Genomic DNA, 220,131 nt, shown 5'->3' with positions numbered 1-220,131 from the left:
CGGTGAAGACCCACCTGCTGCGGGTGTTCGCCAAGCTCGGCGTCGACGACCGCACCCGCGCGGTGATGGTCGCCGTCGAGCGCGGCCTGCTCCCCGGCCCCGGCCACCGGTAGCCCCGATCCGGTGGTGCCCCGGTTCAGTGCCCATCGGGCCGGGCCGCAGGGCTGGAGGTCTCTTGTCACGCGGGAACGGAGGAGCCGATGGTCGCCGGGTGAGCGACACGCCGGCCGACCCGCCCGGGCGCACGCGGCGCCGGGTCCGCGTGTCGGGTCCCTCTGAGGGGAGCCGGGCATGACCCTGGGCGGCCCTCCGCCGCTGGTGGGGGCGGAGCTGCCGGACGCCCTGGTGCAGGTCGCGCCGGTCGGCCTGGCCGTGGTCGGTCCCGACCTCCGGATCGCCTGGGTCAACCCGGCGATGGCCGCGCTGGCCACCGGCACGGCCGGGACGGGGTCGTCTCCGCTCGTCGGGCGGGGACTGCGCGAGGCGCTGGGCGACGCGGCCGACGCCATCGGGCCGGCCTGCCGGCAGGCGCTGACGCTGCAGGAGCCGGTGACCGGCCTGGTGGTCGGTGGCGGCCGGCGCCTGCGGCCGGGCGCCTCGAGCTGCTGGCGGGTCGGCGTCCACCCGCTCGCCGCGGCCGGTGCAACGGGCGAGACGGTGGCCGTGGTCGTCGAGGACGTCACCGACCTCCGCCGGGTGCAGGACCGTGCTGCGGCGCTGCAGGCGCTGACCGCGGAACTGTCGGGAGCGGTCACCCTGCCGGAGGTGCTGCAGGTGGCGCTGGAGCGGGCCAGCGCGGCGGTGGGCGGTGCTGCGGCGTCCATCGGGATCCTCGAGCCGGACGGGCGCTGGCTGCGGACGATCACCACCGGCTTCCCCGAGCAGGTGGCCGCCGGGTTCGCCCGGCTGCCGGCCGACGCGTCGCTCCCCGGTCCGCACGTCGCCCGTACGCGCCGGTCGCTGTTCCTGCCCGACCGGGCCGCGGCCGCGGCCGCGTTCCCCGACGCGGTCGCCATCACCGACGGCACTCCCTACCAGGCCGCCGCGGTGCAGCCGTTGCAGCTCGACGACACAGCGGTGGGCTACCTCAGCGTGCACTTCACCGAGTCCGGAGAGGTCGACCCGGCCGATCGCGACCTGCTCGCCGGGGTCGCCCGCGCGTGCGCGGCCGCGATCGACCGGGCCCGCCGCGGCGAGGCGGAGCGGGCCGAACGCGAGCTGACCCGCCATCTGCAGGCGCTGGCCGGGGCGCTGGCGGTGGCCTCCACCGTCGAGGAGGTCGCCGCCGTCCTGACGCGGCAGACCCCGGCGTTGCTGGGTGCCACGCTGGCCATCGTCGGCCTCTACGAGCCGGAGACCCGGACCTTCCACCTCGCCCAGCCCACGGGCAACACCCCCGCCGACATCCGGACCCGGTTCGCCCGGTGGCCGCTGGAGGCGCCGCTCCCCTCCCGCGACCTCGTCGCGACCGGCCGGCCGGTGCTGCTGCGCTCGCTGGCGGAGCGGGACCGGCGCTATCCGGCGATCGCCGGTGTACCCGTCACCGAGCAGGCGTGGGCGCAGCTGCTGCTCCAGGTCCGCGGGCGGCCGCTGGGCACGGTCTCCTTCGGCTGGCCCGAGCCGCGCGACTTCCCGCCTGACGAGGTGGAGCGGATGCAGGTCATCGCCGACCTGTGCGCGGGTGCGCTGGAGCGGGCCCGGCTGGCCGACGTACAGCGGCAGATCGCCGAGACCCTGCAACGTCACCTGCTCCCACCCCGGCTGCCCGACCTGCCCGGCGTGCGGCTGGCCGCCCGCTACCACCCGGCCGGCACGGCGGCCCGTGCCGGTGGCGACTGGTATGACGCCTTCGCGCTGCCCGGCGACCGGATCGGGCTGCTCATCGGCGACGTCGCCGGCCACGGTGTGGGCGCCGCCGGGTTGATGGGCCAGGTGCGGGCGCTCGCCCGCGCCCAGGCCCGCGACGGCGCGGACCCCGGCAGGGTGCTGACCGCGCTCAACGCGGCCGTCTGCGACCTCGACGCCGGCGACGGCTCCGTGTTCGTGACCGGCTGCTACGTGCAGCTCGACCCTGGCAGGGGACGGCTGTCCGCGGCCAGCGCCGGGCACCTGCCGCCGTTCCTGCGACCACCCGGCCGCCCGGTGACCGCGGTGCGCGTGTCCCCGGGCCTGCCGCTGGGCGTGCGGTCCGGCGCCCGCTACGCCACCGCCTCCTCACCGCTGCCCGCCGGGAGCACCGTACTGCTGTACACCGACGGTCTGGTGGAGCGCCCGGACCGCTTCATCGACGACGGGATCGACGCTCTTGCCACCCGGCTCGATGTGGCCCCGGAACCGGTCGAGGAACTGTGCGACCGCGTGCTGGACGCCGTTCTGGCCGACGGCGCACCCGCCGACGACATCGCCATGATCGCCGCGCAGGTCTGGTCCGGCGGCCCCGCGGCAGCCCGCGGGGCCTGACGGACCCGCCCACGAGCGCTGCGTTCTTGCACGGGATTGGCACGCTCGCGGTTGCCCGAGCTGCCAACTGCTGCGCTTGCCAATCGGGAGTTGCACCCTGCCAGTCGCCGCCAGATTGGCAGACGCAGCGATTGGCACACGCAACTCCTGGCAGCTGCAACCGCCCCGGCGGCCTGGCTGAGGACCGGCATCGCTGCGGACAGCAGAGACCTTGTGCTCTGGGGCACCTCTGTGGCCTGGGTCGATGGTTGTCCCCCCTTGATGCCGGAGGCGGACACGACACGTCGACTTGCGAGAGCCGCGGTGATCGGCGGCGCCGGGTTGATGCTCGTGACGGCAGTGCCCGCGTCGGCGCAAGCAGCAGCACTGGTGTTCATCACCAGGGATGCCGTGGACTGCTGGACCGACGAGGAAGACGTCCCCTTCCTTCCGCCATTCCCGATCGGAAACTCCACGGTCGTCGAGACTCCGTCAGGCGGCATCAACGTGAGCTGCTTCGGCCGACTGCCCGAGGACCTGGCGGCACCTGCCCAGACCTACGTGGGCTCCGTGCCCTGCTACGGCCCCACGACCACGGTCGAGGGACGCATCGTCATCACGACCAGTGGTCGCGTGTCGCTGCAGTGCCACTTCCCGTCGGCGTGACGGCCGTCGCCCGCGGTACCGACCCCGCGGTCGGGTCCCGCCAGCCACGGGCTTAGTTCGGTCGAGCGGCCCCCGGATCCCCCGTGGCCGGCGCGGCCCCGACGAGCCACCGCAGCCCGCCGCCGGGTGGCTGTCCGCAGAGCCGGCGGCCGGGCTAAGTGTGGCGGTGGCCGAGGTCCAGCTGTGGCCGCCGGTAGGTGTGCCACCGCCCGTCGGCGGTGGAGTCCACCCCGAGGAACTCGGCCCGCCCGAGCGGGCCGTCGGGGTCGTGCCAGACGATCCGCACCGGGATGCCGTCCGGATCGGGGATGTCCACGCCGGCTGCGTATCCGGGGGCGCGCCGCACCTCGGTATGCCCGATGCCGAGCCGGTCGCAGCGCTCCACGACGTCGGTCAACAGTTGCTCGGTGGGTGCGGTGAGGGCGAACACGTCGAACCCGGCGAGGTCCGGTCGGCCGGCGCAGAACTCCCGCTGGCGCAGGTCGATCTCGATCTCCCCGTCCCGGTCGCGCATTGACACCCCGCGCACCTCGCCGCCCTCGGCGTACTCGGTGACCAGGACTAGGTCGAACAGCTCGGCGTACCAGGCGGCGCTGCGCTGCAGGTCGGTGACCGGCAGCTTGACGTGCTTGATCCGGCTCAAGCCGATGCCCACGGCGCACTCACCCCCGCTGTGGGGTCGGCGGATGTGTGGGGCCGCGCGCGCCCGTCGGCCCAGGCGCCGCCGACCACGACCGCCGTCACCCGCTGCAGGGCGGCCGGGTCGGTGAGTGGGTTGCCGGCGACCAGCAGGAGGTCGGCGTCGAGGCCGGGCCGCAGGCGCCCCTTGCGGCCGGCGAGCCCGAGGTGTCGGGCCGGCACGGACGTGGCGGAGGCGAGCGCCTCGGCCGGGGAGAACCCGCACTCGGTCAGCTCGGCGATGGCGTCGGGGAGCAGGCCGTGCGGCTTGGCGGCGCCGATGCCGGCGTCGGTCCCCGACACCAGCACGACGCCGGCGCGGTGCATGGCGGCGACCGCGGCCAGCCGCTCGGCCCGGCCGCTCTCCGGGGTGAGCCCGGCCCGGGCGAACATCGCCACCAACGGCGCGGGCGCCGGCTCGCCGGCGGCCCTACCCAGCGTCGGGCACACGACGACCTGCCGGCGAACCAGAGCGGCCAGCACCTCCGGCGGCGGCCGCAGCCCGTCCGGGGTCAGGCAGGTGCAGTGCTCGACGCCGTCACTGCCGACGGCCAGCGCCTGCTCCACGGCGGGCAGCCCGTGCGCGTGGATCGTCACCGGCAGGCCGGCCGCGTGCGCCGCGTCGACGACGAGTCGCAGCTCCTCGGTGGTGAACTGGCAGGCGAGGACGTCGGTGCCGGGTGTGGTGCCACCGCCGCTGGCCATCACCTTGACCACGTCGACGCCGCGCTCCGCGCGCTCGGCGACCGCGGCGCGCAGCTGCTCGGGCCCCGCGGCCTCCCCGCCCATGTGCCAGCAGTGCCCGCGCACGCTGGTGATCGGCGGCCCCGAGGCGACGATCGTCGGCAGGCCCGCGGTGCCCTCGTCCCGGCGGTCGAGCACCGCCCAGCGGCGGTCGCCCAGGTCGCGGACGGTGGTCACCCCGGCGGCCAGCTGGGTCCGCAGCGAGTCGTCGACGACCCCGGCGAGCTCGTCGTCGGCGAGTCCCGGCAACCGCTGGAGCGCGCCGTTGCGGCCGTCGGCGCACAGGTGCACGTGCACGTCGACCAGCCCCGGCAGGACCGTCGCGTCGCCGAAGTCGTGGACCGGCCAGCCGTCCGGGACCGATGCCGCTGCGGGCTCGACACCGGCGATCCGGTCGTTCTCGACGAACACGGCCGCGCCGCCGGGGAGCGCCCGCTCGCCGTCGAAGGCCCGGGCTGCGCGGATCACCGACCTGCCGCTCACGGGAGACCTCCTGCCCTCGAAGCCGCCCGCGCCCCGCGCGCCGATCCGGCCGACCGCTGAGCCGGCTGCCGGGCGCGCGGCCCGGACCTCCGGCCGGTGGGCACGGCTCCCGGCACGCTCACTACGCCGTGGCGTCCCCGGCGCGATCGGCGGTGCGGACCAGCGCGTCCAGGATCGTCGGCCACACCTCCCGCGGCAGGGAGTGGCCCACGCCCGGCAGCACGAGCAGCTCGGCGCCGGCGATGGCCGCGGCGGTGGCGCGGCCACCGGCGACGGGGAAGACCGGGTCGGCCTCGCCGTGCACCACCAGCGTCGGGACACGGATCCCGCGCAGTTGCTCGGTGCGGTCACCGGAGGCCAGCACGGCCAGCACCTGGCGCACGGCGCCGGCCGGGTCGTAGGCACGGTCGTAGGACCGACCGGCGACGTCGGCCAGCCACGCCTCGTCGGTGCGATACCCCGGTGACCCGACGCGCCGGAACAGCTGCAGCACCTGCTCGACGTACTCCTCCCGGCTGGTGGCCGGCGGCTGAGCCTCCGCTCCCATCCGGTCCACCGGCAGCGCCGGGGCCGACATCATCGAGGTCAGGCTGCGCACCCGGGCGGGCTGCCGGACGGCGAGCGTCTGCCCCACCATCCCCCCGAGAGAGACGCCCGCGATGTGCGCGCTGTCCAGCCCGAGGGCGTCCAGCAGCCCGGCGACGTCGTCGGCCATGTCCTCGAGGGTGTAGGCCGCCGAGGACAGGTCTCCGGCGGCGGCTGCCGCCACGTCGGGCACCGCGTCGTGCAGGTGGGTGGACAGCCCCGTGTCGCGATTGTCGAACCGGATGACGAAGAAGCCGCGGTCGACGAGCGCCTGACACGTGTCCTCGTGCCAGAGCAGCATCTGCGCGCCGGCACCCATGATCAGCAGCAGTGGCCGGGCCGACGGGTACCCGAAGGTCTCGTACGCGATCTCGATGCCGTTGGCCTGGGCGACCTGCACGTCCGTGCCGGCCGCGGTCTCCGACGTGCTCATGGCAGTTCCCGCCCCCGGTGTCGTCGTCGAGACCGATCACGTTGCCGCTGGTCGGCTGCGCGGCCCAGAGTCCGAGTGCCTCTCCCGTGATCATGGGCGGCACCCGGGGCACCGGTTCTTCTGACACCGCTGTCGGGACGGAAGACACCTGCGACCGGTTGAGGGGAGTCGGTCGCGGTGTTGGGCTGCTCGTGCGGCCTCAACTGGGGGCCGGTGGCCGTCTGGGGTCGATGTGTTGCATGGGCCGGGGCTCCGGCAGCAGGTCAGCGCCGTTGTCCACAGCTGCTCTCGGCAGGCCGCTGAGAACGGCCCATAGCCGCTGCGTGTTGCGCGAGCAGAGCCGGTCTTCTCGGGGGCTCGCGGCGCCCGGTCATGCGGAGAATCGGACGCACGGCGCACGGACCCGTTGCACGTAGCGATGACGGGGGAACGGTCGTTAGCATCCAGCGTGGATGCAGAAGCGGGGCCGAGCCGAACCGCGATGTCGGCCGCGCTAGCGCGTTCGGCTCATCTGATCCACCGCGGCCCGCGCGCAATCATGGCCGACTGGATGGCCTGGCCTCTGGTGGGTGCTGATGCGGACGCGGTCATCGCCGATGTCCGCCCCCTGCTGGGTGAGGACGAGATCCCGTTCGCGGCGTGGTTCGCGGCGCGTCAACGCCTGGCTGAGGAGTGGCTCGCTGCGTCGGGAGCCACGCAGTACGTCGTGCTGGGTGCTGGGCTGGACTCCTTCGCGTGGCGGCAGACGGGCTCAGTCCGCGTGTTCGAGGTAGATCACCCGTCGACGCAGGCGTGGAAGGCGGCGCGCTTGGAGGCCATAGGTGCGCCGGTGCCGCCCGAGCTTGTGCGCGTACCGGTCGACTTCGAGCGCGAGCGCATCGGTCCTGCGTTGACGGCAGCCGGTCTCGACCCTGCGCGTGACGTGTTCGCCAGTTGGCTAGGGGTGATCCCGTACCTGACACCAGACGCCATCGCGCAGACACTGAGCGACCTCCCCGCTGGGTGCTCACTAGGAGCCGGCTACGTCCCCCCGGTTGCAGCCCAGGACACCGACGCGCAGCGGCTCGGCGCGGTCGTCGAAGCCCGGGTAGCTGAACTCGGCGAGCCCTACCTGACGACCCCGACCCAGACCGAGTTCGCCGAGCTCATGACCAGGAACCACTTCGCTGTCATCGAGGACGTCGGTCCGCACGACATCGAGGACAGGTACGGGCTGCGGGCGCTGAACCACGAACGCATGGCTCTCGCACGCAAGGACGCCTGAGCGCCAACCTGCGGGAACCCGCACGCGTATCACCTGCACAACCGCAGGCCCCCTGAACGAGCCTTCGCAGAGGGCGAGCAGCGGATGTTCGTTCGGGCCAATGATCAAGTGTTGGCTCGGTCGGCGGCGAACACTCTCAGCAGCGCACCACGTCCCCGGCCGTGGCCGAGCGGACCGAGTGCTGGACGTGTTCGGTCATGCCGGCGAGGGTCCTCGCTGGCCGGCCGCTGCTCCAGGGATCTGTGTCCCGCTCTTTGCCCCGGCCAACCGGGTGGCGTGTCTCAAGCCCAGGCTGCGCGCCTTGTTGCTGGAGCAGTTAGCCCGTCGCCAGCCGGGACGTCCGGCCAACACGCCAGCTGCGATCACACTCTCACCGCAAGGGGGGCAGGCCCTGTGTGTGATCACCTGGAACGCCGACTCGATCCGACCGTGGGTGTCCGCCGTACGGCCGCAGGTCCTCGGCGACGGCTCGCCGTGGCAGCACCTCACGCCCGAACTCGATCGCGTCGTAGTGCAGGCGCTGACTGACCTGACCGCGACGATCAACACAGCAACACCATCACGGCCGGCTACGAGAAGGACGAGGTGGCCAGCGTTCTCCTCGCCCTGCACGACGCCGGCATCAAGCTGGACGGCAAGCCCATGCAGGGATGGGCGCTTGCCCACGGGTGGTCGGGCAGCAACCGCAGCGGCTGGCCAACTACGTCGCCGACATCAACGCCGGCAAGCGCCCGCGGTGCCGGCCCGTCCTGCGCCGCGACTACGTCGCCGACCTCATCCGCCGCGCTGCTGAGCCTGCCGAGCAGTAGCGCCCCGCGACGAAGGACGCCGCGCCAGTGGGCGTGTGAACGGCGAGGCAACCGACCTCGTGGCTGTTGCGGGCATCGGCCGACGACGCTGCGCTGTTCATCTGGCGGCGGGCACGACGTTGGCCCCGGCGTGCGACGCCGACGGCATCAGACGCGTCCGCTGGCGGCAAGGGCCTGGTGTGCCTCCCGTCAGCTGCCCGGCCGGCCGGCTGCACCGGCGGGCCAGCTCGCGCACCGCCATCGCCTGCAGCGGTCCCTCGCCGAAGAGCTCGGAGCCGGTGATGTAGGCGCCGGCCAAGTCCAGCGGCTGCCCCACGGCGGTCAACGGCACCAGAAGGCCGTTGTGCCGGGCGGTGAATCGGGTCTGCAGCGCCGTCACTGACGTGCCGACCAGCATGTCGCGGCCGTTCTCCACCGGTGCCAGGCCCGACCGCAGTGCGGCCGGCTCCCCGCCGATGAACAGCCTCTTCAACCGCTGCAGGCCGACATGCAGCTCGGCCGGTGTCCGCGGCAGCGCGGGCCCGGGGTTCTGCGTAGCAGCCCGCGGCGGTGCGGGCAGCAGAACCGCCGCCGGGGCGGCGCGCATCGCCGCCTCGGTGCGCCGCTCCATGTGCACCCGCCCCCCGATCGATCGCTGCTGCCCGCGCGTCACCGTAAGCGCGCGGTCTGACTGCTGACCGTCATCGCCCGAGCACCAGCGCGGCCCTTGTGCGGCAGCACCCGCGGTGCACGCCGGATGGCGCAGGGACGGCTTGAGGCCGCTGACGAGATGGGCCTGCCGCAGGTCTGACGGGTTTGTCAGGTGCAACTGATGGCGCGGCCAAGGATTGGCATGACGCAAGCAGTGACACCGGTACAAGGGTTGGCGCGGTCGCAACACGTGGCACGCGCAAGATCCCGTGCCAATCCCGTGCAACAACTCAAGCGCCGGAGGTCCTCAGCCGGCCGCGTCGAACAGGGCCTGGCCGGCGTCGCTGCGCCAGTAGAGGACCTCGCGCCCCGACCGGCGGCGCTCGAGCAGGCCGGCGTCGAGCAGCACCCGCAGGTGCCCGCCGACGCTGCCCAGCGGCAGGCCCGTCCCGGCGACCAGCGCGCTGGTGCTCCGCGGCGCGTCGAGCGCGGTGAGGACCCGCGCGCGGTTGCGGCCGAGCAGGCGGACCAGCGGCTCGGGCAGCGGAGCGGGGTCCGACGCGAGCGTGCCGGACACCGGGTAGACGACGGCGTAGGTGTCCGGCAGGCGCCAGCTCACCCAGCCGCCGCGGCTGTGCGCGGCGATGAACAGCAGGTCGCGACCGCGGACGTCGCGCGGCGGGTACGGGTGCGCGTTCACCTGCAGCCGGCCGTCCCGGAGCCAGCGGACCCCGGGCGCGATGCCGTCGAGCGCACCCGACCAGCCCTCCCGGCTCAGCCGGGCGGTCCGCGCGACGACGTCGGCGCGCAGCACCCGCAGCCGCCGCGGCCAGTCGTCGCGGATCGTGTGCTCCCACGTCCAGCGCAGCAGGCCGGCGGCGGTGCGGGCGAGGCCGGTGCCGTACAGCTCCGGCGGCACCGGTCCGGTGGCCACCTCCAGGTCGGCGCGGACGGCGTCGTCGTCGAGGGACTCGAGGTACGCCAGTTCCTCGTCGAGCGCGAGGTCGGGCGCGGCGGGCGGCACGGTGAGGAAGTCCGCGGTCCAGGTCGCGCCGAACGCGGCGCGCAGCAGGGCGGCGCCGACCGGGTCGGCGTCGAGGCGCTCGCGCAGCGCGGCGGCGTGGGCGTCGCGCCAGGGCCGGTGCCACGGCGGGACCTGCGCGGCGAGCAGCAGCCGCAGGCCGGCGAGGGTCTCGGTGAGCTGGGAGGTGCCGAAGCGGGCGCGCGCCATGACGTCGGCATCGACGATGAACTCACCCACTTTTCGACCGTAGGCGAAAGTGTGGGACGGCGGCGGCCCGCGCCGCACGGTCCTGACGTGCTCACCTACCGGGCGCTGTTCGCGTCCCCCGAGTTCCGGGCGCTGTGGACCGGCACCGCGCTGACGACGACGGCCGCGACGACGTCGTCGCTGGCGCTGGCCACGCTGGTGCACCGGCAGACCGGGTCGGCGCTGCTCACGGCGGTGGCGATGTTCGGCCCGTCGGTCGCGCAGGCCCTCGGCGCGACGACGCTCATGTCCGCCGCGGACGCCAGCCCGCCGCGGCGCACGCTGGTGCTCGTCGGGGCGCTGTCCACCGCGGCGCTGGCCCTGCAGACGCTGCCCGGACTCGACCCCGCGGCACGGCTGCTGCTCGTCGTCGCCACGGCGTACGTGGTCTCGGTCGGGTCGGGGGCGCGCTGGGGGCTGCTGTCGGAGCTGGTGCCCGCCGAGGCGTTCCCGCTGGCCCGGTCGACGGTGAACGTCGCGGGCGGCGCCTTCCAGGTGGTCGGTTTCGCGGCCGGCGGCCTGCTGCTGACCGCCCTGACGACGACGCAGGTGTTCGTGCTGGCCGCGGTCGTCTCCGCCGCCGCCGTGCCGGTGCTGCGGTTCGGGCTGGCCGAGCGGCCGCCGCGCCGGCACGGGCGGGCCGGCCTGGCCGAGACGCTGCGCGGCAACCGGCTGCTGCTGGCGCGGCGGGACACGCGGACGCTGCTCGTGGCGCTGTGCGTCCCGAACGGGCTGGTGGTCGGTTGCGAGGCGCTGTTCGTGCCGTACGCGGGGGAGCGGGGCGGCTGGCTGCTGGCCGCCGGCGCCGTCGGCATGATGGCCGGCGACCTGGTGGTCGGGCGGTTCGTGACCCCGGCCGGCCGGCGGCGGTCGAACACCGCCCTGCGGCTGCTGCTGGCGGCGCCGTTCCTCGCCTTCGCGCTCGGGCCGTCCGTGCCGGTCGCCGTCGTGCTGGTGGCGCTCGCCTCTGCCGGCTACGCCGCGTCGCTCGCGCAGCAGGAGTGGCTGGTCGCGCTGACGCCGCCCGGACTGCGCGGACAGGTGCTCGGCGTCGAGTCCGCGACGCGGATGACCGGGCAAGGGGTGTTCGCGGTGCTGGCCGGGGCGCTGGGCGACGCCGTCCCGCCGGGGACCGCGATGGCGGTGTTCGCGGCGACGTCGCTGGCCGTGTCCCTCGCGCTGACACCCGGGCTGCGGCGGGTGGCCGGCCGGGCGTCCGCGGTCGAGTCACGTTCGGGCGGGGTCCCCGACCGGGTGTGAGAGGTGCGCTGCGGCCGTCGTGTGAGTTGACCGGAGGGACAGCCCCGGGGGTGACCGGCGAGACAGACCTGGGGTGCGATCCCCCGCTCGGGGCTGCTGTCAACGGCTGGCGTTGATCTGTGGACAGGCTCCTGACCTGCGGGTTCGCACTGCGTGAGGCTGTCGGATCCGCTAGACTTCGATCATGTGTTCGGGTGATTCTGGTGGCGGTGACGTCCTCGACGACGTCGCCGCGCTGGTCGCCGAGCGCAGCCGGATCGACGCCCGGCTGGCCCGCGCGGTCCGGACTGCCGAACTCGAGCAGGCACCGGAGCGGGACGGGCTGAGGTCGATGGCCTCGTGGCTGCGCGGGCACTGCCGGCTGTCGCCGGCGGAGGCTGCGCGGCTGGTGCGCAACGGCCGCGCGCTGGAGCACCTGCCGGCACTCGCCGAGGCCCACGCGGCGGGGCTGGTGTCCGCCGAGCAGGTCGCCGTCGCCGCGAAGGCGGTGACGCCCGAGCGGCTGGCCGCGGCTGCGGCCGCCGGGGTGGACCTGGCCGTCATCGACGCCGTGTTCACCGGAGTCGCGGTCGAGCGGGCGCACGCCGACCTGGTCCAGGTGGTGCAGCACTACTGCACCGACCTCGATCCCGACGGACCGGAGCCGGATCCGACCGAGGGCCGGTCGCTGACGCTGTCGAGGCACGCCGACGGCTCGCTGTCCCTCCGCGGGCACCTGGACGCCGTGGGCGGGGAGAGGCTGCAGAGCGCACTGGAGGCCCACGTGCAGTCCGACCGGCCCGCCGGGGACGAGCGCAGCCGCGCCCAGCGGCTAGGGGATGCGCTGGTGCAGGTGGCCGACAACGCCCTCGCCGCCGGGACGCTGCCGGTGCTGCGCGGGCACAAGCCGCAGATCGCCGTCGTCATCGACGTGGAGGACCTGGTCGACCCGGCCGGGAGTCCCAACGCGGGGCGGATGGGGTTCGGGGCGACCATCTCCGCCGCGAGAGCCCGGTGGCTGGCCTGCGACGGCGCGGTGTCCCGGGTGGTGTTCGGCCCCGACGGCGCCCCGCTGGACCTGGGCCGGGAACAGCGGCTGATGAGCCGGCACATCCGCAAGGCAGCCGAACTCCGGGACGGCGGCTGCGTGTTCGCCGGGTGCGGTGCGCCGACGTGGTGGTGCGACGTCCACCACCTCGTCCACTGGATCGACAGTGGCGACACCTCCCTGGAGAACGCGGCGCTCCTCTGCGAACGCCACCACACCAAGGTCCACCACGGCTTCCGGGTCGAACGACAACCGACCGGCACCTGGCGCACCTGGCGCCCGGACGGATCGGAGATCACCGTCCGGCCGCCCCTCCTCGCCCCCGCGGCCTGACCGCGCCCCGGAAAGCGACGGCGGTGTTCGCGGGGAGGTGACGTGGGTCACGGGTGACTACGCTCGCCCAGCACCCGGACCGCACCCGGAGGTGCCCCATGGACGCCGGTGTCGACACCCTGCAGAAGGCCCTGCAGATCAACCTGGACCTGCGCTGGTACGGCACGATCGCCGAGATCGGGGCCGGGCAGGAGGTCGCCCGCTGGTTCTTCCGCGCCGGGGGTGCGGCGGGCACGGTGGCCAAGTCGATGTCGGCCTACGACATGGCGGTCAGCGACGCCGTCTACGGCAAGGCCGACCGCTACGTCTCCAAGGGCCGCCTGCAGGCGATGCTCGACCGCGAGTTCCAGCTCAACGTCGACCGGCTCGCCGACCAGCGGGGCGACGACACGTCGTTCTTCGCCTTCGCCGACACCGTCGTCGCGCGCAGCTTCCGCGGCGGCAACGAGTGCCACGGCTGGATGGGCGTGAAGTTCCAGGCTCACCCGCGCGACGAACCCAGCCAGGTCGTCGTCCACGTGCGCATGCTCGACGACGAGGCACCCCAGCAGCAGGAGGCGCTCGGGATCGTCGGCGTCAACCTGCTGCACGCCGCCTTCTTCCAGCACCACGAGCCCGACCGCCTGGTGGAGAGCCTGCTCGACCGGCTGACCACCGGCCGGATCGAGATCGACCTGCTGGAGATGAGCGGCATCGAGTTCCGCATGGTCGACAACCGGGTGATGGCGCTCAAGCTCGTGCAGGTCGGGCTCTCCGGCGCGGCGATGTTCGGCCCCGACCGCCAGGTGCTGCAGCCCAGCGAGGCGCTGCGCAAGAAGGCGATCCTGGTCGAGCGCGGCAGCTTCCGCCCGCCGACGGTGGTCAACCTCGACATGCTCGAGGCGGCCCGTACCGCGTTCGAGCGGGACCCGGCGGTCGCCGAGCGCGACGTGCTCGTCCTCGCCGAGCTCACCATGGCCAACCTGCGCGCGGGCGGGGACGTCGTCGACCGGCGGGACTTCCTCGCCCGGGCCGACCTGCTGGCCGCCTGCGGCCTGCCGGTGCTGATCTCGGACTACCTGGCCCACCACCGGCTGGCCGCCTACCTCGCCTGGCGCACCGACGGCCGGATCGGCATGGTCATGGGGCTGCCCAGCCTCCTCGAGCTGTTCGACGAGGAGCGGCACGCCGGGCTGCCCGGCGGCATCCTCGAGAGCTTCGGCCGGCTGTTCAAGAACGACCTGCGGCTGTTCGTCTACCCGATGCTGCGCGACGGCCAGGTGGTCACCGTCGACACCCTCGAGGTGGCCGAGCAGCTGCGGCCGCTGTTCGACTACCTCAACCGGCGCGGCAGCTTCGTCGGGCTCGAGCACAAGCCCGACCACCTGCCGATCCTCAGCCGGGACGTGCTCAAGCGGATCCCGACCGAGGACACCGGCTGGGAGGCGATGGTGCCGCCCGAGGTGGCCGCGCTGATCAAGAAGCGCGGCTTCTTCGGCTACGACCGGTCGCGCTGAGGCCCCGTCAGGCGCTCCGCTCCTCGACGACGGGCGCGGCGTCCGCGGCGAGGGCGCGGTCGACCAGCGAGAGCAGCCGGCGGCTGACCTCGGGACGGCGCTCCAGCTGCACCATGTGGCCGGCGCCCGGGTAGACGGCGAGCTCCGCGGTGGGCAGCGCCGCCGCCAGCGTCCGGCTGTGCTCGACCGGGCACAGCCGGTCGGCGTCGCCGACGACGACCAGCGTCGGGACCTCCGCCAGCGCCTCGAGCGCCGTGGCGCGGTCGTGGTCGGAAAAGGTGGGCAGGAAGGCGGCCACCGTCTCGGCCGAGCAGGCGCGGTGCACCTCCATCGCCGCCCGCAGGTCCGCCGGGTCGGCCGCGGCGCTGAAGATCAGCCACATGTCGGCCTTCCCGACCGCGCGCGGCCTCCCGGCCTGCTCGGCCCGGACCGCCCGCTCGTTCAGCACCGGCAGCGCCCGCTTGACGACCTTCGCCACCGGCCCGGGCAGCCCGTAGGTGACCGCGTCCAGCCCGCCGGAGCTGGTGCCCACGAACGCGACGCCGGCGACGCGGTCGCCGAACAGCCCGGGCCGCTGCTCGGCCAGCGCCATCAGCGTCATGCCGCCCATCGAGTGGCCGCCGAGAACGACCGGCCCGTCCGGGGCGACCTCGTCGAGCACCCGGGCCAGGTCGCGGCCGAGCTGCTCGATCGTGGCGCGGTCCCGCGACGTCGGGCCGGAGGCGCCGTGCCCGCGGTGGTCGTAGGTGACCACCCGCAGGTCGGGGCGGGCCCCCAGCAGGTCGCGGACCTGGCCGGCCCACAACCGCGAGGACTGCACGTAGCCGTGCGCGAGGACGACGGTCGCCGTCGGCCGCTCGGCGCCGAACTCCTCGACGTGCAGGTCGACGCCGTCCTCGGTGGTCACGGTCCGGACGCGGCCCTGCGGCGGGGGAGCGGGGGTGGCGACGGGTGCCTGGGCGCCGGCGGGACGGGTGGCGCGGCGGCGGGCGACGACGGCCCCGGCGGCGAGGACGGCGAGACCGGCGGCGGCGGTGGAGGTGCGCATGGGGGTCGGGGGCTCCGGGTCAGGCGGGGACGGGATCAGGCGGGGACGGGGACGCGCGGGGCCGCGCGCAGCTCGTACGCGTCGGCGTCGAACCGCTGCATCTCCCGCATGAACGTGTACGTGTGCGTCGGCCACAGGGTGAAGTTGCGGCCCTGCTCGTCGCGGTACCAGGAGCGGCAGCCGCCGGCGTTCCACACGGTGTCGGTGAGCTCGGCCTGCAGCCGGGCGTCGTAGGCGTCCTGCGCCGAGCGGCGGACCTCCAGCGCGCCGGCGCCGGTCTCCCGCATCCGCTCCAGCGCCGCGACGAGGTAGCCGATCTGCGCCTCGATCATCAGGACGACGGAGGTGTGGCCGAGCGCGGTGTTCGGCCCGAGCAGCAGGAACAGGTTGGGGAAGCCGGCGACGGTGGTGCCGCGGTGCGCGCGGACGCCGTCGCGGTCCCACTCCTCGCGCAGGGTGCGCCCCTCGCGGCCGACCAGCCGGTGCCCGAGCGGGATGTCCATGGCGCGGAAGCCGGTGCCGTAGACGACGACGTCGACCTCGTGCTCGGTGCCGTCGGCGTCGACCACCGCGTGCGGGCGGACCTCGGCCACCGGCGAGGCGACCACCTCGACGTTCGGCTGGGTGAGCGACCGAAGGTAGTCGTCGCTGACGATCACCCGCTTGCAGCCGATGGCGTAGTCCGGCGTCAGCTTGGCGCGCAGCTCGGGGTCGGGCACCTGCTGCTCGAGGAACGCGAGCGCCTGCCTGGTGACGAAGCCGCGCAGCCGGCCGCCGCCGGTCCACACGCCGAGCCGGGCCTCCCGCGCCAGGTACTGCCCGCCCCGGGCCAGCCGGAGCAGCGCCGGCACGCGCGCCCACCGCCGGTGCTCGCGCTCGGTGTAGGCGCGGTCCTGCCGCGGCACCACCCACGGCGGCGTCCGCTGGAACACGACCACCTTCGCGGCCACCTCCTGCAGCTCGGGCACGAACTGCGCCGCCGAGGCGCCGGTGCCGACGACGGCGACCCGCTTGCCGGCCAGGTCGACCGAGTGGTCCCACCGGGCGGAGTGGAACGACGGGCCGGCGAACGTCCCGATGCCCGGCACGTCGGGCAGGTGCGGCTCGACCAGACCGCCGGCGCCGCTCACCACGACGTCGGCGGTGAGGCGGCCGCGCGAGGTCTCCAGGTGCCAGACCAGCGCGTCGTCGTCCCACCGGCCGGAGACGACGTCGGTGCCGCAGTGCAGGTGCGGCAGCACGCCGTGCCGGGCGGCGACGTCCTCCAGGTAGGCGCGGATCTCGGGCTGCCGCGAGTAGACGTGCGACCAGTCCCGCTTGGGCGCGAACGAGAACGAGTACAGGTGGCTGGGGACGTCGCAGGCGGCGCCCGGGTACTCGTTGTCGCGCCAGGTGCCGCCGAGGCTGTCGGCGCGCTCCAGGACGACGAAGTCGTCGATGCCGGCGCGCTGCAGGGCGACGGCGGTGCCGATGCCGGAGAAGCCGCTGCCCACGATCGCCACGCGGGTGTGCGCGGGCAGCGGGCCGGTGGCGGTGGCGTGTCGCGACGTCGTCGTCAGGGTCACGGGACCTCCTGGTCTCGGTGGTGTGACGAGCGTCGCACGTGTTCCACCGGAGCCGACAGGGACCCGCCGCGCGGCGTCCCCGTTCCGGGGTGCCCCGTAGGCTGGACTCCCGTGAGTCTCACCATCGGGATCGTCGGGCTGCCCAACGTCGGCAAGTCGACGCTGTTCAACGCGCTGACCAAGAACGACGTCCTGGCGGCCAACTACCCCTTCGCCACCATCGAGCCGAACGTCGGCGTCGTCGGCGTGCCCGACGAGCGGCTGGGGAAGCTGGGCGCACTGTTCGACTCGCAGAAGGTCGTCCCGGCGACGGTGTCGTTCGTGGACATCGCCGGCATCGTGCGCGGTGCGAGCGAGGGGCAGGGGCTGGGCAACAAGTTCCTCGCCAACATCCGCGAGAGCGACGCGATCTGCCAGGTCATCCGCGTGTTCAGCGACCCCGACGTCGTGCACGTCGAGGGCAAGGTCGACCCGGCCGACGACATCGAGACGATCAACACCGAGCTCGTCCTCGCCGACCTGCAGACGCTGGAGAAGGCCATCCCGCGGCTGGAGAAGGAGTCGCGGAAGGACAAGGAGCGGGCGGCGCTGCTGGCGGCGGCGCAGTCCGCCGTCGAGGTGCTCAACACCGGGAAGACGCTGTTCGCCGCCGGGGTGGATCCCGCGCCGCTGCGCGAGCTGACGCTGCTGACGACCAAGCCGTTCCTGTACGTCTTCAACGTCGACGCCGACGAGCTGGCCAACGAGGAGCTGATCGGCGAGCTGCGGACGCTGGTCGCGCCGGCCGAGGCGATCCTGCTCGACGCCAAGACCGAGGCCGAGCTCGCCGAGCTGCCCGCCGAGGAGGCCGCCGAGCTGCTGGAGTCGATCGGGCAGAGCGAGCCGGGCCTGGACCAGCTGGCCAAGGTCGGCTTCCGCACCCTCGGCCTGCAGACCTACCTGACCGCCGGCCCGAAGGAGGCGCGCGCCTGGACCATCCCGGTCGGCGCCACCGCCCCACAGGCCGCCGGCGTCATCCACACCGACTTCCAGCGCGGCTTCATCAAGGCCGAGGTCGTCTCCTACGACCAGCTCATGGAGGCCGGCTCGATGACCGAGGCCCGCTCCCGCGGCTGGGTGCGCATCGAGGGCAAGGACTACGTCATGCAGGACGGCGACGTCGTGGAGTTCCGCTTCAACGTCTGACCCCGGACGGCACCGGGCCCCGCTGGTCGTGGTGACCAGCGGGGCCCGGGACGCGTCGCCTACTCCTCGAAGCCGGAGTTCGGGTTGCAGGCCTCACCGGCGCTCGGCAGGTACGGCTTGAGGCCCTGGCGCACGAGCTGCCCGTAGTTCTGCGTGCGGCTCGGGTCCTCGTCGGTGTCGTCGTTGAGGCCCGAGAACGAGCAGACCGACGCGGCGTGCTGCGGCGCGTGGACCACCTTGCCGTTGCCGGTGATCTCGCCGGCCGAGGCGACGCCGGCGCCGGTGACGACGAGGGCGGCTGCACCGAGGCAGACGACGCTGAGCTTCCTGAGCATGGAGGGGTCCTTCCGACGGGTTGGGGGCCGCGACTCAAGCGGTCCGCCCGGTCGGGGTCAACGGGCTGCGTCGCCGGTACGAGACTTTCTCGTTCCGCTTTGCACGCCGCTGACCAGCGGGTCCTCCCGGTGCCCGGGGTCCGCCGACCGCCCCGTCGCCGTCACCGCCTCGAGGCGACCTCCCGCCCGTGCACGGTGACGGCGTAGATCACGACGACGTCGAACGCGATCACCAGCACCGACCAGAACGGGTAGGCCGGCAGGAACAGCAGGTGCACGAGCGCGCTGAGCCCGGCGAACGCGACCGCCAGCACGCGCGCCACGCGGTTGCCCCGCATGAGACCGGCGCCGACGAGGATCCCGACCACCCCGAGGACGAGGTGCACCCAGCCCCAGACGGCGTAGTCCGCGTCGACGAACAGCGCCTCGGCCCGCACCACGTAGAAGTCCTCGCTGACGAGCGCGGTGACGCCCTCCATCACCGCGAACAGGCCGGTCAGCACCAGCAGGACCCCGGCGAAGAGGATCCACGACGCCCAGCCCGTGGGCCGCTCGTCGTAGCCGTAGGCGCCGACGTGCGCCTCGGCCTGCCAGTTGACCTCCGGCCGACTCTGGAAGGCACTGGTCATGGCGCCCACCCCCTCCCGGGCGGGACCGTCCCGCCCGGTGCAGCAGCCTGACCGCCGCCGGGCGCGAGCGCCTCGCACCGGGCGGACGATGCGCCGGAGCCCCGGCGCGGGTGCACGGAGGGGAGGAGGCCGGCGTCGTGCTCCTGCCCGGGCCGCCCCTCGGCCGCCGGCCGCCTCGGGTCGCGCGCGGTCCCCGGCGGTGGGATCTTCGCTGGTGGCGGCGACGTCCGTCGCCCGTGGTGACTCCCGGCGGCCGGGCCCACAGCCCGGGGTCGGGGCCGCAGGCGAGAGGTGGTCGGTGATGCGACTCGGTACGGCGATCGTGCTCCTGGCCCTCGGCGCGATCCTGGCGTTCGCGGTCACGGTCGACGTCAGCGGCGTGGACCTGCGGGTGGTCGGCTGGATCCTCATGGCCGTCGGCGCGCTCGGGATCGTCCTCGAGGTTGCGCTGTTCGCGCCGCGGCGGCGCCGGGTCACCCGGACGGACGCGTACGGCACCGCCCCCGACGGCGGCCCGGTCCGGCGCACCCGCACCGACGAGACCTTCTGACCCCCGCCGTCAGCGCCGGAGGTCCGCGGGCTCGTCCAGGCGGCCGAGCTTGTGCGGGTTGCGCATCGCGTACATGCGGCTGATCCGGCCGTCCTCGACGACGACGGTGATCGCCGTGTCGAACTCGCCGCCGGGGTCGATCCGCAGGGCGACCGCGCCGTTGACCAGCGGCGTGGTGATCTCGACGTCGGGCACGAGGTCGGCGAACCGGGAGAGCGCCCGGGCCAGCCGCTCCCGGCCCGCGATCGGGCGCAGCACGGCCGGCGCCAGGCCCCCGCCGTCGGCGACCGCGACGACGTCGGGCGCGAGCACGTCCATCAGGCCCTGCAGGTCGCCGGCGGTGAGTGCAGCGAGGAACCGGTCGACGACGCGCTGCTGCTCGGCGCGGCTGACCGTCGTCCGCGGACGGCGGGCGGCCACGTGCTCCCGCGCCCGGTGCGCGATCTGCCGCACCGCGGCGGCGGACCTGCCCACCGCCTCGGCGATCTCGTCGTAGGGCACGTCGAACACCTCGTGCAGCACGAGGACCGCGCGCTCGGTCGGCGACAGCGTCTCCAGCACGGTGAGCATCGCGATCGACACGCTCTCCGCCAGCTCGACGTCCTCGGCGACGTCCGGGCTGGTCAGCAGCGGCTCGGGCAGCCACTCGCCGACGTAGTCCTCGCGGCGGCGGGCCACGGTGCGCAGCCGGTTGAGCGCCTGGCGGGTGACGATCCGCACCAGGTAGGCCCGCGGGTCGCGCACCGCCGCCCGGTCCACCTCCGCCCACCGCAGCCAGGTCTCCTGCACCACGTCGTCGGCGTCGGCGGCGGAGCCGAGCAGCTCGTAGGCGACGGTGAACAGCAGGCCGCGGTGGGCGACGAAGGGGTCCTCGGTCATGCCGTGGCGAGGCCGTCCCCCGACGGGGCCGCCAGCGGCGGCAGGCCGCAGGACGCCGAGAACTCCTGCGACCGGATGCCGAGGGCCACGTTGCTGCGCGCGCTGGAGTTCATGAAGGCGATCCTGGCGGTCAGCTCCACCAGCGCGGCCGGTCCCAGCTCGTCCAGCAGCGCGGCCGACATCTCGTCGGTCACGGCCGGCGGGGTCAGGCTCATCGCCTCGGCGTACTCCATGACCCGCCGCTCCAGCGGGGTGAAGACGGCGGACTCGCGCCAGCGCGGCACCTCCCGCACCTTGGCCTCGTCGAGCCCGCGGTCGTGGGCGAGGAAGTGGTGCAGGTCCAGGCAGAAGCCGCAGCCGACCGTGGCGGCCGCGGACATGGCCGCGAACGTCGCGAGGTGCGGGTCCAGCCGGTTCCAGGAGTCGACCTTGCGGCCGAAGGCCATCGAGTCCTTGAGCACCGCTGGGTGGTGCCACAGGACCCCGGCGCCCTCGGGCACCTGCCCGAGCACCCGCCGGCTCATCGTCTTCAGCAGGGCCCCGTACAGGCCGGTGATCTCGGTCGCGGGGACCCGGGTGCTGCTCGCCATGTCTCCTCCAGGGTGTGCGGTGGCGTCGACATGGAGACACCGGCCGCGCCCCACGTGTGACACCCCGGAGGAGACGGGGCGAGCAGCCGCCCGGCTACTGGCCCGACTTGGCGGGCGGGATGAGCGGGTCCGGCACCGGGTCGGTCGTTGCGCCGGTCGTCCGCGTGTCCGCGGCGGGGGTGGTCGGCGTCTCGACGTCGGCGTCCTCGAGGACGAACGCCTCCGCGACCGTCGGCGGGGTCGGGGGGACCACCGCGTCGGCGTTGCTGCCCGCGGCCACCGTCCCGGCGTCGACGGTGCCGCTACCCGTGCTGCCGCCCGCGCTGCTGCCCCCGGACGCCTGGCCGGTGAGCTTGTCGATGCTCCCCTGCAGCGGGGCGGGCGCGGCCTCGCGGGCCTTCTCCAGCGTCTGCTGCACCTCCGGCCGGCCCAGCAGGTCCCGCGCCGTCTTCGCGATCTGCTCGTACCGCTCGCGTCCGGCCCGTGCGCCCAGCACGAACCCGACACCGAGGCCCAGTCCCAACGACAGCTTGCCCATGTCCGTCCTCCCTCTGGTCGGTCGCTCCCGCCGCCGCTACCCAGCAGGCGGCGGACCAACCCGTTCCGGCGGGCCGCTCACACGAGCTGGGGTACCCGCTGCGGGCTGAGGGCCTCGAGCGCGGCGTCCAGCTCGGCCACCGGCCGCCCCGGCGGCAGCACGACGACGGGCAGCTCGGCGCCGGCCGCACGCCAGGCGTCGAGCGCCGCCGCCGCGGAGCCGGCGTCGCCGGCCAGCAGCAGCTCGTCGACCAGCACCTCCGCGCCCGCCGGCACCTCGCCGGGCCCGGCGGCGAGCACCGCGTCGACGGCGGCACCGAGTCCGGCGCGGCGCATCGTCCGCGGGTAGAGCGGACCCATCGCCGTGAGGTAGGTGGTCAGCCACCACGACGCCGTCGCCCGCGCGACCGCCGGGTCGTCGGCCACCGCCACCGGGATGCCGGGGCTGACCAGCGGCACCGGACGGCCCGCGCCCGCCGCGCCCTCCCGCAGCAGGGCGCGGCCCGCCGCGAGGCCGGACCGCGGGAGCAGGAACGGGTACCAGGCGTCGGCCACCTCCCCGGCCAGCCGCACCGCCGCCGGCCCGAGCGCGGCCAGGTGCACCGGGAGGTGCGGCCGCGGCGGCACGGCCAGCCGCAGCGGCCGCTGCTCGCCCGGTCGCGACGGCGTCATCCGCTCGCCGGCCAGCAGCGCCCGCACCTGCCGGGTGACCGCGCCGAGGCGGGCGACCGGCGCGGTGAACGGCTCGTCGTGCAGGCCCTCGGCGAGCTGCGGCGAGCCCGCGCCCAGACCGAGGACGAACCGGCCGCCGGACAGCGTGCCCAGCGACGACGCGAGCATCGCCAGGTGCGCGGGGCTGCGCCCCCACACGTTGAGGACACCGGTGCCGAGGCGGATCCGCCGGGTCCGCGTGGCGATCGCGGCGAGCAGGACCGGCGCGTCGTGCGCCCAGCCCTCGGCCAGCAGGAACGCCTCGTAGCCCAGCTCCTCGGCGCGGTCGGCGAGGTGCAGGACGACGTCGGGGCGGGTCTCCACCGGGGTCACGCCGACGGCGAGCCGCCGGGTCGGTGCGGTCATGGTGCTGCCTCCTCGTGCAGGTCGGGAGCGGGTCCGCGTCTGGTCGCGCTCCCGGGGCCGCCGCTAGGGTCGGCCGCGCCCGTTGCAGTCCGCTTGCAGGCGAGGCAGCGATGACCGGTGCGACGCACCTGCACTTCCGGGTCCTGGGCCCGCTGCAGGTCGAGGACGGCTCGGGGCCGGTCGCCGTCGGCGGGCACAAGCCGCGCACCCTGCTCGCGGCGCTGCTGGTCGCCCGCGGCGAGGTGGTGCCGGCCGACCGGCTGCTCGCCGCGGTGTGGGGCGACGCGCCGCCCGACGGCGCGGTTCCCGCGCTGCGCGCCTACGTCTCCCGGCTGCGCGGCGTGCTCGGCGACGCCGCGCCGCTGCGGCACCGCCCGCCCGGCTACTGCCTGGACCTCGACGGCGCGACGCTGGACGCCGCCGAGTTCGAGCAGCGGGTCCGCACCGCCCGGGCGGCGGCCGCCGCGGGCGACCCCGCGCGGGCGCTGGCCGACCTCGACGCCGCGCTGGCGCTGTGGCGGGGCGACGCGCTCGCCGAGTTCGCCGACGACGACTTCGCCGCCGCGGAGGCCGCCCGGCTGACCGAGCTGCGCGTCGGCGCGGCCGCCGACCGCGCCGACGCGCTGGTCGAGCTGGGCCGCGCCGCCGAGGCGGTGCCCGAGCTGGAGGCGCTGGTGCGCTGGCACCCGACCTGGGAGCGGCCGGCGGTGGCGCTGATGCGGGCCCGGTACGCCACCGGGCACCAGGCCGACGCGCTCGCCGCCTTCCACGAGCTGCGCACCCGCCTCGACGACGAGCTGGGGGTGGAGCCCGCCGCGCCGGCCCGGGAGCTGTACCGGCGGATCCTCGTGCACGACCCCGCCCTCGCCGCGCGGCCGCCGCCGGGCAACCTGCCCCGCCGGGCCAGCGGGTTCGTCGGCCGGGAGTCCGAGGTCGCCCGGGTGCTGGACGCGCTGCGGGCCGGCCCGCTGGTGACGCTGACCGGCGTCGGCGGGACGGGGAAGTCCCGGCTCGCGGTGGAGGTCGCCGCCCGGGACCGCGCGCGGTTCGACGACGGCGTGTGGCTGTGCGAGCTCGCCGCCCTGCCCGACGGCAGCCCGGTCGGGGACGCCGTCGCCGCGGCGCTGCGCATCCGGCAGCGGTCGGGGCTGTCGGTCGAGGAGACCGTGCTCGAGTACCTGCGCGGTCGGTCGCTGCTGCTCGTCGTCGACAACTGCGAGCACGTGCTGCCGCACGCCGCGGCGCTCGTCGCCGAGGTGGTGCAGCGCTGCCCGCGCGTGGTGGTGCTGGCGACCAGCCGGGAGCCGCTCGGCGTCGACGGCGAGCAGGTGTGGCCGGTGCCGCCGCTGCCGCTCGCGGACGCCACCGCGCTGTTCGTCCAGCGCGCCCGCGCCGCGACGCCGGACTTCCGCCTGGACCCCGCGGCCGCCGACGCCGTCGCCGCCATCTGCAGCCGCGTCGACGGCCTGCCGCTGGGCATCGAGCTGGCCGCGGCCCGGATGCGGGTGATGAGCCCCGGCGAGGTGGCCGCCCGGCTGGAGGACGCCCCGCTGCTCGGCGGCGGCCGCGGGCCCGTACCCCGGCACCAGAGCCTCGTGGCCGCGATCGAGTGGTCCTACCGGCTGCTGCCCGAGGACGAGCAGCGGCTGTTCCGCGGCATGTCGGTCTTCGCCGGCGGGGCCGACCTGCGCGCCGTGCACGCCGTCGCCGACCCCGCCGCTCCGGAGGACGACGTCCTGGACCGGCTGACCCGGCTGGTGGACCGGTCCATGGTGGTGGCCCGCAGCGGCGTGCACAGCCGCTACGGGCTGCTGGAGACCCTGCGGGCGTACGGCCGGTCGCAGGCCGCGGCGGCGGGCGAGTCCGCGGAGCTGGCCCGGCGGCACGTCGCCCACCACGTCGACTACGCCGAGCGGGCCGGTGCGGGGCTGCAGGGACCGGACGAGCGGGCGTGGGCGGAGGAGGCCCTCGGCGTCTACGACGACCTGCGCGCCGCGTTCACCCGCGCCGCCGCCGACCGGGAGTGGGACCTGGCCGTGCGGCTGGTCGCGGCCGTGCCCGAGCTGGTGCACCTGCGGGTCGGCTACGAGGCCTACGCCTGGGCCGAGCAGCTGCTGCCCGTCGTGGACCCCGGCCACCCGCTGTACCCGGCGGCCGTCGGCGCCGCCGCCCGCGGCGCGTGGAACCGCGGCGACTTCGCGCACGCCCGGGCCACGGCCCGCCTGGCCGGGGGCCGGCTGCCGCTGCCCGGCACCGCCCGCATCGCCTACCCGGGCGACGTGCTCGCCGACGTCGCGCTCTACGAGGGCGACGTCGGGACCGCGCTGGCGCACTACGCGGCCGAGGCGGAGCGGGCCCGGGCCGACGGTGACCGGATCCGGCTGGTGTGGACGCTGTACTACGTCGCCGTGTGCCAGGCGGTGCGCCGCCGGCCGGAGGAGGGGCTGGCCGCCGCCCGCGAGAGCCTCGACGTCGCCGAGGCCACCGCCAACCCGACGGCGCAGTCGATGGGCCGCTACGCCCTCGGCCTGGTGCTCAAGAAGTCCGACCCCGGCCGGGCGCTGGCGCTGTTCGACGAGGCGGGCGCGCTGGCCGCGGCCGTGCACAACTTCTGGTGGCACGGCATCGCGCTGATGGAGGCGGCCGCGACCCGGGCGGTGCACGGCGACCCGGCGGCGGCCGCCCGCGCGCTGCTCGCCGTCATCGACCACTGGGACCGGGTCGGTGACTCGACGCAGCAGTGGCTGGACCTGCGCTACGTGGCCCGGCTGCTGCAGCGGGTGGGCGCGGAGGCGGACGCCGCGGCCCTGCACGCCTGCCTGGTGGCGGCGGGCAAGCCCTCCCCGCTCGGCCCGCCCGCCGAGGGCGCACCCGCCGGCGACCCCCGCGCCGCCGAGGCGGCGGGGGTCGCGCAGGCCCGCGTCGCGCTCGCCCGGGTCGTCGCCGGGGAGACCGGCGCGTGACCGGTGCACGTCCGCTGCATCCGCGGTGCACGCGGTCTGCAACCCGCCGGCACCAGCGTCGTCGGCACACCGCGGGGACGCACCCCGCACGACGACGAGGAGCACCAGCGATGACCGACACCATCGACGCGACCGCCGACCGTGCGCTGAAGGCGAGGCACCGGGCGATGTGGGCGCTGGGCGACTACCCCTCCGTGGCACGGGACCTCATCCCGGAGCTGGGGCGGGTCCTGGTCGCCGCGGCCGGCGTGGGCCCCGGGGACCGGGTGCTGGACGTCGCGGCCGGCAGCGGCAACGCCGCCGTGCCCGCCGCGCTGACCGGCGCCGAGGTCGTGGCCTCGGACCTCACGCCGGAGCTGTTCCCGGCCGGCCGCGCGTTCGCCGCGCGGGAGGGCGCCGAGGTGACGTGGGAGGAGGGCGACGCCGAGGCGCTGCCCTACGCGGACGCGAGCTTCGACGTCGTCCTCTCCTGCGTCGGCGTGATGTTCGCGCCGCACCACCGGCAGGCCGCCGACGAGCTGGTGCGGGTGTGCCGCCCCGGTGGGCGGATCGGGCTGGTCAGCTGGACGCCGGAGGGCTTCGTCGGCGAGATGTTCCGGACCATGAAGCCCTACGCGCCCCCGCCGCCGCCCGGTGCGCAGCCGCCGCCGCTGTGGGGCGACGAGCAGCACGTCCGCGACCTGCTCGGCGACCGCGTCACCGACGTCGTCGCCCGCCGGCAGACCGTGACGGTCGGCGGCTACCCGTCGCCGGAGGCGTGGCGGGACTCGTGGAAGGCGGTCTACGGGCCGACGATCGCGACCTACCGCAACGTCGGTGACGACCCCGAGCGGGTCGCCGCGCTCGACCACGACCTCGCCGCGCTGGCCGCCCGGTACGACCGCGGCACCGACGGCGTCGTCCTCGACTGGGAGTACCTGCTGCTCACCGCGCGCCGCGCGTGAGGGCTCCCGGCCGGCGCCGGGGAGCCCGGCGCCGGCCGGCACGGAGAGGGGAGGGACGGCGTGGTCGACGTCCTCGTCCGGCGCGACGACCTGCGGACCGTGCGCTGCGACCCGGGGGAGCCGCTGCGGACCGAGGTGTCGCAGGGAACGGTGCAGTTCGCCGTCGAGCGCTTCGGGCTGACCGCGAACAACCTCACCTACGCCGTCCTGGGCGACTCCTGGCGGTACTGGGACCACTTCCCCGCACCGGAGGGCTGGGGCCGGGTCCCGGTCTGGGGGTTCGGCCGGGCCACGGCCTCCGGTGTCGACGGCGTCGCGGCGGGGGACCGCTTCTTCGGCCTCTGGCCGATGTCGAGCCGGGTCACCCTCGAGGTGGCCGCGGGCCCGGGCGGCCTGGCCGACCGCTCGGCCGCCCGCGCCGCCCTCGCCCGGGTCTACGGCCGCTACGCCCGCGCCCTGCCCGAGACGGGCTTCCCGCCCGGGCTCGACGACGTCGCGGCGGTGCTGCGGCCGCTGTTCCAGACCGGGTGGCTGCTCGCCGACCGCGTGGCCCGGGCCGGGGCCGGGGTGGTGGTCCTGACGTCGGCGTCGAGCCGCACCGCCGCGTGCACCGCGGCGGCGGTCCGGGCGTACGGGGACCCGCCGGAGCTGGTCGGGCTGACGTCGTCCCGGCACGCCGCGGCCACGGCGGCGCTCGGCCTGTACGACCGGGTGCTGACCTACGGGGAGGTCGACGCCCTGCCGGCGGACCGCGGCGTCGTGCTGGTCGACCTCGCCGGCGACCCGGACCTGCGCGCGGCGGTGCACCGCCGCACCGCGGGCGTCCTGCGCGCCTCGGTGGTGGTCGGCGCGACGCACTGGACGCGGGCGTCCTTCGCGAGCAGCGGCCTGCCCGGGCCGGAGCCGGAGGTGTTCTCCGCGGCGGAGGCTGCGGCCGCCCTGGACCCGTCGTCCGCCCGCCGGATCGGCGCCGCTTGGCCGGAGTTCGCCGCGACCCGGGCGCCCGGGCTGCTGACCGTCGAGCACCGCACCGGCGCGGAGGCGGTCACCGGGGCGTGGGCGGCGCTGCTGGACGGCGACGCCGACCCGCGCCGCGGGCTGGTCCTCTCCCTCTGAGCGCCCTCAGCCCGGCTCGTCCGCGGTCCCCGGCTCCGGTGGGCGGGGCGCGGACGCCCGCTGTCCCTGCAGCTGCCGGCCGAGCTCGTCCCGCATCCGGTACAGCTCGGTCAGCACCTGTCCCCGCGCGGAGTCGCCGAGGGCGGCCGCCGCGTTGCGCAGCGCCGGGCCGTGGTCGCGCCAGTAGGCCCCGACCGCCCGCGCCACCTCGCCGGGGTCGGCCCGGTCCCGGCCGGCCCGCTGGAGCAGCTCCTGGAGCCGCTCCAGCTCCTCCGCGGCGGCCGTCGCGGGCCCGGGGTCCTGCGGGCCGGTCACGCCGCGGCCTGCTGCGCGACCGGCGCGGTGCCGCCACCCCCGCCGCCGCCCCCGCCGATGCCCTCGAGCAGGCGGATGAGCGCGTCGATGAGCTCCTGCAGCAGGTTGCCCAGGACGCCGCCGAGGTCGACGCCGTCGAGCAGCCCGGCGATCGCGCACAGCAGGTTGCCCAGCAGGTTGCCCGGGCCGGGGATCGCCTCGATGTCGAGCACCACCTCGTTGAGGTGCACGTGCAGGCCCAGCAGGTTCAGGTCCAGGGGCCCGAGGTTGAGGTCGAGGATCGGGCAGGGGGTGGGTTGCGTCATCGGGAGCACCTCGGCTCTGAGGAACTGCCGCGGGTGCGGCAGGTGCCCGACGCAGGGCGCGCGGGAAGTGTGGGAGCGCCCGCGCCCGGCTCACAAGGACCCGCTCCGTCGCGGTGGGCCCGCGGGAGTGCCGCCGCGTGTGCCCGTCACCTTGCGCGCGCGAGCGGGCTCGCCCGGTGAGACGCCGTCGTCCGGAACGGGGCCGCGCCGCTCCCGGCCGGCCGCCTCAGCCGGAGACGGCGGCGACGACGGCGCTCACCCGGCGGGCGCGGGTCTCGGGCCTCTTCGCGTCGGCCACCGACCGCGCGTGCTCCTTGCGGTGCGTGGGGGACAGCCGGTCGAAGGCCTCCCGCACGCCCGCCGCGGCCAGCGCCTCGGCCAGGTCCGGCGGCACCTCCACGGTGCGTTCGGTCCGGTCGAGGGCGACGACGACGTCGACGGTGTCGCCGGTGCTCACGCCGAGGACGCCCCGGCGCTCCCTGCTCAGCCCGATGAGGTTCTCGCCGCCCATCCGCGCGACCCGCCCCTCCACGGTCACCCCGCCGACGGTGACCCGGACGGGGAACGCCCTGGCGCCGCCGCCGAGGCCGGCGGCCTGCTCGTCGGTCAGCACGATGGCGGCCGCCGGGCCGCGCGGGGCGAGGGTGGTGGTCAGCCGCAGCTCCTGGGTCACCCGGTCACCCTGGCGTCCGGGCGGTCGCGGCGGAAGCCCCCGTCATCCCTCCGGCCCACCGGCGGCCCGCTCGGCGAACCGCCGCTGCGCGTCCTCCAGCGCCGCGACGGCCTGCGCCCGCCGCTCCCACCCGCGGGTCTCGGCCGACTTCTCCGGCGTCAGCGCCTCGTAGATCTCGAAGAAGTGCCAGATCTCCGCGACCTGGTGGATGGGGACGTCCTCGAGCTCCTGCAGGTGCTCCATCCGCGGGTCGCTCGCCGGCACGCACAGCAGCTTCGCGTCCGGGCCGCGCTCGTCGTGCACCCAGAACACGGCGATGACCCGCGCGCGCACGAGGCAGCCGGGGAAGGTCGGCTCGCCGAGCAGCAGCAGGGCGTCGATGGGCTCGCCGTCCTCGGCGAGGGTGTCCGGGACGAACCCGTAGTCGCCGGGGTAGCCGGTGGCGGTGAACAGCATCCGCAGCAGCCGGATGCGGCCGAGCCGGTGGTCGTACTCGTACCTGTTCCGCGAGCCCTTGGGGATCTCGACGATCACGTCCGCTTCCACGCGCACCCTCCTCCGGCCGGGACCGCGAGGGCGACCCTGGCCCAGGACCCGCTCCCCGGCAACCCGAGGGTCAGCGCAGGGGGACGAGCCCGGACTCGTAGGCGGCGATCACGGCCTGCGTCCGGTCCCGCGCGCCGAGCTTGCGCAGCAGGCTGCTGACGTGGGTCTTCACCGTCTGCAGGCCCAGGTACAGCTCGCCGGCGATCTCGCCGTTGGACAGCCCGCGCGCCACCAGCAGCAGGACCTCCCGCTCGCGCGCGGTCAGCTCCGGCGCCGGCCGGGTCCGCTGCGCCGGCGCGTGCTGCGCGGCCAGCTCCCGGATCGCCGCCGGGAACAGCAGGCTCTCGCCCCGCGCGACCACCCGGACGGCGTCGGCGATCTCGGCCGGCCGCGCCCGCTTGGGCAGGAACCCGTCGGCGCCGGCGGACAGGGCCGCGTAGACGTTCTCGTCGTCGCCGAACGTCGTCAGCACCAGCACCCGCGGCGGGTCCGGCAGCCGGCGCCGCAGGTCGCGGGTGGCCTGGATGCCGTCGACCAGCGGCATCCGCACGTCCATCACGACGACGTCGGGACGCAGCCGGGCGGCCAGCGGGACGACGACGGCGCCGTCGGCGGCCTCGCCGACCACCTCGACGTCGTCGCGGGCGCCGAACACCGCCCGGAGCCCGCTGCGCACCAGCTCCTCGTCGTCGACGAGCAGCACCCGGACGGTCACACCGGCCCGGCCAGGGGGAGCCGCACCTCGACCCGCCAGCCGTCGTCGACCGGACCGGCGACGGCGGTGCCGCCGAGCCCGGCGGCGCGCTCGCGCAGCCCGCGGACGCCGCTGCCGCCGCCGCCCGCGGCCGGCACGGGCACCGGCACCGGGTTGCCGACGACGATCGCCAGCGCGTGCGGGCCGGCGTCGACACGCAGCCGCACCGGCACGGGGCCGGCGTGCCGCAGGGCGTTGGTGAGCGCCTCCTGCACGATCCGGTAGGCCTCCCGGGACAGGACCCCGGGCAGCTCCGCGACCGCGCCGGTGACCCGGACGTCGACCCGCGCCCCGGCCGCCTCGGCGGAGCGCACCAGCACGCCGACGTCGGCCAGCGTCGGGGCCCGCGGCGGCGGGGCGCCGTCCCGCAGCAGCGCGAGGACCCGCTCCAGGTCGCCGAGCGCGGACCGGGCGCTGTCCTCGATGGCGGCGAGCGCACGGCCGGCGAAGGCGGGGTCGGAGCCGGCGACGTCCCGGGCGGCACCGGCCTGCAGCAGCGTGACGGTGAGCGCGTGGCCGATCGAGTCGTGCAGGTCGGCGGCCAGCCGGGTGCGCTCGAGCAGCCGCGCGGTGCGGACGCGCTGCGCGGCCAGCCGCTCGACGGCGGAGGGGTGCAGCAGCGCCCGGGCGGCCGCGGCGGTGAGCGCGCCGAGCCCGGCCAGGGCGTAGGCCCAGGCCGGCGCCACGACGGCCGCCAGCGGCCACCGGGCCGCGACCGACCACACGGCGAGCGCGGTGACCTCGGCGGCGAGCACCCCGAGCTCCACCCGGACGACCAGCCAGGCCAGCAGCCGGCCGCGCTCGGCCCAGGTGCGGGCGGGCTCCACCGTCACGTCGTCGTCCCCGGGCAGCAGCAGCGCCCGCGCCTGCACGCCCTCGCTGCGGCGGACCGCCGGGACGCAGGCCAGCACCACCAGCAGCGGCAGCGGGGCGAGGTAGAGCCCGGCGAGGGTGCGCGGCGAGGCGTCGTCCAGGCCGGGCCACACGAGCGCGCAGGCGACCGCGAGCCAGGCGCCCAGGGCCAGGTGCACCGCGCGCGTCCAGGTCGACCTGCTGGTCACCGGACGGAGGACCGCGCGCATGCCCCGATCATGGCCCGCCGCCGGCCGCCCGGACCTCCCGCGCGGGAGGGAGGCGGCCGGACCGCGCGGGGGAGGTGCGCCGCCCGCGCCGGGCGCGACGGTGGGCCCGTGATCGAGGTGCGGAGCCTGACCAAGCGGTACGGACCGGTCGTCGCGGTGGACGACCTCACCTTCGACGTCCCGCCGGGCAGCGTCACCGCCCTGCTCGGCCGCAACGGCGCGGGCAAGTCGACGACGCTGCGGGTGCTGCTCGGCCTCGACCGGCCCACCGCCGGGACCGCGCGCGTGGCCGGCCGCGCCTACGCGGACCTGGCCGCGCCGCTGCGGACGGTGGGCGCGCTGCTCGACAGCGCCGCGGCCCACCCGGGGCGCACCGCCCGCCAGCACCTGCGGTGGCTGGCCGCGAGCAACGACCTGCCCGCGCACCGGGTGCGCGCCGTCCTCGACCTGGTCGACCTGCGGGCGGCCGCCGACCGCCGGGTCCGCGGCTTCTCGCTGGGCATGCGGCAGCGGCTCGGCGTCGCCGCGGCCCTTCTCGGCGACCCGCCGGTCCTGCTGCTCGACGAGCCGGCCAACGGCCTGGACGCCGAGGGCATCCGCTGGCTGCGGACCACCCTGCGCGACCTCGCGGCCGAGGGCCGCACCGTCCTGCTCTCCAGCCACCTCATGGGCGAGGTGGCGCGCACCGCCGACCGGCTGCTCGTGGTCGGCCGGGGCCGGCTGCTGGCCGACACGTCGCTGGACGCCTTCCTCGCCGAGCACACCGAGCGGCGGGTGCGGGTCCGTACCACCGAGCCCGGGCGGCTGCGCGGCCTGCTCGCCGCCGCCGGGGCGACCGTGGCCCCCGGCGGCGAGGGCGCGCTGCGGGTGGCCGGGGTCGACGCGCGCACCGTCGGCGCGGTCGCGGCCCGGCACGGCGTCCCGCTGGTGGAGCTCGGGGCCGACGGCCGGTCGCTGGAGGACGCCTTCCTCGCGCTCACCGCGCCGGCCGGGGAGGCGGCGTGAGCGCCCTGCGCGCCGAGTGGGCCAAGGCGACGACGCTGCGCTCGACGTGGCTGACCCTGCTCGTCTACGTCGTCGCGGTCGCCGGCATCGGCGCGGGCGTCGTCGCCTCGGTCGGCGACGTCGAGGCCGCCGAGCCTGACCACGACCCCGCGGTGATCGCCTTCTACGGCCTGAACTTCGGCCACGTCGCGGTGGTCGTGCTCGCGGTGCTGCTGACCGCGGGGGAGTACGCCCGGCAGACGGTGCACACCTCCCTGCTCGCCGTGCCGCGACGGGGCGCCTTCCTGGCCGCGAAGCTGACCGTGGGCGCGGGCCTGGTGCTGCCGACCGCCGCGGTCACCGCCGTCGCCACCCTGCTGGTCACCCAGGCGGTGCTCGGCGCGCCGGGCGTCTCGCTGTCGACGCCGGGGATGCTCCGCGCCACCGTCGCCGCCGCGCTGTACCCGACGCTCCTCGCCGTCGTCTGCATGGCCGCGGGCCTGCTGCTGCGCGACCAGGCGCTCGCGCTCGGCCTGCTGGTCCCGTTCCTCTTCCTGGTCTCGCCGCTGCTGGAGCTGGTCCCCGGGCTGCAGCGGGCGGCGGTGTTCCTGCCCGACCGCGCCGGTGCCGTCGCCGTCCGCCTGCACGCCCGCCCGGTCGACGTCTTCGGCCCGCTCGCCGGGCTGGGCGTCCTGGCGCTGTGGGCGGCCGCCGCCGCGCTGCTGGCCTGGTGGGCGCTGCGCCGCCGCGACGCCTGAGGTCAGCCGGCGACGCGGACGGCGACCTTGCCCCGCGCCGCGCCGTCGAGGAGGTGCCGGACGGCCGCGGCCGTCTCCGCCAGCGGGAACACCCGGTCGACGGCGGGGGTGAGCGCGCCGGCCTCGACCAGCGCCGAGAGCTCCCGCAGGTCCGCCCCGTCCTCCCGGGCGACGAACGTGCCCAGGTGCTGCCCGACGAACGGCGAGAGCGCCTGGGCGCGCAGCTGGCGGTCCGTCCCGCCCAGCCACCGGCCGCCGTTCTCCCCGCCCACGATCACCAACCGCCCGTGCGGCGTGAGCGCGCGGCGCAGCGCGCGCAGCGGGCGGTTGCCGCCGGTGTCGAGGACGACGTCGTAGCGGACGCCGCCGTCCAGCGGGTCCTGCCGGGTGTGGTCGACGACGGTGTGCGCGCCCAGGCCGCGGACGAGGTCGACCTTGGCGGTGCTCGCCGTCCCGGTCACCTCGGCGCCGGCGGCCCGGGCGACCTGCACGGCGAAGCCGCCCACGCCGCCGGACGCACCCAGCACCAGGACCCGCTGCCCGGCCTCGACGCGGCCGTGGTCGCGCACCGCCTGCAGGGCGGTGAGCCCGGACACCGGCACGGTGGCGGCCTGTTCGGGGGTGAGGCCGGGCGGCAGCGGCGCGAGCTTCCGGGCGGGCGCCACGGCGTACTCCGCGAAGGTGGCCCGGCCGATCCCGTACACCCGGTCGCCGGCGGCGAGGTCGGCGACCCCGCTCCCCGTGGCGACGACCTCCCCGGCCAGGTTCAGGCCCGGGTTCGGCGCCTTCGGCCGGCGCAGGCCCGACACCGCCCGCATCGGATAGGGGAGACCGGCCATCAGGTGCCAGGTGCCGCGGTCGACGCTGGAGGCCAGCACGCGCACGAGGACCTCGCCCTCGCCCGGCCGCGGTACGGCCGCCTCCCCGACGGCGAGCAGGCCCTCGGGATCGCGCCCGTAGCGCTGCTGCAGCACGGCGGTCATCACGGACGGGACGACGGCGGACTGTCCGGACATGGCTCCTCCTCACGGCGGGTGACTTACGCCGTAAGGCTTCACCTTACGGCGTAAGGTCGTCAAGGTGCCGGGACGTCGTTCGAACGGGAAGGCCCTGAGCCGGGACCGGGTGCTGCAGGCCGCCGTGGCGCTCGCCGACGAGCACGGCGTCGGCGCGCTGACCATGCGGCGGCTCGGGGAGGCCCTCGGGGTGGAGGCGATGTCGCTGTACCACCACGTCACCGGCAAGGACGACCTGCTCGACGGCATGGTCGACCTGGTGTTCGCCGAGGTGCCGGTGCCCGATGCCGGGGCCGGCTGGCGGGCGGCGATGTGTGAGCGCGCCGACGCCGTGCGGGCGGCGCTGGCGCGGCACCGGTGGGCCGTCGGGCTCCTGGAGTCCCGGCGCTCGCCCGGGCACGCGACGCTGGCCCACCACGACGCCGTCCTCGGCTGCCTGCGCGCGGCCGGCTTCCCCGTGGTGCTGGCCGCGCACGCCTACTCGGCCATCGACAGCTACGTGTACGGCTTCGCGCTGCAGGAGCGCGCGCTGCCGTTCCAGACGCCGGCGGAGACCGCCGAGCTGGCGGCGGAGCTGATGGTCCGGTTCGCCGAGAGCTACCCGCACCTCGCGGAGTTCACGACCGAGCACGTGCTGCGGCCCGGCTACGACTACGGGGCGGAGTTCGGCTACGGCCTCGACCTCGTGCTCGACGGGCTCGAGCGGGCGCTGCGGGACCCGGCCGCCTGATCAGCCGGTCACCGCGACCCGTCCCGGCACGCCGTCGCCGAGGAAGGCGGCGAGGTCGGTGCCCTCGGCCTCGACGTCGTCGCGCTCGGTGGGGGTGAGCGGGCGCAGTGGCTGCACGGTCACCGCGACGCCACCGTCGTCCCGGTCGCGGGTGGTCCAGGTGCCGGCCACGGTGCCGTCGACGAGGACGAGGCGGGCGCCGGCCACGCTCAGGCCGCGGTGCTCGTCGGCGATCAGTCGGGACCGGTCGTCGTAGCCGAGCACCGCGTTGTCGAACGCGGGCAGGAAGCGCACCGGCGCGGGCTCGTCGCGGTCGGGGAGGAGGCCGTCGGGGACGTCGAGCAGCTCGCGGCCGCGCTCGTCGCGGGCGGTCCGCAGCCGCGGCCGCAGCCGGGCGACCACCGCGGGCAGCCCGCTCAGGCCGGACCAGGACCGCAGGTCCGCGGTCGCCGCCGGCCCGTGGGCGCGCAGGTAGCGCAGCACCAGGTCGTCGAGGACGGCGTCGGGCGGTCCGTCCTCCGGGTCGCGCCCCAGCCAGGCGCCCACCGTGGTGTTCCGGGCCGGGGCGCGCTGCCGCCACAGCCCGCGCGGCGGGACCTGCACCAGTGGCACCAGGCTGGACAGCGCGTCGCCGAGGTCGCGGGCGGCGGCGTCCGGCCAGCGGTCGCCGACCAGCCGGCCCACCTCGGACAGCAGCCGCGGCGCCTCGGCGAACCGCGGCTCCCCGGCCGCGGCGAGCTCGCCGAGGTCCACGCCGGGCAGCCGGCGCCCGAGCGTGCCGCGCGCGCGGGCGACGAGCATCGCCTGGTGCACCGGCCGCAGGCGCAGGCAGTCGCCCGCGGTGACCAGGTGCAGCGTCCGGCGCATGAGCAGGGTGCGGACGACGCGGCGCGACCCGAGCAGGTCGTCGAGCCCGGCCGGCCGGAACGCCGTCAGCCGCGACCACAGCCCGACGAAGGGTTCCTGCGGCTCCTGCGCCTGCAGGCCGACCAGGTGCTCGACCGCGTCGAGGGTGCCGCGCCCGTCCCGCCGGAGCAGCAGCTGCCGGGCGAGCGTGGCGCGGCCGAGCGCACGCCGGTCCAGCACCTCGGCTCCCGCACCCCGGCCCACGAGCGCTGTCTACCGCAGGGGGACGACGACGAGCACTCCATTCCCGCACGTCGGACGCTACGGTCCGGCCTCCCAGGAGGAGTGACCCGGATCACCTCGAGGTCCGGGCGACACCACGGAGGTCCTCATGCGCCCGTCCGTCCGCGCTGCCGTCGTCACCGCCGGCGTGCTCGCCGCCGTCGGCCTCGCCGCGCCCGCTGTGGCCGCTCCGCCGCAGCCGGGCACCTGCTCGGCGGGGCTGACGCTGGCCGACGCGCGCCAGCTGACCAAGGTCCTCGTGGGACTGAACCCGGACCAGCCGCGGCAGCAGGTCGTGGCGGACGTCGAGGCCGCCTTCGCCACCCTCGACGCCAACGCGAACGGGTACCTCTGCTACCGGCTGATCGGCCGGGAGGGCTACGTCAACGTGGTCGACGACAGGGCGTAGCCGCAGCGCGGCGGTCTTCAGGCGGCCAGCGGGTGGTGGTGGCAGCGGCCGCCGCTGGTGGCGCGGGCGGCGCACGGTGCGCCGGCCCTCGTCACGCCGCCGGTGTCGCCGCAGCGGGCCGGCCGGGCGGCTGGTGCCGCGGGGGCCTGCTCGGCGGGCAGCGCCGGGCGGGGGAAGGGGAGGACGACGGCGTCCCGCGCCACGGCCGGCATGGCCGGCTCGACGGCGGTGTCGACGGCGGTGTCGACGGTGGTGTCGACGGCGGTGTCGACGACGGGAGTCGGGGCCGGGCGGCCGGCGCGGCGGTGCAGCGCGGACGCGGCGGTCAGGCCGGCGGTGAAGGCGGCGAGGGCGGTGGCGACGTGGCTGGCGCGCATGCCCGGCTCATCGGCCGGCGGCGTCCCCGTGGGAAGGCCGCCGTCCCGTGCGTCCCAGGCGTCACGCCAGGTGCGCCTGCTTGGGCGCCAGCCCGCGCTCGGCCTCGGCGGCGACCTGCGCGCGGGAGGCGCCGGTCGACGCCAGCACGACCGCGCCGACCAGCCCCTCCACCAGCGGCGCCGGGGAGAGGGTCACCCGCGACCGGACGTCGTCGTCGAGGAACTCCAGCGCGGTCTCGGCCGAGAGCACCGCGCTGCCGAGGTCCATGAGGACGACGACGCCGTCGCCGGAGTCGGCCTGCCCGACCGCGTCGGCCACCGCGGCGGCGTCGGTGCCGAGCCCGCCGTCCTCGGTGCCCGCCGCGACGGCGATCGCCAGCTCCCGCCCGGGCAGCATCTGCCGCGCCAGCTCGACGGCGGCGTCGGCCAGCGCCCGGCTGTGCGAGACGACGACGAGGCCGACGCTCACGACCGTCCCAGGGTCGCCGCGGCGGCCTCGACCAGCAGCGCCGTCGACGTCGCCCCCGGGTCCTGGTGCCCGGCGCTGCGCTCGCCGAGGTAGCTGGCCCGGCCCTTGCGGGCGACCATCGGCACGGTCGCGTCCCGGCCCTGCGCCGCCGCGTCCGCCGCCGCGGCGAGCGCGTCGGCCAACGGCTTGCCCGCCTCCACCGCGGCGTCGAGGGCGTCGCAGGCCGGGCCCAGCGCGTCGACCATCGTCTTGTCGCCGGGCTCGGCCTTGCCGCGGGCGACCACGCCGTCCAGGCCCGCCCGCAGCGCCCGGGCGAACGCGGCGTCGTCGAGGTCGCCCCCGCCGGCCGCGCCGGCCATCCGCAGGAACAGCGTCCCGTACAGCGGGCCGCTGGCCCCGCCGACCTTGCTCACCAGGGTGGCGCCGGTCTTCTTGAGCAGCGCCGCGGCGTCGGCCGGCGGGGCGTCGTCCAGCGTGGCGACGACGGCGGTCATGCCGCGGTCCATGTTGGCGCCGTGGTCGGCGTCGCCGATGGCGGCGTCGAGCGCGGTCAGCCGGTCACGCTGCTCGTGCACGGACTCCGCGAACCGGCGCAGCCAGGCGGTGAGGTCGTCCACGCCCACCGCCACGCTCAGGCCCCCCACCGCAGGCCCGGGGTGACCACCGGCGCGTCCCACAGCCGCAGCATCTCGTCGTCGGCCTGCAGGAGGGTGACCGAGCAGCCGGCCATCTCCAGGCTGGTCATGTACGGACCGACCAGCGACCGGGCGATCCCGATCCCCGCCTTCTCCAGGATCGCGGCCACCTCGGCGTAGACGACGTACAGCTCGATCAGCGGGGTGCCGCCCATGCCGTTGACGAAGCAGATGACGCCGTCGGTGTACCTCCGGTCGGCGAGGATCGGCTCGACCAGCATCGCGGCGACCTCGCGGGCGGGAGCCAGCGGCACCCGGCGCCGGCCGGGCTCGCCGTGGATGCCGATGCCGATCTCCATCTCGTCGTCGCCGAGCTGGAAGGTCGGCGTCCCGGCGGCGGGCACGGTGCAGGAGGTGAGCGCCATGCCCATGCTGCGGCCGGCGTCGTCGACCCGCTTGGCCAGGTCGGCCACCTCGATCAGCGGCCGGCCCTCCTCGGCGGCGGCGCCGACGATCTTCTCCAGCAGCACCGTGGTGCCGACGCCGCGGCGGCCGGCGGTGTAGAGGCTGTCGGTGACGGCGACGTCGTCGTCGACGACGACGGTGGCCACCTCGATGCCGCTCTCGGCGGCGACCAGCTCGGCGGCCATCTCGAAGTTCATGACGTCGCCGGTGTAGTTCTTCACGATGTGCAGCACGCCCGCGCCGCTGTAGACGCCCGCGGTGGCCGCCTGCATCTGGTCGGGCACCGGCGAGGTGAACACCTCCCCGGCGCAGGCGGCGTCGAGCATGCCGCGGCCGACGAACCCGCCGTGCATGGGCTCGTGACCGGAACCGCCGCCGGAGACGATGCCGACCTTGCCCTGCACGGGCGCGTCGCGGCGGAACACCACCCGGTTCTCGTGGTCGACCCGCAGCAGGTCCGGGTGGGCCAGCTCCATGCCGCGGAGGGCGTCGGAGACGACGTCGGCGGGGTCGTTGATGAGCTTCTTCATCGTGCACCTGACCTCGGGGGAGTCGAGCAGGGACCGCCCCGGAGGCTAGGGCTCATGTGATCCGTGGCACAACGAGGCGGTGCCCCCGGGTGCAGGACGGAGCCTGCACCCGGGGGCACCGTGCGGCGGTCAGCCCCGGCCGGTGACGCGCGCGGCGGCCCGCTGGATCTGCTCGTAGTCGCCGTAGCGGGCGCCGGCGACGTATCCGGTCCCCAGGCCGGCGCCGAGCGAGGTCAGCCGGACGGCGCGCCGGCCGCGCTTGCGGATGCGGTGGCCCACCTCGGCGACCTCCTCGGGCACCGCCTCGACCGCGCCGCTGACCCGCGCGGCCGCGCGGAGGGCGGCCTGCCCGATCTCGGCGCCCGCCTCGGTGGCCCGGGAGACCACCGTGGACGTGAGCTCCGGGAGGGCGTCGAGGGCCTGCTTCGCGGCCTCCGCGCCGACGCTGGCGCCGGTCTGCAGCGCGTGGCCCGTGGTGGCCAGCAGCGGAGCGGCTGCCGCGGCGCCGGTCCGGGTCACCTCGCCGACGCGCTGGGCGGCGGTCGCCAGGACCGGCCCGGCCGCCGACGCGCCGCCGCGGGCTGCCTCGCCGACACCGCGGGCGGCCTCGCTGACCAGGTGCGCGGCGTTGGCCACGGCGGGCCCGGCCGCGGACGCGCCGCCGCGGGCGGCCTCCCGCACCGACGAGGCGGCGTCGGCGACGACCGGCGCGGCCGCGGCCACGAGGTGCTCCACCCGCGCCCGGCCGGCCGCCGGCACCGCGCGCGCCTGCCGGGCGGCCTTCCGCCCGGTCCGCCGGGCGGCCTTCCCCCCGGTGCGCCGGGCGGCCTTCGCGCCGCGCCGCGCCCGGCGGGACACCGGCGCGGCCGGCTGCCGGCGCCGCCGCAGCACCGCGAACAGCAGGCCGCCGAGCGCCAGGAGCGCGGCGAGCCCACCCGCGGCCCCGCCGGCGCGGGTGGCCAGCGACCGGCCCTGGGGCTGGTCGGCGCGGCCGAAGTCCGTGTCGCCGGGCTGGGCCACCGGCGGCGGGGGCGGGAGCTCCTCGTCGGCGTCGGGGGTGGGCAGGGGCGCCACCTCCTCGGCCGGCACCGCCACCGCGGTCGTCGCCGGCGGCTCGGCGTCGGGCGCCGGCAGCAGGCTCTCGGAGGTCTCGGTGGTCGCCTCGATGCCGTAGTGGCGGTAGAGCGCCGCCTCCTGGTCGGTGGTCAGCTCGCGGCTCTCGCCGAAGCGCGGGGCGCCGTCGACCAGCCCGCGGTCGACCACCACCTGCACCCGGTCGCCCTCGCCGGTCGCGTCGAACAGCGGGACGACGACCGTCGTGCCGGCCATGTCCGCGTACAGCCACTCCGGCCGGCCGGTGTCCTCGTCGGCGAGCAGGTGCGTCACCCTGCCGATCTCCGCGCCGTGCCGGTCGACCACCGTCCTGCCGACCCAGTCGACAACTGAGTCCCGTTCGGGCAGTGCCATGGTCGCCTCCCCACTTCTCGGGGCCGGGCCGGGATGGCCCGGCGCTGCCGTCCGGGCGGCCCTACCCCGGTCGTCCCGGCGCCACCCGTGCCGATCACGGGAGCCCGCGGCGGCGGCCCGGACCTCGGTGCACCCCCTCCACCGGCTCGGGGGAGGGCGCGCCGACGCCGTGGCGGGCCAGGAAGGCGAGCACGGTGCCGGCCACCTCCTCCCAGCCGGAGTCCGCGCCGAGCGAGTGCCCGCGGTCGGGGAAGGCCACGAGCTCCACCGCGCGGGCGCACGCGGTGTCGGTGCGGCAGCTGTACCGGACCTGCGCCGCGGGCGGGCGACCGCTCGATCGCCGCGGTCGCCCGGCGCTGGGGCTCTCCCGACGCCTCCTGCTTCGCCCGCCGGTTCCGGGCGGGGTACGGCGTCAGCCCGCGGGAGTGGCGGGACCGCGCACGGGCGGGGGCCGCCGCCGGCTGATCGCCAGCGGGTGCGCGGAGGCCGCGTCCCGGCCCCCGGGACGCGGCCCCGGCGCACCCGCTCAGCCGTCGCGGCCGACGACGGCGGAGACCAGCAGCAGCTTCACCAGCCAGTCGCCGGCGTGGATCGCGGCCTGCTGCCAGGGCACCCGCTCGTGGACGACCGACCCGATGAGCAGCACCAGCGGGAACGCCGCCCACAGCCCGGCGCCGAGCGTGAGCGCCGCGCGCGGACCGCGGGCCGGCAGCCGGTCGGCGAGCACCGACACCGCGGCGGCGACCACCCCGCTGCGCACCAGCTCCACCGGCGCGATGGCCGCCGGGGACGGGCCCGGTTGCGCGTAGGCCTCGTCGAGGCGGGCCAGCCGCTCGCCGAAGGCCGTGTACCAGGCCGAGCTCGCCACGAACGCGGCCGCGGACGCCGCCGCGACCCGCCCCGGCGCCACCCCGCTCACCGCGTCCCGATCCGCTCGAGCAGGTGCACCTCGACCTCGTCGCCGGCCTGCTTGCCGATGGCCTTCCGGATCCCGGCGGCCACCGGGAGCTCGTGGGTCCCGTTGCCGAGCGCCATGAAGGAGGTGCGGAACGGCTCGCCGTCGATCGTCCCGGCCACCTCCACCCGCCCGCGGGTGCCGAACACCCGCACCGACTCCGGCCACACCAGGTAGGTCCACCCGCCGGGTGCCGGGCTCCTCCGCAGGGTCGCCCTGAACCGCTCGTCCACCGTCCGCCTCCTCGTGCCGGGTGCAGGGGAGACCGGCGCCGGCCCCCGCACTCATCGCTCAGCCGCTGCGGGTGGCCAGCAGCGACACCTCGGCGACGTTCGTCGTCGGCGGCAGGGTGAGGGTGAACAGCACGGTCTGCGCGACGTCCTCGGGGAGCAGCGCGTTCCCGCCGTCGGCCGCGGCGGCGGGGGACACCCAGCCGACGGCGACGTGCCGCACCCGCACCAGGGTGCCGCCCAGCTCCAGCCGCAGCGTGCGGGCGAGCTGGGCGGCGCCGGCGGCCGTGGCGGCGTGCACGGCGAACGCGGGCACCAGCTCCGACGCCGCCGCCGACCCGACCAGCACCAGGTCGGCGGCGGAGTCGTTGGCCGCCGCGGTGAGCAGGTCGTCGAGGAACGCGCGCGCCGCCAGCACCGCGTCGCCGGCGCCCTGCTCGATGGTCTCCGCCCACCGCTCGGCCGGCGACAGCCCGAACGGGCCCCCGCCGACGCCGCCCAGCACGGCCACCACCAGGTCGACGCCGCCCAGCCGCTCGCGCACGCCGTCCGCGGCCGCGAGCACGTCGCGCGCGGAGCCGACCTGCTCGACCACCGCCCCCGCCGCGGTCAGCTCGGCGACCACGGCGTCGGCGATCAGCGGCAGCCCGATGACGACGGCGCGGCGGCCGGCGACCGGTCGCACCCCTCCCGGTGCGGTCACGCCACCGGCTCCGCGTCGGCGGTCTCCCGCACCGCCGGCGAGCGCACCGGCAGCGCGTCCTCGGCCGGCGCGTCCGCCGGCGCGGCCGCCCGCACCCGGGACCGCCCGGCGGTCTGCTCGAGCGCGGTCCGCATCGGCCCGACGTCGAGCGGGCCGTCGTAGAGCTGGCCGTTGACGAAGAACCGCGGCGGCTCGTCCAGGGCCATCGCGCGGGCGTCGTCGTCGTCCTCGCGGACGCGCGCGGCGTGCGCGCCGGAGGCCACGGCGTCGTCGACCCGGGCGAGGTTCAGCCCGGCGTCGACGGCGCAGCGGCGGATCGCCCGGTCGTCCAGGCGCCCGGCCCGGGCGGCCAGCGCGTCGTGCATCGGCCAGAACCGCGACTGCGCGGCGGCGGCCTCGGCCGCCTCGGCGGCGCGGGCCGAGGCCGGGTCGTCGGTGAGCAGGTGGCGGTAGACGAAGACGAGGTCGTCGCCGAGGACCTGCCGCAGCTCGTCGACCACCTCGGCGGTGCGCCCGGCGTTGGTGAACACGAACGAGGCGTAGACGACGAGCTCCATCGGCGCGCCGACCCGGCCGCGGACGTGGTCGCGCGTGGCGCTCACCGGCCGGGCCAGCCGCTGCCGGCCGGGCAGCCGGGACCGGTCCACCGCCCGGACGACGGCGACCGCGCCCAGGGCCAGCAGCGCCGCGAGGACCGACGCGCCGAGCACGCCGATCCGCGCCTGCGCGGCCAGCGCCTCGTCGTCGAGGGCCAGGTCGATGATGAACAGCGAGATCGTGAAGCCGACCCCGCTGAGCACGCCGGCGGCGAACACGTGCCGCGGGAACAGCCCCGACGGCAGCCGGCCGATCCCGAGCCGGACGGCGGCCAGCGACGCGGTGGTCACGCCGACCACCTTGCCGACGACGAGCCCGATCACGATCGCCCAGGTCAGGCCGGAGGTCGCGGCGGCGGACAGCGTCTCGGCGCTGAGCACCACCCCGGCGTTGGCCAGCGCGAACACCGGGACGACGGCGAGGTTGACCCACGGCCGGAACAGCCGCTGCCCGCGCTCGTTGATCGACACCGACCGGGTCAGGCTGAGCACCGCCCGGTGCGCCCCGCTGGAGGTCGGCGTGCGCCCGTAGTCCCGGGCCGCGGCCTCGGCGGCGTCGACCTCGTCCGCGCTGGGCGGGTACACCGGCAGCAGCAGGCCGATCGCGACGCCGGCCACCGTCGGGTGCACGCCGGAGGCCAGCACGCCCAGCCAGACCGGCACCGCGACCAGCAGGTAGGCCCCGCCGCGCCACACCCGCATCCGCCGCAGCCACACCACCGCGACCAGCCCGACGGCGGCCACCGCCAGCGGCAGCAGGGTGAGGTCCTCGGTGTAGGCGACGGCGATGACCGCCAGCGCGCCGACGTCGTCGACCACCGACAGCGCGAGCACGAACGCGCGCAGGTTGACCGGCACCGCCCGGCCCACGACCGCCAGCAGGCCGAGCACGAACGCGGTGTCGGTGGAGATCACCACGCCCCAGGCGGCGCGCGCCTCGCCGGGCTGGTCGCTGAGCCCGGTCACCGCGAGGAAGACCAGGGCGGGCACGACCAGCCCGGCCAGCGCGGCGACGACCGGGATGCGGATGCGGCGGGTGTCGCGGAACTCGCCGAGCACCAGGTCCCGCTTGACCTCGAGGCTGATCAGGCAGAAGAACAGCGCCATCAGCGCGTCGTTGACCCAGTGCCGCAGGTCCATCTCGAGGACCGTGTCGCCCAGGCTGACGGCGAACGGCGTGTGCCAGGTCTCCTCGTAGGTCGAGCCCGGCACGTTGGCCCACACCAGCGCCACCAGCGTCGCGGCCAGCAGCACGGCGGCGGCCGCGGCGTCGGAGTCGGCCAGCCGGAGCACGCGGCCGGGCGCCGAGGGCCGCTCCAGCTCGCCCCGCGGGGTGCCCCTCACCGGACCCCCGTCCCGCGCCGCGTGGGCAGGTAGGGGTCCTGGCGGGTGGGCAGCACCAGGAGCTCGGCGACGTTGACCCGCGGCGGCAGGCCGGCGCCGAAGAGCACGGTGCGCGCGACGTCGTCGGGGTCCATCGGGACGACGACCTCGCGGTGCTCGGCCCAGCCGCGCGCGGTGCCGTCGTGGCTGATCTCGGAGCCGAGGTCGGTGTCGGTGAGGCCGGGGGCGACGACGTGCACGCGCACGCCGCGGCGGCCGTACTCGGCGCGCAGCGCCCGGGCCAGCTGGGCGACCGCGGCCTCGACCGCCGAGTAGACGGCGTAGCCGGGGAAGCGCACCTGGCCGGCGAGCGCGCCGATGAGGAACAGGTCGGCCGGGCGGCCGGTCTCGGCGGTGGCCAGCAGGTCGCGGGCGAAGGTCTGCGCGGTGCGGAGGATGCCGCCGAGGTTGACGTCGATCATCTCGATCCACTCGGCGGGCACGCCGTCCTCGAACGGCGCGCCGGTGAGCACGCCGGCACCGGCCACGACCAGGTCGGCGGGGCCGAACCGGTCGTGCAGGGCGTCGAGGGCGTCGGCGAGGTCGAGCCCGTCGGAGACGTCGGCGGCGACGGTGAGGGTGCGGGCGGGGTCGGCGGTGCTGTCGGCGACGGCCTGCAGGCGGTCGCCGCGGCGGCCCAGGAGCGCGACGCGGCAGCCGGCGGCCACCAGCGAGCGCGCCGTCGCGGCGCCGATGCCGCTGCTGGCGCCGGTGACGACGGCGACCCTGCCGTCGAGCGCGCCCGGGGCCGGCCGGATGGCCGGGGAGGGTGAGGACACGGTTCCCCTCTCGGAGGTCAGCAGGGGGCGTCCCGATCATGCCGTCCCGGGGGCGTCCCGGTCGACGTGCGCGGCGAGGCCGCGCAGCCGGCCGGGCACGGACGTCACCGGTCGCCGTCCGGCGGGGTGAACCGGCTGACGGTGAGCTCCGCGCCCTGCGGGTCGCGCAGCAGGGCGGTGCGGGTCCAGGTGTTCTGGGCGGTGCGCAGCACGGTGGCGCCGAGCCGCTCGGCGGTGGCCGCGCACCCGTCCGCCGGGCCCGCGACCGGTCCCGGGGGGGCGGCGCGAGCGCCGTCAGCGCCCGGCCATCGCCTCGCGGACCTCGCGCAGACTCGGGTTGGTCAGGTACCGGCCGCCGACGACGACGGTGGGCGAGACCTCCCAGCCCTGCGGGTGGCGTGCCCGGACCTCGGCGGCCGCCTCCGGGTCGTCGGCGAACCGGACCGCGCGGTGGGGGAGCCGGGTGGCGGTCATCTTGGCCCGCAGCGCGGTGCTGTAGGGGCACCCCGGCTTGTAGTAGACGGTGACGGCCTCGTCGGTCATGGCGGACTCCGCTCTCGGGACGTCGCTGGGTCCCCCGGGCCGCCACGGTCCCAGGGCGGCGGCCGGTGGGGCAACGGGGTTCCCGCGTGCGGCGGGTGGGACGGCGGTCGGGAACCCCGTGGTCCCCGCGGCACGGCCTGCGCTCCTGGCGCGATGCGCTGCCGCTGGGCCGCCGGCCTGGCGCAGGCCATCCGCGGCATCGACGGGGCCGGGGCCGCCCGGGCCCGGTGCGTCGGCCCGGCGACGAGTCCGGAGGTCCGCCCCGGTCTGACCGGCATGACCCCCGAGGACCTCGCGACCACGTTCACCGCGCCGATCGAGAAGGACGGCGCGTTCCCCACCTACCTCACCGTCCCCGGCTCGGCCGAGCTGTTCGGCACCCGCAAGGCGGTGGAGGTGGGCGGCACGATCGACGGCCACCCCTTCACCGCCACGTGCATGCCGTCCGGGGAGGGGCCGCACCGGCTGCCGCTGCGGAAGGCGCTGTGCCGGGCGATCGGCAAGGACGCGGCGGGCCAGGAGGTCTCGGTCCACCTGGAGCAGCGGTTCACCTGAGCGCGGTCGTGCTCTGCCCACAGTCGTGGGCAGAGCACGAGCGGGCGGGGGACAGCAACCGGCGGCTGAGCTCCCGGGCCGCGGCGTCGGCGAGCAGCACCTCGGGCTGGCCGGCCAGCGCGGTGCGCATCGCATCCGCGCCGCCGAACTGGAAGCCGAGCTGGGTGGCGTAGCAGGCGCAGGCGTCGGCCCGCCGGCCGGGGTCCTGCGGCAGCTGCAGCGGGGTCAGCCCGCCGGGCAGGTCCGGTCCGGGGACGGCGTCCGGGGCGCGCAGCACGTACGGCGCGTCGCGCCACCACAGCACCGGCCGGCCGGTCCCGGCGACGGCGCGCAGCACCTGCAGGTGGTCGACGTGCCCGCCCAGCGCCTGCGGGGCCAGCCACAGCTCGCCGGGCAGGCCGGCCAGCCCGGCCCGCACGTCCAGCCACGCGTCGTCGTCCTCGTGCACGCCGGCGAACAGGTCGGCCGCGCTGTCGTAGCCGCGGTGCGGCGCCTCGGCCAGGTCCAGGTGCAGCGGCGTCGCGCCGAGCACGGCCATCGCGGCGGCGTCCTCGTCCCGCCGCAGGGCCATGTAGTCGACGTCGGCCGGCAGGCCCTTGTCCAGCTGGCAGGCCAGCGCGAAGCCCTCGGGGTCGGGCAGGCTGCGGGTGAAGCAGGTGACCACGGTGACCTCGTGCCCGGCGTCGGCCAGGGCGGCGAGGGTGCCGCCCACGGAGAACGCGGCGTCGTCGAGGTGCGGGCTGACCGCGGTCACCCTCACAGCAGGTGCGCCGCGCCGCGGAACCGGCAGGAGAGGTCGACCGTCGGCGGCATCGTCCAGTCCGCGGACGGCGTCGACCCGGCCACGGAGCGGTAGACGTCGTCGATCGAGGCGGCCAGCACCGGCCACGAGTACAGCCGGCGCACCTCCTCCAGCGCCGTCGCCGCCAGCCGCTGCCGAAGAGCGCCGTCGGACAGCAGCCGGTCCAGCGCCGCCCGCAGACCGGAGACGTCGCCCGGCGCGTGCAGCAGCCCGTTCTCGCCGTCGCGCAGGCAGTCGACGACGCCGACCGAGTCGGTGCTCACGATCGGCAGCCCGCTGGCCATCGCCTCGAGCAGCGTGTTGGAGAACCCCTCGCTGTAGGTCGGGCTGACGAAGACGTCGGCCGAGCGGTACACCGCGGGCGCCTCGCCGGGCGGGACGTAGCCGAGGAACGCCGTCCGCCCGTCGGCGCGGGCGCGGGCCTCGTCCAGGTCGGGGCCGATGCCGGAGACGACCAGCCGGACGCCGTCGGGCAGCGCCTCCAGCAGGTCGAGCACCCCCTTTCGGCGGTCCACGCGGCCGTGGAACAGCAGCACCGGCGGGTCCTGCAGCGCGCCCGGCGGCCGCTCGGCCGGGGTGAACCGGCGGGTGTCGGTGGCGCCCGGGACGATCGTGAACCGCGCCGGGTCGCTGCCCAGGTTGCCGACCACCTCGTCCCGGAAGCTGGCGCTGCCGATGAGCACCGCGCCCGAGGAGTCGACGACGGCGCGCATGGCGTGCGCGTGCGTGGCGCAGCAGGTGCCGACCCAGTGCCCGTCGCCGCCCTGGATGCTCACCACCGCCGGCAGCCCGGTCTCCCGCGCGGCGGCGAGCACGGCCAGCCCCGGCGGGTAGCCGTACTGGGCGTGCAGCACGTCGAACGGGCGCTCGCGGTGCAGGCCGACGACGGTGCGCACGAGCTCCTCGACGTCGCCCTCCCAGTCGGCCGGGACGACGGTCTCGCCCCGGCTGGGCAGCGCGTGCACCTCGACGCCGGCGGGCACGCGGTCCGGCGGGGGCGGGCCGCCGCCGTAGACGCGGGTGCCGGCCTCGTCGTCGCGGTACTGGCTGACCAGCACCACCTCGTGGCCGAGCGCGACCAGCTCCCGCAGCAGGTTCTCCGCGTAGACGCTCATCCCGCTCACCGCGGGCCAGTAGCGGCGGCTGACGAAGCAGATCCTCACGCCTGCTCGGCCCTCCTCAGCGTCTCGATCGAGCGCGGCACCATCTCGTGCGCGCGGTGCCCGTCACGGGACAGCTCCAGCGTCACCAGCCGGTCGAACGACACCTCCCGCAGCGCGCGCAGCACCGCCGGCAGGTCGACGTCGCCCTCGTCCAGCGGCAGGTGGTCGTGCACGCCGCGGCGCATCCCCTCGACGGCGACCGTGCCCAGGGACGGCGCGAACCGGGCCACCGCCTCCTCCGGCGCGTACGCACCGGCGACGACGCAGTGCCCGGTGTCGAGCGCCAGCGCGATACCGGGCGCCTCGGCGGCCAGCCGCGCCCAGCCGTCGCAGTCCTCGACCAGCATCCCGGGCTCCGGCTCGACGGCGAGGGCGTAGGAGCGCTCGCCGTGGCTGTCGACCAGCGCGCGGACGCCGTCGACCACCCAGCCCCACGCGGCGTCGCGGTCCACGCCCGGCCTCGGCACCCCGGCCCAGAAGCTCACCGCCTCCGCGCCCAGCACCTCGGCGAGGTCGCACGCCAGCCGCAGGTAGGCCAGCCGCCGCGCCCGCCCCTCGGCGGAGGCGGTGACCAGCGTCGGCTCGTGCTTGGCCCGCGGGTCGAGCAGGAACCGGGCGCCGGTCTCCACCACCACGCCCAGCCCGAGCTCGTCGCACCGCGCCCGCGCCCTCTCGGCCTGCGCGAACGCGTCCGGGGCGAACGGGTCGAGGTGGACGACGTCGAGGGTGAGCGCCACCCCGGCGTAGCCGCAGTCGGCGAGGAAGGGCAGCGCGTCCGACAGCCGGTGCGAGGTCAGCCCGTTGGTGTTGTAGGCGTACCGCAGGCTCACTGCGCCAGGACCTCCGCGACCACGTGCCGGCCCGGCTCCCGGTACAGCGCGTAGAGGGCGCCCACCCGCCGGTCGGCGCCGGCGCGGTCGAACCAGGCCTGCCCGCCCAGGCGCTCCTCGGCGCCGGCGGTCAGGTGCACCCGCGCCCAGCCTCCCGGGTCGGTCCCGACGGCCACCAGCGGGTCGCCCCGCTCCAGCAGCCGGCGCACGCCGCGCTCGCCGATCCGCCCGTAGGACATCGTCTCGACCTCCAGGCCGGTCACCAGCACCTTCGCCGCGACCGCGTCACCGGCCGAGGGCTGCAGCTCCACCAGCACGTCGTGCCCGGCGGCCTGCACCGCGCCGGTGACGTGCGCGTGCAGGTCGTCCCCGCGCCAGGTGTACAGGTCGGCCAGCGCCACGGTGGACCGGCGGGAGAGCACGGTGTCCTGCAGCAGGTCGACCAGCGCGGCCGTGCCCATCCGCGTCCAGGCCAGCATCGCCTGCAGCGCGCGGTCCTCCTCGACCAGCCGCTCCGGCGGGTGCCCGGTGCGCCAGTGCTCCAGGTAGCCCGGCGGCGCCGCCGGCAGCACGACGTCGAACGGCCCGTGCATGAACGCCTTCCGGCTGCGCGCCGAGGCGAACTCGTGCAGCGCCTTGCGGACGGCGGTGTCCCGGTCGGGGTGCGCCGCCTCCCCGCACGCCGTCGCCATGACCGGCACCGGCTCCGAGCCGTCCCGCGAGCAGCCGACCGCGTACACGCCGACGACGCCGAACTCCGTCGAGGCGAGCTTGACCGTCACGTCGATGCCCGCGGCGTCGAGCCGGTCGAGCAGCGCCCGGGCGTCGGGGTCGGCGAGCCCGGCGAGGTCGACGACGACGCCGCGGTCCATCGCGCGGAACGCCGTGGTGTTGCCGTCGCGCTGCAGCACCTCCAGCAGCGCGTGGGTGACCGCCCGGTCGGCGTCGAACGCCGCGCCCTGCCCGTTGGTGATCACCGTGGTCAGCCAGCCGCCGGGCGGCGGGGCGCCGGGCAGGTCGTCGGGCGCCGACGCCACCAGCTCGGCCGGGACCAGCACCCGCTCGCCGTCGCGCAGCCGGGTCATGGGCAGCCACTGCAGCGGCCGGTCGTCGTCGTACGGGCTGCCCGCCTCCAGGCAGAGCTCGCGCGGGTCGGCGACCCGGTCGCGGCCGTGCCGGCGGGTCATCTCCGCGTAGGAGCCCTCCTCGCGGGAGACGCCCTGGTGCGCGCGCAGCGACAGCGCCATCTCGGCCATCTCGCCCATCGCGCCGGTGCGAGCCTCCTCGCGGGTGGCGCCGTAGCCGAGCCCGCTGCCGCCCGGGTGCAGCTCCGAGGGCGGCAGCACCGCCGAGTGCAGCGGCACGTCGAGGACGTCGATGCCCTCGATCGCGAAGTCCTCGACCGGGACGGGGAAGCTGCCGCGGTACCGCTGCGACGGCGTCGTGCCGACCGCCGTCACAGCTCGTCCAGCGGGACGGGCGCGGCGTCCGGCGGCCCGGACAGCAGCCGCTGCACCAGGTGGACGACGTGGTCGGTGGTGACCCCGGGGACCATCTCGAACGGCGTCGCGACCACCTCGAAGTCCAGCTCCGCGACGACGGCGAGCATCTCCCGCAGCTCCCCGTGCGACAGCGGGATCTGCGCGTGGAACGCCTTGTGCGCGCTCAGCGCGACCGGGTCGCCGTCGGGGGAGAGGTCGACCTTGAGGGAGTCGCCGCAGAAGAGGACCCCGCGGCGCGAGTCGTGCAGCACCGAGTGCCCGGGGAAGTGGCCGCCGGTGCGGTGCAGCGTGAGGCCGGGGGCCAGCGCCAGGACGTCGTCGGCCGGCCAGGTGACCCGGAACGCCTTGGTCCAGACGAGGTCGTGCACGTTGACGCACACCACCCGCGGCTCGAGCTCCTGCTGCAGCTGCCACAGCGCCCCGTAGCCGTGCACGTGCGACGACGCCAGCACCGGGAAGCCGCCCTTCCCGTCGGCCATCCGGCGCAGCTCGGCGAGCATGTCGGCGGTGTACCAGGGCGCGCACTCGAAGCCGACCAGGCCGATGTCGGTCTCGATCACCCAGCCGCGGCTGTCCAGCCCGAAGCGCGGCTCGGTGCCGAACTCGGTGACGCCGTCGACCGGCGCGGCCCGCCAGAAGCCGGTGACCAGCTCGTCGGCCTGCTTGTCGGTGACGAACTCGAAGCCGTGCTCGGGCAGCGCGTTGCGCACGTCGGCGCAGACCGGGCACACGGCGGGCCCCGGCGCCGGCCAGCGCTGCCAGTGCCCGCAGTTGGTGCAGGCGTAGGCGGGCAGGTCGGGCAGCAGGCCGCGGTAGGGGTTGGTGTCGACACCTCCCCGGCGAGCCTGGCTGGCGCCGTGCCGCGCGCCGTCGTCGGCGGCGGGGTCGGTGGCGCGGTCGATGGCGCCGGGGACGTCGGGCGAGCTCACGGTTTCCCTCCGGAGAGAGCGGCGAGGAGCAGGCGGTGCAGAGCGAGGTCGCGGGCGGGGTCGTACGGCCAGGCCGTCGTCGCCGGCGCGCGGCCCGCGACCGCGGCGGTGAAGGCGGCGAACTGCGCGGTGAACGGGTCGCCGAACGGCGGGGTGTCGGCGAACGGCACGTCCACCGGGTCGGGGCGGTACAGCGTGAGCGAGCCTCCCGCCGTCTGGCCCATCGTGTCGACGGTGACCGCCATGCCGCGGGTGCCGACCACCTCCAGGCGGCGGCGGGGGAGCGCGTCGGGGGTGTTGAACGCGACGTGCAGGCTCACCAGCACGCCGGAGTCGGTCGTGCCGGTGAGCAGCGCGCCGTCGTCGACGCCGTAGTCGTGCACCCGGGTCTGCAGCAGCGCCGACAGCGAGGTGACGTCCTCGCCGAGCAGCGTGCCGACCAGGTCCAGCCCGTGCGGGGCGAGGTCGATCGCGGCGCCGCCGCCGGCGCGCGCCGGGTCGACCCGCCAGTTGTCGTGCGGGCGGCCGTCGGGCGTCCAGTCCCCGGGCAGCCAGCAGCAGTAGACGATCCGGACGGCGGTGACCGTGCCGAGCTCGGGCACCAGCTCGCGCAGCCGCACGTGCGCGGGGTGCCAGCGCTGGTCGTAGGCGGTGCCGAGCAGCACGCCGGCCCGCGCGCACGCCTCCACCAGCGCCTGCGCGTCGCCGGCGTCGGCGGCCAGCGGCTTCTCGCACAGCACCGCCTTCCCGGCCGCGGCCGCCGCCTCGACCAGTGGCCGGTGCCCGGCGTTCGGCACCGCGACGTAGACGGCGTCCAGGCCGGGGGTGGCGAGGAACTCCGCGAGGTCGGCCGTCCGCCGGGCGCCCTCGACCGGCATGCGGTCCATCGCCGCCGGGTCGAGGTCGTGCAGCGCCACCACCCGGGCGCCGTCGACGGCGAGCAGCCCGGGCAGCGCGTGGTCGCGGGCCACCCAGCCGCAGCCGGCGACGCCCCACCCGACGCTCACGGCGTCCCCCTCCCCGCCGAGATCGCGTGATCTCGACGCCGGAGGCCCCCGTGGACGGTCGAGATCGCGCGATCTGGACCGGAGGTGGGCCGGGCGCTCACCACGCCTCCGGCAGGTCGACCAGCAGCCGGCGGCGCGCGGCGTCGGCGGGCAGCGGGTCGGGCCAGCGCGGCGGCAGGTGGCCCGAGCGCGGCCCGTACTCGACGGCGTACCGCTCGTTCGGCCAGGTCAGCCGGCCGTCGCGGTAGAGCGGGTTGGGCGCCAGCGGCGGCAGCGGCTCGCCGAGGTCGGCCGGCGCGGGGGACAGCGGGTCCCCGGCCACCAGCGCCACCGCCTCGCTGGCGCGCAGGTCTGCGGGCGGCGCCGGCCGCGGCGGGCGGCCCCCGAGCAGCGAGCGGGTCAGCTCGTCGTCGTCGTAGAGCAGGTCGGTGCCGAGCACCGCCGCGTAGCCCTCCGGCGGCAGCGGCTCCCCGTGCGGGTCGGCGACGTGCGCGTGCCCGACGACGACGGTGCCGCCGTCCCCGGCCAGCGCGCGCATCGCCGCCGCGGCGGCCGGCTTGTCGCGGAGGAAGTAGAAGGCGTCGTGGCACATGACGTACGCGGGGGGGCCGACGGCGAGCGACGGCGCGGCGGTGAGGTCGGCGCACACGTAGCGCGCCGACGGGCAGACGAACCGCCGCGCCAGCCACAGCTTGGCCCAGACGACGTCGACGCCGAGCAGGTCGCGCACCCCGCGGCGGGCCAGCTCGCGCAGGTGCGCGCCGATCCCGCACGCGACGTCGACCACCGGCCGGTCCCCGGGCCAGTGCGCCTGCAGCAGCGCCAGCCCGGCGAGGTGGGTCGGGTCCGACCAGCGGTGCGCGAAGTAGTCGGCGACCCGGCCCATGCCCAGCAGGGCCATCGCCTCGCGCAGCGTGCGCGCGAAGGGGACCAGCGCCAGCTGCTCCGGCGGGGGCGGCGGCGCGGTCCACCAGTCGTCGGCGTCGGCGAGCAGCAGCACCCGCGCCCGGTCGGGCTCCCCGGCGGCCACCAGCCCGGCGACCTCGGCGCGCAGGTCGTCCCGGCCGGCGCGGGCGAACGGGATCCCGTCGACGACGGGCACGTCGAGGGCGAGGCTCACAGCCCGGCCGCCGCCAGGACGTCGAGGTGGTAGGCCTGCACCGGCCCGGCGTGCACGAGCTCGAGGTCGTCCAGCGCCTGCGCGGAGGTGAACGCCGCGGCCCGCGCGTGGTGGTGCACCTGCAGCACCCGGTCCAGCACGTCGGCGGCGTGGAAGGCCCGCGCCTCGGGTACGTCGGCGCCCGGCCGCAGCGCGAGCACCCCGCGCACCCGGCCGGCCAGCGCGTCCGGCAGCGCGGCCAGCTCCCGCTCCTCGAGCGTGCCCACCACCCGGTCCAGCGCGTCGCCGAGCAGCACCTCGCCGGCGAACCCGGCGTCGGGCAGGACGACGTTGTGCAGGTGGTGGGCCAGGCCCAGCAGGAACGGCGCGACCGGGTCGGCGCCGACGACCGGCGCCACCAGCACCCCGTAGACGGCGACGGTCAGGCAGTGGTCGCCGTGGCTCTCCGGCGGCTCGACCACGATCCGCGGCCTGCCCGGCGCGGTCGCGCCCGCCCGCGGCTGGGCGTTGAGCGCCGGGGCCAGGTCCGGCGGGGAGCCGGGGGAGGGCAGCGAGCCGAGCGCGGCGCGCAGCCGGACTCGCAGCCCGGCGTCGAGCGGCCCGGCGACCTCGTCGAAGCCGCGGCGCAGCACCGCGAGCGCTTCGTCGTCGGAGAGCCCGGCGGCGGTCAGCACGCCGGCGTCGATGCCGGCCAGCCGGGCGCGGGCGACCGCGGCCGCCGTCTCCGAGTACGCGACGTCGGCGACGTCCTCACCCGCCACCAGCCGCGCCCAGGCCCGGGCGAAGGCCTGCTCGGCGAGGGAGCCGGCCGTGCCGGCGACGCGCACCCGCTTGGCGTCGCCGACCTCGGCCAGCAGCGGCCGCAGGCCGGCCAGCGCGGTGAGCGTCCCCCGGGAGTCGAGGGCGGTCACCGCGCGGGGGCGCCGGCGGCCAGCCAGTCGATCAGCGTCGCCTCCTGCGTGTGGAACGCGTGCTCGGGGACGCTGCCGTCGGCGGTCGTCGGGGCCTTGAAGAACCAGCCCAGCTGCCGCTGGACCCCGCCCTCGCCGCGCTGCTGCGCGAGGTCGGTGAGCCGGGCGAGCTCGAGTGCCAGCGGGGCGGCGAGGATCGAGTCGCGGCACTGGAAGTCGACCTTGACCTGCATCCGCTGCCCGAGGAAGCCGACCAGGTCGATCGCGTCCCAGGCCTCCTTCTGGTCCCCGCGCGGCCGGTAGTAGTCGATCCGGACGACGTGGTCCTCGACCGGGTAGCCGAGGATCGAGTCCAGCACGCTGCCCTTGGTCTGCAGCTTGCTGTTGAGCGAGTCGGGGTCGTCGAGGGCGAGCCCGTCGCGGTTGCCGAGGATGTTGGTGGAGTACCAGCCCTCGACGGTGAGCGAGCGGGCGCGGAACGCCGGCGCGAGGACGGTCTTCATCATCGTCTGGCCGGTCTTGCCGTCCTTGCCGGCGACCGGGACGCCGCGGGCCTCGGCGAGGGCGACCAGCGCCGGGACGTCGGCGGCCAGCGACGGCGTGAAGTTGACGTAGCCGACGCCCTCGGCGATCGCGGCGTAGGCGTAGACCATCGCCGGGGTGATCGCGCGGTCGTCGGCGTCCAGCCCGGCCTCGAACGCCTCGACCGTCTGCAGCGCGGGCGCCGTCGGGTCCGGCCAGCGCTCGGTCGAGGCGAGGTTGACCAGCACCAGGCCGTCGAGGGCCTCCTCCTCGCGGAACCGCCGCAGGTCGGCGCGGACCGCGTCGACCTGGTCGCGGCGGGTCTCGGCGAGCACCACGTTGCCGCCGGTGACGTTGCGGCAGAAGTCCGCGTCGCCGGCCGCGGGCCACGGGGTCAGCGCCGACAGCGCCGGCCCGACCTGCTCCAGCTGCCGGGAGTCGAGGACCGCGTGCTGCTCGGCGGCCTTGCGCAGGTCCGAGCCGTCGAGGTCCCAGCCGCGGACGACGAGGGCGTCGTAGCCGACCAGGCCCGTCGTCTCCTCGACCGGCCCGCCGGCCACCTCCAGCCCGGCGAGCGGCAGCCCGTCGGTGCCCGCGGCCCCGATCCGGAGCAGCTCCAGCCCGGCGACGGCGGTCGTGGCGACCGCACCCCCGAGTCCGACCACAGCGACGCCGACGCGACGGGACCCTTGCGACACCACGACCTCCGCACATGTGTGAGTGGACACACTCCCCCTGGGGTCGACCCTGGCACAGCAGTTGTGCACTCGCTTGGTGAGGACGAGATTCTTGCGTTCGACCTGGTTGCGCACGGCGTGTCCTGGACGCGGGGACCACGATGGGGGTCAGGACCCGAGCCGGAGGTGCCGCCGTGACCGTGCCGTACGCCGACGAGCCCCGCGCCGCGATGGTCGTCCCGCGCTTCACCGTCCGGCAGCGGATCACCGTGATGGTCAACCGCTACGAGGTCCGCGCCGTCGGGCCGGACGGCGCGGAGGGCGAGCTGCTGGCGATGGCGCAGCAGAAACGGCTCAAGCTCAAGGAGGAGGTGCTGTTCACCGCCGACGAGGAGCGCACCCGGCCGGTCTTCTCCTTCCGCGCCCGGCAGCGCCTCGACGTGCACGCCGAGCACGACGTCCTCGACGAGCAGGGTCGCCCGCTCGGCACGTTCAGCAAGCGGTTCGGCGCCAGCCTGCTGCGCTCGACGTGGGACCTCTCGGTGTCGGGGCTGACCGCCGTCGGCCGGGAGCGGCGGCCGTTCATCGCGATCCTGCGGCGGGTCTGGGAGCTCATCCCGTACCTCGGCGACGTCTGGGTGCCGTTCGTCTTCCACTTCGACTTCGTCGACACCGCGACCGGGCAGCCGGTGCTCGTCGTCGAGCGGCGGAAGTCGGTCCGCGACCGCTACGACGTCACCGTCCCCGACCCCCGGCTGGACTTCCGCGTCGCCGCGTCCATGGCGGTGGCGCTGGACGCGCTGCAGTCACGATGAGCGACCCCGGCGACGTCGTCGACGACTTCGACGGCGACGACCTCGACCGCGACGTCTGGGTCCCGCACTACCTGCCGCAGTGGAGCTCCCGCGCGGCGACGGCGGCCTGCTACGAGGTCCGCGACTCCTGCCTGCGGCTGTACCTGCCCGACGACACGCCCCTGTGGTGCCCCGACGACCACCCGCCGCTGCGGGTCTCGGGCATCCAGTCCGGCGTGTTCTCCGGGCCGGTCGGCAGCACGGTCGGGCAGCAGCCGGTGCGGCCCGGGGCGGTGGTCCGCGAGGAGCAGCCGGCGCACTGGGGCTGGACGCCGCGGTACGGGTGGCTGGAGATGCGCGCCCGCGCCACCGTGACGCCGCGGTCGATGGTCGCCTGGTGGCTGGTCGGGCTGGAGGACGCGCCCGAGCGCTCGGGCGAGCTGTGCGTCATGGAGGTGTTCGGGGACGCCGTCGACCCGGTCGAGGGCGCCGCCGTCGGGATGGGCACCCACCCGTTCCGCGACCCGCGGCTGGCCGAGGACTTCGCCGCGCCCCGGCCCGGCATCGACGTCGCCGACTGGCACACCTACGCCGTCGACTGGCGGCCCGACGGCGCCGCGTTCTCGGTGGACGGGCGGGTGGTGCGCGAGGTCGCGGTCACCCCGGACTACCCGCTGCAGTCGATGGTCGCCGTCTTCGACTTCCCGGAGAAGGCGGTGCCGGGGGAGCCCTACGTCGTCCCCGAGCTCGTCGTCGACCGGTTCCGGGGGAGCCGGGGAACCGGGTGACCGTGGGCGGTCGTGCCGTTCCCGTCGACTCAGACCGGCAGCGGGAAGACCAGCAGCGAGCTCGACGCCGTCGCGACCACCTTGCCGGCGGCGTCGGTGACCTGCCCCTCGGCGAAGGCGACCCGGCGGCCGGGCTTGACCACCGTGCCGACGGCGGTCAGCGGCCCGCTGGCCCGGGTGACCGCCCGCAGGTAGGTCACCTTCAGCTCGATCGAGGTGTAGCCGACGCCGTGCGGCAGCGTGGTGTGCACCGCGCAGCCCGCGACGGAGTCCAGCAGCGTGCAGACGAGCCCGCCGTGGACGACGCCGATCGGGTTGTAGACCGACTCGTCGACGGCGCAGGTGAACTCGACCCGGCCCTCCTCGACGGCGACCAGGTCCATCTGCAGCAGCCGGGCGATCGGGGGCGGCGGCAGCACGCCGTCGCGCACCGCCTCCAGCGTCTCCAGCCCCGAGCGCTCCCGGCCGCCGGCCGCGGTGACCATGGGGTCGAACCAGCTGACCGTCCGGGAGCGCGGCTCGCCCCACCCGGCCGGCGCGCCGGTGACGGGGTCGGTCCCGGTGCCGGCCTCAGTGCTCACGGGTCTCGGTCGCCGGCAGCCCGGACAGCGCGCGGCCGGCGGGGGTGAGCACCCGCTCGACCCGCGAGGAGTTGACCGGCTCGCCGCAGGTGCGGCACACCCACTCGGCGTCGACGGTGTGCTCCTCGTGCCCGGACGGCGCGTGGGTCAGCCGCACCGGCGGCTCCTCGGCGGCCCAGCGGTCGCCCCACTGCAGCAGCGCCTGCAGCACCGGCAGCAGGTCGCGGCCGGACGCGGTGAGGTGGTAGCCCGACCGGGGCGGCGAGTCGCTGTACTGCCGGCGCTCGAGCACCCCGGCGGCGACCAGGGCGTTGAGCCGCGCGGTCAGCCGGTCCCGGGGCGCCCCGGTGCCGCGGGCGATGTCGCTGAAGCGGTGGTTGCCCAGCGAGACCTCCCGGACCACCAGGAGCGACCACCGCTCGCCGACCAGTTCCAGGGCGGCGGCGATGGTGCACGGGCGGCCGGGCAGGTCCGCGAGGTCGTAGAGCGCGGTCACGCCGTCAGTTTGCACCTCGAACCGACCCGGCGCCACCCGCCGGCCCCGCAGACGCCGACGGGCGGGGACCCCGTGAGGAGTCCCCGCCCGTCGGCGGTCGTCAGGGTGCCGGGTTCAGCTCTTGGGACGCGCGCCGGCGCGCAGGGCGCCGAGCAGGTCGTGGTTGAGCCGGGAGATGTTCTCCATCGAGATGCCCTTGGGGCAGCTCGCCGAGCACTCGCCGATGTTGGTGCAGCCGCCGAAGCCCTCGAGGTCCTGCTGGTGGATCATGTTGACCACGCGGTCGTTGCGCTCGGGCTGGCCCTGCGGCATCAGCCCCAGGTGCGTCACCTTCGCGGCCGTGAACAGCATCGACGAGGCGTTCGGGCAGGCCGCCACGCAGGCGCCGCAGCCGATGCAGGTGGCGGCGTCGAAGGCGGCGTCGGAGTCCTTCTTGGGGACCAGGATCGAGTGCGCCTCGGGGGCGGTGCCGGTCGGGGCGCTGATGTAGCCGCCCGACTGGATGATCCGGTCGAAGGCCGACCGGTCGACGGCGAGGTCCTTGATGACCGGGAACGCCGTCGCCCGCCACGGCTCGATGTCGATCGTGTCGCCGTCCTTGAACGACCGCATGTGCAGCTGGCACGTGGTGGTCTGCGGGTGGTTCTCGAACAGGCCGTTGCCGTGCGCGCGGCCGTTGATCATCACGCCGCACGACCCGCAGATGCCCTCGCGACAGTCGTGGTCGAAGGAGACCGGGTCCTCACCGTCGAGGATGAGCTGCTCGTTGAGCACGTCGAGCATCTCGAGGAACGACATGTCCGGGGAGACGTCGGTGACCTCGTAGGTCACCATCCTCCCCTTCTCCGCCGCACTCCGCTGACGCCAGACACGCAGCTTGAGGTTCATTACTTGTAGCTCCGCTGGGCGAGGTGGACGTACTCGAACTCCAGGTCCTCCTTGTGGAGGACCGGCGGGACGCCCTCGGGCGTCCACTCCCAGGCCGCGACGTAGGCGAAGTTCTCGTCGTCGCGCAGGGCCTCCCCGTCGGGGGTCTGGCTCTCGGCCCGGAAGTGACCACCGCAGCTCTCGTTGCGGTGCAGTGCGTCGACGCACATGAGCTCGGCGAGCTCGATGAAGTCGGCGACGCGGCCGGCGTGCTCCAGGCTCTGGTTGAAGCGCCCGGCCTCGCCGGGGACCTTCACGTTGGTCCAGAACTCCTGCCGGATCTCGGGGATCCGGTCGAGCGCCTTGCGCAGGCTCTCCTCCGACCGCTCCATGCCGCACAGGTCGAACATCAGCCGGCCGAGCTCGCGGTGGAAGGAGGCGGTGGTCCGGGTGCCGTTGATCGACAGCAGCTTCTCGGTCTGCGCGCGGACGCCCTCGAGCGCCTCGACGGCGGCCGGGTGCTGCGGGTCGACCTTGTCGAACGGGCCGGAGGCCAGGTAGTCGTTGATCGTGTTCGGCAGCACGAAGTAGCCGTCGGCCAGGCCCTGCATGAGGGCGCTGGCGCCGAGCCGGTTCGCGCCGTGGTCGGAGAAGTTGGCCTCGCCGATCACGAACAGGCCGGGGATGTTCGACTGCAGGTCGTAGTCGACCCACAGACCGCCCATCGTGTAGTGCACGGCCGGGTAGATCCGCATGGGGACCTCGTAGGGGTCCTCACCCGTGATCTGGGCGTACATGTCGAAGAGGTTGCCGTACTTGGCCTCGATGGCCGGCCGGCCCAGCCGCTGCATGGCCTCGGCGAAGTCGAGGTACACGCCCAGGCCGTTGGGGCCGACGCCGCGGCCCTCGTCGCAGACGTTCTTGGCCTGCCGCGAGGCGATGTCGCGGGGGACCAGGTTGCCGAACGAGGGGTAGATCCGCTCGAGGTAGTAGTCGCGCTCGTCCTCGGGGATCTGCCGCGGGTCGCGGGTGTCACCGCGCTCCTTGGGCACCCACACGCGGCCGTCGTTGCGCAGCGACTCGCTCATCAGGGTGAGCTTCGACTGGTACTCGCCGTGCACCGGGATGCAGGTCGGGTGGATCTGCGTGTAGCAGGGGTTGGCGAACAGCGCGCCCCGCTTGTGCGCCCGCCAGATCGCCGTGGCGTTGGAGCCCTTGGCGTTGGTGGACAGGTAGAAGACGTTGCTGTAGCCACCGGTGGCCAGTACGACGGCGTCGGCGAAGTGCGTGCTGATCTCGCCGGTGATCAGGTTCCGCGCCACGATGCCGCGGGCCCGCCCGTCGACGACGATCAGGTCGAGCATCTCGGTGCGCGCGAACTGCTCGACGGTGCCGGCCGCCATCTGCCGCTCGAGGGCCTGGTAGGCGCCGTAGAGCAACTGCTGACCCGTCTGGCCGCGGGCGTAGAACGTCCGCGACACCTGGGTGCCACCGAAGGAGCGGTTGTCCAGCAGGCCGCCGTACTCGCGGGCGAAGGGCACGCCCTGGGCGACGCACTGGTCGATGATGTTGACGCTGACCTCGGCCAGCCGGTGCACGTTGTCCTCGCGGGCGCGGAAGTCGCCGCCCTTGACCGTGTCGTAGAACAGCCGGTGCACCGAGTCGCCGTCGTTGCGGTAGTTCTTGGCGGCGTTGATGCCGCCCTGCGCGGCGACGCTGTGCGCCCGGCGCGGGCTGTCCTGGTACCAGAACGACTTGACCTTGTAGCCGGCCTCGCCGAGCGTGGCGGCGGCCGAGCCGCCGGCCAGGCCGGTGCCGACGACGATGACGGTCAGCTTGCGCCGGTTGGCCGGGTTGACCAGCTTCGCCCGGAAGCGGCGCTCGCTCCAGCGCTCGCCGATCGGGACGTCCCGGGGGGCCTTGGTGTCGGCGATCGGGTCGCCGACGGTGAACAGGTCGAGGGCCATGGGGAGTGCTCCTACTCGATGATGCCGACGAGGACGCTGAGCGGCGGGATCAGGAACCCGGCGGTCAGGACGACGGCGAAGACGGTGGCGAACGCGTTGACGGTCCGCTCGCGCGTCTTGTTGCTCTGCCCCAGCGTCTGGGTGGCACTCCAGATGCCGTGCCGCAGGTGGAAGCCCAGGGCCAGCAGCGCGACGACGTAGACCAGGGTGACGAACGGGTTGGAGAACCCGGCGATCGCGCGCTCGTAGGGCGTGGAGTCGTGGCCCTCGGGGTTCGCGACCCCCAGCGTGAGGTCGAGGATGTGGTAGACGATGAACAGCGCCAGGATCACGCCACCCCAGCGCATGGTGCGCGAGGCGTAGCTCTGGGCCACGGCCTTGCGGGCCACGTACTGGGTGGGCCGGGCGCGCTTGGCCTGCCGCCACAGCGAGATCGCGGCCCACGCGTGGGCGACCACAGCCACCAGCAGGACGACGCGGATGATCCACAGCACCGTCTGGCCCGGGACGGCCGGCTCGCCGATGCGGCGGATCCACTCCGAGTAGCCGTTGAAGGTCTCCGCGCCGGCGAAGAGCTTGAGGTTCCCGACCATGTGCGCGATCAAGTACAGGACCAGGATGATCCCGCTGACCGCCATCACGGCCTTCTTCGCGACCGAGCTGGTCTTCGCGACCTTCGGGGTCCTGCGCTGGCCCGAGTTCGTCACCGTCACCACGGCACAAAGTTAGGCTCCATGCCCCCGTGTCGGCCATGTGAACACGACGTGACTCACCTCTCGTAAGGGAACCCTCAGCCCTGGTCAGGACGTTGGTGTCCGCCTGCCGGGGCGTGGGAGCGTGTCGGCACACCCACCCCCATCGGAGGAGGACGCGTGGCAGGACCGACCAGGGGTTTCCTCGGCCGCAGCCGGCGCGAGCGCGACCCGCGACTGCCCCCCGGCCAGTACGACGTCGGCCGCGACTGGCCCGTGCTGACCGCCGAGCCCACCCCGCGCATCGCGCCGGAGACCTGGAGCATCACCGTCGACGGCCGCGTGGAGAACCCGACCACCTGGACCTGGGACGACGTCCACCGGCTCCCGGCCTCGGACTACCGCGGGGACATCCACTGCGTCACCACGTGGTCGAAGTTCGACACGCACTTCGCCGGCGTCAGCGTGGACACCCTGCTGGAGGCCGCCCGTCCCACCGCCGACGCGCACTTCGTCATCGCGACGTCCAAGACCGGCTACACCACCAACCTGCCGCTCGAGGACGTCACCGGCGGCAAGGCGTGGATCGTCTGGGAGTTCGACGGGAAGCCGCTGCCGATCGAGCACGGCGGCCCGGTGCGGCTGCTCGTGCCGCACCTGTACTTCTGGAAGAGCGCCAAGTGGGTCACCCGGCTGACCCTCCTGCAGCGCGACCAGCAGGGGTTCTGGGAGCAGAACGGCTACCACGACCGCGGCGACCCGTGGCGCGAGCAGCGGTACCAGGGTGACTGAGAAAGGACCTCGTCCTCCTCACCCCTCGCAGGCTCGGGGCGAGCCTCGGGACGAGGCCGACGGGGAGCCTGCAGCGGGGCCGACGGATCCCTCACCTCGCCTCCGCCAGCGGGCGCCCGCCGGTGGCTGGCGCACGGCGACCGTCCGCGAGGTCGGGCGCCCCACCCCGCGCACCGTCCGGCTGCGGCTGGAGGTGCCCGACCGCGTCGACCACCTGGCCGGCCAGCACTACGTCGTCCGGCTCACCGCCGAGGACGGCTACCGGGCCCAGCGGTCCTACTCGCTGGCGTCGGCGCCGGGGGACCCGCTCGTCGAGCTGCTGGTCGAGCGGCTCGACGACGGCGAGGTGTCCACCTACCTCGCCGACGTGGTCGAGCCCGGCGACGAGCTGGAGGTCCGCGGGCCGATCGGCGGCTGGTTCGTGTGGGAGGGCGACGAGCCGGCGCTGCTCGTGGGCGGGGGCACCGGCGTGGTGCCGTTCGTGTCGATGCTGCGGACCGCGCGCGAGCTGGGCCGCGAGGACCTGCTGCGGATCGCCGTCTCGACCCGCACCCTGGCCGAGCTGCCCTACGCCGACGAGCTGCGGGCGGCCGGGGCGCTGGTGGTCACCACCCGCGAGCCCTCGGGCATCCGCCCGGCCGGGCGGCTGACCGCCGCCGACCTCGTGCCGCTGTGGGAGCCGGGTCAGACCGCCTACGTCTGCGGCTCGACGCCGTTCGCCGAGTCGACCGGCCAGCTGCTGGTCGGCCTCGGCGTGCCGGAGCCGGACGTGCGGGTGGAGCGGTTCGGCCCCAGCGGCTCGTCGGGCTGACGCCCCCGCGGCCTCTCCGGCGTCTCAGCGGCGGGAGCGCAGCCAGGCGCCGAGGGCCACGCCGGCCAGGGCCCAGAACGCGCCGGCGCCCACGCCGGCGAGCACGATCCAGAACGGGACGCGCAGTCCGTCGTCCACGGGGCGGGGGACCGGGACGGGGCCGGGAGCGTCGGTCATGCCGGCGAGCCTGGCCCGCGGGCGGGCCGGGGTCCAGGGGCCGGGCGGTCCGTGACGCGCGGCGCGGACGATGATCGGGGGCATGCCGAGCGCCGTGCCGTCCGCCGTGGCCACCGCCGTCGAGGACGTCGGTCCGGAGCTGCGCGAGGCCCTGCTGGCCTGCTGGACCGACGTCTCCAACGCCGGCGGCGCGGTCGGCTTCGTCCCCCCGGTCACCCGCGACGACGTCGCGCCGGTGCTCGACGCCCTGCTCCAGCGGGTGGCGCAGGGCCGCGAGCGGGTCGTGGTGCTGCGCGCCGACGGCGAGCTCGCGGGCTGGGCGGTGCTGTCGCTGTCGGTCAGCCCGCTGCGCCGGCACTGGGCCACCGTCCTGCGGGTGCAGGTCCACCCGGCCCACCAGGGCCAGGGGCTGGGCCGGGCGCTGATGACCGGGGTGCACGAGGCCGCCCGCGGCCTGGGGCTGGAGATGCTGCACCTCACCGTGCGCGGCGGCTACGGCATCGAGGGCTTCTACCAGGGGCTGGGCTACCGCGAGTTCGGCCGGATGCCCGGCGCGATCCGGGTCGCCCCCGGCGACGACCGCGAGGAGATCCACCTCTACGTGGAGCTGTAGCCCGCCGCGGGGTCGGCGCCGTCGACGGTGCCGCGGGTGGACAGCACCGCCAGGCGGGCGAACAGCTCCTCGGCGTACCAGCCCTCCTGCGCCGTCCGCCGGACCACCGCGGCGTGCTCGGGGCGGTCGTAGGCGAAGGCGTTCAGCGCCGCCGCGGAGTCCCAGACGCTGAAGGTGCCCTGCAGGCCCAGCGGCGCCTCGCCGATGCCGACGGCCATGCGCAGGCCCGGCGCCCGGTGCAGGTCGGCCGACACCGGCGGCACCGCCGACCAGAACCGCGCCGCCCGGCGCAGCACCAGCCGCGCCCGGGTCACCGCGGCCACCGGCCCGTCCCAGCGCTGCGGTCGCGGCCGGCCGAACGGCTCGCGACCCGACCACAGCCCGCGCGCCGCGAGCGGGCGCAGCCGCGCCGACCACTCCTCGTCGGCGATCCGCCGCCAGCTCGCGGCGACGGGGGAGTCGTCGAGGGCGTCCGCGGCGGCGTCGTCGTCCCAGACCGCCAGCAGGCCCCAGCGGCGCGGGTCGGCGTCGCGGACGGTGAAGGTCCGCCCGTCGCCGGTGCCCAGCAGCTTGGCGAACCGCAGCCCCGGCAGGCGCGCGAGCGCCGGGCGGACCGAGGCCATCCGCAGCACCGCCCGCGGCACGGCGCGGCCGGGGACGCCCCACAGGTGCAGGGTCACCGGCCCGGGCTCGGATGGACGCACGCGGCCGAGGGTAGGGGCGCGCGGTGACCGACCAGCGACGGATCCAGCTCGGCGACACCGACGCGCCCGCGGAGGACGAGGTCGTCCAGGCCTTCGACCGGGTGGTCAGCCAGGGCGCGCAGCGGCTGCACCGCACCTGGCGGGAGGTGCTCACCACCGGGCTCGCCGGCGGCCTGGAGGTGGCGATCGGCGTCCTCGCGCTGCTCGCCGTCTACGCCGAGACCCGCAGCCACCTGCTGGCCGGGCTGGCGTTCGGTGTCGGCTTCGTCGCGCTGCTGCTGGCCCGCAGCGAGCTGTTCACCGAGGGCTTCCTGCTGCCGGTCACCGCCGTCGTCGCGGGCCGGGCGAGCTGGTCGCAGCTGGGCCGGCTGTGGGCCGGGACGCTGGCGGGCAACCTCGTCGGCGGCTGGCTGGCGATGTGGGTGGTGGTGCACGGCTTCCCGCAGCTGGGGGCGACCGTGGTGGAGTCGGCGCGGCACTTCGTCGAGTCGCCGCTGGACCTGCGCGCGGTGTGCCTGGCCTTCCTCGGCGGCGTCGTCATCACGCTGATGACCCGCATGCAGAACGGGACCTCCGCCGACGGCGCCAAGATCGTCGCCGCGTTCGCCGGTGCCTTCGTCCTGGCCGGGCTGCAGCTGTTCCACTCGGTGCTCGACTCGCTGCTGGTCTTCGGCGCGCTCCACACCGGCACCGCGCCGTTCGGCTATGGCGACTGGCTGGCCTGGTTCTGGTACACGGCGCTGCTCAACATGGCCGGCGGGCTGATCGTGGTCACCCTGCTGCGGCTGGTGCGCAGCAAGGAGCTGCTCCAGCGGGAACGCGCCGCGGCCGCCGACGACTGAGGAAGGACCCCTCTGCAGGGGCCGACCGGACGGGATGACACCCCGCCACCTCCCGGGCGCTGCGGCCCCCGGTCGCCACACTGTCGGCGTGATCGAGGTCGACGGGCTCACCAAGCACTACCGGGCGCGGGTCGCCGTCGACGACGTCAGCTTCACCGTGCACCCGGGCCGGGTGACCGGCTTCCTCGGCCCGAACGGCTCGGGCAAGACGACGACGATGCGCTGCGTCCTCGGCCTGACCCGGCCCACCGCCGGGACGGCGACGGTGCTCGGCGTGCCCTACCGCGACCTCGACGTGCCGATGCGGCGCGTCGGCGCGCTGGTGGACCCGCGGGCGCGCCATCCCGGCCGCACCGCGTACGCGCACCTGCTCGCGCTGGCGCAGGGCAACGGCCTGCCCGCCTCGCGGGTGGACGACGTCGTCGAGCTGGTCGGCCTCGGCGCGGTGGCGCACGAGCGGGTGCGCGGCTTCTCGCTGGGCATGGGGCAGCGGCTCGGCATCGCCGCGGCGCTGCTCGGCGACCCCGAGGTGCTGCTGCTCGACGAGCCGGTCAACGGCCTGGACCCGGAGGGCATCCGCTGGGTGCGCGGGCTGCTGCGCGACCTGGCCGACGAGGGCCGCACGGTGCTGGTGTCCAGCCATCTGATGAGCGAGATGGAGGACACCGCCGACCACCTCGTCGTGCTCGGCCGCGGCCGGCTGCTCGCCGACGTCCCGATGGCCGACCTCCTCGGCCGGCACGCCGCGGTGCGGGTGCGCAGCCCGCAGGCGCCGCTGCTGGCCCCCGCGCTGCGCCGGGCCGGGGCCGGGGTGGCGCTGGAGACCGACGGCGCGCTGCGGGTGGAGGGTCTGGCCCCGGCCGCGGTGGGCGACGTCGCCTTCGCCGCGCGGGTGCCGGTGCACGAGCTGACGCCGGTGGTCGCCTCGCTGGAGGCGGCCTACCTGGAGCTGACCGGCGAGGACGTCGAGTACCGGGCGGGTGCGGCGTGAGGGTCGGCCCGGCGGCGGTGCTGCGCGCCGAGTGGACCAAGCTGCGGACGCTGCGCTCGACCTGGTGGTGCAGCGCCGTCTACCTGCTCGTCGTCGGCGCATTCGGGTGGCTGGCCGCGGCGACCACGCCGACGGCGCCGGACGCGGACGCCGCGGCCGGCGTCGCGCTGATCGGGTTCGCCTTCGGCCAGGTGGTGCTCGTCGTCCTCGGGGTGCTCGCGGTCACCGCCGACCTGGGCGGCGGGATGGCGCTGTCCTCGCTGGTCGCCGTGCCGCGCCGCACCCGGCTGCTGGTCGCCAAGACCGCCGTCGTCGCGGCCTGGGCCGCGCTGCTCACCGCCCTGCTGGTGGCCGCGTGCGCCCTGGCCGCGCGGAGGCTGGTCGCGGTGCCCGGCGGCGTGCCCCTGGGCGACCCCGACGTGCTGCGGTCGGCCGGCCTGCAGGTGGCCGGCGCGGTGCTGGTGACCGTGCTCGCTGCCGGGCTCGGGGCGGTGCTGCGCTCGACCGCCGGCGCGCTGGGGCTGGGCGTCGCGCTGGTGTTCGTCGCCCCGCTCGCGCTGGCCCTGGCCGGCGGGCGGACCGCCGAGCTGCTGTCGCAGGCGCTGCCGGCACTGCGGGTGGGGGAGCAGTCCTTCCTCGCCGTCCCCACGAGCTGGCAGGTCGGCCTGGCGGTGTCGGCGGCGTGGGCGGTCGCGGCCTGGGTGCTGGGCGCGGGCCTGGTCGAGCGCCGCGACGCCTAGCGTCGCGACGCCTGGCGCGGGGACGCCTGGCGCCCCGACGCCTGGCGCGGGGACCGGTCCCCCGGGCAGCATCCCCGCAGCCGCCCGAGCCCCAGGAGCCCGCGATGCCCGTCCCCGCCACCGTCGAGGAGTACCTGGCGGCCCTGCCCGAGGAGGCGCGGACGGCGCTCGGGCAGGTGCGCGCCGCCGTGCTCCGCGGCATGCCCGGGGCCACCGAGACGATCCGCTACGGCATGCCGGCCGCGATGCTCGGCAGCCGCTACGGGCTGCACCACGCCGCGTGGAAGCGGCACGCGGCGCTCTACCCGGTGCCCGTGTTCGACGGCGACCTGGAGGCCGAGGTCGCGCCGCACCGCTCGGGCAAGGACGCGGTCCACCTGCCCTACCGCCGCCCGGTGCCCGAGGACCTCGTCGAGCGGGTGGCCGCGGCGGTCGCGGCCCGGCGCGCCTAGCGGGGACCGAAGGCGGCCGCGCGGAAGGCGTCGAACACCGCCGGCGGCACCGGCGAGGACCACATCTGGTTGGTCAGCAGGACCGCGGTGGTGCCGGTGACCGGGTCGGTCCACCACGTGCTGCCCAGCCCGCCGTCCCAGCCGAAGGAGCCGGCGTGCCGGCCGCCGGGCTCGTCGGTGCGCCGGACGCCGAGGCCCAGGCCCCAGCCGCCGCCCTCGTCGTCGACCGGCCCGGCCTGCTCGGTGAGCATCGCGCGCACGGTCGGCTCGCGCAGCACCGGCTCCCCGCCGGCGAGCAGCACCCGCGCGAGGACGCCGAGGTCGTCGACGGTGGAGACCAGGCCGTCCCCGCCGTCGGGGAAGGGCGGCGGGGACGCCCACTGGCCGTCGGCGGGGTCGTGGACCTGCCGCTCGCCGTGCGCGTCCGGCGGCGTCCAGTGCGGGCCGAACCGGCCGCGGGCCGGTGCCGGCACGCCGAAGCCGGTGTCGGTCATCCCGAGCGGGACCAGCACCCGCTCGGCGAGCACCTCGGGCAGCGGCCGGCCGGCGGCGCGGGCCACGAGGACGCCGAGCACGCTCGCGCCGGTGTGGTAGAGCCAGCGCTCGCCGGGCTGGTGGGCCAGCGGGACGCCGGCCACGCGGCGCAGCCACTCGTCCGGCGGGGGAGCGGCCTGCGGCGCCGGCGGCCCGGCGGGCAGGCCCGCCTCGCCGAGCGCGGCGACGGTCGGGGTGGGCCACGGCGCGGTGAAGTCGATGCCCAGGCCGAGCCGGAAGGTGAGGACGTCGCGCACCGTGACCGCGCGCCGGGCCTCGACCGTGCCGGCCGCCGCGTCGGCGGGGTCGGCGAGCACCCGCCGGCCGGCCAGTTCGGGCAGCAGCCGGTCCACCGGCTCCTCGAGGGCCAGCGTGCCGTCGTCGACCAGGGTGAGCGCGGCCGTGGCCACCACCGGCTTGCTCACCGAGGAGATCCGGAAGACGGTGTCCGGGGCGACCGGGTCGTCCCCGCCCGGGGTGTGCGTGCCCGCCGCGCCGCGGGCCACCTCGTCCCCGCGCCGCACCAGCCACGCGGCGCCCGGCACCGCCCCGGCCGCCACGGCGCCGGACACCACCTGCTCGATCTCCTCGGCCAGACCCATGCAGGGGTGACCGCCCGGGGAGCCCGGGCTCATCGGTCGCGGGCGGCCCGGCGCAGCGTCGCGCGGTAGCGGGCGGTGGCCAGCCGCTGCAGGGCCCAGCTCACCGGCGGCACGAGGCGGGCGGCGGGGGAGGCCAGCCGGGAGAACACCCGGATCGAGGCGACGACGTCGCCGCCGGGGTCGAGGCGGACGGTGAAGCACTCCTCGCCGCTCTCGGGGTGGCCGGGCAGCGAGCCGTAGGCGAAGCCGCGCTCGTCGCCGGTGGTCGACGCCCAGACGACCCGGCAGGGGATGTCGTAGCCCAGCCCCGGCAGCCCCGCGGTGAGGACGACGACCGTACCCACCTCGCCGGGCGAGCCCGTCGCGCGCACCCGCAGGCCGGTGCTGCGCTGCGGCGCCCAGGCGAACACCGCCGCGGCGACCCGCTCGAACGCCGCCCGGCCGGAGCCGACGACCTCGGTCCACGTGCCGGTGCGGTAGCCGGCGGGGAGCTCGGCGGCGCGCGTGGCGCCGACCTCGGCATAGGTGAGCGGCGCGTCGCGCAGGCCCTCGGGCGACACGGCCCGGAACAGGCCCATGGGCACAGTCTGGACCGGCGTAGGTTGACCGGCACTGTGCTGCCCGCCGTCACCGCCACCCGCTACGTCACCCCGCTGCGCGAGGGTGGCTCGCTGCCCGGGCTCATGGAGGCCGACGACCTCGGCACCTACGTGGTCAAGTGGCGGGCGGCCGGCCAGGGCGTGCGGGTGCTCGTGGCCGAGGTGGTCTGCGGCGAGCTGGCCCGCGCGCTGGCGCTGCCGGTGCCGGTGCTGGTCACCGTGGACGTCGTCCCGGAGCTGGCCGTCGGCGAGCCCGACCCCGAGGTGCAGGAGCTGCTGCAGCGCTCGGCCGGGCGCAACCTGGGGCTGGACTACCTGCCCGGCGCCCTGGACTTCGAGGCCGGGGTGGGCGAGGTGGAGCCCGAGCTGGCCGGCCGGGTGCTGTGGTTCGACGCGCTGGTGGGCAACGTCGACCGGTCCTGGCGCAACCCCAACATGCTGTTCTGGCACGGCCGGCTGCAGCTGATCGACCACGGCGCCGCGCTCACCTTCCACCACTCGTGGGCGGGGGCGCCGGCCGCCGTCGCCCGCTCCTACGACGCCGCCCAGCACGCGCTGGTCGAGTGCTCGCCGGACCTGCGCGCCGCCGACGCCGACCTCGCGCCGCGGGTCACCCGGCCGCTGCTGGAGCGCGTGCTGGCCCAGGTGCCCGACGACTGGCTGGAGGGACCGGAGCCCGGCGAGCCGCCGGCCGCCGTCCGGGAGCGCTACGTGTCCCAGCTGCTGGCCCGGCTGGCCGCCCGCGACGCGTGGCTGCCCGGCGTGGTGGCCGCGGCCGCCGCGGGCGCGGGGGGCCGCCGCCGGTCGCCGCGCGGGGAGAACCGGCCGGCGTGGCTGGGCCCGCCCCCGCCGCCGGGGGTGACCCAGCGGTGAGCCGGGAGACCTTCGAGTACGCCGTCCTGCGGGTGGTGCCGCGGGTGGAGCGGGGCGAGGCGCTCAACGCCGGCGTCCTCGTCTACTGCCGGCAGCGCGACTACCTGGGCAGCCGGGTGCACCTCGACGTCGACCGGCTGCGCGCGCTGGACCCGACCGCCGACCCCGCCGCCATCGGCCGGGCGCTGCAGGCCGCCGCCGACGTCTGCGCCGCCGACCCCGCCGCCGGCGCCGCGGGCCGGGAGGCGCTGGGCTCCCGGTTCCGCTGGCTCACCGCGCCGCGCAGCACCGTCGTCCAGCCCGGCCCGGTGCACACCGGGCTCACCGAGGACCCCGACGCCGAGGCCGACCGCCTGTTGCGCCTGCTCGTGCTGCCGGTCAGCGACCAGGGCTGAGCGCCGGTCCGGTCGCCTCGGCCCGCCGCTTGAGCGCCGCAACCATGGCGTGGAACGCCGCGAGCCGGTGCTGGTTCAGGGACCGGACGAGCAGCGGGGCGAGCAGACCCCCGAACCGGTCCTGCTGCCACAGCCGCACACCCCCGCCGTGGTCGGTGAGGGTCACGGTGTGCTCGACGGAGAAGAGGCCCGGGACGCCCAGCCGGTCCAGCCGGCTCCACACCCGCAGCCGCCGGAGGGGGACCACCTGCCGGACCGTGGGCCGCAGGTCCGAGCGGACGAAGGCGTTCACCGGCGGCACCCGGACCGACAGCCGGCCCCCTTCGACGACGGCCCCGGCCGCCTCGGTGACGAAGGGGTTCCACTCCGCGTAGGCGGGCAGGTCGGTCAGCACCGCCCAGACGCGCTCGGGCGGGGCGTCGATGTCGACGGACGTCCTCAGTTCGGCGGTCATCGGGACCATCTCCTGGTCGGGAGGCTGCCCCGGCCCGTGCTCCGCGGGACCGGCGCTACCCCGGGAGCAGCTCGTCGATGCGGCGGGCGAGCTCGAGGTCGAGCGCGCTCACCCCGTCCGCGGAGTGGCTGACGAGGGTGAGGTGCAGCGTGCGCCACCGCAGGTCGACGTCGGGGTGGTGGTCCATCTCCTCGGCGACGTCGGCGACGGCGACGACCGCCTCCACCGCGGCGCGGAACGAGGACAGCTGCACCGTCCGGTGCAGGCCGGTGACGTCACCGGACCACAGCGGCAGCGCGCGCAGGCCGGCGGCGACCTCGTCGGGGGACAGTCGCGGCGGCCGGGGCACGTCGGGATGCTCCTACAGGTGCAGGCCGCACTCGGTCTTGCCGCGGCCGGCCCAGCGCCCGGCGCGCGGGTCCTCGCCCGGAGCGACCGGGCGGGTGCACGGCGCGCAGCCGATCGAGGCGTACCCGATCTCCTGCAGCGGGTTGACCGGCACCCGGTGCTCGGCGATGTAGGCGTCGACGTCGTCCTGCGTCCAGGCGGCCAGCGGGTTGACCTTCACCATGCCCCGCTTGGCGTCCCAGTCGACGACCCTCGTGCCCGCGCGGGTGGCGGCCTCGTCGCGGCGGACGCCCGAGCCCCACGCGGCGTAGCCGGCCAGCGCGGTGGCCAGCGGCTGCACCTTCCGCAGCGAGCAGCACAGGTCCGGGTCGCGGTCGTGCAGCGCCGGGCCGTGCTCGGCGTCCTGCTCGGCCACCGTCTGCGGCGGCGTCACGTTCACCAGCGTGATCGGCAGGACGCTGCTGATCCAGTCGCGCGTGCCGATCGTCTCGGCGAAGTGGTAGCCGGTGTCGAGGAAGACGACGTTGACCCCGGGCGCCGCCCGGGAGGCCAGGTGCGCGAGGAGCCCGTCGGCCATCGACGAGGTGATCGCGAAGTCCTCGCCGAAGGTCTCCCCGGCCCAGCGCAGCACGGCGAGGGCCTGCTCGACGGGATCGGCGATGCCCTCGAAGCGGGCGTCGGCCTCGGCGGCGAGCTCCGGCGTGGGCCGGACGGCGGTCGTCATGCCTGCACTCCTGTCCCGGTGAGCCGGACGGTGAAGGTCCGCAGGCACGCGGCGCAGTGCCACTCGCCCCCGTCCCCGTGCGGGGTCAGCTCCTCGTCCCCGCAGTACGGGCAGTGGAACACGGGCAGCTGGCGCTGCCTTCCCGCGCGGCCGCCCGTGTCCTCCGCCTCCTCGCTCACAGCAGCCAGCTCTCCTCGGCGCGGGCCACGTAGGCGGCGAACCGCTCGCCGGGCTCGCGCCGCTCCAGGTAGCCGCGCAGCACCCGCTCGCAGTAGTCCGCCGTCTCGGCCTTGGTGACCTTGTGGCCGCGGAACTTCCGGCCGAAGGCGGCGTCGACGCCGAGGTGGCCGCCGAGGTGCACCTGGAAGCCCTCGACCATCTCGCCGCTCTCGTCGCGGACCATCGAGCCCTTGAAGCCGATGTCGGCGGTCTGGAAGCGGGCGCAGCTGTTCGGGCAGCCGTTGACGTTGATGCCGATCGGCTCGTCGAAGCCGGGCAGCCGCTTCTCCAGCTCGGCGTACAGGTCCTGGGCGTGCTGCTTGGTCTCGACGATGGCGAGCTTGCAGAACTCCAGGCCGGTGCAGGCCATGGTGCCGCGGCGGAAGGCGCTCGGGCGCACCAGCAGGTCGTGCTCGGCGAGCGCGGCGACCAGGTCCTCCACCTGCTCGTCCGGCACGTCGAGGACCACCATCTTCTGCTGGGTCGTCGTCCGGATGCGGCCCGCGCCGTACTGGTCGGCGAGGTCGGCGATCCGGGTGAGCACCGTCCCGCTGATCCGGCCGGTGCGCAGCGCGAAGCCGACGGCGTTGCGGCCGTCCTTCTGCCGCGCGACACCGACGTGGTCGCGGGACTCGTTCCTCGGCGGCGCGGCCGCGGGACCGTCGGGCAGCGCGCGGTGCAGGTACTCGTCCTGCAGCACCTGGCGGAACCGCTCCGGGCCCCAGTCGGCCATGAGGAACTTGATCCGGGCCCGGTTGCGCTGCCGGCGGTAGCCGTAGTCGCGGAAGACCGAGGTGCAGGCCGCCCACACCTCGGTGACCTCCTCCGGCCGCACGAAGACGCCGACGCGCTGGGCGAACATCGGGTTGGTCGACAGGCCGCCGCCGACCCACAGGTCGTAGCCGGGCTCGCCGTCGGGACCCACGACGCCGACGAAGGAGACGTCGTCGATCTCGGGCTCGGTGCAGTGGTCGACGCAGCCGGACATCGACGTCTTCCACTTGCGCGGCAGGTTGCTGAACGCGGGGTCACCCACGTACCGGGCGACGGTCTGCGCCATGACGTCGGTGGCGTCGAGGACCTCGTCCTCGAGGACGCCGGCCAGCGGGCAGTTGAGCATGCCGCGCGGGGTGTCGCCGCAGGCCTCGGTCGTGGTCATGCCGACGGCCTCGAGGCGGTCCCAGATCTCGGGGACGTCCTCGATGCGGATCCAGTGGTACTGGATGTTCTGCCGGTCGGTGACGTCGGCGACGTCGCGGCCGAACTCGGTGCTGATGCCCCCGAGGGTGCGCAGCTGCTCGCTGGTCAGCGCCCCGCCGTCGGTGCGCACCCGCATCATGAAGTAGGAGTCCTCGAGCTCCTCGGGCTCCAGCACGGCGGTCTTGCCGCCGGGGATGCCCGGGGCGCGCTGGGTGTAGAGGCCCATCCAGCGCATCCGGCCGCGCAGGTCGCCGGGGTCGATGCCGTCGAAGCCGGTCCGCGAGTAGATGTCGAGGATCCGCTGACGGACCTCGAGCCCGTCGGAGTCCTTCTTCATCCGCTCGTTGGGGTTCAGCGGCTCCCGGTAGCCCAGCGCCCACTGGCCCTGGCCGCGCTGGGGGGCGTCACGGCGCGCGGGCCGGTTGCTCGGACGGGGAGGTGCGGACACGGTGCACTTCTTCCTGCGCCGTCCGCGCCGGTCTGCACCCGCGCGGGAGGGCGCTGCCAGGTCGGGGTCGCGGCTCCGGGCCGCGGGGGAGGACTGGTGGTCAGCGCGAGGCGCGACAGGCGGCGCTGCTGACGAGAGCGAGGTCGACGTGCAGACGCGCGACGAGGAGGCTGCCGCGGTCCGTCACGCCCCCCATGGTCGCACACGTCCGGCCCCGGCCGGTGTGACCCGAGGGGTGGCGTCCGCAGGGGGCGTCCTCAGGGGGCGTCCTCAGGGGGCGTCCTCAGGAGGCGTCGTCGCCGAACGAGCGCCAGGCGCTCTCGACGGCGGCGAGCTCGGCCGCGTACCCGGGCAGCTTCCCCGCGACGACGTCGGCGAGGGTGACCTCCTCCAGCACCCGCCGGTAGGCGGCGCGGGCGGCGACCCACACGCTGGCCAGCTCCTCGGCGGCGCCGGGGTAGCTGACGTCCTCGGGCCGCTGCCCGTGCACCTCGGCGAGGAAGCCCTGCTCCACCCGCATGACCCGGGCGATGGAGATCTCCGACGGCGGCAGCGCCAGCCGGTACCCGCCCTCGCGGCCCCGCTGGCTGGTGACCAGCCGGGCGTGCTGGAGGTCGCCGAGGATCCCCTGCAGGAAGCGCGCGGGGAGGCCCTGGTTGGTGGCGATCCGGTCGCAGGTCAGCGCGCCCGGCGCCGCGGCGGCCAGCTCGAGGGCCGCGCGGACGGCGTAGTCGACCCGGGCGGTGATGCGCACGGTGCTCCCTCCCGCGGGCCGGCTGCCGGGTCCCGCGGGCCCATCCTGCCCGGTCTGCCAGGGTGACGGCGTGTACCGGCTGCGCTTCACCACGGTCGTGGCGGCGCCGCTGACCGTCGCCTTCGACGTCGCCCGGGCCCTCGGTCGCCCCTGGCCGTTCCCGCTGGAGGAGGTCGAGTCGGTCCGCCCGGTACGCGACCTGTACGCCGCCGGGCCGGGGCGGGGGTGGCGCAGCCTCACCCACGAGCGCCGGTTCACCGCGACCGGTGCCGGCACCGTCGTCGACGAGCAGGTCGACTGGGACACCGGCCTGCCCGGGGCGCTCGGCGGCCTGGTCGACCAGACGGTGCTGCGCCGGCGGGTGCTGCGGGCGATGCGCCGGCACCTGGACGGCTACGCCGCCGCGGCCGCGGTGCGCGCCCTCGACGTCGTCCAGGTGGTGGGCGCGGCGGTCGTCCGCGGGGACCGGGTGCTGGTCGCCCAGCGCGGGTCGGGGCCGCTCGCGGGACTGTGGGAGTTCCCCGGCGGCAAGGTGGAGCCGGGGGAGGACGACGTCGCCGCGCTGGTGCGCGAGTGCGCCGAGGAGATGGGCGTCGTCGTCGCACCCCAGGCGTTCCTCGGCGAGGTGCCGCTGGACGGCCGGGTGGCGGGCGGGGCGCCCGGCGCCTCGACGCTGCGGGTCTGGTGGGCCCGGCTGGCCTCGGGCGAGCCGGTCGCGCACGAGCACCGCGAGCTGCGCTGGGTGGGCGCCGCCGACCTCGACGGCCTGGACTGGATCGCCGCCGACCGCCCCCTGCTGCCCGCGGTCCGGGACCTGCTCGGCCGCCTCTGAACGCACCAGGGGCGCCGTCCCGTGCGGAACGGCGCCCCGGGTGCGGTCGTCCGGGCTCAGCCCTTGAAGACGTCCTTGACCTTCTCGCCGGCCTGCTTGAGGTTGCCGGCGGCCTTGTCGTTGGCGCCCTCGGCCTGCAGGTCGCGGTCGCCCGTGGCCTCGCCGACGCGCTCCTTGCCCTCGCCCGCCAGCTCCTGGGCCTTGTTCTGCAGCTTGTCGATGCCGCTCACGGTGGACTCCTCCCTCTCGGATGGCCGTGGAGTACCCGGGAGTAGGGTGAGCACACCCGGTTCGCCCGTATGGCGGAAGTCCTCCGGGGTGAGTGACTGCGGACCGCAAGCCCTGCGGTCCGCGCCCTCGTCGACCGCTGCTGTTGCAGCGGTGTGACAGGAGTCGTGAGCCTCGGTCACAAATCGGTTGCGGACGTGGACGGTCCTCGTCGGAGGTGCCTAGGGTCGCCCACGGCGTTCCGGATCCGTTCCGCGGTGTTCACCCGCAGGACGCCGGCGCCCGGCCAGTGCGCCCGGGTGCGCAGTGTCCCGGTACGCAGAGACCAGTCCGTTCCCCCCGCTCGCGCGGGACGAGGGAGGCATCACACGTGAAGTTGAGCAAGCGCCGGTCGGCGCTCGTCGCCGTCGGCCTGTCCGGCGCCCTCCTGCTGTCCGCCTGTGGCGGCGGCAGCGACGAGAGCGGCTCCGGCGACAGCGGCAGCGGCGCCGCCAGCGGCGGCACCTTCAGCGTCTACATCGGTGAGCCGGAGAACCCGCTCGTCCCGGGCAACACCACCGAGTCCGAGGGTGACCAGGTCGTCAACGCGCTGTGGACCGGCCTCGTGAAGTACGCCGAGGACGGCTCCGTCGAGTACTCGGGTGTCGCGGAGTCGATCGAGTCCGACGACAACACCACCTGGACCGTCACGCTCAAGGACGGCTGGACCTTCCACGACGGGAGCCCGGTCGACGCCGAGTCCTTCGTCAACGCGTGGAACTACACCGCCTACAGCCCGAACGCCCAGGGCGCCGCGTCCTACCTGTCGCGGATCGCGGGCTACGCCGACCTGCAGGCGCCGACCGACGACGCCGGCAACGTGACCGGTGAGCCGGCCGCCCAGCAGATGAGCGGCCTGCAGGTCGTCGACGACCGCACCTTCACGGTGACGCTCTCCTCGCCGTTCTCGAACTTCCCGGCGGTCGTGGGCTACAACTCCTTCTACCCGCTGCCGCAGGCGTTCTTCGACGACCCCGAGGGCTTCGGCACCCGCCCGATCGGCAACGGCCCGTTCCAGGCGGAGGAGGACTTCGTCCCTGGCCAGGGTGTCTCGCTGACCCGCTACGAGGACTACGCCGGCGACGACGCGGCGAAGGCCGACGGCGTCGACTTCGTCGTCTACGCCGACGTCAACACCGCCTACACCGACGTGCAGGCCGGCAACCTCGACATCGTCGACGTCATCCCGCCGGACGTCATCGAGTCGGCCCGGTCCGAGTTCGGCGACCGGTTCATCGAGACCGAGTCCTCGCAGATCACCTACATCGGGTTCCCGACCTACGACGAGCGCTTCGCCGACCCGCGGGTCCGCCAGGCGTTCTCCATGGCCGTCGACCGGGAGGCGATCTCCGAGGCGATCTTCCAGGGCACCCGCGCCCCGGCCGACTCGTTCATCCCGCCGGTCGTCGACGGCTACCGCGAGGGCAGCTGCACCTACTGCACCCTCGACGCCGACCGGGCCAACCAGCTGCTCGACGAGGCCGGCTTCGACCGCAGCCAGCCCGTCGACCTGTGGTTCAACGCCGGCGCCGGTCACGACGCGTGGATGGAGGCCGTGGGCAACCAGCTGCGCGAGAACCTCGGCGTCGAGTACGTCCTCCAGGGCAACCTCGACTTCGCCGAGTACCTGCCGCTGGGCGAGTCGAAGGGCTGGACCGGTCCGTTCCGCTACGGCTGGAGCTTCGACTACCCGGCCCCGGACAGCTACCTGACGCCGCTGTTCACGACCTCGTCGCTCGCCCCGGCCGGCTCGAACTACTCCTTCTGGACCAACCCCGAGGTCGAGAGCCTGATCACCCAGGGTGACCAGGCCGAGAGCCCGGAGGCCGGCGTGGAGGACTACCAGGCGGCGGAGGACATCATCGCCGAGGAGATGCCGATGGCGCCGATGTTCTTCACGGAGATCCAGTCCGTGACCTCCGAGAACGTCTCCGACGTCCGTCTGGACCTGTTCCAGCGGATCGTCCTCTCCGAGGTCACCGTCAACAACGCCTGACCCGACCCCGCAGGACCCGCACCACCCGCCGGGGGCGCCCGTCCGACCAGGACGGTCGCCCCCGGCGGCGCGTGTGCGGCCCTGCGGGCACGATGGACACCGGCGCCGCCGTGAACCCGGCGGCGCACACACCCCGAGGGGGACCATGGGCCGCTACGTCGCGCGCCGCCTGCTGCTCACCATCCCGGTTCTGCTGGGCGCCTCGTTCCTGATCTTCGCGATGGTCTACGCCCTGCCGGGCGACCCCATCCGCGCACTGGGTGGTGACCGTCCGCTCTCGCCCGCCGTGGTCGCCGAGCTGCGTGAGCGGTTCAACCTCAACGACCCCCTCTACATCCAGTACTGGGAGTACCTGAAGAGCCTGTTCCAGGGTGACCTGGGCACCGACTTCCGCGGCCGGCCGGTGTTCGACACCATCGAGCGCGCGCTGCCGGTGACGATCAAGCTCGCCCTCACCGCGGTCGTCTTCGAGATCCTCATCGGCCTGGTCGCCGGCGTGCTCGCCGGCATCCGGCGCAACAGCTTCTTCGACAACCTGGTGCTGGTCTCGACGACGCTGATCGTCTCGATCCCGATCCTGGTGCTGGCCTTCTTCGCCCAGCTCCTCTTCGGCCTCAAGCTCGGCTGGTTCCCCATCGCCGGGACCAACGAGGGGATCTACAGCTACCTGCTGCCCGGCCTGGTCCTCGCGTCCGGGTCGCTGGCCTACGTGGCCCGGCTGACCCGCACCAGCCTCGCGGAGAACCTGCGCGCCGACTACGTGCGCACGGCGCGGGCCAAGGGCCTGCCCAAGCGGACGGTCATCGTCCGGCACACGCTGCGCAACAGCCTGATCCCGGTCGTCACGTTCATCGGCGCCGACATCGGCACGCTGCTGGGCGGGGCGATCGTCACCGAGACGGTGTTCAACCTGCCCGGCATCGGCCGGGAGGTGTTCAACGCCATCCGCTCCCAGGAGGGCGCGGTCGTGGTCGGCATCGTCACCCTGATGGTGTTCTTCTTCATCTTCTTCAACCTGGTCGTGGACGTGCTCTACGCCGTCCTCGACCCGAGGATCCGCTATGACTGACCAGCAGCAGCTCGACCTGCGCAAGGACGAGGTGGAGGCCGGCACCACGACCGGCCTCGCCAGCCCGTCGGTCGACGTCACCAAGGAGCGGCAGAACAGCCTCTGGAGCGACGCCTGGGGCGAGCTGCGGCGCAACCCGCTGTTCTGGATCGGCGCCGTCCTCGGGGTGTTCTTCCTCCTGATGGCGCTGTTCCCGCAGGTGTTCGCGCGCGGGGCCGACCCGCGCTCCTGCGACCTGTCCAACTCCCGGGCGAGGCCCTCGGCGCAGCACTGGTTCGGCTTCGACACCCAGGGCTGCGACTACCTGGCCAACGTGGTCTACGGCGCCCGCAACTCGCTGATCATCGGCGTCATCGCCGTGCTGGTCATCCTGCTGCTCGGCGTCATCGTCGGGGCGATCGCCGGCTACTACGGCGGCCTGACCGACGGGATCCTCGCGCGGATCGCGGACATCTTCTATGCGCTGCCGCTCATCCTCGGCGCGCTGGTGCTGCTGCGGGTCGGCCCCTCGACCGACATCCCGGTCATCAACAGCCGGGGGCCCGGCGCGGTGGCCATCGCGCTGGCGCTGTTCGGCTGGATGACGGCAATGCGGCTGGTCCGCTCCCAGGTCATCGCGGTCAAGAGCTCCGACTACGTGGCCGCCGCCCGCGCGATGGGGGCGTCCAGCCGGCGCATCCTGCTGCGGCACATCCTGCCCAACGCCGTCGCCCCGGTGCTCGTCTACGCGACGATCACCATCGGCGTGATCATCGCCGCGGAGGCGACGCTGACCTACCTCGGCGTGGGTCTGCAGCGGCCGGCCATCTCCTGGGGCCTGCAGATCGAGGCGGGGCAGGACTCCATCCGCACCGCACCGCACCTGGTGCTGTTCCCCAGCCTGATCCTGACCATGACCGTGATGGCGTTCGTGATGATGGGTGACGCCCTGCGCGACGCCCTCGACCCGAGGCAGCGCGCATGACCAACCTCGACCTGACCAAGCCGACCGCGGAGCTCGCCGGGCAGGGCACGCCCCTGCTCGAGGTCGACGACCTGCACGTGGAGTTCCGCACCCGCGGAGGCACGGTGCACGCCGTCAACGGCGTGAGCTACAGCCTGGCGGCGGGGGAGACCCTGGCCATCCTCGGCGAGTCCGGCTCCGGCAAGTCCGTGTCGGCCCAGGCGATCATGGGGATCCTCGAGACCCCGCCCGCGGTCATCACCGGCGGCGGCATCTGGTTCCAGGGCAAGAACATGCTGGAGATGTCCGCCGAGGACCAGCGGAAGATCCGCGGCCCGGGCATCTCGATGATCTTCCAGGACGCCCTGTCGTCGCTGAACCCCGTGTACAGCGTGGGCTTCCAGATCGGCGAGATGTTCCGGGCGCACCGCGGGATGAGCAGGAAGGAGGCCCGCAAGCGGGCCGTCGAGCTCATGGACCGGGTGCGCATCCCGGCCGCGGCCCGCCGCGTCGACGACTACCCGCACCAGTTCTCCGGCGGCATGCGCCAGCGCGTGATGATCGCCATGGCCATCGCCCTGGACCCGCGGATCCTCATCGCCGACGAGCCGACCACCGCCCTCGACGTCACCGTGCAGGCCCAGGTCATGGACCTGCTCAAGGACCTGCAGGACGAGACGGGGATGGGGCTGATCCTCATCACCCACGACCTCGGTGTCGTCAACGAGGTCGCCGACAACGTCGCGGTCATGTACGCCGGCGAGATCGTCGAGCGGGGTACCGTCGACGACGTCTTCACCCGCCCCTCGCACCCCTACACCGAGGGGCTGATGGGCTCGGTGCCGCAGGTCGAGGCGAAGGGCGGGCGGCTGCAGCCGATCGCCGGCCAGCCCCCGAACCTCGCGCGCATCCCCAGCGGCTGCCCGTTCCACCCGCGGTGCCCGCACCGCCGGCTCGGCGACGCGGCCGCGCCGGGGCGGGAGTGCGCCACCGACGTCCCGCCGCTGCGGCTGGTCGTGCCCGGACGCGAGGCGGCGTGCCACTACAGCGAGGAGGTCCTCGGTGTCGCTGCCGAGTGAGTCCGGCGCCACCGCGGCGTCGTCCCTGTCGAAGTCGTCGCCGTCCACCGGGGCGGTGCCGGGCGACCCGACGCTGGCGAAGCCGGCGCCGTCGGGTGCCCGGGGCGCGATGGGGGAGCCGCTGCTCGAGATCCGCGGGCTGCAGAAGCACTTCCCGCTGACTCAGGGCGTCGTCTTCAAGCGCACGATCGGCCACGTCCGCGCGGTCGACGGCGTGGACCTGACCCTGCGCCGCGGCGAGACCGTGGGCCTGGTCGGCGAGTCCGGCTGCGGCAAGTCGACGGTGTCCAAGCTGATCGTGGCGCTGGAGCGGCCGACCGCCGGGTCGATCCTCTACAAGGGCAAGGACGTCGCCCGCATGGGCGGCCGCGCGCTGAAGGACTACCGGCGCGAGGTCCAGATCATCTTCCAGGACCCCTACGCGTCGCTGAACCCGCGGATGACCGTCGGCGACATCGTCGCCGAGGGCTGGGCCGTGCACGACGACGTCGCCCCGAGGAAGGGCCGGCTCAAGCGCACGCAGGAGCTGCTCGACCGCGTCGGCCTCAACCCCGACTACGTCAACCGCTACCCGCACCAGTTCTCCGGCGGTCAGCGGCAGCGCATCGGCATCGCCCGAGCGCTGGCGCTGCAGCCGGAGGTCATCGTCTGCGACGAGCCGGTGTCCGCGCTCGACGTCTCGGTGCAGGCGCAGGTGGTCAACCTGCTCGAGGACCTGCAGGACGAGTTCGGCCTGTCCTACCTGTTCATCGCGCACGACCTGTCGGTGGTGCGGCACATCTCCGACCGCGTCGCGGTGATGTACCTCGGCAGCATCGTGGAGGAGGGCACCGACGAGCAGGTCTACGCCTCGCCGTCGCACCCCTACACCCAGGCGCTGCTGTCCTCGGTGCCCCTGCACGAGCCGCACCTGCGCGGGCAGAAGGACCGGATCCTGCTGCAGGGCGACGTCCCCAGCCCCGCCGACCCGCCCTCGGGCTGCCGCTTCCGCACCCGCTGCTGGAAGGCGCAGGACATCTGCGCCCAGGAGGCCCCGGCGCTGGTCGACCGCGGCCAGGGCCACCCCTCGGCGTGCCACTTCGCCGAGGCCCGGATGGTCGTCCCGGTCGACGTCGAGTAGCACCTCCCGCCCCGCGACGACGGCGCGGCGGTTCCCTCCCGGGAGCCGCCGCGCCGTCGTCGTCACGGGGTCCCGACCAGCGGCAGCACCCGCTCCCGGACCAGCTCGAGCTGGCGCACCGGGTCGGTCAGCGGCCAGAGCAGCACCCGCTGCACGCCGGCCGCCGCGAACCCGCGGAGCCGGTCCGCGCAGACCTCCGCCGGCCCGATCGGCAGCTGCCGCAACGCGTCGGGGGACCGCCCGAGCAGCGGGGCCAGCACGCCGGTGCGCACCCGCTCGCCCTCGCCGGCGTCCTCGACGACGTGGACCCACGTCGTCGCCAGGGCGTGGGGCAGCGGGACGGCGCGGTCCGTCGTGAGCTCCCGCAGCGTGCCGAGGGCCTCGCGGAACCGGTCGGGGGTGGTGTTGTAGGCCGAGGCGAGCCAACCGTCCCCGAGGCGGGCGACGCGGCGCAGCCCGGCCGCGCTGCCCCAGCCGGCCACCCACACGGGCAGCCGCGGGGCGGCCGGCTCCAGCCGCGGCCCGCCGGCGCCCGCGGGGTCGCCGCGCAGCAGGCCGCGGAGGACGCGCAGGTCCTCGTCGAAGCGGCGCCAGCGGTCCTCGAACGGGAGGCCGGCCAGCGCGTGGTCCGCCGCCGAGGAGCCGGGGCCCACGCCGGCCACCAGGCGCCCGCCGGACAGCACGTCGAGCGCCGCCAGCGTCTTCGCCGTCGCGGCGGCCCCCCGGACCACCGGGAGGGCCACCGTGGTCGCCAGCGTCAGGTCCCCGGAGTCCCCGGCCACCGCGGCCAGGGCGGTCGGGCCGTCCAGCCACGGGCGGGCGAAGACGAGGTGGTCGTTCGCGCACAGCCACGAGTAGCCCAGGTCCGCCGCCGCCCGCGCGTACTCCCGCAGCCCGGACGGCGAGAACCCGCCGCCGAGGTCCGCGAGGGGGAGGTGGGCGCCGTACTCCACGCCCGCACGGTCGGTCCCGGCGGCGACCCGCGCCAGGGGCGCAGGTCCGTGCACCGGGCGGGCCGGTGGGAGACTGTGCGCCCGTGACCGCCGACCGCCGCATCCTCCTGGTCCACGCCCACCCCGACGACGAGACGATCAACAACGGCGCCACGATGGCGCGCTACGTCGCCGAGGGGGCGCAGGTCACGCTGCTCACCTGCACGCTGGGGGAGGAGGGCGAGGTCCTCGTCCCGGAGCTGGCCCAGCTCGCCCCCGACCAGGCCGACCAGCTCGGCGGCTACCGGATCGGCGAGCTGGCCGCCGCGATGGCCGCCCTCGGCGTCACCGACAGCCGCTTCCTCGGTGGCGCCGGCCGCTACCGGGACTCCGGGATGGTGGGGACGCCGGCCAACGACCACCCCCGCGCCTTCTGGAACGCCGACCTCGACGAGGCGGTGGGCCACGCGGTCGCCGTCGTCCGGGAGGTGCGGCCGCAGGTCGTGGTCACCTACGACGAGAACGGCGGCTACGGGCACCCCGACCACATCCAGGCCCACCGGGTCGCGATGGCCGCCGTCGAGCGCGCCGCCGACCCCGCCTGGCGCCCGGAGCTGGGCGGGGCGTGGGACGTCGCCAAGGTCTACTGGGCCTGCGTGCCGCGGTCGGTGCTGCGCGAGGGCGCCGAGGCCATGGCCGCGCTGGGGGAGGCCTCGCCGTTCGAGCAGCTCGGCGAGATCGACGACATCCCCTTCGCCGTCCCCGACGAGGTGGTGACCGCCGCCGTCGACGGCCGCGCGCACGCCGCCCGCAAGGACGCCGCCATGCGGGCGCACGCCACCCAGATCACCGTCGACGGGCCGTTCTTCGCGCTGTCCAACAACCTCGGCCAGGAGGTGCTCGGCGTCGAGCACTACCGGCTGGTGCGCGGCGAGCGCGGCCCGGCGGGGGACGGGCCGCACGGCTGGGAGGACGACCTGTTCGCCGGTCTGGACGCGTGAGCCGGCTCCCCGGGCTGGTCCTCGCCGGGCTCGCGGCGGTGCTGACCGCCGGGTGGCTGGCGCTGGTCGAGGTCTTCTGGCTGCCGCTGCGGGTGGCCGGCGTGCTGCTGCCGCTGTCGGTCCTGGCCGCCGTCGGGGGCAACTGGCTGCTGGTCACCGGCGCGCACCGGCTCACCGGCTCGCGCGTGGTGGCGCTGCTGCCGGCGGTCACCTGGCTGGTGGTCGCGGTCGGCGCCACGATGCCGCGGCCCGAGGGCGACCTGGTCGCCGTCGGCACCGGCGGGCTGGGCGCGGTCACCCTCGCGTTCCTCGGTCTCGGGGTGGTCGCCGCGGCGGTCGCCGTCGGACGGGTGCTGGCGACGCCGCGGCGCCCGGCCGGCCCGCCGGCCTGAGGGCCCGCGCGCCGCCCGCTGGCGGGGGACCGGGGTGCGGCACGTGCCCTCCCGGCGGGGCGGGCCGGGGACTCAGTCCGGCGCCCACCGGTAGTGGTAGCGGTGGTGCTCGACGTAGCCGGCCCGGCGGTACAGCGCCCGGGCCGCCGCGTTCGAGACCGTGACCTGCAGGTACACCCAGCGCGCGCCGCGGTCCGCGCCCCACCGGGTCACCGCCGCCATCACCGCCGTCGCGAGGCCCCGGCGGCGGGCGTCCTCGGCGACGGTAACCGCGCTGACGCCCAGCCAGTCGTCGGTGACGACGCCGCGGGCCACCGCGACCGGCGCCGCGCCCGGCTCCGGCCGCACGGCCGCGAACACGACGACGGGGGCGTTGCCGAGCACGGCGGGCGCGGTGGGCGGCAGGGCGTTCCCGAGGTGCCGGTAGGCACCCAGCCAGCCGTCGTCGGGGGTGGGGGAGAGCTCGACCGGCACCCCGTCGCCGGCGCCGGGGACCAGCGGGGCGGTGAGCACCAGGACGTCCTCGCCGCGCTCCCAGCCCGCGGCGGCGAACGCGGCGTCGGCCGGGCGGGCCTGCACGCCGGGCAGCGCCGCGCCGGGCCGCAGCCCGCGCGCGCGGTACCAGTCGGCCACCGCGCCGACCGCCTCCGGCAGCGGCCGGCCGGGGTCGCCGGTGACCAGCGCGGTGTTGGCCCGGCCGGTGAACCCGCCCCCGGCGCGCAGCAGCCAGTCGCCGAGCGGCTCCTCCTCGGTGCCGCGCCAGCCGCGCGCGGCCACCCGCTCGAGGTCGGCCACGCCGAGGGGCGAGCGGCTCTGTCCCACGACCCGATCCTGCGGGGCGCGCCCCCGCGTCCCTCCACCGGGGCGGGCGGGTCCACCCGTCGCGCCCGGCCCCGGGAGCCGGGGCCATACTGACGGGCGACACGCGCGGGCCCGGCGGGAGCCGGGGCCGCTGCCCGCACGTCCCCCAGGGAGGACCCTCCGTGACCTACGTGATCACCCAGGCCTGCGTCGACGTCCTGGACAAGGCGTGCATCGACGAGTGCCCGGTGGACTGCATCTACGAGGGCGACCGGATGCTCTACATCCACCCCGACGAGTGCGTCGACTGCGGCGCCTGCGAGCCGGTCTGCCCCGTCGAGGCCATCTACTACGAGGACGACGTCCCGGACAAGTGGAAGGACTTCTACAACGCCAACGTGGAGTTCTTCTCCGACCTCGGCAGCCCCGGCGGCGCGGCCAAGACCGGGAAGATCGGCAAGGACCACCCGCTGGTGGCGGCCCTCCCGCCGCAGGGCGAGGGGCACTGACGACCGCCGCCCCGGGGACGGCGGCCGGCCGGCTGCCCGACTTCCCCTGGGACAGCCTCGAGGCCGCCCGGGCGCGCGCATCGCAGCACCCGGGTGGCCTCGTCGACCTGTCCATCGGGACGCCGGTCGACGAGACCCCCGAGGTCCTGCGCACGGCGCTGGCCGCGGCGGGGGACTCCCCGGGCTACCCGATGGCGCTCGGCACCCGTGAGCTGCGCACCGCGGCGGCCGCGTGGCTGCAGCGCCGTCTGGGCGTGACGCTGGCCGACCCCCTGGGCGCCGACCCCTCGGTCGTCCCGACGATCGGCTCCAAGGAGCTCGTGGCGCTGCTGCCCACGCTGCTGGGCCTGCGCGAGGGCACGGTGCTCATCCCCGAGGTGGCCTACCCGACCTACGAGGTCGGAGCGGTGCTCTCCGGGCTCGCCGTGCGCCGCACCGACACCCCGCCCGACGACCCCGCCGGCGTCGTCCTGGTGTGGCTGAACTCCCCGGGCAACCCGCACGGCCGGGTCCTGTCCGACGACGAGCTGCGCGCATGGGTGGCGTGGGGCCGGGCGCACGGCGTGCCGGTCGTCGCCGACGAGTGCTACGCGACGCTCGGCTGGGACGTGCAGCCGCGCTCGCTGCTGCACCCCGCCGTCGCCGGCGACGACCACACCGGCCTGCTGGCGGTGCACTCGCTGTCCAAGCAGTCGACGGCGGCCGGCTACCGCGCCGGGCTGCTCTCGGGCGACCCCGCGCTGGTCCGGCAGGTGTGGGAGGTGCGCCGCCACCTCGGGCTGCTGGTGCCCGGTCCCGTGCAGGCGGCCATGGCCGCGGCGCTGGCCGACGACGCGCACGTCGACGCGCAGCGCGAGCGCTACCGCGCCCGCCGGGAGCGGCTGGCCGCGGCGGTGCGCGCGACCGGCGCGAGGATCGACCACTCCGAGGCGGGCCTGTACCTGTGGGTCACCCGCGACGAGGACTGCTGGGCGACCGTCGACTGGCTGGCGGGGCTCGGCATCGTCCCCGCGCCCGGGTCGTTCTACGGCCCCGCCGGCGCGCGGCACGTGCGCATGGCGCTGACCGCCACCGACGAGCGCATCGACGCCGCCGTGGAGCGCCTCGGGCGGTGAGCCCCCGGGGCGATCGCCCCGCGCGGACCCTCACGCGGACCCTCGGACAGAAGACGGCGAGGCCCCGCCCGGCTGCAGCCGGGCGGGGCCTCGTGGTCGTACTGCTACTGGCTCGTGATCACCGGAGGCCGATGTTCACGTAGTAGGTCTGGCCGTCGTCGAGGGTGACGCCGATCCGCCAGTAGTTGCCGCCGGTCCCGGACTTCCAGTTGTAGACGTACTGGGCCGCCGAGCCGTCGTAGCGGTAGGTTGTGCCGCTGTCGGTCGAGGCGGCGTACACCGTCTCGTCCACCGGGGCGCTGGTGGTGTTGCCCTTGACCGGGGTCAGCCACGCAGAGCTACCGCCCTGGACCACCGTGCCGTCGGCCCGCTTGAGCTGGAACTTCACCGGCACGGTGCTGCTGGCCTTGAAGACGCTCGTCGAGGTGCCGACCTGGTGGGCCGTGTCGTTGATCGGCTGCAGGAACCCGTCGAACCGGTAGACCACCCGGAAGGTGCCGGTCACCGTGCTCCTGTTGCCGACCTTGTCGGTCGCCGTCGCGGTGTAGGTGAAGGTGCCCACCCCGTTGGCGTTGCCGCCGGTGACGGTCACCGTGCAGGACGCCAGACCGGAGAAGCTGTCCCTCGCCGTGCAGGTCGGCGCCGGGACGTTCCCCAGGGTGTACGTGGCGCCGTTGACGTTGACGTCGGCCGTGGTGAGCGTCGGCTTCTCCTGGTCGATCCGGATCCCGTCCAGCGTGGCGGTCGCCGTGTTGCCGGCCTTGTCCGTGACCGTGCCGGTGGCGGTGTTCGTGCCGTTGGCGGTCAGGACGACCGGGTCGGGGCAGGTGGCCACGCCGGACAGCGCGTCCGAGCAGCTGAAGGTCACCGTGACCGGGCCGCTGTACCAGCCGGAGGCCGTCCTGGTGCCTTCGGTGACCGCGGCGGTGATGGTCGGCGCGGTCTCGTCCAGCTTGACGGTCACCGAGTCGGTGCCGACGTTGCCCGCGACGTCCGCCGCCGTGCCGCGGACGACCTGGCCCGCCGTCTCCGTGGAGACGGTGACCGGAGCGGTGACGCTCGCGACGCCCGAGCCCCTGTCGTCGTCCCGCGCGGTGAAGGTGACCGTCACGTCGGCGTTGTTCCAGCCAGCGGCGTTGGACGCCGGCGAGAGGCTGTGCGACACCGTCGGGGCGATGTTGTCCCACTTGAGCGCAACGGCGTTGGCCCGCTCCACGTTGCCGGCGTCGTCCACGGCCCAGTAGGTGACCGTCCCGGTGCCGCTGCCGGAGAGCGGGACGCTCACCGTGGTCGTTGCGCCGGCGGCGACCTGCTCGCCCTGACCGCCGATGACGTAGTGGATCTCCTTGACCCCCGACAGGCCGGCCTGGTCCGTCGCGGTCAGGACCACGTCCGCGGTGTCGCCCGTGCAGTACTCGTTCACGGCGGTGCAGGTGTTGTTGCTGGTCGTGGAGGGTGCGGTGCCATCGATGTTGATGCCGCCGACGGTCTGGCCGGTGCTCAGGTTGCCCGCCACGTCCCTGGCCAGGCCGCTGGTCACGCTCTGGCCGGCGCCGTCGCCCTGGACCACCTTGCTCGTCGGGCAGGACGCCACCCCGGACAGGTTGTCCGTGCAGGTGAAGTCGACGGTGACCTGGTCCCTGTACCAACCGGCCGGGTTCGGCTGGGTGGTGGGAGCGCCGGCGACGACCGGAGCGGTCCGGTCGATCTTGATCTCGCTGACCGAGGCCGGGGTGCTGACGTTGCCGGCCTTGTCCTCGATGGTCACCGGCCCGGCGCCCAGGTCGGTGCCCTCACCCGTGACGGTGCTGGGCGCCGGCTGGGTGGCCGGGTTGATGCCGGAGAGCGCGTCGGCGCCGATCCACGTCACCTCGACGTCGGTCCTGTACCAGCCGTCAGCGTTGGGGTCCGGGAGCGACGGCGCCAGCGTGGGCCGGGTCGTGTCGATGTTGACCGGGCCGACGTCGGTGCCGCTCCGGTTGCCGGCCACGTCCACCGCGTCCCCGTGGACCGTCTGGTCCTGGCCTTCGTTCCTCAGCGTGGTGTCGCCGGCGCAGCCCGCGACACCGTCGATCCCCGAGTCGGCGTCGGTGCAGTCGAAGGTCACGTCGACGGCCGTGTTGTTCCAGCCGAACTCGTTCGCAGCCGGCGTCCGGGTGCCCTCGATGCTCGGGGCGACGGTGTCGACCTTCACCTCGACGGTGTTGGTCGTCCCGTGCTCCTCCTCGTTGCCGGCCAGGTCCACGCTCCAGTACGCGATGGTGTGCCTACCGGTCGACAGGTCGGCGGTGAACGGCTCGCCGTAGGTCCGCCGCTCGCCTCCGTCGATCGTGTAGTAGGTCGCCGCGACGCCCGAGCCCTCGTCGGTGGCGCGGAACGCCACCGGGATGCCACTGGTGACGAACCAGCCGCTGTCCGGCGAGATCGGGTTGATCACGGTGGTCGCCGGCGCGGTCCCGTCGACCCGGAGGGTGAGCGGAGCACCCGCGGTCTCGACGTTGCCGGCGTGGTCCGCGCTCCAGAACGTGACGGTGTGCGTGCCCTCGCCGACGGAGAACGGGTCGCCGTAGGTCTGACGGGCCCCGCCGTCGATCGCGTAGTAGGTCGCAGCGACGTCGGACAGGTTGTCCGTGCCGGTCAGCGCGACCTCCACGTCGCCCCGGTACCAGCCGCTCTCCGGGAGGTCGGGAACGGCAGCCGCGGTGGTGGGCGCGTGACGGTCGATCCGGATGCCGTCGACCGTCTCGGTCACGGTGTTGCCGGCCTCGTCCGTGCAGCTGGCGGTGGCGGAGAGGTTGTCGCCCTCGCCGCCCACGACGGTGTCGGCCGGGCCGGTGGCGACGCCGGAGAGCGCGTCGGTGCAGGTCCAGTGGACCGTCACGTCCCCGGTGTGCCAGCCGCTCGGGACCTCGGCGGTCAGGACGGGCTCCGTCTTGTCGACGTTGATCCCGGTGACGTCGGCCGACGCCGGGTTGCCGGCCGCGTCGGTGACCGTGGCGCCGGCACTCTGGTCCGCGCCCTCGCCGAGGACGTCGTTCGCCGGGACGCCCGAGACGCCGGAGAGCGCGTCGCTGGCGGTGTAGGTCACCGTGACGTCGTCGCGGTACCAACCGGCGGCGTTCTCGGCGCCGTTGACGGTCGCGGTGATGACCGGGGCGGTCCGGTCCACCCGGACGGTGGCCTGGTCGGTGGCGGTGTTGCCGGCGCCGTCCGTGGCGGTGCCGGTGATCACCCGGCCGGCCCGCGGGGTGTCGGCCGAGACGGTGGTGGCCGACGAGCAGCTCGCGACGCCGGAGCCGCCCTGGTCGGCACAGGTGAAGGTGACCGTCACGTCCTCGTTGGTCCATGCGCCGTCCTCGTACGACAGCGGCGTGAAGGCGTGCGAGATGGTCGGCGCCGTCTTGTCGATCCTGACGTGCGCGGTCTGCGTCGCCTCGACGTTGCCGGCCTCGTCCGTCGAGGCGAAGGTGACCGTGTGGTCGCCCTCGGTCGACAGGGTGAAGCTGGTGCCCGTCTGCGGGGCACCGCCGTCGACCGAGTAGGTGGTCGAGGCCACGCCCGAGAGGTTGTCCGCGGCGGACAGGGACACGGTGACGTCGCCGTTGACCCAGCTGTTCGACGTGCCGCTGATGCCGGTGGTCGGCGCGGTGCGGTCGATCTTCACGGCGGGGCTGGTGGCGGTGGTCGACAGACCGGCACCGTTCCTGACGGTCTGCGAACTGGTCAGCCCGGTGCCCTCACCGGTGATCGTGGTGTCGGCCGGCGCGGTCGGGATGCCCGACTCCGGGTCGGCTGCGGTCCAGTGGACGGTGACGTCGCCCTTGTACCAACCGGCACCGTTGGCCTGCGTGGTCGGCGCGCCCGAGAGGGTCGGGGCCGTGGTGTCAGCGGCGGGAGCGGTCGACGTCGCGGTGGCGGTGTTGCCGGCCTTGTCGGTGGCCGTGCCGGTCACCGTGGCGCCGGGCTGCACCGTCCTCGAGTTGGTGGTCGACCCGTCCGCGAGGCAGGTCGCGATGCCGGAGGCCTCGCCGCCGGAGTTCGAGTCGTCGCAGGTGAAGGTGACGGTGGTGGTGCCGTCGGCGTTCTTGGTCTGCCCGGCGGTGATGGTCGGTGCGGCCTTGTCCAGGCGCACCGTCACGGAGCCGGCAGTCCCGGTGTTGCCGAGCCGGTCGGCCGGCGCCGTCGCCGTCAGCGTGACAATGCCGTTGGAGCTCACCGACTCGGCCTTGAAGGGCTGCGCGCCGACGACGCCGGAGCCGGCGTCGGTGGCCGTCCAGTTCACCGTGACGTTGCTGTTGTTCCACCCCGCGGCGTTCGCGGCCGGGGTGAGGGCGGCACTGACGACGGGGCCGGTGTTGTCCAGCGTGTAGGAGGCCTGCGTCGAGTTGGTCTGCCCGGTGCAGTTGTTGTTGTTGAAGTTCGGCGAGGCGGCCACGGTGAAGGCCTGGGCCCCGTTGCCGGCGGGCGCGGTGGTCGTGAAGGTCCAGTTCGACTTCGCCGTCGAGGACGTCTGGCGGGGCAGCGTGGCCGCACCGGTGACCGCGACGCACTTGGTGTCGCTCGACGTGACGACCGTCAGGGTGACCGCGGCGTCCTGCCTGGCGTAGAGGGTGCCGCCCACGACGGTGGTGCCCCCTTCGCCGGAGAACACCGCGGACGTGACCGACGCCGCCTGTGCCGGCGCGGCGGTCAGGGTGACCAGGGCCGGGGTCAGGACCGTGGTCAGGGACAGCAGGCCGGCGGTGAACCGCCGCGTCCGGGACGTGCGGGCGGGCGTGCCCGACGCAGGTTGGGACATGGAACTCCTCGATGAAGTGCCCGCGAGGGCAGGTCACCGCGGCGGTTTCGCTACTCGCTCCTCGGGGCCCAAGCGACCAGATACAGGCCCCGCATCACTGCATCACGGTGTGTCACAGCAAAGCTAGAAAGCGCAGGTGAGGCTGCACAACGAGCCCGGCGTTGAGATCGCTCAACACCCGGCGCGATCTCATCCCTCCGAGGGACCCCCGCGGGCCAGCCGGATCGCCGACTCGCGGTCCGGCACCCGGAGCTTCTTGAGGATCGCGCGGATGTGGGTGCGGACGGTGACCGGGGCGACGAACGTCTTCTTCGCGATCTCGTCCGTCGAGAGCCCGGCGGCCATCAGGTCCAGGACCTCGGCCTCCCGCTCCGTGAGCTCCACGGGCTTCGGGCGGCCGGGCAGCGTGAAGCGGCGCCGTGGCCGTGCGCGGAACGCGTCGGCGACCCTGGTCACCAGCCACCGGGGGAGTACGGCCTCGCCGGCGAGCACACCGCGCAGCGCCGGCCCGAGCCGGGCCGGATCCATGTCCTTGAGCAGGTAGCCGGAGGCCCCTGCTCTGAGGGCGGCGAACAGGTCCTCGTCGTCCCCGGATGCGGTCAGCATGACGACGGCGACGCCGGGCAGCTCCCGGGTGATGTCCGCCGCCGCGACGATGCCGTTGCCGGGCATGTGGATGTCGAGCAGGCAGACCTCGGGCCGGTGCTGCCGCGCCGCCTCGAGTGCGGCGTCCCCGCTGTCGACCGAGGCGACCACCTCGACGTCCTGACTGCTCAGCGCCTCGGCGACGGAGATCCGCGTCGGGGCGTGGTCGTCGGCGATGACCACCCGCAGGGGCTCGCTCACGGCCACCTCACCTCCACCCTGGTGCCCTCACCGAGGTGCGAGGTGATCTCCAGTGCCGCGCCGAGCTGGGCGGCCCGTTCCCGCATGCTGGTGAGGCCGAACCCGCCCGCACGCGCGCCGCGCGGGGTGCCGACGGCGAACCCCCGGCCGTCGTCGACGACGGACAGGGAGAGGGGCTGCGCGGCCAACACGACCTCGATCCGCTGGGCGTCCCCGTGCCGGACGGCGTTGCGCACGGCCTCGCCGACGATCCGCAGGACCACTTCGCCCTCGGCGGGCTCGAGGCGTGCCAGGGCGTCGAGATCCGTGACGATCTTGACGTCGTACCGGTGGGCGAGGTCGTCCAGCGCCTGCTGCAGCACGGCCGGGAACGGCATGTCGTGCGGCCGGGTCATCGCCCGCAACGCCCTGCGCGCCTCGAACTGGGCCCGGGCCGCCGCCGCACCGATGCGCTCGGCGGTCCCCGCGTCACCGGGCTCCGCGGCCAGCCGCTTCGACTGGGCGACGATGTAGGCCAGCTCCTGGCTCAGCCCGTCGTGGAGCTCCCGTGCCGTGCGCCGGCGGTCCTCCAGCACAGCGGCGCGGGTGCGCAGCTCCCAGAAGGACCTGATCTCGCGGGCCGCCCCGACGAGCAGGAAGGCGTAGAAGCCGAGCCGCAGGACGTCGCCGGTGTAGACGTAGTCGGAGTACAGCGACGGGAAGAGCAGGTAGTGGACGCGGGCGACCGCCCCGAGGACGCAGCCGGCACCCAGCCACCGCAGGAGCTGGTCGCCCGAGGACCTGCCCTGGCGGGTGAAGGCGACGGCGGCGACGGCGTAGCAGAGCGCGCCCAGGGCCTGGACCGCGAGCACCGCCGGGTGCGCCGACAGGACCGGACGGGTCGCGTCGCCGAGGGGCTGTGACGGGTCGACGGTCGGCGGGAGCGTGTCACCGAGGACGACCCCGACGGCCGCGAGCGTCGCGAGGGCCGCGCCGACGCCGGCGGACAGCAGCGCGGTGGACCGGCGCCCGAGGTGCACCGCGGGAGTGGTCAGAGCGGCCGCGAGGAGGAGCAGGGTCCCGCAGAACCGGATGACGAGACCGGTCCACCGACTGAACTCCCCGCCCTGCGCCAGCGCCACCGCGTTCGGCACCGCGGTGAGCACCAGGTTGGCGCCGGCGACGGTGCACAGGGCGAGGACGAGGAGCAGCTCCCGCGCCTGGCGGTCGGTCCGGAACCGGCCGTAGAGCAGGTACGCGACGAGCAGGGCGATGAGCGCGTCCGCGGTCTCGAACGCCACGTGCAGCGCCGGGGCGCGGTAGGCGAACCCGAGGAACGGGACCACGACGACAGCGACCGTGGCGCCGCCGGCGACGACGGCGGTCCAGCCGGCCAGGGCGCCGTACCGTCGCGACAGCAGCCCTCCCCCCGTGGGCAGCACGTCGGACACGGTAGTTGCCCCGAACTCCTCCCCGTGCGTCCGCCACGGCGGTCCCACCCTTCGGGGTACTCCAGGCCGGCCGTTCCTAGCGCCTCGCAAGCGGGCGACGGTCGACCGCCAGACGTTCGCAAGGGCGCGCCGACACGGTGGTCCCCGTCAGCCGGGCAGCCCGCCCGGCCCCGTCGCGGAGGCCCTGCCGTGTTCCTCGTGCTGTTCCTGCTGTTCCCCGTCGCCGTCCTCGTCGCGCTGGTCGCGCTCGAGGCACGCCTGCACCGCAACCGCAGCCTGGCCGGCTCCGCCGGGATGCCCGCCGTCTTCGACCGGCCGGAGTTCGCCGGGCGGCTCGGGGGCCGCGTGCGGTGACCCGTCCACCAGCCCCGGACGACGCGAGGAGGGGCCGCCCCGTACCGGGACGGCCCCTCCTCGTGTGTGCGGGTGCTACTTGCGCAGGGAGAAGCGCGCGGTCTGCGTGCTCCCGTCCGCGGCGGTCACGCTGAGGACGGCGCAGCCCTCGGCAGCGGGCTTCCAGGTGAAGACGAACTGGTGGTCCTGGGCGTCGTACCGCAGCACGCTGCCACCCGCGGCCGTAGCGGGGACGGGAGTGCCCTTCGGCGCGAAGCCGGTGCAGTCGGCCGCCGCGGTGACCGTGATGGACCGCACCGCGCTCACGTCGGTGAGCTCCTCAGCGCCCGCGAGGACGCGGAACTTGACCGGGACGGTGCTGCCGCCCTTGGCCGAGTTGACGGCCGGGGCGGCCGCGACCGGGTTGCCCAGCGCGCCGACGGTCCAGGGCAGCACGGTGTAGTGCTGCTCCGCGACCACCACGTTCCCCGCGACGTCGTACGCGGTGGCGACCAGGGTGTGCTCGCCGATCTCGGTGCCGTACCCGCTCACCGTGCAGGTGCCCGGGCCGGACAGGTCGTCGTGGGCCGTGCAGGTCGGGACGGCGGGGACCCGGCCCCAGTACACGCTGCCGAGCTCCGAGTCGAAGGCCGCCGTCGGCGAGGTGAGGTCGACGTCGACGTCCTCGACCGTCGCGGCGGCGGTGTTCCCGGCGTGGTCGGACACCTCGCCGCGGACGGTCTGGTCCGCGCCCTCCGCGAGCGGCACCGCCTCCGGGCAGGAGACGACGCCCGACCCGCCCTCGTCGGCGCAGGTGAAGGACACGGTCGGCGCCGTCACGTACCAGCCGTCGGCCCCGTCGGGCTCAGCCGGGACGATGCCGGCCGTGATCGTGGGTGCGGTCGTGTCGACCACCTCGTAGGACGCGGTGGCGCGGTCGGACAGCCCGCCCTCGTCGGTGAACTCGCAGGCGACGGTCACGGTGCCGAGGCCGTGCTCGTCCGCGCCGGACCGGTCGATCCGCGGCGCGGCGGTCGCCCCGGGCTGCTGGTCGTCCTCGACGTCGCAGCCGACGGTCGGCTCGTCGCCGATCTCGTAGGTCTCCGCGTCGACGCCCGTGACCGAGACCCGCGGCGCGGTGTTGCGCGGCGGCGCCGGGGCCACCGTCACGGTGAAGGCGACGGGCTCGATGTCGAATCTCCCCGACGTGGCGCCGGTGGCGGTGTACCCGGTCGCGTGGACCGTGGTGGTGCCTGCGGACAGCGGCACCACCGTCAGCGGGACGGCCGTGCCGCAGTCCTCGAGCGTGACGCTGCGGGAGGCGAGGCGCGCCACCGACTCGTCGCCCGACGCCAGGGTCACGGTGATCGAGGTGTCCTCGTGCTTGAGGTTGCAGCCGTTCTCGCCGTCCTGTGCAGGCCGGACGACGAGCGAGGTGGTCCCGGCCTCGCCCCCGGCCGTGAGCGACATCGTCTCCAGCGGCACGTCGACGGTGTCGTCGAGCGTGTTGGTGACGGTGTCGGCCAGGGCGAGGCCGCAGCCGGTGAGGACGAGCCCGGCGGTCAGGGCCGCCAGGACCCGGGAACGCCTGTGCACACGCATCGAGTACTCCCGTGAGGTGGGCTCCCAGCGGAGCGGGCTCCCCGCGGCTCCGTGGTCGCTCGGCCGGGGAGGTGATCGCGCGGCACGCCATGGCGTCGTCCGGCTGCACGGGGTGAGCTCCGTCGTGCACCCCGGTGCGTCCGTGACAGGAGCGACGGCCGCGACGTCCCGAGTCCGAGACGACACCGCCCGGGGCCGTGCCGGCCGCTCAGCCGCAGTTGCGCTCGCGCTCGTCGGAGCCCAGCGCCGTCGTCAGAGACTGGGCGAAGCCGTCCCAGCGCTGGTAGGCCTCCGGGAAGCCCGAGCGCTGCACCCACTGCGCGGCGTCGGTCAGGCGCATGGTCTCCCAGCCGGGGACCCGCACGAGCCGGTCGTAGAACTGGCCGGCCGCGTAGACCGGGTCCTGCACCTGCGCCGGGGTGCCCCAGCCCTGCGAGGGTCGCTGCTGGAACAGGCCGAGGGAGTCCCGGTCGCCGTAGTCGAGGTTGCGCAGCGTCGACTCCTGCATCGCCGTGGCCAGCGCGATGACCACGGCCCGCTCGGGCAGCCCGCGCTGCCGGGCGACGGCCGCGATCGTCTGGGCGTTGGCCCACTGCTCGGCGGACAGCGTCACCGACGTCGAGGGGACGGTGCAGATCCCGGTCGCCGCCGCCGCGGGCGGCTCGGACCGGTCGGCCTTCCACGCCAGGGCGAACACCACCACGATCCCGATCACGTAGGCGGGCCACCACGTGCGCAGGGCGGCCGGGCCGCCGCGGCCGCGGGTCCGGCCGGCGGGACGCCGGGCGGGGGTGCGCTTCGGGGCGGGCCGGCTGGCGGAGGGGCGCTTCGCGGCCGGGCGCCGGGTACCTGGCGCCGGCCGGCGGAGCGGAGCCGTCCGTGCGCTGGTCATCGCCCCCGACTGTAGGTGCGCTCCCCGGCCGGACCCCGGACGTCGCGGTGCGGACGGGTGTCGTGGGACGGGCGTGATCGCTACCGTGACGGCCGCCTCACGCCGTCCTCCCGCCCCGCGCGATCCCCTGGAGCCTGCATGCCCGACGTCCTGCTGCCCGGCGTCTCCGCCACCCGCGTGCCCACCGCGCGGCTCACCCAGAACGTGCTGCACCCCGAGGGCACCGACCCGGCCGGCCCCGGCGAGGCGGTGCTCCTCGTGCACGGCAACGTCAGCTCCGCGCTGTTCTGGCAGCAGGCGCTGCTGGCGGTGCACGGCACCGGGCGGCACCGGGTGCTCGCCGTCGACCTGCGCGGCTACGGCGACACCGACCCGCTGCCGGTCGACGCGCGCCGCGGGGTCGGCGACTGGGCCGACGACCTCGGCGCGCTGCTGGACGCGCTGGGCCTGGACCGGGTGCACCTGGTCGGCTGGAGCATGGGCGGGGGCGTCGTCCTGCAGCAGCTGCTCGACGCGCCGGAGCGGGTGGCCTCGGTGACCCTGGTCGCGCCGGTCTCGCCGTACGGCTTCGGCGGCACCACGGGTCCCGAGGGACGGCGGCTGGCCGACGACGGCGCGGGCTCCGGCGGGGGACTGGCCAACCCGGAGTTCGTGGCGGCACTCGCGGCCGGCGACACCTCCGACGCGACGCCGTCCTCACCGCGGTCGGTCCTGCGCGCCTTCTACGTGGCGCCGGGCTCGCTGCCGCTGGACCCGGCGCTGGAGGACGTCTTCGTCGCGGCGATGCTCTCCACCCGCACCGGGGAGGACCACTACCCGGGCGACGCCGTGCCGAGCGACGCCTGGCCGGGGACCGCGCCGGGGACGCGCGGGGTGCTCAACACCATGGCGCCCACGGTGTTCGACGTGTCCGGCGTCGTCGACCTGGCCGACAAGCCGCCGGTGCTGTGGATCCGCGGCGACGCCGACGCGATCGTCTCCGACACCTCGGTGTTCGACCTGGCGTACCTCGGGCAGCTCGGCGCGGTGCCGGGCTGGCCGGGCGCGGAGGTCTGCCCGCCGCAGCCGACGGTCACCCAGACCCGCGCGGTGCTCGACCGCTACGCCGCGGCCGGCGGCGCCTACCGCGAGGTGGTGCTGCCCGGGGTCGGCCACTCGCCGCACGTCGAGCGACCGCAGGAGTTCGTCGTCGCGCTGCTCGAGCACCTCGACGTCCCCGCCGAGGAGCCCGCCGGCCTCACCTGAGGCGCACCTCCGCGGACGTGCCCCGGGCACGTCCGCGGGGAGGTGCCCGACCTCAGTCGTTGGCGTGCAGGGCGGCGTTGAGGGCGCCCCACTGGCCCGACCGCGGCAGCGCCTCCAGCGCACCGGAGACGCTGTTGCGGCGGAAGAGCAGCCCGTCGCGGCCGGACAGCTCGCGGCCCTTGACCACCGACCCGTCGGGCAGGGTGATCCGCGAGCCGGCGGTGACGTAGCAGCCGGCCTCGACGACGCAGTGGTCGCCGAGGGAGATGCCGATGCCGGAGTTGGCGCCGAGCAGGCAGCCGGTGCCGATCGAGACGACCTCCTTGCCGCCCCCGGACAGCGTGCCCATGATCGACGCGCTGCCGCCGATGTCGCTGTCCGCGCCGACGACGACGCCCGCGCTGATCCGGCCCTCGACCATCGAGGGACCGAGCGTCCCGGCGTTGTAGTTGACGAAGCCCTCGTGCATGACCGTCGTCCCCTCGGCCAGGTGCGCGCCCAGCCGCACCCGGTCGGCGTCGGCGACCCGCACGCCGGAGGGGACCACGTAGTCGATCATCCGCGGGAACTTGTCCACCGACAGCACGGTCACGTGCCCGTGCGCCGCGCGCAGGGTCGCGCGACGGGCGGGGGTCAGCTCGGTGGCCAGCACCGGGCCGGCGCTGGTCCAGGCCACGTTGGCCAGCAGGCCGAACACGCCGTCCAGGTTGACGTCGTGCGGGCGCACCAGGCGGTGCGAGAGCAGGTGCAGCCGGAGGTACACGTCGTGGGCGTCGACCGGCGGCGCGTCGAGGTCGGGGACGACCGTCCGGACGCCGACCACCTCCACGCCGCGGGCGTCGTCGGTGCGCACCAGCCCGGAGAACTCGTGCCCGAGCTCGCCCCCGAGCTCCAGGGTGCCGAGCTGGTGGGTCCCGGCCGGCCCGTCGCCACCGCCCAGCGCGGGGGAGGGGTACCAGGTGTCCAGGACGGTGCCGGAGGCGGTGATGGTCGCGAGGCCGGCGGCGACGGCGGAGCGTGGGGCGGTCACGGTCCCGACGCTACCCAGCGACGCCGCACCGCCCGCCCGTAGGCTCGGGCACCGTGACCGGCGCGCTCGACCTGGACCTGTCCGCCGACGTCCTCACCCTCACCCGGGCGCTGGTCGACACCCCGTCGGTCTCCGGCGACGAGCGGGTGCTCGCCGACGCCGTCGAGGCCGCGCTGCGGGAGCTCGGCGGGCTGGAGGTCGAGCGGGTCGGCGACACGGTGCTCGCCCGCACCGCGCTCGGCCGCGACACCCGCATCGTGCTGGCCGGCCACCTGGACACCGTGCCGATCGCGGACAACGTGCCCAGCCGGGTCGGGGACGGGCGGCTGTACGGCTGCGGCACCAGCGACATGAAGTCCGGCGACGCCGTCATGCTGCGGCTGGCCGGCCGCTTCGGCGTCCCGGGTGCGGAGCCCGCGCACGACGTCACGTTCGTCTTCTACGACAACGAGGAGGTCGAGTCCGCGAGGAGCGGCCTCGGCCGGGTGGCCCGCGAGCGGCGCGGCTGGCTCTACGGTGACCTCGCAGTCCTCCTGGAGCCCACCGACGGCGAGGTCGAGGCCGGCTGCCAGGGCACGCTGCGGGCGGTGCTGGAGGTGACCGGCCGCCGGGCGCACTCGGCGCGCAGCTGGCTCGGCGTGAACGCGATCCACGGCGCCGCCGGGATCCTCGGCACGCTGGCGGCCTACGAGGCGCGGCAGGTCGAGATCGACGGCTGCACCTACCGCGAGGGGCTCAACGCCGTCCGGGTGGAGGGCGGGGTCGCGGGCAACGTCGTGCCGGACGAGTGCCGGGTGACGGTCAACTTCCGCTACGCCCCCGACCGGGACGAGGACGCCGCGGAGGCGCACGTCCGCGAGGTGTTCGCCGACGCGCTGGCCGCCGGCGCCACGCTGACCGTCGTCGACAACGCCGGCGGCGCGCTGCCCGGGCTCACCGAGCCGGCCGCCGCGGCCTTCGTCGCCGCCGTCGGCCGGCCGCCGCGGGCCAAGCTCGGCTGGACCGACGTCGCCCGGTTCGCCGCCCTGGGCATCCCGGCGGTCAACTACGGGCCGGGGGACCCCCAGCTCGCGCACACCCGCGAGGAGTCCGTGCTCGTGGACCGGCTGCAGCCGGCCGAGGACGCCCTGACCGCCTACCTGTCCGGAGGCAGCGCATGACGACCGTCCCCCCGCCCGACGGTGCGCGGAAGCCGCGCCCGACCCGTCACCGGGGCCCGATCATGCTGCGCGGGGGCGAGCCGGACCCGCAGACGGTCGGGACGACGACCGACCAGCGGCTGCTCGACCGCCGCGGGCCGACCGACTGGGTGCACACCGACCCGTGGCGCGTGCTGCGCATCCAGAGCGAGTTCGTCGAGGGCTTCGGCCTGCTGGCGGAGCTGCCGCGGGCGGTCAGCGTGTTCGGCAGCGCCCGCACCAAGCCCGACCACCCGCACTACGCGGCCGGCGTGGAGATCGGCGCGGCGCTGGCGCGGGCCGGCTACGCGGTCATCACCGGCGGCGGGCCGGGCGCGATGGAGGCGGCCAACCGCGGCGCGTCGGAGGCCGGCGGGCTGTCGGTGGGCCTGGGCATCGAGCTGCCGTTCGAGCAGGAGCTCAACGAGTGGGTCGACGTCGGCATCAGCTTCCGCTACTTCTTCGTCCGCAAGACGATGTTCGTGAAGTACGCGCAGGCCTTCGTCATCCTCCCCGGCGGCTTCGGCACCCTCGACGAGCTGTTCGAGGCGCTGACGCTGGTGCAGACCCGCAAGGTCACCCGCTTCCCGGTCGTGCTGTTCGGCAGCGCGTACTGGTCGGGGCTGGTCGACTGGATCCGCGGCACGCTGGTCGAGGCGGGCACCATCAACGCCGGCGACCTGGACCTGTTCACCGTCACCGACGACGTCGACGAGGTGCTCGCGCTGGTCCGCGAGGCGGAGACCGCCCGGCAGAACGGGGACGGCGGCGGCGGCATGCGGGCGCCGCTGGCCCCGCCGGTCGAGCCGGTCGAGGGCTGAGGCGGCCGTGCTGTCCCTGCTGGTCGGGATCGCCGCGGTCGCCGTCGTGGGGGCGCTGCTGTTCCTCGGCGGCTCGCTGCTGCTCGGCCGCGGGGAGACCCAGCCGCCGGCCGAGCTGGACCGCTCGCCGGTCGAGCTGCCCGACGACCGGCCGGTGACCGGCGAGGACGTGCGCGGGCTGCAGGTGTCGGTGGCCGTGCGCGGCTACCGGATGAGCGAGGTCGACTGGCTGCTCGAGCAGCTCGCCCTGGCGCTGGACGAGCGCGACGAGACGATCGCGGCGCTGCGCGCGGTGCCGGCGCCGCGGGCCGCCGACGCCGACACCGACCCCGACCTGCCGCTGCCGGACCGCGGCGGGCCGGGCGGGGCACCGACCGGGGACGGGGTGCGCCGGGATGCCTGAGCTGGTCCTGCCGGTCCACGTGGAGGCGTCGCCCGAGCAGGTGTGGGCGGCGCTGACCGACTGGCGCGCGCAGGGGCGGTGGATGCCGGCGACCGACGTCGAGGTGGTCACCGACGCGGCGGAGGGCGTCGGCGTGCGGCTGGCCGCGCGCACCGGCGTCCCGCTGCCGTGGCGGCGCGGTCGGCACCTCGGCGTGCTCGACACGATGGTGGTCACCGAGTGGGACCCGCCGCGGCGGGTGGTCGTCCAGCACACCGGCCGGATCGTGCGCGGGCCGGGCATCTTCGAGCTCACGCCCGCGGGGGGCGGCACCGACCTGGTCCTGACCGAACGGTGGTACCCGCCGTTCGGGCTGCTCGGCCGGGCCGGCTGGCCGTTGGCGCGCCCGTTCGTCGTCGTGGGCTTCCGGGTCGCGCTGCGCCGGTTCGCCCGCTTCGCCCGCGCCTACGCCGGCTGAGCGGCCGCCCGGACGGCGTCGCGGCTGACGTACCAGCGCCGCCACAGCAGCGCCGCCGTCAGCACGGTGACCACCGTGCCGCCGTCGTACACGAGCCGCGCGCCCTCCTCGGCGCCCACGGTGCCCGCCGGCGGGTGCGCGTAGAGGACCTTGGCCAGGACGTCGTGCGCGGCGGCCCCGCCGGCCAGCGCCAGCGCCCGCACGGCCACCGGCCGGCGGTGCGGCGCCGGGTCGACGGCGAGCACCGCGGCGGTGGCGAGGTGGCCGCTGACCAGCACGTGCAGCCAGACCAGCGCGGCCAGGCCCGGCCGGTGCCCGACGGCGGTGTGCAGCCCGGTGCCGTAGAGCAGCCACAGCCCCGCGGCGTTGAGCGGGACGGCGACCAGCGGGTCGGCGAGCCACCGGGCGGGGGCGGTGCGCAGCAGCCGGGACAGCCGGCGCGCGGCCGGCGGCGGCAGGGCGCGCAGCGCGAGGGTGAGCGGGGCGGCGAGCACGAGCAGCAGCGGGGCGACCATGCCCACCAGCAGGTGCGCGGCCATGTGCGCGTGCAGGTCCGTGTGGGCGGTCCCGGGACCCGCGACGCCGACCGCCGCGGCGGCCAGCCCGGCGAGCCACGCGGCGGTGCGGGAGAGCGGCCACGGACGGCGGCAGCGCCAGGTCGCGGCGACGTAGGCGGCGCCCGCGGCGAGCAGCAGCGCGAGGACGGCGGTCACCGGCGCGGGACCGGGCTACCCCGCGCGCGCAGGAGCAGCAGGACCCCGGCGGCCAGGAGCGCCACGCCGGGCAGCACCCACGCGACGTCGTAGCCGGTGAGGTCGACGCCGTAGCGCACCTGGTGCAGCCGCAGCAGCTTGTGGTGCACCAGGCCGTCCCACACCTGGAAGGCGCCGGCGCCGGTGAGCACCGCGCCCCACCACAGGACGGCGGCGAACGGGCCGCGGCGGCGGGCGTCGGCCAGCAGCGCCAGCCCCGCGACCGCGGCGGAGAACGTGCCGGCGTGCAGCACCCCGTCGGAGACCAGGCCGGCCGCACCGCTCGCCCGGTCGTAGAAGTGGTGCCAGTGCAGCAGCTGGTGGAAGACGATCTCGTCCACCGCGCCCGCGGTGCCGGCGCCGAGCAGCAGGCCGGAGACCAGCAGCCGGCGCCGGGGCGCCGGCCGGGGGAGTGCGTCGGGCACGGGGCCTCCCGTCGTCGGGTGTCCCCGGGCGCTGCCCGGCCGGCGCGGCCGGGAAACGGCGCCGCGTCGGCGGCGCGGGTCAGCCGCGCGAGACCGCCAGCCGCGCGCCGAACGCGAGCAGCGCACAGCCGGTGAACGTGTCGAGGGCCCGGCGGACCGGGCGGCGCGCCAGCACCCGCCGCGCCCGGGACAGCCCGGCCACCAGCAGGAGCAGCCAGACCAGCCCGACCGCCGCGTGGGTGAGCGCGTAGGCCAGCAGCACCGGCACCGCGGTGCCCGGCGCGAGGAACTGCGGCAGGACGGCGAGGTAGAAGGCGAGCACCTTCGGGTTGGTCACGTTGCTGAGGAAGCCCTGCCGCAGGCCGGTGAGCGCGGCCCGGCCGGCGTCGGGCCCGCCGTCGCCGAGGTCGGGGTAGCGGCCGCGCACCGCCGAGCGGAACGCCTGGACGGCGAGGAACGTCAGGTAGGCGACCCCGGCCCAGCGGATCGCCTGGAACAGCGGCTCCACGCGGACGACCAGCGCGGCCAGGCCGGTCGCGGCCGCCGCGCCCTGCAGGACGTTGGAGACGGTGATGCCGACCGCGCTCCACGAGCCGCGCACCCGGCCGCCGCCGAGGGTGTTGCGCAGGACGACGGCGACGTCGGGCCCCGGCACGAGCACGAGCACGACGGCGAGGACGACGAAGGTCCCGTATCCCGACCGGTCCACGCCGTCGACGCTACCCACCAGGCCGCCCCGGGCAGGTGCGTCCCGCGGGGCGCGGAGGTCAGTCCCGCGCGGGCACCGGCGCCCCCGGGCCCAGGCACTCCACCTCCGGACCCGGGGCGCCGAGGGCCGCCCCGCGCCGGGCGCGGGCGCGGCGCTCCAGGCGGGCGCGCAGCCCGTCGAGGAACAGCGCCAGCCCCTCCTCGAACCGCTCCTCGTCGCCGCCGGCCGTGGGGACCGCGGCGGTGAGCGTGGGGAAGCGGCCCGGGTCGCCGGGCGGCCCGCCCGGCGGCCCGCCCGCCGGCCGGTCGAGCGCCGTCTGGGTCTCCAGCGCGTCCCCGAGGACGAACGAGCCCAGCGCGGTCACCACGCGCACCGCCTCACCCGGCTCCAGCCCCGCCTCCACCAGGACGCGCAGCGTGCGCTCGATGCCGGGCAGCGCCACCTCGGTCGGCCGGTTGCCGGCCACCACCTGGACGCTGTCGCGGTGGGCGAGCAGCAGCGCCCGCCGGACCCGGCTCGCCTCGGCCAGCCACTCCCAGACCGGCTCGCCCGGCCGCGGCGCCCGCGTGCTCTCCGGCACCTCCGCCATGACGGAGTCGGCCACCAGGTCCAGGAGGTGCCGCTTGTCCTTGACGTGCCAGTAGAGCGTCGGCGCGCTCACGCCCAGCCGCGCGGCGACCCCACGGAGGGTCAGGCCCGCCAGGCCCTCGTCGTCGAGCACCTCGACGGCGGCGCGGACGACGTCGTCCCTGGAGATCGGCACCTTGACACTCTAACGGTGTTCGAGGACGCTCCGGGGGTGACTCTAACGGCGTTAGGGACCCCGTCGGGGGAGGCCGCCGCCGACCGTCCGCCCGCGGTCGAGGTCGCCGGCCTGGTGAAGAGGTTCGACGAGGTCGAGGCCGTGCGCGGGATCGACCTGACGGTGCACGGGGGCGAGCTGTTCGGCTTCCTCGGCCCGAACGGTGCGGGCAAGTCCACCACCATCAAGATCCTGTGCACGCTGCTGCGGCCCACCGCCGGCACCGCGCGGGTGGCCGGCTTCGACGTCGTCCGCGACCGCACCGAGGTGCGCCGGCACATCGGCCTGGTGTTCCAGGAGACGACCCTCGACGACCACCTCACCGCCGAGCAGAACCTCCGCTTCCACGCCGACATCTACGGGATGCCGAGGGCCGAGGTCGGGCCGCGGATCGACGTCGTCCTCGAGATGGTGGGCCTGACCGACCGCCGCGGCTCGCTCGTGCGCACCTTCTCCGGCGGCATGAAGCGCCGGCTGGAGATCGCCCGCGGCCTGCTGCACTCCCCGCGCGTGCTGTTCCTCGACGAGCCGACCATCGGGCTGGACCCGGAGTCGCGGGCGTCGCTGTGGCGCTACGTCGACCGGCTGCGCGCCGAGGAGGACATCACCGTCTTCCTCACCACGCACTACATGGACGAGGCCGAGCGCTGCGACCGCATCGCGATCGTCGACGCCGGCCGGATCGGCGCGCTGGACACGCCCTCGGCGCTCAAGGCCAGCGTGGGCCACGACCGGGTGCGGGTCACGACCACCGACGACGACGCGGCGGAGGCCATGGTGCGCGAGCGGCTGGGCGTGGAGACGGAGCGGGAGGGCGGGGCGCTGGTCGTCCTCACCCCCGACGGCGAGCAGTTCGTGCCGCGGCTGTTCGAGCTCGGCCTCACGGTGCGCTCGGTGAGCGTGTCCCGGCCGACGCTGGACGACGTGTTCCTGGCCTACACCGGCGCGCGCATGGCCGACCGCCAGGCGGCGGCCGGCCGGAACCCGATGGTGGCGGCCATGTTCCGGGGAGGCCGGCGATGACGGCGACCACCGCTCCCGTCCGGCTGGCCGGCCGGGGCCTGCGGCACGAGCTGCGCGCGGTGAAGGTGGTCTGGCACCGCGACATCCTGCGGTTCCGCACCGACCGGGGCCGGATCCTGTCGTCGTTCGCCCAGCCGCTGCTGTTCCTGTTCGTGCTGGGCGAGGGCCTGGGCGCCACGCTCCCGGTCGACACCTTCGGCGACGCCGACTACTCGACGTTCCTCTTCCCCGGCGTGCTGGCCACCTCGGTCATGTTCACCGCCGTCTTCTCGGCGATCTCGATCGTCTGGGACCGGGAGCTCGGCTTCCTGCGGGAGATGCTCGTCGCGCCGGTCAGCCGGACCAGCATCGTGCTGGGCAAGGCGCTGGGCGGGGCGACGGTGGCGACGCTGCAGTCGGTCGTGCTGCTGGCGCTCGCCGGGCTGGTCGGCGTCCCGTACGCGCCCCTCATGATCGTCGGGACGGTCGCGCTGCTGTTCGTCGTCGCGTTCTCGATCACCGCGCTGGGCCTGGTCATCGCCGTCCGGGTCGACCAGATCCAGACCGTGATGCCCCGGGTGCAGCTGCTGCTCGCCCCGCTGATGTTCCTGTCCGGCGCCTTCTTCCCGGTCAGCGGCGCGCTGCCGGGGTGGCTGCACGCCCTCGCGCTGGCCAACCCGGTCACCTACGGCGTCGACGCGGTGCGGCGGCTGGTCCTGCACTACGTCGACCCTGCGGCCGCCGACGCCGTCGCGCTGCGCTGGGGCGCCTGGCCGGTGCCGGTCTGGCTCGACGTCGTCATCGTGGGCGGGGTGGGCGCGGCGCTGCTCGCCGTCGCCGCCTGGCTGTTCAGCCGCCCCGAGTAGGAGGACCTCCCTGCCCCCACCGCGGAAGGACCCCGTCCTCCTCATCCCTCGCAGGCTCGGGACGAGCCTCTGGACGGGGCCGGCGGCGGGCCCCTGCAGGGAGGCCGGTCCAGCACCTCACCCGCGGCGGCGGGCGGCCACGAACGCCATCGCCTCCTCGGCGAGGGCCAGGTCGGACTCGGGGGTGCCGTGGTCGAGGGCGACCCACTCGCGCATCGGGGTGCCGTTGGCCGCGGCGAAGGGCAGGCCGGTGCCGGCGGTGACCAGACCCTCCACCCGGTGACGCGGCAGCTTCAGCACCAGCGCGCCGCCGACGACCATCGCGAAGATCGCCCCGTCGACGGTGAGCGCGGCCGAGCCGAAGCCCCGGCCGCCGCCCGCGCCGGGCGGGCCGACGCCGGGCCGGGTGGCGAGGGCCTCCACCAGGAGGTCGAAGCGCCGGCCGGGGTCCACGACGAGGAGTCCAACGCCGGTCACCGGGGATGCGCAACGGGAACGGGTGCCGGATCGGTGAGGATGTCGCGGTGAGTCGTCGCGGATGGGCGCTGTTCCTGGCCATGTCGGTCATCTGGGGAGTGCCCTACCTGCTGATCAAGGTGGCGGTCGGGGAGACGTCGCCGGTCGTGGTGGTCTTCGTCCGGTGCGTGATCGGGGCGGCGCTGCTGCTGCCGTGGACGCTGGCCCGCGGGCAGGTGCGGCCGGCGCTGCGGCACTGGCGGGCGCTGCTGGTGTTCACGGTCCTGGAGATGACCGGGCCGTGGCTGCTGCTGTCCTACGCCGAGGTGTCGCTGTCGAGCTCGCTGACCGGGCTGCTGGTGGCGTCGGTGCCGTTCGTCGCGGCGCTGGCCGCGCGGCTGGTGGGCGGCGAGGAGCGGCTGACGCCGGTGCGGCTCACGGGCATGGGGCTCGGCGTCGTCGGCATCGCCGCGCTGCTCGGTCTCGACGTCGAGGGCATCGCGCTGCTGCCGGTGCTCGCCGTCGTGCTGGTCGTCATCGGCTACGGCACCGCACCGCTGGTGGCCAGCCGGTCGCTGGCCGACGTCCCCGGTGTCGCGGTCAGCGCGATCGCGCTGACGATCACTGCGCTCGTGTACGCGCCGTTCGCGCTGCCGCGGGTCGGGGAGGTGGCCGACGCGTCGGTGTCCGCGCTGGCGTCGCTGGTCGCGCTCGGGGTGGTGTGCACGGCGGTGGCGCTGGTGCTCTTCTTCGCGCTCATCCGCGAGGTCGGGCCGCAGCGGGCGCTGGTGATCACGTTCGTGAACCCGGCGGTCGCCGTCGTGGCCGGCGTCCTGCTGCTCGGGGAGCCGTTCACCCTCGGCCTCGCCGTCGGGCTGCCGCTGGTGCTCGTCGGCTGCGTGCTCGCGACCCGGCGCAACGCCCCCGCTCCGGCCCCCGCCGCGGTGGACGCCGCGGTCCCCTGAGGCCCGCGGTCATGCCCGGGTGGACAGCCGCGCGCGGAGGCGGTCGCAGGACTCGAGGTCACACGACGTGTACGGGTCGGCAACGGTGCTCCCGCGTCGCAAGTGCGTGGAGCCGGTCCTGCGGATCACGTGCCCGCTATCCGTGTCCCTGAAGGCGGCTTCAAGGACGGTCAGTCGCCCCCGTCGCCGCCGTCACCGAGAGCATCGGGTCCAACGTGCCAATCGGCAGGGGGCCCTGTTGGCTCCGCCGGGTGGACGGCGATCGTCTCTTCGAGCGCTACCGGCTCGGGCAGGACCCGGTAGCGGGGACCACCGCCGTCAAGCCAGCGTTGGCGGGCATCATCCGCTGCTGTCATGGCCCGTCACCTCTCACCGCGTTGGCATGTCGTGAGTGGGTCGGCTGGTCCTCGATCGTTCCGCCGACCCGCGCCCAGGTCTCACCACTCGCGGGCAGCATCTCCGCTGCGGGTAACAGGGGCAAGAAGCTGCGATGGCCGAGGCCCGGGCCGACCATGGCCCTGGCGGCGGTCACGTCGGGGTTCGTTGTGGTCGTCCCTGAATGGGCCGCTCAGGGACACCGGCAGCAGCGACGGCTCGCGTGATCCCCGGGGCGGTCCCCGGTCCCGCACGTGACCGGAACTGCCCTCAGGCGGCGGGGGCGAGGAGAGGCGGCCGGACGGTGATCTCCGATCCGTCCGGGCGCCAGGTGCGCCAGGTGCCGGTGGGTTGTCGTTCGACGCGGAAGCCGTGGTGGACCTTGGTGTGGTGGCGCTCGCACAACAGGGCCGAGTTCTCCAGTGAGGTCTCGCCCCCGTCGATCCAGTGGACCAGGTGGTGCACGTCGCACCACCAGGTCGGGGCGTCGCATCCGGCGAACACGCACCCGCCGTCCCGGAGTTCGGCTGCCTTGCGGATGTGCCGGCTCATCAGCCGCTGCTCGCGGCCGAGGTCCAGCGGGGCGCCGTCGGGGCCGAACACCACCCGGGACACCGCGCCGTCGCAGGCCAGCCACCGCGCCCGCGCCGCGGAGATGGTGGCGCCGAACCCCATCCGCCCGGCGTTCGGGCTTCCGGCCGGGTCCACCAGGTCGTCCAGGTCCACGACCACGGCGATCTGCGGCTTGTGGCCACGCAGCTGAGGCAGCATCCCGGCGGCGAGGGCGTTGTCGGCGACCTGCACGAGGGCGTCGCCCAGCCGCTGGGCGCGGGTGCGCTCGTCCCCCGCGGGGCGGTCGGCCTGCACGTGCGCCTCCAGGGCGGCCTGCAGCCGCTCCCCGCCCACGGCGTCCAGGTGCCCGCGGAAGGACAGCGAGCCGTCGGCGTGCCGGGACAGCGTCAGCGACCGGCCCTCGGTCGGATCCGGCTCGGGCCCGTCGGGATCCAGGTCGGTGCAGTAGTGCAGCACCACCTGCACCAGGTCGGCGTGCTCCCGCTCGACCGCCACCCCGGTGAGGACCGCGTCGATCACCGCCAGGTCCACCCCGGCCACCGCGGCTGCGACGAGCCGCTCGGGGGTCACCGCCCGCGCCGCGACGGCGACCTGCTCGGCGGACACCAGACCGGCCTCGTGGGCCTCGGCGAGTGCCGGCAGGTGTTCCAGGGCGCGGCCGTTGCGCACCAGCCGGGCGGCCTCCGCCGGCGAGAGCCGGCAGTGCCCGCGCAGCCAGGAGGTCATCGACCTCAGCCCGTCCCTCTCGGGCGCCTGCTGGTTCTCCGCATCACGGACGAGGCGGGTCAGCCGGGCGTCCTCGCGGTTGCGTCGGGCGACGGCCGCGGCGACGGCGTCGAGGGCGTCACCACTGCCCAGCTCGCTCGAACACATGATCGAAGTCTAGGGGATCCGACAGCCGGGCGCAGTGCGAATCCCCAGTTCAGGCGCCTGTCCATAGCTCCTCGGCCGCCGTCGCGGGAGCTGTCCGGGCGGCGGTAGGAGGTGTCCATGACGACCGACCTGTCGGACGGCGGCACTAGCGTCGCCGTCGTGGAGCCCGTGCCGACCACCGACCGCGTGCGCTGCGCCTGGGGCGACAGCGCCCCCGAGTACGTCGCCTACCACGACGAGGAGTGGGGCACCCCGCTGCACGGTGACGACGCGCTGTTCGAGCGGCTCTGCCTCGAGGCGTTCCAGTCCGGCCTGTCCTGGATCACCATCCTGCGCAAGCGCCCCGCCTTCCGGGCCGCCTTCGCCGGCTTCTCCATCGACGCCGTCGCCGCCTTCACCGCCGACGACGAGGCCCGCCTGATGGCCGACGCCGGCATCGTCCGCAACCGCGCCAAGATCGCCGCCGCGATCCGCAACGCCCGCGCCGCGCAGGACGTCCCCGAGGGCCTGTCGGCGCTGCTGTGGTCGTTCGCGCCGACGGGGGAGCGCCCGCGGCCGGCCACGCTCGCCGACGTCCCGGCCACCAGTCCGGAGTCCACCGCGATGGCCAGGGAGCTCAAGCGGCGGGGCTTCGTCTTCGTCGGACCGACCACCGCCTACGCGCTCATGCAGGCCACCGGCATGGTCGACGACCACGTCGCGACGTGCTTCCGCGCCACCCGGGAGGGGGCTCCGGTTGGTTCCGCGGCGGTCATACGGGATCATGGGTAGCGGAGCTCACTGCACGAGACACAGCCACACCGCAGCCGCACAGGAGCGACGGGTGGCCGGCGAAGGAGGCACGCATGGCGGCCATGAAGCCGCGCACGGGTGAAGGTCCCCTGGAGGTCACCAAGGAGGGGCGCGGCCTGGTCATGCGGGTGCCGCTCGAGGGCGGCGGCCGGCTGGTCGTCGAACTGTCCCCCGACGAGGCCGCAGCGCTCTCCGAGGCGCTGAAGGGCGCGACCAGCTGAACGTCCCCGCGAGCTCGCCCTCGGGCAGCACCGCGCAGGACGACGCGGCCCCGGCCGCCGGCAGCCCGCCGGCGACCGGGGCCGCACCCTTGCCGCGGGTCGAACTGGTGGCCCGCCTGCCGCGCCTCACCGGGGACGACGTCCTCGCCGTCCCGGTCGGGTCCGGCGGCACGCTGCCGACCTGGCTGACCTCGCCCACCCCCGGCACCGCCCCGCCGGTCCCGGCCGACCTGCTCGCCGGCGCGCTCCAGGACACCGGCAACACCGGCCGGCCCGGCGCGATCACCAACCTGCCCGTCCCCGGACGCTCCCCGCGCAGCGTCGTCGCCGCCGGCCTGGGCGACGGGACGCTGCCGCACCTGCGCCGCTACGTCGCCACCGCCGTGCGCCGCGCGCAGACCCTCGCCGAGCACGGCGCCACCCGGCTGGTCCTGCCCCTCGACGCCGCCACCGCCCCCGCCGGGGCCGACGAGGTCCGCGCCGCCGTCGAGGCCGCGCTGCTGGCCGGCTACCGGTTCCGCGAGACGTCGAAGCCGCACCCGCGCCGGCTGGCCACCGTCACCGTGGTCGCCGCCGACGCCGACGACCCGGCCGTCGTCGCCGCCGCCCGCGCCGGGGAGGTCACCGGCTCCGCCGTCGCCTGGGCCCGCGACCTGGTCAACACCCCGAGCAACACGAAGGACCCCGCCTGGCTGGCCGGGCAGGCCGTCGAGCGGCTCTCCGGCCTGCCGCACGTGACCGTCACCGTGCTCGGCCCCGAGGAGCTCGCCGCGGGCGGCTTCGGCGGCGTGCTCGCCGTCGGCGGCGGCTCGGCGTCCCCGCCGCGGGTCGTCGTCGCCGCGTACGCGCCGCCCGGCGCCGGCCCCGCCCGGCCGGTGCTCGTCGGCAAGGGCATCACGTTCGACACCGGCGGCCTGCAGATCAAGCGCGGCCCCGGGATGCGCGAGATGAAGACCGACATGGCCGGGGGAGCGGCGGTGCTCGCCGCGGTCGACGCCGCCGCCCGCCTGGAGCTGCCGGTCGCGGTCACCGCCGTCGTCCCGGCCGCGGAGAACGCGGTGTCCGGGTCGGCCTACCGCCCTGCCGACGTCGTCCGGCACGTCGGCGGGCGCACCACCGAGGTGCGGAACACCGACGCCGAGGGCCGGATGGTGCTCGCGGACGGCCTCGCCCACGCCCGGCTGCACCTGGGCGCCACCGCGCTGGTCGACGTCGCCACGCTCACCGGAGCGATGCGGACCGCGCTCGGCGCCCGCACGGCCGGGCTGTACGCCACCACCGACGGGCTGGCCGGCGCGCTGTCCACCGCCGCGCTGCACGCCGGCGAGCGGGTCTGGCGGATGCCGTTGGCTGAGGAGTACGCCGACCTGCTGGACAGCGACGTCGCCGACGCGAACAACGCCCCCGGCAACCCGGGCGGCACCACCGCCGCGCTGTTCCTGCGCCCGTTCGCCGGCGACCTGCCGTGGGCGCACCTCGACATCGCGGGCCCGGCCCGGGCCGGCTCCGACGACGCCGAGGTGGTCAAGGGCGGCACCGGCTTCGGCGCCCGTACGCTGCTGCGCTGGCTGGAGGCCGGCGCCCCGCTCGACCCGCCGCCGACCGTGACGGACTGAGGAGCCCATGAGCACCGACGACACCGGAGTCGTCTTCCCCGCCGGCCCGGACGGGCGGCGCAGCACCGCGGCGGTGGGCCGCGCCGTCGTCGCCGACGCGCTGCGCCCGGTCGACCCGACCGGCGCCCGCGCCGCCGAGTCAGAGACCAACTGGCGGGCGGGCTACCTGGTGCACTTCCGCCGCCTGGTCGAGGCGGGGCTGGCCTCCCCGGACGCGGCCCGGACCATCGCCGGGGCCGGCCTGGACGCCGTCCACGCCCGGCTGCGGGTGGCTGCCGACGACGGCGAGCAGCCGCTGACCGCGCTGCCCGCGGCACCGGCCGGGCGGGCGCTGCGGACCCGCGAGGTCGCCGGCACCGCCGAGCCCGAGCGCGAGTTCACGCTGCCCTTCCACGGCCGGCGGCTGCGCGGTGACGACCTGCTGCGCCAGGTGGACAACTGGGTCGAGGGCGGGATCGCCGAGCCCAGCCTGGCCGAGGCGGTGCGCACCGTGGCCGCGCACCCCGAGTGGCTGGCGCTGCCCGGCCGGACCGTCGTCGTGCTCGGCGCGGGCGCGGAGATGGGCCCGCTGACGGCGCTGCTGCGATGGGGCGCCACCGTGGCCGGGGTCGACCTGCCGCGGCCGGACCTGTGGCGGCGGGTGCTCGACACCGCCCGCCGCGGCGCCGGCCGGCTGCTGCTGCCCGCCGCCGACGACGACGGCGACCTCGCCGGCACCGCGGGCGCCGACCTCGTGCGCGAGGTGCCCGCCGTCGGCGACTGGGTGGCCGGCCTGCCCGGCGACCCGGTGCTCGGCGACTACGTCTACGCCGACGGCGCCACCAACGTGCGGGTGTCGGCCGCCGTCGACGCGCTCACCCTCCGCCTGCAGCGCGACCGGCCCGACCTCGCGCTGGCCTTCCTCGCCACCCCCACGGACGTCTTCGCCGTCCCCGGCGACGCCGTCGAGCAGTCGGCGCGCGCCTACGCCGGCCGCTCCCGCGCCGGCAAGCTCCTCGGCCGGCCGCTGCGCACGCTCTCGGCCGGGCGGCTGCTGCAGCGGGCGTACGTGCCGGGCACCGACCCGGGCATCAGCGACAGCCTGGTCGCCCAGCAGGGACCGAACTACGCGCTGGCCAAGCGGCTGCAGCGGTGGCGGGCGACCGTCGCGCGGGCGGCCGGGGCGACGGTGTCGATGAACGTCGCGCCGCCGACCCGCACCCGCTCGGTGGTGAAGAACCGGGCGCTGGCCGCCGCCTACGCCGGGGCGCACCGCTTCGGCGTCGAGGTGTTCGAGCCGGCGACGTCGAACGTGCTCATGGCCGCGCTGCTGGTGCACGACCTGCACACCGGCGGCGGGCCGCGGCACGAGCAGCCGTGGCAGGACGAGGCGTACGCCGCCGTCCACGGCGGGCTGTGGCGGGCGGCCTACGCGCCGCGCAGCGCGCTCGGGCTCGCCGCCGTGCTGGGCCTCGGTGCCGCGCGGGGCTGAAGCGCCGCGCGGGGCGGGGGCGCCGCGGGCCCGGTGGCTGGTCCCGCTGCTGGTGGCGCTGGCCGTCGTCGCGGTGACGGCCGTGGCGCTGGCCGCCCGCGCACCGGCCGGTGCCGAGGCCGCGGGCATCGGGGTCCCGCCCGCGCCCACGCCGTCCGCGGAGCCGACCGAGCCGACCGAGCCGACCCCGGCACCCGGCGTCCCGGAGGTGCCGCGGCCGGTGCCGCCGACCTGCTCGCCGCTGGGCCTGCTCGTCACCGCCGGCCCGGTCGACGCCGGCCTCGGCCACCGGGGCGTCGTCGTCACCGTGACCAACTGCGGGGACGCGCCGCGGGACGTCACCGGCTACGCCGAGGTCGCCGTCCTCGACGGGACGGGGCGGCCGATGCCGTTCACCGTGGCGCACGAGTCGAGCTACATGGTCCGCGACCCCGGGCCGTCCCCGCTGGTGCTGCAGCCCGGGCAGAGCGCGGTCACCGGCGTCTCCTGGTCGGCGACGGTCACCGCCGGCGGGCTCACCGAGGGGCGGGCGCTGCACGTCGTCCCGGTGCCAGGCGACCCCGGCCAGGTCCTGCCGATGTGGGTCGACGCCGGCACCACCGGGGAGATCGCCGTGGCCGCCTGGGCGACGGAGCTGGCGCGGTAGCGCCTCACTCGCCGGTGACGCCGTCCACCGCCTCGCGCAGCAGGTCGGCGTGGCCGTTGTGCCGGGCGGTCTCCTCGACCAGGTGCAGCAGCATCCAGCGCAGGCTGAACCGGTTGCCGGTGCGCAGCGGCACCGCCGACAGCGCGTCCAGCGACCCGGCCGCCGCGACCACCGCGTCGGTGCGCCGCCCGGCCTCCCGGTAGCGCCCGCGCAGCACGTCCGGCCCGAGGTCCACGGCGGCGTCGAACTCCCAGTCGGGCGTCGCGTCCCAGTCGACGCCGTCCCACGGCGCGGGGATCGGCTCCCCGGCGAACCGCTCCACCGCCCAGGACTCCTCGACCAGCGCCAGGTGGTACAGCAGCCCCGCCAGGGTGAGCGACGACGGCGGGTGCGCCCGCGCCAGCTGCTCCCGGGTCAGCCCCTCGGTCTTCAGCAGCAGCGTCTCGCGCTGGAAGGCGAGGTAGGCGGTCAGCGTGGTGGTCTCGTCGGCGGTCTCCGGCGGGTCGGTGCGCACCGGAGGACCCTCGCACGCCCGGCCGTGCGTCACCCGCCGCTCATCACCCGGTCGACCCACAGTCGCACCACCTGGCGCTCCAGCTCGGGGTCGGTGCGCAGCACGCTGGTCAGGGCCAGCCCGCGGTGCAGCGCCAGCAGCCCCTCGACGTCGGCCCGGCCGGCCCGCGCGGCGGGGAACAGCCCGCCGAGGACCTCGCGGACGGCGCTGCCGACCCGGCGCTCGGCAGGTAGCAGCGCCGCGCGCAGCACGGGCTCGGTACGGGCGGCCTGCCACAGCTCCAGGCCGGCGAGGAACAGCGGGCCGGACATCACGCCGCGGAGCAGCTCCACGGGGTCGGCGGCGCCGCCGGCCTCCGCGCGCAGCCGCGCCACCTGCTGGTCGGCGACCTCGGAGACCGCCGCCACCAGCAGGGCGTCCTTGGTCGCGAAGTGGTGCAGCAGGGCACCGCGGGAGAGGCCGGCGCGGTCCTGCACCCGCTGCGTCGTCGTCCCGGCGTAGCCGTGCTCGACCAGGCAGTCGAGCGTGGCCGCCAGCAGGCGGGCGCGGGTGTCGGCCCGGCGCTCCTGCTGGGTCGGCACGGAGGAACGGTAACCGTCGACATACCGTCCGTACGGACTGTAAGTTCGCGTCCTCGTCCGGAGGAGGGAGACGCGGTGTTGACGACGGAGCTGGTGCGGCGCGGGGCACGGCAGCACGCCGGCCGGACGGCGGTGCTGAGCGGGGACCGCTCGCTGACGTTCCGCGAGGTCGACGAGTGGGCCAACCGCATGGCGCACGTGCTCGCCGGGCTCGGGGTGACGCCCGGGGCGCGGGTGGGGCTGCTGGTCGACAACGGCCTGTGGTCGATCCCCATCGACTTCGCCTGCCTCAAGGCGGCCGCTGCGCGGGTGCCGCTCAACGCCCGGCTGTCGGCGGAGGAGCAGGCCCGGATGCTGCGTGCCACCCGTGTCGGCGTCCTGGTCTTCGGGCCGGCGCTGGCCGAGCGCGCCGCCGACCTCGCCGGCCGCGTGGAGGGGCTGCGCCTGGTGGCCCTCGGCCCGAGCCCGGACGTCGAGGCGGTCGACCTGCTGGCCGCCGCCGCGGAGGCCAGCAGCGCCGATCCGATGCTGCCGGCCGAGCCCGGGGACCCCGTGCTGGTCCTCTACACCTCCGGCACCACCGGCGCGCTCAAGGCGGTCGTGCACACCCAAGCCAGCTACGCGGCGATCTGCGCGAACGTCCTGGCCAACCTGGTCTCGCCCGGGCGGGACTCGGTCATGCTGCACGCGGCCTCGCTCATCCACGCCAGCGGCACGTTCGTGCTGCCGTACTGGATCCGCGGGGGAGCGGCGGCGGTGCTGCCCGGCTTCGACCCCGGTGTCTACCTCGACGCCCTGGCCCGGTACCGGGCCACGGAGATCAACCTGGTCCCGACCATGCTCGGCATGCTGCTCGCCTCCGGCGCCGCCGAGCGGGCCGATGTCTCCAGCCTGCGCACCGCCGTCTACGGCGCCAGCCCGATGCCGGGGCCGGTCCTGGCCGAGACGCTGGAGCTGTGGGGCCCGCGGCTGGTGCAGTACTACGGGCAGACCGAGGCGCCGCTGGCGATCACCGTGCTCGGCGCCGAGGACCACACCGACCCGTCGCTGGCCGGCTCCTGCGGGCAGCCCTCGGTCGACGCCGAGGTGCTCCTCACCGACGCCGACGGGGCGCCGGTCCCGGCCGGCGAGGTCGGTGAGCTGCGCGTGCGCGCGCCGTTCGGGATGGCCGGCTACGCCGACGCGCCGGAGCTCACCGCCGGGACGGTCACGCCCGGCGGCTGGATCCGCACCCGCGACCTCGCCCGCGTCGACGACCGCGGGTACCTCACCCTCGTCGACCGCACCAGCGACATGATCGTCACCGGCGGCTACAACGTGTACCCGCGCGAGGTCGAGGACGTGCTGCAGGCCCACCCGGCGGTGGCAGGGGCCGCGGTGGTCGCCGCGCCCGACCCGACGTGGGTGGAGGCGGTGACCGCCTTCGTCACGCTGCGGCCGGGAGCGCAGGTGACGGAGGACGAGCTGCGCGACACCGTCCGGGCGGCGCTGGCCGGCTACAAGGTGCCCAAGGCGGTGCACGTCGTCGACGCGCTGCCGCTGTCGCCGGTGGGCAAGGTGCTGCGCCGGGCGCTGCGCGAGCCGCTGTGGGCGGGGGTGCCCCGGTGAGGCCGTCGGGGGCCGACGCGGTCACCGTCGAGCGCGACGGGCCGGTGACCACGGTGCGGCTGTCGCGCCCGCACGCGCGCAACGCCGTCGACGGGCCGACCGCCGCCGCGCTCGCCGGCGCCTTCCGCGCCTTCGACGCCGACCCGGACGCCGCCGTCGCGGTGCTGCACGGCGAGGGCGGCACCTTCTGCGCGGGCGCCGACCTGCGCGCGGTCGGCACGCCCACCGGCAACCGCACCGAGGTCACCGGTGACGGGCCGATGGGGCCGACGCGGATGCGGCTGTCCAAGCCCGTGGTCGCGGCCGTCGCCGGGCACGCGGTCGCCGGCGGGCTGGAGCTGGCGCTGTGGTGCGACCTGCGGGTCGCCGACGAGACCGCCGTGTTCGGCGTCTACTGCCGCCGCTGGGGCGTGCCGCTGATCGACGGCGGAACCGTGCGGCTGCCGCGGCTGATCGGCGCGGGCCGGGCGATGGACCTGGTGCTCACCGGCCGGTCGGTGTACGCCGACGAGGCGCTGCGGATGGGCCTGGTCACCCAGGTCGTGCCGGCCGGGCAGGCGCTGGCCGCCGCGCAGGAGCTGGCCCGCCGGCTGGCCGCCTTCCCGCAGACCTGCCTGCGTGAGGACCGCGCCTCGCTGCTGGAGCAGGAGGGGCTGGACGAGGCGGCGGCGTTGGCCAACGAGTTCCGCCACGGGCTGGCCTCGCTCGCCGTCGACGCGCTGCCCGGCGCCGCCCGGTTCGCCGCCGGCGAGGGTCGGCACGGCAGCGGCATCTAGGCCGGGCCGACCAGCCCGGCGACGATCTCCGCCGACAGGGTCACCAGCGGCAGCCCGCCGCCCGGGTGCGACGAGCCGCCGACCAGGTACAGCCCGCGCACGGGGGCGGCGTTGCCCGGGCGCAGGAACGCCGCGCGGGCACCGTTGCTCGACGTGCCGTAGATCGAGCCCCCGACGCTGCCGGTCTCGCGGGCGAGGTCGGCCGGCGTGCGGGTGACGCACCAGCGCAGCCGGGACCGGACGTCGAGCCCGCGGGCGGCCATCACCTCCAGCACCCGGGTGGCGTAGCGGTCGGCGAGACCGGGGGTGTCCCAGTCGACGCCGCACTCGGGGTCGTGCCGCGGCGCGTTGACCAGGACGAACCAGGACTCGCTGTCGTCGTCGGGCCGGGTGGCGGGGTCGTCGGGGGCGCTGACGTAGACGGTCGGGTCGGGCACCGGGCAGGGCAGGCCGCGGTGCCGGCCGGTGCCGAACACCGCGTCGAACTCGGCGTCGTAGTCGGCGGGGAAGGCGACGGTGTGGTGCGCCAGCCCCGGCGTGCGGCCGCGCAGCGCGAGCAGCAGCACGAACCCCGACAGCGACGGCGTCGCCCGGGTCAGCCCGCGCCGCACCGCGCGGGTGCGCCGGTCCGGCGGCAGCAGCCCGGCGTACAGGGCGGTGGCGTCGGCGCCGGAGACGACGACGTCGGCGGTCACCTCGCCGCCCTCGGCCAGCTCCACGCCGGCCACCCGGCCGCCGTCGCGCAGCACCCGCCGGACCGGCGTGCCGGTGCGGACGTCGGCGCCGTGCTCGCGGGCCCGCTCGGCGACCGCCTCCGCCAGCCGGTGCAGCCCGCCGCGGACGTACCAGGAACCGAACGCCTGCTCGACGTAGGGCACGGTCGCGAGCACGGCGGGCGCGCGCCGCGGGTCGGAGCCGGAGTAGGTGGCGTAGCGGTCCAGCAGCACCCGCAGCCGCGGGTCGCGCAGGTAGCGGGCGCCCAGGCCGCGCAGCGTCTGCCAGGGTGCGACGGCGGCGACGTCGGCCGGGTCCCGGGCCAGCCGGGCCAGGGTGGCCGCGCCGCGCAGCGGCGAGCGGAGGAACGGCTGCTCGGTGATCGCCCACATCGCGCCGGCGCGCTCGAGCAGCGCCCGCCACTGGGTGCCGGCGTCGTCGCCGAGGGCGGCGTCGAGGGCGCCGGGGACCGCGTCGAGGTGCCCGGGGACGGCCAGCCGCGTGCCGTCGGCGAACCGGTAGTCGACGGCGGGGTCGAGCCGGACGAGGTCGACGGACTCCTCCAGCGGGCCGCCGGTGGCGTCGAACAGGTCGCGCAGCACCTGCGGCAGCGTGACGAGGCTGGGGCCGGTGTCGAAGGCGTGGCCGTCGCGGGCGTACCAGCCGAGCTTCCCGCCGACGGCGCCGGACTGCTCCAGCACGGTCACCCGGTGCCCGAGCGCGCCCAGCCGTGCCGCGGCGGCGAGGCCGCCCAGCCCCGCGCCGACGACCACCACCCGTGCCACAGCGTCACCGTAGTGCCGCAGCTCACCGCCCGATCGGGTGATCACCCGGGGTGGCGGGGTCCGGCTCCCGGTCCCACGATCGGTCCACCTGCGGAGCCGACGCGGGAGCACGACGGGAGGACGACCCGTGCGGACGGCGGTGTGCTCGACGGCGGCCCTGGCGGCCCTGGCCCTGCTGGCCGGGTGCTCGGACGCGCACCTGCCCGACGTCGAGCGGGTGGCCCGGGACTTCGCGGCGGCCGACCCCGCCACCCGCTGCGACCTGCTCACCGCCGCGGTGGTGCGGACGCTGGAGCACGAGGAGCCGACCGGCTGCCCCGTGGCGCTCGGGGAGCTCCCGCTCGGCACCGGCGGCGTCGTCTCCGCGCAGGTCTGGGGTCAGGAGGCCCAGGTGCGGCTCACCGACGACACGCTGTTCCTCACCCGCACGCCCGACGGCTGGGAGGTGGCCGCGGCCGGCTGCGAGGCGGCCGGCGAGGGGCGCTACGACTGCCTGGTGGAGGGCTCGTGAGATCCGTGCGCGGGGTGTTCGTGGTCTACCTGCTGACCGTCTTCGGCGGCGTGGCCTACTGCCTGGTCCTCGCCCTGCTCGGGCGGTGAGGGGCGTGCGGCGGTTCGTCCGGGAGAACTCGCTGAGCCTGGGCTTCGGCCTGCTGTTCCTGCTCAGCCTCGTCGGTCAGGCGGTCGCGGGGGCGGCGCAGGTGAGCGAGGACCGGCAGGCCGAGGGCCTGGCCCCGGTCACCCTGGTGCACTACGTGACCTCGTCGTCGTTCGCCGTCGACGTCATGGAGAACTGGCAGTCGGAGTACCTGCAGTTCTTCCTCTACGTGTTCGCCACCGTCTGGCTGGTGCAGCGCGGGTCGCCGGAGTCCAAGGAGCCGGACGACGTCGGCACCGAGAGCGACGAGGCCCAGCGGACGGGGGCGCACGCCCGCGACGACTCCCCGGCGTGGGCGCGGGTGGGCGGCTGGCGCGGCGCGCTGTTCTCCCGGTCCCTGGGCCTGCTGTTCGCCGGCATCTTCCTGCTCACCTGGGCGGCGACCTCGGTGGCCGGCTGGGCGGCGTACAACAGCGAGCAGCTGCAGTCGCACGCCGACCCGGTCAGCTGGGTGGCCTACCTCGGCCACGCCGACTTCTGGAACCGCAGCTTCCAGAACTGGCAGTCGGAGACGCTCGCCGTCGGCTCGATGGCGGTGTTCGCCGTCTACCTGCGCCAGCGGGGGTCGCCGGAGTCCAAGCCGGTCGGCGCGTCCCACTCGGACACCGGCGCCACCGGCTGAGCCGCGCCCAGCAGTCCGGCCAGCGCCGCGTCGGAGGCGGCCAGCGCCGCGCGGTCGTGCGTGCTGCCCGCGGCGACCAGCTCGGTCGCACCGGTGCGTTCGGCGAGCTCCGCCAGCCGCGCGGCCACCTGCGGGGCGGTGCCGGCGACCGCCGTGGCCGCCGTCCGCTCGGCGTGCCGCCGCTGCACCGCCGTCATCGCCGCCGCCCGCGCCACGGCCACCGGCTCCAGCGGCGGGAAGACGCCGGCGGTGCGCGCCTGCGCCATCGCCCACGCCTCGGGCAGCAGCAGGTCGGCGGCCTCGGCCGCGGTGTCGGCGACGAGCACGTCCAGGCTGATCGCGACCTCCGGCTCCGGCGCCTGCTCCGAGGGCCGGTAGGCCCGGCGGTAGCGGGCCAGCGCCGCCTGACCCGGCTCCGGGTCGCCGGCCACCCCGAGCAGCGGGCCGCCGACGACGACCGGCAGGCCGAGCGCCGCGGCGACGTCCAGCCCGGAGCCGGTGGCCAGCACCCACATCGGCACGTCGCCGACCGGGCGCGGGTGCATCGTGATCTCCGCGGTCCCGGTGAGGTGGGCACGCAGCTCGGCGAGGTCGGCGGCGAAGTCGCGCTCGGTCTCCCGCAGCGCCCGGCGCACGGGCGGGGTGAAGCCCGGTGAGCGACCCAGCCCGAGGTCGGCGCGGCCGGGCGCGAACGCGGTGAGGGTGGCGAACTGCTCGGCGACGACGAGCGGCTGGTGGTGCGGCAGCATGACGCCGGCCGAGCCCAGCCGGATCGTCGTCGTCCGGCCGGCGACCGCGGCCAGCAGCACCGCGGGAGCGGCGCCGGCGATGCCGGGCACGCCGTGGTGCTCGGCGACCCAGAACCGCCCGTAGCCCAGCCGCTCGGCGGACACCGCCCGCTCGACGGTGCCACGCAGCGCCGCCGCGTCCGGCTCGCCGGCGCGGGTGCGCGACCGGTCGAGGAGCGAGAGCCGCATCAGAACGCGTACCGCACGCGCAGCCAGGGGGCGTGGGCCGCGACGAGCGCCCGCAGCCGCTCGACGCCGGCCCACTTGACGTCGTTGCGGTAGCGCACGTTCCACTGGCCGTTCTGGCTGCGCTTGGGCTGCTGCAGGTCCGGCCGCCACAGCAGGTCCTCGGCCTTCGGGTGCCAGCCGAGGTTGACCTGGTGCAGGTCCCGGTTGTGGGTCAGCATGATCACCTCGGCGGCCGCCTGGTCCTTGGCCGCGGGGGAGAGGGTGTCGTCGAGCTGCCGCAGCAGCTGCGCCCAGTCGGCCTCCCATCCGTCGCGCAGCACCACCGGCGAGAGGTTGAGGTGCACCTCGTACCCGGCCTCGACGAAGTCGTCGACGGCGGCGACCCGCTCGGCGACCCGGCTGGTGCGCACGTCGATGACCCTCGAGTCGGCGTCGGGCATGAGCGAGAACCGGATGCGGGTGCGGCGCCGCGGGTCGAGGTCGAGCAGCTGCCGGTTGACGTACTTGGTGGCGAACGACGCCTTGGCGGTGGGCAGCTCGCGGAAGGTGGCGACCAGGTCGGCGACGTTGTCGCTGACCAGCGCGTCGACCGAGCAGTCGCTGTTCTCGCCGATGTCGTAGACCCAGCTGACCGGGTCGCACTGGTCGGGCACCGTCTTCGTGCCCTGCCGGGCGACGTGCCGGCGCAGGTAGCCGGTGATCTGCTCGATGTTGGTGAAGACGGTGATCGGGTTGGCGTAGCCCTTCTGCCGCGGCACGTAGCAGTAGGCGCAGGCCATCGCGCAGCCGTTCGCCGTCGAGGGGGCGATCCAGTCGGCCGACCGGCCGTTCGGGCGGGCGGTGAGCGACTTCTTCACGCCGAGCACCAGCGTCTCGGTCTTCACCCGCACCCAGCGGTCCACGTTGCCCTCGTTGCCGTGCAGCTCCGGGATCCGCCAGTGCGACGGCACCTCGACGACCTCCGCGCCGGGGAAGCGGGCGAGCACCTCACGGCCGCGGGCGGAGTCCAGGGCGGCCGGCTCGGCGTAGACGGTGCGGACGTCGAGCAGGCGCGTGGGGGAGGGGACGGGCGCGGACACGGCGGACGGCGGGGGCGCTGCGGTCACGCAGGGTGCAGCGCACGCGCGCGGGCCCGGATTCCGCCCCTGACCTGCGGGGACGGTCACACGGTGCGGGTCAGCGGTGCCAGTTCGGGGCGAGCTCGCGCACGTCGAGCCGGCCCTGCTCGAGGTCCTCGGCGACGTCCTCCACGGCGCGCCCCCCGGCGTAGGCCTCGGCGCGCAGCAGGTCCAGCGCGGTGGCCGGGTCGGTGTCCAGCGCCATCGCCGCCCGGCCCGCGGCCCGCAGCACCGCGGCCCGCCGGCGCGCCTCGGGACCGTGCAGCCAGTCGGGGCCGCGCTCGGCCGGCCAGTCCGACCAGACGGCGGCGTCGCTGAGCGCCGCGGTGACCATCTCGCCGACGGCCATCGCCGCGAAGACGTCGAGCCCCGGCACGGCGGCCTCGTCGGTGAAGTACAGGTCCAGCGCGCCGGCGCCGGCGAGGTCCTCGCGCAGCGGGAGGGCGACCACCGCGCGGAACGGCGTCTGCGCGGTGAGCAGGTCGGCGAAGGGCATCCAGCGGCGCCGCAGGTCGTCCAGCAGCGCGAACACCGGCTGCCGGGTCTCCTGGGCCTCCCAGCACGGCCCCCCGCCGACGGTGAACTGCAGGCGCTCGGCGCACGCGGCCTCGGTGGTGCTCGCCCCGAGCGGGATACGCGAGCCGGACCCGTCGACGACCGACAACCCCGCGGCGTCGACCCCCAGGGTGGTGACGCAGGCCCGGGTCAGGCGGACCGGCAGCAGCTCGGCCGACCCGGGGCTCCCGGCGGCCTCGGCGTCCAGCGCGGCGGCGAACCGCGTGGAGATGGTCACACGTCATCCTCGCCCCGTGCGGGCACCGGGGCCATCCCGGTCACCCGGCCGCGTCCGGCCGGTGCGCGTACGCCGCCCCGCGGACGGCGTCGTCGTCCTCCAGGCCCGCGCCCAGCGCCCCGCCGACCGTCGCCAGCGAGCTGGTCAGCCAGGCCAGCTCGAGGTAGTCGCCGATCGCGGCCGGGTGCCCCAGCCCCTCGGCGAACAGCGCCGACGGCACCAGCAGCAGCGAGCCGGCCAGCGCGAGGGCGAACAGCGCGGCGTAGAGGGTGAGCACCCCGATGACCACGGTCGCGACGGTGGCCAGGTTGAACAGCGCCACCTGCTTGCGCACCCGGCGCGAGCGGGCCCGCTCCCACAGCTCCGCGCCGACGACCAGCGTCGCGCAGATGGCCACCACCGAGCCCAGCCCGACGGTGGACAGCCGCAGCCAGCCGAACCGGTCGGCCAGCCGCCAGATGTCGGCGGTCACCAGGGCGAAGACGCCGGCCGCGACCGCCGCCGTCAGCGCGCGGGACAGCTGGATGGTCAGCCGCCACGGCCGGTTGGCGCGCACCATGCCGACCAGCAGCCGCAGGTTGCCCGTGAGCACCCGCGCGGTGAACCGGACGCCGTCGGCGGTGTCGGCCGGGTCGGTGGCCAGCTCGCGCACCCGGCGGCGCAGCGCGGCCGGGTCGTCGTCGCCCTCGGCGTCGCCGAGCAGCGTGCGGACCAGACCGACCGTCGTCTGCAGCGCGCGGCGGCGCCGGCCGACCGCTCCCAGGGCCGGCAGGGACAGCACCGCGACGCCGTGCACCGGGCTGGCGTGCGCGACGACGGTGCGCCGGTCGACCGACAGCGGCAGGTCGGTGACGACGACGGCGAGGTCCCACTCCTCCGACAGCAGCCGGTCGCGCGCCGCGGCGACGATCTCCGCGTCGTCGGCCGGCGGCTGGACCAGCCCGTCCTCGACCACGCGGACGTCCCACCCGACGTCGGGGTGCCGCTCGCGCAGCGCGCCGGCCAGGTCGGCGGCCAGCTCGTCGGCCACCTCCACGGGCGCGCCGGGGGCGGCGACCAGCCCCACGACGACGTCGGCCGGACCCGCCGCCTCGCCGGTCAGGGGTCCTTCCGGTGCCGTGCTCACAGCCTCAAGCGCTCCTCGTGCCCGGTCTGCCACTCGACCATGACGATGCTCGCGTCGTCCTGCAGCCGGCCGTCCTGGTGCTGCATGACGCTGCCCATGAGCCGGCGCATCGTCTCCGGCGGCGGGTCGCCGGCCAGCTCGGCGCGCACGACCAGGTCCGCGAGCCGGTCCTCGCCGAAGAACGCGCCGTCGGGCGAGCGCGCCTCGACGACGCCGTCGGTGTAGAGCAGCACGCGGTCCCCGGGGCGCAGCTGCATCCGGCACACCGCGGGCGCCGCCGCGAGCAGCCCCAGCGGGCGCGCGGGCGGGCAGGCCGGCGGCCGGATCAGGGCGCCGTCGCGCACGACGATCGGGTCGGGGTGCCCGCAGTTCACCCAGGCGAGCAGCCCGGTGTCGAGGTCGAGCCGGGCGACGGCCGCGGTGGCGAACCGGCTGCCGGCGAACTGGCCGGCGACGACGGCGTCCATCGCGGCCGCGACCGCCGGGAGGTCGAGGCCCGCGCGCCGGGCGTGCCGGTAGGCGCCGACGGCGGCGGTGGTCAGCAGGGCGGCGGGCAGGCCGTGGCCGACGGCGTCGAGCACGGCCAGGTCCACCACCGCGCCGTTGACCGCGTAGTCGAAGGTGTCCCCGCCGATGTCGTAGCTCGGCTCGAGCGCGCCGGTGATGACGACGCGGTCGCTCGCGTAGGTCAGCGGCGGCAGCAGCTCCCACTGGATCTCCGCGGCCAGCGTCAGCTCACGCCGCCGCCGCAGCCGGGCGAACAGGTCGCTGTAGGCGTCGCGGGTGACGACCAGCTCGGCGACCAGCGAGGTGAACGACCGCGCGTCGTCCTCGAGCTCCGGCGTCGGGTCGCGGTCGAGCACGTACTCGACCACGCCGATCCGCTCGGCGCCGTCGAGCAGGGGCACCCACAGGCTGGCCGGCCCGTCGCCGGCCGGGGCGTGGACCGGCTCGACCCGGCGGAACGCGCGCCCGGCCACCGACCCGTCGATGGTCAGCTCCTGCCGGGCGGGCACGCCCTCGCCGGGCAGCGGCAGCAGGGCGTGCTGGGCGTAGTCGGCGAGGTAGACGACCGCCCCGCGGACGCCCAGCCGCCGCGCCTGCGCCGCGACGACGGCGCCGAGCTCGTCGGCGGACAGGTGGTGCGACGCACGGATGAGCGCCCGGACGGGGTCCCGCTGGGACGGGCGCGGATCGGTGGCCACGACGGGTCAGGATCGCATCCCGGCCCGTGGCGGGCGCGGGGAGCGGGCCGCGGGGGGATCAGCCCCGGCCGTCGAGGACGGCCTTGTAGACGCCGACCGTCTGCTGGGCGATCGCCGGCCAGCCGAACTCCGACAGCACCCGCTCGCGACCCGCGGCGCCCATCGCCGCGGCCCGGGTCGGGTCGGCCAGCAGCTCGGTGATGCGCGCGGCCAGCCCGGCCTCGAAGGCGGCCGGGTCGGCCGGGTCGTAGGGGACCAGCAGCCCGGTGACGCCGTCGGCCACGACCTCGGGGATCCCGCCGACGGCGCTGGCCACCACCGCGGTGCCGCAGGCGGCGGCCTCCAGGTTCACGATGCCCAGCGGCTCGTAGACCGAGGGGACGACGAACACCGTCGCCCCGGTGATCAGCGGCACCAGCTGCTCCCGCGGCAGCATCGCCTCGATCCAGACGACGCCCGGCCGCCGGGCCTGCAGCTCGGCCACGGCGTCGGCGACCTGCTGCCGCTCGGCCGGGGTGTCGGCGGCGCCGGCGCACAGCACCAGCCCGGCGTCGGCCGGCAGCTGCTCGGCCGCCCGCAGCAGGTGGACGACGCCCTTCTGCCGGGTGATCCGGCCGACGAACAGCGCGTAGGGCCGGTCGGGGTCGACCCCGAGCGAGCGGACGACGTCGGGCGCCGGCGTCGGCCTGTAGGCCTCGGCGTCCACGCCGTTGCCGACGACGTGCACCCGGGCCGGGTCGAGGTCGGGGTAGGCGTCGAGGACGTCGGCGCGCATGCCGTGGCTCACCGCGATGACGGCGTCCGCGGCGAGGTAGGCGGTGCGCTCCACCCAGGACGACAGCCGGTAGCCGCCGCCGAGCTGGTCGGCCTTCCACGGCCGCCGCGGCTCCAGCGAGTGCGCGGTGACCACGTGCGGCACCCCGTGCACGAGCGCGGCCAGCAGGCCGGCGCCGTTGGCGTACCAGGTGTGGCTGTGCACGAGGTCCACCCCGGCCAGCGCCGCGGCGATCTCGACGTCGGTGCCCAGCGCCTGCAGCGCGCCGTTGGCCTGGGCCAGGCCCGGCGGCACCGCCCAGCCGCGGGCGTCGGGCCGGGGGCCGCCGAAGGCGTGCACCTCCAGGTCCGGGCCCGCGGGCAGCGAGCGCAGGGCCGCGACGAGGTGCTCGACGTGCACCCCCGCACCGCCGTAGACGTCGGGGGGCCACTCACGGGTGACGATGCCGATCCGCACGGCGGTCACCCTAGGGGGCGGGGAGTGCGGAGGCGGGGCGACGGCGGACCCGTGCAGCGGCTACGTTCCCTCCATGCGTGGCGGTCCTCGAGTGCTCGGCATCGTCCTGGCCGGTGGTGAGGGCAAGCGGCTCGCGCCCCTGACCCAGGACCGCGCGAAGCCGGCGGTGCCCTTCGGCGGCAACTACCGGCTCATCGACTTCGTGCTGTCCAACCTGGTGAACGCCGACGTCCGGCAGATCGCCGTGCTCACCCAGTACAAGAGCCACAGCCTCGACCGGCACATCACCACGACGTGGCGGCTGTCGCAGATGCTCGGCAACTACATCACCCCGGTGCCGGCGCAGCAGCGGCTCGGGCCGCGCTGGTACACCGGCAGCGCCGACGCGATCTTCCAGAGCCTCAACCTCATCTACGACGCGCGCCCGGACGTCGTCGTGGTGTTCGGCGCCGACCACGTCTACCGCATGGACCCGGCGCAGATGATCGACCAGCACCTGCAGACCGGCGCCGGGGTGACCATCGCGGGGCTGCGGGTGCCGCGGCGCGAGGCCACCGGGTTCGGCGTCATCGACGCCGGCGCCGACGGCAAGGTGCGCGGCTTCCTCGAGAAGCCGGCCGACCCGCCGGGCCTGCCCGACAGCCCGGAGGAGTCCTTCGCCTCCATGGGCAACTACGTCTTCACCACCGACGCGCTGCTCGAGGCGCTGCGCGCGGACGCGGAGGACGCCGACTCGGCGCACGACATGGGCGGCTCGATCATGCCGATGCTCGCCGAGACCGGTGACGCCTACGTCTACGACTTCTCCACCAACATCGTCCCCGGGGCCACCGAGCGCGACCACGGCTACTGGCGCGACGTCGGGACGATCGACTCCTACTTCGACGCCCACATGGACCTGGTGTCGGTCACCCCGGTGTTCAACCTCTACAACGACCGGTGGCCGATCCTCACCCTGCCCCCGCAGCAGCCCCCGGCGAAGTTCGTGCTCGGCGGGCGGGCCGAGGAGTCGATGGTCAGCGCCGGCGCGATCATCGGCGGCGGGTCGGTGCACAGCTCGGTCGTCTCGCCCGGCGTGCGGGTCGAGCGGGGCGCGCGGGTCGAGGACAGCGTGCTCATGGACGGCGTCCAGATCGGCGAGGGCGCCTACGTCCGGCGGGCGATCCTCGACAAGAACGTCGTCGTCCCGGCGTGGGCGCGGATCGGGGTGGACTCCGACGCCGACCGCGAGCGCTACCACGTGAGTGCCGGCGGCGTGACCGTCCTCGGCAAGGGCGCCCGCGCTCTGGTGTGAGCGGCGGCGCGGCGCCGCTGGTGGTGACGCTGCTGCTCGGGGCGGAGGCGCAGGCGCGGTTCGACCGGCTGCGCGCCGAGCACTTCCCGGCCGGGCGGAACCACCTGGCCGCGCACGTCACGCTGTTCCACGCCCTCCCGGGCGACCGGCGCGACGACGTCGACGCCGCCCTGGCCGCGGCCGCCGCCCGGCCGCCGTTCGCCGTCGCCGTGACCGGGCTGCAGTTGCTCGGCCGCGGGGTCGCCTACCGGCTGGCCGCGCCGGAGCTGTCGGCCCTGCACGCGGGGCTGGCCGCGGAGTTCGACCCGTGGCTGACCCGGCAGGACCGCCGGCGGCTGTCGGCGCACGTCACCGTGCAGAACAAGGTGGAGCCCGCCGTCGCCCGGGCGCTGCGCGACCGGCTGGCCGCGGAGTTCGTCCCCGGGGAGGCACCCGCCCGCGGGCTGGGGCTGTGGCGCTACCTCGGCGGCCCGTGGGAGCCGCTGGCCGAGCACCCGTTCACCGGCTAGGCGCGGCGGGTGGCCACCAGCAGGCCGGCGCCGATCGGCAGGACGGCGGAGGTCAGCCCCTCGTCCTCGCGGACGTTGTGGGCGAGGTCGCGCCAGGCGACGGTGTCCGGGTCGCGGGCGGCGCGGTCGCCGATGCGGTCCCCGTCCAGCAGGCCGTGGCAGGCCAGCGTCCCGCCGGTGCGCACCAGCGCGAGCAGCGCGCCCAGGTGCGGGGCGTACTCGGTCGGCCGGCCCGCGCAGACCACCAGGTCGTAGGCGCCGGGGGACAGGCGGGGCAGCACCTCGCCCGGGGTGCCGAAGATCAGCCGGGTCCGGCCCGGCGGGACGCCGGCCTCGGAGAACGCCCGCCGCGCCCCGCGCAGCTGCTCGGGGTCGGCGTCGAGGGCGGTGAGGACGCCGTCGGGCCGCATGCCGCGCAGCAGCCACAGGCCGACCACCCCGCCGCCGCTGCCGATCGACACGACCGCGCGGGCGCCGGCCGCGAGGACGGCGAGGGTGGCGCCGGCGGCCGGGCCGGGCGGGGGCGGGCCGCCGAGCGCCGCGGCCCGGGCGCGCGCCGCGGCGAGGACGGGGTCCTCGGTGGCGTAGCGGTCGGACCAGGCGGCTGCGCCGGTCCCGCCGGCGCGCGACGGTCCCTGGGCGCTCATCACCGGCCGAGGGTAAGGGGACCGCGGTCCGCGTTCCGGGAGGCGTTCCTGTGAGGAACCTGGCAAGAACTGACGACGGGAACACGGAATGCCGTCACGGCCGTTGGTCCCGGCGTGACACCCGAGCGTGCCGCCGTCCCCGTCCATCCCGCGGGGGAGGTCGGCAGCGTGCGCGTCCGCGATACTGAGGACGTGCCCGAGGCCGCCGTCCCCCCTGCCGCCGACCAGCAGTCGGCCGCGTCCGGCGCCGGCGAGGTGTGGGTGGCGCCGACCTGGGAGCAGGTCGTGCGGGACCACTCGGCGCGCGTCTACCGGCTGGCCTACCGCCTGTCGGGCAACGCCCAGGACGCCGAGGACCTCACCCAGGAGACGTTCGTCCGGGTGTTCCGCTCGCTGGCCGACTTCTCGCCGGGCACCTTCGAGGGCTGGCTGCACCGCATCACCACGAACCTGTTCCTGGACATGGTCCGCCGCCGCCAGCGGATCCGGTTCGACGCGCTGCCGGAGGACACCGAGCGGCTGCCCGGCACCGCGCCGAGTCCCGAGCAGGTCTACGCCGACACCCACCTCGACCCGCAGGTGCAGGCGGCGCTGGACGCGCTGCCGCCGGAGTTCCGCGTGGCCGTCGTCCTCTGCGACATCGAGGGTCTGACCTACGAGGAGATCGCGGCGACCCTCGGCATCAAGCTCGGCACCGTGCGCAGCCGCATCCACCGCGGCCGCGTGCAGCTGCGCCAGGCTCTCGCCCACCTCGCTCCGCGCAGCGTCCCGGCACCGGGGGCTCCCGCATGAGCCTGCCGGAGAGCCACCTGGCGCAGGAGGCGATCGCCGCGCTGGTCGACGGCGAGCTGGCCAGCGGCCCGGCCGCGCGCGCCGCCCGCCACCTGGCCGGCTGCTCCGAGTGCCGGATGCTCGTGCAGGCCCAGCGCGAGGCCAAGGACGCGCTGCACTCCGCCGCCGACGTCGCCGTGCCCGGCGACCTGCTCTCCCGGCTGTGCGCCATCCCGTTCACCGCCGACGTCCCCGGCGGCGGCGGGCTGGGCACCGTCACCGCGTCGGCGGGGGAGCTGACCGTCACCGGGTCCTCCGGCCGCTGGACCGTGTCGCTCGACGACCCGCCGGTCCGTCCCGCGTCGCCGCACCACGCGCGGTGGCTGCGCCGCAGCGTCGCCGGCACGCTGGCCGGGCTGGGCCTCGGGGTCGCGGTCCTCGCGCTGAACCTGCCGGACCCGGGGGAGCGGGTGACCCGGACGCCGTCGTCGGTGGCCGGCTCCTCTTCGCCGGACGAGCGCACCGAGGTCGTGCCGCCGGTGGTCCGCACGCTGAGCGGCCCGTCGTCCGGGCCGGGCGCCACGCCGTGACTCCCGGGCCCTGACCCCGGACCCCCGAGCCCGCGGACGGGTAGCGTCGCGCCGGCACCCGTAGTCCACGTCCGCTGCCAGGTCCGGGAGGACCCTGAACCCGTGACCGCACCCGACGACGCCCGCGAGACCGGTCCCGTCGAGCCCGCCCCCCGCGAGGGTGAGCGCACGGTGGAGGCAGTCGTCCGCCCGCCGGTGGCCGCCGGCGCGGGGGACGACGACGCGGTGTTCGCCCGTCCCGCCGGCGCCACCGGCTCCTTCGCGCCGCCGGAGCGGCCGCGTCCGGCCGCGGTGCCGGCGCCGCCGCCGGCCAGCCCCGCCCAGGCCGCCGCGTTCGGCCGCCCGGCCGCCGTCCCGGGCAGCTTCGCCGGCGACCGCCCGGCCCCGCCGCCGCGGCCGGTGGCCCCGCCGCCGCCGGAGGCCGTGCTGCGCGCCTTCCGCGCCCCGGCCGGGCAGGCCGGGCTGCAGGAGCCGCCCGGCGGGCGGCCCGGGCGCCGCCGCACCTCGGCCGGGCCGTGGTGGAAGCCGGACGCGAAGAGCGACCCGTGGCGCGACCCGCACGCGCCGGCCGGCCTCACCGGCCCGGCGGTGTTCGAGGAGGAGTCCGAGCAGGAGGGCCCGGTCGTCGTCGACCGGAAGGGCCGCAGGAAGCTGCGGCTGCGCGACCTGTCGGTGCGGGTGGCCCTGCTGGTCGTCCTCGCCGTCCTGCTCGCCGGCGCGCTCGGCGGCGGCGTGGGCTACCTGCTCACCCGCGAGGCGAGCGAGACCCCGCTGCTGGCGCCGGGCACCGCCCTGTCGGAGACCGACGAGGGCATCAGCCGCGAGCCGGGGTCGGTGTCCGACATCGCCGGCCGGGTGGCGCCGGCGGTCGTGTCGATCGAGGTGCGCATCGGCGACGCCGGAGCGACCGGCTCCGGCGTCGTCATCGACGGCGAGGGCGGCTACATCGTCACCAACAACCACGTCATCTCCGGCGCCGACGGCGTGGACGGCGCGGAGATCCGGGCGGTGTTCAGCGACGGCAGCGGCTCGGCCGCGCGCATCGTCGGCCGCGACCCGGCCAGCGACATCGCCGTCGTCAAGGTGGAGAAGCCCGGCCTGGTCACCGCCTCGCTCGGGGACTCCGACGACGTCGTGGTCGGCGACCCGGTGGTGGCCATCGGCTCGCCGCTGGGCCTGGCCGGCACGGTCACCAGCGGCATCGTCTCCGCCCTCGACCGGCCGGTGCGGCTGGCCGGGGAGGGCAGCGACACCAACGCCGTGATCAGCGCGGTGCAGACCGACGCGCCGATCAACCCGGGCAACTCCGGCGGCGCGCTGGTCGACGCGACCGGCGCGGTCATCGGCATCAACACCGCGATCGCCTCGCTGGGCGGCGGCAGCGTCGGCCTGGGCTTCGCGATCCCGATCGACACCGCGCGCGACGTCGCGGAGCAGCTCATCGCCACCGGCAGCGCGGTGCACGCGACCCTCGGGGTGAACACCCGGTCGGTCACCGACGGCACCCGCGACGGCGCGCTGGTCCTCAACGTCGAGCCGGACAGCCCCGCGGCCCAGGCCGGCATCCGGGAGCAGGACGTCGTCATCGCCGTCGACGACCAGGAGGTGGGCAGCTCCGAGGAGCTCGTCGTCGCCGTCGACGCCCACGACCCCGGCGACGCGGTGACCATCGAGCTGGTCCGGAACGGGTCGTCGACGACGGTCCAGGCCACCCTCGCCCAGGCCTGACGGGACCTCCGCACCGAATACCCTGGGACCCGCGGAGGAGGGAGCGACGCGTGTTCGACTCGATCGGCTGGGGCGAGATCGTCGTCCTGGCGCTGGCCGCGTTGTTCATCTTCGGGCCCGAGCGGCTGCCCACCCTGGCGCGTGACGCCGCGGCGGGGCTGAAGAAGGTCAAGCAGGCGATCACCGGGGTGCGCGCCCAGGTCGACGAGTCCCTCGGCGACGACCTCGCCGGCCTGCGCGACCTGGACCTGCGCAAGTACCACCCGAAGACGTTCATCCGCGCGCAGCTGTTCGACGACGACGCCCCGCCGGTGCGCCGCGGCGACGCCGGCCCCGCGGGCGCGACCGCGGCGAGCCTGGTGAAGCCCGCCACCCGCCCGGCCGTCGTCGAGCACGACCGGAGCGTCCCGCCGCCGTTCGACGTCGACGCGACCTAGCCGCCCTCAGACGCACGGAGGCCCGGCCCCCCGAGGGGGAACCGGGCCTCCGAAGGAGGACCTCGGTGCCCCCCGCTCCTCGCTGACGCTCGGCGCGGGCCCCTGCACCGAGGCCGTCCCAGCTGGTCGCTAGCGGCGGACGGGGGTGAGCCCCAGCGACATGCCCGACAGCCCGCGCTGGCGGACGGCGAGGGAGTCGGCGACCTTCGCCAGGGCCTTCGCGGCCGGGGTCTCGGGGTCGGCGAGCACGATCGGCGCGCCGGCGTCCCCGGCCTCCCGCAGGCGGGTGTCGAGCGGGATCTGACCCAGCAGCGGCACGTTGGCGCCGAGCAGGCGGGTCAGCGCGTCGGAGACCGCCTGGCCGCCGCCGGAGCCGAAGACCTCCATGCGCGAGCCGTCGGGCAGCTCGAGCCACGACATGTTCTCGATGACGCCCACGACCTGCTGGTGGGTCTGGGTGGCGATCGCGCCGGCCCGCTCGGCCACCTCGGCGGCGGCCTGCTGCGGCGTGGTCACCACGAGGATCTCGGCGTTGGGCAGCAGCTGGGCGATGGAGATCGCCACGTCGCCGGTGCCGGGCGGCAGGTCCAGCAGCAGGACGTCGAGGTCGCCCCACCAGACGTCGGCGAGGAACTGCTGCAGCGCGCGGTGCAGCATCGGGCCGCGCCACACGACCGGGGTGTTGCCCGGGGTGAACATGCCGATCGAGATGACCTTCACGCCCATCGACTGCGGCGGCATGATCATGTTGTCGACCTGGGTCGGCTTGTCGTCGACGCCCAGCATGCGCGGCACCGAGTGGCCGTAGATGTCGGCGTCCACGACGCCGACCGACAGGCCCCGCTTGGCCAGCGCCGCGGCGAGGTTGACGGTGACGCTGGACTTGCCGACGCCGCCCTTGCCGGACGCGACCGCGTAGACGCGGGTCAGCGAGCCCGGCTGGGCGAAGGGGATGACGGGGTCGGCCGCGTCGGTGCCGCGGACGGTGCGGCGCAGCTCGGCGCGCTGCTCGTCGCTCATCACGTCCAGGCCGACCTGCACCGACGTCACGCCGGGGACGGCGGAGACGGCGGTGGTCACCCGGTTGGTGATCGTCTCGCGCATCGGGCAGCCGGCGACGGTGAGGTAGACCTCGACGCGCACGGCGCCCGGGTCGCCGCCGACGCCGATCTGCACGTCCTTGACCATCCCGAGGTCGGTCAGCGGACGGTTGATCTCCGGGTCCTGGACGGTGGCCAGAGCGGCGTTGACGGCGTCGAGCGCCGGCGAGCCGGTCAGCGTGTCGGACATGGGGGGTTGTGTCTCCTTCGACGGGGGGACCCGGTCCGCGGCACCACACGGCGGCGACCTGCACTCCGGTCCACCTGCCACTGTACGGCGGTGGGCACCGGGTGCCGCCCGGTGCGGAGGTGATGTGCTGCGCACCCGGTGGTCCGTGCGGGGCGGTCAGCCGCCGACGCGGTTCCGGAGGCGGTGCTCGACGCCGGCGTCCTGCAGGGACCGGGCCAGCCCGCGGCCCCCGCCCCGGGACCAGGCGGCGAGCGCGTCCAGGACGTCGGCGTCCGCGGGTGCGCCGAGGGCGGCGAGCAGGGCGGGGAACTGCCCGGGCCCGACGTCGACGGCGGACTCGTGCACGTCGTCCCCGCGCAGGCTCTGGCCCTCGACGCGCAGGCCGGCGGCGGGCAGCGCGGCCCACTCGGACCAGGTGTCCTGCGGCCCCCGGTCGTCGTGCAGCACGCCCCGGCGGTCGCCGGTGCCTCCGGTCACGGGCCCGACCGTACGCAGCCGGGCCGTAGGCTGCGGCGACGTGTCCGCTCCCGCCCGTGCCGCCGTCCTCCGCGACGCGATCGGGCTCGGGGTGGCGGTCGGCCTCTACGGCGTCGCCTTCGGCGCGGCCGCCGACGCCGCGGGCCTGGACCCCTGGCAGGCACTGACCATGTCGCTGCTGATGTTCACCGGCGCCTCGCAGTTCGCGCTGGTCGGCGTCCTCGGCGCCGGCGGCGGGGGCGCGGCCGCGATCGGCAGCGCGCTGCTGCTGGGCACCCGCAACACCGTCTACGGCGTCCGCCTGGCGCCGCTGCTGGCCCCGCGCGGCCTGCTGCGCCGGCTGGGCCTGGCGCACTGGGTGATCGACGAGACGACGGCGCTGGCCGTGGCAGCCCCCGACCGCGGCCTGTCCCGGCTGGCCTTCCTCGCCGGCGGGGCGTCGATCTTCACGGTGTGGAACGCCACCACGCTGGCCGGCGCGCTCGGTGCCGGGGCGCTGGGGGAGACCGCGGCGGCGGCGCTGGACGCCGTCGTCCCGGCCGCGTTCCTGGCGCTGCTGTGGCCGCGGCTGCGCGCCGGCGCCGAGGAGCCGGGCGTCGCCCGCCGGGTGGCGCTGGGCGGCGCGGCGGTGGCGCTGGCGCTGACGCCGTTCGTGCCGCCGGGCGTGCAGGTGGTGGCCGCCGTCGTGGCGGTGGGGCTGGCCGGCCGGCCGCGGGCGGAGGCGGCGTGAGCGGCGGGACGCTGTGGGCGGTGGTCGTCGTCGGGTCGCTGGGCTGCTACCTGCTCAAGCTGGCCGGGCTGTCGGTGCCCGCGGCCTGGGTCGAGCGGCCGTGGGTGACCCGCCTGGTCACCTTCGTGCCCGCGGCGCTGCTGGCCGCGCTGGTCGCGGTGCAGACCCTGACCTCGGGGCAGGACCTCGTGGTGGACGGCCGGCTGGCCGGCGTCGCGGTCGCGGCGGTCGCCCTCGCGCTGCGCGCGCCGTTCGTCGTGGTGCTCGTGCTGGCCGGCGCCACGGGCGCGCTGGTCCACCTCGCCGGAGGGTGACCCGGCGGGCGCCGGGTCAGAACAGCCGGGCGTCCCGCTGCTCCAGGTCGAGCAGGAAGCGCTTGCGGGACAGCCCGCCGCCGAAGCCGACCAGGCTGCCGTCGGCGCCGACCACCCGGTGGCACGGGACGACGATCGCCAGCGGGTTCCGCCCGCACGCGAGGCCCACGGCCTGCGCGCCGCCCGGCTCGCCGACGGCCCGCGCCACCGCGCCGTAGGTGGTCGTCGCGCCGTAGGGGATGCGGGTGAGCTGCTCCCAGACGGCCAGCTCGAAGTCGCTGCCGCGCGGGCGCAGGGACAGGTCGAACGCCTCCCGCTCGCCGGCCAGGTACTCGCCGAGCTGGCCGGTGACGTCGGCGAGCGCGGCGTCGTCCCGGGCGCCGAGGTCGGCCTCCGGGCCGGGTGGCGAGAGGTACAGCCGGCCGAGCACGCCGTCGTCGGCGACGACGGTCAGCGGCCCGATGGGGGAGGCCACCACCGCGTGCGCGCGCATGCCGGCAGTGTGCCGCGGGGGGACGACGGTCCGGGCGGCCCGGTGCGCTACGCCGTCGGGTCCGCGAGCGCCGGCTGGACGGGGTCCTTCGGCTTCTTCTTGACCTTCTTCTCCCGCTCCTCGGGCGAGCGGCTCTCGGCGAGGCGGCCCAGCTCGCCGCGGATGAAGTCGCGGGTGGCGAGCTCGCCGATGGCCACCCGCAGCGCGGCGAGCTCGCGGGCCAGGTACTCGGTGTCCGCGCGGGTCTGCGCGGCGCGGGCGCGGTCCTCCTCGGCCTGCACGCGGTCGCGGTCGGCCTGCCGGTTCTGCGCGAGCAGGATCAGCGGCGCGGCGTAGGCGGCCTGGGTGGAGAAGGCCAGGTTGAGCAGGATGAACGGGTAGGGGTCCCAGCGCAGCCGGACGGCGAAGACGTTGAGGGCGATCCAGAGCACCACGATCACCGTCTGGACGGCGAGGAAGCGCCCGGTGCCGAGGAAGCGGGCGATCCCCTCGGCGAAGCGGCCGACCGCGTCGGGGTCCAGCCGCAGGTAGCCGGTGATCCCGCGGGACGAGCCGCGGGGGACGTCGAGGCGGCGGCCGTCAGCCACGGCGGGCCCGCTCGCGCCAGTCCTCGGGCAGCAGGTGGTCGAGGACGTCGTCGACGCTCACCGCGCCCACCAGCCGGCCCCGGTCGTCGACCACCGGCGCGGCCACCAGGTTGTAGGTGGCGAAGTAGCGGGTGACCTCGCCCAGCGGCGCCTCCGGCCGCAGCGGGTCCAGGTCGTCGAGCACCCCGCTCACCAGGCTGGACGGCGGCTCGCGCAGCAGCCGCTGGATGTGCGCCAGGCCCAGGTAGCGCCCGGTCGGGGTCGCCGACGGCGGCCGGCAGACGTACACCTGGCTGGCCAGCGCCGGGGTCAGCTCGGGCTCGCGCACCCGGGCCAGCGCCTCGGCGATGGTCGCGTCCGGCGCGAGGATCACCGGCTCGCTGGTCATGATCCCGCCGGCGGTGTCCTCGGAGTACTGCAGCAGCTGGCGCACCGGCTCGGCCTCGTCGGGCTCCATCAGCTCGAGCAGCCGGTTGCGGTCGACGTTGGACAGCTCGGCGAGCACGTCGGCGGCGTCGTCGGGGTCCATGACCTCGAGCACGTCGGCGGCCCGGGACTCGTCCAGCGTGCCGAGGATCGTGACCTGCTCGGCCTCCGGCAGCTCGCCGAGCACGTCGGCCAGCCGCTCGTCGTCGAGGGCCTCGGCGACCTCGTGCCGCCGCTTGATCGGCAGGTCCTGCAGTGCGTGCGCGAGGTCGGCGGCGTTCAGCTCGCGGTAGGTGGCGATCAGCGTCTCGGCGCCCTGCCCGCTCTCCGGCAGCGCGAGCCCGGCGACCTCGTCCCACGCCAGCTGGTGCAGCTGCCCGCGGCGGCCGAGCCGGCCCGGCTCCTGCACGGCGAGGCGGGTGACCTGCCACTCGCCGGTGCGGGTCTGCTCGATCCCGGCGTCGACGACGGTGCCCGGCCGGCCCGACTCCGTGATGGTCACGGTGCGGTCCAGCAGCTCACCGAGGACCAGCGTCTCGCCGCGCCGCTGCTCGAAGCGCTTGAGGTTGAGCGTGCCCGAGGCGAGCACCACCGCGCCCGGGTCGATGCTGGTCACCCGGCCCATCGGCACGAAGATGCGGCGGCGGGCCACGACCTCGACGACCAGGCCGAGCACCCGGGGGGAGGCGGTGCCCACGCGCAGCGCCACGACGACGTCGCGCAGCCGCCCGACCCGGTCCCCGTTGGGGTCGAAGACGGGCAGGCCGGCGAGCCGCGAGACGTACGCCCTGGTCACCGTGCTCACACTCGGTGAGGCTACCGTCGGGGTCGTGGCGAGCCCCGGGTCCGTCGACCACGCGTCCGTCGAGCACGCGTCCGTCGAGTACGAGGTCGTCGACGTGTTCGCCCCCCGGGCGTTCGCGGGCAACCCGCTCGCGGTGGTGTTCGACGCCGACGCGCTGACCACCGCGCAGTGCCAGGCGCTCGCGAACGAGTTCGCGCTGTCGGAGACCTCGTTCCTCTGCGCGCCGACCGAGCCGGGCGCCTCCTACCGGGTCCGGATCTTCACCCCGTTCGCCGAGCTGCCCTTCGCCGGGCACCCGAGCGTCGGGGCCGCGCACACGCTGGTGCGCACCGGCCGGCTGGCCGCGGGCACGCTGCACCAGGAGTGCGGCGCCGGCGTCCTGCCGATCGAGGTCACCGGCGACGGCGCGACGCTCACCGGCGGGCGGCCGACGCTGGAGGACGGCCCGGACCCGGCGGCGCTGGCCGCGGCGCTGGGGCTGTCGGCGGCCGACGTCGTCGGGCTGCCCGCGCACGTCGCCGGCTGCGGCCTGCCCTTCGCGTTCCTCGCCGTGCACCCGGACGTCGTCGACCGCGCCGTCCCGGACCCCGCCGCGCTGGCCGCCTTCGGCGTGGGGGAGGGCGTCTCGGTGCTGTCGTGGGGCGGCTCGACCGCGTACGCCCGTGTCTTCGCGAACGACCTGCGCTGGGGCGAGGACCCGGCCACCGGCTCGGCGGCCCTGGGCACCGGCGTCTGGCTGGTCGCCACCGGCCTGGTCGCCCCGGACGGGACGTCGTCGTACACCGTCCGGCAGGGCGAGGCGATGGGCCGGCCGTCGGTGCTGTCGTGCACGGTCACCGCCGACGGCGGCCGGGCGACGGCGGCCACGGTGTCCGGGGCTGTGGTGCCGGTGGCCGCCGGGCGCATCCGCGTGCCGTGAGCGCCGGCTCGACGGCGGCCGTCTCCCCGTGGGCGGTCCACCGGCCGGGCTCCCGCGACGTCGCGCTCATGGCGGTCGCCGTCGTCGGGGTCTCCTTCTCCGGCCCGCTGACCGCGCTGGTCGGCGCGTCGTTCCTGGCGCTGGCGTTCTGGCGGAACGCCGCCGGCGCCGCGCTGCTGGTGCCGGTGCTGCTCGGCCGCGAGCGCGGCACCCTCGCCGGGCTGCGGCCGCGGGACCTGGGCAGCTCGGTCGTGGCCGGGCTGTTCCTCGCCGCGCACTTCGCCGCCTGGCTGCCCAGCCTGTCGATGACCACGGTCGCCGCGTCGACGGCGCTGGTCACCACCACGCCGATCTGGACCGCGCTGGCCGCGCGGGTGTCCGGCGTCCGGCTGCCCGCCCAGGTGTGGACCGGGCTCGCGCTCGCCGTCGTCGGTGCCGCGCTGATCGCCGGGGTCGACGTCGCGGTCAGCCTGGAGGCGCTGGCCGGGGACGGGCTGGCGCTGCTCGGGGCGGTCTGCGCCGGCGGCTACATGCTCGCCGGGGCCCGCGCCCGCACGCGCCTGGCGACGTCGGCGTACTCGGTCGTCTGCTACTCCACCTGCGCGGCCGTGCTCGCCGTCGCCGCGCTGGTGACCACCACCCCGCTCGCCGGGTTCCCCGCCCGCGACTGGTGGCTGATCCTGGCGATCACCGTGTGCGCGCAGATCCTCGGGCACACGCTGCTCAACCTGGTGCTGTCCAGCGTGGGTCCCACCGTCGTCGGACTGGCGGTGCTGTTGGAGGTGCCCGGCGCGCTGCTCGTGGCGCTGGTGCTGCTCGGCCAGACGCCGCCGCTGCTCGCGCTGCCGGGGATGGTCGCCGTGGTCGCGGGGGTGGCGCTGGTGGTCCGGGCCGGGCGGCCGCAGACGCCGGTCGAGCCGGTCACCTGACCCGGCAGAAATGGCCATTTCCACCCCCTGGTTACCCTCCGGTAGCCGAAGATCCCGATCAGACAGCGGAGGCACCGTGGCCGAGCTCCGATCCCGTCGTTCCAACCTCGCCGTGCCGGGCAGCAACCCGCGCTTCCTCGAGAAGGCGAAGGGCCTGCCGGCCGACCAGGTGTTCCTGGACCTCGAGGACGCCTGCGCCCCGCTGGCCAAGCCGGGTGCCCGCAAGAACATCGTCGCGGCGCTCAACGAGGGCGGCTGGGGCGAGAAGATCCGCACGGTCCGGGTCAACGACTGGACGACGGAGTGGACCTACCGCGACGTCATCGAGGTGGTCGAGGGCGCCGGCGCGAACCTCGACTGCATCATGCTGCCGAAGGTCGTCGACGCCCACCAGGTGGCGGCGCTGGACTTCCTGCTCACCCAGATCGAGAAGGCCAACGGCCTGGAGGTCGGACGGATCGGCATCGAGGCGCAGATCGAGACCGCGCAGGGCCTGATCAACGTCAACGACATCGCGTTCGCCAGCCCGCGGATCGAGACGATCATCTTCGGCCCGGCCGACTTCATGGCCAGCATCAACATGAAGTCGCTGGTGGTCGGCGCCCTGCACCCGGACTACCCGGGCGACCCGTTCCACTACATCCTCATGCAGATCCTCATGGCCGCCCGCGCCCGCGGCGTGCAGGCCATCGACGGCCCCTTCCTGCAGGTCCGCGACGTGGACGCCTTCCGGGAGGTCGCCAAGCGCTCGGCGGTGCTCGGCTTCGACGGCAAGTGGGTGCTGCACCCCGGCCAGATCGACGCCGCCAACGAGATCTACGCGCCGTCGCAGGAGGACTACGACCACGCCGAGCTCATCCTCGACGCCTACGACTGGTACACGTCCGAGGCCGGCGGCAAGAAGGGCTCGGCCATGCTCGGCGACGAGATGATCGACGAGGCCAGCCGCAAGATGGCGCTGGTCATCGCCGGCAAGGGGCGCGCCGCGGGCATGAGCCGCACGTCGTCGTTCACCCCGCCCGACGCCGCCTAGCCACCCGCGTCGCACGGCCCGCCCGGGCACTCCCGGGCGGGCCGTCGTCGTTCCCGTGGTGACCGGTCCGGGGGTGACCGGGGACACGGCGACGGGTCCGGGGCGGTCGCCCATACTCCCCGGTAGCAAACGGACACCGGAGTCCCGGAGGAGCGAACGTGGCCCGACTGGCGCAGACCGCCGACCTGACCGACATCCAGCAGGAGATCCTGTCGACGGTCAGGAGCTTCGTGGACAAGGAGATCATCCCGCACGCGCAGGAGCTCGAGCACGCCGACGAGTACCCGCAGGAGATCGTCGACGGGCTCAAGGAGCTCGGCATCTTCGGGCTGATGATCCCCGAGGAGTACGGCGGCCTCGGGGAGTCGCTGCTGACCTACGCGCTGGTGGTCGAGGAGATCGCCCGCGGGTGGATGAGCGTCTCCGGCGTCATCAACACCCACTTCATCGTCGCCTACATGATCCGCCAGCACGGCACGCAGGAGCAGAAGGACCACTTCCTCCCGCGCATGGCCACCGGCGAGGTCCGCGGCGCCTTCTCGATGTCCGAGCCGGGGCTGGGCTCCGACGTCGCCGGCATCCGCACCAAGGCGGTCAAGGACGGCGACGGGTACGTCATCGACGGCCAGAAGATGTGGCTGACCAACGGCGGCTCCTCCACGTTGGTGGCCGCGCTGGTGCGCACCGACCTGGGCGCCGACAAGCCGCACCAGAACCTGACGACGTTCCTGGTCGAGAAGCCGGCCGGCTTCGGCACCGTCGCCCCGGGCCTGACCATCCCCGGGAAGATCGACAAGATGGGCTACAAGGGCGTCGACACCACCGAGCTGGTGTTCGACGGCTACCGCATCGGCGCGGACATGGTCCTCGGCGGCGAGCCCGGCCGCGGCTTCGCCCAGATGATGGACGGCGTCGAGGTCGGCCGGGTCAACGTCGCCGCCCGCGCCTGCGGCATCTCCATCCGCGCGTTCGAGCTGGCCGTCGAGTACGCCCAGCAGCGGGAGACCTTCGGCAAGCCGATCGTCCAGCACCAGGCGATCGCGTTCCAGCTCGCCGAGATGGCCACCAAGGTCGAGGCCGCGCACCTGATGATGGTCAACGCCGCCCGGCTCAAGGACGCGGGCAAGCGCAACGACGTCGAGGCCGGCATGGCCAAGCTCATCGCCAGCGAGTACTGCGCCGAGGTGACCACGCAGTCCTTCCGCATCCACGGCGGCTACGGCTACTCCAAGGAGTACGAGATCGAGCGGCTCATGCGCGAGGCGCCGTTCCTGCTCATCGGCGAGGGCACCAGCGAGATCCAGAAGACGATCATCAGCCGCGGCCTGCTCAAGGAGTACGGCCTCAAGCGCTAGGGGAAGGACCCCCTGCCCCCCGCCGCTCGCGAGCTCGCGGCGGGACCCTGCAGGGGGCCGACCTGACGTCGCGCGGCCCGGGACCGGTTCGGTCCCGGGCCGCTCGCGCGTTCAGCGGGCCGGACGGCGCTCGTAGGTCCGCCGCGCCCACAGGTAGCCGGCCAGCGCGATGCCGGCGCACCACGCCGTCGCCACCCACGCGCTGGACCCGATCGCGGTGCCGGTGAGCAGGCCGCGCAGCGTCTCGGTCAGCGGGGTGAACGGCTGGTGCTCGGCGAACTCCCGCAGCCCGGCCGGCATCGACTCCACCGGCACGAAGCTGCTGGCGAGGAAGGGCAGCAGCATCAGCGGCATCGGCAGGTTGCTGGCCCCCTCCACGGTCTTCGTCGCCAGGCCCATCGCGACCGCCAGCCAGGCCAGCGCGAACGCCGTCATGGTCAGGACGCCGACGGCGGCGAGCCACTCGAGGACGCCGGCGTCGGGCCGGAAGCCGACCAGCAGGGCGACCCCGACGACGACGGCCAGGCCCACCAGCGTCTGGACGACGGCGCCGAGGACGTGCCCGGTGAGCACCGACGCGCGGGCGATCGACATGGTCCGGAAGCGGGCGACGATGCCCTCGGTCATGTCCATGGCCATCGCGATCGCTGTGCCCTGCGCGCTGCCGGTCACCGCCAGCAGCAGCACGCCGGGCACCACGTAGGTGACGTACTCGGCGCGCCCGCCGGCCGGCCCGCCCAGCCCGGCGCCGAGCGTGCCGCCGAGGACGTAGACGAACAGCAGCAGGAACACGATCGGGACCGCGGCCACGATCAGGGTCAGCGACGGGTAGCGCACCGCGTGCCGCAGGTCGCGGCGCAGCATCGTGCCGCAGTCGGTCAGGGTGGTCCCGAGGCTCACGCCGGCACCTCCTCGGGAGCCGGGCGGCCGGTGAGGGCCAGGAAGACGTCGTCGAGACCGGGGGTCTCGACGGTGAGCCCGGCGACGTCGACGCGGGCGTCGTCGAGGCGGGCGAGCACCGACCGCAGCGCCGCGACGCCGCCGTCGGAGGGCACCTCCAGCTGGAGCGCCGCCGGGTCGGCCGTGCCGGTGCCCAGGGCGCGGGCGGCCCGGTCGAGCGCGGCGGCGTCGGCGAACCGCAGCCGCACCGACCCGCCGGGGACCAGCCGCTTGAGCTCGTCGGCGGTGCCCTCGGCGACCAGCCGGCCGCCGTCGAGCAGGCCGATCCGGTCGGCCAGCTGGTCGGCCTCCTCCAGGTACTGCGTGGTGAGCAGGATGGTGACGCCCCCGGCGACCAGCCCGCGGACGACGTCCCACGTCGCCCGGCGGCTGCGCGGGTCCAGCCCGGTGGTGGGCTCGTCGAGGACGACCACCCGCGGGTCGCCCATCAGGCCCATCGCCAGGTCCAGCCGGCGGCGCATGCCGCCGGAGTACGTGGCCGGCAGCCGGTCGGCGGCCTCGACGAGGTCGAAGCGCTCGAGCAGCGCCGCGGCGCGGCGCTGCCCCTCGCGGCGGCCCAGGTGGTGCAGGTCGGCCATCAGGCGCAGGTTCTCCCGGCCGGTGAGCAGTCCGTCGACGGCGGAGAACTGGCCGGTCACCGCGATCGCGGCGCGCACCCCGGCGGGGTCGGTCGCCAGGTCGCACCCGGCGACGGTGACCTCCCCGGCGTCGGCGGGGGTGAGCGTGGACAGGACGTCGACGGTGGTCGTCTTGCCGGCCCCGTTGGGGCCGAGCAGCGCGTAGACGGTGCCCTCGGGAACGGTGAGGTCCAGCCCGTCGAGGACGACGGTGGCGCCGAAGGCCTTGCGGAGTCCGAGGACGGAGATCACGGCGGGTCCCCTCACGCCCGGCGGACCAGGATGTCGCCGTAGGCGGTGCGCGCCCTGAGCTGCACGGTCCCGGTGGCGTCCTCCGGTCCGTCGGCGGCGGTGAGCTCGTTGCGGATGCTGCCCGACGCCGACTGCAGGTCCAGCCAGGCCGCGGTACCCGCGGCGATGCCCGCCTCGACCTCGCCGTAGGAGGTCTCGAGCACCAGCGACCCGCGCACCGCCTCGCCCACGCGCACCCTCCCGTAGTTGGTGCTGCCGAGCAGCGAGCCGGCGGTGTGGTCGACGGTGACGTCGCCGCACGTCGTCCTCAGCCGGGTGTCGCCGTCGGTGCGGCCGACCCGGACGTCGCCGAAGTCGGTGTGCGCGACCGCGTCGCCGGAGACCTCACCGACGGTGATGCCGCCGCTGGTGGTGCGGGCCCGCAGCCCGGCGGCGGAGTCGAGGCGGAGGTCGCCGTGGCGGCTCTCGAGGACGGCGCGGCCGAGCCGGCCGGAGCAGGAGACGTCCCCGGCCGTCGTGCGCACCTCGACCGACGAGCCCTCGGGCAGGGCGACGTCGACGTCGACCTCGCCGCCGGAGGCGAGGAACAGCAGCCGCGGGCGGCCGGTGGTGCGGACCAGCAGGTGCCCGTCGGCGCAGGTGACGGTGGCCTGCTCGGCGGCCTGGACGTCGGCGCTGCTGCGCCCGTCGTGCGGCCGGACGGTGACCTCGGTGACGGCGCGGTCGGTGGCCCGCACCCGGACGCTGCCGGCGGCGACGTCGATGCGGGCGGAGACGGGCTCGGGGGTGTCGAAGGTGGGCATGGCGTCGCCTCCTGGGCGTGCCGGGTCGGCCCCCGTCCGGTCGGCCGGGGGTGGCTGCGGTGCGGTGTGCTGGTGGGCGGGGTGCCGGGCTAGCGGACCCAGCCGGTGTAGGACTGGCCCGACGACCACCGCGAGCGGCGGGCCTCGGGAGCTGCGGGACGGTCGGTGCGCGTCACCGCGTCGCTGACGGCCCGGACCAGCCACGTGTTGACCGACGAGCCGAGGCGGGCGGCCGCCTCCTCGACGCGGACCTTCAGCTGCTCGGGCAGCCGGAGGGTGATGCGGATGGTGCTGCCGTCGTCGCCGTCGGGGAGGACGGCCTCGGGCGCCGGGGTGTCGTGCGGCTCGGCGGCGGCCGGCGGCGGGGTGACGACGAAGCCGATCTCGCTGCCGCGCAGCCGCACGTCGACGGCGCCGGGCGCGAGCTGGCCGGTGAGCTCCTCGGCCGCGGCGGACAGGGCGGACAGCAGGGCCAGCCGGACCGAGGACTCCAGCGGCGCGGTGAGGCGCTCGGCCAGCTCGCGCGCCTCCTCGCCCCCGGGAGCGGCGGCGAGCACGAGCTCCCGGCGGAGCTGCTCGACGAACGGGGTGAGGTCCATGACGTCACGATGACATCACCATGACGTCATTCGCAACCCCTGTGGTGTCAGCGTGGTGTCGCGCGGGCCCCCGCGAGCAGGAGCAGGAGCGCGCCGACGAGCAGCGCGGGCTCCAGGACGAACGCCGCGGTGAGGCCGTGCGCGTCGGCCAGGGCGCCGAGCAGGAAGGGGGCGGCGGCGGTGACCAGTCCGCCCAGCAGCTGGGTGCGGGCGTTGGCCCGGTCCTCGTGCCCGCGGGCGGCGCCCAGGGTGAGCGCCACCGCGAGGGGGTAGAGGTTGGCGATGCCGATCCCGCAGACGAACAGGCCGAGGACGGCGACGACCGGGCTGTCGGTCAGCCAGAACGGCACGAAGCCGGCCGCGGTCACCGCCAGGGAGGCGTGCAGCAGCGGGACCGTCCGGCCGGGGCGCCGGGTGAGCGCCGCCCCGCCGAGGCGGCCGACGAGCAGGCCGAGGTAGTTGCTGCCGAGCGCCGTCGCGGCGGTGGTGGTCGCCAGGCCCGTGCCGACGAGCACCTCGGTGCCGAAGTAGACCAGGCAGAACTCCACGGCCGTGGCGATCGCGGTCAGGGCGGCGAACAGCCAGGCGGCCAGGGGCAGCGGCCCGGGTCGCCCGGCGACCCGGCGGTCGGCCGGCGGCGGCAGCGGGCGGCGCCTCGAGCGGAGCCACAGCACGCCGAGGAGGAGTGCGGGGAGGGCGAACGCCGCCCGCCAGCCGGCCGGCCCCGCGGCGAGCCCGCCGAGGACCAGGGGTGCCAGGACCGCGCACGCCCCGGCGCCGACGTTGGCCTCGGCGAGCGCCCGGTCGCGCCGGGCGCCGTGCCGGTCGGAGAGCACGGCCTGCGTCGCCGTCAGCAGCACCGTGCCGGCCGTGCCCATCACCGCCGCCCCCAGCAGGGTCGGCGCGAGCCCGCGGCCGAGGGTGAACAGCGCGGCGCCGGCGGCGGTGCCCAGGGCCGAGGACCACAGCAGCGCCGACCGCGACAGCCGGCGGGCCACGGCCGCGAAGCCCGCGCCGGCCAGGGCCGCGCCGCCCGACCACAGCACCGAGTAGACGCCCAGCAGCGTGTACGAGAAGTGCAGCTCCTCGCGCAGCAGGGACAGTGCCGGGCCGAAGGCGTAGAGCCAGCCGGTGAAGCACCCGAGCACCGCGTAGGCCAGCACGGTCGGCGCGTCGCGGACGAAGCCGTCGCCCCCCGCCCCGAGGGGGGTGCCGGCCTGCTCCTCGGCTCTTGTGTATCGATACACACCTAGACTGTACGAGTGGCCAGTCCTCCGGACCACCGGTCGCGCCGGCCGACGATGCGCGAGGTGGCCCGCGTCGCCGGCGTCTCGCCGATGACGGTGTCCTACGTCTACTCGCGGCCCGGCCGGGTCTCGGCCGAGGCGGCGGCGCGGGTGCGGGCGGCGGCGCAGGAGCTCGGCTACCCCGGGCCGCACCCGGCCGCCCGCTCCCTGCGGCGGGGGCGGGTCGGCAGCCTCGGCGTCGTGCTGGGGGAGCGGCTGGGCTACGCCTTCGACGACCCGCAGGCGGCCCGCTTCCTCGCCGGGGTCGCGGACGTCTGCGCCGCCGAGGGGGTCGGCCTCACGCTGGTCCCGACCACCGGGGCGCCCAGCGATCCCGAGCGGGTCGCGCGGGCGGTCGTCGACGGCTTCGTCGTCTGGACCACCAGCGACGACGACCCGGTGCTCGACGCGGTCGCCGACACCGGCCTGCCCGCCGTCGTCCACGCCGGGCCGCACCACCGGGGCCTGCCGGTGGTCGGCATCGACGACCGCGCCGCCGCCGCGGCGATCGGGCGGGTGGCGTTCGCCGGGGCCCGGCGTCCGGTGGTCCTCGGCTTCCCGCTCGACCGCGCCCGCGCCCGCCGGCTGCTGCCCGCCCCGGAGGTGGGGGCGGTCCGGTTCCCGGTGACGCGGAACCGGTGGGAGGGCCTGCTCGGCGCCTGGACCGGAGCCGGGCACCCGGCGGCGGAGCTGCGGCTGGCCGTGTGCCCGGTCAACGACGCCGAGGAGGGCGAGGCGTTCGCCGCCGAGCTGCTCGCCGGCCCGGACCGGCCGGACGCGATCGCCGCGATGAGCGACGAGCTCGCGCTCGGGGCGCTGCGGGCGGTGGCGGCCGCGGGCCTGGCCGTGCCCGGCGACGTGGCGGTCACCGGCTGGGACGACAGCGACGCCGCGGCGCCGGCGGGGCTGACCACCGTCGCGCAGTCGCTGCGCCGGCAGGGGGCGGCCTGCGCGCTGGTCGCGCTCGGGCGCGCCCCGGACGTCCCGGCGCCGGACGGGTGGCGCGTGGTGGAGCGGGCGACCACCCGCCGGCCGCGCTGACCGCGGGGGTCCTCCTAGTGTCGACGCGTGCGAGCCGTGGGAGTGACCGAGTTCGGAGGACCCGAGGCCCTCACCGTCGTCGACGTGCCCGCCGAGCCCCTCGGGCCGGGGCAGGTGCGGCTGCGGGTGCGCGCCGCCGCGGTGAGCCCGACCGACACGCACCTGCGCGAGGGCGCCTACGCCGGCCGCGACCCGGTGAAGACGCCGCCGTGGGTGCCCGGCATGGACGCCGCCGGTGAGGTCGTCGAGGTGGGCGAGGGCGTCGACCGGGTGGTCGCCGGCGACGCGGTCATGGCGATCGTCGTCCCCACCGGCGCGCACGGCGGCTACCGCGAGGACCTCGTGCTGCCGGCCGGCTCGGTGGCCCGGGTGCCCGCGGGCGCCGACGCCGTCGCCGCGTGCACGCTGCCGATGAACGCGCTCACCGCGCGGCTGGCGCTGGACCAGATGGCCCTGCCGCCCGGCTCGGTGGTCGCGGTGACCGGCGCGGCGGGCGCCTTCGGCGGCTACGTCGTCCAGCTGGCCAGGGCCGACGGGCACACCGTCGTCGCCGACGCCTCCGAGGCCGACGAGGAGCTGGTCCGCGACCTCGGCGCCGACGTCGTCGTGCGGCGGGGCGACGACGTCGCCGAGCGGATCCGCGCGGAGTTCCCCGACGGCGTCGACGGGCTGGCCGACGGGTCGGTGCAGGACGCGCTGGTGCTGCCCGCGGTCCGCGACGGCGGGAAGGTGGCCACGGTGCGCGGCTACCGCGGCGACGGGACCGGCCGGGTCGAGGTGCTGCCCACGATGGTGCGCCGCTACGCCGAGAACGGCGCCGCGCTCGACCGGCTGCGCGAGCAGGTGGAGTCGGGTGCGGCGACGCTGCGGGTGGCCCGCACCTTCGCGCCGGAGGAGGCGCCCGAGGCGCACCGGGTGCTGGCCGCCGGCGGCGTGCGCGGCCGGCTGGTGATCACCTTCTGAGGTCGCGGGCCCGGGCTCGTGTGCCAGGGTGGGGGAGCCCCCGGCAACGGTGCCCGGGGAGGAGCACGGAGGAGCGGCAGATGGTGCACAGGCTGGTGGTCAGCTACGGGCAACCGGAGGACCCGGCGGCGTTCGACGCCCACTACCGGGACACCCACGTCCCGCTGACCGTGCAGATGCCCGGCCTGATCCGGTTCGCCACCGGCAGCCCGCAGCCGCTGGACCCGCGCCAGTCCGCGCCGTACCTCGTCGCGGAGCTCGACTTCGACTCCGAGCAGGCGATGGGGGCCGCGTTCGCCTCCGAGGCGGGCAAGGCCGGCGCGGCCGACCTGCGCACCTTCGCCAGCGGCGGCGTGACCATGACGCACTACGAGGTGAACGAGGTGCACGTCTCCCGGTGAACGGCGCCCAGGCACTGATCCGCACGCTCGTCGACGCCGGGGTCGACGTCTGCTTCGCCAACCCCGGCACGTCCGAGATGCACTTCGTCGCCGCCCTCGACGACGTCCCCGAGATGCGCGGCGTCCTCACCCTGTTCGAGGGGGTGGCCACCGGCGCCGCCGACGGCTGGGCGCGCATGACCGGCCGGCCCGCCGCCACGCTGCTGCACCTGGGCCCGGGCATGGGCAACGGCCTGGCCAACCTGCACAACGCCCGCCGCGGCCGGACGCCGATGGTGAACGTCGTCGGCGACCACGGCCGCTCCCACAAGCGGCTGGACGCGCCGCTGGAGTCCGACATCGACGCCCTCGCCGGCACGGTGTCCGGCTGGGTGCGCCGCTCGCTGGCCCCCGAGGACCTCGCCGCCGACGCCGCGGACGCCGTCGCCGCCGCCGCGCGCGGCCAGATCGCCACGCTGGTGCTGCCGGCCGACGTGTCCTGGTCCGAGGGCGCGGCCGTCGCGGAGCCCCTGCCGGTGCGGCCGCGGCCGCACGTGGCGCCGTCGGTCGTGGACGACACCGCCGCGGTGGTGCAGGCCGGCGAGCCGACCGTGCTGCTGCTCGGCGACGACGTCGTCGCGTCGGAGGCGGGGCTGCTGGCCGCGGCGCGGGTGGCCGCCGGCACCGGCGTCCGGCTGGTGGCCGAGACGTTCCCGGCGCGGATGGTGCGCGGCGCGGGGCTGCCCGCCGTCGGCAAGCTGCCCTACCCGCCCGAGGTGGCGATCAAGGCGCTGGCCGGCACCCGGCACCTGGTGCTGGCCGGCGCGACCTCGCCGGTGCACTTCTTCGCCTACCCGGGGGTGCCGGGCACGCCGGTGCCCGAGGACTGCACGGTGCACGTGCTGTCGGCGCCCGGGGAGGACGGCGTCGCGGCGCTCGAGGAGCTGGCCGCGAAGGTGGCCGCCGGCGCCGAGCCGGAGCTGCGCGAGGCCTCCCGGCCGGAGCTGCCGGCCGGGCGCCTGACGCCGCGGGGGATCTCCGCGGTGGTCGGCGCGCTGCTGCCCGAGCGGGCGATCGTGGTCGACGAGGCGATCACCTCCGGGATCGGCGTCGTCGAGCTGACCGCGGGCGCGCCGCAGCACGACTGGCTCGCCCTGACCGGCGGCGCGATCGGCGACGGCCTGCCGATGGCGGTCGGCGCGGCGGTGGCCTGCCCCGACCGGCCGGTGCTCGTCCTGCAGGCCGACGGCAGCGCGATGTACACGCTGCAGGCGCTGTGGACGATGGCCCGCGAGCAGCTCGACGTCACCGTCCTGCTCTACGACAACGCGTCCTACGCGATCCTCCAGGGGGAGCTGGCGCGGGTGGGGGCCGCCGGCGGCGGGGAGCGGGCCGGGCAGCTGCTCGACCTGGGCGGCCCGGCGCTGGACTTCGTCGCGCTGGCCACCGGGATGGGGGTGCCGGCCACCCGTGCGGAGACCGCCGAGGAGCTGGCGGAGCAGCTGGGCACGGCGCTGCGCGAGCCCGGGCCGCACCTGGTGCAGGCGGTGCTGCGGCCCGGGGAGTAGACCCGGGCTCACCCCCGCGGGGGAACCACTCGCCGTATCCGTTCCAGACCGGTTCGTTTCGCGTCGATGTCCGGCGCATGTCGGAGTGGATCGGGGGCGTCGGCGTGGACGCCGGCGTCGTGGGCAGGCGGCCGGTGGCCGTCGTCGCGTGCACCCTCCTGCTCGCGGTGGTCGCGCTGCAGGGGCTGCTGCACGGGACGGCCGGCGGCGCCGCGCTGTACTTCGTGGTCATCGGGCTGACCGTCGTCGCCGCGTGGGCCGGGGCGCACCGCGCGGGGCGGCGGCCGGTCGCCGTCCTGCTCGCCCTCGGCGTCGGCCTGTCCGCCCTCGGGGACGTGCTCTGGCAGGTCCAGGCGTCCCTGACCGGCAACGGCGCGGCCGTCGGCGTCGCCGACGCCGTCTACCTGGGCAGCTACGTGGCCCTCGGCACCGGCCTGGCGCTCATGGCCCGCCGCCGGCACGCCGACCGCGACCTGCGGACGGCGGGCTGGATCGACGCGCTCGTCGTGTTCGTCGCCGCGCTGCTCCTCGTGTGGGAGCTGTCGATCGCCGCGACCGTGGAGGACGCGTCCCTCGGCCTCGGGACCCGGGTCGTGCTCGCGCTCTACCCGGCCCTCGACGCCGCGCTGATCGGCCTGGTCGTGCGGCTGCTGGCCACCCGCCGGCAGGGGGAGTGGACGCCGCTGGCCGTCGCCGCCGCGTGCTCCTGCTGGCTGGTCTCCGACGTCGCCTACCTGCTCGACGCCGACGCCGTCACCTTCGGCGGGTGGCTGGACTCCGGCTGGCTGCTCGGCAGCGCGCTGCTCGCCGCGACCACCTGGTCGACCGCCCGCGGTGCCGTCACGGCGGGCCCGGGCGGCGAGGAGGGCCGGTCGGGGATGGCCCGGCTGGCCGTGTGCCTCGGGGCGCTGCTGGTGCCGCCCGTGACCGAGCTGGCCACCGACCTCGGCGGCGTCGAGGACGCCTCGGGCGCGATGGTCGTCGCGATGGTCGTGCTGACCGCGCTGGTCTTCGTCCGCGCCGCCCTGCTGCTGCGCGGCGAGGCCGCCGCCCGGGCGCTGGTGCGCTCGCGGGAGCGGTTCGCCGCCAAGCTCACCGCGCACTCCTCCGACGCGGTCCTCGTCGTCTCCCGCGACGGGCGGCTGCTCAGCGACCCCGCGCCGCTGGCCGCCCTGCTCGGAACCGTGGCCGCCGGCGTCACCACCGCCGCGGACGCCGTCCGGCTGGCCGGGGTGGACCCCGAGCTGACCGCCGAGCTGTTCGCGCGGGCCCTGGCCGGCGGCGGCGTCGTCGTCGACGCCGAGCTGCCCGCCCGCCACCGCGGCGAGGACCGCTGGATCGGCATCCGGCTGGTCGACCTCGGGGACGACCCCGACGTCGGCGGCGTCGTCGTGCACGTGACCGACGTGACCGGGCGCCGCCGCGCCGAGGAGGCGCTGGCGCACTCGGTGCTGCACGACGGGCTGACCGGCCTGGCCAACCGCGCGCTGTTCATGGACCGCGTCGGCCAGGCGCTGCGCCGCACGGTGCGCGGCGGCGGCTCGGCCGCGGTGCTCTCCCTCGACCTCGACGGCTTCAAGGCCGTCAACGACTCCCTCGGCCACGCCGCCGGCGACGCGCTGCTGCGCGAGGTGGCGGCGCGGCTGCGCGGCGCGGTCCGCGCCGACGACACCGTGGCCCGCCTGGGCGGCGACGAGTTCGCCGTGCTGGTCGAGCAGGCCGGCGTCGGCGACGACGAGGCGATGCGGACCGCCGCCCGCGTGCTCGACGTGCTCGCCCGGCCGGTGGCGCTGCCCGGCGGCCCGGTGACCGTGTCGGCCGGCGTCGGCGTGGCCGTCGGCCGCGGTGCGGTGGCCGGCGACGCGCTGGTCGGCGACGCCGACCTGGCGCTGTACGCGGCCAAGCTCGACGGGCGCGCCCGCGTGCAGCGGTTCGAGCCCGGCATGCGGGCCGCGGCGCAGGCTGCCCGCGAGCTGGAGCAGGAGCTGCGCGGCGCGGTGTCCCGCGGCGAGTTCCGGCTGGTCTACCAGCCGGTGGTCGCCCTGGACGGCCGCCGGGTGACCGGCTTCGAGGCCCTGCTGCGCTGGGACAGCCCGCGGCTGGGCCCGGTGGGCCCCGACCGGTTCGTGCCGGTGGCCGAGGCCGCGGGCCTGATCGACGAGATCGGCGCGTGGGTGCTGCGCGAGGCGTGCGCGACCGCGGCGGCCTGGCGGCACCTGGGCGACCACACCATGGCGGTCAACGTGTCGGCCGGCCAGCTGACCTCGCCGGACCTCCCCGGCTCCGTCGCCGCGGCGCTGGCCGCGAGCGGGCTGCCGGCCGCCGCGCTGGTGCTCGAGGTGACCGAGACGGCGCTGGTGGGCGACCCCGAGCGGGCGGCCGCGTGCCTCACCGCGCTGCGGGCGCTGGGCGTGCGGCTGGCGCTGGACGACTTCGGCACCGGCTACTCGTCGCTGGCCCACCTGCGGCAGTTCACCGTGGACGTGCTCAAGATCGACCGCTCGTTCGTCGGCGCGATCGCCGAGGGCGAGCCGCTGCCGGCGATCGTGCGCGGCACCATCGACCTGGGTCGCACGCTGGGCCTGGAGGTCCTCGCCGAGGGCGTCGAGCACGAGCACCAGGCGCGGCTGCTGGCCGAGGGCCGCTGCGACACCGCGCAGGGCTACCTGTTCGCGCGGCCGCTGGAGCGCTGCGACGCCGAGGCGCTGCTCCTCGAGCGGGCCACGGCCCGCGGCGGGGTGCCGGTGATCGTGCCGCTGCCCCGCGCGCCGCGGGCGCTGACGTCCCGGGTCTGACGCCGGGAGGTCAGCCGGCCGCCCCCGGCGCGGGCTCGAAGGTGACCGTGACGTCGTCGACGCCGAGGGACCGGGCCAGCGTGGTGAGCATGTCGCGGGTGCCGTCCTCGGCGCGGTCGAGCAGGTCGCTGTCCGCGGCGGCGGACTCCAGCCGCCTCTCGGCGAGCGCGAACAGCTCGCTCTCGTCGGTCGGGTCGTCGGCGAACGCGTCGCCCAGCCGCTCCACGAGGCCGCGGTCGCGGTCGAGCACCCGGCTCTCGTCCGGGTCGATCCGCGCCTCGCCCAGCTGCGGGGCGGGCAGGGTGATGGTGGCGGTCGTGCCGTCGGGGGAGAGGTCGACGCTGTCGTCGCCGAGGGCGGCGAAGTCCACGTAGGCGTCGACCTCGCCGGTGGCGAGGAACTGCACCCGCTCGCCGCTGATCGCCGAGGGCACCCAGGCGGTGTCGCGCTCCTGGTCGACGACGACCTGGAAGGTGCCGGTGGCCGCGTGGTACTCGTCCAGGTCGGCCATGGCCAGCAGCAGCGGCGTCGTGCTGCGGTCGACGGTCTCCTGCTCGAAGGGCGCGGTCCAGTCACCGACCCCGTCGGCCACGACCACCCCGACCGGGACGACGACGGCGGCGGCGATGCCGGCCTTGAGCCACCCGCGTCGGCGGCGGCGCGCCGGCGCGGGGGAGGGGGCGGGGACACGGGACGGGAGCAGGACCGGCATGCGCGATCTCCTCGCGGTCGTCGGGTGTGCCCCGTACAGCACCCCGCGCGCCGGCTCTGTTCCCGGCGAGCGGGTGCGCCGGCGCCGCATCCGGGGTGCCGGAACGCTGCGTCAGCGCACCCGCTCGGCGCCTGTCCGCGGGTCACCCGGCCGGGTGGCGTGCGGCCGCGGCCGCGCACGCGCTGTCCACAGATCGGCTGACCGCCCTCCCGCGGAACGCCTCCGTCTCCCTATCGTCCCGTCGTCCCGAACGGGGTCGGGACGGGTGGGACGGGGGTCTGGTGCCGACTGCGACGAGTGCCCTCGACGTCGTCGACGGCGAGGTGCGCGAGCTCATCCGGCGCCGCGGGCTCGACCCGTTCAGCGATCCCGCGCCGGTCCGCGTGCTGGTGCGCGACGTCGTCGCCGACTACTCCGAGCGGTCGCTGTCCTCGGCGCTGCCGCCGATCGGCGACCCCGAGTCGGTGGTGCGCGACGTGCTCGACCGGGTGGCCGGGTTCGGGCCGCTGCAGCGGCACCTGGACGACCCCGAGGTCGAGGAGATCTGGGTCAACGAGCCGGGCCGGGTGTTCGTCGCCCGCCGCGGCCGCAGCGAGCTGACGACGACGATCCTCGGCGCCGGCGAGCTGGCCGACCTGGTCGAGCGGATGCTGCGCAGCTCCGGGCGGCGGATCGACATGAGCCAGCCGTTCGTCGACGCGGTGCTGCCCGACGGCTCCCGGCTGCACGTGGTCATCCCGGACATCACCCGGCGCCACATGGCGGTCAACATCCGCAAGTTCGTGTTGCGCGCGCACGGCCTCGACGAGCTGGTCGCCGCCGGGACGCTGACGACGCAGGCCGCCCGGTTCCTCGAGGCCGCCGTCGCCGCGGGCCTGAACGTGCTGGTCTCCGGCGGCACCCAGGCGGGGAAGACCACCCTGCTGAACTGCCTGTGCGCGGCGATCCCGGCGCGGGAGCGGGTGATCACCTGCGAGGAGGTGTTCGAGCTCCGCGTGCCACTCCCCGACGTCGTCGCGATGCAGACCCGCCAGCCCAACCTCGAGGGCGCCGGGGAGATCCCGCTGCGCCGGCTGGTCAAGGAGGCGCTGCGGATGCGGCCCTCGCGGATCATCGTCGGCGAGGTGCGGCAGGAGGAGTGCCTGGACCTGCTCATCGCGCTCAACTCCGGCCTGCCCGGGATGTGCACGCTGCACGCCAACAGCGCCCGCGAGGCCGTGGTGAAGATGTGCACGCTGCCGCTGCTGGCCGGCGACAACATCGGGCACGCCTTCGTCGTCCCCACGGTCGCGGCCAGCGTGGACCTGGTGGTGCACGTGGCCACCGAGGCCTCCGGCCAGCGCCGGGTGCGGGAGATCGTGGCGGTGCCCGGCCGCGCCGAGGACGGCGTGGTCGAGCTGGCCGACGTCTTCACCACCCGCGACGGCCGGCTGGTCCGTGCCGAGGGCTTCCCACCGCACGCCGAGCGCTTCGCCGCCGCCGGGTACGACCTGGCCGCGCTCCTCGGGACGCCGGCGTGGAGCTGACCGGCGCGCTGCTCGGGCTGCTGCTCGGCGTCGGTCTGCTGCTCGTCTGGCGCAGCGGGCCGCGGGCGCCGCAGCGGAGGACGACGCCCCGCCGGCCCGGGCGGCGGGCGCGGCTGCTGGCTGAGGCGGGCCTCACCGCGATCAACCCGGCGCAGCTGGCCGCGCTGCAGGCCGGCCTCGGGCTGCTGGCGCTCGTCGTCGTGCTGCTGACCACCGGCACGGTGACGGTCAGCCTCGCGTTCGCCGTGTTCGCCGCGGCCCTGCCGCCCGTGCAGGTGCGCCGGCTGGCCGCCCGCCGCCGGGCCGACCTGCGCGAGGTGTGGCCCGAGGTGGTCGACAACCTCGCCTCGGCCGTGCGGGCGGGGCTGTCGCTGCCGGAGTCGCTGGCGGCGCTGGCCACCCGCGGGCCGGAGGTGCTGCGCCCGCCGTTCGCCCGGTTCGCCGCCGACCACCGCTCCACCGGCCGCTTCGGCGAGAGCCTCGACCGGCTCAAGGCGGACCTGGCCGACCCGGTGGGCGACCGGATCGTCGAGACGCTGCGGGTGGCGCGGGAGGTCGGCGGCACCGACCTCGGCCGGGTGCTGCGCACGCTGGCCGGCTTCCTCCGCGAGGACGCCCGCGCCCGGGCCGAGCTGGAGACCCGGCAGGGCTGGGTCGTGCAGGCCGCGCGGCTCGCCGTCGCCGCGCCGTGGGCGGTGCTCCTGCTGCTGGCCACCCAGTCGACGACGCTGGCCGCCTACGACTCGCCGCTGGGTACCGCGCTGCTGCTCGGCGGGGGCGTGGTCTGCCTGGTGGCCTACCGGCTGATGATGCGGATCGGGCGGCTGCCGCAGGACGTGCGGGTGCTCCAGTGAGCGAGCATCGCAGCGAGCGCCGGCGAGCGAGGAGCGGAGCGAACGGGCCGCGGAGCGGCGGGGTGGCGCAGTGACGCTGCTCGGGATGCTGCTGGGCGGTGCGGCCGCCGCCGGCGTGCTGCTCGTCGTCACCTCCGCGCCGCCGTTCCGCTCGGTGCGGCTGGTCGACCGGCTGGCGCCCTACGTGCACGACACCCCGCCGCCGTCGCGGCTGCTCGGGACGGCGACCGAGCCGGGCCTGCTCACGGCCGCGCGCCGGGTGTTCGGCCCGGTGGTGACCGACGGCGCCCGGTTCGTCGACCGCGTGCTCGGTGGCCGCTCCGCCGTCCGGCGCCGGCTCGACGCGCTCGGCAGCGACCAGGCGGTGGAGGACCTGCGCGTCGAGCAGGTCGTCTGGGGCGGGCTCGGCCTGCTCGGTGCGGCGCTGCTCGCGGCGCTCGGGGCGCTGTTGGCCGGCAGCGTCAACGTGCTGTCGGTGGCGCTGCTGTGCCTGGCCGGGCTGCTCGGCGGGGTGCTCGGCCGTGACTGGTGGCTGACCCAGCAGGTGCGCCGGCGCGAGGACCTGCTGCTGGCCGAGTTCCCGGTCGTCGCGGAGCTGCTCGCGCTGGCCGTGACGGCGGGGGAGGGGCCGGCCGCGGCGATCGCCCGGGTCACCCGGCTGTCGGGCGGCGAGCTGGCCCGCGAGCTCGGGGGCGCGCTCGGGCGGGCGCGGGCCGGCGTCCCGTTGACGGCGGCGCTGCAGCAGGTGGCCGACCGCACCTCGGTCGACGCGCTGGCCCGCTTCGTCGACGGCCTGCTCGTGGCCATCGAGCGCGGCACCCCGCTGGCCGAGGTGCTGCGCGCGCAGGCGGCCGACGTCCGCGAGGCCGGCAAGCGCCGGCTGCTCGAGGCCGGCGGCCGCAAGGAGATCGCCATGATGGTCACAGTTGCCAACTACTACTGTTCCTGCCATGTCTACGCGGTCAGTGATCTACGCCCGGCAGTCGCTTGACCGCTCCGGCGAGGGTGCCGCAATTGAGCGACAGATTGCCGACTGCCAGGCGCTAGCCGAGGGGCGTGGCTGGGTGGTCTTAGAGACGCTGCAGGACAACGACATGTCCGCCAGCACCAGCAAGCCCCGTCCCGGCTACCAGCGCCTCCTCAAGCTGATGCGAGGGGGCGCCGTGGATGCGGTGGTCGTCTGGCACGTTGACCGCCTGACCCGGCGACTAGTCGACCTCGAAGAGGTCATCGGCATCTGCGAGGCGACCCGCATCCGACTTGCGACGGTCACCGGCGACATCGACCTCAGCACCGACACCGGGCGGATGCTCGCCCGAATCCTCGCCTCAGTCGCTCGCGGCGAGGTTGAGCGCAAGAGCATCCGGCAGCGCCGAGCCAATCAGCAGCGCGCCCAGGCCGGACAGATGGGATGGACTCGCCGGCCGTTCGGCTATGAGCGCATCGGGGGCCAAGTCCTCGTCGAGGCGGATGAGGCGAAGGCGCTCGAGCAGGCCGCCCAGATGATCCTCGAGGGGCAGACCCTCGCGGCCGGAGTAAGGCATCTCAACGAGCGCGGCCTGCTCACTACGGCCGGCAAGCCGTGGAACGTGACGTCGCTGCGCCGTGCCCTGCTAAACCCTCGCTACGCCGGCCGCGTCACCTACAACGGTGCGGACGTCACCGCGGGCACCTGGCCAGTCATCCTGCCGGCCGATGTGCAGGAACGGCTGGCCGAAAGGTTGCGCGACGTCAAGCGCCGGGTCCAACAGGGCACCGACCTCAAGTTCATGCTCTCGGGATCGGTGCGGTGCGGACGCTGCGGCGCCGCGATGTTCGCCTCCCCGATGGGACAAGCCGACCGCCGGTGGCAGGTCTACAAGTGCAACGGCTGCTACCTCGCCCGCCGTCAGGACCTGGTCGACGAAGTCGTGGAGGCCGTGGTGCTGGCTCGCCTCTCCCAGCCAGACGCCGCCTCGCTGTTCGTGGACGATGAAGATGTGCCGGCGCTCCGAGCGGAGTGTGCAGACCTCCGCGGGCGCCGTGACGACCTCGCTGGACTGCTGGCCGACGGCCTCATGTCCGCAGCCGTCGTGCGCGAGCGGTCGCAGCAACTTACGGCGAAGATCGCTGCCCTGGAGGACCGGATCGCCCAGGCGCTCGGCGAGTCCCCGCTGACGGCGCTCACGTCCGCAGAGGACGTCCGCATCGCGTGGGAAGAATTGGGGATTCGCGAACGCAAGCAGGTTGTCGAGACGCTGATGACCGTGACCATTCTGCCGGCTGGCCGTGGCGCCCGGTTCAGCCCGGACCAAGTACACATCGCTCCCAAGGCACCTTAGGCGGCCACCGGGGCTGCTCACTGGGAAAGCCTGGATTAAGTAGTTTATCCAGGCTCCAGCCGGCTGCCGTTTAGTGACCAGAGGAGCCGCCTGGAGGCCCATCTGGTCACGACCGCGTTTCCTGATGCTGCCGCGGTTTCCTGCGGGTGGCCACGGACCCTACCTTCACTACAGGTCGAAGGAATCAGCGCTGAGTTACCCCCGACCTCGGTATCCGACCAAGCCGAGTGAGGACCCCCCGTGCAGGCAGAAACCAGGCGTTTGCGCAGTCAGATCGGTGTCGCCAAGCGACTGCGACCCGAGGACACCAAGGCGCTCGAAAATCTGCGTCGCGAATTCGGCGCTGCGCGCCTTGAGGAATATATCCAAAAGACACTCGAGACGTTTCCGCCGCTGTCGCAGAGCCAGCGGGATCGGCTCGCGGGACTTCTCCTGAGTGGGCGCCAGGACTCTTCCGCCGAGGGCGCCGCGGCATGAGCCAGAGAAGACGAGGGCCGGCACCCGCTGCCAACGAGTCCGGCCCTCACGAGAACGCCACCGCCAGGAAGCTCCTCGACCAGCAGCGTAGCGCGGTCGTCCGGCCGCTGCCGCTGTCCTGGGCGCGAGCCCTTATCGACGCTGGCGGCCCGGACGTGCCTGAGTACCGCAGCCACGAGTGGATGGCGTTGCCTGACGACAGTCGCGCCAAGGTCGCCGCCACGGTCATCGCCGCGGAGCGGGACTACGCACGCCGCGTCGGCGTCGAGGTCGTGCAGCCTTCCAGCCATCGGGCTCGCCGTATCGCCGAGGCCCGGCGCTCCCGACCTGGTGACCACCCCGGCGGCGCCGTTCCCCTTTGGGACTTCAACGGCGAGGTGGCCCAGTGAACGAGAGGGACTGGACGCCCACCCTGTTCCACACCAGGGAGGAGCGCGGCGCAGTCCGCATCGAGATTGGCCGACGCAACTCCGCCTGGGCATACGGCGTTGGCCTCGCTCGGACGCTTGATGAGCTGGGCATCCCACGGATGCGTGACTGGGTGCCCGCTCGACGCCGAGCACTGATGCTGCCTGTTGATCGAGTAGCGGACCTTCTTGCCTTGCTCGAGCACCGCGACAGGCGCGTCGTCGAAGTCGTGGCGGTGGACCGATGAGCCGCGCCAAGGACGTCCGCGAGCGCTGGATCGCTGAGGTGCTGCGAACTGAAGCCGTCAACAACAGCTGCAAGGTCGTGCTGTTCGCGATGTACCGGCACATGACCGAGGCCGGTCGCGTGTCCTACCCGCGCGAGCGGCTGGCCGCCGAGGTCGGGTTCAAGAACCCGCAGCGCGTCACCGACCGCATCAAGGAGGCCAAGGACGCCGGCTTGATCGACGTCGTGCACTCGGGCTACCGCGGCATGACGGCCACCTACGAGGCCATGCTTCCCCGCCCAAAGGCACCCCGTAGCGGGGTGGCTACCGAACCGAAAGGTAACGGGTCGCGGGGTCCCATTTTTGGGGTGGCTTTCCCGGCCGCGGACAGCGGCGCCGAGGTCGGCAAGGAACCCCCTGACCGGGTTGCCAACGCGCGCGCTACTTCCAGAACACACGGCAACCGGCCGGCACCGAACGATAGGCGTGTCCTCGGTGACTACGACAAGACGTCACAAGCAGCAGTTGGGGCGAGTTGGCTGCCAACTCCGCCTAAGCGCCCGTCGTCCGACTCCACGGGGCGAGTCGCATGACCACCGTCCACTGCCCGGACTGTTACGCCCAGGTCCCTCACAACGCCCGGGATGGCCGCTGCCGCCGGTGCCGGCCATCCCGGCGCCACTCTCGCCCGAGCCGCCCCCACTGGCGCGACCAGGCCGACAAGCAGTTCCGCGCCTACGTCCAGCAGCACCGGCGCGACCGGTGAACGGCCACGTGATGCGGGCGCCGGAGCACTACGTGCACGGCCTGGACAACGCCGGCGTCGTCCTCGTCCCGGCCCGCATCGCCGAATGGCTGCACCGCCACTTCGAGCTCGACGCCGCCCGCAAGGCCACCCGCGGCGCCGACCCGGAAGTCGACAGCGTCCTCGTCGCGCTGCGGATCGCGGCCCTCAACTGGCGGTCTTCCGTCTACGGCACGAGCCCGCGGAACGTGCCGGAAACCGAGCCAGTCTCTGCGTGGCTGAGCACCACTCAGGCCGCTGACGCACTCGGGCTCACCGACCGGGCCGTCCGCAGCGCGTGCAGCGACGGACGGCTCGAGGCCCAGCGGGTCGACGGCCGGTGGCGGATCAGCCGGGAAGCCCTCGAACACCATCGGGCGTCCCGCCGGCAGCGGGCTGCATGAGAGGACCACAGATGGCCGACACCACTCCCGAGCGGGAGCGCGCCGAACGAGTGCAGCAGCGCTACGCCAACCACGCCGCCCGGCTGCGTGCGGACAGCGACCTGACCGAGCACGCCCGCCAGCGGCGCCTGGCCGACGCCTGGGTCGCCGCCCGCCGCGAGCTGGACGCGCTGCGGGAGGAGGAGCACCGGCGCCTGGCCGCTCGGGAGTGCGACCTCGAGCAGCGGCTGTTCGGCCTGACCCAGACCGGCGCCGACAGCGCCTCACAGGCCATCAGCGCCCGCGATGCGCAGGACCGGGCTGCTCGTGTCACCGGCCCGGCTGAGGCGGCCGAGCTGCTCGAGCGGGCCGAGCGCAACGCCGACAGCACCCTGGCTCGCGCCATCGCTCACCACGCGCTGCAGCAGAGCCGCACTGCCGCCTTCCGCGAGCAGGTGCAGGCGTGGGATGCCGTCCTGGGCGCCTTCCTCGACGCCCGCCCGCATGTAGCACCGGTCGTCGAGGAACTCGCCCAGATCGAGCGGCTCAGCAGCCGGGAGGTCCTCGGGCCGTACTCGCTGGCCCAGCCGTCCGGCATCGCGCCCAGCGTCCTCAACGCCGCCAGCGCAAGCCAGACGGTGCCGGCCTGACCGGCCACGGAACAGGAGAGCCAAGATGCATGACACCGACGACTTCCGAGCCTCGAACATTGCGCAGCTGCAGGCCGCCCTTGAGGCCGAGGGGCAGCCCTCCAACACGGCAGTCCGTAAGGAGACCTACCGGGCTGAGCGCCTCGCCGACGGCTTCTCCAGTGACGACCGCTACGAGCGCGCCCTGCAGCTGCGCGACAGTGGCGATCTCCGCTGGCATCAGCTCGGCAACCTCGGGCAGATGGCGGCAGTCATGTACGAGGCGCAGCGCCACTCCGCACGGACCCGCGCCGGTCGCTGACGCCCCGCGTCTTGCAGATCCGGCAGGTCAGTGAGACCCCCGGGGGATATCCCCTCCACCCGGCACCCATTCGGACCCGCGGGTCTCACTTCCGCCGCGACGACCTGAACTCATCGCCTCTTGGCTTTGCGGAGAGTGAGAACCGATGACGATGCTTGACCCGCCTGCGGGCTGTGGTGCGGTAGGCGCAAAGCTGTGGTTCGCAGTACTCGATGAGTACGACCTGGAGGAGCACGAGCTGCTACTGCTCCGGGAGATGGTGCGGACGGTCGACGTCCTGGATGCGCTCGAGGCTCGGGTCGCCGAGGACGGTGTGCTGTTGGGCAGCAGCCAGGGTGAGCGGGCGCATCCGGCGCTGGTGGAGGCGCGGCAGCAGCGGATCACCCTAGCGCGGCTGCAGGCGGCGTTGCGGCTGCCGGCGGGCGAGGAGGAGTCGGGTGATCAGCGTCGGCCGCAGCGGCGGATGGGTATGCGCGGCGTATACGGCGTGGGTGGTGTCGGGTGAGGCGCCGCCGGGCTCGGCTGGAGGTGGAGCCGCCAGGTCAGTTGCTGGTGTTCGATGCGACGGACTGGCTGCCGCTGGTGGATGACTCCGAGTACGACCCGGAGATGCACCGGGCCTACCGGCTGCCCGACCGCCCGCCGGGGCCGACTACTAAGTCGCTGGCGCAGTGGCGACAGGATCAGGCGGAGTCGTTGTGGACGCGCGCACGCCTGGATTGGTGCCAGCGGTTCGGCTGGCCGGGTGGGCTCGACATCGTCGAACTGATGCAGCAGATGGTCGCTGGGCGGCGACAGAGCATAAGTCGGCCGAAATCTCCGCATTCTCGCTGAGGAAAGGGTTCAGAACGGAACTCACTCGTAGGGAAGATGGTGAGGAGACCGTCAATTAGCAGGCTACTTCCGTAACTGCGACGTTTTCTGCAGGCATACGCACGACCATGCCACCCGTAGTCCAAAAGACCATGGACGCATTCTGACCGATGATGCGGACGCACAGTGGGCTTGTATCCGGGAGTACTCCTGCCGGGGCCTGCTCCGGCGGTCCGATCCACTGAACCAAGGCGCTTGAGGCAGAAACGTCAACCAGTGGCAAGCCGAACAAGTGCAGGGGTCCCACAGAGTGGCCGTTTTCCACCAGGGTGGCCATCCTTGCCGCTGTCAAGTTGAGGCTCACGGTCAAGCAGATAAGTAGCGACGCGGCCATCAACCCGCCCCTCAGACGCCGCTCCTTGGCTCGACCAGGCCGCCCAGTCAACCGTATACGGGTCCAGACGATAAGTATGGCCAGCCAACCAGCGAAGAGACCCATGGCGGCCCAGACAACGACGTCGTCGGCGCGTTGACTACCTGCCGGGGGTGGGTTATTGACAAGGGTCAGGCGCATCGATCCATAGGCGACAATCGCAGCAAAAACCGACCAGCCCAGCATGGGCAGAATCGCGCGCCACGGGCCATTCACCTTCTCGATACCGAACGGTAGGGCGGCGACTGCAATCGAGACGATGACAATCAGCAATCCAAATGCAACCGAACGGGAAAGGATGAAGGGATAATTCACCCCGACATCCTCAGGCTGCAATCCGAACGTACTGTAGAAGCGTTGATAGGCCGTAAAGATGGCCGCGAACAAGGTGATGCCAGCAATGGTCGTAAGCACCCCCAGGCTTTCCCAGGCAGGAAGCTTGCTGGGCTCGTCTCCTGGCGAGGGGGGTGGAGGAAGTGGCCCCCCGGTCGAACCGGTAGAGCCTGGCGCTGGTCTGTTGCGGATGCCCACCGAGCCATCGTGGCATCCCCTCGACGCTCAGCTATGCAACCTGCACAAGCTGTCACCTGTCGCCGGACGTCGGTCCTCCTCGACCGTCGCCGTCCATTCAAACCACACGACGCCGTGCCGGCCAACTGCCTCGGTCGGCCCCTCAACCGTCAGCTTCGACCAGTCCGGCATGACGCCGTCGGCAACAGCCATGAGCCGCAACTGACCGCGCAGGCCGGCGGTCGCCCGTTCACGGTCGTCGTACGGCAGCGCCGTCGTCGCCCGAAAACTAGGCGCTCCGTCGCATTCGGGCTCAGTCAAGACCGGTCAGCGACACCAGTGACCAGGTGTCGTCGCCGTTGTCGTGGATCTGGCAGGTGTAGTTGCTGCGGAGCATGGCGCCGAAACTGTTCTCCGCATCGACGTAGCCGCGGACCGTGTAGTCGTCGCCGCTGCCGGTGATCGTGGTGTCGAAGATGCCGCTGAAGTCGGCGGTCGATGGCGCCTTGAGGCGTTCCTCGATGAAGTCTTCGCACATCACCTTGGCCATACCGTCGCTGCGGTCGTCGGTCTCGCTCGAGGAGCCGCTGTCGTCGCCTCCGGACGAGGTGTCGGAGTCGTCCCGATTACAGGCGTAGACGACGATCGCGACGATGATCAGCAGCACGATGAAGCCGAGGACCGGGTTGCCCTCCTGCTTCTTCGGCGTGTCGGACGCGGCCGTGGCACCGCCCAGGGGTTCGACTCCCTGCTCGCTGAGGAGGCGGTCGACGCGGCGGCGGGCCTGGTCGACGTCGACTTTGCCGCGGGTCTTGTGGCCTTCGAGGATGTAGCGGGCGGCGAGGAGCTCCGTACGGGTCATGGGCTCGTCGCTGTTGACGCGTCGGATGGTGTCGGCTGGCTCAGGCATCGATGGTCCCCCGTGCACACGATGGCGTGGTCGCCGGAAACTACACCGGCCAGTACCGCTCCTAACGGCAACGAGGCGGCCCATAGATCACGTCCGTCACAGGAGGCGCTGCAGCAAGTCGACCCCCGGGAAGCGTCCTGGGCGGCGGCTAAGACCAGGTTCGTGACAGCGACCGCTTCCCGAACGATGAGCTAGAGATCGACCGAGACGACAAAGCGGTAGGACGGGCCCGCCCTGCTCTGGTCATGAGGCCTGGCACAGGGCGGTGCTGCGACGACAAGAGCCGAAGCTAGTGAGCCATCTGGCCAGCTGCTGGTTGGCTCACGGGACAGTGTTAGGGCCTTCAAGGCAGGGGGCAGCCCTAGACTGCGCGCCCATGCTGCAGGTGACCTGCCCTGAGTGTCGCGGCGACCAGATCACACAACTGGCCCCAGGACGCTATCGCTGCGACACACTCGTGCAGCGAGTCACGCAGGTGCTCGTTGACGACAGAGCTATGTGGCTCGCACATGGAATCCACGGAATGAAGCCTGAGAGCGTCCTGGAGCACCATCCCTGCGGCAAGGTCTTCGAACTGCTTGTTCGGCGACAATCGGATCTATGTACCGGCACGCCTGACGGATTAGTCTGCGGTGAGTATTCCGTTGGGCTTTGCCAAGGTGCTGAGTGTGGGCGGCCAGTCTGCTCACGGCATGGCCATTATGCCGGCGAGCAGCTCATATGCTCGCGGTGCCTGCGAGAGAGGGAGACGGCTGCCGCCAAGCTCCAGACTCGCGCAGCCAGGGAGAGTGACCCGATACTTCACTTTCGCGAGCGTTTGACGAGCAAGCGGGTCACTACCGAGGACCGACTGCATGTCGCCAAGATGATTACTCATCTTTCACCCGAGGTTGTTCGTGATCGTCGCGAAGATGTAGCAGCGGCCCTTCAGGCGTTCGGCGACCGGTCTGATTTTACTCAGCAGCTACAGTGGGACCTGCACGTACTGGCGGTTCGCGTCGGCTTGGAAGACCGACGTCAGCCTCCCCAAGCCCTGAAGGAAGAACAGCAAGCTGCGCGCAATCGTCAGGCGTCTGCCATCCAACGGCTCCAACAGGAGCTTCTGCGGGCGCTAGCCGACGCCAACTTCCCTGAGGCAGATCGCCCCGTGTACAGCAGGCGGGCGATGTTCGGTCGGACGAAACAGTGGACCGGGCGGCTCCGATACGAGGTTTACCAAGATACGGTCAGCGTTAGGAACCCAACGGGCGACGACAGAGGCCCCTTTAGCGAGGAATGGCGTTCCTTTTTCCTCACCATCGACGGTGAGCCCGTCAACCGAGCGGGAGAACTCGAAGCGGCATATGACCCGCTCAAAGGGGTCAGAGGTCTCTACGCCATCGCCGCTAGGGCAGGCATCCGCCTGCCTGTGCCAGAAGAATTGCGCAGTCATGCTGCTTGGCCGCGCCATCTGAATTGAGTCGCGGTGGCTGTTATGCGACGACGACCGCGGATGGGTCGCGCAGGTTGAGTGCGTCATGCAGCACGACTACGGCGTCTGCAAGCACCTCGCGTCCCGCCCGAACGGGTTTGGGTGGCGGCTGATAGCCGCGACTCAAGGTGCTCACTCGTCCCAAAGGGTGAGCTGCCCCAGGGCGGCGCCCTTGATCCCCTGGGCGCCGCGGCTAAGGCTGGCGCAGCGCACCGAGCAGAAGCGCCGGCCGCGTGCCTGACTCGGTAGCACTTGGAAGGTGACCTTGCAGCACTCGCAGATCAGCTTCACGGGCGTTCGTCGTTGGGCGTTGGCAGCGCAGGCATGGGAGCAGTACTTGCGATTCCGCGCATCGAACGCCGGAACGGACTTTGTGATGCCGCACTGCGGGCACGTATAGGCCTGCCACGGCTCACAATCACGTCGCCGCTCACGGTCGCTGCCTGGTTTGGGGGCCGGATGCCGAAAGTTGGCCCGTCGCCAGTCGCCGGTCAGCGGCCACGAGGCTCGCTTGCTCGCGTTACAGGAATGACAAATAGGCCGCAGGTTTGACAGGCAGTGCGACCCTCCGCGAGAGATCGGCTTGACGTGATCCTGTGCCGTGGCGTCGGCGATGCCGCATACCCAACATCGACCGCCCCACATTGCAAAGCGCTGGGCCCTCTGCGCCGAGGTGAAGGGCAGGATGCGGCCACCCGGAGCGGCCTGGTAGAGGTATCTGCGGAACTGATAAGCGTCTTTCGTGGCCTCGTACTTGGCTCGCGTGCAGCCCTTGCAGCGCGAGGAACGGCCAGTTCGGGTGGTTCTATCGCGGTGGAATTCAGCCTCTGGGCGCACCTGCGCGCAGTCATGACAGTAGGCGTGTCGCTCCCCTGACAGTTCTGGTTCCGCATCCAGGAGGGCGCCAAGCTCGCAGCGGTCTGAGCAGTAAGCCTCGGCTCGTTCGCGTCGAGATTCAGGGACGAGCTTGGCGCACCTTCGGCAACTCCAAGCTGCCTGCATACATACTTTGGAACAGAACCGGCGGTTGGTCGCCTCGCTGGCCTTTTGAGAAAAGGAGACGCCGCAGTGCTGACACGTGACGTCAACGCGTCCGCCGGCGTCTCGGCAGGCGATGGAGCAAAACCACCGAAAGTGCCTCACTGGGGCTCCGCAAGTACGGCATGATGCCTGCGGCAAGCGGCGCGCCGCAGCCTGGCAGCTGCGGGAGCAATATCTGGCCTTCGTCGCCCGACTCAGTTTCACCTCGAACGGGGAGTTGCAGGCGGCGCAAGTGATGCTCACGCGATCAGACATGCGTCGCCCAATGGTGCGCAACACCGATGCTCACCGTGCCCCCGCTCTAGGTATGCCACGAACCTCAGCCGGCGCAGTCTGGCAGTCGCAGCCGACAACTTCACTGGGGTGCTGGATCGGGGCTTCGGCGTGGGACGACAGTTTGATGAGCGCTCGGGGCGCGCCAGCTCTGCACGGGTGCGCGCCTGAACCGGTGCCAGCGGTTCGGCTGGCCGGGTGGGCTCGACATCGTCGAACTGATGCAGCAGATGGTTGCCGAGCGGCGTCGCGCAGCTGTGTGAGTGCTGACCGTTGCGGACGAAGCATGTGACTCATGTGGCCACTCAACCGCCGTGGACGCTGCGACGAACTAGACGGCGCGGGCCAGGACGACCGCTTGTGACCGTATGCGCCCGCGGTAGCGGACGGGCGGTGCATTTACAGCTAGCAGAAAGCCTCCAGGCATCCCCATGTGAGGAATCCAGCACCGAGGATGGCGAGACCCTGAGCGCCATGGACACAAAGCGGTGCGGCGAACCCTCCAGAGGCTCCCGTGCAGGCTCCTCCGAGTACGACGCTGCCCCCATAGGCGACCAGCGCGCCACCTGTCCCGCACGCAGTGTCACAACCGTGCCCCTCGTCCGCTGAAGCCTCAGAGGCGGCGGACAAGTCGGCCAATCTTCCATCCCTGCTCACCTGACCAACTGCCACCGTGAGCGATGAGGCGATCTTCGGAACGATACTTCTGTAGCGCTCCTCGTCGACGTGCAGTGTCAACGATGGAAGCCGACCGACCGAGAGTCCAGTCAGAGTTAAGAACGGCCCTTCCTCTGTATACAGAGACATATCCGCAGATAGTCTCCGCGCCGCTTCGATAACGCCCCGCCGTGTCGGTGGCTGACCGGCCCAGTCCCAACCGCCTGGACTTGGCCAAGGGGATTGATCGGTTGGACCTGCTGAGATGTCGTCTCCTACCGCAGCGCCCTGCCCACTTCCGAGCGGCCCGTTGATGCGTGCCGTAAATTCAGCAACACCACTTACGCCTTGCTCGTCCGCAAAGGTTAGGCGCAACGTGCGGGTCATGTTGTCCCGCGCACCTTCGAGGTGCACTTGCTGCAAGCCGCTCCTGAAGGTCGTATCCCTCCGATGAGGACACGGTTTGATTATGTCGTCGAGTCGTTCGTCCTCGAGGTCCTGCTCCTCGAATGAAGTATTAGGGTCCTGCAAGGCGCCGACTGTATTCATTAACCACCTGTAGGCCTCGGCCTGCAGATTAGTGGGAGGTGGACCAACCTGTCTCGCTTGTGCACCGAGAGCCACTTCCAGCAGCCAGTCAGTCCCAAACCAACAAAGTCGAGGACGTGGATCGTTGCCGACGTCAATGGAGATGGGAAGCAGGTAGGGCGCCATCGGACTCCCTCGACACAGCTTGTGGTGAAGAAGAGATTCTCGGGATCTCAATGCTTACGTCAACATGCAGAGTGGTCGCACACTTGCGACCCCAGGGTGCTGTCACGTCACGGCGTCGGTTTGTCACGCCGTGTCATCGGGTCCGACCGTCGCCGTCCACTCGAACCATGTGGCGCCGTGCCGGTCGACCGCCTCCGTGGGTCCGTCGACTTGCAACGTCGACCAGTCCGGTACGGCGCCGTTCGCGGCAGTCATGAGCCGCAGGTGACCGCGCAAGCCGGCGGTCGCCCGCTCGCGGTCGTCGTACGGCAGCGCCGTCGTCGCCCGGTAGGTCACCGAGGAAGCGTCGCGCAGCGCACGCCCCTGAGCACGGGTTGATGACGGCACGTCACTCGGGCGGGTCGAAGGCGTGGTGCATCCACGGTCAGCGGCTACATCGAACGTGTGTTCCAACCACCGCGCCTCATCCACCAACAGCTGTTCGAGCCGCCCCGCGACGTCCTCATCTTCAACGACGGGCAGTGGTGGCCCGGCGAGCAGACCGCATGGCGGCTGTGCGACGACGGGTTCGGCTGGCGCGCCGCGGTCACCTGGCGGCAGCTGCACGACTACGGCTGGGGCCGGCACATCACGTCGGTGAGGCCGGAAAAGGTGCGCCTGCCCTGACCGCCATGACTCTGCTGCGGTCCGGCGCAGGGACTCCAGTGGCAGAAGTGACTTCGCAGGCAAGGGTTGCTAATGGAGGAGAACCTGTTCCGTTTGCGCACGCCGCGACGGGTGCCCGGGTCGAGAAGCGCAGCGGGAGAGGGTGACAAGGACCTCAGCACCCCTCACCGGGAGAGAACATGCGTCTCCGCACCACCGCCGCCGCCGGCATCCTCATGACGGCCGCCCTGTCCTTCGGCTTCGCGGGCACCGCCCAGGCCGCCGACCGATACAACTGCCCGGACTTCGTCTCGCAGGCGGACGCCCAGGCGGTCTACGACGCCGACACGAGCGACCCGAACGGCCTGGATGGCCCCATCGGCACCGGCTCCACTGGCGTTCCCGGCGTGGCCTGCGAGGAGCACGACTACGTCGCTAACCCGGGGACCGTCACCGCCGCCATGGCCCTCGGCACCACGAGCCAGGTGACCCCCGGCACCACGAGCCAGGTGGCCAGCCGTCCGGCGGGGGCCGTGGCCGCCGGCGATGGCAGCTCCTCCAACGACGCCAGCGCACTGCCCTACGTCCTGGGCGGCGTCGCTCTGACCGCGGCCGGTGGGGCCGCGTTCGCTGCGCGGCGTAGCTCCCGCGCGACCGCCTGACCTTCGCCACGTGCGGCACCGCGCACCTGACACCCGCCCCGGCCACACCGTGGCCGGGGCGGGTGGTGCGGTGCGCATCGTCGGGGCGTACCCCCCGCCACTACCTTCGGCGCAACCGCCGAGCACCGACGCCGAGCTTGAGGCCCTGCTCGTCCGGCCGCCCCGAGTCACCCGCTACGGACAGCCCAGCCGCCGGACTGTCCGTAGCGCCCGGCCACGTGCGGCCCGTGTCTGGGGGTGCACATCGGCGGTGCTCGCCGCCGCAGGAATCGCCGCGATCGTCGTCCTGCCCCAGGGCGCGAATGACCCCGTCCGACTCGACGAGCCCCTCGCCGTGGTCGCCCCACCGGTCCCCGCGACCGCGACCCCGTCCGTGCCAGCTGCCGAGCTAGCCAGTTCGGCGGTCACCGCACCGCAACTGCCGGCCAGCACTCCCACTCGAGTCCAGATACCGGCCCTCGGAAGCACATCCCGGATCATGAAACTCGGCCTAGAGCGGGACGGCTCCATGGAAGTTCCGCCGGGCGCCTATCCCGTGGGCTGGTACGACGGCAGCCCCACACCCGGCCAGCTCGGGCCCGCTGTCCTCGCCGGCCATGTGGACTGGGAGGGCGAACCGGGAGCCTTCTACGGGCTACGAGAGCTGCGCCCCGGGGACACCGTCGTCGTCGACCGCTCCGATGGCACCGTCGCGACCTTCCGCGTCGACCGCGTCGAGGAGCACGCCAAGGACAGCTTCCCGACCGAAGAGGTTTACGGCGACATCGACCACGCCGGCCTCCGCCTCATCACGTGCGGCGGAGCGTTCGACGAGGACTCGGGGGACTACGAGGACAACATCATCGTGTTCGCCAGCCTCGCAGCGGTCGGCTGACTAGGCAGTACGCCAGGGTGGCTCAGAACACCAGCGCGCCGTTGTGAGTCGCTCCGGGCGTGTTTATCGCCGTGACGATAGTGGCGATGCGGTCGTCAACCCCGACATCGACCGGCTGCGTGCGTTGCACGAGGCGATCGGCGAGTGCCTCGAGGGTTTGTCCGAGCCGGCGTCACGGTAGAGACGCCCGCGAACCCGCCCCGCCCTGGTCGTGAATCCCCCGGGGCGGGGCGGTGCTGTGTTCGGGATCCGCAGCACTGGCAGGACGGTTAGTCCTCTGCGGCAGCAACCTGCTCGTTTGGCTTGGCCGGCTGCGACGACTGGCCGGCAGGCAGGGATGCGCCCAGCCAGAGGGCCCCACCGAGCGCGATCAGGGGTGCGCTGTACTGCCAGCGGTCGATGCGAGCGGCTGAGCAGGCGTCCTCGATCAGGTCGTAGCCGCTATCGAACATGTTCATGTTCTCGAGGTCGCCGCCGCCGAAGACACTGCCGCAATCGGCGCCGATCTCGGCCTTGACGGGCACGAACAGGAAGACGAAGCCGAGTACGCAGGCGACGATGCCGAGGAGCAGAGCGGTGTTGTTGCGGGATGCCATGTGTGTTCCGTGGGTGTAGGGGTGCAGCGGGGCTGCCGGTCTACTTGATATCGGCAGGCGATTCGGAAATCGGTGCGCGGCCTGCAGAACGGAGCAGTCTTCGTGCGGAACGGTCGAGCCGGCGAGGCCCCACCTCGACCGCATCGGCACGCTCCGGCCTTTGGCCTCCACGACGCGATTCGGTTAGTGCATCAGAGTTTGATCGAGATGGTGTTGCCGTAGCTCAGGCCCGAACTCACTTTCGCCCTAGTCGTGGAGGTTCCTGGGCGTGGGCAGAGTAGGGCAAGGTGGGGACTTCGACAGGCATAATCAAGCCCCTCGGTGGCGGTCGCCGCGGCCCGGCGCTGCTTAGGCTGCACCGACCAACTTGACTTCGCTCATGAGACCAGTACCCAGATCCAGCCAATGAGTGCGGTCACGTTAAAGAAGCCCATGGCCCACCGCGGCCCACCGATGAGCAGTCCGATGAACCCCACCCCTGCCGCGATGCCGATGACTGTCCAGAAGTGCTCCAACATCAGAACATCCCAATCCGTTGCGTCCAGTCGACTATCGGCTGTTCTGCGAGTTCGGCGTCTGTGTAACTCTCGAACGCACTGAAGTTTGCAACCTCGTGTTGGTGAAAAAAGCACTTCAACCAAGTGCTCGGATCCGCGACAAGGAAGGCGAAGCGCGTAGTCACGGCACCCGACCGGTAGCCCACGCTCATGCTGAACTCCGGGTCATCGACGAAGAGGACAAGGACATCCTGCGCCCTCCTCTTAACCGCGAGCACCATGCCAAAGTCGAAGGCAAACCCTCCAAGCACTCCGTAGCTGGTCTCGTCGTACGCGACGAAGTGAATCTTCCGAGTGCTGATAACAAGCTCCCCCCGGCCCTCGGGATGGCGCTCATCAACGAGAATCGTCGCCGGCATCTGGAGAATTACTTCCTCGCCATAATGCGCTTGGTCGATGAGCCCTTGAACAGCTGAGCGTGAAAGCGTGCCGACGGGAGGTGTTAAGCGATTTGCGGTCTTGGAACTGGAGGAGGCGGCGCCGCATATCAGTATGAACAAGACAACGATTACGATGATCACAGTCGTAAGCATCCGGTCGACTCCTTCTTTCAGGCGTCAGGGCACCGGATCCGCAGCCCGGGTCCCGTCTGTATCGGCGGGTTGGGGTGCGGCTTGAGTCGTCCAACAGGTCACATTTCAGGGGGATGGAGGAAGGGGAGCCCCTGACACTTGCGGTGCCGGTCGTCTTCCTGGTGCTGCCGGTCACCGTCCTGTTCGCCCTGTTCCCGGGGCTGATCAGCATCGTCTCGCTGGCGCGGTGAGCGCCGGTGCACAACGGAGGAGGACGACGGATGCGGGCGCTGGCCTGGCTGCTCACCCTGACGGCGGCGGTGGCCGCGCGGTTGCGGGACGACGATGCCGAGCGGGGTGACGTCCCCGGCTGGGTGATGATCACCGTGATGACGGCGGCCCTGGTGCTGGCCATCCTCGTGCCGTTCCGCGAGGCGATCGTGTCGGCGGTGCAGAACGCGTTGGCCTCCGTCACGAATGGCGGTTGACGGGCGGCCAGACCGCGAGCGGGGCAGTGCCGTCGTCGACTTCGTGCTGGTGTCGGTGCTCGTCGTCGTGCTGCTGCTGGCGGTGCTGCAGGTGGCCGTCTACGTGCACGTCCGCAACGTGGTGACGGCGAGCGCGCAGGAGGGCGCCCGGTACGCGGCCAACGCGGACGTGCCCGCCCGGGCCGCGACCGGCCGGGCGCTGGAGGCGGTGGCGCGGGCGACGACGGCCGGCACCGCCGAGGGGCTGGTGTGCACCGCGGCCGAGGAGGTCGACGACACCGGGCTGGTGCTGGTGAGCGTGCGCTGCAGCGGCGCCGTGCCGACGCTGCTCGCCGGTCTCGGTGACCTGCTGCCGCTGGACGTCACCGGCCGCGCGGTGGAGGAGGCCGCGTGAGGTGGCTGCGCGCCCGGCTCGGGTCGGGGGAGCGCGGGTCGGCGGTCGTGGAGTTCGTCTTCGTCGCGCTGGTGGTGTTCGTGCCGCTGGTCCACGTCGTCGCCGGGTTCTCCGCGGTGCAGCGCGGGGTGTTCGCCGCGACCGCGGCCGCGCGGGAGGCGGGCCGCGCGCTGGCCACCGCTCCCGACGTCTCCACCGGCCTGGCGCGGGCGGAGCGGGCGGCCCAGCTGGCGGTGCAGGACCAGTCGGTGGACGCCACCGACGTGCGGCTGTCCTTCGCTCCTCCGGGCGCCGAGTGCGGGGCCGCGGAGTACGCGCCCACCCTCGCACCGGGGGAGGAGTTCTCCGTCTGCGCCACGGTCACCGTGCGGATCCCGCTGCTGCCCGAGTGGATCGACGCCAACACCGCCACCGGCCGCTTCGTCGTCGAGACCGACCGCTACGTCGACCGCTGAGGCCCGGCCCGGTCGTCCCGGCGGAGGGCGGGTCAGCCCATCGTCTTCTGGCCGTCGATCGACTCCCGCAGGATGTCGGCGTGGCCGGCGTGCTGTGCGGTCTCGGCGATGACGTGCAGGAACACCCGCCGGGCCGACCAGCGGGCGCCCGGCTCGAACCAGGGGGCCTGCGGCAGCTCGTGGTCGACGTCCAGGTCGGGCATCGAGGCGATCACCTCGTCGGTGTGCCGCGCCACCTCCTCGTAACCCGCCAGCACGCTCTCCAGCGTCTCCCCGCGCTCGAGGTGCCAGTGACGGCTGACGACGTCCGGCCCCCAGTTGCGGTGCATCGCCTCGGCCCCGCCCTCGGCGAAGCGCACCCACGACGCCTCCGTGCCCGCCACGTGCTTGATGAGCCCGGCCAGGTCCAGCGCGCTGACGGTCGGCCGCCGGGTCGCCTGCTCGTCGGTCAGGCCGCGGACGGTGAACCGCAGGAAGGCCCGGTGCCGCCGCAGCGACTCGATCAGGTCGGCCCGCTCGCGCGTGAGGGTGGTCGAACCGGTCATGGGATCGCCTTCCGTCGTCCTCCGGGGGGTCGGTGGCGACGCTAGGGGGAGGGGGCGCCGCATGGGACGGATCGGCATCCGCCGGTGTCCTCGGGGCAGCGGAACTGTCACACCCGCGACCTAACGTGCAGCTCACAGGCACAGGACGCGGAGGTCGCGATGAGCCCGACCATCACCAGCATCGACCAGATCGACCTCGACATCTCGGTCGCCTACATCGCGCTCGGCGTCGCCCGCACCTCGTGGCACCGGTGCCCGAGCGGGGAGAACGCGCGCGCCGTCGACGAGGCGGAGGCCTGCGTGAACCGCCTGCTCGACGAGCGGTTCGCGGCCCAGCAGTGACCTGCCGCGACGGGGCCCCGCTCCGGGAGGTCAGGGCGCGGCCCCCGTCGGCCGGGAGACCAGCTGGGTGAGGAAGGGCGCGGCGAGGTCGAACACCGTGGTCATCAGGGCCGGTGGCTGCGCGTTGAGCGTGTCCTCCGCCAGGAGTCCGGCGAAGTCGACGGACTGGGTGGGGAGACCGGCCCGGGCGAGGATCGCGAGGACCTCCGTCGCGATGATGCCGTAGCCGGAGGTCGTCGGGTGCACGCCGTCGAGCCCGAACAGGCCGCCCTGCAGCCGTCCGGTGGCATCAGAGCGGAACCACCGGGTGTCGAGGTGGGCGATGGGCGCCGGTAGGGGGTACGGGCGCCAGTCGTTGCGGGCGGCCGCGTCGTCGTCGGTCACGAAGCGACGGAAGGCGAGACCGTCGAGGATCCCGCACAGGTCGAGGAGGAACCAGTCCCGGCCCTGCCTGCGTGCGGCGCGGACGGCGTCGGCGATCGTGCCGTTGTACTGGTCGATCGCCGCGTCGACGGCCCGTGCCTGCTGGTGGGTCAGGTGGCGGTGCTTCGCCGGCCGGAAGTCCTCCTCGTCGACCCAGGGGTCGGTGTAGTAGGGGAAGTAGCGCGACCCGGGACGCCACTTCTGCCCGGGTGCCCGCGGGTTGACCCCCTTGGCGATCGGGCTGATCGTCACGTGCGGGACGTTCGCGAGGACGACGCGGCGGGCGCTGATCGCCTCGATCCTCCGGACCAGGCGGCCGTACTCCTCGGCGAAGTGCTCCGGCCGCCAGACGTTGTAGGGCCCCTTCTCCCCGACGTCGTCGAAGCCCGTGTCCGACCAGCGGACCCGCTTGTCGACCACCGACCGGAGGGCGTTGTTCGAGCCGAGGGCGACGACGAGCGTGCCGATGCCGCCGCGGCGCCCGTGCTCGGCCGCGGCGTCGATCTGGGTGGCCGTGGCCCCGAACGGCGCGAGGACCGACCGGGCCGCGATGTCGTTGTCGTTGGAGGGGACGGCGCCGAGCAGCTCGTCGCGCGGCGGGCGGGCCGCGATGCGCTCGGTGGCGCGCCTGGCCGTGTACGACAGGCAGTCCCGGAGGTCCCAGCCGTAGATGCCGACGTTCTCGTAGCGGAGGTCCGTGCGCGGCGGCCGGCTGCCCGGGCCGCTCTCCCACCACTCCTCGTTCTGGTCGGCGAGCCGCTGCAGCGCGAGCGGGAGGGCCACCACCTCCAGACCGCCGACGTGCCTGCCGAACCGCCGCTCGAGCAGGCGCAGCGCGCCCTCGATGTTGAACGGCAGACCGCCCAGCGGGCCGCCGTAGGCGGGCACCGCGACCCGGGTGGCCAGGCACCGGGCGACGAGGGCGGGCCAGGACAGCTCGGTCCGGTGCACGGCCCCGCTGATCATGCCGTGGGTGAGCGAGTCCCCGATCGTGACGAGGGCGTGGGCCGGCTCGCCGGACGGTGGCCCGGCCACCGGCTGGGGGGCAACCTCGATGCCCAGGGTGGGATCGGCGTCCGCCTCCTGACGGTGGTCGCCGACGACGACGTCCGGCGGCGTGTCCGGGTCCAGGAGTTCCGCTGGGAGATCCGGCATCCGGCGACCTCTCGTCCCCCGGGGAGCGTCGGCCGGCGGCCCCCGACGGCGCCGACCGCATCACGAGCACCCTGTCCCGGCCCGCCCGCCGGTGGACAGGGCCCGAGGACCCCATCGCGACCACGCCGTCCCTCGTCGAGACCGACAGGTCCGCCGGCCGCTGCGGCTCGCCCTCGGGTGTCTACTCCTGGGCAGCAACCGCCGTCCGGTCGAGGGGGACCCGTGGCGATCGTCTGGTTCACGGATCGGGACCGCCAGGACATGGCCGACGCCCGCGAGGAGCGCCGCGTGCTGGACGAGCTCACCGAGAGGTACACGGTGTACCGAGAGGTCGAGGGACAGCCGGTGACCGAGACGCTGCTGCGGCTCTTCGAGCGCGGCCTGCCCCTCGACCGTTCGCCCCGCAGGAGGGCGGAGGGCGAGGAGCGGTGACGACGACGCGCGGCGCCGTCCGCCTGGGAGCCGTCGCGCTCGGCGCCGTCCTCGTCCACGTGCTCGGCGTCGTCGTCCCGTACGTCGTCAACGGCCTGCACCACCTGCCTCTGGCCGAGGTCGCGGCCGGCTACCACGACCCGGAGGACCTGTGGCCGGCGACCGTGCCCTACGTCGGCGGGTGGATCCGCCTGGCCGGGGTGCTGTCCATGGCCCTCGCGCCGCTGACCCTGGCGTGCGTGCTGGTGGCGTGCGGCTTCGGCGTCGCCCGGACGCTCCGCTCGGCACCGCGCACGGCGCTCGCGTACGCCGCCGTCGCCGTGGCGTGCGTGGCCGTCCTGGCGTGGTCGCTCGGACCGACGGCGGAGGCGCTGGCCGGCTGGCAGATGGACTGACCGGACTACGCCAGGGGCTCGTAGCAGTCGAAGGTCTCGTGGTCGACGACCCGGCCGTCCCGGACGGTGAGCAGCGCGGCCACGTGCGCGAGGAGCTCCTGGCCGGCGCGGTAGGGGCCGGCGTCGACGCCGACGGTGCCGCGCCAGGTGGCCCGGACGGCGGCGCGGTCGCCGGCGGGAAGCACCTCGTGCACGTCGAAGACCTGCTCCCGCAGCAGCCGCTTGCCGGCGCGGAACCCGGCCAGCGTCCCCTCCAGGTCGCGGACGGCGCCGCGCGGCGTGACGGCGTTCGGGTGCTCCACCACCCGCAGCCGCGCGTCGAGCAGCGGGCGCAGGTCGTCCTCGGTCGCGGCGAGGTCGGCGACGGTGGCGTAGTAGCGGCGGACGACCGTGACGACGTCCGTGTCGGGAGTCGTGGTTGTCATGACCGCAAGGTTGCACAACCATAATTGTGTGTCCAGGCCTCCGGAACTCGACCTCGCCTCCGTCCTCTCCCTGCTCGGCGCGGCCGTCGACGACGCCGTCCTGCAGGCGCTCGCCGGAACCGGGTTGCGCCGCGGGCACGGCTACCTCGTGCAGCGCCTGCTGGCCGGGCCGGTCACCGCGACGGAGATGGCCGTCGAGCTCGGCGTCAGCCAGCAGGCGGTGTCCAAGACGCTGGGGGAGCTGGCCGACCTGGGCTACGTCGGGCCGGCGGAGGACGCCGGGGACCGGCGGCGGCGCCCGGTGGCGCTGACGCCGGCCGGGCGGCGGGTGGTGCAGGTGGCCCGGGAGACCCGCGCCGACGTCGACGCGCGGGTGCGCGCGGCGGTCGGCGCCGAGCGGTTCGCGGCCTGCCGGGACGTGCTGCTCGACGCGCTCGACGTCCTCGGCCTGGGCGAGCAGGTGCGCCGCCGGGCGGTGCGGCCGCCCGACGGCGCGCTGTCGGGGTGAGGGCGGTCAGCCGCCCCAGGGCGCGTAGTCGGTGCCGCCCCCCAGCGCGGTGAGCACGATCATCCCGGCGAAGGCGAGCGCGATGAAGGTGATCACGATCGCGAACAGCAGCCAGCCGCGCTCCTCGATGCCGCGCTTCTCCGGGGTGAGCGGGGTGGCCCGGTCGTCGGAGGGCCGCTGGGCCTCCTCGGCCGCGGCGGGCGGTCCGGCGACGGCGGGCTGCTCGACCGCGGCGGGCGGTCGCTCGACGGGGAGGGTCATGGCGACTCCCAGGGATGCGCCTCGGGCGCCGCGTGATCGGCGTCCGGACCGACGCTAGGACCGCCACCCGGCGCCGCGGAGGGTCCTTGGGCCCTGCTGCGGGGCCGTTCGGTCAGTACGGGTAGCCGGGGCCGCCGGCCAGCTCGGTGAGCACCACCATGGCGCCGAAGACGACCGCGCCGAACAGGACGACCAGCAGCGCCCACACCGAGCCGCGCTCCCAGAAGGAGACCTCGGGGGTGCGGGCCGCGGGCCGGGCCTGCTGCTCGGCGACGACGGGACGCTCCTGCGCCAGGACGCTCATGACCACTCTCCGGTCGGCCGGCTGCGGGGCCGGGGCCCGGGCGCCTCGGGTGGCGCCCGTCCCGATACTCGGTCGGGCCGGTACGGCGGGACCGGGGGCGGAGGTCCCGATCCCGCGGGCCCGAGGACCCGGAACGGATCAGGCCCGCAACGCCGGGTCCCGCGCCGGGACGTCGTCGCGGGCAGCCGGCCCACATCTCCCGACACGTCCGCTCGTTGTGTTCCACGAGCGCGTGACCGGTGCGCGCCCGAACCGCGAGGAGACGCGACCGCCGATGACGAGGTCCCGACTGCTGACCGTCCTGACGGCGGCGCTCACCACCGCCGCCGTCCTGCTGGGCACCGGCACCGCGAGCGCCGCCCCCGCGTCCGCACCCGCCGCCGACACCGGCGAGTTCGCTCCGCTCGACCGTCCCGGTCCGCGGCTGTCGGTGCCGGGGGCCGACCTCGACGCGAGTCTGTCCTGCAACGGCTCCCTGCGCGGCCTGGCGCGGGACCCGATCCTGCTGGTGCCCGGCACGACCATGGACCCGCAGGTCGGCTTCGGCTGGAACTACACCCGCGCCTTCGACCGCAACGGTTGGCGCTGGTGCACGGTCACGCTGCCCTTCGACGCCACCGGGGACGTCCAGGTCGCCGGCGAGTACCTGGTGCACGCCATCCGCACGATGGCCCAGCAGTCGCGCCGCGACGTCGACGTCGTCGGCTGGAGCCAGGGCGGGATGGTGCCGCGCTGGGCGCTGCGGTTCTGGCCCGACACCCGTGCCCTCGTCGACGACCTCGTGGGCCTGTCGCCGTCCAACCACGGCACCGTGCTCTCCGGCGTCACCTGCGGGGACTGCAACCCGTCGTTCCACCAGCAGGCGATCGGCTCGCGCTTCCTGCAGGCGCTCAACAGCGGCGCGGAGACCTTCGCCGGCGTCGACTACACCGTCGCCTACACGCTGGCCGACGAGGTCGTCGTCCCCAACCTCCTGGCGCCGAGCTCGGCGCTGCGCACCGGCGACGGCGCGATCGCGAACATCGCCGTCCAGGAGGTCTGCCCGGCGGACGCGGCCGACCACTTCGCCATCGGCAGCTACGACGCCGTCGGCTACGCGATCGTCGCCGACGCGCTCACCCACGACGGGCCGGCGGTTCGCGCGCGGATCCCGCTGACCACCTGCCTGCAGCCGTTCCAGCCGGGCGTCGACCCGCTCACCTTCCCGACCGACCACGCCCGCTTCCTGGCCTACGCCGGCGACAGCGCGGGCAACGCGCCCGACGTGCCGGAGGAGCCGGCGCTCGCGCCCTACGCGTACCGCTGACCGGGGCGGCCGCCCGGGGGACCGGGCGGCCGCCCCGCACGGGGTCAGCCGCCGCGCTCGACCTCCGCCTGGACGATGCCGCCGATCGCGGTGCGCAGTGCCTCGTTGGAGGTGTCGCGCTCGGCGAGCGCGGCGCGGGCGTCCTCGGGCAGCAGGGCCAGGTCGACGTCGTCGAGCCAGCTCACGTCGTCGCCGTTGCGGCGGCCCACCTGCAGCCCCTCCTCGCCCTGCCGCAGCACGTACGTCTCGCTGTCGATCCGGAGTGTCAGGTCGTCGCTCATGGGCGGGCCCTACCCGGCGCGCGGCGGCGCACGCACCCGGAGGATGGCCGCCGTGGACGTCGTCGAGGTGGTCGTCACCGGGCCGGACGCCGACTGGCTGGCCGGCTACACGCGGAGGCTGGTGGAGGAGCGGCTGGCCGCCTGCGGGCACCAGCTGAGCGCGATCCGGTCGGTCTACCGGTGGGCGGGGGAGGTGCACGACGACCCGGAGGCCCGCGTCGCGCTGCACACCCGCGCCTCCCTGGTGCCGGCGATCGTCGCCCGCACCGCCGAGCTGCACCCCTACGACGTCCCGTGCGTCATCGCGCTGCCGCTGCTCGGCGGCGGCCCCGACTACCTGCGCTGGGTGGTCGCCGAGACCCGCGAGCCCTAGGGCACGAGGACGAGCTTGCCGCGGACGTGGCCCTCGCGGCTGCGCCGGTACGCCTCGGCCGCCCGCTCGAACGGGTAGGCGCCGGCGACCGGCAGCTGCAGCCGGCCCTGCCGCACCAGCGCGGCGACCTGGGCCAGGCGGGGCGCGGCGCCGGCGCTGGACGTCGTCACGTGCACGCCGAGCCCACCGGCGCCAAAGTCGGCGATGGTGACCACCTTGCCGGGGTCGCCGGTGACCGCGACCAGCTCGCGCACCGACCCCCGCCCGGCGGTGTCGACCGCGCCGTCCACGCCGTCGGGGGCGAGCTCGCGCACGCGGTCGGCCAGGCCGGGGCCGTAGGTGGTGGGCAGCGCGCCGAGCGAGCGGACGAACTCGGCGTTGGCCGGCGACGACGTCCCGATCACGCCGAGCCCGCGGCTGACGGCGACCTGCACGGTGGCGATGCCGACGCCGCCGCTCGCGCCGTCGACGACCACCGTGCGGCCGGCGTCCAGCCCGAGCAGGTCGAGCACCCGGACGGCGGTCTCCCCGGACACGCCCAGCCCGGCGGCGACCTCGAACGACACCTCCGGCGGCCTGGGCGCCCACGCGGTGAGGACGGCGTGCGCGGCGGCGGTCCGCCGGCCCAGACCGAACACCGCGTCGCCGACCTGCACCCCGGTCACGCCCTCGCCGACCTCGTCCACCACCCCGGCGGCGTCCGCGCCGGGCACGGTCGGCCCCGCCGGCCGGTCGCCGCGGGCCAGCAGCCCGGTGACCAGCTTCCAGTCGATCGGGTTCACGCCCGCCGCGCGGACGGCGACCCGGACCTGCCCCGGCCCGGCGTGCGGCTCCTCCACCTCGGCGACGTGCAGGACCTCGGGCTCCCCGTACTCCTCGTAGACGACGGCGCGCATCCCGCGCTCCTCCCGCTCGGCGGTCGACGTCGCGCTGCAACCGCCGTGACCGCGCGCACGTTCCCGCCGTCAGCCGGGCTCCCCCCGGAGCTTGCGCCGGGCGACGACCACCAGGTCGACCAGCGCGACCGCGGCGAGGACGAACAGCACCACCGCGGGCCAGGTGGGCAGGTCGGTGCGCCACCACAGGACGCCGGACACCGTGCAGGTGACCAGCCCGAAGGCGGCCAGCACCAGCCGGAGGGTGAGCGCCGACTGCGCCGCCGCCGCGCCGCCGATGCCCGCCGTCGGGTCGTGGTGGTCGGGCAGGCCCCGCGCGTACTCCTCGCGGGTGCGCCGGCGCCGCGGCTCGCTCATGCGAGGGGAGGTACCCCGTGCCGGACCGGTCACCCGGGCGGCCGCTGCGAGGATGGCGGGCGTGACCCCGCCCGCCCGCGACACCACCGCCGTCCTCCGCGACCTCGGCGCCGCCCTGCTCGCCGCCGTGCCGGCCGACGCGGCCCGCGTCCGCTACCGCGCCACCGTGGTCGGCGACGTCCGGCGCGACCTGCTCACCGCCGGGCCCGCCGACGGGGAGCCGGTGCCGGTGCCGGCGACCGCCGCCGTCCGGACCGCCGTCGAGGAGCTCAAGCGGGTCATGTGGACGCCGGAGCGCGGCACCTGGCTGCAGACCGACATGACCCTCGACCGGGCCACGAGCCGGCTGCTGCCGATCTTCAACGCCGAGGCCGAGCCCGACGGCCCACCGCTGCCGCGGGAGGCGCTGGTCGCCGAGCTGCGCGACCACCCCCGGCCGCCGGACGCCGTCCCCCGGTGGATGGCCGAGCGGATCGGCTGACCGCGCACCCGGCGCCACCGCGCGGGCGGCGCACTACCCTGGATCGACGTGGCCGCTGACTTCTCCGTCGTCCTCGACGAACTCGACACGACCCTCTCGAGCATCGAGTCCGTCCTCGACGTCGACCGGCTCCGCCGCGAGGTGGCCGAGCTCGAGGAGCAGGCCGCCGCGCCGGACCTCTGGAACGACGTCGAGGCCGCCCAGGCGCTGACCTCCCGGCTGTCCTACCTGCAGGGCGACCTGCGCCGGGTCGAGGAGCTGCGCCGCCGGCTCGACGACGTCGGCGTGCTGCACGAGATGGCCGAGGAGGAGTCCGACGAGGCCACCGCGGCCGAGGCCGAGCGCGAGCTGGCCGCGCTGCGCAAGGAGATCGACGAGCTCGAGGTCCGCACGCTGCTCAACGGCGAGTACGACGCCCGCGAGGCCCTGGTGACCATCCGCTCGGAGGCCGGCGGCGTCGACGCCGCGGACTTCGCCGAGATGCTCATGCGGATGTACCTGCGCTGGGCGGAGCGGCACCGCTACCCGGTCGAGGTCTACGACACCTCCTACGCCGAGGAGGCCGGGATCAAGTCGGCCACCTTCGCGGTCAAGCAGCCCTACGCCTACGGCACGCTCTCGGTCGAGCAGGGCACCCACCGGCTGGTGCGGATCTCGCCGTTCGACAACCAGGGCCGCCGGCAGACGTCGTTCGCCGGGGTCGAGGTGCTGCCGGTCGTCGAGCAGACCGACCACGTCGACATCCCGGAGAACGAGATCCGCATCGACGTCTTCCGGTCCTCGGGCCCCGGCGGGCAGAGCGTGAACACCACCGACTCCGCCGTCCGGATCACCCACCTGCCCACCGGCATCGTGGTGTCCTGCCAGAACGAGAAGTCGCAGATCCAGAACCGGGCGGCGGCCATGCGCGTGCTCCAGGCGCGGCTGCTGGCCAGGCGGCAGGAGGAGCAGCGCGCCGCCATGGACGCGCTCAAGGGCGAGGGCTCCAGCTGGGGCAACCAGATGCGCTCCTACGTGCTGCACCCGTACCAGATGGTCAAGGACCTGCGCACCGAGCAGGAGACCGGCAACACCTCGGCGGTCCTCGACGGCGACATCGACTCGTTCATCGAGGCCGGCATCCGCTGGCGCCGCCAGCAGGAGACCGTCGCCGCCGGCTGAGGCGTCAGGTCGGTCACACCGGGGAGCGGTTCGCCGGGCGATCCCGCCGGGTACGGCCGCGGATCAGGGGAACTGCTCCCGGTGCGTCTCCGCGTCAACCGACCATGGTGGGTCGCCGGGCAGGTACCGTGGCGCCTCGTGATCGAATTGCAACACGTCACCAAGCTCTACCCGGCCAGCTCCCGGCCGGCCCTCGATGACGTGTCGACGGAGATCGACAAGGGCGAGTTCGTCTTCCTCATCGGCTCGTCCGGCTCCGGCAAGTCGACGTTCCTCCGGCTGCTGCTCAAGGAGGACGACCCCACCCGCGGCACGGTCACCGTCAACGGCAAGACCCTCAACGGCATGAGCAAGTGGCAGGTGCCCAAGCTCCGCCGCACCATGGGCTGCGTCTTCCAGGACTTCCGGCTCCTGCGCAACCGCACCGTGGCCGAGAACGTGGCCTTCGCCCTCGAGGTGATCAACAAGCCGCACCGCACGATCAAGCGGGTCGTGCCCGAGGTGCTGGAGATGGTCGGCCTCGACGGCAAGGCCAACCGGCTGCCGCACGAGCTCTCCGGTGGTGAGCAGCAGCGGGTCGCGATCGCCCGCGCGTTCGTCAACCGGCCGCTGGTGCTGCTCGCCGACGAGCCCACCGGCAACCTCGACCCGGAGACCAGCGAGGGGATCATGCTGCTGCTGGAGCGGATCAACCGCACCGGCACCACGGTGATCATGGCGACGCACGACTACCACATCGTCGACTCCATGCGCCGTCGCGTCATCGAGCTCAACGGGGGCCAGATCACCCGCGACCAGTCGCGCGGCGTCTACGGCGTCGGCCGCTGACGGTCGTCCCCCTCTACGACCTGCACCTCACGACAGGGAACCCATGCGCGTCAACTTCGTCCTCTCCGAGGTGGCCACCGGGCTGCGTCGCAACCTGACCATGACGGTCGCGATGATCCTGACCACGGCCATCTCGCTCGGTCTCATGGGCACCGGCCTGCTCATCGCCGGGATGATCTCCGACATGAAGGAGATCTACTACGACAAGGTGCAGGTCTCCATCTTCCTGGCCGACGGCGCCACCGACGAGCAGCGCAGCGCGATCGAGCAGCAGCTGTCGGACTCGTCGGAGGTGCAGAGCTTCATCTACGAGTCCAAGGAGGAGGCCTACGAGCGGTTCCGGCAGCAGTTCTCCCAGCAGCCCGAGCTGGTCGAGAACACCCCGCCGGACGCGCTGCCGGAGAGCTTCCGGGTGGAGCTGGTCAACCCCGAGCGGTACGAGGTCATCGCCGCGGAGTTCCCGAACGGGCAGAACGGTGTCGACCAGGTGCGCGACGAGGGCGACTTCCTCGACCGCCTGTTCAGCCTGCTCAACGGCGCCCGCAACGCCACGATCGCCGTGGCGGTGGTCCAGGCGCTGGCGGCGCTGCTGCTCATCTCCAACACGATCCAGCTGGCCGCGTTCAACCGCCGCAACGAGACCAACATCATGCGGCTGGTCGGCGCCTCCCGCTGGTACACCCAGCTGCCGTTCATCCTCGAGGCGGCGCTGGCCGGGCTCATCGGCGCGCTGCTCGCCGTCGGCGGCCTGGTGCTGACCAAGGTGCTGTTCGTCGACAAGACGCTGGCCGGCCCGATCAAGGCCGGGATCATCCCGCCGGTCGACTGGGGCGCGATCGCCACGATCAGCCCGATCATCGCCGCCGCCGGCGTCGGGCTGGCCGCGATCGCCGCCTACGTCACGCTGCGCCTGTACGTCCGGCTGTAGCGCCCCCCGTCGAGATGCCGTCGTCTCGCACGCCCGCGGACCCCGGGGCGTACGAGATGGCGGCATCTCGCGCGTCGCGGGCCGGTGGCGGGTAGGGACGGGCCATGACGACGACGAGCGAGGCGCTGGGGCGGGCCGCGGATGTCGACGCCGGGCGGGCCGACGTGCGGCCGGCGCTGCGGCGGCTGGGCGCGATCGGCGCGTTCGAGCGGGACGACGACGACCCGACCGAGGCGCTGCTGGCCTCGGTGCGGATGGTCCGCGAGCTCGCGTCGGTGTCGCTGGCCACCGCGTTCGCCGCCTGGTCGCAGCGGATGGTGCTCGAGTACCTGCGCTCCTGCCCGCCGCCGGAGCCGCAGCCCGACCTGGTCGCGGGGCTGCGGGCGGGCACCGTCCCGGGGGCCACCGCGCTCGCCCCGGCGGTCGCCGACCTCGCCGGCACCGGCACGCTGCCGCTCACCGCCACCCGCGACGGCGCCGGCTGGCGGCTGTCGGGCACCGTCGGCTGGGCGTCCAACCTCTTCGACGACGCCGTCGTCGTGGCTCCGGCGCGCACCCCGGACGAGGGCCGCGTCGTCGTGCTGTTCCGGCTGACCGACCCCGGCGTGACGCCGACCGGGCACTTCGACCTGCTGGGCCTCAACGGCACCGGCACCGGCGGGCTGCACCTCGCCGGCGTCGCCGTCGGGCCGGGACGGGTGCTCACCGACGACCTCGCCTCCTTCATGGCGGTGTGCCGGCCGGCGATGCTGCTGCTGCAGACCGCGCTCGCCCTCGGCGTCGCCGACGCCGCGCTGGCCGCGGCGGCCGAGCACGTCCCCGGTGTCCTGCGGGCCGACGCCGACGCGCTGTCCGAGCGCCGCGACGACGCCGCCCGGCGGCTGGAGGACCTCGCCGGCGACCGGGTGGGCGTGGGCCCCGGCGACCTCGCCCGGCTGCGGCTGGCCGCCCTCGACGTCGCCGCCGAGGCGGTGCGGCTGGAGTCGGCCGTCAGTGGCGGGCCGGGCTACCTGGCCGCCAGCGACACCGCCCGGCGGGTGCGGGAGGTGGCGTTCCTGCCGGTGCAGGCGCCCACGTACGCGCAGCTCCGCCGCGAGATCACCCTGGCCGGGCACCGGCAGTAACCTGGGGACATGCCGCGGGAACAGGGGCGCAAGCTCATCGCCCAGAACAAGAAGGCGCGGCACGACTACTCGATCCTCGACACCTACGAGGTCGGCCTGGTGCTCACCGGCACCGAGGTGAAGAGCCTCCGCGCCGGCCGGGCGTCGCTGGTCGACGGCTTCGCCACCGTCGACGACGGCGAGGTGTGGCTCCAGCACGTGCACATCCCCGAGTACACGCAGGGGACCTGGACCAACCACGCCCCGCGCCGCAAGCGCAAGGTGCTCATGCACCGCGCGGAGATCGACAAGCTGATCGGCAAGACCCGCGAGGGCGGCCTGACGCTCGTGCCGCTGGACCTGTACTTCAAGGACGGGAAGGTCAAGGCCACGCTCGCGCTGGCCAAGGGCAAGAAGTCCTACGACAAGCGCCAGGACCTGGCCGAGCGCGACTCGCGCCGGGAGATCCAGAAGGCGTTCGGCCGCTACGTGAAGGGACGCCGTTGAGGGGCATGCGTTGAGGGGGATCGCCTACGACCGGTTCGGCGGGTCGGAGGTCCTGACCCTGCGCGACGACCTGCCGGAGCCGCCGGTCGGCCCGGACACCGTGCTCGTCCGCACGCACGCCGCGGGGGTCAACCCGGTCGACGTCGGCATCCGCGAGGGGCACCTGGCCGGGTCCTTCCCGCACCACTTCCCGATCGTGCCGGGCTGGGACCTGGCCGGGACCGTCGAGGCGGTCGGGCCCGCGGTCCACGACCTCGCCCCCGGCGACGAGGTGTTCGGCTACCTGCGCCGCGACGACGTGCAGTGGGGGACCGCCGCCGAGCTGGTGCCCGCACCGCAGCGCTGCGTGGCGCGCAAGCCCGAGTCGCTGTCGTTCGCCGAGGCCGGGGCGCTGCCGCTGGCCGGGCTGACCGCCTACCAGGCGCTGACCGAGGCGCTCGACGTCGGCGAGGGGGACCGCGTCCTGGTGCACCGCGCGGCGGGCGGGGTCGGCTTCTTCGCCGTCCAGATCGCCGTCGCGCTCGGCGCGCACGTCATCGGCACCGCCAGCCCGCGCAACCACGGCTTCCTCCGCGACGCCGGCGCCGCCGAGGTGCTCGACTACTCGGCCGGGCCGATCAGCGCGCAGCTGTCCGAGCCGGTCGACGCCGTGCTCGACCTCAACGGCGGTGACGCGCTCACCGACGCCCCGAAGCAGGTGCGCGACGTCTCCCGGATCGCCGGCGTGGTCGACCCGGCGGTCAACGAGATGGGCGGGCGGTACGTGTTCGTCCGGCCCGAGCGGCACGACCTCGAGGAGCTCGGCCGGATGGCCGACGCCGGCCAGCTGCGGGTCTCCATCGCCAGGGCGTTCCCGCTCGAGCGCACCGCGGAGGCCCACGACCTGGTGGCCGGCGGGCACGTGCGGGGCAAGGTCGTGGTCACGCTCCGCTGAGCGCACCCGGCGTGGCGGCCGGCTCCCCGGGCACGCGTCTTCCCGGGCGCGCGGCCGCGGGGGAGCCTGCACGCACGCCCCGGACCAGGCATCTCCTGTCCCTGCTGGTCCCGCTGGTCACGGCGGTGGCGCTGACCGGCGTCCCGGCGACGGCGGCCGCCGGCACGGCGCCGGAAACCGGGGAGCTGCAGGCCACGCTGACCGACCTCGTGCAGCAGCCCGGCGGCCCGCCCGGGGCGGTCGTGACGCTGGGCCTCGACAGGGACCTCGACGTCCTCGCCGCCGGCGTGGCCGACCTCGCCGCCGGGCGCCCGCCCGCGGCCGGGGACGCCATGCGGGTCGCCGGCGTGGCCAGGGCGTACGACGCCGCCACGGTGCCGGCCCTGGTGTCCCGGGGCGTCCTCTCCCTGGACGAGCCCGTCGGCACCCGGCGGCCGGACCTGCCGCCGGCCTGGCAGGCGGTCACCCTGCGCCAGCTGCTCGGGCACACCAGCGGCATCCCGGACCCCACCCCGAGCGAGGCCTTCGTCGACGCGCTGCTGGCGTCGCTGCAGGACCCGCCGCCGCCCGGGAGCTCCTCTCGTACGTCGAGGACGAGCCCCTGCTGTTCGCCCCCCGGCACGGAGTACCGGTACTCCGACTCCGACGACGTCCTCGCCGGCCTGGTGGTCGGGGCGGCCACCGGCCGCCCCTACGCCGACGTGCTGGCCGCGCTGGTGCTCCGGCCCGCCGGCCTGACCGCCACGGGCCTCCCCGTGGGGTCGGACCTCCCGAGCCCGTACCTGCACGGCTACGACGTCTCCGAGCAGCCGCCCGAGGACGCGAGCACCGCGATCGCCGCCGGCTGGTCGTGGGCCTCCGGTGGCGTCGTGTCCACCCCGGCCGACCTCGCCCGCTCCGTCGGCGTCCACGTCCGCGGCGACCTCACCGACCCGGCCACCCGGGCCGAGCAGTTCACCTTCCGGCCGGGGTCGTCGGAGCCGCTGGCCCGGGCCGCACCTCCGCCGGGCTCGGGCTGTTCCGGTACGACACCCGCTGCGGCACCGTCCACGGCCACACCGGCAACACCGCCGGCTGCACCCAGTTCGCCGCCGCCACCGCCTACGGCGCCCGGACGGTCACCGTCTCGGTCACCGGGCAGCTCACACCGGACACCGCGCCGGAGCTGTTCGAGCAGCTCCGGGAGGTCTACGAGCCGGCGACCTGCGCCGCCGTCGCCGGACACCGGTGAGCCCGGTCCCCGGGCCGGCGCTACGTTCGCTCGGGTGAGCTGCGATCCACCGGTCGACGACGACGACGTCCCGCGGTTCTGGCGCGAGCTCGGCCTGCCCGGCCTGGTCGACGTGCACGTGCACTTCCTGCCGCCACGGGTGCAGGCCAAGGTGTGGGCGTACTTCGAGGCCGCGGACACGCACTACGGCACCGGCTGGCCGGTGCACTACCGGCTGCGCGAGGAGGAGCGGCTCGCGGTCCTGGAGCGGCTCGGCGTGCGCGCCTTCCCGACGCTGCCCTACCCGCACAAGCCCGGGATGGCCACCTGGCTCAACGACTGGTCCTCCGACTTCGCCGACGCGCACCCGCAGGTGCTGCGCTCGGCCACGTTCTTCCCGGAGCCGGAGGCGCCGCACTACGTCGCCGAGGCGCTCGACCGGGGCGTACGGGTGTTCAAGGTGCACGTGCAGGTGGGCGCCTTCGACCCGCGGGACCCGCTGCTGGACGCGGTCTGGGCGCGGCTGGAGGAGACCGGCACCCCGGTGGTCATCCACTGCGGCTCCGGCCCGCTGCGCGGCGAGCACACCGGCCCCGGGCCCGCGGCCGGCCTGCTCGAGCGCCACCCGCGGCTGCAGCTGGTCATCGCGCACCTGGGCATGCCCGAGTACCGGGACTTCCTCGACCTCGCCGAGCGGCACGAGCGGGTGCACCTGGACACCACCATGTTCGCCACCGCCTTCACCGAGCGGCTCATGCCCTTCGACCGCGCCGACCTGCCGCGGCTGGCCGCGCTGCGGGACAAGGTGCTGCTCGGCAGCGACTTCCCGTCCATCCCGTACCCCTACGCCGAGCAGCTGGCCGCGCTGGCCCGCCTCGACCTCGGCGACGACTGGCTGCGCGCGGTGCTGCACGACAACGGCGCCCGGCTGTTCGGGATCGGCGCCCGGTGATCCGGCTGACCGCCCCCGTCCTCGGCACGCCGGACCCGCGCGGGCTGGCCCGCTTCTACCAGCGGCTGCTCGGCTGGCCGGTCCGCGACGACGAGGCCGAGTGGGCCACGCTGCGCCCCGACGACGGCGGCACCGGCCTGTCCTTCCAGCTCGAGCGCGACCACGTCCCGCCGGTGTGGCCGCCGGAGCCGGGCACCCAGCAGATGCAGGTCCACCTCGACCTGGAGGTCGACGACCTCGACGCGGCCTGCGCGCTCGCCGAGGAGGCCGGCGCCCGCCGGATCGGCGGCTACGACGACCCGCACGAGCGGGTGCGGGTCTACGCCGACCCCGCCGGCCACCCGTTCTGCCTGTTCGTGCGGGTCTGAAACCCGGTCGCCCGCGGCGGGGGAGCCCGCCTAGCCTGACCGCCCGTGACCGACGTGCTCCCCGCCGACGTGACCGGCCTGCCCGGCGGGCTGACCGCCCGCCCGCTCACCCTCGACGACGCCCCCGCCGCGGCCGACCTGCTCGCGGTCGCCGAGGCCGTCGACGACACCGGCGAGCACGAGGACGCCGGCGACCTGGCCGAGTGGTGGGGCCGGGAGCTGGTCGACCTGCCGTCCGACGGCCGGGCCGTGGTCACCGGGGACGGGCGGCTGGTGGCCTGGGCGACGTCGATCTCCCAGCGCGGCGGCCGCGAGGCGCTGCGCGTCTGGGCCGAGGGCCGGGTGCACCCGGACTGGCGCGGGCGCGGCATCGGCCGGGCGCTGGTCGACTGGCAGGTGCGGCGCGGCACCGCGCAGCACGCGGCGTTCGCCCCGCCCGGGCTGCCCGGCCGGCTCGTCGCCAGCGCCTGGCCCGCGATGACCTCGCTGGAGCGGCTGCTGGAGCGCCGGGGCTTCGCGGTCGAGCGGCTGTTCGCCACCATGGAGCGCGCGCTCGACGGGCTGCCCGCCCTCGTCGTGCCCGCCGGGATCGAGCTGGCGCCCTTCACCTGGGACCGCGACGACGAGGTGCGCCGCGCGCACAACGCCGCGTTCACCGAGCACCACGGCTCCACCGAGCGCGACGAGACCGCCTGGCGCACCTGGTTCACCGGAGTGCGGGCGTTCCGGCCCGACCTCTCGGTGCTCGCGCTGGACGGCGGCGCCGTCGCCGGGTACGTCCTCGCCTACGTGTACGAGGCCGACACCCGCGCCACCGGCATCCCCACCGTCCACCTCGGCCAGATCGGCGTGCTGCCCGGCGCCCGCGGGCGCGGCGTGGCGGGCACGGCCATCGCCGCGGCGCTCGCCCGCGCCGCGGCCGACGGCTGCCGCGCGGCCCGCCTCGACGTCGACACCGAGAACACCACCGGCGCGTTCGCCCTCTACGAGCGGGTCGGCTTCCGGGTCGCCCGCACCCACCACGCCTGGGCGTACCCGGTCCCGCCGGTCGCCGGGTGACGCGCCGCGCGCGGGAGGCGGACCTGCCGCTGGTCGAGGCGGCCGAGCGGGCGTACGTCCGGGACGTCGAGCCGGCGCAGGAGGCGGCCTGGACCGCCGCGCTGGACCGCAACCGGGCGCTGTGGCGGGCCAACCTGGCCCGCACCACCGTGCTCGAGGTGGAGGGGGAGCCCGCCGGGTTCGTCATGTGGACCCCCGGCGACGGGGCCGCGCTGGTGGTGACCGTGCAGGTGCTGCCGCCGTTCCGCCGGCGCGGCCACGGGCGGCGGCTGCTCGAGGCGTGCGCCGCCGACGCCGCGGCCGCCGGCCTCGCCGAGGTCCGGCTCGGGGTGCACCGGGACAACCCGGCCCGCGCCCTCTACGAGGCCGCGGGCTTCGCGCCGGCGGGGGAGGACGGCGACTACCTGCTCTACCGCCGGGCGGCCCGGGCCGCTCGCTAGGGTCGCCGGCATGGTCACCGCCGATCAGCCCGTCCTGGACCCCGCCCTCGTCGGCCGCGCGCACCGCGCCGTCGAGCCGCTGCACAACCACGTGTACTTCGTGCCGGAGACCGAGCAGCACCTGACGGCGATCGGCCTGCGGCCCGGGCGGATGGTCTACTTCGCCGGCCGCGCGGCCCCGATGGGCGCCGTCGGCCCGGGCGTGGTGACGGCGACCTTCTCCAACTTCTCCCCGGCGATCGTGGCCCGCCACATCCCGCGGGCCTGGACGCTGGCCTCGCCCGCGCAGGTGGTGGAGGCCCGGTTCGCCTCCGCCCGGGCCTCGCTGACCCGGCTGCTCGGCGGCGAGGAGGCGGCGGCCGCCCCGGAGGTCACCGAGCTCGGCGACCTGCTCGCCGACGCCTGCTCGGTGCTCCCCGCCGAGGGGCGCCCGCTCTACGCCGGCCACGCCGACCTGCCCTGGCCGGAGGACCCGGTCACCCGGCTCTGGCACGCCGCCTCGCTGCTGCGCGAGTGGCGCGGCGACGGGCACGTCGCCGTCCTGCTCCGCCACGGCCTGTCGGGCCTGGAGGCGCTGGTCACCCACACCGCCACCGGCCGCGGGTTCCTGCCCGCGTCGGCGAAGGCCACCCGCGGCTGGAGCGACGAGGACTGGGCCGCCGCCGCCGCGCGGCTGGCCGACCGCGGCCTGCTCGACGGCGACCGGCTCACCGACGCCGGACAGCGGCTGCGCGCCGACCTCGAGGCCGAGACCGACGCCCTGGGGACCACGCCGTGGGCGCACCTGGGACCGGAGCGGACGGCGCGGGTGGTCGAGCTCGGCAAGCGGATGTCGGCCACGCTCGTCGCCAACGGCGCCTACCCCTCCGGCGTCTTCGCCGGCCGGTGACCCCGCGGCTGCCCGAGGCGCCCGGCGAGGGGCCGACGGCGGACCTGTTGCGCGCCCGGCGCGGCGGCGTCCTGTCCACCCTCGACCGGCTGCTGCTGCACAGTCCGCCGGTGGCCGAGGGCTGGAACGCGCTGCTCGGCGCGCTGCGCGGCGGCACCACGCTCCCCGCCGACCTGCGCGAGCTGGTGGTCCTGCGGGTCGCCGTCCTCGCCGGCGCGGAGTTCGAGTGGGCCGCGCACGAGCCGATCGCCCGCCGCGCCGGGCTGACCGACCTGCACCTGCGCGTGCTGCGCGCCGACGACGCCACCGCCGAGCCGGTGTGGACGCCGGCGCAGGCCGCCGTGCTGGCGTTCACCGACGCCTCGGCCCGCGCCGTCACCGTCCCCGACCCGGTGTTCGCCGCGGTGCGCGCCCACCTCGACGACCGCGGGGTCGTCGAGCTCACCGCCCTGGTGGGCGGCTACGCGATGGTCGCCCGGTTCCTCGTCGCACTGCAGGTGCCGCCGCCGGACGGGGAGGTTCCGGGCTGACCCGGTTCTCCCTATGGTGTGCCCTAGGTCACATCCTCGGGAGCTGTCATGACCACGACCGACCGTCCTCCGCAGCGCACCGACGTGGACGCCGCCTTCCGCGGCACGGCCACCTACCGCAGCCTGGGGGAGCAGCAGCTCAGCCCCGCCGAGGAGCGCTTCGAGAAGGGCCGCCGGACCGTCGGGCTGTTCCTCGCCCCGGTCGTGACGATCGTCTTCGCGCTGCTGCCGCTGGACCTGCCCCGGGACCAGCACCTGCTCGCCGCGGTCCTGCTGGGCGTCATCGTCCTGTGGATCACCGAGCCGGTGCCCATCCCGGTGGGCGGCCTCATCGGCGTGGGCGCGATCGTCGTCCTCGGGGTGGTGCCCGCGGACGACGCGGTGGCGCCGCTCGGTTCGACGACGGTGTTCACCTTCATCGGCGCGTTCATCCTGGCCGCCGCGATGCTCAAGCACGGCGTCGCCCGGCGGTTCGCGATGGCGATCCTGTCGATGCAGTGGGTGGGCGCCTCGACCGCGCGGGTGATCATCGCGTTCGGGCTGATCACGGCGCTGCTGTCGGCGTTCGTCTCCAACACCGCCACCGTGGCGATGCTGCTGCCCACGGCGATCGGCATCCTCTCGGTGATCGCCAAGCTCATGCAGGACAAGGGACTGGTCCGGCCGGACTTCGACCCGCTGCGGCTGAGGGTCGGCGTCGCGCTGATGCTCATGCTGGCCTACGGCGCGAGCGTCGGCGGGCTGATCACCCCGGTCGGCACGCCGCCGAACCTGATCGGCCGCGGGCTGATCGAGGAGGCGACGGGGGAGCGGATCGGGTTCCTCGACTGGATGCTCATGGCGCTGCCGATCTGCGCGCTCATGTTCGTCGCGCTGGCCGCGGTCCTGCTGCTGCTCAACCGGCCGGAGATCAAGCGGATCGAGGGCGTGCACGAGTACGTGCAGCAGGAGCGCGCGCAGCTCGGCCCCGTCTCGCGGGCGGAGAAGAACACGCTGACCGCCTTCGGCATCACCGTCGCGTGCTGGATCTTCCCCGGCGTCATCGCGCTGACCGCCGGCACGGAGTCCGACCTCTACACGACGATCAGCGACCGGATGGACGAGGGCGTCATCGCCGTCCTCGGGGCGTCGCTGCTGTTCCTGCTCCCCACCGACTGGAAGCGGCGGGAGTTCACCCTCAACTGGTCCGACGCCGCCAAGATCGACTGGGGCACGATCCTGCTGTTCGGCACCGGGATCATCTTCGGCTCGCTGCTCGCCGACACCGGCCTGGCCGAGACGATCGGCAGCAGCTCCGCCGACTGGCTCGGCCTGACCAGCACGTTCGCGATCACGGTCTTCGCGGTGATCCTGGCGATCGTCATCAGCGAGACGACGTCGAACACCGCCTCGGCCGCGGTCGTCGTGCCGATCATCATCCCGGTGGCGGTGGCCGCGGGCATCAACCCGTTCGTGCCCGCCCTGGCGGCGACCTTCGCGGCGTCCTTCGGGTTCATGCTGCCGGTGTCGACGCCGCAGAACGCCATCGTCTACGGCTCCGGCGTCGTGCCGATCACCAAGATGATCCGCTCGGGGATCTCCTTCGACGTCCTGGGCGCACTGCTGATCGTGGTCCTGCTGCCGGTGATGGTGGACCTCGTCCTCAACGTCTGACGGGTGAACGGAGAGGGAAGTCTCCCTCTCCGGCGAGCCCGGGCACGCGGGGACGTGTCACGATGGACGACGGCCCGCGTGCTGGCGGGTGCCGGTCGACGGGGAGGAGGGCGAGCCGTGCGCAGCGAGCCCCCCAGTCCCAGTCCCGAGGCCCTCCCCGCCTAGGTCCCGGTCGCGCCCGCGCGCGCCGGGAAGCGCTCGCGTGGAGGGCCTCCGCTGAGTCCCGCCACCCAGCGTCCCCCGGGAGCCCGTCATGGCCGACCGTCGCCTCGCGCCCCTCACCGCCCTGTCCACCCTCGGCCGCCGTCCGCGGCCGCAGGTGCTCCGGCCGGTGCCGACCCCGCCGCCGGCGCCGCCCCAGCTCGAGCGCCAGTCGCGCCTGGTCGACAACGCCGTCTACGCGAGCGGCCGGCGCATCGCCACCCCGCCGTCGGCGGAGGAGAGCCACGACTGGCTGACCGAGGGCTTCGACGACCGGCTGGTGTGGCTGGGCCTCTACCGGCCCGAGCCCCCCGAGCTGGGGGAGCTGGCCGAGCAGTACGACCTGCCCGAGCTCGCCGTCGAGGACGCCATCCAGGCCCACCAGCGGCCCAAGTTCGAGCGCTACGGCGACACGCTGTTCGTCGTCCTCAAGGCCGCGCGGTACCTGGACGCGGCCGAGGAGGTCGAGTTCGGCGAGCTGCACCTGTTCCTCGGCCGGCAGTTCGCGATCACCGTCCGGCACGCCGAGTCGCCGGACCTGGCCCGCGTGCGGCGGCGGCTGGAGAGCGAGCCGGCGCTGCTGGCCAAGGGCAGCGAGGCGGTGCTGTACGCGATCCTCGATGCCGTCGTCGACGGGTACTCGCCGGTGGTCGCGGGCCTGGCCAACGACATCGACGAGATCGAGACCGAGGTCTTCCGCGGGGACCCCGGCGTCTCGCGGCGCATCTACGAGCTGTCGCAGGAGGTCCTGGAGTTCCAGCGGGCCGCGCAGCCGCTGACCGGGATCCTCGCCGCGATCACCGCCGGGTTCGACAAGTACGGCGTCGACGAGGAGCTGCGCAGCTACCTGCGCGACGTCGCCGACCACGTCACCCAGGTCAACGAGCGCATCGAGGCGTTCCGGCTGCAGCTGCGCGACATCCTCACCGTGAACGCCACCCTGGTGGCGCAGCGGCAGAACGACGAGATCCGCGAGCTGACCGAGGCCTCGATCGCGCAGGGCGAGGAGGTCAAGAAGATCTCCGCGTGGGCGGCCATCCTGTTCGCGCCGACGCTGGTGGGCACGGTCTACGGGATGAACTTCGACGACATGCCCGAGCTGTCGTGGCACCTGGGCTACCCGTTCGCGCTGGTGCTGATGCTGGGCGTGAGCCTGACGCTGTACGCCGTCTTCAAGCGCCGCGACTGGATCTGAGGACCTGCACCGCCTGTCGACCATCGGCTGCGTGCACGACGACACGCCGTCGCCCGGCGTGTCGAGCGGCAGGCACCCGATGGTCAACGCGCCAGGACGCCGAGGGAACAACCCGGTGGCCGGCGCGGTTACGATGGGTGCACAACTACACAGGGGGTGAATGGTCTCGACTTCGGTCGTTCGACCAGGGGAAGCGAGCCGAGGAAGGCAACGATGACCTCGTTAACCATGCGTTGCGACTCACAAGTGCCGCTGATAAGCGCACTGACTTCGCTCTCGCTGCCTGACGGCAGCTAGGCGAGTCTGTCAGCCCGGGTTCGTCATCGGCCCGGATCCTGGCATCAGCTAGATGACTCACCGTGCGCGCCGGTCACGGGCGCGCGCGGGACACCGAACAGTGACTGGGCCCGTCACACCGACCCGTCCGTGGGATCGGTGGGGCCGAGCAGAGACGTAGCGGACTGCGCTCGGAGAAGCCCTGGTTCTGCGTCGAAGGACGCGGGTTCGATTCCCGCCACCTCCACCCACCCCCGAGGCCCTGGCGAGCAGCCGGGACCCCGGTCGACGACGAGGCCGAGGGCCACCGCGACAGCGGTGGCCCTCGGCCTCGTCGCTTCTCACGTACTCGACCACCCGCTCCAGCGTTCGACGCTGACGACGACCAGCGGGCCGGCCGGTGGCTGGGCACGGTACTGGGGATGCCGCTCCACGAGTGCGGCCAGGCCCGGGTGGCCGGTGCCCGGATCGTCGACGACGACGCCGACACCGTCGGCGCGCACCCACCACAGCCGGCTCCACTCCTCCTCGTAGTGGTCGACCAGCAGGGCGCACCGGGGCTCGTGGCGCAGGTTGGTCAGCCGCTGCAGCCGCGTCGTCCGCTTGGGTTTGGCGTCGACGGCCAGCCAGACGGTGTCGCCGGACGCCGCGAACACGACCGGGACGAGGTGCGGAGCGCCGTCCGGGCGGACCGTCGCCAGGCGGGCGACAGCGGCGGAGGCGAAACGCTCGCGGAGCTCCGCCGTCCCCACCGGTCGTCAGGTGCCGACGGCAGTCGTGGCGCGGCTGGCGACCTCGAAGAACGTCTCGAGCTCACGGCGGACGTCCGGTCCGCACGGCTGGAAGACGATCTCGGTGACGCCGCGGTCGGCGAGCTCGCCGAGCTTGCCGCGGACCTCCTCCCGCGTCCCGCTGAGCGTGGTCGATCCGAGCAGCGAGGAGCCCCCCGCGTCCCACGCCGCCTGGTCGGCCTCGTTGAGCTCGACGCAGTGACCCGTGTGCACGGCGATGTGCCGGAGCTCCTCCGGGGTCCGGTCCACCACCTCGTTCCAGGCCTCTCCGCCTGCCAGCCCGGCCACGGCCGCCTGCCCGCCGAACTCGTACGCGCCGTGCCACGCGAGCGCGGTGCCGGGACCGCCCGCGAGGCGGACCCGTTCGGAGGTCGGGTCCTCGCCCTCGTCGAGGACGGTGCCCCAGGCCAGGTACGAGACCCTCGAGAACTCCCGGGCGAAGTCGGGGAGCTGCAGTGTGGCGTACAGGCCGTCGGCCAGCTCCCGGGCGACCCCGGCGCCCTTCGGGCCCAGGGCGCTGATCAGGACGGGCACGTCGATCGGTCGCGCCGGCGCGTGACCGGCCGGGTGCAGCATCTGCATCCGGGCGCCCTCCCACTCGACGACCTCACCGCGCAGCAGCCCCCGGTAGGCCCGGATGTACTCCGCCATGAACGACCACGTGACGGCCCCGTAGCCCATGGCCCGACGCCCGGAGAACCCGGTCCCGAAGGCGACCTCGACCCGGCCGGGCGCCAGCGCCGCGAGCATCGCCGTCGCGGCGGCGTTCACCATGGGATGCCGCAGCGAGGGGACCAGGACGCCGGGCCCGAGGCCGATGCGGGTGGTGCGCTCCGCGGCGAGCGCCAGGCACATCCACACGTCGGGACTGTTCTGCGGGGTGTCGTAGAGCCACGCCCGCGCGTAGCCGAGCTCCTCCGCGAGGGCGATGTTCTCGTGCGAGTCCACCGCGGTCGGAAAGGCGACCGAGACGTCCATGCTCTTCCCCCTGTGCTGACGACGGTGTCGCGGACTTCCGAGGTCTGTGACGGGTGCTCCGACTACGGGCGGCCGGCGTGCGGCACGTCGACCCGGCAGGAGCGCAGCTGCGCCTCGCGCGCGGCACTCCGCGCGGTGCGGTCGAAGTCCGGCGCGGTGCAGAGGAACAGCGTGCGGCCGTCGTCCCCGCCGAGCATGCAGGCGAACACGCCGGTGCCGACGGGCAGTTCCTCCAGGACCTCGCCGCCTTCCCGGATGCGCAGCACCCGCCCGGCGAGCGCGTCGGCGACCCACAGCGCTCCCTCGGCGTCCAGGCCGCAACCGTCCGGCGCGACAGCCAGTTGCCCGAGTGCCGCCTGCAGGGCGCGGTCGGTCGGCAGCTCACCGAACGACGCCCACACCCGCCGGTTCCCCAACGAGCCGTCGGCACCGACGTCGAACGCGGTGACCCGGTTGCCGAACGTCTCGTCCACCAGCAGGACGCCGTCGTCGGTGATCACGCTGCCGTTGGGGAACCACACGTCGTCGGCCACCTGGGTCACCGCCCCATCGGGGTCGACGCGCAGCAGGACGGCCGGCTCGACCGGTGCGCCGGCCATCAGGTCGAAGCCGAAGTTGCCGACGAACGCGCGGCCCTGCTCGTCGACGACCATGTCGTTGGGCTCGCCGGTGACGTGCGCCGACAGGTCCGCGTGGGTCACCAGCGATCCGTCGGGTTCGCGGCGCAGCAGCCGGGCGTCGTGCTGGGAGACGACCAGCAGACGGCCGTCGGGCAGCCATCCGAGTCCGGACGGCTGGCCCGGCACCTCCGCCTCGACCCGGAGGTCGCTGCCGTCCTCACGGGCCGAGAGCACCTGGTGGGTGTAGAAGTCCGACACCCAGATCCGACCCTCGTGCCAGCGCGGGCACTCGAGGTAGGACAGGCCCTCCAGGACGGTGCCGATCTCCCGCATGGCTCACCTCGCCGCCGTCGGTGGGCCGGGAGCATAGCCCCGGTCCCGCCCCTCCGGAATGCGGAGCGCGGACGTCGGCATCCGCCGGTGTGCCGGACGGGCTGCGGCGCGACCGGTCACGGGTCCTGCCCCGAGGGTCCGTCGCCCCCTCGTGCGCGCCGGTCAGGGGCGGGAGGCTCAGGGGAGGCCGTCCCCGGCCGGGACGGCGGGCGCGAGGGGGGGACCGCATGCGCGGGGAGGTCTCGCTGTTCGTCAGCGGCGACGTGATGCTCGGCCGCGGGATCGACCAGCTGCTGCCGCATCGCGGCGACCCGACCCTCGCCGAGTCGGTGCTCCGCGACGCGCGCGACTACGTCCGGCTGGCCGAGCGGGTCCACGGGCCGGTGCCGCGACCGGTCGACCCCTCCTGGCCGTGGGGGGACGCCCTGGCCCTCCTCGACGAGGCGGCGCCGGACGTGCGGATCGTCAACCTCGAGACCAGCGTCACCACCAGCGACGACTTCGCCGCGGGCAAGCAGGTGCACTACCGGATGCACCCCGCCAACGTGCCGGCACTGTCGGTCGTGCGGCCGGACGTCTGCGTGCTGGCGAACAACCACGTCGGCGACTTCGGCCCCCGTGGCCTGCTCGAGACCCTGGACGTCCTGGGCCGGGCCGGGCTGCGCACGGCGGGGGCGGGCCGGGACGCGGCCGCGGCCTGGCGGCCGGCGGAGCTCTCGCTCGGGGACGGCCGCCGCGTCCTCGTGCTCGCCGTGGGCACCGAGTCCAGCGGCATCCCCCCGGACTGGGCGGCCACGGTCTCCCGTCCCGGTGTCGCGCTCACCGAGCTCACGGACGCGGCGGCCGCCGACCTCGTCGCCGCGGTGCACCGGGTCCGCGGCCCGGAGGACACCGTCGTCGTGTCGATCCACTGGGGGTCGAACTGGGGCGACGACGTGCCGGACCGGCACCGCCGCTTCGCGCACCGGCTGATCGACGCCGGGGTCGACGTGGTGCACGGGCACTCCTCCCACCACCCGCGCGCGATCGAGGTCTACCGCGGCCGGCTGGTGCTCTACGGCTGCGGTGACCTCGTCGACGACTACGAGGGCATCGGCGGCCACGAGCGCCACCGCCCCGACCTGCGTCTGGTCCACCTCGCTCGACTCGAGGCCCGCACCGGCCGGCTGATCGCGCTGCGCATGGTCCCGCTGCAGACCAGACGGCTGCGGCTGCAGCGCGCCGGGCCGGCCGACACCGCGTGGCTGGCCGACGTCCTCACCCGGGTCAGCGAGGGAGCGGCCCCACCGGTCGTGGTCACCGACGACGGCGCACTCGAACTCGGGCCGGTCGGCTAGGCCGGGGCGCCCCGGGCGGGTGCCCGGCCGCGCCGGGCAGGCCCCGGCCGGCGCCTTGACGGCCGCGGCGCGCAGTCCCTAGGGTTCGGCGCCCCGAGAGTTCCGGAAATTTCCGGTAGGTCAGCGTCGACCGTCACGGCTCGGCGACGGCCCGGTCGGGTCCCCACACCCCCGTCCCCCAGGAGCCGCTCGTGCCCCGTCCCCTCGTGTCGTCCCGGTCCGCGGAGCGTCCCGGTCGCTCCCGGCGCCGCCTCGTCACCACCCTCGCCGGCGCGCTGATCGTCACCGCCTCGGCCCCGGCCGTCGCCACCGCCGACCCGGACACCCCGCCCGCCTCCGGCCGCGGGCACGACAGCACCTGGGTCGGCACGTGGGCCAGCGTGCCCACGGCGGTGCCGGCGACCGGGGTCACGACGTTCCAGGACCAGACCGTCCGCCAGGTGGTGCACACCAGCATCGCCGGGGAGCGCGTGCGGCTGCGCCTGACCAACGAGTTCGGCGACCAGCCGCTGCACGTCGGCGAGGTGCGCGTCGCCCTGCGCGCTGCCGGCGCCACCGACACCGACATCGACCCGGCGAGCGACCGCGCGGTGACCTTCGGCGGCCGGACGTCGGTGACGATCCCCGCCGGTGCCCCTGCGGTGAGCGACCCGGTGGAGCTCGACCTGCCCGCCCGGGCCGACCTCGTGGTCAGCCTCTACCTGCCCGAGACCACGCCGGTCACGACGCTGCACAACTTCGCCTACCAGGCGAACGCGGTCGCGGACGGCAACGTCGCCGACGACGCCTCGGTGACCCCGACGGCCGAGCCGGGCCAGTGGTTCTTCCTGTCGGGGGTCAGCGTGGGGACCGGCGACCACGACGCCGGGGCGGTCGTGGCGCTCGGGGACTCGATCACCAACGGCTTCGAGACGCAGGTGGGCGCCAACCACCGGTGGCCGGACCTCCTCGCCGACCGGCTGCAGGACCAGCGCGACCTGCAGGACGTCGGCGTGCTCAACCTCGGCGTGGCCGGCAACCGGCTGCTGCACGACCCGAACCCGCCGGCGGGACACCCGGCCGAGGCCTACGCGGCCTACTTCGGGGAGAGCGCGCTGCGCCGCTTCGACCGCGACGTGCTCGCCCAGCCGGGTGCCGAGCACGTCGTCGTCCTGCTCGGGGTCAACGACCTGGGACACCCGGGGACGTCCGCGCCGGAGTCCGAGACCGTCACGGCGGAGGAGGTCATCGGGGCGCACCGCCAGCTCATCGCCCGGGCCCACGAGCAGGGCCTGGAGGTGTACGGCGCGACGATCCTCCCGTTCCGGGGCGACACGCTCGGGTTCTGGAGCGAGGAGAACGAGGCCAAGCGCCGGGCGGTCAACGACTGGATCCGCACCAGCGGGGAGTACGACGCGGTGATCGACCTGGACGCCGCGCTGCGCGACCCGGCCGACCCGCTGCGCCTGCTGCCGGCCTACGACAGCGGCGACCACCTGCACCCCAACGACGCCGGCATGGCCGCCATCGCGCGGGCGATCCCGCTGCAGCTGTTCCGCTGACCCGCTCCCCGGACCCGAGGGCCCCGGGCCGGACGACGTCCACCCCGGGGCCCTCGCGCGTCCGCGGCGGTCCGGCCGGGCGTGCGGCCGCCACCTCGTCCCGGCCGGGAGGCGCCGGGCGGCGCCGGGCGGCGTAGCGTGGACCCGTGCCCGGATCGGGTCACGCCGGCTCCCTCCGGAGCCGTGGTGCACGAGGTCACGTCTGCGTCCTCCACGACGACGTCGCGGAGTACCGCCGCCGCGTCGTCGCCTTCTTCGCCGAGGGCCTGCGCCAGGGCCTGCGCGTGGTCTACGTCGGCTCCGGGTCCCCCGAGGCAGCGGCGGAGGACCTCGCCGGGCTCGGGGACCCCGACCGGCTGCAGCGCGACGGCACCCTCCAGGTCCTGACGCTCGGCGACGTGTACGGATCCGGCGGTCCGGTGCGGGCCGACGAGGTGGTGCGGCACTGGGCGGCGGCGACCGAGCGGGCCCTGGCCGACGGCTTCCGGGGGCTGCGGGTCAGCGCGGAGGGCTCCGAGCTGCTCCGCCCCCCGCACCAGCGGGACGCCTTCGCCCGGTACGAGTTCCTCGTGGGGCGCTACATGGCCGGCCACCCGATGTCGGCCCTGTGCGGGTTCTCCACCGACCTCGGGATCGACCTCGTGACCGAGTTCGCCGCACTGCACGACCCCGATCCGTCCGGGCAGCCGGCCCTGGGGGTCTCCGCCCATCCCGACGGCGCGCTCGGCCTCACCGGGGAGACCGACCCGGTCGCCGTCACCGCGCTCGGGCGGGTGCTGGCCCGCCTGGGGGCGGGAGCCGACACCGGGACGCTGGTCGTCGACATGGGCGACGTCGAGTACGTCGACCACCGGTTGCTGCGGACCCTCGACGACTACGTCCGGAGGAACGGGGTACGACTGACCATCAGATCGACCCCGCCGTTCGCGGCCCGGCTGATGGACCTGTTGCCGGCGTCCTACCTGCGGCCCGCAGACGTGGGAGCGGAGTCATGAGAACGGGTGCCGCACGGGGTGTGACCGGGAACTTCCACGAGGCCGGCTTCTACTCGTCGGACGAGGAGTTCCTGGCGCTCATCGTGCCCTTCGTGACCCAGGCGACCGCCGTCGGCGAGCCGGTCGTCATCGGGTACGACAGCCGCAAGTGCGACCTGCTCCGGGCGGCGCTGCCCCGGCCGGAGGGGGTCACCTTCATCGAGGACGCCAGCCTCTACGCCTCGCCCGCGCGCGCCATCGAGGCGTACCGCCAGCAGTTCGAGCGGCACGTGGCCGCCGGCGCGGGGCAGGTGCGGATCGCCGGCGACGTCCCGCACGAGGGCAACGGCGGGCGCTTCGAGGGCTGGGACCGGTACGAGTCGGCGGTCAACGTCGTCTGGCAGGGCTACCCGGTGTGGAGCCGCTGCCTGTACGACGCCACCACCGTGCCGGACGCCGTGCGCGAGGTCGTCGGCCGCACCCACCCCCGCCTGGTCACCCCGGACGGCGGCGCCGGCGCCAGTCCGCGGTACCAGGACGTCGCCGAGTTCGAGGGACTGTCGCCGGCCCCCGACCCGCTCGAGGGGACGGCGCCGGTCGTCGACCTGACCGACGTCTCGCTGAAGCAGACCCGGCGCCGCGTCCGCGACGCCGCGCAGGGCCTGGTCGGCGCCACGGCGCTCGACGAGCTGCTGTTCGCGCTGTCCGAGGCCGTCGTCAACGCGCAGCTGTACGGCCGGCCGCCCACCACCGTCCGGGCCTGGACAGGGGGTGGCCGCGTCGTCGTGCACGTGCACGACACCGGCCCCGGGCCCGCCGACCCCCTGACCGGTCTGGTCCCCGCCCCCGACAGCGCGGCCGGCGCCGGGCTCGGCCTGTGGCTCAGCTGCCGGCTCGCCGAGGTCGACGTCGCGCTCCTCACCACCGACGGGTGCACCGTCCGGCTGCGCACCGGCCCGCCGCCGGCCGCCGCGCCGGAGGCCGAGGGCGTGCCGGTCCTGCGCCCCGGCACCGTACGAGGGGAACCCGGTGGCCCGGGCGCCGTCCACGCCGTCGACGGCGACGGCTCGTCGTTCTGCGGGGACGTCCCCGCGACCCGGCTCGACCCGGTCGGCGACCGCTCCTGGTCCGACGTCCCGCCCGGCGAGCGCTGCCGGCAGTGCGAGCTGCTGCTGGACCACCACGGCCTCGTCTAGCCGGCCTCGTCTAGCCGGCCTCGTCTAGCCGGCCTCGTCTAGCCGGCCTCGTCTAGCCGGCCTCGTCTAGCCGGCCTCGTCCAGCCGCGCCCGGGGGACAAGGTCCCTGGTGGGTGCCGGGGAGCCGCCCTACGTTCGGGGCGGCCGAGGAGGCGGCCACCGAGCGCGGCCGAGGAGGCGTCCCATGGACAGCCCCTACCGAGGTCAGGCCGACGTCCACGTCCTGCCCACCAACCTCTCCCTGCCGGGCGTCGGCGTCCTCCCGATCAACGCCTACCTGATCACGGCCGAGGAGCCGGTCCTGGTCGACAGCGGCATCGCCGTCGACGCCGACCAGTTCCTCGACGCGCTGAGCTCGATCATCGACCCGCGGACCCTGAGGTGGATCTGGCTCACCCACGACGACGCCGACCACACCGGCAACCTCCAGCGGGTCGTGGAGGCGGCGCCGGACGCGACGCTGGTCACCCACGCGTTCTCCGCCCTGCGCATGTCGACCTGGTGGCCCGTCCCGATGGAGCGGGTGCACGCCATCCGGGCCGGCGACGAGATCCACGTGGGGGACCGCACGCTCACCGTGGTCGCCCCGCCGCTGTTCGACAACCCCACGTCCCTCGGCGTCCTGGACCGCTCCACCGGGGCGCTGTTCACCGTCGACGCCTTCGGGGCGCTGCTGCCCGAGCCCACGCAGGACGCGGCCGACGTGTCCCCGGAGGCGCTCGCCGGCGGCATGATCGGCTGGGCCACGTCGGACTCGCCCTGGGTGCACATCACGGACGAGGCCGAGTTCGGCCGGGTCCTCGACCGCGTCCGGCAGATCGAGCCCCGGCGGATCTTCTCCTCGCACCTGCCCGTCGCGAGCGGGACGGAACTGGAGGAGTTCCTCCGGGTGCTGGCGCGGGTCCCCACCGCCGAGCGGTTCGTGCCGCCGGACTCCGAGCAGTTCGCCGACATGATCAAGGCGATGGCGCAGGCGCAGCGCGCCGGCGAGCAGGTCCCCGCGACCCCGGCGGCGCCCGGCCCGCAGGGGCCGGGCGTGTCCCCGCCGACGCCGCGACGGCCCAGCTCGCCGGCGGGCGAGACCGTCCCGAGCCCGTAGCCGCACCCCGGGGGTCCCGTGGCCGCGGGACCCCCGGGCGGCTCCGGCCGGCGGCCGGTCCCTCGCGCCCGGCCCGGTGCGACGGGACCATGCGGAGCGTGGGCCGGGAGGTGGACGTCCGTACTGAGACGGTCATCGGCCGTCCCCGGGCGGAGGTGGCCGCCTACGCCGGGGACCCCACGAACGCCCCCGGGTGGTACGCGAACATCGACTCGGTCGAGTGGCGGACCGCGCCACCGGTGGCGGTCGGGTCCCGGATGGACTTCGTCGCCCGCTTCCTCGGCCGCCGGCTCGCCTACACCTACGAGGTCACCGAGCTCGTGCCCGGCGAGCGGCTGGTCATGCGGACGGCGCAGGGGCCCTTCCCCATGGAGACGACCTACACCTGGGAGGCGCTGGGCGACGGCCGGACCCGGATGACGCTGCGCAACCGCGGCCGGCCGCACGGGTTCTCCCGCTGGGCGGCGCCGCTCGTGTCCGCCGCCGTCCGCCGGGCCAACCGCGCCGACCTCGCCCGGCTGCGGGCGGTGCTGGAGGCGCGCTGACCGGCGTCAGGCCGGGACCGGCACCGGCCGGGCGGACCCGGGCCGCGCGGGGGACGCCGGCCGCCGGAAGCCCCGGGCGACCAGGGACACCGCGAGACCCATCTCCCAGACGGTGACCGGGACGGCGCCGGGGAACCCCCACACCGAGACCTGCTCGTAGACGCCGAACAGCACGGCGGTCGACGAGAGGAACACCAGCGGCCCGCCGACCAGGCCGGTTCCCGCGATCCACCGCGGCGCCACACCGCCCCGGTACACCAGCACGGCCAGCAGCAGCGTGGTGACGCCGATGACCAGGCCGGGGCCGACGAGGAACGTCGCGTCGTGCAGCGCCACCGGTCCACGGGCGACGGCGACCGGCGACGCGTCGTCGTCGGCCGACCTGAGCGTGACCACCGCCAGCACGCTGACGATCCCCACGACGATCACCGCCGCCCGAGCAGCCGCCCGCAGACGTAGCCGAGGGCCAGCGCCCGGCCGTGCCGCTCGACGACCGGGTACGCCGCGACCGCGGTGCCGGTGCAGGACGCGACGAGCACGACCTCCAGCAGCGCGGTCCGGCAGCGGCTGCTCTCCGCCCGCCGGGCCGTGCTGCGGCACGCCTGGGCGCGGCAGGCGATCGAGTCGCGCACCCACCGGACGCCGGCCGTCCTCGGCCACACGGGCGCCGTCGCCGGCACCTTCCGCGCCGGCGGGTTCTCCGTCGACCTCACCCACCACCTCGTGCACACCCTCGGCAACCGCATCCGGGGCTTCAGCCCCGAGCTGTTCGAGGAGCCGCGCGACGCCGCCCCCGAGCCCACGCCGGAGGAGCGGCAGGCGATGGCGGCCGAGTTCGCGCGGCGGTTCCCGCACGTGCTGGAGATCGCCACGGCGGCCACCGGCGGCGACCTGTCCGGCGTCGGCCAGGGCTGCGACGAGGACTTCGAGTTCGCCTTCGCCCTGGACCTGCTGCTCGACGGCGCCGAGCGGCTGCACGCGCGCGGCTGGCGCAGCTCGCCGTCCTGACGGGTGCGCGGGGGCTCAGACGGCGAGCAGCTGGTGGACCAGCCGGATCGCGATCGAGCCCTCGCCGACGGCGGAGGCCACGCGCTTGACCGACCCGTGCCGGGCGTCGCCGGCCGCGAGGACGCCGGGGAGGCTGGTCTCCAGCGGCAGCGGGGGACGGCCGAGGGCGCGGACGGCGCCGGCGCTCACGTCCTGCCCGGTCATGACGAAGCCCGCGGGGTCGCGCTCGACGGCCGGCGGCAGCCAGTCGGTGTGCGGCCGGGCGCCGATCATGAGGAACAGCGCCTGGGCGTCCACCGTCTCCTCCGCGCCGCTCGCGCGGTCCCGCAGCACGAGGTGGTCCAGCCGGCCGTCGCCGCCCCCGCCGACGACCTCGGTGCCGGTCCGCACCTCGACGCCGGGCGTCCCCTCGACCTGGCGCACGAGGTAGTGCGACATCCCGGCGTCCAGCGACGCCGCCCGCACCACGAGCGTGACCCGCTTCGCGAACCGCGCCAGGTACAGGGCCGCCTGCCCGGCCGAGTTGGCGCCCCCGACGACGTAGACCTCCTCGCCCGCCACCAGCGGGGCCTCCGACGCCGCGGCGCCGTAGGAGACACCGGCCCCGCGCAGCGCCTCCAGCGACTCCACCCCGAGACGGCGGTAGCTGGCGCCGGGCGCGAGGACCACCGCGCGGGCCACCACGACCCCGCCGGTGTCGAGCGAGACGACGATGCCGTCGGACTCCCGCGCCAGGTCGGTGACCTCCTGCATGAAGGCGAACCGGGCGCCGAACAGCCAGGCCTGCTCGTAGGCGCGGCGCGCCAGCTCCCCGCCGGTCACGCCGCGGGGGAAGCCCAGGTAGTTGCGGATCGCCGAGCTGGAGGTGGCCTGGCCGCCGATGCTGCCGGAGTCGACGACGATCGTGCGCAGCCCCTCGGAGGCGCCGTAGACGCCGGCGGACAGGCCGGCCGGCCCGCACCCGACGATCACCAGGTCGTACCGGTCGCCGGACGGGTCGATCGCCGTCCCCGCCGACCGCGCGATGTCGAGGTCGGTGGGGTCCTCGAGGACCCTCCCGTCGGGCATGACCAGCAGCGGCAGCCGGCGCTCCCGTGCATCGGCGAGCAGGGCGCGGCCCTCCGCGGAGTCGGCCAGGCAGAAGCGGTGCGGCATGGCGCAGCGGCCCAGCACCTCCCGCAGCTCGTACGCCCGGCCGGTCCAGGTCTCGCCGACGACGTCGATGGTGTGCGGCGCGCGGCGCCGCGCCTGCGCCCACGCGAGCAGGAAGCCCGACACCGCCTGGTGGAACTGCTCGTCCGGCGGCGGCGACGGGCGCACCAGGTAGTGGTCGATGCGCCCGCGGGCGATCGCCTCGAGGACCGCGTCCCCGGTCCCCGGGTCCCCGACGTGCGCCCACGGGACGAGCAGGGCGCGCTCGGCGTGCGGGAACCGGCCGCGCACCTCAGCCAGCAGCTCCGTGCCGGAGACGTCCCCGACCGTCTCGCCCGCGAGCACCAGGGCGACCTCCTCGCCGGCGCCCGCGAGCTCGTCGAGCAGGGCGAGCGCCTCGCCCGCCGACCCCCGGCACAGCACGCGGTAGTCCCGCTCGTACCGGCCGCACAGCTCCCGCTCGACGGCGCCCAGCAGGGCCGGGTCGTCGACGGCGATCAGCACCGGACCGCTCATGCGCGCGCAGCGTAGGGAGCCGGCACCCGCGCGGCCCAGGGTCGAGGGACCCGGGACCGGCCGGGGTCAGCCGTGCGGCGGAGTGAGCCGCCGCGGCAGGCAGGCGTTGGTCAGCTCCGCGCCGTCCAGCTGGGGGTAGGTGGCCGAGCACCAGGCCTCGACGTCGGCCTGCGCGGCGAACGCGGCGTCGACCACGGTGATCCAGTACGGGTCGCCGTCGGGTGCGGTGGAGCGCCGGCCGAAGTCGGTGCCCTGCAGGACGTACAGCGCCGACGGGTCGGTCACCGTCGCGAGCCCCGCCTGACTCTCGGCGAGGACGTCGACGGCGGAGAAGGTGTGCGAGCCGTCCTGTGCGGTCTGCAGCGGATCGGTGATGCCGACGTCCTTGGACGCGAGCTGGGCGACCCACCGGCCGTCGAGCGGCACCCGGGCCAGCGACTCCTCCCGCAGCGCCGCGAGCTCGGCCAGCGCGCGGGCCTCGCCGTCGGGTCCGCCGGCGTCCTCCCGCGGCTCGGCGGCCGCGGTGGTGCTCGGCGCGGGCTGTTGGGCGCCGGGGGCGCACGGCGGCAGGTCACCGGGCGCCGGGGCGGGCGTGCACGGGCCGGTGTCGACGCGGGCGGCGACGCCGGTCCACCACGAGGTGGCGCGCATCGCGCCGGCCCACGACAGCGAGACGTGCACGTGGTCGGTGTGTGGGCTGGCGCCGTCGTAGGGCTGCCACCCCCTGGCCGGCGACCAGATCTCGCGGTCCCAGATGGCGTACATGACGCCGAGCCGCCGTGCCGCGTAGCCGGGCTCCCCGTCGGGGCCGGGCGCCGTCAGCCACGCCAGGAACTCCGCGGCGACAGCCCGCTGCGCCGGCACGCCCGCGTCGAGCATCCAGTCGAGCGCGCGGCCCTCCTTGTGCTCGCTGGGCCCGCCGACGGCGCACTCGCGGGAGATCCCGACGCTGCCGGCGCCGTAGTGGGTCAGCAGCGCGTCGGCCAGGTCGAGAGTGCCGGGCTTGGGCGCGGGGTGGCAGACCGCCTGGGCGACGTAGGGGGCCGGCGCCTCGACCGCCGGCGGTGCGGCCGCCGGGGGCGTCGGTCCCGTCGCTCCGGCGGAGGCGGGGGACGTGGGCAGCAGCCCCGCCAGGCCGGCGGCGAGGAGGGCGCCGGCCAGCGCGTGGCGGCGGGGGATCGGGGGCGGGTGCACAGCGTCCTCCACGGTCTCGGGAGTCCGGCGCGGCTCATCCCAGGGGGAGGGTGCGGCGGCGGTCCAGCCCCCCAGTCGCCCGTTCCTGGCTCGGCGGCGTGGCGGCACGCCCCGCACGCGCCACGCGCACCGGTAAGCGGCCGGTCCGCGCCGGGGCACCGGGCAGGTCAGGGCGCCGGGGTGCCGGCGGGGTACTCCCGCACGGGACCCGTCCCTGCCGCCAGGCCGCCAGCACGCCCGACAGCCCGGCCTTGCGGGCCGCCGGTCAGGCGTCGCCGGGCACCCGCTGCCCGGCGCCGGGCGTCCGCGGGGAGCGCACCGGTCCGTCCCGCCGGGGGCCGGCCTGCAGCGTGTCCAGCGACCGGTACATGCCGACGGCGACCGCGCCGAGCGCGACGAACCCCTCGTCGTCGGCCGCCGCCGACTCGCGGAGCAGCGCGGTGAGCCGCCGCAGCGCGGCGCCGGCCTCGCGGACCGCGCCGTCCCCGGCGCCCGCAGGAGTGGCGGCGGCGCTCACCACCAGGGCGAGGCCGTCGAGCGCGTCGGCGAGCAGCCAGCCGGTGCCGCCGTCGATGCGGTCGATGCCGCGGCGGTCCGGGGGCAGGTGGGCCACGAGCGTGGTCAGGTCGTCGACGAGGACGGCGACCCGGTCCAGGGCCCGCGACTGGTCCCGGACCCGCGCGGCGGTGCCGCCCCAGCGCCGGGCCCGCGGGTTGGCCCGCCGGGCGCGCTCGACGACGGCCTCGGCCGCGCGCATCCGGTCCAGCGCGGCGTCCAGGTCCCGCCGGGGCCGCACCCACGCCCCCGGCGCGGGCAGCTCGCCGTGCCGCAGCCCGCCGGCGATGTCGTGCAGGTGCCGGGCCAGCAGCGCCCGGGTGGTCGCGATCGCCCGGACGGCCGCGGTGAGCTGCATCGGCGGGAACAGCACGGTGGTGACCAGGACGCCGGTCGCCGCGCCGAGCAGCGTCAGCCCGGCGTAGGCGACGGCGTAGCGCGCGGGGTCGGCCGCCGTCCCGACGGTGAGCATCAGGACGGCGGCGAAGCTCACCCAGCTCGCGTGCTCCTGCAGCACCCGCCACTGCTCGACGCCGACCGCCAGCGCGACGATCAGCGCGATGGTCAGCGCGCCGGGCAGCGCCTCGGCGGTGAGCTGGTGCACCGTGACGCCCAGGCCGAAGCCCAGCAGGATGGCCAGCACCGTCCGCCAGGCCGCGGCCGCGGAGTCGGCGACCGTCGGGTGCACCGCGATGACCGCGCCGAGCGGCGCGTAGTACGCGTACTGGGCGAACGGCGGCGGCAGCAGGACCGCCACCTGCCACGCGAGCGCGGCGGCCAGCGCCGCCCGCACCGCACGCTGCACCCAGGGCCGCAGCAGCAGCTCGCCCGTCCGGGCCCCCGTCCCCGGGATCCGCACCGCGGTGCGGCTACCCGCCCGGCCGCGCCCGGGCGGCGGGTCCCGCGCCGTCGCCCGCGGGCGCGGGCCCGGCCGTGTCGCCCACGGGCGGGTGCCCGGCCGTGTTCCCGGTGACCCGCACCGACGGGACCCCCGGCGTGTCGTCCCCGCCGGCCTCCACGACCAGCGCGAAGTCCTCGCCGTGCCGGCTGATGCCGTCGACGACGGCCTGCTCGACCGCCTCCACGGCGTAGGTGCGGCGCAGCACCATGGGGTCGGTGCGCACGTCCTTGGCGAGCGAGACGGCCAGGCCGACCATGACCAGCGCGAAGGGCAGCGCCGCGATGATCGTCAGGTTCTGCAGGCCGGTGAGCGCCTCGCCGCCGCCGACCAGCAGCATCACCGCCGCGACGGCGCCCATGACCACGCCCCAGAACACCACCGTCCCGCGGCGCGGCCGCAGCGTGCCCCGCTCGGACAGCGAACCCATGACGATCGAGGCGGCGTCGGCCCCGGAGACGAAGAAGATCGCCACCAGCACCATGACCAGCACCGTCGTGACGGTGGCCACGGGGTACTGCTCCAGCACGCCGAACAGCTGCCCCTCGGAGGTGGCCTGCCCGGCGACGTCCGCGCCGGACCGCTGCGCGGCGATGCCCGCCCCGCCGAAGACGACGAACCACACGAGGCTCACCGCGCTCGGCACCAGCAGGACGCCGGAGACGAACTGGCGGATGGTGCGGCCGCGGCTGATCCGGGCGAGGAACAGGCCGACGAACGGCGTCCACGAGATCCACCAGGCCCAGTAGAAGACCGTCCAGCCGCGCAGCCACTCCGCCGTCGCCGGGCCGCCGCTGGCCTCGGTGCGGGCGGCCATCCGGGCGAGGTCGGCGACGTAGCTGCCGACCGCACCGGGGACCAGGTTGAGGATCAGCACGGTCGGCCCGGCCACGAACACGAACAGGGCGAGGACGACGGCGAGCACCATGTTGACGTTGGACAGCCACTGGATGCCCCGGGCGACACCGGAGACCGCGGACGCGACGAACGCGGCGGTCAGCACGGCGATGATCCCGACCAGGACGCCGTTGCCGACCTCCCCGGCCCAGCCCAGGATCTCCACGCCGCTGCCGATCTGCAGCGCGCCCAGCCCCAGCGAGGCCGCCGAGCCGAACAGCGTGGCGAAGATGGCCAGGACGTCGACGACCCGGCCGGCCCAGCCCTCGGTGCGGCGCCGGCCGAACAGGGGCTCGAACGCCGCGCTGACCAGCTGCCGGCGGCCGCGGCGGAACGTGCCGTAGGCGATGGCCAGCCCCACCACGGCGTAGATCGCCCAGGGGTGCAGGGTCCAGTGGAACAGCGTCGTGGCCATGGCGGTCTGCACGGCCTCGGGGCTCTCCGCGGCCACCGTGCGCGGGGGCGGGGTGACGTAGTGCGCGAGCGGCTCGGCGACGCCGTAGAACATCAGCCCGATGCCCATCCCGGCGCTGAACATCATCGCGATCCACGAGACGGTGCGGAACTCCGGCGTCTCGTCGTCGCGGCCGAGCGGGATGCGGCCGTACCGGCTGGCCGCCAGCCACAGCACGAAGACGACGAACGCCGAGGCCAGCGTCACGAACAGCCAGCCCAGGTTGGACTCGATCCAGACCAGCGCGCTGCTGCTGGCCGAGCCCAGGCCGGCCGGGCTGACGAACCCCCAGGCGACGAACGCCAGCGCCAGGACCGCGGCGACGGTGAAGACGACGCGGTCGAGCCGGCCGTGCGCGTCGGCCGCCGGGGGAGGGGGCTCGGCGATGGCGGGGTGCGGGTCTGCGGGGGACGGGACGAGGGCCGGTCCGGCCTTCTCGTCGGTGTGTCCGGACGATGCGGTGGGGATCACTGGTCTGTGTCCGCGCAGGCGCGGACGTCCCTCCGTTCGGTCGGCTGCTGAGGGACCCTGTCCCCGGCGGGGAGGAGTGCGCGCACGGTCAGCACGCAGGCCCGCGGTCCCCAGCCTCGGTGCAGCCCGCCGGAGTCGCAATCCGGGACCGGCGCCGCCGGGCGGGATGACGCGGACGGGCCGCCGGGTTGTTGAACCTGCAAGCACATCGTCCCTGCACGAGGAGAGCGCCCGCATGACCACCTACGCCGTCACCGGAGCCACCGGCCACCTCGGCCGCCGCGCCGTCGAGGAGCTGCTCGACCGCGGCGTCCCGGCGTCCGACGTCGTCGCCGTCGTCCGCCGTCCCGAGGCCGCCGCCGAGCTGGCCGGCCGCGGCGTGCAGGTCCGCCACGGCGACTACTCGCGGCCGGACACCCTGCCCGCGGCCCTGGCCGGCGTCGACCGGCTGCTGCTGGTCTCCGGCAGCGAGCCGGGGCGGCGGGTCGCCCAGCACGAGGCCGTCATCGACGCGGCGGTGGCCGCCGGGGTGCAGCGGATCGTCTACACGTCGATCGCGCACGCCGACACCTCGGCCAACCCGCTCGCCCCCGAGCACCGCGGGACCGAGGAGGTGCTGCTCAAGGCGGACGTCCCGGCGACCGTCCTGCGCAACAGCTGGTACCTCGAGAACTACACCGCGCAGCTCGACCGGTACCTCGCCACCGGGGAGATCGTCGGCGCCGCGGGGGAGGGCCGGGTGTCGATCGCCCCACGGGACGACTACGCCGTCGCCGCCGCGGCCGCGCTGCTGGCCGACGAGGAGGGCACCGTCGTCCTGGAGGTCGGCGGGCCCGGCGTGACCCTCGCCGAGCTCGCGGCCGCCGTCACCGAGGCCACCGGGACGACGGTCCGCTACCGCGACCTGCCGGCCGACGAGCTCGTCGCGACCCTGCAGGGCGCCGGCCTCGACGCCGGCACCGCCGGGTTCGTCGCCGCTCTCGACACCTCGATCGCCGACGGCGAGCTCGACACCGGCGACGCCGACCTCGCCGCCCTGCTCGGGCGGCCCGTGACCCCGCTCGCCGACGCCGTCCGCGCCGCCCGCGCCTGAGCCCCACGGCCGCCCGGGTCGGACCCGGGCGGCCGCCGGGAGCGGCGACGACTCAGTCCGCGGGCACCGAGTGGTGCTCGTGGCTGACCAGCCAGCGCCCCTCCACCCGGCGCAGGCCCACGGTCAGCCGCACGTCGAAGCCCTCGGTCCCGGCCGCGCCGACCCGCAGCAGGCCGTGCGCGAAGGCGACGCCGTCCCCGGCGACCACGGTCAGCCCGGAGACGTCGAACAGCCCCTCGCCCTGCGCGTCCCAGAACAGCCGCCACTGCCGCAGGTAGTCGCCGATCCCGGTCACCACCATCGGCGGCGGGACGTCGAACAGCACGACGTCGTCGGTGTGCACCGCGGTCACCGCGTCCACGTCGGCGCGCCGCACGGCCTGCGCCCACGCCGCCAGCACCCGGCGGACCTGCACCTCGTCGGAGTCCATGCAGGGCAGACCGCCCGGGGCCGCCGATCTCATCCCCCGGGGTGAGGTCCGCCGCCCGGCTGCACCCCGTCCGTGCCGGTGCCGATCCCCGGGGTGTGAACCCGATCGCGTGCCGCGCCGTGGCGCAGGCCGGCCTGGTCGCGGCCACCGCCTCGGCCGACGACGAGCGCCCCTGGCCCCTGCTGCTGGTGGCCGGCTGGCACACCACCGCCGCCGACCTCGTCCTGTCCGACGCCCGCCTGGCCGCCGAACTCGCCGCCCTGCCGGTCTGACCGTGTCCCGGCCCCGCCGGGGTCGTTGAGCCTCCCGTGATCCCGGACAGCGCCCGCACGGCCGCCCGCCGCGCCGAGGACGTGCTGGCCTGGGCCCCGAGCGGCCGGCTCGCCGTCCCGCTCATCGTCGCGCTGGTCGTCGTCGCCGACCTGGTCGGCGTCGGCACGGTCACCCTGCTGCTGCTCGGCGTCTCCGACGACGGGGACGACGCCGGCCGCGGTCCCACCCTGCTCGCCGCGCTGGCCTACCTGCTCGTCGCGCTGCCCGCGGCCACCCTCGCCGGGCTGCGCCGGCAGCGGGCCACCACCGCCTGGCTGCTCGCCGGCCGCGACCCCACCCCGGCCGAGGCCGCCCGCGCGCTGCGGCTGCCGGTGGACGCCGCGCTGATCGCCGCCGTCGTGTGGCTGGCCGGCGCGGTCCTCGCCGGCGCCGTCGCGGCGGTCACCTTCCCCGAACCGCTGGTCGGCCTGCGGGTCGGCGTCGTCGCGCTGCTCGGCGGCGCGGTCACCGCCGGCGTCGTCTACCTGCTCGTCGCCCGCGCCGCCCGCGCGCTCACCACCCGCGCGCTGGCCGCGCACCCGCCGGCCGGCCGGCTCGCCCTCGGCGTGCGCCCGCGCCTGCTGCTCACCTGGGGCCTGACCAGCGCGGTCCCGCTGCTCGGCGTCGTGCTGCTGTTCGCCGACCCGAGCAACCCCGGCGGGCCCGGCCGCTCCGCCGTCGTCTTCCTCGCCGTCGTCGCCGTGCTCGTCGGCGGGCTGGCCACCCTGCTCACCGCGCGCGCGGTCGGGCAGCCGCTGCGCGACCTGCGGCAGGTGGTGCAGCGGGTCGGTGCCGGGGACTACACCGCGAGCGTCACCGTCGACGACGCCGGCGAGATCGGCCTGCTGCAGGAGGGCGTCAACACGATGGCCGCGGGGCTCGCCGAGCGCGAGCGGCTGCGCGACCTGTTCGGCCGGCACGTCGGGACGACGGTCGCCGCGCGGGCGCTGGCCGAGGGCGCCTCCCTGGGCGGGGAGCTGCGGCCGGTGGCGGCGCTGTTCGTCGACGTCGTCGGGTCGACCGCGCTCGTGCGGCGCACCGGCCCGGAGGGGATGGTCGGCCTGCTCAACCGGTTCTTCGCCGTGGTCGTCGACGCGGTCGAGGCCGAGGGCGGGCTGGTGGACAAGTTCGAGGGCGACGCCGCGCTGTGCGTGTTCGGGGCGCCCACCGGGCACCCGGACGCCTCCGGCGCCGCGCTGCGCGCCGCCCGCCGGATCTGCGACGACGTCGCGCGCGCCGGGGAGGTCGACGTCGGCGTCGGCGTGGCCTGCGGGCCGGCGTGGGCCGGGCAGGTGGGCACCGCCAGCCGGCTGGAGTACACGGTGATCGGCGACCCGGTGAACGAGGCCGCCCGGCTCACCGAGCTGGCCAAGGACCGGCCGGGGCGGGCGGTGGCCAGCGAGGCCGCCGTCCGGGCCGCCGGCGGCGGCGAGGCCGTGCACTGGGTGCCCGACGCCGAGGTGGAGCTGCGCGGCCGCGGCGAGCCGACCCGCACCTACGTGCGCGCGAACACCTGACCGTCGGGGCCGTGCGAGCGGACGACGACGAGCACGTCCTCGCTCTGCAGCGTGCCGATGAGCGGGTCGTCGAAGCGCAGCGTGCGCCCGCCGCGGGTCACCGACAGCACGATGTCGCGCAGGTCGCGCGGACCCAGGCCGACCTCGCCGGAGGACACCACGCGCTGGGAGAGGTCCAGGCCCTGCCCGCCGGTGAGCAGGTCCTCGACCACCGAGACCACCCGCGGGCTGTCGGTGGACAGGCCCAGCAGCCGGCCCGACGTCGCCGAGGTGGTGATGACGGTGTCGGCGCCGGACTGGCGCAGCAGCTGCGCGTTCTCCTCCTCGCGCACGGAGGTGGTGATCGGCACGCTCGGGTTGAGCTGCCGGACGGTGAGGGTGATCAGCACCGAGGCGTCGTCGCGGTTGGCCGCCACGATCACCGCGCGGGCCCGCTCGACGTGCGCCCGGCGCAGCACGTCGGTGCGCCCGGCGTCGCCGACGATGCCGGTGAGGCCGATCGAGTTGGCCTCGTCGATGGCCCGCTGGTCGCCGTCGACGATGACGATGTTCTCCAGCGGCGTGCCGGTGGCCCGCAGTGAGCGGACGGCGCTGCGGCCCTTGGTGCCGTAGCCGCACACGATGACGTGCTGACGCACGCGGGACCTCCAGCGTCGGATCCGGAACTCCTCGCGCGAGCGCGCGGTGAGCGCCTCGAGCGTGGTGCCGATGAGGACGATCAGGAACATGACGCGCAGCGGCGTGATGAACAGGATGTTCACCAGCCGCGCGCCCTCGGTGATCGGCGTGATGTCGCCGTAGCCGGTGGTCGAGAGGGTGACCGTGGAGTAGTAGATCGCGTCGAGCAGCGAGATGCCGACCTCGTCGCCGTCGCGGTAGGAGTCGCGGTCCAGCCAGACGATGAACACGGTCAGGGCGAGGAAGAACGCCGCCAGCACGACCCGCTGCCACACCTGGCGGACCGGGGACTGCTCGACGTGCGCGATCTGCACCCCGGTGTGCGGGTCGTCGCCCGGCCCGTGTCCGCCCATCACGTCCGGCGACGATAGCGAGCAGGGGCGGTGCGCACCGGGATGCCGGCGCGCACCGCCCCGATCGGGTCAGCCGCCGGTCACCGCCTCGCGCTCGCGGGCGGCCAGCTCGCGCTTGAGGACCTTGCCCGCCGCCGACACGGGGATGGCGTCGATGAACACGACGTCGCGCAGCCGCTTGTAGTGGGTGACCCGGTCGTTGACCGTGGCCATCACCGACTCGGCGGTCAGGGCCGCGCCGGCGTCGTCGGCCTTGCGGACGACGTAGGCCACCGGCAGCTCCCCGGCCGCCTCGTCGGGCCGGCCGACGACCGCGGCGCCGGCCACGCCCGGCACGCCGAAGAGGATCTCCTCCAGCTCGCGCGGGAACACGTTGTAGCCCTTGTAGAGCAGCATGTCCTTGGTGCGGTCGACGATCGCCAGGAAGCCGTCCTCGTCGAGGATCCCGACGTCGCCGCTGTGGAACCAGCCGTCGGCGTCGATCGCCTCGGCGGTGGCCTCGGGCCGGTGCGCGTAGCCGCGCATGACCTGCGGGCCGCGGATGCACACCTCGCCGCGCTCGCCGGCGGGCAGCGGGTCGCCGCCGCCCAGGGGCCGGATGGTGATCTCGGTGTCGAAGATCGGCACGCCGACCGTGCCGGCCTTGCGGGTGCCCGAGCGGAACGTCGGGTTGCCGGTGGCCATCATGGTGACCTCGGTCAGCCCGTAGCCCTCGCCGATGACCGCGTTGGGCAGCAGCGCCTGCAGCCGCTCGATCAGCGACACCGGCAGCGGCGCGGCGCCGCTGGACACGCCCCGGACGTGCGACCAGTCCTGCTCGGCGAAGCTTGGCACCTGCAGCAGCGCCACGAACACCGGCGGGGCGCCGCCGATGCTGGTCACCCGGTACCGCTGCGCGTCCTCGACGTACTTGACCGGGTCGAAGCGCATGTGGATCACGGTGGTGGTGCCGCCCATGACCATGCCGTTGAGGTAGCCGATGGCGCCCATGGCGTGGAACCACGGCGTCAGGTTGATCAGCACGGCCTCGCCGAGCCGGGTCGGGCACTCGTCCTCGCCGAGCACCTGGCGGATCGTGACGTCCCCGGCCTCGTCGAGCTCGGGCAGCGAGCCCGAGGTCCAGCACGAGGACTGCAGCACGTTGGTGACCACGTTGCGGTGCGGCAGCTCCACGCCCTTGCTCACCCCGGTCGTGCCGCCGGTGTAGGCCAGGTGCGCGAGGTCGGCGGCCGGGTCGAGCCCGGCGTCGAGGTGCCGGTCGGTGGGGTCGGCGGCCAGCAGGTCGGCCAGGTCGACGTCGGTGGCCTGCAGGCCCTCGAGCCGGGCGGCGAAGTCGAGGGTGTGCGCCTCCCCGGTGACGACGACGGTCTGCACCGGCGTGGCCTCGAGCGCGCCGCGGACGAAGGGCAGCACCTGGTCCCAGGTGACCAGGACCTTGGCGCCGGCGTCGGTGAGCTGGGCGGCGAGGTCGGCGGCGGGCAGCAGCGGGTTGGTGGGGGAGAAGACGGCGCCGGCCATCACCACGCCGTAGTAGACGGCCGGGTACTGGCGGCAGTTCGGGATGTGCACCGCGACGACGTCGCCGCGGCCCACGCCGTGGTCGGCCAGCCAGTTGGCGACCGCGGCGGCCCGCGCGCCGAGCTCCTCGAAGGTCAGCTCGACGTCGTGGTCGACGAACGCCGTCCGCGTGCCCCAGCGGCGCACCGCCGCGCGCAGGATCGACCCGACCGGCACCAGCGGGTACTCCAGCGAGCGGGGCAGACCCGGCGGCCAGCTGGCGGCGGGCTCCTGCGCGGCGTCGGTGGGCGCAGGGTGCGTGGCGGTCATGCGTGTCCTTCCGTCCGGAACAGGGCCTCGTCAGCGTGGTACAGCTCACATCCGCTGTCACGCAGCGGGGGGGGGGGGGGGGGGGGGGGGGGGGGGGGGGGGCGGGGGGGGGGGGGGGGGGGGGGGGGGGGGGGGGGGCGGGGGGGGGGGGGGGGGGGGGGGGGGGGGGGGGGGGGGGGGGGGGGGGGGGGGGGGGGGGGGGGGGGGGGGGGGG

243 protein-coding genes, 1 other RNA gene and 1 riboswitch (1 of these 245 only partly in view) are annotated in these 220,131 nt (G+C 75.2%); of the genes, 125 read left to right on the top strand and 119 right to left on the bottom strand.

All coding sequences use genetic code 11. The annotated features are described in order from the left end of the window. The 3 genes from ACI8AR_RS01220 to ACI8AR_RS01210 all read left to right on the top strand — a co-directional run. On the top strand, window positions 1-113 hold the end of the coding sequence (locus tag ACI8AR_RS01220; RefSeq protein ID WP_457049348.1) for a response regulator. Its footprint begins 523 nt before the window's first position; 113 of the gene's 636 nt are visible here — the last part of the coding sequence; the start codon falls outside the window, past its left edge; the stop codon is at window positions 111-113. Between the two features lie 178 nt (window positions 114-291). Continuing rightward, the gene (locus tag ACI8AR_RS01215) at window positions 292-2,460 is read left to right on the top strand and encodes a SpoIIE family protein phosphatase (RefSeq protein WP_457049347.1); all 2,169 of its coding nucleotides are present in this window, start codon (window positions 292-294) and stop codon (window positions 2,458-2,460) included. Window positions 2,461-2,763: 303 nt separating this feature from the next. Then, entirely contained in the window at window positions 2,764-3,105 is a 342-nt protein-coding gene (locus ACI8AR_RS01210) for a hypothetical protein (RefSeq protein ID WP_457049346.1), read from the top strand. Window positions 3,106-3,259: 154 nt separating this feature from the next. Here the strand turns inward: ACI8AR_RS01210 and ACI8AR_RS01205 are convergent, their stop codons facing one another. From ACI8AR_RS01205 to ACI8AR_RS01195, 3 genes are all read right to left on the bottom strand, one after another. Next, window positions 3,260-3,760 (bottom strand): VOC family protein, encoded by a 501-nt coding sequence (locus ACI8AR_RS01205; RefSeq protein ID WP_457049345.1) that lies wholly within the window; start codon window positions 3,758-3,760, stop codon window positions 3,260-3,262. Next, window positions 3,745-5,010 carry an amidohydrolase family protein gene (locus tag ACI8AR_RS01200; protein ID WP_457049344.1) on the bottom strand — a complete coding sequence of 422 codons (1,266 nt, stop codon included), beginning with the start codon at window positions 5,008-5,010 and terminating at the stop codon, window positions 3,745-3,747. The genes ACI8AR_RS01205 and ACI8AR_RS01200 overlap by 16 nt, the downstream gene beginning before the upstream one ends. A 121-nt stretch (window positions 5,011-5,131) precedes the next feature. After that, window positions 5,132-6,028 (bottom strand): alpha/beta fold hydrolase, encoded by an 897-nt coding sequence (locus ACI8AR_RS01195; RefSeq protein ID WP_457049343.1) that lies wholly within the window; start codon window positions 6,026-6,028, stop codon window positions 5,132-5,134. 448 nt (window positions 6,029-6,476) lie between these two features. Here ACI8AR_RS01195 and ACI8AR_RS01190 point away from each other — a divergent pair, with 448 nt between their 5' ends. Continuing rightward, complete coding sequence (locus ACI8AR_RS01190) at window positions 6,477-7,292, top strand: class I SAM-dependent methyltransferase (RefSeq protein ID WP_457049342.1); 816 nt, start codon at window positions 6,477-6,479, stop codon at window positions 7,290-7,292. 650 nt (window positions 7,293-7,942) lie between these two features. Beyond that, window positions 7,943-8,101, top strand: coding sequence for a hypothetical protein (locus ACI8AR_RS01185; protein WP_457049341.1), 159 nt, complete (start codon window positions 7,943-7,945; stop codon window positions 8,099-8,101). 97 nt (window positions 8,102-8,198) lie between these two features. On the opposite strand, the gene ACI8AR_RS01180 is transcribed toward ACI8AR_RS01185, so the two are convergent. Continuing rightward, window positions 8,199-8,711 carry a hypothetical protein gene (locus tag ACI8AR_RS01180; RefSeq protein ID WP_457049340.1) on the bottom strand — a complete coding sequence of 171 codons (513 nt, stop codon included), beginning with the start codon at window positions 8,709-8,711 and terminating at the stop codon, window positions 8,199-8,201. 327 nt (window positions 8,712-9,038) lie between these two features. Beyond that, window positions 9,039-9,992 (bottom strand): ArsR/SmtB family transcription factor, encoded by a 954-nt coding sequence (locus ACI8AR_RS01175; RefSeq protein ID WP_457049339.1) that lies wholly within the window; start codon window positions 9,990-9,992, stop codon window positions 9,039-9,041. A gap of 57 nt (window positions 9,993-10,049) precedes the next feature. Between ACI8AR_RS01175 and ACI8AR_RS01170 the strand changes: the two genes are divergently transcribed. From ACI8AR_RS01170 to ACI8AR_RS01160, 3 genes are all read left to right on the top strand, one after another. Further along, entirely contained in the window at window positions 10,050-11,261 is a 1,212-nt protein-coding gene (locus ACI8AR_RS01170; RefSeq protein WP_457049338.1) for an MFS transporter, read from the top strand. 184 nt (window positions 11,262-11,445) lie between these two features. Then, complete coding sequence (locus ACI8AR_RS01165; RefSeq protein WP_457049337.1) at window positions 11,446-12,621, top strand: DUF222 domain-containing protein; 1,176 nt, start codon at window positions 11,446-11,448, stop codon at window positions 12,619-12,621. 98 nt (window positions 12,622-12,719) lie between these two features. Continuing rightward, a complete protein-coding gene (locus ACI8AR_RS01160) occupies window positions 12,720-14,117 on the top strand; it encodes a TonB-dependent receptor (RefSeq protein ID WP_457049336.1) in 1,398 nt (465 codons plus the stop codon). Window positions 14,118-14,124: 7 nt separating this feature from the next. Here ACI8AR_RS01160 and ACI8AR_RS01155 read toward each other — a convergent pair whose 3' ends face one another. Both ACI8AR_RS01155 and ACI8AR_RS01150 read right to left on the bottom strand, forming a co-directional pair. Then, window positions 14,125-15,165, bottom strand: coding sequence for an alpha/beta fold hydrolase (locus tag ACI8AR_RS01155; RefSeq protein ID WP_457049335.1), 1,041 nt, complete (start codon window positions 15,163-15,165; stop codon window positions 14,125-14,127). Window positions 15,166-15,200: 35 nt separating this feature from the next. Further along, entirely contained in the window at window positions 15,201-16,730 is a 1,530-nt protein-coding gene (locus ACI8AR_RS01150; RefSeq protein WP_457049334.1) for a flavin-containing monooxygenase, read from the bottom strand. A gap of 111 nt (window positions 16,731-16,841) precedes the next feature. Between ACI8AR_RS01150 and ychF the strand changes: the two genes are divergently transcribed. Beyond that, window positions 16,842-17,915 (top strand): redox-regulated ATPase YchF, encoded by a 1,074-nt coding sequence (gene ychF, locus ACI8AR_RS01145; protein ID WP_457049333.1) that lies wholly within the window; start codon window positions 16,842-16,844, stop codon window positions 17,913-17,915. Between the two features lie 59 nt (window positions 17,916-17,974). Here the strand turns inward: ychF and ACI8AR_RS01140 are convergent, their stop codons facing one another. After that, entirely contained in the window at window positions 17,975-18,250 is a 276-nt protein-coding gene (locus tag ACI8AR_RS01140; protein WP_457049332.1) for a hypothetical protein, read from the bottom strand. Between the two features lie 161 nt (window positions 18,251-18,411). Continuing rightward, on the bottom strand, window positions 18,412-18,879 hold the full coding sequence (locus ACI8AR_RS01135; protein WP_457049331.1) for a DUF7144 family membrane protein: 468 nt from the start codon (window positions 18,877-18,879) through the stop codon (window positions 18,412-18,414). A 301-nt stretch (window positions 18,880-19,180) separates the two neighbouring features. Here ACI8AR_RS01135 and ACI8AR_RS01130 point away from each other — a divergent pair, with 301 nt between their 5' ends. Next, complete coding sequence (locus ACI8AR_RS01130; RefSeq protein ID WP_457049330.1) at window positions 19,181-19,429, top strand: DUF6458 family protein; 249 nt, start codon at window positions 19,181-19,183, stop codon at window positions 19,427-19,429. Between the two features lie 9 nt (window positions 19,430-19,438). On the opposite strand, the gene ACI8AR_RS01125 is transcribed toward ACI8AR_RS01130, so the two are convergent. The 4 genes from ACI8AR_RS01125 to ACI8AR_RS01110 form a co-directional block, all read right to left on the bottom strand. After that, a complete protein-coding gene (locus ACI8AR_RS01125; protein WP_457049329.1) occupies window positions 19,439-20,308 on the bottom strand; it encodes an RNA polymerase sigma-70 factor in 870 nt (289 codons plus the stop codon). Next, window positions 20,305-20,898 (bottom strand): carboxymuconolactone decarboxylase family protein, encoded by a 594-nt coding sequence (locus ACI8AR_RS01120; RefSeq protein ID WP_457049328.1) that lies wholly within the window; start codon window positions 20,896-20,898, stop codon window positions 20,305-20,307. Before ACI8AR_RS01120 ends, ACI8AR_RS01125 begins: the two co-directional genes overlap by 4 nt. Window positions 20,899-20,992: 94 nt before the next feature. After that, window positions 20,993-21,436 carry a hypothetical protein gene (locus tag ACI8AR_RS01115; RefSeq protein WP_457049327.1) on the bottom strand — a complete coding sequence of 148 codons (444 nt, stop codon included), beginning with the start codon at window positions 21,434-21,436 and terminating at the stop codon, window positions 20,993-20,995. Between the two features lie 77 nt (window positions 21,437-21,513). After that, window positions 21,514-22,512, bottom strand: coding sequence for an LLM class flavin-dependent oxidoreductase (locus ACI8AR_RS01110; protein ID WP_457049326.1), 999 nt, complete (start codon window positions 22,510-22,512; stop codon window positions 21,514-21,516). A 110-nt stretch (window positions 22,513-22,622) separates the two neighbouring features. On the opposite strand from ACI8AR_RS01110, the gene ACI8AR_RS01105 reads away from it, so the two are divergent. From ACI8AR_RS01105 to ACI8AR_RS01095, 3 genes are all read left to right on the top strand, one after another. After that, a complete protein-coding gene (locus tag ACI8AR_RS01105) occupies window positions 22,623-25,475 on the top strand; it encodes an AfsR/SARP family transcriptional regulator (protein WP_457049325.1) in 2,853 nt (950 codons plus the stop codon). A 110-nt stretch (window positions 25,476-25,585) separates the two neighbouring features. Further along, complete coding sequence (locus tag ACI8AR_RS01100) at window positions 25,586-26,419, top strand: class I SAM-dependent methyltransferase (RefSeq protein ID WP_457049324.1); 834 nt, start codon at window positions 25,586-25,588, stop codon at window positions 26,417-26,419. Window positions 26,420-26,479: 60 nt separating this feature from the next. Then, window positions 26,480-27,535, top strand: coding sequence for a DUF2855 family protein (locus ACI8AR_RS01095; RefSeq protein WP_457049323.1), 1,056 nt, complete (start codon window positions 26,480-26,482; stop codon window positions 27,533-27,535). Between the two features lie 6 nt (window positions 27,536-27,541). Here ACI8AR_RS01095 and ACI8AR_RS01090 read toward each other — a convergent pair whose 3' ends face one another. The 6 genes from ACI8AR_RS01090 to ACI8AR_RS01065 all read right to left on the bottom strand — a co-directional run bounded on the left by ACI8AR_RS01090 (window position 27,542) and on the right by ACI8AR_RS01065 (window position 31,210). Next, window positions 27,542-27,850, bottom strand: a complete 309-nt coding sequence (locus tag ACI8AR_RS01090) for a hypothetical protein (RefSeq protein WP_457049322.1) — start codon at window positions 27,848-27,850, stop codon at window positions 27,542-27,544. Next, on the bottom strand, window positions 27,847-28,155 hold the full coding sequence (locus ACI8AR_RS01085; RefSeq protein ID WP_457049321.1) for a hypothetical protein: 309 nt from the start codon (window positions 28,153-28,155) through the stop codon (window positions 27,847-27,849). Before ACI8AR_RS01085 ends, ACI8AR_RS01090 begins: the two co-directional genes overlap by 4 nt. A gap of 226 nt (window positions 28,156-28,381) precedes the next feature. Next, window positions 28,382-28,828 (bottom strand): YdeI/OmpD-associated family protein, encoded by a 447-nt coding sequence (locus ACI8AR_RS01080; protein ID WP_457049320.1) that lies wholly within the window; start codon window positions 28,826-28,828, stop codon window positions 28,382-28,384. 42 nt (window positions 28,829-28,870) lie between these two features. Further along, window positions 28,871-29,374 (bottom strand): inorganic diphosphatase, encoded by a 504-nt coding sequence (locus ACI8AR_RS01075; protein ID WP_457049319.1) that lies wholly within the window; start codon window positions 29,372-29,374, stop codon window positions 28,871-28,873. 70 nt (window positions 29,375-29,444) lie between these two features. Then, window positions 29,445-30,089, bottom strand: coding sequence for a response regulator (locus ACI8AR_RS01070; protein WP_457049318.1), 645 nt, complete (start codon window positions 30,087-30,089; stop codon window positions 29,445-29,447). Next, a complete protein-coding gene (locus tag ACI8AR_RS01065; RefSeq protein ID WP_457049317.1) occupies window positions 30,086-31,210 on the bottom strand; it encodes a sensor histidine kinase in 1,125 nt (374 codons plus the stop codon). Before ACI8AR_RS01065 ends, ACI8AR_RS01070 begins: the two co-directional genes overlap by 4 nt. Window positions 31,211-31,318: 108 nt before the next feature. On the opposite strand from ACI8AR_RS01065, the gene ACI8AR_RS01060 reads away from it, so the two are divergent. Beyond that, entirely contained in the window at window positions 31,319-32,215 is an 897-nt protein-coding gene (locus ACI8AR_RS01060) for an ABC transporter ATP-binding protein (protein WP_457049316.1), read from the top strand. After that, window positions 32,212-32,952 (top strand): ABC transporter permease, encoded by a 741-nt coding sequence (locus tag ACI8AR_RS01055; RefSeq protein ID WP_457049315.1) that lies wholly within the window; start codon window positions 32,212-32,214, stop codon window positions 32,950-32,952. Before ACI8AR_RS01060 ends, ACI8AR_RS01055 begins: the two co-directional genes overlap by 4 nt. A gap of 2 nt (window positions 32,953-32,954) precedes the next feature. Here the strand turns inward: ACI8AR_RS01055 and ACI8AR_RS01050 are convergent, their stop codons facing one another. Continuing rightward, entirely contained in the window at window positions 32,955-33,968 is a 1,014-nt protein-coding gene (locus ACI8AR_RS01050) for an NAD(P)-dependent alcohol dehydrogenase (protein WP_457049314.1), read from the bottom strand. Between the two features lie 64 nt (window positions 33,969-34,032). On the opposite strand from ACI8AR_RS01050, the gene ACI8AR_RS01045 reads away from it, so the two are divergent. Continuing rightward, the gene (locus ACI8AR_RS01045) at window positions 34,033-34,698 is read left to right on the top strand and encodes a TetR/AcrR family transcriptional regulator (RefSeq protein WP_457049313.1); all 666 of its coding nucleotides are present in this window, start codon (window positions 34,033-34,035) and stop codon (window positions 34,696-34,698) included. On the opposite strand, the gene ACI8AR_RS01040 is transcribed toward ACI8AR_RS01045, so the two are convergent. Then, window positions 34,699-35,784, bottom strand: a complete 1,086-nt coding sequence (locus ACI8AR_RS01040) for a winged helix DNA-binding domain-containing protein (RefSeq protein ID WP_457049312.1) — start codon at window positions 35,782-35,784, stop codon at window positions 34,699-34,701. Window positions 35,785-35,935: 151 nt separating this feature from the next. Between ACI8AR_RS01040 and ACI8AR_RS01035 the strand changes: the two genes are divergently transcribed. Beyond that, complete coding sequence (locus ACI8AR_RS01035) at window positions 35,936-36,235, top strand: hypothetical protein (RefSeq protein ID WP_457049311.1); 300 nt, start codon at window positions 35,936-35,938, stop codon at window positions 36,233-36,235. A gap of 17 nt (window positions 36,236-36,252) precedes the next feature. Here the strand turns inward: ACI8AR_RS01035 and ACI8AR_RS01030 are convergent, their stop codons facing one another. The 12 genes from ACI8AR_RS01030 to ACI8AR_RS00975 all read right to left on the bottom strand — a co-directional run bounded on the left by ACI8AR_RS01030 (window position 36,253) and on the right by ACI8AR_RS00975 (window position 45,367). Beyond that, on the bottom strand, window positions 36,253-36,612 hold the full coding sequence (locus tag ACI8AR_RS01030) for a hypothetical protein (protein ID WP_457049310.1): 360 nt from the start codon (window positions 36,610-36,612) through the stop codon (window positions 36,253-36,255). A 61-nt stretch (window positions 36,613-36,673) separates the two neighbouring features. After that, window positions 36,674-37,081: a dihydroxyacetone kinase phosphoryl donor subunit DhaM gene (gene dhaM / locus ACI8AR_RS01025; protein ID WP_456926344.1), complete on the bottom strand. Its 408-nt coding sequence runs from the start codon at window positions 37,079-37,081 to the stop codon at window positions 36,674-36,676. After that, the gene (gene dhaL, locus ACI8AR_RS01020; RefSeq protein ID WP_457049309.1) at window positions 37,078-37,698 is read right to left on the bottom strand and encodes a dihydroxyacetone kinase subunit DhaL; all 621 of its coding nucleotides are present in this window, start codon (window positions 37,696-37,698) and stop codon (window positions 37,078-37,080) included. The genes dhaM and dhaL overlap by 4 nt, the downstream gene beginning before the upstream one ends. Before the next feature lie 14 nt (window positions 37,699-37,712). Next, a complete protein-coding gene (gene dhaK / locus ACI8AR_RS01015) occupies window positions 37,713-38,711 on the bottom strand; it encodes a dihydroxyacetone kinase subunit DhaK (protein ID WP_456926342.1) in 999 nt (332 codons plus the stop codon). Window positions 38,712-38,840: 129 nt separating this feature from the next. Further along, on the bottom strand, window positions 38,841-40,178 hold the full coding sequence (locus tag ACI8AR_RS01010; protein ID WP_457049308.1) for a PRC-barrel domain-containing protein: 1,338 nt from the start codon (window positions 40,176-40,178) through the stop codon (window positions 38,841-38,843). 94 nt (window positions 40,179-40,272) lie between these two features. Beyond that, the gene (locus tag ACI8AR_RS01005; protein ID WP_457049307.1) at window positions 40,273-40,437 is read right to left on the bottom strand and encodes a hypothetical protein; all 165 of its coding nucleotides are present in this window, start codon (window positions 40,435-40,437) and stop codon (window positions 40,273-40,275) included. Window positions 40,438-40,704: 267 nt separating this feature from the next. After that, window positions 40,705-41,097: a DUF1761 domain-containing protein gene (locus tag ACI8AR_RS01000; RefSeq protein WP_457049306.1), complete on the bottom strand. Its 393-nt coding sequence runs from the start codon at window positions 41,095-41,097 to the stop codon at window positions 40,705-40,707. Further along, on the bottom strand, window positions 41,094-41,366 hold the full coding sequence (locus ACI8AR_RS00995) for a DUF1905 domain-containing protein (protein ID WP_457049305.1): 273 nt from the start codon (window positions 41,364-41,366) through the stop codon (window positions 41,094-41,096). Before ACI8AR_RS00995 ends, ACI8AR_RS01000 begins: the two co-directional genes overlap by 4 nt. 58 nt (window positions 41,367-41,424) lie before the next feature. Beyond that, the gene (locus ACI8AR_RS00990; protein WP_457049304.1) at window positions 41,425-42,066 is read right to left on the bottom strand and encodes an SDR family NAD(P)-dependent oxidoreductase; all 642 of its coding nucleotides are present in this window, start codon (window positions 42,064-42,066) and stop codon (window positions 41,425-41,427) included. After that, complete coding sequence (nhaA, locus tag ACI8AR_RS00985; protein WP_457049303.1) at window positions 42,063-44,006, bottom strand: Na+/H+ antiporter NhaA; 1,944 nt, start codon at window positions 44,004-44,006, stop codon at window positions 42,063-42,065. The genes ACI8AR_RS00990 and nhaA overlap by 4 nt, the downstream gene beginning before the upstream one ends. After that, the gene (locus ACI8AR_RS00980) at window positions 44,003-44,824 is read right to left on the bottom strand and encodes an SDR family oxidoreductase (protein WP_457049302.1); all 822 of its coding nucleotides are present in this window, start codon (window positions 44,822-44,824) and stop codon (window positions 44,003-44,005) included. Before ACI8AR_RS00980 ends, nhaA begins: the two co-directional genes overlap by 4 nt. 294 nt (window positions 44,825-45,118) lie before the next feature. Then, the gene (locus ACI8AR_RS00975; RefSeq protein WP_456938542.1) at window positions 45,119-45,367 is read right to left on the bottom strand and encodes a glutaredoxin family protein; all 249 of its coding nucleotides are present in this window, start codon (window positions 45,365-45,367) and stop codon (window positions 45,119-45,121) included. Window positions 45,368-45,520: 153 nt separating this feature from the next. Here ACI8AR_RS00975 and ACI8AR_RS00970 point away from each other — a divergent pair, with 153 nt between their 5' ends. After that, on the top strand, window positions 45,521-45,922 hold the full coding sequence (locus ACI8AR_RS00970) for a DUF1905 domain-containing protein (RefSeq protein ID WP_457049301.1): 402 nt from the start codon (window positions 45,521-45,523) through the stop codon (window positions 45,920-45,922). Here ACI8AR_RS00970 and ACI8AR_RS00965 read toward each other — a convergent pair. From ACI8AR_RS00965 to ACI8AR_RS00925, 9 genes are all read right to left on the bottom strand, one after another. Beyond that, window positions 45,915-46,676 (bottom strand): PIG-L deacetylase family protein, encoded by a 762-nt coding sequence (locus tag ACI8AR_RS00965; protein ID WP_457049300.1) that lies wholly within the window; start codon window positions 46,674-46,676, stop codon window positions 45,915-45,917. The two genes, ACI8AR_RS00970 and ACI8AR_RS00965, sit on opposite strands and share 8 nt — an antisense overlap. 2 nt (window positions 46,677-46,678) lie before the next feature. After that, complete coding sequence (locus ACI8AR_RS00960; RefSeq protein ID WP_457049299.1) at window positions 46,679-47,887, bottom strand: glycosyltransferase family 4 protein; 1,209 nt, start codon at window positions 47,885-47,887, stop codon at window positions 46,679-46,681. After that, window positions 47,884-48,717 carry a sugar phosphate isomerase/epimerase family protein gene (locus ACI8AR_RS00955; protein WP_457049298.1) on the bottom strand — a complete coding sequence of 278 codons (834 nt, stop codon included), beginning with the start codon at window positions 48,715-48,717 and terminating at the stop codon, window positions 47,884-47,886. Before ACI8AR_RS00955 ends, ACI8AR_RS00960 begins: the two co-directional genes overlap by 4 nt. Next, window positions 48,714-50,177: a YcaO-like family protein gene (locus ACI8AR_RS00950; RefSeq protein ID WP_457049297.1), complete on the bottom strand. Its 1,464-nt coding sequence runs from the start codon at window positions 50,175-50,177 to the stop codon at window positions 48,714-48,716. Before ACI8AR_RS00950 ends, ACI8AR_RS00955 begins: the two co-directional genes overlap by 4 nt. Next, entirely contained in the window at window positions 50,174-51,148 is a 975-nt protein-coding gene (locus tag ACI8AR_RS00945; RefSeq protein WP_457049296.1) for an MBL fold metallo-hydrolase, read from the bottom strand. Before ACI8AR_RS00945 ends, ACI8AR_RS00950 begins: the two co-directional genes overlap by 4 nt. Continuing rightward, complete coding sequence (locus ACI8AR_RS00940) at window positions 51,145-52,155, bottom strand: Gfo/Idh/MocA family protein (RefSeq protein ID WP_457049295.1); 1,011 nt, start codon at window positions 52,153-52,155, stop codon at window positions 51,145-51,147. The genes ACI8AR_RS00945 and ACI8AR_RS00940 overlap by 4 nt, the downstream gene beginning before the upstream one ends. A gap of 97 nt (window positions 52,156-52,252) precedes the next feature. Next, the gene (locus tag ACI8AR_RS00935; protein WP_457049294.1) at window positions 52,253-53,275 is read right to left on the bottom strand and encodes a methyltransferase domain-containing protein; all 1,023 of its coding nucleotides are present in this window, start codon (window positions 53,273-53,275) and stop codon (window positions 52,253-52,255) included. Further along, complete coding sequence (locus ACI8AR_RS00930; protein ID WP_457049293.1) at window positions 53,272-54,186, bottom strand: hypothetical protein; 915 nt, start codon at window positions 54,184-54,186, stop codon at window positions 53,272-53,274. Before ACI8AR_RS00930 ends, ACI8AR_RS00935 begins: the two co-directional genes overlap by 4 nt. Next, a complete protein-coding gene (locus ACI8AR_RS00925; RefSeq protein WP_457049292.1) occupies window positions 54,183-55,373 on the bottom strand; it encodes an inositol-3-phosphate synthase in 1,191 nt (396 codons plus the stop codon). The genes ACI8AR_RS00930 and ACI8AR_RS00925 overlap by 4 nt, the downstream gene beginning before the upstream one ends. 206 nt (window positions 55,374-55,579) lie before the next feature. On the opposite strand from ACI8AR_RS00925, the gene ACI8AR_RS00920 reads away from it, so the two are divergent. Together ACI8AR_RS00920 and ACI8AR_RS00915 are read left to right on the top strand one after the other, a co-directional pair. Next, on the top strand, window positions 55,580-56,200 hold the full coding sequence (locus ACI8AR_RS00920) for a hypothetical protein (RefSeq protein ID WP_457049291.1): 621 nt from the start codon (window positions 55,580-55,582) through the stop codon (window positions 56,198-56,200). Beyond that, complete coding sequence (locus ACI8AR_RS00915) at window positions 56,197-56,967, top strand: glycoside hydrolase family 16 protein (protein WP_457049290.1); 771 nt, start codon at window positions 56,197-56,199, stop codon at window positions 56,965-56,967. The genes ACI8AR_RS00920 and ACI8AR_RS00915 overlap by 4 nt, the downstream gene beginning before the upstream one ends. A gap of 29 nt (window positions 56,968-56,996) precedes the next feature. Here ACI8AR_RS00915 and ACI8AR_RS00910 read toward each other — a convergent pair whose 3' ends face one another. The 5 genes from ACI8AR_RS00910 to ACI8AR_RS00890 all read right to left on the bottom strand — a co-directional run bounded on the left by ACI8AR_RS00910 (window position 56,997) and on the right by ACI8AR_RS00890 (window position 61,585). After that, window positions 56,997-57,548: a PaaI family thioesterase gene (locus ACI8AR_RS00910; protein WP_457049289.1), complete on the bottom strand. Its 552-nt coding sequence runs from the start codon at window positions 57,546-57,548 to the stop codon at window positions 56,997-56,999. Beyond that, window positions 57,538-58,044, bottom strand: coding sequence for a winged helix-turn-helix transcriptional regulator (locus tag ACI8AR_RS00905; RefSeq protein WP_457049288.1), 507 nt, complete (start codon window positions 58,042-58,044; stop codon window positions 57,538-57,540). The genes ACI8AR_RS00910 and ACI8AR_RS00905 overlap by 11 nt, the downstream gene beginning before the upstream one ends. A 114-nt stretch (window positions 58,045-58,158) precedes the next feature. Continuing rightward, window positions 58,159-58,878 carry a succinate dehydrogenase/fumarate reductase iron-sulfur subunit gene (locus ACI8AR_RS00900; RefSeq protein ID WP_456937418.1) on the bottom strand — a complete coding sequence of 240 codons (720 nt, stop codon included), beginning with the start codon at window positions 58,876-58,878 and terminating at the stop codon, window positions 58,159-58,161. Between the two features lie 53 nt (window positions 58,879-58,931). Continuing rightward, window positions 58,932-60,878, bottom strand: a complete 1,947-nt coding sequence (locus ACI8AR_RS00895) for a fumarate reductase/succinate dehydrogenase flavoprotein subunit (protein ID WP_457049287.1) — start codon at window positions 60,876-60,878, stop codon at window positions 58,932-58,934. Between the two features lie 11 nt (window positions 60,879-60,889). Further along, on the bottom strand, window positions 60,890-61,585 hold the full coding sequence (locus ACI8AR_RS00890) for a succinate dehydrogenase cytochrome b subunit (protein WP_457049286.1): 696 nt from the start codon (window positions 61,583-61,585) through the stop codon (window positions 60,890-60,892). A 165-nt stretch (window positions 61,586-61,750) separates the two neighbouring features. Here ACI8AR_RS00890 and ACI8AR_RS00885 point away from each other — a divergent pair, with 165 nt between their 5' ends. Both ACI8AR_RS00885 and ACI8AR_RS00880 read left to right on the top strand, forming a co-directional pair. Then, window positions 61,751-62,362 carry a sulfite oxidase-like oxidoreductase gene (locus ACI8AR_RS00885; RefSeq protein ID WP_456926303.1) on the top strand — a complete coding sequence of 204 codons (612 nt, stop codon included), beginning with the start codon at window positions 61,751-61,753 and terminating at the stop codon, window positions 62,360-62,362. A 181-nt stretch (window positions 62,363-62,543) separates the two neighbouring features. Beyond that, complete coding sequence (locus tag ACI8AR_RS00880; RefSeq protein ID WP_457049559.1) at window positions 62,544-63,173, top strand: FAD-binding oxidoreductase; 630 nt, start codon at window positions 62,544-62,546, stop codon at window positions 63,171-63,173. Between the two features lie 24 nt (window positions 63,174-63,197). On the opposite strand, the gene ACI8AR_RS00875 is transcribed toward ACI8AR_RS00880, so the two are convergent. Continuing rightward, on the bottom strand, window positions 63,198-63,350 hold the full coding sequence (locus tag ACI8AR_RS00875; protein WP_457049285.1) for a hypothetical protein: 153 nt from the start codon (window positions 63,348-63,350) through the stop codon (window positions 63,198-63,200). 82 nt (window positions 63,351-63,432) lie between these two features. Between ACI8AR_RS00875 and ACI8AR_RS00870 the strand changes: the two genes are divergently transcribed. Continuing rightward, window positions 63,433-63,963 (top strand): N-acetyltransferase family protein, encoded by a 531-nt coding sequence (locus ACI8AR_RS00870; protein ID WP_457049284.1) that lies wholly within the window; start codon window positions 63,433-63,435, stop codon window positions 63,961-63,963. Here ACI8AR_RS00870 and ACI8AR_RS00865 read toward each other — a convergent pair. Further along, the gene (locus tag ACI8AR_RS00865) at window positions 63,948-64,667 is read right to left on the bottom strand and encodes a monooxygenase (protein ID WP_457049283.1); all 720 of its coding nucleotides are present in this window, start codon (window positions 64,665-64,667) and stop codon (window positions 63,948-63,950) included. The genes ACI8AR_RS00870 and ACI8AR_RS00865 overlap by 16 nt on opposite strands. A 23-nt stretch (window positions 64,668-64,690) precedes the next feature. Here ACI8AR_RS00865 and ACI8AR_RS00860 point away from each other — a divergent pair, with 23 nt between their 5' ends. The 4 genes from ACI8AR_RS00860 (at window position 64,691) to ACI8AR_RS00845 (ending at window position 67,692) form a co-directional block, all read left to right on the top strand. Further along, entirely contained in the window at window positions 64,691-65,509 is an 819-nt protein-coding gene (locus ACI8AR_RS00860; protein WP_457049282.1) for a formate/nitrite transporter family protein, read from the top strand. 88 nt (window positions 65,510-65,597) lie between these two features. Continuing rightward, complete coding sequence (locus ACI8AR_RS00855; RefSeq protein WP_457049281.1) at window positions 65,598-66,500, top strand: ABC transporter ATP-binding protein; 903 nt, start codon at window positions 65,598-65,600, stop codon at window positions 66,498-66,500. Continuing rightward, window positions 66,497-67,240: an ABC transporter permease gene (locus ACI8AR_RS00850; RefSeq protein WP_457049280.1), complete on the top strand. Its 744-nt coding sequence runs from the start codon at window positions 66,497-66,499 to the stop codon at window positions 67,238-67,240. Before ACI8AR_RS00855 ends, ACI8AR_RS00850 begins: the two co-directional genes overlap by 4 nt. Window positions 67,241-67,344: 104 nt before the next feature. Next, window positions 67,345-67,692 (top strand): iron chaperone, encoded by a 348-nt coding sequence (locus ACI8AR_RS00845; protein ID WP_457049279.1) that lies wholly within the window; start codon window positions 67,345-67,347, stop codon window positions 67,690-67,692. Here ACI8AR_RS00845 and ACI8AR_RS00840 read toward each other — a convergent pair. Next, the gene (locus tag ACI8AR_RS00840) at window positions 67,689-68,828 is read right to left on the bottom strand and encodes a serine hydrolase domain-containing protein (protein WP_457049278.1); all 1,140 of its coding nucleotides are present in this window, start codon (window positions 68,826-68,828) and stop codon (window positions 67,689-67,691) included. The two genes, ACI8AR_RS00845 and ACI8AR_RS00840, sit on opposite strands and share 4 nt — an antisense overlap. Before the next feature lie 29 nt (window positions 68,829-68,857). After that, window positions 68,858-69,406, bottom strand: coding sequence for a DUF1990 family protein (locus ACI8AR_RS00835; protein WP_457049277.1), 549 nt, complete (start codon window positions 69,404-69,406; stop codon window positions 68,858-68,860). Window positions 69,407-69,430: 24 nt separating this feature from the next. Here ACI8AR_RS00835 and ACI8AR_RS00830 point away from each other — a divergent pair, with 24 nt between their 5' ends. After that, window positions 69,431-70,300 carry a HipA family kinase gene (locus ACI8AR_RS00830; RefSeq protein WP_457049276.1) on the top strand — a complete coding sequence of 290 codons (870 nt, stop codon included), beginning with the start codon at window positions 69,431-69,433 and terminating at the stop codon, window positions 70,298-70,300. Then, window positions 70,297-70,695 carry a DUF3037 domain-containing protein gene (locus ACI8AR_RS00825; protein WP_456937403.1) on the top strand — a complete coding sequence of 133 codons (399 nt, stop codon included), beginning with the start codon at window positions 70,297-70,299 and terminating at the stop codon, window positions 70,693-70,695. Before ACI8AR_RS00830 ends, ACI8AR_RS00825 begins: the two co-directional genes overlap by 4 nt. Here ACI8AR_RS00825 and ACI8AR_RS00820 read toward each other — a convergent pair. The 6 genes from ACI8AR_RS00820 to ACI8AR_RS00795 form a co-directional block, all read right to left on the bottom strand. Next, window positions 70,679-71,149: an SRPBCC family protein gene (locus tag ACI8AR_RS00820; protein WP_457049275.1), complete on the bottom strand. Its 471-nt coding sequence runs from the start codon at window positions 71,147-71,149 to the stop codon at window positions 70,679-70,681. The two genes, ACI8AR_RS00825 and ACI8AR_RS00820, sit on opposite strands and share 17 nt — an antisense overlap. Window positions 71,150-71,204: 55 nt before the next feature. Then, window positions 71,205-71,498, bottom strand: a complete 294-nt coding sequence (locus tag ACI8AR_RS00815; RefSeq protein WP_457049274.1) for a 4a-hydroxytetrahydrobiopterin dehydratase — start codon at window positions 71,496-71,498, stop codon at window positions 71,205-71,207. A gap of 12 nt (window positions 71,499-71,510) precedes the next feature. Beyond that, on the bottom strand, window positions 71,511-72,221 hold the full coding sequence (locus tag ACI8AR_RS00810) for a phosphoadenylyl-sulfate reductase (RefSeq protein ID WP_457049273.1): 711 nt from the start codon (window positions 72,219-72,221) through the stop codon (window positions 71,511-71,513). Continuing rightward, entirely contained in the window at window positions 72,218-72,400 is a 183-nt protein-coding gene (locus tag ACI8AR_RS00805) for a hypothetical protein (RefSeq protein WP_456937400.1), read from the bottom strand. The genes ACI8AR_RS00810 and ACI8AR_RS00805 overlap by 4 nt, the downstream gene beginning before the upstream one ends. Then, the gene (locus ACI8AR_RS00800; protein WP_457049272.1) at window positions 72,397-74,088 is read right to left on the bottom strand and encodes a nitrite/sulfite reductase; all 1,692 of its coding nucleotides are present in this window, start codon (window positions 74,086-74,088) and stop codon (window positions 72,397-72,399) included. The genes ACI8AR_RS00805 and ACI8AR_RS00800 overlap by 4 nt, the downstream gene beginning before the upstream one ends. 283 nt (window positions 74,089-74,371) lie before the next feature. After that, complete coding sequence (locus ACI8AR_RS00795) at window positions 74,372-74,842, bottom strand: RrF2 family transcriptional regulator (protein WP_457049271.1); 471 nt, start codon at window positions 74,840-74,842, stop codon at window positions 74,372-74,374. A 70-nt stretch (window positions 74,843-74,912) separates the two neighbouring features. On the opposite strand from ACI8AR_RS00795, the gene ACI8AR_RS00790 reads away from it, so the two are divergent. After that, complete coding sequence (locus ACI8AR_RS00790; RefSeq protein WP_457049270.1) at window positions 74,913-75,674, top strand: (deoxy)nucleoside triphosphate pyrophosphohydrolase; 762 nt, start codon at window positions 74,913-74,915, stop codon at window positions 75,672-75,674. Between the two features lie 56 nt (window positions 75,675-75,730). On the opposite strand, the gene ACI8AR_RS00785 is transcribed toward ACI8AR_RS00790, so the two are convergent. Further along, window positions 75,731-75,904 (bottom strand): CsbD family protein, encoded by a 174-nt coding sequence (locus ACI8AR_RS00785; protein ID WP_387986309.1) that lies wholly within the window; start codon window positions 75,902-75,904, stop codon window positions 75,731-75,733. Between the two features lie 368 nt (window positions 75,905-76,272). On the opposite strand from ACI8AR_RS00785, the gene ACI8AR_RS00780 reads away from it, so the two are divergent. From ACI8AR_RS00780 to ACI8AR_RS00760, 5 genes are all read left to right on the top strand, one after another. Next, window positions 76,273-77,937: a peptide ABC transporter substrate-binding protein gene (locus ACI8AR_RS00780; protein ID WP_456937396.1), complete on the top strand. Its 1,665-nt coding sequence runs from the start codon at window positions 76,273-76,275 to the stop codon at window positions 77,935-77,937. A 145-nt stretch (window positions 77,938-78,082) separates the two neighbouring features. Then, window positions 78,083-79,006, top strand: a complete 924-nt coding sequence (locus ACI8AR_RS00775; protein WP_457049269.1) for an ABC transporter permease — start codon at window positions 78,083-78,085, stop codon at window positions 79,004-79,006. Then, window positions 78,999-79,970: an ABC transporter permease gene (locus ACI8AR_RS00770; protein ID WP_457049268.1), complete on the top strand. Its 972-nt coding sequence runs from the start codon at window positions 78,999-79,001 to the stop codon at window positions 79,968-79,970. Before ACI8AR_RS00775 ends, ACI8AR_RS00770 begins: the two co-directional genes overlap by 8 nt. After that, window positions 79,967-81,028, top strand: coding sequence for an ABC transporter ATP-binding protein (locus tag ACI8AR_RS00765; RefSeq protein ID WP_457049267.1), 1,062 nt, complete (start codon window positions 79,967-79,969; stop codon window positions 81,026-81,028). The genes ACI8AR_RS00770 and ACI8AR_RS00765 overlap by 4 nt, the downstream gene beginning before the upstream one ends. Then, the gene (locus ACI8AR_RS00760) at window positions 81,012-82,148 is read left to right on the top strand and encodes an ABC transporter ATP-binding protein (RefSeq protein WP_457049266.1); all 1,137 of its coding nucleotides are present in this window, start codon (window positions 81,012-81,014) and stop codon (window positions 82,146-82,148) included. The genes ACI8AR_RS00765 and ACI8AR_RS00760 overlap by 17 nt, the downstream gene beginning before the upstream one ends. A 62-nt stretch (window positions 82,149-82,210) precedes the next feature. Here the strand turns inward: ACI8AR_RS00760 and ACI8AR_RS00755 are convergent, their stop codons facing one another. Beyond that, window positions 82,211-83,101 carry an LLM class flavin-dependent oxidoreductase gene (locus ACI8AR_RS00755; RefSeq protein WP_457049265.1) on the bottom strand — a complete coding sequence of 297 codons (891 nt, stop codon included), beginning with the start codon at window positions 83,099-83,101 and terminating at the stop codon, window positions 82,211-82,213. Between the two features lie 83 nt (window positions 83,102-83,184). Here ACI8AR_RS00755 and mshB point away from each other — a divergent pair, with 83 nt between their 5' ends. Together mshB and ACI8AR_RS00745 are read left to right on the top strand one after the other, a co-directional pair. Beyond that, window positions 83,185-84,081, top strand: coding sequence for an N-acetyl-1-D-myo-inositol-2-amino-2-deoxy-alpha-D-glucopyranoside deacetylase (gene mshB, locus ACI8AR_RS00750; RefSeq protein ID WP_457049264.1), 897 nt, complete (start codon window positions 83,185-83,187; stop codon window positions 84,079-84,081). Continuing rightward, on the top strand, window positions 84,078-84,473 hold the full coding sequence (locus ACI8AR_RS00745; protein WP_457049263.1) for a hypothetical protein: 396 nt from the start codon (window positions 84,078-84,080) through the stop codon (window positions 84,471-84,473). The genes mshB and ACI8AR_RS00745 overlap by 4 nt, the downstream gene beginning before the upstream one ends. Window positions 84,474-84,545: 72 nt before the next feature. Here ACI8AR_RS00745 and ACI8AR_RS00740 read toward each other — a convergent pair whose 3' ends face one another. Then, entirely contained in the window at window positions 84,546-85,295 is a 750-nt protein-coding gene (locus ACI8AR_RS00740; protein WP_457049262.1) for a GNAT family N-acetyltransferase, read from the bottom strand. Window positions 85,296-85,456: 161 nt separating this feature from the next. Between ACI8AR_RS00740 and fdxA the strand changes: the two genes are divergently transcribed. Then, the gene (gene fdxA, locus ACI8AR_RS00735) at window positions 85,457-85,783 is read left to right on the top strand and encodes a ferredoxin (RefSeq protein WP_012947287.1); all 327 of its coding nucleotides are present in this window, start codon (window positions 85,457-85,459) and stop codon (window positions 85,781-85,783) included. Beyond that, entirely contained in the window at window positions 85,780-86,898 is a 1,119-nt protein-coding gene (gene dapC, locus ACI8AR_RS00730; RefSeq protein WP_457049558.1) for a succinyldiaminopimelate transaminase, read from the top strand. The genes fdxA and dapC overlap by 4 nt, the downstream gene beginning before the upstream one ends. Window positions 86,899-87,016: 118 nt before the next feature. Here the strand turns inward: dapC and ACI8AR_RS00725 are convergent, their stop codons facing one another. The 3 genes from ACI8AR_RS00725 to ACI8AR_RS00715 all read right to left on the bottom strand — a co-directional run bounded on the left by ACI8AR_RS00725 (window position 87,017) and on the right by ACI8AR_RS00715 (window position 93,963). After that, window positions 87,017-91,696 (bottom strand): OmpL47-type beta-barrel domain-containing protein, encoded by a 4,680-nt coding sequence (locus ACI8AR_RS00725; protein ID WP_457049261.1) that lies wholly within the window; start codon window positions 91,694-91,696, stop codon window positions 87,017-87,019. Between the two features lie 30 nt (window positions 91,697-91,726). Then, a riboswitch (cyclic di-GMP riboswitch) is annotated at window positions 91,727-91,810 on the bottom strand. Between the two features lie 75 nt (window positions 91,811-91,885). Then, complete coding sequence (locus ACI8AR_RS00720) at window positions 91,886-92,542, bottom strand: response regulator (RefSeq protein WP_457049260.1); 657 nt, start codon at window positions 92,540-92,542, stop codon at window positions 91,886-91,888. Next, window positions 92,539-93,963 carry a sensor histidine kinase gene (locus ACI8AR_RS00715; RefSeq protein WP_457049259.1) on the bottom strand — a complete coding sequence of 475 codons (1,425 nt, stop codon included), beginning with the start codon at window positions 93,961-93,963 and terminating at the stop codon, window positions 92,539-92,541. Before ACI8AR_RS00715 ends, ACI8AR_RS00720 begins: the two co-directional genes overlap by 4 nt. Before the next feature lie 198 nt (window positions 93,964-94,161). Between ACI8AR_RS00715 and ACI8AR_RS00710 the strand changes: the two genes are divergently transcribed. Continuing rightward, window positions 94,162-94,326 (top strand): hypothetical protein, encoded by a 165-nt coding sequence (locus ACI8AR_RS00710; RefSeq protein ID WP_457049258.1) that lies wholly within the window; start codon window positions 94,162-94,164, stop codon window positions 94,324-94,326. Window positions 94,327-94,401: 75 nt separating this feature from the next. Here the strand turns inward: ACI8AR_RS00710 and ACI8AR_RS00705 are convergent, their stop codons facing one another. Then, on the bottom strand, window positions 94,402-95,907 hold the full coding sequence (locus ACI8AR_RS00705; protein WP_457049257.1) for a PxKF domain-containing protein: 1,506 nt from the start codon (window positions 95,905-95,907) through the stop codon (window positions 94,402-94,404). A 208-nt stretch (window positions 95,908-96,115) separates the two neighbouring features. After that, the gene (locus ACI8AR_RS00700) at window positions 96,116-96,799 is read right to left on the bottom strand and encodes a hypothetical protein (RefSeq protein WP_457049256.1); all 684 of its coding nucleotides are present in this window, start codon (window positions 96,797-96,799) and stop codon (window positions 96,116-96,118) included. 138 nt (window positions 96,800-96,937) lie between these two features. Here ACI8AR_RS00700 and ACI8AR_RS00695 point away from each other — a divergent pair, with 138 nt between their 5' ends. Beyond that, window positions 96,938-98,044: an alpha/beta fold hydrolase gene (locus tag ACI8AR_RS00695; RefSeq protein ID WP_457049255.1), complete on the top strand. Its 1,107-nt coding sequence runs from the start codon at window positions 96,938-96,940 to the stop codon at window positions 98,042-98,044. A gap of 52 nt (window positions 98,045-98,096) precedes the next feature. On the opposite strand, the gene dapD is transcribed toward ACI8AR_RS00695, so the two are convergent. Beyond that, complete coding sequence (gene dapD, locus ACI8AR_RS00690) at window positions 98,097-99,074, bottom strand: 2,3,4,5-tetrahydropyridine-2,6-dicarboxylate N-succinyltransferase (RefSeq protein WP_457049254.1); 978 nt, start codon at window positions 99,072-99,074, stop codon at window positions 98,097-98,099. Window positions 99,075-99,127: 53 nt separating this feature from the next. Between dapD and dapE the strand changes: the two genes are divergently transcribed. The 4 genes from dapE to ACI8AR_RS00670 are packed head-to-tail and all read left to right on the top strand — an operon-like array spanning window position 99,128 to window position 101,933. Further along, the gene (gene dapE / locus ACI8AR_RS00685) at window positions 99,128-100,234 is read left to right on the top strand and encodes a succinyl-diaminopimelate desuccinylase (RefSeq protein ID WP_457049253.1); all 1,107 of its coding nucleotides are present in this window, start codon (window positions 99,128-99,130) and stop codon (window positions 100,232-100,234) included. After that, complete coding sequence (locus tag ACI8AR_RS00680) at window positions 100,231-101,073, top strand: LOG family protein (RefSeq protein ID WP_457049252.1); 843 nt, start codon at window positions 100,231-100,233, stop codon at window positions 101,071-101,073. The genes dapE and ACI8AR_RS00680 overlap by 4 nt, the downstream gene beginning before the upstream one ends. A 7-nt stretch (window positions 101,074-101,080) precedes the next feature. Continuing rightward, window positions 101,081-101,476 (top strand): DivIVA domain-containing protein, encoded by a 396-nt coding sequence (locus ACI8AR_RS00675; RefSeq protein WP_457049251.1) that lies wholly within the window; start codon window positions 101,081-101,083, stop codon window positions 101,474-101,476. Next, on the top strand, window positions 101,469-101,933 hold the full coding sequence (locus ACI8AR_RS00670) for an SRPBCC family protein (RefSeq protein ID WP_457049250.1): 465 nt from the start codon (window positions 101,469-101,471) through the stop codon (window positions 101,931-101,933). Before ACI8AR_RS00675 ends, ACI8AR_RS00670 begins: the two co-directional genes overlap by 8 nt. On the opposite strand, the gene ACI8AR_RS00665 is transcribed toward ACI8AR_RS00670, so the two are convergent. From ACI8AR_RS00665 to ACI8AR_RS00650, 4 genes are all read right to left on the bottom strand, one after another. After that, on the bottom strand, window positions 101,921-102,646 hold the full coding sequence (locus ACI8AR_RS00665; protein ID WP_457049249.1) for a cytochrome c oxidase assembly protein: 726 nt from the start codon (window positions 102,644-102,646) through the stop codon (window positions 101,921-101,923). The genes ACI8AR_RS00670 and ACI8AR_RS00665 overlap by 13 nt on opposite strands. Further along, window positions 102,643-103,110 carry a DUF2243 domain-containing protein gene (locus tag ACI8AR_RS00660; protein ID WP_457049248.1) on the bottom strand — a complete coding sequence of 156 codons (468 nt, stop codon included), beginning with the start codon at window positions 103,108-103,110 and terminating at the stop codon, window positions 102,643-102,645. Before ACI8AR_RS00660 ends, ACI8AR_RS00665 begins: the two co-directional genes overlap by 4 nt. A gap of 79 nt (window positions 103,111-103,189) precedes the next feature. Then, window positions 103,190-103,819 carry a LysE family translocator gene (locus tag ACI8AR_RS00655; RefSeq protein ID WP_457049247.1) on the bottom strand — a complete coding sequence of 210 codons (630 nt, stop codon included), beginning with the start codon at window positions 103,817-103,819 and terminating at the stop codon, window positions 103,190-103,192. 58 nt (window positions 103,820-103,877) lie between these two features. Then, window positions 103,878-104,582, bottom strand: coding sequence for a TetR/AcrR family transcriptional regulator C-terminal domain-containing protein (locus tag ACI8AR_RS00650; protein ID WP_457049246.1), 705 nt, complete (start codon window positions 104,580-104,582; stop codon window positions 103,878-103,880). Between the two features lie 114 nt (window positions 104,583-104,696). On the opposite strand from ACI8AR_RS00650, the gene ACI8AR_RS00645 reads away from it, so the two are divergent. Together ACI8AR_RS00645 and ACI8AR_RS00640 are read left to right on the top strand one after the other, a co-directional pair. Continuing rightward, the gene (locus tag ACI8AR_RS00645; protein ID WP_457049245.1) at window positions 104,697-105,644 is read left to right on the top strand and encodes an ATP-binding cassette domain-containing protein; all 948 of its coding nucleotides are present in this window, start codon (window positions 104,697-104,699) and stop codon (window positions 105,642-105,644) included. Then, the gene (locus ACI8AR_RS00640; protein WP_457049244.1) at window positions 105,641-106,489 is read left to right on the top strand and encodes an ABC transporter permease; all 849 of its coding nucleotides are present in this window, start codon (window positions 105,641-105,643) and stop codon (window positions 106,487-106,489) included. Before ACI8AR_RS00645 ends, ACI8AR_RS00640 begins: the two co-directional genes overlap by 4 nt. A gap of 117 nt (window positions 106,490-106,606) precedes the next feature. Here ACI8AR_RS00640 and ACI8AR_RS00635 read toward each other — a convergent pair whose 3' ends face one another. Then, entirely contained in the window at window positions 106,607-106,966 is a 360-nt protein-coding gene (locus ACI8AR_RS00635; RefSeq protein ID WP_457049243.1) for a hypothetical protein, read from the bottom strand. A gap of 47 nt (window positions 106,967-107,013) precedes the next feature. Between ACI8AR_RS00635 and ACI8AR_RS00630 the strand changes: the two genes are divergently transcribed. Next, on the top strand, window positions 107,014-107,910 hold the full coding sequence (locus ACI8AR_RS00630) for a DMT family transporter (protein ID WP_457049242.1): 897 nt from the start codon (window positions 107,014-107,016) through the stop codon (window positions 107,908-107,910). Between the two features lie 645 nt (window positions 107,911-108,555). Here the strand turns inward: ACI8AR_RS00630 and ACI8AR_RS00625 are convergent. Further along, a complete protein-coding gene (locus ACI8AR_RS00625; RefSeq protein ID WP_457049241.1) occupies window positions 108,556-109,731 on the bottom strand; it encodes a DUF222 domain-containing protein in 1,176 nt (391 codons plus the stop codon). Between the two features lie 117 nt (window positions 109,732-109,848). Here ACI8AR_RS00625 and ACI8AR_RS00620 point away from each other — a divergent pair, with 117 nt between their 5' ends. The 5 genes from ACI8AR_RS00620 to ACI8AR_RS00600 all read left to right on the top strand — a co-directional run bounded on the left by ACI8AR_RS00620 (window position 109,849) and on the right by ACI8AR_RS00600 (window position 114,477). Further along, entirely contained in the window at window positions 109,849-110,502 is a 654-nt protein-coding gene (locus tag ACI8AR_RS00620; protein ID WP_457049240.1) for a DNA-3-methyladenine glycosylase I, read from the top strand. A gap of 74 nt (window positions 110,503-110,576) precedes the next feature. Further along, a complete protein-coding gene (locus ACI8AR_RS00615) occupies window positions 110,577-110,744 on the top strand; it encodes a DUF3117 domain-containing protein (RefSeq protein WP_012947303.1) in 168 nt (55 codons plus the stop codon). A 107-nt stretch (window positions 110,745-110,851) separates the two neighbouring features. Next, entirely contained in the window at window positions 110,852-112,360 is a 1,509-nt protein-coding gene (locus tag ACI8AR_RS00610) for a leucyl aminopeptidase family protein (RefSeq protein ID WP_457049239.1), read from the top strand. Window positions 112,361-112,367: 7 nt separating this feature from the next. Then, the gene (locus ACI8AR_RS00605; RefSeq protein ID WP_457049238.1) at window positions 112,368-113,831 is read left to right on the top strand and encodes a hypothetical protein; all 1,464 of its coding nucleotides are present in this window, start codon (window positions 112,368-112,370) and stop codon (window positions 113,829-113,831) included. Next, window positions 113,815-114,477, top strand: a complete 663-nt coding sequence (locus tag ACI8AR_RS00600; RefSeq protein WP_457049237.1) for a DUF4232 domain-containing protein — start codon at window positions 113,815-113,817, stop codon at window positions 114,475-114,477. The genes ACI8AR_RS00605 and ACI8AR_RS00600 overlap by 17 nt, the downstream gene beginning before the upstream one ends. 4 nt (window positions 114,478-114,481) lie before the next feature. On the opposite strand, the gene ACI8AR_RS00595 is transcribed toward ACI8AR_RS00600, so the two are convergent. Then, the gene (locus ACI8AR_RS00595) at window positions 114,482-114,991 is read right to left on the bottom strand and encodes a DinB family protein (protein ID WP_457049236.1); all 510 of its coding nucleotides are present in this window, start codon (window positions 114,989-114,991) and stop codon (window positions 114,482-114,484) included. A gap of 29 nt (window positions 114,992-115,020) precedes the next feature. After that, entirely contained in the window at window positions 115,021-115,572 is a 552-nt protein-coding gene (locus tag ACI8AR_RS00590) for a TetR/AcrR family transcriptional regulator (RefSeq protein WP_457049235.1), read from the bottom strand. Window positions 115,573-115,647: 75 nt separating this feature from the next. Between ACI8AR_RS00590 and ACI8AR_RS00585 the strand changes: the two genes are divergently transcribed. Both ACI8AR_RS00585 and ACI8AR_RS00580 read left to right on the top strand, forming a co-directional pair. Then, the gene (locus tag ACI8AR_RS00585; protein WP_457049234.1) at window positions 115,648-117,180 is read left to right on the top strand and encodes an AMP-binding protein; all 1,533 of its coding nucleotides are present in this window, start codon (window positions 115,648-115,650) and stop codon (window positions 117,178-117,180) included. After that, window positions 117,177-117,956 carry a crotonase/enoyl-CoA hydratase family protein gene (locus ACI8AR_RS00580; RefSeq protein ID WP_457049233.1) on the top strand — a complete coding sequence of 260 codons (780 nt, stop codon included), beginning with the start codon at window positions 117,177-117,179 and terminating at the stop codon, window positions 117,954-117,956. Before ACI8AR_RS00585 ends, ACI8AR_RS00580 begins: the two co-directional genes overlap by 4 nt. Here ACI8AR_RS00580 and ACI8AR_RS00575 read toward each other — a convergent pair. After that, window positions 117,953-119,455 (bottom strand): phytoene desaturase family protein, encoded by a 1,503-nt coding sequence (locus ACI8AR_RS00575; RefSeq protein WP_457049232.1) that lies wholly within the window; start codon window positions 119,453-119,455, stop codon window positions 117,953-117,955. The genes ACI8AR_RS00580 and ACI8AR_RS00575 overlap by 4 nt on opposite strands. Window positions 119,456-119,582: 127 nt before the next feature. Between ACI8AR_RS00575 and ACI8AR_RS00570 the strand changes: the two genes are divergently transcribed. Both ACI8AR_RS00570 and ACI8AR_RS00565 read left to right on the top strand, forming a co-directional pair. Beyond that, window positions 119,583-119,966: a hypothetical protein gene (locus ACI8AR_RS00570; RefSeq protein ID WP_457049231.1), complete on the top strand. Its 384-nt coding sequence runs from the start codon at window positions 119,583-119,585 to the stop codon at window positions 119,964-119,966. 94 nt (window positions 119,967-120,060) lie between these two features. Further along, a complete protein-coding gene (locus ACI8AR_RS00565; RefSeq protein WP_457049230.1) occupies window positions 120,061-120,735 on the top strand; it encodes a DUF6766 family protein in 675 nt (224 codons plus the stop codon). Here ACI8AR_RS00565 and ACI8AR_RS00560 read toward each other — a convergent pair. From ACI8AR_RS00560 to glgA, 6 genes are all read right to left on the bottom strand, one after another. Continuing rightward, window positions 120,660-121,712 carry an MsnO8 family LLM class oxidoreductase gene (locus ACI8AR_RS00560; RefSeq protein WP_457049229.1) on the bottom strand — a complete coding sequence of 351 codons (1,053 nt, stop codon included), beginning with the start codon at window positions 121,710-121,712 and terminating at the stop codon, window positions 120,660-120,662. The genes ACI8AR_RS00565 and ACI8AR_RS00560 overlap by 76 nt on opposite strands. Further along, window positions 121,712-122,818, bottom strand: a complete 1,107-nt coding sequence (locus tag ACI8AR_RS00555; protein WP_457049228.1) for a spore photoproduct lyase family protein — start codon at window positions 122,816-122,818, stop codon at window positions 121,712-121,714. Before ACI8AR_RS00555 ends, ACI8AR_RS00560 begins: the two co-directional genes overlap by 1 nt. A 70-nt stretch (window positions 122,819-122,888) precedes the next feature. Then, entirely contained in the window at window positions 122,889-123,623 is a 735-nt protein-coding gene (locus ACI8AR_RS00550) for a GAF domain-containing protein (RefSeq protein ID WP_457049227.1), read from the bottom strand. Window positions 123,624-123,663: 40 nt separating this feature from the next. Beyond that, complete coding sequence (locus tag ACI8AR_RS00545; RefSeq protein WP_457049226.1) at window positions 123,664-124,749, bottom strand: hypothetical protein; 1,086 nt, start codon at window positions 124,747-124,749, stop codon at window positions 123,664-123,666. Beyond that, window positions 124,746-125,954, bottom strand: coding sequence for a PP2C family protein-serine/threonine phosphatase (locus tag ACI8AR_RS00540; RefSeq protein WP_457049225.1), 1,209 nt, complete (start codon window positions 125,952-125,954; stop codon window positions 124,746-124,748). The genes ACI8AR_RS00545 and ACI8AR_RS00540 overlap by 4 nt, the downstream gene beginning before the upstream one ends. Before the next feature lie 58 nt (window positions 125,955-126,012). Further along, window positions 126,013-127,185: a glycogen synthase gene (glgA, locus tag ACI8AR_RS00535; protein ID WP_457049224.1), complete on the bottom strand. Its 1,173-nt coding sequence runs from the start codon at window positions 127,183-127,185 to the stop codon at window positions 126,013-126,015. Between the two features lie 91 nt (window positions 127,186-127,276). Between glgA and glgC the strand changes: the two genes are divergently transcribed. After that, the gene (gene glgC / locus ACI8AR_RS00530) at window positions 127,277-128,479 is read left to right on the top strand and encodes a glucose-1-phosphate adenylyltransferase (protein WP_457049223.1); all 1,203 of its coding nucleotides are present in this window, start codon (window positions 127,277-127,279) and stop codon (window positions 128,477-128,479) included. Next, complete coding sequence (locus ACI8AR_RS00525) at window positions 128,476-128,988, top strand: 2'-5' RNA ligase family protein (protein ID WP_457049222.1); 513 nt, start codon at window positions 128,476-128,478, stop codon at window positions 128,986-128,988. Before glgC ends, ACI8AR_RS00525 begins: the two co-directional genes overlap by 4 nt. On the opposite strand, the gene ACI8AR_RS00520 is transcribed toward ACI8AR_RS00525, so the two are convergent. Next, entirely contained in the window at window positions 128,985-129,635 is a 651-nt protein-coding gene (locus tag ACI8AR_RS00520) for an O-methyltransferase (RefSeq protein WP_457049221.1), read from the bottom strand. The genes ACI8AR_RS00525 and ACI8AR_RS00520 overlap by 4 nt on opposite strands. A 192-nt stretch (window positions 129,636-129,827) precedes the next feature. Between ACI8AR_RS00520 and sigE the strand changes: the two genes are divergently transcribed. The 4 genes from sigE to ACI8AR_RS00500 all read left to right on the top strand — a co-directional run bounded on the left by sigE (window position 129,828) and on the right by ACI8AR_RS00500 (window position 133,161). Further along, a complete protein-coding gene (sigE, locus tag ACI8AR_RS00515) occupies window positions 129,828-130,427 on the top strand; it encodes an RNA polymerase sigma factor SigE (protein ID WP_387986193.1) in 600 nt (199 codons plus the stop codon). Then, window positions 130,424-130,996 carry a zf-HC2 domain-containing protein gene (locus tag ACI8AR_RS00510; RefSeq protein ID WP_457049220.1) on the top strand — a complete coding sequence of 191 codons (573 nt, stop codon included), beginning with the start codon at window positions 130,424-130,426 and terminating at the stop codon, window positions 130,994-130,996. The genes sigE and ACI8AR_RS00510 overlap by 4 nt, the downstream gene beginning before the upstream one ends. Before the next feature lie 102 nt (window positions 130,997-131,098). Beyond that, a complete protein-coding gene (locus ACI8AR_RS00505) occupies window positions 131,099-132,724 on the top strand; it encodes a S1C family serine protease (RefSeq protein ID WP_457049219.1) in 1,626 nt (541 codons plus the stop codon). A gap of 50 nt (window positions 132,725-132,774) precedes the next feature. Continuing rightward, window positions 132,775-133,161: a twin-arginine translocase TatA/TatE family subunit gene (locus ACI8AR_RS00500; protein ID WP_457049218.1), complete on the top strand. Its 387-nt coding sequence runs from the start codon at window positions 132,775-132,777 to the stop codon at window positions 133,159-133,161. Between the two features lie 129 nt (window positions 133,162-133,290). Here the strand turns inward: ACI8AR_RS00500 and ACI8AR_RS00495 are convergent, their stop codons facing one another. Both ACI8AR_RS00495 and ACI8AR_RS00490 read right to left on the bottom strand, forming a co-directional pair. Further along, a complete protein-coding gene (locus ACI8AR_RS00495; RefSeq protein ID WP_456937348.1) occupies window positions 133,291-134,451 on the bottom strand; it encodes an Mrp/NBP35 family ATP-binding protein in 1,161 nt (386 codons plus the stop codon). A gap of 156 nt (window positions 134,452-134,607) precedes the next feature. Continuing rightward, complete coding sequence (locus ACI8AR_RS00490) at window positions 134,608-134,928, bottom strand: hypothetical protein (protein WP_457049217.1); 321 nt, start codon at window positions 134,926-134,928, stop codon at window positions 134,608-134,610. A gap of 40 nt (window positions 134,929-134,968) precedes the next feature. Between ACI8AR_RS00490 and ACI8AR_RS00485 the strand changes: the two genes are divergently transcribed. Together ACI8AR_RS00485 and ACI8AR_RS00480 are read left to right on the top strand one after the other, a co-directional pair. Next, window positions 134,969-135,658 (top strand): AzlC family ABC transporter permease, encoded by a 690-nt coding sequence (locus tag ACI8AR_RS00485; RefSeq protein WP_457049216.1) that lies wholly within the window; start codon window positions 134,969-134,971, stop codon window positions 135,656-135,658. Beyond that, a complete protein-coding gene (locus ACI8AR_RS00480) occupies window positions 135,655-135,972 on the top strand; it encodes an AzlD domain-containing protein (RefSeq protein WP_457049215.1) in 318 nt (105 codons plus the stop codon). Before ACI8AR_RS00485 ends, ACI8AR_RS00480 begins: the two co-directional genes overlap by 4 nt. 16 nt (window positions 135,973-135,988) lie before the next feature. On the opposite strand, the gene ACI8AR_RS00475 is transcribed toward ACI8AR_RS00480, so the two are convergent. The 3 genes from ACI8AR_RS00475 to ACI8AR_RS00465 are packed head-to-tail and all read right to left on the bottom strand — an operon-like array spanning window position 135,989 to window position 138,283. Further along, window positions 135,989-136,465 carry a methylated-DNA--[protein]-cysteine S-methyltransferase gene (locus tag ACI8AR_RS00475; RefSeq protein WP_457049214.1) on the bottom strand — a complete coding sequence of 159 codons (477 nt, stop codon included), beginning with the start codon at window positions 136,463-136,465 and terminating at the stop codon, window positions 135,989-135,991. A gap of 47 nt (window positions 136,466-136,512) precedes the next feature. Beyond that, complete coding sequence (locus ACI8AR_RS00470) at window positions 136,513-137,052, bottom strand: DUF1003 domain-containing protein (RefSeq protein ID WP_456926222.1); 540 nt, start codon at window positions 137,050-137,052, stop codon at window positions 136,513-136,515. Next, the gene (locus ACI8AR_RS00465) at window positions 137,045-138,283 is read right to left on the bottom strand and encodes a magnesium transporter MgtE N-terminal domain-containing protein (protein ID WP_456937344.1); all 1,239 of its coding nucleotides are present in this window, start codon (window positions 138,281-138,283) and stop codon (window positions 137,045-137,047) included. Before ACI8AR_RS00465 ends, ACI8AR_RS00470 begins: the two co-directional genes overlap by 8 nt. A 25-nt stretch (window positions 138,284-138,308) precedes the next feature. Between ACI8AR_RS00465 and ACI8AR_RS00460 the strand changes: the two genes are divergently transcribed. From ACI8AR_RS00460 to ACI8AR_RS00445, 4 genes are all read left to right on the top strand, one after another. Further along, entirely contained in the window at window positions 138,309-139,202 is an 894-nt protein-coding gene (locus tag ACI8AR_RS00460) for a PhzF family phenazine biosynthesis protein (RefSeq protein WP_457049213.1), read from the top strand. Next, the gene (locus ACI8AR_RS00455; RefSeq protein ID WP_457049212.1) at window positions 139,199-140,131 is read left to right on the top strand and encodes a DMT family transporter; all 933 of its coding nucleotides are present in this window, start codon (window positions 139,199-139,201) and stop codon (window positions 140,129-140,131) included. The genes ACI8AR_RS00460 and ACI8AR_RS00455 overlap by 4 nt, the downstream gene beginning before the upstream one ends. Before the next feature lie 76 nt (window positions 140,132-140,207). After that, a complete protein-coding gene (locus tag ACI8AR_RS00450) occupies window positions 140,208-141,164 on the top strand; it encodes an HpcH/HpaI aldolase/citrate lyase family protein (protein WP_457049211.1) in 957 nt (318 codons plus the stop codon). Window positions 141,165-141,322: 158 nt separating this feature from the next. Beyond that, window positions 141,323-142,519, top strand: coding sequence for an acyl-CoA dehydrogenase family protein (locus ACI8AR_RS00445; RefSeq protein ID WP_457049210.1), 1,197 nt, complete (start codon window positions 141,323-141,325; stop codon window positions 142,517-142,519). Between the two features lie 111 nt (window positions 142,520-142,630). On the opposite strand, the gene ACI8AR_RS00440 is transcribed toward ACI8AR_RS00445, so the two are convergent. The 5 genes from ACI8AR_RS00440 to ACI8AR_RS00420 form a co-directional block, all read right to left on the bottom strand. Beyond that, the gene (locus ACI8AR_RS00440; RefSeq protein ID WP_457049209.1) at window positions 142,631-143,419 is read right to left on the bottom strand and encodes an ABC transporter permease; all 789 of its coding nucleotides are present in this window, start codon (window positions 143,417-143,419) and stop codon (window positions 142,631-142,633) included. Beyond that, window positions 143,416-144,348, bottom strand: a complete 933-nt coding sequence (locus tag ACI8AR_RS00435) for an ATP-binding cassette domain-containing protein (protein ID WP_457049208.1) — start codon at window positions 144,346-144,348, stop codon at window positions 143,416-143,418. Before ACI8AR_RS00435 ends, ACI8AR_RS00440 begins: the two co-directional genes overlap by 4 nt. Window positions 144,349-144,359: 11 nt before the next feature. Further along, window positions 144,360-145,151, bottom strand: a complete 792-nt coding sequence (locus tag ACI8AR_RS00430) for a DUF4097 family beta strand repeat-containing protein (RefSeq protein ID WP_457049207.1) — start codon at window positions 145,149-145,151, stop codon at window positions 144,360-144,362. A gap of 89 nt (window positions 145,152-145,240) precedes the next feature. After that, window positions 145,241-145,750 carry a hypothetical protein gene (locus ACI8AR_RS00425; protein ID WP_457049206.1) on the bottom strand — a complete coding sequence of 170 codons (510 nt, stop codon included), beginning with the start codon at window positions 145,748-145,750 and terminating at the stop codon, window positions 145,241-145,243. 47 nt (window positions 145,751-145,797) lie between these two features. Beyond that, complete coding sequence (locus ACI8AR_RS00420; RefSeq protein ID WP_457049205.1) at window positions 145,798-146,997, bottom strand: MFS transporter; 1,200 nt, start codon at window positions 146,995-146,997, stop codon at window positions 145,798-145,800. A gap of 15 nt (window positions 146,998-147,012) precedes the next feature. Here ACI8AR_RS00420 and ACI8AR_RS00415 point away from each other — a divergent pair, with 15 nt between their 5' ends. From ACI8AR_RS00415 to ACI8AR_RS00395, 5 genes are all read left to right on the top strand, one after another. After that, a complete protein-coding gene (locus ACI8AR_RS00415) occupies window positions 147,013-148,077 on the top strand; it encodes a LacI family DNA-binding transcriptional regulator (RefSeq protein WP_457049204.1) in 1,065 nt (354 codons plus the stop codon). 27 nt (window positions 148,078-148,104) lie between these two features. Beyond that, entirely contained in the window at window positions 148,105-149,040 is a 936-nt protein-coding gene (locus ACI8AR_RS00410; protein ID WP_457049203.1) for an NADP-dependent oxidoreductase, read from the top strand. 80 nt (window positions 149,041-149,120) lie between these two features. Beyond that, window positions 149,121-149,441 carry an EthD family reductase gene (locus ACI8AR_RS00405; RefSeq protein WP_456937332.1) on the top strand — a complete coding sequence of 107 codons (321 nt, stop codon included), beginning with the start codon at window positions 149,121-149,123 and terminating at the stop codon, window positions 149,439-149,441. Next, a complete protein-coding gene (locus tag ACI8AR_RS00400; protein WP_457049202.1) occupies window positions 149,438-150,988 on the top strand; it encodes an acetolactate synthase large subunit in 1,551 nt (516 codons plus the stop codon). The genes ACI8AR_RS00405 and ACI8AR_RS00400 overlap by 4 nt, the downstream gene beginning before the upstream one ends. Before the next feature lie 77 nt (window positions 150,989-151,065). Next, complete coding sequence (locus ACI8AR_RS00395; RefSeq protein ID WP_457049201.1) at window positions 151,066-153,783, top strand: putative bifunctional diguanylate cyclase/phosphodiesterase; 2,718 nt, start codon at window positions 151,066-151,068, stop codon at window positions 153,781-153,783. Between the two features lie 10 nt (window positions 153,784-153,793). On the opposite strand, the gene ACI8AR_RS00390 is transcribed toward ACI8AR_RS00395, so the two are convergent. Continuing rightward, a complete protein-coding gene (locus ACI8AR_RS00390) occupies window positions 153,794-154,495 on the bottom strand; it encodes a DUF4230 domain-containing protein (protein ID WP_457049200.1) in 702 nt (233 codons plus the stop codon). A gap of 281 nt (window positions 154,496-154,776) precedes the next feature. On the opposite strand from ACI8AR_RS00390, the gene ACI8AR_RS00385 reads away from it, so the two are divergent. The 12 genes from ACI8AR_RS00385 (at window position 154,777) to ACI8AR_RS00330 (ending at window position 163,259) form a co-directional block, all read left to right on the top strand. Further along, complete coding sequence (locus ACI8AR_RS00385; protein WP_457049199.1) at window positions 154,777-156,021, top strand: CpaF family protein; 1,245 nt, start codon at window positions 154,777-154,779, stop codon at window positions 156,019-156,021. Next, the gene (locus tag ACI8AR_RS00380; protein WP_457049198.1) at window positions 156,012-156,875 is read left to right on the top strand and encodes a type II secretion system F family protein; all 864 of its coding nucleotides are present in this window, start codon (window positions 156,012-156,014) and stop codon (window positions 156,873-156,875) included. The genes ACI8AR_RS00385 and ACI8AR_RS00380 overlap by 10 nt, the downstream gene beginning before the upstream one ends. Before the next feature lie 70 nt (window positions 156,876-156,945). Next, window positions 156,946-157,866: a type II secretion system F family protein gene (locus tag ACI8AR_RS00375; RefSeq protein WP_457049197.1), complete on the top strand. Its 921-nt coding sequence runs from the start codon at window positions 156,946-156,948 to the stop codon at window positions 157,864-157,866. Then, window positions 157,841-159,196 (top strand): recombinase family protein, encoded by a 1,356-nt coding sequence (locus ACI8AR_RS00370; protein WP_457049196.1) that lies wholly within the window; start codon window positions 157,841-157,843, stop codon window positions 159,194-159,196. Before ACI8AR_RS00375 ends, ACI8AR_RS00370 begins: the two co-directional genes overlap by 26 nt. 240 nt (window positions 159,197-159,436) lie before the next feature. Next, complete coding sequence (locus ACI8AR_RS00365) at window positions 159,437-159,673, top strand: hypothetical protein (RefSeq protein WP_457049195.1); 237 nt, start codon at window positions 159,437-159,439, stop codon at window positions 159,671-159,673. Next, window positions 159,670-160,062 carry a hypothetical protein gene (locus ACI8AR_RS00360; RefSeq protein WP_457049194.1) on the top strand — a complete coding sequence of 131 codons (393 nt, stop codon included), beginning with the start codon at window positions 159,670-159,672 and terminating at the stop codon, window positions 160,060-160,062. Before ACI8AR_RS00365 ends, ACI8AR_RS00360 begins: the two co-directional genes overlap by 4 nt. A gap of 262 nt (window positions 160,063-160,324) precedes the next feature. Further along, window positions 160,325-160,900, top strand: coding sequence for a hypothetical protein (locus ACI8AR_RS00355; protein WP_457049193.1), 576 nt, complete (start codon window positions 160,325-160,327; stop codon window positions 160,898-160,900). 169 nt (window positions 160,901-161,069) lie between these two features. Next, window positions 161,070-161,495: a helix-turn-helix domain-containing protein gene (locus ACI8AR_RS00350; protein ID WP_457049192.1), complete on the top strand. Its 426-nt coding sequence runs from the start codon at window positions 161,070-161,072 to the stop codon at window positions 161,493-161,495. An 11-nt stretch (window positions 161,496-161,506) separates the two neighbouring features. Then, entirely contained in the window at window positions 161,507-162,124 is a 618-nt protein-coding gene (locus ACI8AR_RS00345) for a hypothetical protein (RefSeq protein ID WP_457049191.1), read from the top strand. A gap of 25 nt (window positions 162,125-162,149) precedes the next feature. Continuing rightward, window positions 162,150-162,425, top strand: a complete 276-nt coding sequence (locus tag ACI8AR_RS00340) for a hypothetical protein (protein ID WP_457049190.1) — start codon at window positions 162,150-162,152, stop codon at window positions 162,423-162,425. Between the two features lie 145 nt (window positions 162,426-162,570). After that, window positions 162,571-162,930, top strand: coding sequence for a hypothetical protein (locus ACI8AR_RS00335; RefSeq protein ID WP_457049189.1), 360 nt, complete (start codon window positions 162,571-162,573; stop codon window positions 162,928-162,930). Between the two features lie 47 nt (window positions 162,931-162,977). Continuing rightward, complete coding sequence (locus ACI8AR_RS00330; RefSeq protein ID WP_457049188.1) at window positions 162,978-163,259, top strand: hypothetical protein; 282 nt, start codon at window positions 162,978-162,980, stop codon at window positions 163,257-163,259. 55 nt (window positions 163,260-163,314) lie between these two features. Here ACI8AR_RS00330 and ACI8AR_RS00325 read toward each other — a convergent pair whose 3' ends face one another. Beyond that, a complete protein-coding gene (locus tag ACI8AR_RS00325) occupies window positions 163,315-164,085 on the bottom strand; it encodes a hypothetical protein (RefSeq protein ID WP_457049187.1) in 771 nt (256 codons plus the stop codon). A gap of 409 nt (window positions 164,086-164,494) precedes the next feature. Further along, the gene (locus ACI8AR_RS00320; protein WP_457049186.1) at window positions 164,495-165,091 is read right to left on the bottom strand and encodes a hypothetical protein; all 597 of its coding nucleotides are present in this window, start codon (window positions 165,089-165,091) and stop codon (window positions 164,495-164,497) included. Between the two features lie 817 nt (window positions 165,092-165,908). On the opposite strand from ACI8AR_RS00320, the gene ACI8AR_RS00315 reads away from it, so the two are divergent. Continuing rightward, the gene (locus tag ACI8AR_RS00315) at window positions 165,909-166,550 is read left to right on the top strand and encodes a hypothetical protein (protein WP_457049185.1); all 642 of its coding nucleotides are present in this window, start codon (window positions 165,909-165,911) and stop codon (window positions 166,548-166,550) included. Between the two features lie 144 nt (window positions 166,551-166,694). On the opposite strand, the gene ACI8AR_RS00310 is transcribed toward ACI8AR_RS00315, so the two are convergent. Then, window positions 166,695-167,207: an HNH endonuclease gene (locus ACI8AR_RS00310; RefSeq protein ID WP_457049557.1), complete on the bottom strand. Its 513-nt coding sequence runs from the start codon at window positions 167,205-167,207 to the stop codon at window positions 166,695-166,697. Window positions 167,208-169,370: 2,163 nt separating this feature from the next. After that, window positions 169,371-169,583, bottom strand: coding sequence for a hypothetical protein (locus ACI8AR_RS00305; RefSeq protein ID WP_457049184.1), 213 nt, complete (start codon window positions 169,581-169,583; stop codon window positions 169,371-169,373). 108 nt (window positions 169,584-169,691) lie between these two features. On the opposite strand from ACI8AR_RS00305, the gene ACI8AR_RS00300 reads away from it, so the two are divergent. From ACI8AR_RS00300 to ACI8AR_RS00290, 3 genes are all read left to right on the top strand, one after another. Next, the gene (locus tag ACI8AR_RS00300) at window positions 169,692-169,913 is read left to right on the top strand and encodes a hypothetical protein (RefSeq protein WP_457049183.1); all 222 of its coding nucleotides are present in this window, start codon (window positions 169,692-169,694) and stop codon (window positions 169,911-169,913) included. 179 nt (window positions 169,914-170,092) lie between these two features. Further along, complete coding sequence (locus ACI8AR_RS00295) at window positions 170,093-170,554, top strand: hypothetical protein (protein ID WP_457049182.1); 462 nt, start codon at window positions 170,093-170,095, stop codon at window positions 170,552-170,554. Between the two features lie 250 nt (window positions 170,555-170,804). Continuing rightward, window positions 170,805-171,428 carry a class F sortase gene (locus ACI8AR_RS00290; protein ID WP_457049181.1) on the top strand — a complete coding sequence of 208 codons (624 nt, stop codon included), beginning with the start codon at window positions 170,805-170,807 and terminating at the stop codon, window positions 171,426-171,428. Between the two features lie 269 nt (window positions 171,429-171,697). Here ACI8AR_RS00290 and ACI8AR_RS00285 read toward each other — a convergent pair whose 3' ends face one another. The 3 genes from ACI8AR_RS00285 to ACI8AR_RS00275 all read right to left on the bottom strand — a co-directional run bounded on the left by ACI8AR_RS00285 (window position 171,698) and on the right by ACI8AR_RS00275 (window position 173,102). Continuing rightward, a complete protein-coding gene (locus ACI8AR_RS00285) occupies window positions 171,698-172,024 on the bottom strand; it encodes a hypothetical protein (RefSeq protein ID WP_457049180.1) in 327 nt (108 codons plus the stop codon). 377 nt (window positions 172,025-172,401) lie between these two features. Next, window positions 172,402-172,542 carry a hypothetical protein gene (locus tag ACI8AR_RS00280; RefSeq protein WP_457049179.1) on the bottom strand — a complete coding sequence of 47 codons (141 nt, stop codon included), beginning with the start codon at window positions 172,540-172,542 and terminating at the stop codon, window positions 172,402-172,404. Next, window positions 172,542-173,102, bottom strand: a complete 561-nt coding sequence (locus ACI8AR_RS00275; protein WP_457049178.1) for a hypothetical protein — start codon at window positions 173,100-173,102, stop codon at window positions 172,542-172,544. The genes ACI8AR_RS00280 and ACI8AR_RS00275 overlap by 1 nt, the downstream gene beginning before the upstream one ends. 272 nt (window positions 173,103-173,374) lie before the next feature. On the opposite strand from ACI8AR_RS00275, the gene ACI8AR_RS00270 reads away from it, so the two are divergent. Genes ACI8AR_RS00270 through ACI8AR_RS00260 form a run of 3 tightly spaced genes read left to right on the top strand, consistent with a single transcriptional unit; the run spans window position 173,375 to window position 174,430 of the window. Beyond that, entirely contained in the window at window positions 173,375-173,581 is a 207-nt protein-coding gene (locus ACI8AR_RS00270; RefSeq protein WP_457049177.1) for a hypothetical protein, read from the top strand. Next, window positions 173,571-173,975 carry a TadE/TadG family type IV pilus assembly protein gene (locus tag ACI8AR_RS00265; RefSeq protein WP_457049176.1) on the top strand — a complete coding sequence of 135 codons (405 nt, stop codon included), beginning with the start codon at window positions 173,571-173,573 and terminating at the stop codon, window positions 173,973-173,975. Before ACI8AR_RS00270 ends, ACI8AR_RS00265 begins: the two co-directional genes overlap by 11 nt. Further along, the gene (locus ACI8AR_RS00260) at window positions 173,972-174,430 is read left to right on the top strand and encodes a hypothetical protein (RefSeq protein WP_457049175.1); all 459 of its coding nucleotides are present in this window, start codon (window positions 173,972-173,974) and stop codon (window positions 174,428-174,430) included. The genes ACI8AR_RS00265 and ACI8AR_RS00260 overlap by 4 nt, the downstream gene beginning before the upstream one ends. Before the next feature lie 32 nt (window positions 174,431-174,462). Here the strand turns inward: ACI8AR_RS00260 and ACI8AR_RS00255 are convergent, their stop codons facing one another. Further along, complete coding sequence (locus ACI8AR_RS00255) at window positions 174,463-174,975, bottom strand: DinB family protein (RefSeq protein WP_457049174.1); 513 nt, start codon at window positions 174,973-174,975, stop codon at window positions 174,463-174,465. A gap of 159 nt (window positions 174,976-175,134) precedes the next feature. Here ACI8AR_RS00255 and ACI8AR_RS00250 point away from each other — a divergent pair, with 159 nt between their 5' ends. Beyond that, window positions 175,135-175,317, top strand: a complete 183-nt coding sequence (locus ACI8AR_RS00250) for a hypothetical protein (protein WP_457049173.1) — start codon at window positions 175,135-175,137, stop codon at window positions 175,315-175,317. Between the two features lie 30 nt (window positions 175,318-175,347). On the opposite strand, the gene ACI8AR_RS00245 is transcribed toward ACI8AR_RS00250, so the two are convergent. Next, window positions 175,348-176,895, bottom strand: coding sequence for a hypothetical protein (locus ACI8AR_RS00245; RefSeq protein WP_457049172.1), 1,548 nt, complete (start codon window positions 176,893-176,895; stop codon window positions 175,348-175,350). Between the two features lie 222 nt (window positions 176,896-177,117). On the opposite strand from ACI8AR_RS00245, the gene ACI8AR_RS00240 reads away from it, so the two are divergent. Together ACI8AR_RS00240 and ACI8AR_RS00235 are read left to right on the top strand one after the other, a co-directional pair. Then, window positions 177,118-177,327: a hypothetical protein gene (locus tag ACI8AR_RS00240; RefSeq protein ID WP_457049171.1), complete on the top strand. Its 210-nt coding sequence runs from the start codon at window positions 177,118-177,120 to the stop codon at window positions 177,325-177,327. Next, window positions 177,324-177,722, top strand: coding sequence for a hypothetical protein (locus tag ACI8AR_RS00235; protein ID WP_457049170.1), 399 nt, complete (start codon window positions 177,324-177,326; stop codon window positions 177,720-177,722). The genes ACI8AR_RS00240 and ACI8AR_RS00235 overlap by 4 nt, the downstream gene beginning before the upstream one ends. Before the next feature lie 5 nt (window positions 177,723-177,727). Here the strand turns inward: ACI8AR_RS00235 and ACI8AR_RS00230 are convergent, their stop codons facing one another. Continuing rightward, window positions 177,728-178,147 (bottom strand): nuclear transport factor 2 family protein, encoded by a 420-nt coding sequence (locus ACI8AR_RS00230; RefSeq protein WP_457049169.1) that lies wholly within the window; start codon window positions 178,145-178,147, stop codon window positions 177,728-177,730. Window positions 178,148-178,175: 28 nt separating this feature from the next. On the opposite strand from ACI8AR_RS00230, the gene ACI8AR_RS00225 reads away from it, so the two are divergent. Further along, window positions 178,176-178,655 carry a MarR family winged helix-turn-helix transcriptional regulator gene (locus ACI8AR_RS00225; RefSeq protein ID WP_457049168.1) on the top strand — a complete coding sequence of 160 codons (480 nt, stop codon included), beginning with the start codon at window positions 178,176-178,178 and terminating at the stop codon, window positions 178,653-178,655. A 6-nt stretch (window positions 178,656-178,661) separates the two neighbouring features. On the opposite strand, the gene ACI8AR_RS00220 is transcribed toward ACI8AR_RS00225, so the two are convergent. Together ACI8AR_RS00220 and ACI8AR_RS00215 are read right to left on the bottom strand one after the other, a co-directional pair. Beyond that, on the bottom strand, window positions 178,662-178,916 hold the full coding sequence (locus tag ACI8AR_RS00220) for a hypothetical protein (protein WP_457049167.1): 255 nt from the start codon (window positions 178,914-178,916) through the stop codon (window positions 178,662-178,664). Between the two features lie 112 nt (window positions 178,917-179,028). After that, the gene (locus ACI8AR_RS00215; protein WP_456926192.1) at window positions 179,029-179,220 is read right to left on the bottom strand and encodes a hypothetical protein; all 192 of its coding nucleotides are present in this window, start codon (window positions 179,218-179,220) and stop codon (window positions 179,029-179,031) included. A 274-nt stretch (window positions 179,221-179,494) separates the two neighbouring features. Here ACI8AR_RS00215 and ACI8AR_RS00210 point away from each other — a divergent pair, with 274 nt between their 5' ends. Next, on the top strand, window positions 179,495-180,526 hold the full coding sequence (locus tag ACI8AR_RS00210; RefSeq protein WP_457049166.1) for a lipase family alpha/beta hydrolase: 1,032 nt from the start codon (window positions 179,495-179,497) through the stop codon (window positions 180,524-180,526). A 44-nt stretch (window positions 180,527-180,570) separates the two neighbouring features. On the opposite strand, the gene ACI8AR_RS00205 is transcribed toward ACI8AR_RS00210, so the two are convergent. Further along, entirely contained in the window at window positions 180,571-180,807 is a 237-nt protein-coding gene (locus tag ACI8AR_RS00205; protein ID WP_457049165.1) for a hypothetical protein, read from the bottom strand. A 43-nt stretch (window positions 180,808-180,850) separates the two neighbouring features. Between ACI8AR_RS00205 and cutA the strand changes: the two genes are divergently transcribed. After that, on the top strand, window positions 180,851-181,180 hold the full coding sequence (cutA, locus tag ACI8AR_RS00200; RefSeq protein ID WP_457049164.1) for a divalent-cation tolerance protein CutA: 330 nt from the start codon (window positions 180,851-180,853) through the stop codon (window positions 181,178-181,180). Here cutA and ACI8AR_RS00195 read toward each other — a convergent pair. Next, window positions 181,177-182,076: an NADP-dependent oxidoreductase gene (locus ACI8AR_RS00195; RefSeq protein ID WP_457049163.1), complete on the bottom strand. Its 900-nt coding sequence runs from the start codon at window positions 182,074-182,076 to the stop codon at window positions 181,177-181,179. The genes cutA and ACI8AR_RS00195 overlap by 4 nt on opposite strands. 69 nt (window positions 182,077-182,145) lie before the next feature. Then, window positions 182,146-182,433, bottom strand: a complete 288-nt coding sequence (locus tag ACI8AR_RS00190) for a DUF6343 family protein (protein WP_457049162.1) — start codon at window positions 182,431-182,433, stop codon at window positions 182,146-182,148. Between the two features lie 61 nt (window positions 182,434-182,494). On the opposite strand from ACI8AR_RS00190, the gene ACI8AR_RS00185 reads away from it, so the two are divergent. From ACI8AR_RS00185 to ssrA, 16 genes are all read left to right on the top strand, one after another. Continuing rightward, the gene (locus ACI8AR_RS00185) at window positions 182,495-182,914 is read left to right on the top strand and encodes a hypothetical protein (protein ID WP_457049161.1); all 420 of its coding nucleotides are present in this window, start codon (window positions 182,495-182,497) and stop codon (window positions 182,912-182,914) included. Window positions 182,915-182,962: 48 nt separating this feature from the next. Next, window positions 182,963-184,075, top strand: coding sequence for a peptide chain release factor 2 (gene prfB / locus ACI8AR_RS00180; protein WP_456938722.1), 1,113 nt, complete (start codon window positions 182,963-182,965; stop codon window positions 184,073-184,075). A gap of 138 nt (window positions 184,076-184,213) precedes the next feature. After that, the gene (ftsE, locus tag ACI8AR_RS00175) at window positions 184,214-184,903 is read left to right on the top strand and encodes a cell division ATP-binding protein FtsE (RefSeq protein ID WP_456938721.1); all 690 of its coding nucleotides are present in this window, start codon (window positions 184,214-184,216) and stop codon (window positions 184,901-184,903) included. Window positions 184,904-184,946: 43 nt separating this feature from the next. Beyond that, window positions 184,947-185,831 (top strand): permease-like cell division protein FtsX, encoded by an 885-nt coding sequence (gene ftsX, locus ACI8AR_RS00170; RefSeq protein ID WP_457049160.1) that lies wholly within the window; start codon window positions 184,947-184,949, stop codon window positions 185,829-185,831. 104 nt (window positions 185,832-185,935) lie between these two features. Continuing rightward, complete coding sequence (locus ACI8AR_RS00165) at window positions 185,936-186,955, top strand: hypothetical protein (RefSeq protein WP_457049159.1); 1,020 nt, start codon at window positions 185,936-185,938, stop codon at window positions 186,953-186,955. A 9-nt stretch (window positions 186,956-186,964) separates the two neighbouring features. Continuing rightward, window positions 186,965-187,441: an SsrA-binding protein SmpB gene (gene smpB / locus ACI8AR_RS00160; protein WP_457049158.1), complete on the top strand. Its 477-nt coding sequence runs from the start codon at window positions 186,965-186,967 to the stop codon at window positions 187,439-187,441. 10 nt (window positions 187,442-187,451) lie between these two features. Further along, on the top strand, window positions 187,452-188,375 hold the full coding sequence (locus ACI8AR_RS00155; RefSeq protein WP_457049157.1) for an NADP-dependent oxidoreductase: 924 nt from the start codon (window positions 187,452-187,454) through the stop codon (window positions 188,373-188,375). 125 nt (window positions 188,376-188,500) lie between these two features. Continuing rightward, window positions 188,501-190,537 (top strand): serine hydrolase, encoded by a 2,037-nt coding sequence (locus tag ACI8AR_RS00150; protein ID WP_457049156.1) that lies wholly within the window; start codon window positions 188,501-188,503, stop codon window positions 190,535-190,537. Beyond that, the gene (locus ACI8AR_RS00145; RefSeq protein ID WP_457049155.1) at window positions 190,534-190,905 is read left to right on the top strand and encodes a VOC family protein; all 372 of its coding nucleotides are present in this window, start codon (window positions 190,534-190,536) and stop codon (window positions 190,903-190,905) included. Before ACI8AR_RS00150 ends, ACI8AR_RS00145 begins: the two co-directional genes overlap by 4 nt. Before the next feature lie 45 nt (window positions 190,906-190,950). Beyond that, window positions 190,951-191,964, top strand: a complete 1,014-nt coding sequence (locus ACI8AR_RS00140; RefSeq protein WP_457049154.1) for a GNAT family N-acetyltransferase — start codon at window positions 190,951-190,953, stop codon at window positions 191,962-191,964. Then, the gene (locus ACI8AR_RS00135; protein ID WP_457049153.1) at window positions 191,961-192,404 is read left to right on the top strand and encodes a GNAT family N-acetyltransferase; all 444 of its coding nucleotides are present in this window, start codon (window positions 191,961-191,963) and stop codon (window positions 192,402-192,404) included. Before ACI8AR_RS00140 ends, ACI8AR_RS00135 begins: the two co-directional genes overlap by 4 nt. Window positions 192,405-192,414: 10 nt before the next feature. Next, complete coding sequence (locus tag ACI8AR_RS00130) at window positions 192,415-193,293, top strand: SCO6745 family protein (RefSeq protein ID WP_457049152.1); 879 nt, start codon at window positions 192,415-192,417, stop codon at window positions 193,291-193,293. Then, window positions 193,290-193,823, top strand: a complete 534-nt coding sequence (locus ACI8AR_RS00125; RefSeq protein WP_457049151.1) for a carboxymuconolactone decarboxylase family protein — start codon at window positions 193,290-193,292, stop codon at window positions 193,821-193,823. The genes ACI8AR_RS00130 and ACI8AR_RS00125 overlap by 4 nt, the downstream gene beginning before the upstream one ends. Before the next feature lie 48 nt (window positions 193,824-193,871). Beyond that, window positions 193,872-195,476, top strand: coding sequence for an SLC13 family permease (locus ACI8AR_RS00120; RefSeq protein ID WP_457049150.1), 1,605 nt, complete (start codon window positions 193,872-193,874; stop codon window positions 195,474-195,476). Between the two features lie 253 nt (window positions 195,477-195,729). Beyond that, window positions 195,730-196,872: a magnesium and cobalt transport protein CorA gene (locus tag ACI8AR_RS00115; RefSeq protein ID WP_457049149.1), complete on the top strand. Its 1,143-nt coding sequence runs from the start codon at window positions 195,730-195,732 to the stop codon at window positions 196,870-196,872. Window positions 196,873-197,024: 152 nt separating this feature from the next. After that, window positions 197,025-197,398, top strand: a transfer-messenger RNA (tmRNA) gene (gene ssrA, locus ACI8AR_RS00110). A gap of 91 nt (window positions 197,399-197,489) precedes the next feature. On the opposite strand, the gene ACI8AR_RS00105 is transcribed toward ssrA, so the two are convergent. From ACI8AR_RS00105 to ACI8AR_RS00095, 3 genes are all read right to left on the bottom strand, one after another. Beyond that, window positions 197,490-197,900: a TIGR03668 family PPOX class F420-dependent oxidoreductase gene (locus ACI8AR_RS00105; RefSeq protein WP_457049148.1), complete on the bottom strand. Its 411-nt coding sequence runs from the start codon at window positions 197,898-197,900 to the stop codon at window positions 197,490-197,492. Between the two features lie 6 nt (window positions 197,901-197,906). Next, window positions 197,907-198,917: an LLM class flavin-dependent oxidoreductase gene (locus ACI8AR_RS00100; RefSeq protein WP_457049147.1), complete on the bottom strand. Its 1,011-nt coding sequence runs from the start codon at window positions 198,915-198,917 to the stop codon at window positions 197,907-197,909. Window positions 198,918-198,979: 62 nt separating this feature from the next. Next, window positions 198,980-199,870 carry an SMP-30/gluconolactonase/LRE family protein gene (locus tag ACI8AR_RS00095; protein ID WP_457049146.1) on the bottom strand — a complete coding sequence of 297 codons (891 nt, stop codon included), beginning with the start codon at window positions 199,868-199,870 and terminating at the stop codon, window positions 198,980-198,982. A 227-nt stretch (window positions 199,871-200,097) separates the two neighbouring features. Here ACI8AR_RS00095 and ACI8AR_RS00090 point away from each other — a divergent pair, with 227 nt between their 5' ends. From ACI8AR_RS00090 to ACI8AR_RS00065, 6 genes are all read left to right on the top strand, one after another. Continuing rightward, window positions 200,098-201,207 carry a CapA family protein gene (locus tag ACI8AR_RS00090; RefSeq protein ID WP_457049145.1) on the top strand — a complete coding sequence of 370 codons (1,110 nt, stop codon included), beginning with the start codon at window positions 200,098-200,100 and terminating at the stop codon, window positions 201,205-201,207. A gap of 191 nt (window positions 201,208-201,398) precedes the next feature. Continuing rightward, window positions 201,399-202,748 (top strand): SGNH/GDSL hydrolase family protein, encoded by a 1,350-nt coding sequence (locus ACI8AR_RS00085; protein WP_457049144.1) that lies wholly within the window; start codon window positions 201,399-201,401, stop codon window positions 202,746-202,748. A 146-nt stretch (window positions 202,749-202,894) separates the two neighbouring features. Continuing rightward, window positions 202,895-203,743 (top strand): MEDS domain-containing protein, encoded by an 849-nt coding sequence (locus tag ACI8AR_RS00080; RefSeq protein ID WP_457049143.1) that lies wholly within the window; start codon window positions 202,895-202,897, stop codon window positions 203,741-203,743. 20 nt (window positions 203,744-203,763) lie between these two features. Beyond that, complete coding sequence (locus tag ACI8AR_RS00075; RefSeq protein ID WP_457049142.1) at window positions 203,764-204,918, top strand: anti-sigma factor RsbA family regulatory protein; 1,155 nt, start codon at window positions 203,764-203,766, stop codon at window positions 204,916-204,918. Window positions 204,919-205,102: 184 nt separating this feature from the next. Next, window positions 205,103-206,017: an MBL fold metallo-hydrolase gene (locus tag ACI8AR_RS00070; protein WP_457049141.1), complete on the top strand. Its 915-nt coding sequence runs from the start codon at window positions 205,103-205,105 to the stop codon at window positions 206,015-206,017. A gap of 98 nt (window positions 206,018-206,115) precedes the next feature. Continuing rightward, a complete protein-coding gene (locus ACI8AR_RS00065) occupies window positions 206,116-206,562 on the top strand; it encodes an SRPBCC family protein (RefSeq protein ID WP_457049140.1) in 447 nt (148 codons plus the stop codon). Window positions 206,563-206,568: 6 nt separating this feature from the next. On the opposite strand, the gene ACI8AR_RS00060 is transcribed toward ACI8AR_RS00065, so the two are convergent. Further along, window positions 206,569-206,982, bottom strand: a complete 414-nt coding sequence (locus ACI8AR_RS00060; RefSeq protein ID WP_457049139.1) for a DUF4386 domain-containing protein — start codon at window positions 206,980-206,982, stop codon at window positions 206,569-206,571. A gap of 99 nt (window positions 206,983-207,081) precedes the next feature. On the opposite strand from ACI8AR_RS00060, the gene ACI8AR_RS00055 reads away from it, so the two are divergent. After that, window positions 207,082-207,570: a TetR/AcrR family transcriptional regulator C-terminal domain-containing protein gene (locus ACI8AR_RS00055; RefSeq protein WP_457049138.1), complete on the top strand. Its 489-nt coding sequence runs from the start codon at window positions 207,082-207,084 to the stop codon at window positions 207,568-207,570. 15 nt (window positions 207,571-207,585) lie between these two features. Here ACI8AR_RS00055 and ACI8AR_RS00050 read toward each other — a convergent pair whose 3' ends face one another. From ACI8AR_RS00050 to ACI8AR_RS00035, 4 genes are all read right to left on the bottom strand, one after another. Next, complete coding sequence (locus tag ACI8AR_RS00050) at window positions 207,586-209,238, bottom strand: FAD-dependent oxidoreductase (protein WP_457049137.1); 1,653 nt, start codon at window positions 209,236-209,238, stop codon at window positions 207,586-207,588. Between the two features lie 66 nt (window positions 209,239-209,304). After that, window positions 209,305-210,432: a hypothetical protein gene (locus tag ACI8AR_RS00045; protein ID WP_457049136.1), complete on the bottom strand. Its 1,128-nt coding sequence runs from the start codon at window positions 210,430-210,432 to the stop codon at window positions 209,305-209,307. 265 nt (window positions 210,433-210,697) lie between these two features. Beyond that, on the bottom strand, window positions 210,698-211,846 hold the full coding sequence (locus ACI8AR_RS00040; RefSeq protein ID WP_457049135.1) for an FUSC family protein: 1,149 nt from the start codon (window positions 211,844-211,846) through the stop codon (window positions 210,698-210,700). 10 nt (window positions 211,847-211,856) lie between these two features. After that, complete coding sequence (locus ACI8AR_RS00035; RefSeq protein ID WP_457049134.1) at window positions 211,857-213,707, bottom strand: BCCT family transporter; 1,851 nt, start codon at window positions 213,705-213,707, stop codon at window positions 211,857-211,859. A 235-nt stretch (window positions 213,708-213,942) separates the two neighbouring features. On the opposite strand from ACI8AR_RS00035, the gene ACI8AR_RS00030 reads away from it, so the two are divergent. Then, a complete protein-coding gene (locus ACI8AR_RS00030) occupies window positions 213,943-214,800 on the top strand; it encodes an SDR family oxidoreductase (RefSeq protein ID WP_457049133.1) in 858 nt (285 codons plus the stop codon). Window positions 214,801-214,852: 52 nt separating this feature from the next. Here the strand turns inward: ACI8AR_RS00030 and ACI8AR_RS00025 are convergent, their stop codons facing one another. Beyond that, complete coding sequence (locus ACI8AR_RS00025) at window positions 214,853-215,230, bottom strand: YybH family protein (protein ID WP_457049132.1); 378 nt, start codon at window positions 215,228-215,230, stop codon at window positions 214,853-214,855. Between the two features lie 95 nt (window positions 215,231-215,325). Between ACI8AR_RS00025 and ACI8AR_RS00020 the strand changes: the two genes are divergently transcribed. Together ACI8AR_RS00020 and ACI8AR_RS00015 are read left to right on the top strand one after the other, a co-directional pair. After that, window positions 215,326-215,502, top strand: coding sequence for a hypothetical protein (locus ACI8AR_RS00020; RefSeq protein ID WP_456938690.1), 177 nt, complete (start codon window positions 215,326-215,328; stop codon window positions 215,500-215,502). 36 nt (window positions 215,503-215,538) lie between these two features. Further along, complete coding sequence (locus ACI8AR_RS00015) at window positions 215,539-217,059, top strand: adenylate/guanylate cyclase domain-containing protein (RefSeq protein WP_457049131.1); 1,521 nt, start codon at window positions 215,539-215,541, stop codon at window positions 217,057-217,059. On the opposite strand, the gene ACI8AR_RS00010 is transcribed toward ACI8AR_RS00015, so the two are convergent. Both ACI8AR_RS00010 and ACI8AR_RS00005 read right to left on the bottom strand, forming a co-directional pair. Then, window positions 217,038-218,090, bottom strand: a complete 1,053-nt coding sequence (locus tag ACI8AR_RS00010) for a potassium channel family protein (protein ID WP_457049556.1) — start codon at window positions 218,088-218,090, stop codon at window positions 217,038-217,040. The two genes, ACI8AR_RS00015 and ACI8AR_RS00010, sit on opposite strands and share 22 nt — an antisense overlap. A gap of 69 nt (window positions 218,091-218,159) precedes the next feature. Continuing rightward, entirely contained in the window at window positions 218,160-219,917 is a 1,758-nt protein-coding gene (locus tag ACI8AR_RS00005) for a class I adenylate-forming enzyme family protein (protein ID WP_457049130.1), read from the bottom strand. Window positions 219,918-220,131 lie beyond the last annotated feature (214 nt).

The sequence above is a fragment of the Geodermatophilus sp. SYSU D01036 genome, from assembly GCF_054050435.1.
This window is presented reverse-complemented; position numbering and strand designations above follow the sequence as displayed.

Coding starts and splice junctions, on each gene's coding strand:
- ACI8AR_RS01215 (WP_457049347.1), top strand. CDS start 292: ATGACCCTGGGCGGCCCTCCGCCGCTGGTGGGGGCGGAGCTGCCGGAC.
- ACI8AR_RS01195 (WP_457049343.1), bottom strand. CDS start 6,028: ATGAGCACGTCGGAGACCGCGGCCGGCACGGACGTGCAGGTCGCCCAG.
- ACI8AR_RS01185 (WP_457049341.1), top strand. CDS start 7,943: ATGGGCGCTTGCCCACGGGTGGTCGGGCAGCAACCGCAGCGGCTGGCC.
- ACI8AR_RS01180 (WP_457049340.1), bottom strand. CDS start 8,711: ATGGAGCGGCGCACCGAGGCGGCGATGCGCGCCGCCCCGGCGGCGGTT.
- ACI8AR_RS01165 (WP_457049337.1), top strand. CDS start 11,446: ATGTGTTCGGGTGATTCTGGTGGCGGTGACGTCCTCGACGACGTCGCC.
- ACI8AR_RS01160 (WP_457049336.1), top strand. CDS start 12,720: ATGGACGCCGGTGTCGACACCCTGCAGAAGGCCCTGCAGATCAACCTG.
- ACI8AR_RS01155 (WP_457049335.1), bottom strand. CDS start 15,165: ATGCGCACCTCCACCGCCGCCGCCGGTCTCGCCGTCCTCGCCGCCGGG.
- ACI8AR_RS01140 (WP_457049332.1), bottom strand. CDS start 18,250: ATGCTCAGGAAGCTCAGCGTCGTCTGCCTCGGTGCAGCCGCCCTCGTC.
- ACI8AR_RS01135 (WP_457049331.1), bottom strand. CDS start 18,879: ATGACCAGTGCCTTCCAGAGTCGGCCGGAGGTCAACTGGCAGGCCGAG.
- ACI8AR_RS01130 (WP_457049330.1), top strand. CDS start 19,181: ATGCGACTCGGTACGGCGATCGTGCTCCTGGCCCTCGGCGCGATCCTG.
- ACI8AR_RS01125 (WP_457049329.1), bottom strand. CDS start 20,308: ATGACCGAGGACCCCTTCGTCGCCCACCGCGGCCTGCTGTTCACCGTC.
- ACI8AR_RS01120 (WP_457049328.1), bottom strand. CDS start 20,898: ATGGCGAGCAGCACCCGGGTCCCCGCGACCGAGATCACCGGCCTGTAC.
- ACI8AR_RS01115 (WP_457049327.1), bottom strand. CDS start 21,436: ATGGGCAAGCTGTCGTTGGGACTGGGCCTCGGTGTCGGGTTCGTGCTG.
- ACI8AR_RS01110 (WP_457049326.1), bottom strand. CDS start 22,512: ATGACCGCACCGACCCGGCGGCTCGCCGTCGGCGTGACCCCGGTGGAG.
- ACI8AR_RS01105 (WP_457049325.1), top strand. CDS start 22,623: ATGACCGGTGCGACGCACCTGCACTTCCGGGTCCTGGGCCCGCTGCAG.
- ACI8AR_RS01100 (WP_457049324.1), top strand. CDS start 25,586: ATGACCGACACCATCGACGCGACCGCCGACCGTGCGCTGAAGGCGAGG.
- ACI8AR_RS01085 (WP_457049321.1), bottom strand. CDS start 28,155: ATGACGCAACCCACCCCCTGCCCGATCCTCGACCTCAACCTCGGGCCC.
- ACI8AR_RS01065 (WP_457049317.1), bottom strand. CDS start 31,210: ATGCGCGCGGTCCTCCGTCCGGTGACCAGCAGGTCGACCTGGACGCGC.
- ACI8AR_RS01050 (WP_457049314.1), bottom strand. CDS start 33,968: ATGTCCGGACAGTCCGCCGTCGTCCCGTCCGTGATGACCGCCGTGCTG.
- ACI8AR_RS01035 (WP_457049311.1), top strand. CDS start 35,936: ATGCGCCCGTCCGTCCGCGCTGCCGTCGTCACCGCCGGCGTGCTCGCC.
- ACI8AR_RS01030 (WP_457049310.1), bottom strand. CDS start 36,612: ATGCGCGCCAGCCACGTCGCCACCGCCCTCGCCGCCTTCACCGCCGGC.
- dhaK (WP_456926342.1), bottom strand. CDS start 38,711: ATGAAGAAGCTCATCAACGACCCCGCCGACGTCGTCTCCGACGCCCTC.
- ACI8AR_RS01010 (WP_457049308.1), bottom strand. CDS start 40,178: ATGGCACTGCCCGAACGGGACTCAGTTGTCGACTGGGTCGGCAGGACG.
- ACI8AR_RS00975 (WP_456938542.1), bottom strand. CDS start 45,367: ATGACCGACGAGGCCGTCACCGTCTACTACAAGCCGGGGTGCCCCTAC.
- ACI8AR_RS00970 (WP_457049301.1), top strand. CDS start 45,521: ATGCGCTGCCGCTGGGCCGCCGGCCTGGCGCAGGCCATCCGCGGCATC.
- ACI8AR_RS00915 (WP_457049290.1), top strand. CDS start 56,197: ATGAGCGACCCCGGCGACGTCGTCGACGACTTCGACGGCGACGACCTC.
- ACI8AR_RS00900 (WP_456937418.1), bottom strand. CDS start 58,878: ATGGTGACCTACGAGGTCACCGACGTCTCCCCGGACATGTCGTTCCTC.
- ACI8AR_RS00895 (WP_457049287.1), bottom strand. CDS start 60,878: ATGGCCCTCGACCTGTTCACCGTCGGCGACCCGATCGCCGACACCAAG.
- ACI8AR_RS00875 (WP_457049285.1), bottom strand. CDS start 63,350: ATGACCGACGCTCCCGGCCCCGTCCCGGTCCCCCGCCCCGTGGACGAC.
- ACI8AR_RS00870 (WP_457049284.1), top strand. CDS start 63,433: ATGCCGAGCGCCGTGCCGTCCGCCGTGGCCACCGCCGTCGAGGACGTC.
- ACI8AR_RS00845 (WP_457049279.1), top strand. CDS start 67,345: ATGCCCGTCCCCGCCACCGTCGAGGAGTACCTGGCGGCCCTGCCCGAG.
- ACI8AR_RS00840 (WP_457049278.1), bottom strand. CDS start 68,828: ATGGGTCTGGCCGAGGAGATCGAGCAGGTGGTGTCCGGCGCCGTGGCG.
- ACI8AR_RS00835 (WP_457049277.1), bottom strand. CDS start 69,406: ATGGGCCTGTTCCGGGCCGTGTCGCCCGAGGGCCTGCGCGACGCGCCG.
- ACI8AR_RS00820 (WP_457049275.1), bottom strand. CDS start 71,149: ATGACCGCCGAACTGAGGACGTCCGTCGACATCGACGCCCCGCCCGAG.
- ACI8AR_RS00810 (WP_457049273.1), bottom strand. CDS start 72,221: ATGACGACCGCCGTCCGGCCCACGCCGGAGCTCGCCGCCGAGGCCGAC.
- ACI8AR_RS00775 (WP_457049269.1), top strand. CDS start 78,083: ATGGGCCGCTACGTCGCGCGCCGCCTGCTGCTCACCATCCCGGTTCTG.
- ACI8AR_RS00770 (WP_457049268.1), top strand. CDS start 78,999: ATGACTGACCAGCAGCAGCTCGACCTGCGCAAGGACGAGGTGGAGGCC.
- ACI8AR_RS00765 (WP_457049267.1), top strand. CDS start 79,967: ATGACCAACCTCGACCTGACCAAGCCGACCGCGGAGCTCGCCGGGCAG.
- ACI8AR_RS00725 (WP_457049261.1), bottom strand. CDS start 91,696: ATGTCCCAACCTGCGTCGGGCACGCCCGCCCGCACGTCCCGGACGCGG.
- ACI8AR_RS00705 (WP_457049257.1), bottom strand. CDS start 95,907: ATGCGTGTGCACAGGCGTTCCCGGGTCCTGGCGGCCCTGACCGCCGGG.
- ACI8AR_RS00700 (WP_457049256.1), bottom strand. CDS start 96,799: ATGACCAGCGCACGGACGGCTCCGCTCCGCCGGCCGGCGCCAGGTACC.
- ACI8AR_RS00695 (WP_457049255.1), top strand. CDS start 96,938: ATGCCCGACGTCCTGCTGCCCGGCGTCTCCGCCACCCGCGTGCCCACC.
- ACI8AR_RS00680 (WP_457049252.1), top strand. CDS start 100,231: ATGACGACCGTCCCCCCGCCCGACGGTGCGCGGAAGCCGCGCCCGACC.
- ACI8AR_RS00670 (WP_457049250.1), top strand. CDS start 101,469: ATGCCTGAGCTGGTCCTGCCGGTCCACGTGGAGGCGTCGCCCGAGCAG.
- ACI8AR_RS00640 (WP_457049244.1), top strand. CDS start 105,641: ATGACGGCGACCACCGCTCCCGTCCGGCTGGCCGGCCGGGGCCTGCGG.
- ACI8AR_RS00625 (WP_457049241.1), bottom strand. CDS start 109,731: ATGTGTTCGAGCGAGCTGGGCAGTGGTGACGCCCTCGACGCCGTCGCC.
- ACI8AR_RS00620 (WP_457049240.1), top strand. CDS start 109,849: ATGACGACCGACCTGTCGGACGGCGGCACTAGCGTCGCCGTCGTGGAG.
- ACI8AR_RS00615 (WP_012947303.1), top strand. CDS start 110,577: ATGGCGGCCATGAAGCCGCGCACGGGTGAAGGTCCCCTGGAGGTCACC.
- ACI8AR_RS00605 (WP_457049238.1), top strand. CDS start 112,368: ATGAGCACCGACGACACCGGAGTCGTCTTCCCCGCCGGCCCGGACGGG.
- ACI8AR_RS00560 (WP_457049229.1), bottom strand. CDS start 121,712: ATGCGGCTCTCGCTCCTCGACCGGTCGCGCACCCGCGCCGGCGAGCCG.
- ACI8AR_RS00520 (WP_457049221.1), bottom strand. CDS start 129,635: ATGAGCGCCCAGGGACCGTCGCGCGCCGGCGGGACCGGCGCAGCCGCC.
- ACI8AR_RS00510 (WP_457049220.1), top strand. CDS start 130,424: ATGAGCCTGCCGGAGAGCCACCTGGCGCAGGAGGCGATCGCCGCGCTG.
- ACI8AR_RS00495 (WP_456937348.1), bottom strand. CDS start 134,451: ATGTCCGACACGCTGACCGGCTCGCCGGCGCTCGACGCCGTCAACGCC.
- ACI8AR_RS00475 (WP_457049214.1), bottom strand. CDS start 136,465: ATGCGCGCGCACGCGGTGGTGGCCTCCCCCATCGGGCCGCTGACCGTC.
- ACI8AR_RS00430 (WP_457049207.1), bottom strand. CDS start 145,151: ATGCCCACCTTCGACACCCCCGAGCCCGTCTCCGCCCGCATCGACGTC.
- ACI8AR_RS00425 (WP_457049206.1), bottom strand. CDS start 145,750: ATGGACCTCACCCCGTTCGTCGAGCAGCTCCGCCGGGAGCTCGTGCTC.
- ACI8AR_RS00405 (WP_456937332.1), top strand. CDS start 149,121: ATGGTGCACAGGCTGGTGGTCAGCTACGGGCAACCGGAGGACCCGGCG.
- ACI8AR_RS00395 (WP_457049201.1), top strand. CDS start 151,066: ATGTCGGAGTGGATCGGGGGCGTCGGCGTGGACGCCGGCGTCGTGGGC.
- ACI8AR_RS00390 (WP_457049200.1), bottom strand. CDS start 154,495: ATGCCGGTCCTGCTCCCGTCCCGTGTCCCCGCCCCCTCCCCCGCGCCG.
- ACI8AR_RS00360 (WP_457049194.1), top strand. CDS start 159,670: ATGAGCCAGAGAAGACGAGGGCCGGCACCCGCTGCCAACGAGTCCGGC.
- ACI8AR_RS00355 (WP_457049193.1), top strand. CDS start 160,325: ATGAGCCGCGCCAAGGACGTCCGCGAGCGCTGGATCGCTGAGGTGCTG.
- ACI8AR_RS00345 (WP_457049191.1), top strand. CDS start 161,507: ATGGCCGACACCACTCCCGAGCGGGAGCGCGCCGAACGAGTGCAGCAG.
- ACI8AR_RS00340 (WP_457049190.1), top strand. CDS start 162,150: ATGCATGACACCGACGACTTCCGAGCCTCGAACATTGCGCAGCTGCAG.
- ACI8AR_RS00335 (WP_457049189.1), top strand. CDS start 162,571: ATGACGATGCTTGACCCGCCTGCGGGCTGTGGTGCGGTAGGCGCAAAG.
- ACI8AR_RS00320 (WP_457049186.1), bottom strand. CDS start 165,091: ATGCCTGAGCCAGCCGACACCATCCGACGCGTCAACAGCGACGAGCCC.
- ACI8AR_RS00310 (WP_457049557.1), bottom strand. CDS start 167,207: ATGTGGGGCGGTCGATGTTGGGTATGCGGCATCGCCGACGCCACGGCA.
- ACI8AR_RS00295 (WP_457049182.1), top strand. CDS start 170,093: ATGCGTCTCCGCACCACCGCCGCCGCCGGCATCCTCATGACGGCCGCC.
- ACI8AR_RS00285 (WP_457049180.1), bottom strand. CDS start 172,024: ATGGCATCCCGCAACAACACCGCTCTGCTCCTCGGCATCGTCGCCTGC.
- ACI8AR_RS00280 (WP_457049179.1), bottom strand. CDS start 172,542: ATGTTGGAGCACTTCTGGACAGTCATCGGCATCGCGGCAGGGGTGGGG.
- ACI8AR_RS00270 (WP_457049177.1), top strand. CDS start 173,375: ATGCGGGCGCTGGCCTGGCTGCTCACCCTGACGGCGGCGGTGGCCGCG.
- ACI8AR_RS00265 (WP_457049176.1), top strand. CDS start 173,571: ATGGCGGTTGACGGGCGGCCAGACCGCGAGCGGGGCAGTGCCGTCGTC.
- ACI8AR_RS00255 (WP_457049174.1), bottom strand. CDS start 174,975: ATGACCGGTTCGACCACCCTCACGCGCGAGCGGGCCGACCTGATCGAG.
- ACI8AR_RS00250 (WP_457049173.1), top strand. CDS start 175,135: ATGAGCCCGACCATCACCAGCATCGACCAGATCGACCTCGACATCTCG.
- ACI8AR_RS00245 (WP_457049172.1), bottom strand. CDS start 176,895: ATGCCGGATCTCCCAGCGGAACTCCTGGACCCGGACACGCCGCCGGAC.
- ACI8AR_RS00230 (WP_457049169.1), bottom strand. CDS start 178,147: ATGACAACCACGACTCCCGACACGGACGTCGTCACGGTCGTCCGCCGC.
- ACI8AR_RS00220 (WP_457049167.1), bottom strand. CDS start 178,916: ATGACCCTCCCCGTCGAGCGACCGCCCGCCGCGGTCGAGCAGCCCGCC.
- ACI8AR_RS00215 (WP_456926192.1), bottom strand. CDS start 179,220: ATGAGCGTCCTGGCGCAGGAGCGTCCCGTCGTCGCCGAGCAGCAGGCC.
- ACI8AR_RS00210 (WP_457049166.1), top strand. CDS start 179,495: ATGACGAGGTCCCGACTGCTGACCGTCCTGACGGCGGCGCTCACCACC.
- ACI8AR_RS00205 (WP_457049165.1), bottom strand. CDS start 180,807: ATGAGCGACGACCTGACACTCCGGATCGACAGCGAGACGTACGTGCTG.
- cutA (WP_457049164.1), top strand. CDS start 180,851: ATGGCCGCCGTGGACGTCGTCGAGGTGGTCGTCACCGGGCCGGACGCC.
- ACI8AR_RS00195 (WP_457049163.1), bottom strand. CDS start 182,076: ATGCGCGCCGTCGTCTACGAGGAGTACGGGGAGCCCGAGGTCCTGCAC.
- ACI8AR_RS00190 (WP_457049162.1), bottom strand. CDS start 182,433: ATGAGCGAGCCGCGGCGCCGGCGCACCCGCGAGGAGTACGCGCGGGGC.
- ftsX (WP_457049160.1), top strand. CDS start 184,947: ATGCGCGTCAACTTCGTCCTCTCCGAGGTGGCCACCGGGCTGCGTCGC.
- ACI8AR_RS00165 (WP_457049159.1), top strand. CDS start 185,936: ATGACGACGACGAGCGAGGCGCTGGGGCGGGCCGCGGATGTCGACGCC.
- smpB (WP_457049158.1), top strand. CDS start 186,965: ATGCCGCGGGAACAGGGGCGCAAGCTCATCGCCCAGAACAAGAAGGCG.
- ACI8AR_RS00130 (WP_457049152.1), top strand. CDS start 192,415: ATGGTCACCGCCGATCAGCCCGTCCTGGACCCCGCCCTCGTCGGCCGC.
- ACI8AR_RS00120 (WP_457049150.1), top strand. CDS start 193,872: ATGACCACGACCGACCGTCCTCCGCAGCGCACCGACGTGGACGCCGCC.
- ACI8AR_RS00115 (WP_457049149.1), top strand. CDS start 195,730: ATGGCCGACCGTCGCCTCGCGCCCCTCACCGCCCTGTCCACCCTCGGC.
- ACI8AR_RS00100 (WP_457049147.1), bottom strand. CDS start 198,917: ATGGACGTCTCGGTCGCCTTTCCGACCGCGGTGGACTCGCACGAGAAC.
- ACI8AR_RS00095 (WP_457049146.1), bottom strand. CDS start 199,870: ATGCGGGAGATCGGCACCGTCCTGGAGGGCCTGTCCTACCTCGAGTGC.
- ACI8AR_RS00090 (WP_457049145.1), top strand. CDS start 200,098: ATGCGCGGGGAGGTCTCGCTGTTCGTCAGCGGCGACGTGATGCTCGGC.
- ACI8AR_RS00070 (WP_457049141.1), top strand. CDS start 205,103: ATGGACAGCCCCTACCGAGGTCAGGCCGACGTCCACGTCCTGCCCACC.
- ACI8AR_RS00050 (WP_457049137.1), bottom strand. CDS start 209,238: ATGAGCGGTCCGGTGCTGATCGCCGTCGACGACCCGGCCCTGCTGGGC.
- ACI8AR_RS00030 (WP_457049133.1), top strand. CDS start 213,943: ATGACCACCTACGCCGTCACCGGAGCCACCGGCCACCTCGGCCGCCGC.
- ACI8AR_RS00025 (WP_457049132.1), bottom strand. CDS start 215,230: ATGGACTCCGACGAGGTGCAGGTCCGCCGGGTGCTGGCGGCGTGGGCG.
- ACI8AR_RS00010 (WP_457049556.1), bottom strand. CDS start 218,090: ATGGGCGGACACGGGCCGGGCGACGACCCGCACACCGGGGTGCAGATC.
- ACI8AR_RS00005 (WP_457049130.1), bottom strand. CDS start 219,917: ATGACCGCCACGCACCCTGCGCCCACCGACGCCGCGCAGGAGCCCGCC.